Raw genomic sequence first — 164,719 nt, 5'->3', positions numbered from 1 at the left:
CGGGGTGGGGACTTTTACCTGGCCACCAGCGGGGACATCGACATGGCCATTGACACCGGTGAAGTGCGGACTACTCCATTACACTCGGATTCTCTGCCAGCAAGCAAGCTGATCGACCCCACACAATCCTAAGCAATCGGACTCGCCGGTGTGATTCGCCGTGCCGCCGTGCGTGCAAACCATTCAATGCGGCAGGATACTGCACATGACAATCCAGAAAGCAGCACACTAATGAGCTTCCGCGCTTGGGTCACCAACGAACTCGCCGCTTCGGCCTTATTGCACCCAAGAGTGCGTGCGAGCCTGTTGAGAGCCACTGGAGCGAAGATCGGCCGCGCACGAATCATGCACGGCGTGAACATAGCCGGCGACGTCAGTGGACTTCGCATCGGTGACGGCACTTTCTTAAACACCGGCTGCTCGCTGCATCCCAGCGGGGGCATATCCATTGGGCAGAACGTCTCGTTTGGACCGCGCGTCGTGATCATGACTGGAACCCATGACATAGGGACTCCAGAAAAAAGGGCCGCAGAACCTACGCGGTTTCGGCCAGTCACAATCCACGACGGCGCATGGCTGGGTGCCGGCGTAATAGTCAATCCAGGCATCTCTATCGGCAAAGGGTGCATCATTGCGCCAGGTGCCGTAGTAACGAAAGACTGCGAACCGAATGGCTTATACACAGGGGTTCCAGCCGTCCGCAAGCGCGACCTGGGCGCATAACGCGACTATCAAAATATTCAGTCAACCGTCGGACATGAAACTGTGGGCACACCAATACTTTGTGCCCCGCCCCAGGCAGCAAATCGGCATCGCAACACTGCCGGCCATACCCACATCACCAGATAAATACTATGAATACCTGCCCCTCAAGGCGGTGGGCGCGGGGAGCCTAACATGCACCGTCGGCGACGGTCTTGCTAAGTGTCGCACTGCAGCGACTAAATGGCAGGGATGAGTATCCTACTGGTGATTAAGAAATCTAGAAGAGCTGGCCGGATAGCGTTTCGAACGATCATATCTACGAGAAACAGTCCTCAGCCATTTGCATGGGAAAAAATGCGCCAGGTGCTCATGAGATTGAATCACCCAGCACCTTCAAACTCGGATCAGTAGATATCAGACAAATAATTAGTATGAGTATATTGGACAATACCTTCCAGGTCCTGTTAAGAACTGAAGGGAACAAAATTCGCTCTCGATAGTGAGGCAATTTCCTCACGGATCGAATGAGGAACGTTCGGAAAATCGTTCGCGCTAAGGGCCTGGAACACAGTCGCAATCTGCCCCGAACAACCTGCACTGGGTTCAATGCATAGCTCCGGACAACTCAGCATGTCATACAGACCGGAAACTTTGCCCTGTGATGACATCGTCACTGGATACACTCCTGCGTTTATCGCCAACACAGCCAAATGCATCCGACCGGTCAGCACGAAGGTAGAACCCATAAGTATTGAAAATATCTCAGACGGAGAGAGCAATTCCTCAATAACCTTGCATTCCAAACCCCCCGTAGAGACCGCTAGATCCGCCAGGCAGAGCAAATCATCATTTCCAGCACGCCTCACATGTGGAACAAAAATTATCGACCATACTTTCGGATCCATCTGGGATATAAAGTTTTGATATTCGGTTCGTTGATCGTATTTTCCAGCCAGAAGGGCGCTGGCATTCACGACAGCAACCTTCTTGCCTTTTGCGCGCTCCATAGCCACCCACTCAGAATACGGAGATTCTTGCACTCGCTGCATGCGACTAAAGACGATATCAGCACCGTTCGAGACGGGCGACACATCGCTTTCCAAAAGCCTTCGGCGTGAGAATGAGTCGCGTGCGATCAGCCTTACCGACTCGGCTGCGATTCGAGCACAATAGGTGGCACTGGCTGTCCCGTGCGAATTCCAACTAAACCCGAGGACGCTGGCTTTAGAACCTAACTTCGCCGCCGAAATAACACAGGAAAACCGAGAGACGGATGCCAATGGATTATAGGCACCGTCCATTATATCCGCACCAATAAGCCATGTACTTTCACTACGCTTAGCATAATTGAAAAACCTGAAGAGGTCGGTAAATCTCTTAAGCGAACGCCCGTAAATCAGGTGCCGAAATTCGGCAACGCGGACTCGACCGAGGTGGGCTGACGGTATCACGAAGTCACATGAGTTCCGAACGACGAGGAGCACAGAGCCCACGGAATTATCCAACGCCGATTCAACCAGCGCCTGGTCGCCAATATTGCCTGCACCCGGAGGCGCTACCAACAAAAGCTCATATTGTCGCGCCTTGGTACTCGCGAATAAGACGTAAACCCGGACGCAGAGTCCATCTATCAAAAGAAGCACCAGCGCGAAAGCCCTGGAGTTAAATGCAGTCCGTACAAGATTCACTAGGACAGATCGCACGCCTTTGCCTCTCATAACTCACCTTTCGAAATTTTGCTCAAATTTACTCTGACCAGAATTGCCGATGCGGCTACCCTGAGGGAGTTCCCCGCACTTAGGCCAATCTGAGAACCAGCTGCGCCGGCCAACCAACTGCCAAGACCAACCGACATAAGGGTGATAGGCGCTATAACTGCCTTAGCCACGACTGACTGTCCAACTCTTCCGATAGCACGCAACACCAAACCTGAACCCACGCTCATTCCCATCAAGCATATTGCTGCAGCAGCCAGTGGAGCAAGCGATGCTCCAGATTCAGCAGACTCACCCATCAAGAATTCCAACACTGGAGTGGGAGCAATCTCGATTGCGGCAACTGAAACCAACCCAAAGATTCCGACTCCCAAGGCATAAATCCAGGGTAGCTTTCTTAGCGCTCGAAGATTTCCAGCCTTTCTTAGCCGTGCGGACTCGGGACCAAGAGCAAAACTGGCTCCTAAAGTGAAAACCATCAGCGGAGTGAGCAGTATTTGCGCAGCCCTTAGCTCACCAGCTGCACCATACCCGGCCATCAAAACGAGTATCAGAACCGACACCTGGTTAATTCCACTGCTTACGGCGAAGTCCGTGCAATACACAACCCCGATTTTACGAGATGACTTAAGCCAAGCCAGCCCTGACGTGACTGATGGAGAAACTTTAAGGACAGCGAGACCTATAGCGCAACTACAAAGCGCCCCAATTCCCCAAAACGCAATAAGCCTGTTCAATTCACCCGATCCAAGGGCTACCATCAACGGTATCTGGACACTAATCCAAGCTACTTCTATTCCAAAAGCTGCCCTGCTGCGCCCTAAATCGTTGAGCGCGAACCTAACGGTATCCTGCAGAAGGGCTACTGGCGTCATCGCAGCAAAAATTAGCATTGTCTTGACGTCCACCATGAGTGCCAGTCCAAGCGGAATAAATAGTGCCGACAGAACTATTGCTAAAAGTGCTGATGCGTTTAGAGCTGAACTCTGGCGCGGTCCGGATGGAAGCTTCGACACAGTGGCTTCCCTGAAGATCAGCGGTTCCGCAGTGAACCCCCGCTGGATGCCGATTCCGATATTGAATATCGCAAGAAGTAATGAAAAAACACCCAACAGCGATGTATCTATTGACCGGGCTACGATTATCGAAAAGGCCAAATTCGACCCACTCGACGCGACCTGAGATCCTGCGGACCACCCTATTCGCCGGAACGCGCTCAAGCTGACCACAGCGTACTCAACCACCGGGCAATGTGCACGCTGTTGGCCTGTACGCCCCCGTTTGACGGCCATACTTGAGGGGATCTCATTAGTTGGTTACTTCGGCTTCGATGAGAACTCGGCGAACTGGCAACTTCGGCGATTTCGTAACCACGGCATGAGGACTCGGGTAGCCGATTGCCACAAGCATGATTACAACCTCACTATCGTGGATTCGGGCAGCACTGCGTAATTTCCCATCTTGAGAACTCACGGTACTCCAATTTAAACAACACGACGCGATCCCAATTTCCTCAAGTGCATATATCAATGTCATCGCAAAGAGCCCACCGTCGATGTAGGCCTGGTTTCGCTCTCCTGCCGTTAGGAATGCATTCAAGTCACACGTAACGATGAGGATGCGCGAAGCGGTTTGCCCAAATCCAGAATTTCCGTTTTGCAGCGAGAGAATTCGATTCGCGGCGGCTCCTCTCGGCACGGAGCGCACCCGAGCTGCTTGACGGTTACAGACGCTGGGCGACGTTTGTGCAACTGCCACTGCTCGCGTCAGGTCTACATCGTCAATCATGCGTTCAGAGAAATTTCGTACGCTGCTTCTTTCCATTGCAAGTTGCGCAAACGATCTCTGATGATGCGCTGAAGCCGAATCGAATTGCATACCGACAGCCTCGGTCCCTCCGGTTAGGGCGAGAACGGATCCGTTGGCGCTTCGTAGGTCGGTCATCTTGGCAGTTAAGGCTGCCCACCACAGGGGCGACTCGGAGAGTGACGCGAAGTACTCTCGGTACGACTCCAGCGCACCCAATGCCGCTGACATGACGGAGGTATCGCGATCCGGCCGATTGACGTAGATTTCGCAGTTCTGCACCAGGCGCTCAATTGTCAACTGCCCGAACCACGGCCTGGGATGTGGGAGTGTCAATCCCTTCTCCACCCGGTGGTAGTCCATGACAATGTTCGCTTCAAGCGAACCAGTCGAAGCGTGCGCCAACGTTCCCGATGCCCGTGCATAGCGAGCAGCATCGTGAATGTATGAATCAGCCAGCAACCCGATGCTACGTAGCCGAACAATGGAATCCATGTTCTTTGCTCGCAGTCGGATCTTCTTCTTGATGCCAGTGATTGTTTTCAAAGCGGACTCCGATTTCGCCGTAGATTTTTGCGCCAACGCACTTCGGCTTGAGGGTTCTGCGTCGTCGTCGTTATCGCCCGCAAAGAATCTATCGATTGCCTCTGCTCTGCGATCCGTCGGACAAGCACATCTTTTGCCTCCCCAGAGTAGTATTCACTATTCTTGGCCACACTTTGAACGCCTTTCGCGATTGACTGCGGGTCATTCGGGTCAACATACGCAGCAGCGGTGGACAGAAATTGCGAAAGCACGGAGAAATTGCTAGTAACTTGTGGCTTTCCCGCCATTAGCGCTTCGTATCCAGCCCGCTGCATCGTAAAATCCCGCTTAGTCAGTGCGCAGATCAACTGCGCGTCAAGTACAAGGTCTTCGTAAACTTGATTAGTGACGTAGCCGGTAAATCTCACATTCGGTGTCGCTACACGTCTGATGTTTTCTGGCACCCTGCCTGTGAGGACGAAACGAATTTGAGGACAAAGCCCAGCCGCCGCGACAATCTCATTGACTGGTTCATCGTTGGCGTAACTCAATGGACACAGCACATATCCCTCGTTGCTTGTGGGCCCAATTTTACTCCTGTCCGAAAGAATGTCGTGAAGAACGAATGTACGCACACCACTGTTCAGTGTGATCTTTGCTAACTCAGCGTTGGTGACAACGACGGCCTCGTTCCTGAGGGTCCACAGACCTATTTTGGAGAACCATCTCCATTTCGGGTCAAGAAAATACCCGGTGTGGAGATCCGCAACAACGCGAGTATTGCGGCGCTTGAAGGCCATCACCGTCAAAAGCGCAGGTGCCGGTGGCAGCATCAGAAAGACGCTTGCCGAACTGCCAGAGCGGAGGCATCGGCGAGTTTGAAATATGGAACGGACGTACCGCTCAATAAGGGTTTTGCCGTCCGGCTTGATAAATTCTGTTTTCAGACCCAATTCTTCAGCCAATTCGGCACTTCGCCCGTGGTATCTAACCCAGCTTAGAAACATCGTCTACCCTAGTGATTGATACGGCGGTCGCTGAAATTATTGATTCCGGATTTATCTCCCCGATCTCTAGCGAAAGCCCAATTCCGGAATCGCTGACCAATTTGGCTATCTGTTCTTGGTGATCGTCTACATGTTCATTCCGGCCACTTCGCCGTGGAACCACTATCGGATACTTTCCCAAGTCAAGTATTTTGAGTATTGAGCCGACTCCACTATGTGTTATCACGGCATCTGCGTCAACAATATGTCTGGTGAAGTCTTCATCCGAAAGGACCTTGTGCGTCTGACCCGGTAGGTCAGTCCTTGTCGTGCATCCCAGTTGCCATACTGTTGTTGGTCCGCATAGTCCTGTGTCCAGTATCGCGTCGATCATTGCGTCGAATCTGTACGGCTTGATTGTTCCGAGCGTGACAAAGAGTCGCGGTTGTCTGGTCACAGCTGTGGTTGGCTGACCACGATAGGAATCCATCACCGTTCCCGCGTATGACCAACGGTGATTAGCCCATCGCCTGTGCTGGGTTTGCAGAGCCGTGAACCTTAGTGCTGCCAGTACACGGCCACTGATCGACGGCCCCTCGGTCCTAGAAACGCTCTCTATGTACCGTGTCGCTATGCCGCTTGCACGCGCGGCGGGAAGCGCCGCGAGCGCCAAGCCAGATCCTGTACTGATCGCCTCCGCGTAAGGGACACCATCTGCGGCAAGTGCCTTTCTAATCGCCAAGAAGGATTTGACGATATTCCGGTAGTCCCTTGGCGAGATGTAGGGCACATACAGGACTTTTCGGCCCGCCAGCAGAGATCGGCTCTGCTCGGTATCGAAGGTGATCCAGAGTGAATCCTCTGATGCTCCAAGGCTGGGGGCCAACTTGACGAGCTGCGCGAGGTGCCCGCCCGTCGAGGCCGCCAACACTAATGCCCTTCTTTTCTGGACTAAGTTCGGCACTCAAATCCTCCAAATTCGTCGAAATCGCAAAGCTCTGCAGGCCACCTCTGGTCCGCTTCGGTCCTAGTAAGCACCATTGCTACCAACCACCGCCTTTATGGTCTTGGCAATGATCAGCAGGTCACCCACCATCGACCAGTTCTCGACGTACGAAAGGTCCAGCCGCACAGTCTCTTCCCACGACAGATCGGATCGTCCGCTGACCTGCCACAAGCCCGTCACTCCCGGCTTGACCAGCAGTCGCCGACGAACCTCACCGTTGTAGGTCTCGACCTCACGGCGCAGCGGCGGCCTCGGCCCCACCACGCTCATCTCACGCTTGAGAACGTTCACGAACTGCGGCAGCTCGTCGAGGCTGAAACGCCTCATCACCTTGCCGACGGGTGTCACTCGCGGGTCGTCGCGCATCTTGAACAGGACCCCGCCGGCACCCTCGTTCTGATCGAGAAGATGCGCAACCTGCTTGTCCGCATCGACAGTCATGCTGCGGAACTTGATCATCGAGAACGGGTTTCCGTCGATGCCCATCCGCTCGGCCTTGTAGAACACCGGGCCACGGCTGGTGGTCTTCACTGCGATAGCTACTGCCAACAGGATCGGGGAGATCAGCATCAGCACCACAGCCGCGAAGGTCAGGTCGAACGCCGTCTTGCTGAATCGCTTCGCACCGTTGTACTGCGGTTTCTCGACGTGGATCAGTGGAAAGCCAGCTACGGGCCGCATCACCAGTCGGGGGCCGGCAACGTCGACGACACCCGGCGCGACCACCAGGTCCACGTGCTTCTTCTCCAGATCCCAGATCATCTTCCGGATGCCCTTGTGGCCGAGGTGCTCGGTGGCCGTCACAGCAACGGTGTCTGCGCCGCACTCCTCGATCGCGTCGAGTACGTCGTGCTCATCGCCCAGTACGGGGATGTCGGTGCCTTCCACATGAACGAGCCCGTCCCGCGGAGCCTCGTAACCAGGCATGCAGATTCCGACCACCGCGTAACCCGAGGACGGAGACTTCTCGAACGATTGCGCCATCGATACCGCCGATGCGCGACTGCCCACGATCAAAACGGAGGTCTTGTACTCGCCCTTGCTGCGCAGTCGAGTGGCAACTTTGCGCCACACCCATCGATTCAGCAGCAGTGCGACAAGTCCGGCCGGCAATGCGATCGCCAGATACAGCCGCGCAAAGTCGATCCGGAACAGCAGCGACACGATCGCGATGACACCGAACAGGCGGAACGTTGCCGAGACGATGCGTCGGTACTCCTCGGCACCGTTGCCGATGACACGAGGGGATCTGGTGCGAAAAATGGCAAGAAATGCAATCCAGAGACCGGCCAGGGCGACGGAGACGCCCGTGTACGTCATTGTCGACAGCAAGCCAGTGGTCTCGACATCCCCGAACCGAACGATCTGGGCCAGAGCAACCGACAGAGCCACGGCCAGTACGTCGGTCACCCGCAGGCGCGCGATGTACTGCTGCTCCCACACATGACGTGAGGTGAGCTTGCGCGTCGGCATGGCACCCGATCGACGCGGAGATCGCCAAAGAGAGCGTTGTGCAGCCCCGACAGATGCCACGTGCTCCCCCTCCTCTGCACTCGAGTGCTCACCATCGGTCAGCACATGAATCCGATCCAGACCAATCCGAATGTCGACTGGTATCGAATTTAAATAGTCCCACGGAGGTAGAGCTACCACCACACGAGCGGCGCAGATCACAAATCAATAACAGCGTTAAATGTGTTTACCACACCGAAGCTGACGGCGCGACACCAGACGTCAGGCAGGGGGCATAAGCCGCCAGATAGCTGAAAAATGTTACGTAGCAACTGAATTGGGCTCGCTTTGTGACATTTAACAAGACTCTCAGTTGTTATCCGGCAAATGTGTGTACGAGGCACGACGCACGGCTCGAATGCCAGACCGGTACACGTGATAAGTAACTTAAATCATGCCGAGCGCCGAGTACAAATCAGAAACCGGTATCAACAACCATTATCGCCCGTAAGAAGCGGACAATAGGTAACAATTCATTCCAATGAATGACTCCGCCGATCAAATCGCGGCAATAGCGATCAGGGACGTCCCAGCCCGCGATAGTTCCACCCGGCCGCCCGCCACTGCTCGGGGTTCAGGCAGTTGCGCCCGTCGATCAGCGTCTTGTTGCGTACCGCACCCTCCAGATCCTTCGGAGCGAGGGCCTTGAATTCTTTCCACTCCGTCAGCACCAACACCACGTCAGCACCCTCGCAGGCTTCGAGCGCTGAACTGCTGTAGGTCAGGGTGGGGAACAGTGCGCGGGAGTTCTCCATCGCCTTGGGGTCGTACACGTTGACCGCTGCACCCTGGAGCTGGATCTGGCCGGCGACGTTCAGGGCCGGTGAATCACGGACGTCGTCCGAATCGGGCTTGAAAGCCGCGCCCAGCACGGCAACTCGAGCACCGAGCAAAGACCCGCAGGCCTCACGTGCCAGCTCGACCATCCGAGTGCGGCGGCGCATGTTGATGTTGTCGACCTCGCGCAGGAACGTCAGAGCCTGGTCAGCGCCCAGTTCACCGGCCCGCGCCATGAAGGCTCGGATGTCCTTGGGCAGGCAGCCTCCGCCGAAGCCGATGCCGGCATTGAGGAATTTGCGGCCGATGCGCTCGTCGTGGCCGATGGCGTCGGCGAGCACCGTGACGTCGGCTCCCGCAGCTTCACACACCTCTGCAATGGCGTTGATGAACGAGATCTTGGTAGCCAAGAATGCGTTGGCTGATGCCTTGACCAACTCGGCCGTGGCCAGATCGGTGACCAGAAACGGGATCTTCTCGTCGAGCAGCTGCGCGTACACCTCGCGGGCGAGATCCTCCGCGCGCCCCGGTCGGGCACGATCGACGCCCAGCACCAGACGGTCGGGGTGCAGAGTGTCCTTGACGGCGAAGCCTTCGCGCAGGAACTCCGGATTCCACGCGACCTCGACGCCGTCGCCGGCCGGCGCGAGTTCACGAGCCATCTTGCCGAGCCGCTCCGCCGTTCCGACGGGAACGGTCGACTTACCGAAGATCACAGCCGGCTCGGTGAGCAACGGCGCGAGAGTTTCGATGACCGAGTCGACGAACTTCATGTCGGCGGCGAACTCACCCTTTTTCTGGGGAGTACCGACACCGAGGAAGTGCACCTCCGCAAAGTCCGCAGCTTCCTGGTACGACGCGGTGAAGCGCAGGCGTCCGGCTGCGATGTTGCGCTGCAGCACCTCCTCCAGACCGGGCTCCCAGAACGGGACCTCACCGGCTTCGAGCTTCGCGAGCTTCGCCGGGTCCACGTCCACGCCGAGGACCTCGTGTCCGAGCTCGGCCATGCACGCGGCATGAGTGGCACCGAGATAGCCGGTACCGAACACTGTGATCTTCATACTTTCGATTCCCCCGTGGTTTGCCGTTGGACTACCTGTATCGACCGATGGTTGCGACAGCAAGATCGTAGCCACATGGTCGTCCGGGGGCAGGGCGGGAGCGAGCGGGGCTGCCTCAGCGAGGAACCGGAAATTGGGGGGTCTCGGGTACTTCGACGGCTTCGACACACGCGTGAATAAAGTGTGCGAACGTCCCGTGTTCGGCATGGATCATTCCAGTCACGCATCCCTCCGTGCTGTCAACACTCCATCGACCGAACACGTCGCTCGGCTTCGGCCCCGGCATCGACTTCTTGCATCCCCATCCAGGACAGGAGATTCGATTTGAAGCGGTCCTTGTCGAAGTCACGCGCCCGGAGGATCGAGCTCGCGCGGGTCGCCTGCACAGCCCGGTGCAAGGCCGCATCGATATCGGACGCATCATCGATATCGCAGGTGGCACCCGTGACGCCGTCGACAACACTCTCGGCGGCACCCCCGACCCGGTTGGCCAGCACCTTGCCGCCCGCTGCCATGGCCTCGACCGGCATGATTCCGAAGTCCTCGACTCCTAGGAATGCGAACACGAGCGCGCGCCGATAGAGCGCGAACAACATCTCGTCCGATACCCGGCCCAGGAAAACCGCTCGAACGCCGAGCGAGTCGGCCAGCTGACGGAGCCGGGACTCGTCCGGCCCAGCTCCGGCGACCACGACCGAAAGACCGTTGCGCGCGGCCGCCTCGATTGCCGCGTCCTGACGCTTGTAGGCCACCAAGCGCCCAGCGGTGAGAATGAAGTCCGCGGGAAGTTGCGCGAGAGTGAGGCTCTCGTCATGTGTGACGTGCGACGCCCAGTTCGGGACGGCTTGAATGCGTTCCACGTCGACGGGGGGATATATGACATGTGCGTCCTGACCCCAGGTGGTCCGCATCCGATCGGCAATGAAATTACTGTTCGCAGCCCACGACGCCGGTGCCTGTGCACGCGCTTTGTCCATCCGGCGGAACAGCGGTGCCGCAGCCTTCACATGCGCTTTTTGTCCACGTGGATCGAGAGTGGCCGCCCACAGGTAACGGGCAGGGGTGTGAACGTAGACGAACCTACGACGATCGGTACGACCACGACTACCCGCGTGATGAGCAAACAGGTGCGAGCTGATCAACATCCAGTCGTATTGCGAGGTGTCCGTCATTCGCCACACCAGAGGCAGAGCAGCCATGGCCAGTTGCTTGTTCCGACGCAGAGGAGTGCGCGCAATCACACTCTCGTGCACCGGATTGTTCGGATATCGGCCGGGCGAATCATCCCACGAACAGATTATGGGCAGACCGGGAAACAACTCGGCGAATGCGTCGAGAACCTTCTCCGCACCTCCGGACTCCTCGATCCATTCGTGAACGAGAACACCGTCGCCGACAGTCGAACCGGCTGCGAGATGCACATGACTACTGTCCATCGGAAAACCTCTCTGGCTGCATCGCCCCGACGCAAACAGATCACCCTCGAGTTCCACTTCGATGTGGAACGACTTACGGCATCCACGCCGCGCTTGACAGACAGACTGCTGCCCGTCAGAAGTATGCGTCACCGGTCGCTTCGATGACGGTTTTGACGATATTCTTCGAGCCGAATATGTTAGACGTCACAATCAGAAGACCCGACCCGAAAGTACGGTAAGCAGAGAACATGCGAAAACAGGCCGTACTTCTGACGATGCTGTCCTGCGCTCTGCTGACGACGTCGTGCGCCGAGGAATCCGCCTCCACCGAACGAGCGGCGGACTTCGTACGCTATCCCGCCACCAGTGAGGCCACGGACGTCGCGCCGGTTACCCCCGTGGAAGACACCGAGCTGAACGCAATTCTGGCCTGCCAGGAACAGATTCTGGGTAAGCTCGTAGCCCCCCAGACGGCAACGTGGGGAGAACAGCGCGCTCAACGCGAAGGAGTGGACCCGGAGATCACAAACAGCGTCCGCACCGGCGGTTACACGGGTGAGTACGACTGGGTGGTGATCGGCACCGTCGACTCCACCAACCTGGCCAACACACGCGAGAAGACCGAATACGTCTGCGTGACAACGATGTCACCGGAAGGCGCTATGAACGGCACAGTCCTCCGAGATCAGGTTCTCGGCCCGGTCTGACGCGTCGACCTCTCCTACGGGCGGACGTCGTCCAACGCGGCACTCACCGCCGGGGCCAGCGTCACCGCTGCAGTTTCCGAGATGTGGCGGTCATCGCGGTAGAGCAATTCGTTTCCGGCGAGCGGGAAGCACGTATCGACCGAACACAGCAGATCTGCCGCATCGATGAAGGTACTGCCCGATGCGGTACTCACCGATTCCATGGCCGAATCGAGTTCGGGATCCACGGCGTCCCGCCGATCGAGTGTGCAGCTGGCCGTATCGTCCAGATGTGCGGACAGGCACACCGCCGGTGCCCGGGTCCACGTCGGAGTGTCTCCGATAGTGACCACCTTCGTGGTTCCAGCCAGCGCTGAGACCACTCTGCCGAAGCCCGCAACATAGTCGGCCTCGAACTCACCGGAGCCCGCGTACAGGTCACGGTAGCCCGCCGCATAGCCACTGACGACCACCATCGCCGGATTCAAATTGTCGATCTCTGCCAGAGCATTACGACGGAACTGGTCACACTCCGGGAACGGCCGGTTCAATTGATACGCATCGATGGGCACGTCGGCCGGGGTGCAACCGGACTTGGTCATCGCCACCAGCCGCATGTCGCGTTCTACAGCGTAGGCCTCGAGTGCCGGAAACCATTGGGAGGCACGGGAATCGCCGAACATCACCAGAACCGAGTCGGAATCGACGTTCCCGTACACGCAGCCTTTGCTGGTCACGTCCAGATACGCCGCCTCGCAACCATCGTCGTACACCGCGGGAATGTCGTCGAGCGACTCCTCCAACGTCGGCGTCACGTTGCGCGGAACACTCGACGGAAACAGGGTCCCGCTCGCGACGTCGGCAGCGGTCGGCACCGCCGCGTCACCCCCTCCGTACAACTGCGGCACGCGAGAGACACCCAACCCGGCCACCACGGTCACCACCACGAGGGCCAGTGCCAGAACAGCATTGAGCGACTTCCTCTTCACCAGAATCGGCAGCGCACGCATTGGCTCTTCGACCAACGTGTAGCCGAGCCAACCCAACAGGACCGACAACACGCCCAGCGTCAGTCCTTCCGGCAAGGTCAGCGGACGATCCCAGACGATCGCCGGAATGATCATCAGCGGCCAATGCCACAGATACGTCGAGTACGAGATTCGTCCGAGCCACCGCATCGGCCCGCGGTCGAGAAGGAACGCCGCACCCCGCGCCTCGCCGTCACCGACGATCACCGCGGCGGTCGCGATCACCGGAACCAGTGCCAGCCAACCGGGGAATGCCATCGAGTTGTTCATCGTCAATCCGCCGACGATGAACAACGCGAAACCCGCCCAGCTGACGACGATCTTGCTCTGCGTCGAGATACGAGAGACCCACGGCCACGCCAGAGCCAGCAGCCCGCCCACGCCCAGTTCCCATGCGCGGGTGGGCAATGCGAAGAAGGCCCAGCCCCGGGAGATGCCCGTGAGCCACACACACAGGACAAACGACACCGCCACCAGAAGCGACAGCACGATCGCCACGTTGCGCCGCCTGTTGCGCGCCCACTTGACGCTGAGCAGGAAGATCACCGGCCACACCAGATAGAACTGCTCTTCGATGGCCAGAGACCAATAGTGTTGAAAGACAGACGGAGTGGTATCGCTGAGATAGTCGGTACCGATCCACGCGAGCCACATGTTGGTCACGTTGAACGCACTCGCGAGACCATCCTTGGCAACCTGCGTCAACAGCAGCGGAGGCAGCAGCACCTTCGATGCAATGAACGTCGCCACGATGACCACCGATGCGGCCGGTAGCAATCGACGAACCCGTCGGGCATAGAACGTCCGAAGCGAGACCGTGCCGGTTTTGTTCGCCTCGGCCATCAGCAAACCTGTGATCAGGAAGCCCGAGATGACGAAGAAGATGTCGACCCCGATGAACGATCCGGGCAGCAGACCCACACCTGCGTGGTACGTCACCACCAGAATCAGTGCGAAAGCGCGGAGCCCTTCGATGTCACGCCGAAAAGGTGCCTTGGCCTTCGCCGCCGGATGCGGTGCAGCGGCGGAGACGACATGCTCGGTCAACGTCGAGTCTCCGCGTCAATCAGTGCTTGGACGCGCGAGAGTCGGCAGAACCGGACCTCGAATCGTCCACAACGGTATCGGCCTCGAACTTGACCATCGGCTCCGAAGCGCCGCCGTAGCGGTCGGTCTTGCTTCTCTTGCTTCGCGTCTTGGTTTCGGTTGGGGCACTGGGCACGTCGGTCGCTCGAACCACGGCCTCGACCTTGCCGAAATCTGCGATCACGCCGGCCGGGTCCGGAATGCTGTTCGTCAGCGACTCCAGATCTGCCACCGAGACCCTGTTCAATCCGACCACCACGACGGTGACGTCACCGTGCGCGGAGATCACAGCCGCATCGGTGACGGCCAGAGCAGCCGGGGAATCGATGACGACGTAATCGAATCGCGAGCGCAGATCGGCGATCACCGCTGCCATGTCGACCGATCCGAGCAACTCGCTCGGGTTGAGAGGGGCCGGGCCACCGACCAATACCGTCAAGCCCTCGTCGGTGACCGACACGGCATCTTCCAGCGCGATCGCTCCTTGAAGGACCTGTGTGAGTCCTCTGTTGCCATCGATACCGAGCAGAGCGGCAGCGTCAGGATTTCGAAGATCTCCTTCGACGTAGACCGTCCTGGACCCGCTGATCGCGATAGCCCTCGCGAGGTTCAACGCCACGGTGGTGCGCCCCTCGGCTGGAGTGGCGCTGGTGACGGTGACCACCAGGGCAGCATTCGTGGACGACAGATACCCCACGCGAGTGCGCAACTTGCGGAACGCCTCTGCCGTGGCCGACGACCGGGAATCGAAGTCGACCAGCCCCGTCGAGCCGAGCTTGCGGTCACGCGGTATCTCGCCGAGCAATGGCGCACCGACAGCACCGGCCGCATCCTTGGGCGAGGACACCTTGTTGTCCAGACGGAACCACAGCATCGCGATCGCGACGCCGACCACCAGCCCGGCACCACCACCGAGCGCCAGGTAGCGAATCAGATTCGGTGCGATCGGGGTCCCGGGCAGGGCGGCAAACTCCGTCTGAGTAACTTTCACGACGGACGGCGGTGCCCCGGGAGGCGACTGCAGCTCGCCGATGTAGGCGATCGCATTCTCGGCGACGGCGTCGGCCAAGTCGCGTGCGCCCTCACTGGTGTCGCTGGTGGCTGCGATGGTCACGGCCACGCCGCCGGTGGGAAGTGTGACGCCCACCTGCCCGGCCAGCTCGCCCGGCGCAACCTCGAGGCCGAGCTGCAGCGCGGTACGACTGAGCACCTGCTGGCCGACGATCAGTGCGGTGAACGACGACGCCTGCTGCTGCGCCAACGCGTTGCCCTGGTAGGCCGAGACGACGTTGCCCTGATCGCCTGTAGAAACGAACAACTGCGACGTCGCAGCGTAGGTGGGAGTTTCGATCATGAACCCCGCATAGCCGCCGGCCAGCCCGATGGCCAGTGCAGCGACAACGGCGTACCATCTTTTGACCATTGCCCGCAGATAATCCATGATGTCCACCGCAGTAGTATATGAACGAATTTCGTTTCGTGAACTCCCGAACGACATCCATTCAGACGAGATCTAAATCTCATCTCATCAATTTGTGGCGCGGTCCCCCTCACTTTCCCTCACTTATTGCCGTGTTAACGAACTGGAGATTTCCACGCCATGAAACTGCGGAAAACTGCGCCCCTCCTCGCGCTACTGATGACGGCGGTACTCGGCGGCGCGTGCTCGTCCGGGGCAGTGGAGAGGGAATACGGATCGGTCGACGCCCCTGATCCGATCCCCCGCGGCGACATCGTGGACTTCGCCCCATGGACAACCGACTACCTGCCGCTCGCCGACAACACGACGTCTCTCCTACGGATCCGCTACGAATCGTCATCAGGCCTCGACGCCGACAGCCACACTGTCTCGGCCGTTGTCGCTGTCCCCGTCGGCGCGCCCCCGCTCGGCGGGTGGCCGGTCGCGGCAGTGGCGCACGGGACCACCGGCATCACACAGGACTGCGCACCATCGTCCAACCCAGGACTGTCCGGTCTGGCCGCCACGGTAGCCGCATTCGTCGACCGCGGTTACGTCGTGATCGCTACGGACTACCAGGGACTCGGTGAACCCGACACCCATCCCTACCTCGAACCGAAAACCGCCGCGTACAACGTCATCGACTCCGTCCGCGCCGCTCGAAATCTCGTGCCCGGAGCATCGGGACGGTGGATCGCCTACGGGGGCTCACAAGGAGGCCAGGCCGTGTGGGCAGCCAACGAGGAGTCGGTCACCTACGGTGCCGGACTCGACCTCACGGCCGTCGTTGCACTGTCGCCGGCCGCGGATCTCACCGCTCTGGGATCTGCCGCCGAGAACGGAACCCTCACCACCGAGCAACTCTCGGTGTACCCCCTCATCGTCGCCGGCATGACCACCGCGTATCCGGACGTCGAAGCACAGAGCTTCATACACGGCACACCGCTCGATTCCCTGCCGACGTTGCAAAGCTGCACGGGCGCGAACCAGAGAGACAAGGACCGCGTGCTCAACGAGTCGAAACCGACCGACTTCGAACCCGCCGACCAGTCCGCGACCGACAGGTTGAATTCCTGGCTCGAGGCGATCCGATTGCCGAAAGCGATCGCGCCCGCTCCCATGCTGGTCATCTACGGCGGCAACGACGGCCTCGTACTTCCCGGATGGGTCGAGGGCGCGACCGAGCGGGCCTGCAGTCAGGGCGCGTCGATCGACCTGTTGCAGCAACCGATGGCCGGCCACGCCGTCAATCCGGTGCCTGCCCTGGACTGGCTCGCCGCGCGGGTGGACAACCGGCCGCGCGGCGAGCAGTGCCCGGGCATTCTTCAGTGATCTGGCGATACGCCGTCGTCACCCCACGGCCATTCCGGCCGCGGCCCGAATGTCGTTGAACGCCTGCTTGGGTGTGAAGTCGCGCTTGAGCAGACCGAAGTTCGACTCGGCGTCACCGGCATTGGTTCCGGTATTACGGAACGTGTGGATGAACACCCCGGCGACATACGGGAGCTTGCCCGCTTCGCGCAGCGCCGCAAGCACTATCTCGGACTGCTTGGCTTCGGTGGCGCCGTTCGTCTGAGTCGGGACGCCGAACTCGGTGATCCAGATCTTCTTTCCGCCGTCACCCTTGGAGTTCATCAGGGCGTACAGCTGGCTGATCTGAGCCCAGTACACCCCGGCCGGCGGCGTGACTCCCGCTGGGTACGGGTGCAGTGCAAGGCCGTCGAAGAACGGCTTGCCGCCGTTGCTGTAGAGGGCCCGCGCAAACGCGAGCGGAGACGACCCGAAAGCCCAATCGGCGGAATTCGCCAACCCGGCAGCAATCACCGTCGATTGTGGTTGCACGGCTTTGATCGCAGTGTAGGCGGCCTTCAGAGTCGGTAAGTAGCTCTTCCCGGTCGGTGAGGGATTGTGGAAGTACGCCAAGTTCGGCTCGTTCCAGATCTCCCAAGTGGAGATCCGATTGCCGTACCTGGTTGCAGCAGCAGCAGCAAAATTGCCGAACTCGTCCGGATTCCGCGGCGATCCGAGCGTGTACGCGTTCGCCTGCGGGTTCGTCGCCCAGGCCGGCGCGTAGGTCGGCAGTCCCAGAATCGCCAACCCACGGGCAGCCGCGGCATTGACCAGCCTGTCGATCGGAGCCCAATTTCTCTGTCCCTGAACCGGTTCTACCTTTTGCCAACTGATCTCGAGCCGGATCCACGATCCGCCAACGGATCGGATACCGTCCATCTCGCGACCCAGATCCGCGTCGGACATGGTGTACACCGTCGAACCGTTCGAGAAGCCGAACGGCTTGAGACCGGGCGCTTGATTCTGCGCTTGCGCACTGGGAATCATGCCGATGGATAGAAGGCCTGAAATGGCCAGAATGCCCGCTATGCGTGCTGACGATCGTAAACCTCGCTGAAACTTGAAACGTTCGATGCGCATGGCGATCAGATACTCACTGTTCGGTGACCTACGGTCTTTTCCCCCCGAACACGCCGATGGGCCCCGGTCCGAAGACAGGGGCCCAACTGATTTAGTTCTAACATAGTGACGGAGTTCCGGTGCACCCAATGCGCAACTCCGCGCCGCAGCGTTGGACGCAGACGAAATAGATCGACGAGGAGTCAGCAATTGAATTCGAGTTCCCCCAGAGCCAAGCGACGGCTGTTGACGACGGTCCTCGCGGTGGCCCTGTCGGTAACGGCATGTTCGAGTGGAAGCGCTCCTGAGGTAAATCTGGATGGCGCGGTGCCCACGCCGCCGGCAGGCGACGATCGCGGTGCGATCGTGTCCTCGGACGTCTTCGAGACCGACTACAAGCCACTGGCGGGTGCAGCGCTTCGCTTGGTCCGCTACAAATCCACCTCAGGTGTCGACGGGACCGAAAAAACTGTCTCCGCCGTTGTGGTCGTACCCAGTTCCGCGCCACCGCAGGGCGGTTGGCCGGTAGTGGTGTACGGACACGGAACCACAGGAATCAAACCGCAGTGCGGTCCGTCGAACGACCCGACCCTGATGGGCGGTGTCGCCGCAGCTGCCGTTCTGGCAAGCAAGGGGTACATCACTGTCCTGCCCGACTACCAGGGCCTCGGCACGGTGCAGGACGGCGACATTCATCCCTATCTCGAACCGATGACCGCCGGTTACAACATGATCGACGCCGCCCGCGCCGCCCGTTACCTGGTACCGAACACCTCCACCCGGTGGGCCGCATACGGTGCCTCGCAGGGCGGCCAAGCAGCCTGGGCAGCAAATGAATTGAGCTCGACCTACGGTGCCGGACTCGACCTCGTCGGTGCCGTTGCACTCTCACCGATCACCGATGCCACCGGACTCGTCGACGCCGCAGTTGCCGGCACCCTGACAGGCGCTCAGAAGCTCGTCATGCCGATGCTGCTCGAGACGCTGGCGGAATCGGACCCGACCATCGAACTCGGCAACTACATCCACGGTGAGGCACTGGCCAAGAAGGATCTGCTCACCACGTGCCTGAATGTGAACCCCGAGGCCATAGACGCCGTCGGCCGACAGATCTACGCACTGGACTTCGCGCCGTCGACCCCTGAGTCCGATGCAGCCCTGCGGGCCGTGTTGACGCAACGGGCATTGCCCAAGACCCCGACGCAAGCACCGATGCTGGTGATCTACGGCGACAAGGACGACACAGTCCTCCCGGAGTGGACAACTACGTCGATCGCCGAGGCCTGCGCGCAAGGCGATGTCATCGAGTCGATCCTCCAGCCCGGGAAAGGGCATGCCGTGGACCCGACGCCTTCCGTCGACTTCCTCGACGAGAGATTCGCGGGAGCCGCTCCCACCAACTCGTGCTGACCTTTTTTGCGGAGCTGTGAGGGGGGAGCTCGAAGGCCACCCGCGTCCTCGGCCAACGATGAACGATCCACGTGGCCGCGAATCCGGCGACTGAGCCGGCAAGAACATAGATCGGGAACGTGACCCAGGCGCTGCGCAGGTCCACTGCGTTCACCACCAGCACAGCAACGATGATCGCGGGGTAGTGGATGCAGTAGAAGATCAACGAGTTCGATCCGACGTACACGAACATTCGGGCAACCGGGCCGTCACCGACCGTGAAACCGGATGCCGTCGCCATACAGATCGCGCACAAGACCAGTACCGCATAGGCGGGGTGGAACCGGATCTCGATCCCGAGAAAGCTGGCCACGGACGTGCCGATCGTGATCAGGACAAGGAGCGGCAACGCATACCTGTTCCGCCCTATCGCCCGCCAGATACCCGGATTGAGCGCAGCCCAGTATCCGATGATGAAGAACGGCCACAGGTAGAACGGTCGGACGTTGAACCCCGTCGTCGCCAACCCCAACGCCACTACACAGCTCAGTGCCAGGGCCCAGAAGGGAGCCTTCTTCAGCATGAAGGCAACCGCGTAGAACACCAGCAGACACCACAGGTACCACGTGTACAGCTCCGGTTGCACCGCGATCCGCACCAGTGGTCCGGGTGCCAGTTGACCGACCATCCCGACTGTGATGAGCGACCACACGACATACGGCCATGCGATCCGACGGAGCTTGCCACTTGCGAACCGGCGCAGCGGTTTCTGCAGTGACTTGCCGAGCAGCATGCCCGACAGAAAGATGAGCAGCGGCATCCGGAACGGCGAGAGGATGTTGTTGAACTGCCACAGGATCTGCGGTGCGGGCTGATCGAACCAGGTGAGTGCCTCGACGGCATGGTGAACGATCACCGCGAAGATCGCCGCACCGCGCAGCACGTCCATCCAGAGCGCTCGAGTCGGCTTCGAGGCTCGTGGCTCGATCTCGGCGGTCATGGTGCCACCGGGGCACGCGACTGCGAGGGATTGCGGGCACTTTCAGGTAAGTCGGGTCCGGTGGACAGCGCAACGAGGAACCCCGCCAGACACACCATGGCCGTCATCCACGAGGTGCCCTCCCAGAACTGAATGGTGTCCAGCAGGTTCGGATGTGCTCGCCACACCTCGACGATATTGAGCGCCGACAGCGGCACGACGAAAATTCCGCAGTAGACCAGAAGGCTCCCCGGGAATCCGAAGGAGGTGGCCACGTAGGCCACGACCACGGACGCGACGACGAAGATTCCGACGAATACCGCCATGTCGAAGTTGCCGCCGACCATTCGGTTCAACTTGAAGTACACGTGCATCGGGCCGTCGTAGGTGAAGCTCCGCGAATCCCAGATCATGTACCCGAACCACCAGATCAGACTGATCGAAGCGCTGATGGCCGCCAGCAGCATCGAGCTTCCCCGGGACCCGCGCCGGAAGAAGATCGGCAGGCCGAGAGTGAGGAACGGAAATCTGAACTGAGACACCACGATGGTGGCAGGAACCAGGATCCACACCGCAAACTTGCTGTCCGACAACGTGAGTGCGATCAGAGCAGCCAACGCGAAGCCGAACGTCAGGAAGTCGTTGCCATTGGCCAGAGACAACCAGAACCCAGGCGTCAACGCCAGCAGAACCATGAATCGGTTGAGCGTCGGCATTCCCACGATGCGGCCGATCACCAGCAGGCACACGCCGATGAGCAACGACATCGTCAGCGGGTACCCGATCAACGCCACGGGGGCATGGGCCACCAACCAGCCCGGGCCGCAACTCATCGCATTTCCTGTCGACATCTGGGACGAGTCGTACGGCCACTGCCCGGCGAACATCCGGTCCACACCCACCGCTAGGCACTCGCCCTGGTCGCTACCGCGCCCCTCCCCGCGCAGAGATGCCAGGCGTGGCTGAACCACCGCGACCATGACCAGCACTGCAAAAATCGTCAGCGGCCCCAACCATCGGCTGAATCGAAGAAAATAACGATGGAAGAACGGCAGCAAACACGCCGCGATCAGCACCACCAACAGGATCGGACCCGGCAGCGGCAACAGCGAACCGATCAAGTCGGCCTTCGCGAAGACGGCAATCCCTGTGACCACTCCGCATCCGACATAGACGCCTGTCGTCACGCGAGGCGAAAGCTCGCGTGTTTTCACTTGTCCACCGCGACATCGGCAGCCAACGGCACCGATCCCTCCGCCTGCTTTCGTTTTCGATTACGCAGATTCATGAACGGCTTCTCCAACAGCTGATAGGACAGTGTGCCGACGATCAGAGTGGCAGCAAGCCCCACCGGCCAGTTCTGCAGTACGCCCCATGGCGTCAGCAGAAACATCTGCTGCCACAGGTACATGCTGTAACTGGCGATTCCCAGCCACTTGATCAGCGTGAAGTTGAACAGTCGGCCGAAGAGGGTGTCGTGGTGGAAGACAGTCAGAGCGATGATGGCGACGATTGCGATGTTCTGGATGGAGAAGCCGGCAACCAGCATGAACTTCTTGCCGAGGAGCAACTCACCGAACAGCGAGACGACCAGACCGAGAACCGCTACCGCTCCGATCGGCCAGGGCTTGGTGAGCAATTTCTGCACCCGATCGGTGTGCCAGACGAGGGCGAGCAGGCAGCCCATCGCCAACGTATCGAACCGAACGTGGAACTGATAGATCATCGTGTCGCGCAAGCCCGGCAACACAAAGTAGCTCACGACGCGGACCACCGGTGCGGCGAGGATCGCCACGGCGAGGGCCCTTGGCAAGTTCTTGTACCCGATGGCCAGGATCACCAGCGGCCACACCAGGTAGAACTGCTCTTCCAGCGAGAGCGTCCACGTGTGCCCCAGCACGGCGTCGGCGCCCTGATCCAGGTAGTTGGTGACGAAGAGCAGCGCGGACGCCAAGTTCACCGGTGCCACGTCGACGTAGCCCAGTGCGCCCAGCACGGCGGTGGTGGCAACCAAGCCCCACAGCGCCGGCCACAGGCGAACGGCCCGTCGAATATAGAAGTTCTTCAACGAGATCGACCCCGAGCGCTGCTTCTCTCGCACGAGAACAAGTGTGATCAGGAAGCCCGACAGCTGAAGGAAGGTCGACACAGCGACCATGCCGATGTGGTGAACGGAGATGTATGCAGCGGTCTCGGCCGTGATGCGGAAGAGCACGATGTGCACCACCAGAACGGTGAGCAGCGCGTACCCGCGAATGCCGTCGAGCGAGGGAATCCTCTTGTCGCGACCCGTGCCGACTGTCGGCGGTTGTACCTTCGTGACCACAGCGATTCCGCCCCGCTCTAGATCCAGTATCGACGATAAGGTTTCAGATTCTTCTGGCCACCCGGATCGCGATGTTTGATGAGCTTCGCCGGATTGCCTGCGTAGATGCCGTTTTCCTCCAGCACACCGAATGCGACCGCCTTGGCACCGAGGACCACACCGTCCTTCAAGACCGCACCCGACATGACAGTCGCCCCCGTGCACAACCACACCCGATCACCGATCGTGGTGGGCCGGTACCGCGTGCCGTGGTCGGGGTCGTTGGGATCATGATCTCCGCTGTGGATGGTGACGAACGGTGCCATGTCCACGAACGAACCGATCTTGATCTTGCCTCGGCCGTCCAAGTGCGAGTGATACCCGATGTTGGTGTTGTCGCCGATCTCGATTCCACCGAGATCCGAGACGAACGTCCACCGCCCGATGACGACATCGCGGCCGACGACCCAGCGCATCAACGTTCGGGCAGAAAAATTCCGCAACCGTTGAATCGGGATCCTCAGCACGAAATTTGCGAAAGCCACGCGAGTCTCGACGGCAAACCGCCGCAATTCTCCCACCATTCCGTTCTCGCTCATTCGACGAGGGTACGAAAGATTTGTTACCGCGGCGATTCGACCGCCGTGAGATTCTTCATAGTTTGCTCCGTATCGGGCTTTGCGCGCCTGGCCAGCCACGCTGTTCGCATCACCGATCCGAATGCCAACGCACCGATCAGACCGTTCGCCGTCGCGAACGGATTCAGACTCAGACTGAACACCACGAAGAACACAGCCACCGAGGACGCGCCGGTCGCCGACGGATCCAACCGAATCGACAATGCGTCGATCATGACCTTGACGAACAGTGCGACCACCGCGATCGCGACGAACGGGCCTGCCTTGAACAACACGTCGACGAACATGTTGTCCAGATTCACCGTGCCGCCGCCGGCGATACCGCCTTTGCCGAGCGGATAGAGCATGGCCTCGGGCGCGAGTTGAAGCAGCTTGAGCCGCGTCTGCGCAGAACCGTCGGTGCTGGCGTCGAACTCGGTCAGTCGATTGGCGTTGAGGATCGACGAATCGTCACCGAACTTGCCCACCACCGTCACCACGAGGTACCCCGCCGCCACTGCGATTCCCACCGGGACGACGCGGCTGATTCCACCGCGCCCGGAGATGGCCATCCACGCGAGAGCTGCAGCCAGACCGAGCAACGCAGACCGTACCCCCGTCAGCACCAGCGCGAAGGCCATCGCACCCATCCCCGACAGCAGGAATACCTGCGTGGCAAGGTTTTTCGTCGCCCGGATTCTCGCGATCGCGGCCAACAGCGCCGCCGAGAGCACAGCCGAGAACGACGCAGGAGACTCTGCCGTTCCGAACACCCGAAGCTCCTGGACGAACGGCTGCCCGATGCTGTTGAGTTTGGACGAGAGCATCCACAATCGGTCCCACTCGAACAGCAGGAAGAACTGCGCGATGCCGTACGCCGCCACGATGGTTCCGATGATCGGCAGGAGCTTTTCGACGGTGTCCCACACATCGGGCAACCGGCCGCCGCGGACCTGAACCACGATCAACAGCATCGAACACTGCACGATGAGCGTGAACAGTGACGGCACCGCGAACAACTTGTGTGCAATGTTCGCCAACACGAAGACGCCCACCGTCACATAGACGAGCCGCTGCCAGATGTCGCGGGGGCCGTCGTACTTCTTGTCCGCATACAGCAGGGCCACCACCGCGAGCAGAACCGGGAGCAAGACCAGCGGATCTGCGTCGATGCGCCCGTCGTCGGCGAGGATCCGGCGCACGAAAGCGCCGAAACAGGTGATCAGGGCGGCTACCACCAACGACGTCTTGGGACGCCACGCGATCGCCGCCATCAGCACGAAAAGGAAAACGATGTACATCTGGTAATTCAGCGACGATCCCATCACCGCGAAGACGAAGACGAAGAACGCCGCTCCGCTCAACTTCAGGAAGAGAACGACGGCGGCTCGATGCCGGTCCCATCGGCGCGCAAGCGCATACATGGTCACGTGTCAGGTCCCCTCTACGACGACGGATGGTTCGCGATACATCCGCCGGGTCACGATCTCGAGCCCCACACAACGCACAGCGGCGCAGACCAACGCCACGGACGCCGCCTCGATGCCGGTCAGTCCGTCACGCCCCAGAAGCACCAAGCCGGCGAGTGCGACGATGGCCGTGATCCACGACGGCCGCACCAGCTTCTCGGGCTTGCCGATACCGGCGAAGTACGAGATGTCGACGACGTAGCGATCGTTCAGAATGCCCGCCAGGACGAGCAACGCCATGATGGGACGCAATCCCTCGAACTCCGGCCCGAACACCAACCCGACGAACGGCGCGCCGATGGCAATGACCACGATGCCCGACGCCGTGCTCAGCAGCACGCTCCTGCGCCTCGTCTTCTTGTGCAGCAGAGCCAGATCCGACGCCTGGTCCGCATTGCGCGAATCGGGGTACATCATCACACCCACAGCGCGCGAGAGTGGATTGGCCACCAGCACTGCGGTGGTCGCGACCGCATAACGGCCCAGCTCGGCCGGAGTGGACATCACCACCATCAAGACCTGATCCATCCGAGCCGTCACTGCATCGGATGCCGCCGACGCCCACCGTGGGAGTGCGTACGAGAAAACCACACGTGATTGGCCCCACGCGACGCTCTTGCTCAGCCTGGGGATCAGCAAACCGATCGCGACCAGAATGTAGACGACCATCGAGCCCAGATACACCGCAATCGCGCTCTCGACCGACAACGTCCCGGTGAGGGCAAGCACCACAACGCCGATGCTCGGCAGCACGAGCGGCGTCGCACGCAGCAGATTCCACAGATGCATCCGCGACTCTGCGTACGCGATTTCCTGCGAGCAGTAAGCCACGCCGACGAACGGCAGCAACACGGCAACCACTCTGAGCCCGGTGGTGACGTACGCCGGATAATTGTCGGCGAACCACGGGGCGACGAACCACAGGACAATGCCTGCGACCGCGCCGAGGACGGCAGAAAGAACGGCCGCAACCGACACCGTCGACGAACGGTTCTTCGAGGACATGTACCCGGCCGCGTTCGGCACGCCGAGGTACACCAACCACGCCAGCACCGTCAGAGTCACCATGACCGCGGTGACGGCACCGCGCCCGTCGGCACCGAGATGCCGAGCGATCAGCACGCCACTGACGAGCCCCATCAATGTGGTGCCCGCCTCGGTGCCCGCGACTCCGAGTAGCTTCTTGTACTTGCCGCCGATTGCCATAGTTGCCTCGTATCGTGTGCGAACGAGCGCGCCGCCGCAACTCGGACCGACCGAAGCGTGCCGCCGCGACGAAAATTCGGACCGTCGACGGCATACTGCCGGTGTGGCCAACACCCTGTACCTGACCCACTCGGCTATACCCGCAGGCGCCGAGCTCCACCTGATGAAACTGCTCGAGCATGCCGACAACCACGCCGAGGTCTCCTTCGCAGTCGATGGGCCGGTGGTGGATCAGTTTCGGCAGCGAGGAATCGATGTCGACGTGTTCGGCGGACCCTCGAATGCCCTGTCCATCAAACGTGCCGACACCGGTTCGACTGCACGCCTACGCGCGCTTGTCGGCCTGGTGCGGTACGGATGGGAATTGGGCGCTCAGGTTCGGCAGCGCGACTGCACGCTGATCGTGGCGTGGACGATCAAGTCGCTGCTGTACGGAACCATTGCATCGAAGCGGGCGCGGGTGCCACTCGTGTGGTGCGTCAACGATCGCCTTTCACCCGAATACTTCGGGCGCGCAGCATCTTTCGTTCTATCCAGGCTCGCGACCATTCTCCCGCGCGCCTTCATCGTCAACAGCCGCGCGACGCTCGACACCGTCGACACGCATGGGAAGCCCGTCCTGATCGCGCCACCCGGCCTCACCGTGAGCGGAGAACAACGAGTCCGATCTGCGGTGACAATCGTCACGATGGTCGGACGGATCGCGCCATGGAAGGGACAACTCGAATTCGTGCGGGCATTCGACGCGGCATTCGCAGGCACGGACGTCCGCGCCGTTGTCGTCGGTGGGCCACTGTTCGGCGAGGACGAGTACTTCGACGACGTCCGGGCAGCAGCAGCGGCAAGCCCGTCGGCGCAACGAATCAGCTTCACCGGGCACGTCGAGAACGTCGGCGAACTACTCCTCGAATCCGACGTCCTCGTTCACGCCTCGATCATTCCCGAACCCTTCGGTGCCGTCGTCCTCGAAGGACTGGCCGCAGGCAATGCCGTGGTGGCGACTCGACCGGGCGGCCCCGCCGAGGTGATCACCGACGGACAGGACGGCTTGCTCACACCATGCGGCGACGTCGCAGCCCTGACCGACGCGCTCGAGCGTCTACGAGACAACCCCGCGCTGGTGGAGCGGCTGTCTTCCGCTGCCACCACACGCGCGCGTGATTACGACATGGAAGCGATCTCGAGGTCGATGCAGACCTGGCTCGACACCGTTCTCGACAAAACGGCACGGGGAGTGACCTCGGCGGTGTGAGGTGCTGGGGCCCAGAGGCTCACAGGATCGCTCGCCACTGCTCGGCGGTGCGCCGCCAGGACACGTTCTGTTCGGCCCATCGATATGCGTTCTCGCCCTGCATCTTTCGAGCATCCTCGTCGACTGCAAGCGATTCGACGAGATCCGGAAAGCGACTACGTTCGTGAGCGAGGAGCAACGCGCTTCCGTACCACTCGACATCGGTGTCGACACCCGCCGTGGACACAACGGCCCGACCTGCCGCCAACGAGTTGGCAATCGTCGACCGACGGCCGGACGCACCGTCGGTGAACGGCAGCAAGATGATGTCCGCCTCGAACAATTCTTGCGTGACCACATCCTCGGCGCAGTACCCCAGCACGTTCGCCCGAGGGTCGGGCGCGGCAGCGGTTCCCACCACCCGCAGCTCGTACGCGACGCCGATCGAGTCCAGTCGATCGAGAGCGTCCACGATGAGCGAGAAGTCCCGTGAAGGATGCGAGGACCCGAAATGCAAGAGTCGTAGTACGCCACCGACCTCGGGCGAACCTCGTTTGATACCGCGCAGCGTCGGAGAAATCGGAATGACGTCGATTCGGTTGCGCACCCAGGGAATTCGGGTGCCGAGCGACTGCGCGCGCGGCCAGATCGTCACGACCGATCGATGAGCGAACGAGGCCGACAAGGCAACGATCAACCCTTGGATCGGCAGCAGGAACCGAGTCCTGAGCCGCGCCTGATTCGACGCCATCTCGTGGAACAACACAACCAGATTGTCGGTGTGCCACCGAGCCACCAGCGCCAGCATCGGAAACCACACCGGTACGCCCTGCTTCTGATACATGTGCGGGACGTAGTGGAGCACGACGGCGTCGGGTCGCACCGACCGAAGGACGCGCCAGACACGCGACGGCGTCCACCGCTCGATCTCGACGATCGCCGTGCTGCCGGACGGCTCTCGCCCCGGCCACGGCTGGGTCAGAACGGTGACGTCCCAGTCCTCGGTGTCGCCCATGACCTCGTCTATCCAGAGGGTGCAGTAGTCGGCCACGCCTCCAGGTTCGGGCGGAAACTCCTTGGACACGACGAGCAATCTGCGACGCATCTAGTCGGCGTCGAGCGTGCGCAGGGGCTTGGCGGGGATGCCGCCGTACAGAGTGTTGGGTTCACAGTCCTTGGTCACGATCGCACCGGCCGCGATCATGCACCCTGCACCGATGGTCACGCCGGGAAGAATCACCACGTTGGCACCGACCCAGGTTCCCGCTCCGATCGTGATCGGAGCCGCCTCGACGATTCCCCACCGATCGTGTGCCGGGCCCATGGTGTGACTCGCGGTCACCAGACATACGCCGTAGGCCAGTCCGACATTGGCTTCCATGGTGATCGGCGCATGCGCATCCAACGTCACGTTCGCGTTGATTCCGCATCCGCGGGCGATGCGCAGGTTGGATATCTCGCCCTCGATGTGCAGGTGCGGGTACACCGCTACGTGTTTGATCCCAGCACCGCCGATCCGCATCAGCAGAGCTCTCGCCCGAAGGCTCCACACCGGATGGGCGGCAACTCCATTGATCCAGAAACGCTGTAAGGCTCGCATAACATCCGGACGTTACCGTGGAAGCGACCCGCTCTCCATCCGAGTGATCTGCGTCTCCTTCAGTGGACTCGATGTGCATTCGGCGGCGATACGCCTTGTAATAGGAGCGCACACATACTCCCTGGCAGGAAGAGAACTACCGGTGAGCCTTCGTGTACACATGACCGGATCCGAGTGGTTCGGGTCGTTGGCCGGTGGCCTCAACCGTTATTTCGAATCTCTGTACCACGCATTGAGTGCACTCGACCCGAACACCGAGTGCTGCGTGACCGCGGCCGCATTCGGTGACGCACTGCCCGGGGCGCAGAGCTGGGGCGCACTCGGTCGCCCGCTGCCCCTCCGCCTCGCCGCCTCGAGTACCCCGATCGACGTCCGACCCGGAGGCATCGTCGACCGCCATTTTGCGCTGTACGGCTACCTGGCCCCGGTCAGAGGAAAAGCTGTGTCGGTGACGCACTTCCACGGACCGTGGGCCGCGGAAAGCGCCGCCTCAGGATCTCGGGCCGGCGCGAAGTTTGCCGTCGAGAAGTTCCTCTACCACCGGTCCGACGCCTACATAGTTCTCTCCCAGAGCTTCAAAACCCTTCTGGTAGAGGACTATTCCGTCGCCCCCGAGGACGTCCGAGTGATTCCCCCCGGTGCGGAACTGGACCGCTTCCACTCCACCGCCATTCCGGACGAGCCGCCGCTGGTGGTGTCCGCCCGCCGGCTCGAGAAGCGAATGGGACTCGACGTCCTCATCGCCGGGTGGCCCGCGGTGATCGCTGCGCACCCCGACGCACGCCTGTCCATCGTCGGGACCGGCAGCTACGAGGGCGAGCTTCGGCGGATGGCCGCCGAATCCTCGGCCGGTGCCAGCATCACGTTCGAGGGACGGGTCAGTGACGAACGCCTGGCGCAGCTGTACGCCCTCGCCACCGTCACCGTCGTCCCCAGCCTGTCGCTCGAGGGGTTCGGACTGATCGCCCTGGAATCACTGGCCTCGGGCCGAGCACCGATCGTCACGAACTGCGGAGGTCTGCCGGACTCCGTAACCGGCCTCGACCCCTCGCTCGTCGTCCCGACCGGCGACACCGCTATGTTGGCAGAGCGTATTTCCGACGCTTTGTCCGGTTCTCACCCCACTCCCGAGCAATGTAGGGCCCACGCGGAAACTTTCGACTGGCGAACGATTGCACATCGCCATGTAGATCTGTATTCGTCGCTACTCGAAAGGCACTCATGAAGCGTGCGCTGGTATTGATTCTGTTGATCGCCGCCATGATGACGGTCCATGCGCCGGCAAATGCGGCCAACGGTGACCTACAACTCGGGTTTGCCAGCGGATCCGAGCTCGGCCGGTTGTCCCCGGACGATCTCGATCGGCAGCTGAACGCGGCGGCAGATGCCGGTGCCACCTGGGTACGCGTCGAGATGGACTGGGGCGATATCGAACCCGAACCGGGGAACTTCACCTGGGATTCCACCGATCGAGTAGTCGCCAGCGCTCGCACACACGGCCTCCAGGTACTGGGCTTGTTGACCTACACTCCGGTCTGGGCCCAGCGCGGCTTCGTGCTTCCCGGTTCACAGCAGGCCGCGCCCGCCGATCCGAACCAGTTCGGCAATTTCGCTGCAGCTGCCGCATCCCGGTACACGGATTCGATCCAGACCTGGGAAATCTGGAACGAACCGAACATCGCAGTCTTCTACGGACCATCCACCGATGTGCGGTCTTACCTGCAAGTCCTGCAGGCCGGTTACGCTCGCATTCACGAAATTCAGCCGGACGCAACTGTTCTCAGCGGCGGACTGTCCAACGCTCAGGACGTACTCCCCCTCGGACTGTCTCCGGTGACGTTCCTGCAAGAGCTGTATGCACTCGGCGGCGGCGCATTCCTCGACGGGGTCGGAATGCATCCGTACACCACACCCGGATACGCGCCTGACAACGCCAACTGGACTCAGATGGCCGCGATGTACACCACGATGCAGAACAACGGTGACGGCGGCAAGCAGATCTGGATCACCGAATACGGCGCTCCGACCGGAAACACCGGTTCCGAGCAGCGCCAGACCGACATCCTCACCAGCGCTCTCGCGTCTGCGAACACGGTTCCCTTCATCGCCAGGCCGATGTTCATCCACTCGATACGAGACGGTGGGACCGACCCGGCCAGTCCAGAAGCCAACTTCGGCGTCCTGAAGAAAGACTTCACACCGAAGCAGGTCTACTACACGCTGCAGGACATGTTCAGCTGAGGCTGACACTCCAGCTAGTTCGTGCGGTAGGTCCCGTCCTCGCCCAAGCGGGCCTCGGGTGAGACGAGCATCCGAGATTCGAGCTCGTGAGCGTCGTGGTCGCCGAGTCGGCGGTCCGCAGGTCGCTGATACATCGCAGGCCCGCCGTACAGGGCCGCCAGCCTGGTTCGATCGCCCGTAACCCTCCGGTCCGCGCATCTGTCCAGGTAGCTCTCCCGCTCGTCCTCGGGAACGGCGGCCAGGAAAGCTGCGGCGTTGACGACCGCGATCATCCCCGAGACGTGCCCGAACCCAAGGCTGGTGAGCAATCCCGCGCGCAGGGGGAACGACTGCGTCAATTCGAGAGCCGCCCGAGGCCAGACGAGCCGCTCGTGCACAGCCATCTCACCGTCGACACAGTCCAGGCTCCTGTTGGCCGGCACCGTTCCGGCAGCCAGAACCTGACACAGGCCGATCAACTGCAACGCCGCAGCGCCGCCCTTGCTGTGACCGACGAGCGACTTCTGCGAGACGACGAACAACGGCGCACCGGGGCTACGGCCGATCTCGGTACCGAGGCGTTCGTGTAACTCAGCCTCGTTGGGATCATTTGCGCGAGTGGAGGTGTCATGCTTGGAGACCACCGCGACATCATCTGGTGGCACACCCAGATCACGCAGCGCGACGGCAAGTTCCGACTCCACACCGCCGAGGCCGGCACCGAGCGCACCGAGACCGGGAGCCGGGATCGACGTGTGGATACCGTCACCGAACGTCCCTGCCCACGCGACGACACCGAGCACCGGCAGGCCCATCTTCAGCGCCAGATCACCACGAGCGAGCAGGATGGTGCCGCCGCCCTGACCCTCGACGAAACCGGCTCGACGCCGATCGTTGGGTCGGGAGAAGTGACGAGGATCGATACCCCGCGCCTCGAGCGCAGCCGAATCCGCCGTCGCCGACATGTTCGCGAAGCCGTTGATGCTCTGCGGTCCAGCGTCGTCGAACCCGCCGGTGACGACGAGCGTCGCCTTGCCGAGTCGAATCTTGTCGACGCCCTCCTCCACCGATACCGCGGCGGTCGCGCAGGCTGCCGATGGGTTGACCATGGCCCCATAGCCCCCGACATACGACTGAACCGTGTGTGCTGCAATCACATTCGGAAGCGTCTCTTGCAAGATGTCGTTCGCGGCATTGTCACCGAGCAACGTGTCCACGTACACCGACGCCATCGATTGCTGCGCACCCTGACCCGTGCCCTGTGTATTTGCCACATACCGTGGGTGCACCCAGCGCAACAGCTCCGCCGGAGTGAAGCCGCTGCTGACGAACGCATCGACCGTGGCCACCAGATTCCACACCGCCACCGGATCGAGCGAGGCGACCATATCGGCGGGCACACCCCACCGAGTTGCGTCGAAACCCTCGGGCAGATGCGCACCGACGGTACGGGTCAGCGTCATCTTGCGGGGCACCCGAATCTCGGTCCCGGCCAACCTGGTGACGCGCCAGTCAGCTCCTCCTGCAATGGGTTCGACGAGCGTGCGCGCTGCATCGGCCGACTGGAACGAACGAGCCTCGGCCTCGCTGGAGACCACGAACGACAGATCGTTCTCGAGATAGACCGACGTCAACAACGGAACCTGATGATCGGTCATCGACATGTAGTCACCGAACTCCCGGATACCGCAGCGCGCGACGACGGCGTCGTGGTACCGCTCGGCAATCTCTGCTTCGGGAACCAGATCCGAGGACTCGGTGTCGTACCAGCCGGGCGCAGGATCGCGACGCCACTCGATAAGCCCGGTGTTCCAGGCCAGCTCGACGACACCTGCCGCTGACAGTCGCGCGTCGACCTCCATCTCGAAGCGGGTGCGTGAGGAGCCGTACGTCCCCACCTCACCCGCACCGACGATGACGATCAGATCAGCTGGATTCTGCTGCAGCTCCGGCCAGTCCAGATGTGCCGCTTGGGCCCGATGTGGGGGCGTGGGGAGGGAGTCCACTGTCCGCTCTGTCGGTGCCGCAGCGGGCGTCGCCGTAACCACCGTGCGTGCGAGCTCCGCGAAGTCGAGACCTGCATCGCCCAAGCCGCCGCTGAGATCGACTCGAACCGGGGACTTCGCGGCCTCGGCTCGCACGTCCGGGGTGCACTGCGCGAGAATCTGCTCGGCCATCTCGCCGGTGGTCCACGTCTGGACACCGGCGGCATTGGCCGCTGCTGCCAGGCGATCGTTGTGGCCCATCAGCCCGGTCCCCATCACCCAGCCGATCAACGCATGCACCAGTGTGACTCGGTACGCCCAGTCCTGCTCTGCATTCCATCGCGCGGTGAGTGCGTCGAGCGCAGCCTTCGCTTCCCCGTAGGCACCGTCGCCGCCGAACAATCCGCGATTCGGCGAACCCGGAAGCACCACATGCAGACGTGAGGCGGTGTCGATATCGGCACCGATGGTGGACATGGTCGCCACCAGCCGCTCGACGGACCACAACAGCACCCGCATCTCGAGCTCGGCGCGGCCACCCACATCGGTGAGACTGCCCCCTACCCGAGGTGCAGCGAAGGGCAACAACAGCGTCGGCACCAACGGCCGCTTCACGACCCGCGTCTTCCCACCTGCGGTCTCACGCTGCACCGAACCGATCCAGTCGGCCAGGGCGTCGACATCGGAGTAGCACGCGAGATTCGCGGGAACTACCCACAGTGCCGACTCGATCGAACCGTATGTGCGATAGAGGGTCTCGAAGAATCCGAGGCGCTCCTGACCCAGTGAGGACGTGGTTGCGATCACCGTCGCACCGCCCGACAGCAAGTCGGCGACGATCGCCGCGGCGATGGAACCCGGGCTGGCCCCGGTGACCACCGCGACCTCTGAGCCCCAGACCGAACTCGGTGCCGACAGAGCGGAATCCACGATCTCGACATAACGGGCGGCCAGATCGTCCCGATCTTCGTCCGCGGCTCGCGTACTCCACCATCGTGCCTGCTGCGCAACGGCCTTTCCTGCACCGAGAAATCGCTCCGGTACCGGTTCGATGTCGCCCATCCAGATGCGCACCAAGTCCTCACGCGCGCATGCCCAACGATCGTCGAGCAATACTGCGCGCCGCGCATCGAAAACCGGAGCCATCAATCGCGGCCAGTCGGCACCGAGTTCGGCCGAGACAAGATCGAGCAGAGTTGTATCGGGCACCGATACCGCCTGTGCGGCGGTGGTGACGGGATTCAGCCTGGCCAGCATCGTCCGCGCGGTGTACGCCAAGATGCCGTCGGGTCCGGTGATCTGCTCGGCCAGCTTCAGCAATTCGCCCGAGTCGACGACGCTGTCGGAAGCCGTGCCGACCGACGGAAGCGCCACCGAAACGTTCTGAGCTGCAGCTACTCTGGAGACACAGGCATCGATGGCCGAGTCGACCGCGGCCGCGTCGGCCAGAGTTCCGCCGAAATCGGAGAATGCGCCTCCGCGCACGCTCGATCCGTCGCGAGTGGCCATCGCCACCTCGGCGCGCACATGGGCCACCCAGCCTGGCCCGAGTTGCCAGACGTTCGCCACGCGCTCACCGATCGCGACCGCTCGACGCCCGGAGGGGCCGAACACCTTACGGAGTTGATCCTCGATGGCGTCGCTCAGAACCGGGCCGAACGGCTTGTACCCGCTGGCCTGGCGCTCGAGCGTCGGAAGGAGCTCGGACACCGCAGTGTCGGCGACCCCATCCAACGGCCCGGTTCCCAACTCGCTACCGAGATCGAGCAGCAGTTGATTACGCCGGGAGGACACCCCGTCACAGAGAGACTCGACCGAGTCGGTCGGAACGATCTGGGACCGATCGATCTTGGTCCACAGGCTGATCAGAACTCGCGCGGCCGCCGACGCGGTGAACGTCAGATCGGCCGGCCGAGAACCACCCGCCGGTGCCGTGGGGATGTGTGCAGTGGGTGCCGGTGCTGTAAGGGCTGGTGCTGTGGCGGCTGCTGGCGCCGCCTGATTCACGGCATCGTCGGTGCGCGGGGTGTCGGTGTTCGGGGCGTCGGTGTCGAGGCCGAACACTGCGGCACGGTCACGCTCGACGTTGAGTATCTCGACCGGGTAGCCGATTCGATCCGCGCGGCGCGTGGATTCGGTCAGACCGGAGAGCGTGGCCGCGGCAAGGTTGGCGACAGTGGGCGCAGAGCCCAGGCCCACTTCCACGAAGCGCTCGACTCCCATGCCTCCTGCAGCGGTGTTGCGCAGCAACAACTCCTGCGTTTCGATCCAACGAACCGGGCTCGCGAACTGCCAAGCGAGCAACTCGATCAGTACTTCCGACGCCATCCTCGCGGGAGCAGCGGACCACGCATCGAAGTTCTCGAGCATCTCCGCGGCAGACTCCGAGGGCACGGTCTGGGCAATGGATTCGAGAAAATACCTATCGAGTTCCATCGGCCGGGCCACGAGGTTCGGAATGTAGCGTCCGAGAAGCAGACTCGGATCGATCTCACGGGGTACCAACTTCGCGAGTATCCGCCTGAACGTCGATACGCCCGATCGAAGTACCGACGAATGAAATGGAATATCGATTCCCGGAATCTGTACGAACGCTCGCTCACCGCGGGCATTGGCGTACCGCTGGAGAGCATCGAGCCCCGCGGTACTTCCGGCGACGGCATACTGCGCATCGCGAAGGTTGTAATTGACTACCTCGACAAACGCACCGCTCTCACGAGAGAGCCTGTCCACCAACGGTTTCACGTCGGCATGGCTGATGCCCATTCGATTCGGCCGGATCACCGCCATTCGATACTCGCTTCGGCCGTCCTCCCCGCGCGGAGTCAGGTTCGACATGATCGACCCGCGTCGAAACACCAGTTCCACAACCGTGTCGAGATCGAGAACGCCCAGGGCAGCGAGCGCGTTGTACTCACCGACGGAGTGCCCAGCGAACATCCCGTCGGCTGCCACAGCCTGCGATGCGCGAAGCTCGGCGAACTGCGCGAAGCTCATCACCGCCATCGCCACCTGGGTGAACTGAGTCAGGTACAGCACGCCGTCCGGGTGCGCAAACACCTGTGTCCCCAAACGGATTTCGGTCGGATTGTCTCGCACCACAGCCAGAATGGAGAAGTCGAGAGTGCGCCGGGTGATCTCGTCGGCTCTGCTCCATACCTCACGTGCCTGCTCCGAACGAGCCATCGCGTCCAGACCCATGCCCGGACGCTGAATCCCCTGACCCGGAAACGCGAACGCCGTCACCGGCGCAAGCCCGAGCGCGGAGGCTGTCATGACCAACTGCCCGTCGACGCGGCAGGAGATCTCGAGCACCTCCGCGCCCGCGCAGATACCGACACGATCGACAGAAACTGCCACCTGGACACCGGGGCGGATCGGTGCCAGGAAGCGCGCAGTCCACTCCCGTAGAACACGATTCGGTGGCCCGTCCCCGGTTGCCGAAGCTGCCTGCACCACCTGTTGCGCGGCCGCGGACATCCACATTCCGTGCACGATGGGACCGCCGAGACCTGCCAGCGCGGCTGCGTTGTCGGAGGTGTGAATGGGGTTGTGATCGCCGGACATCGACGCGAACGCCTCGAGGCGAAGCGGAGCCACTATCAGTGCATCGCGGCGACGCTTTCGCGCCGTGGGAACCACCGTCCTACCGGCACCGGCGACGACGGGATCTGTCGCACTGCCCGCACCCAATCGTCCGCGCATGACGAATCGTTCCGTCAATACCGCCAACGGTGCCGGATCCAGATCACGAGCACCCGTGGAGTCCACCTGAACCTCGATCTGCACAACGCGCCCGATGTCGGTCTCGTCGACCCGCCGCACCTCGGCTCGAATCAGCAACGCACTCATGACCGTCGGCAGTTCGGAAACACGTTCGATGTGATGATCGAGATGCACGAGATCGAGGAACCCCTCGATCGCCGATGCACGGTCGGCTGTGCGAGCCTCACCGAGAACCGCATAGACCGCAGGCCAACATGCTCCGACGATCACATCCGGAACCGTCGAACCGTTCTGGTACAGCTCCGCAGGCAGGCCGTCCGCCGTGACCGCGGCATGGTCCTGCACCATCGCCGGAACCCAGGCGACAGTCGATCTGGCCACCCCGTCGCGCACCGCAGGCAAGCTCACACCGGCCGCGATATCGAGCAACGAGAGCATTGCGTCCGTGGCGGCGATGGGGTCGACCTGCGGTACTGCACCGTCGGCTGTCGACGGTGCCACCGTGATACCGATTTCCACGTCGCGTCCGGTCGAGACCGGAACCGACAGGGTGACAACCGAATCCATCTCACCGACGAGCATGGAACCCGATCGCGTGTGCACGGCTGTCCGGGGCGACTCCATCACCCATTCGCGAGCGGGCCCGAGCCGCAGGATGGGGTTGTCGATCAGTCGACCCGCCCACATGACGTCTGGAGCGTCCAGAACCACGCCGATGTTTCCTGCCGTGCCGCCGCGCCTGCTGGTCGTGCCGGTCGGTACGCCGCCCTCGTCGAGCAATGCCCGTACTGCAGCGCTCTCGAATCGATCCAACAGCTCGCCCACCGGTTCGTTCATCCGGTCGATCCCGCCGACTGCCACCGGCCCCGGAATCACACACACCTGATCAGCCGAATACCGCGGATCGTGTGCCTGCCACAGCGAGTCGCTGCGCCACCAACGACGCACCTCGGCATCGACGACAGGTACGAATCCCACCGGCTTGCCCGGCGTGCGGCACAGGCCGAGGAAGTAGGGCGCATCGCCCGGATGCAACAGCGTCGAACGGGCCGCCGGATGTAGCTCGAGGACGTCGTCGAGCAACTGCAGTGGATCAGCGGCAGCATCGACCGTGATCGTTGCGATCGGCCCCGAGTCGACAGTATCGAGCCTGGCCTCCGTGCGCTCAATCATGCTCACGAACCGCGATTCCCACGCCGCGTCGATCCAGCTGTCGTCGTACGACAGTTCCAGGTACCGCCTCAGCCATTGCTCGTAGGTCATGACCGAGACGTCGCCGAAGTAGGGTTTGGCCGTCGCGTTCAACGCGGCGACGACCTCCCCGTGCCGAGCGGCCACGGCATCGGCATCGCCTGCCACTTGGTCGAGCAGCCTGCCGCACCGGGAGGCCGCGTTGTCGATTTCGTGAATGTCCGCACCGAGCTGGCTTCTTCCCGAGGCCATTCCAGCAGACGCGGTACCCGCTCCGATCCACCGATCGGTACCCCCGGTAGCGACGAGCAGTCGTTTGACGTCCTCGGTCGTCGTAGCCTCGAGCGTCGCCATAGCCGCTGTTCCGACCAGAATGCCGTCGGTCGGCATAGCGGGGTATCCGAGCGCGCGTGACCATGATCCGGTGAGGTACTCGGCCGCACGCTCAGGGGTCCCGATGCCTCCACCGACGCACACCACGAGGTTGGCGCGAGTACGTAGGCGCGCATAGGTCGCGATCAGCAGATCATCCAGGTCTTCCCAGGAATGGTGCCCTCCTGCTCTGCCGCCCTCGATGTGCGCGATCACGTGATGGTCGGGGACCCGCTCCGCAATCGCGATCACGGCGTCGATCTGAGCAACCGTGCCCGGCTTGAACGCCACGAAGCTGATTCCCGCAGTATGTAATTCCTCGATCAGGGCCACCGCGTCATCGCGTTCCAGAATGCCCGCCGTCACGACGATCCCGTCGATCGGCGCACCGGCAGCACGGGCCCGCGGAACCAAGCGCTTGCCGCTCACGTGCAGCTTCCACAGACGCGCGTCGAGGAACATCGCGTTGAACTGCGCCGTTCTGCCGGGCTCGAGCAAGTCGGCCAGCGAATCCAAACGCTCGGTCAGTAACTGCTCGGTCACCTGCCCGCCGCCGGCCAACTCTGCCCAATGTCCGGCATTGGCTGCGGCGGCCACGATTGCGGGGTCCACCGTCGTCGGCGTCATGCCGGCCAACAGCATCGGCGATCTGCCGGTGAGTCGGGTGAACGAGGTCTCCGCGACCAGTTGTCCACTGGGTAGACGGCGAACCCGAGGCGAGAAACTGGACCAGGGAGCAGGCCGCACGGGTGCAGCGCCCGCGGTCAGCAACTCTCGCTGCCCCTCGCGGGAGGACACCGCGATCATGCCGATGCCACTGCCGGCTACGAGCGGATAGCTCAGCCTGGTGATCGCATGACCGGGACCGATGTCGAGGATCCACTCGGCACCCGACTGGACGACCTCGGCCACGTGATCGGGCCAATTCACCGGGTCGACGCCGGTCAGCCTCGTCAGCTCCGCGACGCGATCGGAATCGAGACCACACTGGCGAGCCCATCCCCGCGCAATGTCGACGGCTCCGTCGAGAGCCGGATGATGGAACGCCGCCTGGATCTCGAGCGGATCGAATCTGGGCGCGAACAGCGAGCCTCCATGCTGCCGTAGCGCACGCTGCGCTGCTTCATGCTCAGCAATAGCGTTGCAGCGCTGCTGAACTCGCTCCAACTGCTCATATGGTCCCGAAATGACCGCGCGCCTGCGATTGTTGACGATGGACAACACCGCCGGCAATTCACCATCGAGGCGGGAGTGCGCGACCTCGTCGACGACTGCACGCAGACGTTCGATATCGACGTTGGACACGGCCACCATCGGTGCGCGCCACGGCCACGCCCCAGCACCCCTGCGAATGCCCGACGATGCTGACCGGCGGGTGCGCGTCCACATCGATTCCCTGAAGCCTGAGGGCACGAAGAACTGCGATCTGGGTCAAAAGGATACCGGGCCCCGAGAACACCGGGGCCACGAGCTGGTCGATACTCGGCACTCCTGCCGCATCATCGGAGGCCCGTGCATCGACCCAGTCCATCGGCTCGAACGGGCGGGGCCGCAACCCTGCCAGACGCGCCGCCACCGGCTCGAGGATCCGCGCTGCGTCAGCGGACACCGCGCGCAGCTCCGCGCTCAGACCGAAGTCCGACGTGATGTTGTCGAGAACGTCGAGCCAGCGTGAACCCTGACCCGCGAACACCATCGCGTAGGGCGTACCGGACGTGATCGCCTTCGCCACACTGAGCTCGGCCCGCGTCGCGAGCGTAGACCGCTCGTGCACAGCTGAACCTGACTGTCCTACACCCACATCGTCAATGGTCACGCGGACTGTTCCTCTCGAACAACGGGATCCCGACCCGGTCGATCGATTCGTTCGGAGTCAGCAGCGCCGGCGACCCAGAGCATCGGTACGGAACGTCGCCGAACCGATGTAATTCAAGTTTGCATCAGCAAATTCGAGATGTCGCGACAACCGCACACCGGCAACCGGTGCGCTTCGGTCCGTGGTGTCGACGTCGCGTGCCGACGGACAACGGCAAGCACCGGATTGGACCTGCCAGCTCAGGCCGAAAGTGTTGCTGCCGAACGCATTCCGAGATCAGAAGCGAAACGGACCGAACGCCGGTCGATGTCGCCGGAGGAGCACGATACGGGTCGTGATGTGTTGGAGGTCACAGTGACGGCGCACACCGGTTTCGGTTGCGCACGTTGACTTGTCGACTCGCACACGGCCACAGAACAGCGCCGGCAACCCGAAGGGGGTTGCCGGCGCCGCCACTGCGGTGAGTCAGTACGCCCCGTCGCTGCCTGCCACCGCCCGGACAGTCTTCGCGATAATCAGGATGTCGCCAACCATGGACCAGTTCTCGACGTACGAAAGATCCAGTCGCACAGTCTCTTCCCAGGACAAGTCGGACCGTCCACTGACCTGCCACAGGCCGGTGATGCCGGGCTTGACCAGCAGGCGACGACGAACCTCACCGTCGTAGGTTTCCACTTCGCGGCGCAGCGGAGGCCGAGGGCCAACGACGCTCATCTCACGCTTGAGCACGTTGATGAACTGAGGCAACTCGTCGATGCTGAACTTGCGCATGACTTTTCCGACTTTGGTAACCCGCGGGTCGTCGCGAATCTTGAACAGAACCCCGCCCGCGCTCTCGTTCTGCGTCAACAGGTTCGACACCTGCGCATCGGCGTCGACGACCATACTCCGGAACTTGATCATCGAGAACGGCTTGGCGTCGATGCCCATCCGCTCCGACAGGTAGAAGACCGGTCCCCGGCTGGTGAGCTTGATCGCGGCTGCCACCACCAAGAGAATCGGCGAGATGAGCAGCAGGACTGTGGCAGCGAAAACCATGTCGAAGGCGGTTTTGCTGAACCTGGTTGCACCGTTGTACTGCGGCTTCTCGACGTGGATGAGCGGGAAGCCTGCGACCGGACGCATCACCAGTCGAGGCCCGGCGACGTCGACCACGCCGGGAGCGACCACGAGGTCCACTTTCTTCTTCTCCAGATCCCAGATCATCTTGCGAATACCAGCGGTGCCGAGGTGCTCGGTCGCCGTCACCGCGACGGTATCTGCACCGGAAACCTCGATCGCGTCGACCACGCTGTGTTCATCGCCCAGCACAGGTATCTCGAAACCGTCGATGGTGACGGCTGCCTCGTCGGCAGCGGAGTAGCCCGGCAGGCACATTCCGACAACTGCGTACCCGGACGACGGTGACCGCTCGAACTGCTTGGCCATGGACACCGCAGCCGCCCGGCTCCCGACGATCAGAACCGACGTCGTGTACTCGCCCTTGCTGCGCTTGCTCGAGACGTTCTTTCGCCAAAGCCAGCGGCTCAGGAGCAAGCCGACGAGACCCACCGGCAGCGCGATCGCCAAGTACAGGCGCGCGATGTCCACTCGGAACAGCAGAGACAGAATTGCGATGACACCGAACAAGCGGAACGTGGCCGAGACGATCCGGCGGTACTCCTCCTCGCCGGTGCCGATCACGCGCGGCGAACGCGTCCGGAAAATCGCCAGAAAACCGACCCACAGCGCGATCAACGCGACCGAGAGCCCCGAGTATCCGAAGAAGGACACCATCCCGGAGGATTCGAGCTCCCCGAACCGGACTATCTGAGCAATTGCGACTGCAGCCAGCACGACGAGTACGTCGGTGACCCGCAGGCGGTCGATGTATTGAAGCTCCCACACCCGACGAGATGTGAGTCGGCGGATTCGCCAGCGCTGCCTCGTACCGACCGATTCGGTCTCGAGACGCGGGTCGACGTCCGGCCTGGTGTACCCAGGTGCTGTCACGATCCAATTCCTCCTGGCATCCCGACACTCCGGGTCCGCGGCCAACGGTTCTCGACGAACCGACTCCCCCCACATCCGCGTCGACGTGAAGCTTCTGTATCTCCTGTTGAACGAGTATCGCGAAGTATCGACGTGGAGCTCAACCGAACCACGACTTGGTGCGCAACTTCACAGACACTGGTCAACACTTCATAGTTCGACTCCGGCAGACAAGTCGTTACACCCAGTCCACTGATTGAATGACGAGACCTGCCGCGGTGCAGTGTATTTAACCCCCGCGAAACAATTCGCGTTCTCATTGTTCACCAAATATCCGAATTCGAGTGACCGACCGAACCCGCTGCGGCCGGGGCGTCGAGGTGTACAGCCCAAGCCACGATCAACAGCCACGCCGAACCCGAGACCACGACCGAAGCCCCGGTGCCCTCCGCGACCCAGCGGGCATGCCGACCCGGGCCGTCGAATTTCTGCTCCGAACACGCGCCGAGTGAAGCGAACGAACCAACACGATCCAGGCCCGCACAGGATCACTGATACCCACCTCGCTGCAGTACGCAGGAGTCGATGACGACCGACAAGGTCGATTCCGGCAAGAATCGGGTGCAGCTGACCGCGGTGAGCGCGGTCAGCTGCACCGGATTCCGACCTTCTGCTGCGATGAACGTGGGCGAATGCTCCGCAAGTGGCTCGCGCTGATCGTTGTGGTGATCCTCGGCGCTGCACCGTGGAACATCACCACCCCCGATCGGCCGGTCGCCGCTGAGAAGGCGCCTTCTCCAAAGCCATCGAGCCAGCGCACCTCAGTGTTCACGATCGCGGTCCGCACGCGACTTCCCGCGCTATCGGCCCAGTTCTGAACACTGCGGTGCGGCCGGGAAGACCGACCTACCAGCGCATGGGAAAGTAGGAATTCACTCTGACGAAACGGACCCATGCCCACCCTTCATCACGCCGCGCTCACAGGCGTCGAGCCCCACACCCTCTATCGCATCGTGGCCCTGCGGGTCGCGGTATTCGTGCACGAGCAGAAGATCGTCGACGAGGTCGAACTCGATGGCGCAGACCTACTTCCGACGACGGAGTTGTTCTGGATGCAGGACGACAACGGTGAAGTGTCGGCCACCCTCCGAGTCCTCGTCGACGACACCGTCCACATCGGCCGCGTCGCGACCGCGGCAGCCGCGCGAGGCCACGGCTACGCCGGCGAACTCGTCGAGGCCGCACTGAAGGCCTACCCCGGGGTTGTCGAGATCTCCGCGCAAGCCCACCTCGAAAACTGGTACGGGCGCTTCGGATTCGTTCGGGTCGGAGAGCAATACCTGGACGCTGGAATTCCGCACGTCAGGATGCTGACCCGCGCTGGTTGAGACTGCGCAGTGATGGCGATTCACCCCGTCACGTCGATGTCGCCCTCGAAGCACGTACGGGCGTTCTCGAGGAGTTCGCGATTGCCCGCGAGGGTCCGGTGACTGGAGAGGGTTGGTTGCGACGATCGATCGAAATTACGCCCGTTTCGCCTGCGCAAGACTCGACGCAGTCGACATGAACGTCGTGAACACCGACGCGAACAGTTCGGGCTCGTCGAGATGCGGAAAATGACCGGCACCGGGAAACACTTCGACGGTGGCACCGTCGGGTAGTTGATCACGAACCTCGTGCGCATGGACGGCCGGGATGATCACGTCGTGATCGCCCCACACCAGCATTGCCGGGACGCCGGTGAACGTCTGGAGCAACCGCGTGGCGCTGACTGTCTGCCCGCGGTAGTCGATCACCGATCTCGCGGTCGCCAGGAAGGCGCGGCGGGTGGGAGCGTCGGCGACGGATGCGAAGTTGGCCCACGCCCGGCGATCTCCGGCGCCCAGGCGCACGATGCGCAGTGCAGAGAGCAGGCCGAGCACACCGCCGAGGATTCCTCGGACCGGTGCGGATGCCGCCACAGGAATGGCGATGCCACTGCCCGGTACCGATGCAACCCGCAGAATCGGGTTCACTTCCTGTCCGAGACCGCCACTGGCAACCAGGCAGATGCGGTCGACCAGATGAGGGAACAGGTACAGCATCTGCATCGCCACCCCTCCGCCGTAGGAGTGGCCGACGACGGTCGCCGAGTCGACATCGAGAGAGGTGAGCAGATCTCGAACAGTTGCTGCGTGGGCGCTCAGCGAGTAATCGCCCGGCACCTTGTCGGACTCGCCGTGGCCCGGTAGATCAACTGCAATGACGCGAAAGTGCTGCGACAACTCGGCGATCTGGGGATCCCAATCATGCAGGTTGCCCATCAATCCATGGATGAGCACAACGGCCGGACCGTGCCCGTGATCGACGTAGCGGATGGTGTGACTGACCAGATCGCGAGTGCGAGGAGCGATGGTCGGGTCGAGCAGGCTGCTGCCCATGACCGGACATCCTTTCCTCGGGTATCGCCCGTTGCGGGCCCGGCTTCGAATGCCCTGGTCTACCCCTCCGCAAACTCTCGAACACAGTGATGCGAGTCGACGGCACCGACTCCTGCGATCGCCGTCACGGTGGCAGGCTCAGCCCTGCCGGGCGTCACTTGGCGGCAGCCCACGCGAGCGTTGCCGCCGAACCGATCACCCCGAAGAGCGACCCCAATACGTAGCCCCCGAAATTTGCGGCAGGGAGGGCGACCAGCGCCAGAATCATCGCTGCTACGCCGGCTGGGACCCTCGCCTCCGCGCGCACCAACACCGAAAATGCGCACACCAACATCATCGATCCGAGCATCAGCGTCGACACCCCTGCAATAGTGCTGATCGAAATCAGCAGATCGCCCACCTCCACGGTTGCCAACGCCGGCAGCAGGAGCATGGCACCGGATGCCGTCAGGAACACCCCACCCCAGAACGGTCGCGTCGCCCTCCACTGCCGAAAACGCGCCCGCCGATCGTGCTCGGCGCGTTGGGTCAACACGATCGGTCACCGGATTCCACGGAGACCGCAAGATTCTCGAGTGACGCACCGGTCGCGGTCAGCGTGATGATCTCCACTCGAGTCTGTCCTGCCGAAGATTGTCCGACTGTGACCGCAGAGGTCGCCGTGCCCGTGACCTCCCCGAGCGCACTCGCGTCGAGTCCCAACCGAACGTCCGCCACCGATACCGACCCGCCGACCGAGGACGCGTCGAGCACGATTCCGTCGGCGGTCGCTGTGTTCGCTCCGGGAACACGAGCGAACAGCGTGACGTCACCGAGAAACGGGATTCCGAGCGCCGATGTGGACAGGCAGACATCCGACAATTCCACCTGGTCCAATTTGACTGCAATACTTGGCATCTCCCCCGCGGCCGTACTGACGGCACGCGGATAGACGGTGATCCCGGTGGCCCCGACCGCGGACACCGTTCCGATGAACGGTTGCCCGGACAATGCAAGGTTGACGGGTAACTGCCCTGTCGCGATTCCCCCGCCGATGATTGCCAGTCCGACCGCACCCAAGGCCGCAACGACAAGAAACCGAGATGTGCGAACTGCCCCCTCCCGCCCGTTAATGGGAGCACCGGTCACAACGCGGAAGAGTCATCGTCGGCCTCGTCAGGGATAGGTGTCGATTGCGCCTCGAGCGGATGTCGAACAGTACCGCAGCTGCCACCGATCGGGGCCGCCCACCAGCCGGAAGATCTCGGACCATTGCCGCCACCTTCACGATTGCTTGCCCCGAGAAACGAAACCGCGACGGCGGAACGAGCGGAGCCTGTCCCTCGTGGTGCGCCGACGCAATGGCGGGCCGGCGGCACCCGCGCCATCGCGCAGCCCCTTGATGACCTCGCGGACGACGTCCGGTCCGTCCAAGCGCGGGCTCCACCGAAGATCCCGTCGAGCGCGATCGGTATTCAACATCGGTGTGGCGAAGGCAAGATCCACCCATCCTCGATGGATGGCCGAGAGGTGGGCGTCGAAGGCGACCCGAGCAGCTCCGGACAGCACCCGGTGCGAGACGGGCACGATGCGCGCACCGAAGGCATCGGCCACGTCCTGTGCTCTGACCGGTGTGGGAGCAGCGAGGTTGTACGCACCGGTCGCACGACGGTCGAGAGTCTCGACGATCGCATCGGCGACATCGTCGGTATGGGCCGCCGGAACGGTGAACGATCTGTCGATGGGTAGTAGCGGAAGATGGTCGACGACCCCGGAGGGAACGACGTCGGGTAGGCCGAATCTCAAAATGGCGCTGCCGAATTGGTATTGCCCGATCAATCCCGGCCGAATTCGGGTCACCGCGAGATCGGGGTAGGCCCGCTCGATGTGGTCGAGTACGGACTCTGCAGCCGACTTGTCCATGCTGTACGTCGACGACAGCACACCCGTAGTCGGCCAGGACTCGTCGACTTCGACGCCGTAGGAGCCGGGGGCGTAAGCCCCACCGGAGGACATGTGCACCAGATGTGGGACTCCGGATTCTGCGCAGGCCGTGGCTACTGTGTGCACTGCGTCGACGTTGACCGCACGGAGATACTCACGGTTGCGCATCGGCTGAAATGCTATGGCCAGGTTGACAACTGCATCGGCACCGCGAAGTGCCGACCGCAAGGCGTCGTTCGCCCGGTCGGCCGTGACATCGAGCGAGACCCACTCCATTCGTTCCGCCGCGTAATGGGGTTGTCGACGCGCAATTGCGACGATGGAGTCCGCCGGCCGGCGGCGCTGCATCGTCCGCACCAGTGCCGAACCGACATTGCCGGTGGCACCGATGACGACTACCCGCATGATCCCTCGGTGGTCGAACAGTTGCCTGGGCCCACAGGGGTTCGCCTTTCGCAGTACGGGCATCGCGGCGAGAAGCCCCGCGACGGGGAACGATGATTACTCGGGATGCCCTGAACCGGTGGATCGAAACACTACGTTTTCGCAGCCGAACCGGGGGTATGGCAGGTCGATGGCCGACACTGCGTCAACACCCGCTCCCACCGAAGCCGACCCCGACGATCCGCGCAAAGCGGACTCACCTGCGGATCTGACGAAGCCGTCGTGGATCTACGTAGCGAAGAAAACTGCGCGCGAATTCTCCCGCGACCAGTGCACAGACCTCGCCGCGGCGTTGACGTATTATGCGGTGCTGTCGCTGTTCCCGGCCATCTTGGCCATCGTGTCGTTGCTGGGTGTCTTCGGCCAGGGACAAGCGACGGTCGACGGTGTGCTGCAAGTGGTCGGCGATCTCGGTCCGCAGTCTGCGGTGGACACCTTGCGCGCACCCATCGAGCAACTCGTACAAGCTCCGACCGCCGGCTTCGCGCTGGTCATCGGCATCGCCGGCGCGCTGTGGTCCGCGTCCGGCTACGTCGGCGCATTCGGACGCGCGATGAACCGCATGTACGAGGTGGACGAGGGGCGTCCCGTCTGGAAACTGCGTCCGCTCATGCTGTTGGTGACACTGATTGCATTGGTGCTCATCGCACTCGCCGCGGTCATGTTGGCGATCAGCGGACCCATTGCCTCGGCCGTCGGAGACGCCGTCGGACTCGGCGACACGGCGCTGACGATCTGGAACATCGCCCGCTGGCCACTGGTGCTGATCGTGGTGACCCTCGCTGTCGCGATCCTGTACTACGCCACTCCCAATGTGCAGCAGCCCAAGTTCAAATGGATCAGTTCCGGTGCCGCCGTCGGCATCATCGTGTGGATTCTCGCCACCGTCGCATTCGGCTTCTACGTCGCGAACTTCTCCAGCTACAACAAGACCTACGGTTCACTGGCCGGAGCCATCGTGTTCCTGCTCTGGCTCTGGATCACGAACTTGGCCTTGCTCTTCGGTGCCGAACTGGACTCCGAGCTCGAACGCGGCCGGCAACTTCAGGCGGGCATCGTCGCCGAGAGACGACTGCAACTGCCGCCGCGCGACACACGAGTATCGGACAAGAACGACGAGAAGGACGCGAAAGCCGTCGAGCAGGGTCGGCAATTACGCGAGGAACACAATCCCGAGTCGTGAATTCGTTTCCATCCAGATCGATCGAAAGCAGTTGCTGAACGGTCTCGCAGTTGGCCCCGGCAATCTCCCCGGTGTGGCACTTCTCGCTGGCTACTGATCTCGGCGATCGATCAACGGTTGCTCCACTCCGCGGAACCGATCCGGGAATCCCCGCGGCCGGGCGGTCGAGTGGAGCATGATGTGCCTGCGCGGAGCGCAAGCGTGAGGCTATGACCGCCTCCGGGGGTTTCCTTCCCTGCTGCTCGAGGTATACGGCGCAGAGGCGCGCGGCACGGCCGAACCGTCGTCGTTGAGCGTCGAGAAGGAGCCCTGCGATGTTTCGGTCCACCGCTCGTCGTCAAAGCGATTCTGCGCGTAAATATCTCGACTTCTCTGCCCTGACACCCGCCCTCGACGCGGCCGCTCAGCTCACCGCAGCCGCGCTGGACTTTCCCATTTCGATGATCAACATCGTCGACAAGGACACGCAGTACACATTGGCCCAACACGGGTTTGCGCCCAGCGCAGGGGCCGTGGTGCCCCGCGCCCACACCATCTGCGCACACACCGTCGACGCAAACAGGATCGTCGGCGTGGACGACGTAAACACCCCCGGCGCATCCACGCTGCCCGACGACAGTTCGGTACGGGAGATGATGCTCGACGCCGGCCTCTCGGCGTACGCCGGAATACCGATCGTGGGCAGAGAAGGAATGGTCATCGGCACACTCTGTGTATTCGACACCGAACCCCACCCGGTGACCGAGACCCACGAACGCCTACTCACACTGCTGGCCGGGACGGTCCAGGAACAGCTCTCCACCCACCGTGACCGCGGCCACTCACCCTTGGATTCTGCCGGTTCAGCCGAATTCGCGGCAGCCATCTCGGCCGGGGAAATCAGCCCCTGGTACCAGCCCATCATCGACCTCGACAGTGGGCGCGTCGCCGCCGTCGAGGCGTTGGCGCGGTGGAATCACCCCTCCCGAGGACTCCTGACCCCCGACGCATTCATCGAACGCATCGAGGCCAGCGAACTGATCATCGATCTCGATCTCGCGATCCTCACCGCAGGCCTTCGCGACCTGGTGACCTGGTTACCCATCGACAATTCCCTCCGAGTCCACATCAATTTGTCCGGAGTGCACTTTGCACATCCTGACTGCGTCGACCGGTTGATCACCACCGTGCGCGACTCAGGATGCAACCCGAAGTCGGTGGTCCTGGAAATCACCGAATCGGCTTCCTTCGCGTCCAGCCCGGTCAATACGCGGTTCGTTGCGGACCTGCGTGACGCCGGCTTCGGCGTCGTCCTCGACGATCTCGGTGCCGCATGGTCCGGGTTGGAACGGCTCTTGGAGTTTCCACTCTCGGGATTCAAAGTGGACAAAGCCGTGACGGAGCGACTCGGCACACGTGCAGGGGACGCTATGATGCGAACGTTGCACTCTCTCGCACAAGACCTCGAACTCGAATTCACCGTCGAGGGCGTCGAAACCGCTGAACAGGCAGGCGCGGTCGCGGCACTGGGTTCGGTTCACGGACAGGGTTATTGGTGGTCAAGGCCCGTGCCGGCGGCAGATATCGTGACACTACTGTCCAAGAGCGTGACACCCGTCCGTGATCGGACCGAGAACGCGTTCACAGCCGGCGAAGCCTAGCCACGTCGGCATCGAGTCGAACATGCTGTTCAGGCGACCAGATCCACCACTGCGCGGATGTCTTCTGGCGGCTATGCGCAAACTGATGCACGCAGTTGCCGGTCCGGGTACGAAGGCAAAGTGCAGCTACCTACCAAATTGCACGTCGGCAAGCACACCGGCAACAACGAATCCTCCGGCGATGGCGCAGCCCGCCACGCGCGTCCGCCGCGGCAGATACGCGGTCAGAGCGAAGGCGCCGGTGTCCCAGACATCGACTCCCACCCCGGCACGCAGCAAGGGGCGCACCAACTTCGGGGCGTACCTGGTGGCTGCATACAGCCCGCCGCCGATGTAGATTTCTCGGATTCCGAAGGTGCGGGCGGCAGCACGCGTGGTCGCCACGGCGGCGTCGGGCCCGGCCAGGAGTTCGTTGGCGCGAGTGGGCGCGATCATATGGGCGAGTCCGATTGCCGCACGGCCCAACCCGACGATGTCGGGAAGGCGTCGTACAAGTGTGGTGCTGATAGCCATGATTACTTTCCTCAGGTAGTGGAGACAGTGTTCTCGCGAGCCAAACGCCGGAGCAGACCGACCGGCTTCTTGATGCCGAATGCGACGATGGTGGTGCGGCCGTCCTGGTGAGTCCACTGCAGAAGGGCAGAACCGTCGTCGACGGATCCTTCCAGAACGGTCGGATCTCCCTGCAGGGGAAGAGGACCGACGACTTTGATGGACAATCCCAGGATCTCGGTCCAGAAGTAATCGTCGGTGGGTGCGCAGGTCGGTTCGACGCCGAGCGCAGAGGCCGCAGCAATTTTGCCCTGCGCGACGGCGTTCGACCAGAACGGTGCTCGACGGGACGCCGTGCGCGAGTAGGCGACATCCCCGGCGGCAAAGATGCCGGGAACTTCGGTAGCGCAGCGGTGGTCGATCCCGACCCCCATCCGGTCCGCGATACCGGTACCGTCCAGCCAACCCGTCTGCGGCTCATCACCGGCGCAGGTGACAACGAGGTCAGCGGTCAGCGTTCGATCTGCGAACTCGATACCCGTGACGGGATCACCCACCAACGCGACGGGGGCATCCGCCCGAACGAACTCGACCGAGGCAGCCTCGGCTCGCACGACTATCGCGTCGGACAGGAAGGAACCCAGGAGCCGCTGCAACGGTGGATCCACGTCGACGACGGTCACCGCGATCCCGCGTGCAGCGCAGGCACTGGCGACCTCCATGCCGAGGAACCCTGCACCCACCACGATTGCGGTAGAGGCATCGTCCAGTGCCGGACGCAGGGCGCGGACGTCCGCGAAGGTCCGCAGCACGCTCTCGCCCGCCTGATCCGGATCGGCGATGCGCCGGGCGGACGCTCCCGTGGCCACGATCAGAGCGTCGTAGGCAACGTCGATTCCGGCAGTCGTGGTGACCATCCGTCGTGTGGCGTCCAACGACACCGCAGGATCGAGAATCGCCGTGATGTCGAGATCGGACAGGTCCCACGTTTGGGCCTCTGCTGCCTCATCTTTGAGCACATGCTTCGACAACGGCGGTCTCGCGTAGCAGCCGTCGTCCTCGGCACCGATCAAGACGATCGGACCGTGATGCCCGCGGGCGCGGAGCTCACGGGCAGCGGTGCACCCGGCGATGGAGTCCCCGACGATGACGATGCGACTGTCGGTGCTCACGTGCTCTCTCGGAGGGCCGCCACCGGACACGCGCCGATCGCCGAACGTGCCGCGGAGGCAAGGTCGTCGGGTACGTCGCCGCCATCGAAGGCGTAGTGAAGCTCGCCCTCGTCGTCCAGGCCGAAGACCTTCGGAGCTTGATCGGCACAGATTCCATGCCCTTCGCACCGATCCCAGTCGACGTCGATTCTCATTGCGGTGTCCCTTCTGCTGCCACCAATTTCAGCGGCAGGCGTTCGTATCGGTGAATGACGTTGTTGACAGCCCTTTTCGGTTTTCCCGAGGGGACGAATCGTTCGACCCGGCGCGCCAGCACGCGAAGCATGGTCTGCGCTTCGAGTCGCGCCAATCCTTGACCGGCGCAGCCGTGCGTACCCGAACCGAAACCGAGTTGGCGGGCCGCATCGCGGGTGATGTCGAACGCGTCGGGGTTGTCCCATTCCCGCTCGTCCCGGTTCGCCGACGCGTAGATCACCAGCACGCGGGCCCCTGCGGGAATCGAAGATCCGCCGATATCGGCGTCGCGCACGGCCCGTCGAGAGAATGCTCGGATGGGTGACTCGTACCGGACGACCTCGTTGACCGCGTTGGGAATCAGGTCCGGGTTCTGCCGTATCGCCTGCCATTGCTCGGGATGTCGGGCGAACAGGTCCAGTGCGCCGGAGATAGCTCCGATGGTGGTGTCGAGCGATGGGCCGAGGTAGTCGATCATCAGTGCCGGGCACGCCGATTTCTCGAGTCGATTCTCGTCGGCGGCGATCAGCACGTCCTCGCCCATGCTTCCGGGCAACACCGACCGCTCGCGCACCACCCGTTTCGAGAAACTCAACATCTCGGCGGCAGCCCTCACCGCGGTGGCCGAATGCCGATTGACGGGGCCCAGCGAGTCGAAAGTTGCTCCGGCCCAGCGTAAAATGTCTTCGCGGCCATCCTCGGGCCAGCCGACGAGATCAGGGACGATCGACATGGGGAGGGCCGTCGCGATGTCGTCGACTCCGTCGACGAACTGCTTGCTCAACGCGGCGTCGACGATGCTTTCGGCCTTCTCCGAGATCGCCGTGGTCATCTTCCGGACTGCCTTCGGAGTCAGACGGTGCACCAGAATTGCCCGCTTCGATGCGTGCTCGTCGCCATCGCTGTTGAGGGTGGTGCCCCGGCCGAGCCGGTTGGCAATGGGATTGAGCGCGACGCCGTCCCCGGATACGAAGGTCTCGTCGTCGAGCAGCACTGTCTTGCACTCGGCATACCGCGGGATGGCGAACACCTGCTGACCGGGGAGCCACACCACCGGGCCCAGTTCTCGCAACCTCGCATAGTGCGGGTACGGATCGACAATGGCACCGGTGGAGTAGATGTTCGTTCGGTACTGGGGAATCGAATCAACATGGGTCATGTGCACGTCCTCGATGCAGAGCAGTTAATGACGATATCGTCACCCATGAGAGCGTCACCAGTCAAGATTTTTGACGAAATCGTCATATTTGACCGGCGATAGGCTGGCAGTACAACCTGTCGAGTAGGAGCAGCCCGTGACCGAAGGCAACCGTGTCGAGCGCCGGAAGGCTCGTACCAGAGCCGCCCTCGTTCGGGCCGCGCAAGGATTCCTGGCGAGCGGCAACACCAACGCACCCGTTCTCGAGATCACGCAGGCCGCCGACGTCAGCAACGGATCGTTCTACAACTACTTCGAGACCAAAGAAGAGCTGTGGCAGGCAGCCATCGACGCGGCCCTCGAATCCGCAGGCGACTACCTCGACTCGCTCACCGTGGGATTGGACGACCCGGTCGAGAAATTCACTCAGTCCTTCCGGTTGTCCGGACGACTCTTCCGCCTCGAGCCGCAACTGAGTCGCGTCCTGCTCAACTCGGAGGCCGCCGCATTCTCAGCAGCCGGCGGCCTGGCACCGCGTTCACGCCGCGATATCGAATCGGCCGCCGAACAAGGGCGATTCGATGTGGACGACGCAGATGTCGCACTCGCGATCGTGGCCGGTTCACTGCTGTCCATGGGACGGCTGCTACTCGCCCAACCCGAGCGCGACGAAGCAGTGACAGTGGACGGCACGACGCAGCGCGTGCTGCGAGCGCTCGGCATCTCCGCTGACGAGGCCGAAACTCTGTGCGGCCGCGAGCTTCCGACGTCGTACAGCGGCGGAGTTCACGCAGCGATCGACCCCACAGCCCAGCCGTTCACCTAGCCGACCGAAGTCAGTCGTCGGCAGCCCTCAGCGCGACGCTCAGCGCCTTTTGCGCCGATATGTCCGCTTCGATCGCACCGCGCATCTCCGCATCGTCGAGGTCGACGAGCAACGGCGTATCGGCGTCGGACTGTCCGCGCACACCGGCGAGTTCCTGCTCGCGATCTTTCGCTCGCCGGTAGACGGCAAGAGCCTCGTCCTGCTTCTCTCGCGCGGTGGCCATGCCGTCAGGCCCTGTGATGTCTCGCGGGGGCGTGCGCAGGCACTTCGACGGGCACCGAAGCGTCTACGGGCTCGACCTTCCGATCATTCCCGCGTGCACTCATCTTCATGAAGTTCTGTAGTTCGTCGTGGATAGGTGTGTCGGTCATGAGACTCGACCTTCTGACCTGGGATGCAACAGGTCGGTTCGGTTTCGCTGAACCATTGTGTGTGATGAATGAGCGGCGTGACCCCGACCCTACGGCCCGTCGTTCACGCGGGTCGAATCAACGATGCTTGCGTGTGTCCTCCACGGCCGAATTGACGACCCGCGCCGCCACGACCGCCACCCGGGTGTTCTCCCGTTGCGATTGTTGGGCCAACGCGGCGAACGCGGCATCGGGTGAAATGCCTCGCACCGCAATCAGAATCCCCTTCGCCTGCTCGATGGTGGCGCGCGTGCTCATCGCGAGACGCAGCCCGGCAGTCTCCTGCTTCGCGTCCTCCGTATGCCGCGAATTCCATACCGCGGCCTCGACCGCCGTGACGAACATTTCACCAGAACTTCGTCGATGTCGCTGAAGCCATCTCCGTCGAAGCTGTAGATGTTCAACGATCCGGCATGTTCGGAGTCGACTGCCAGTGGCGCAGACAAACAGCTTTCGACCCCGAGATCGGATACTGCGGCTGCGAACGTCGGCCATCGGGCCGCGACCTCGTCGACCCGGACACAGACGATGCGCTTGGTTCTGGCGGCCTCGAGACACGGGCCTTCGTCGGCGTTGTACTGATCGGTGTCGATATCGACGACACGTGCGTCCGAACACGCTGCGGTCGCAGGATTTTCCGAATCGTGATGCAGCAGAGTGACTCCCGCCATGTCTGCTCCGGGAACCGCAGCAACCACCTGCTCACACAGCCCTTGGAGGAGCACCTCGAATCGCCTGTGTTCGAGCAGAATTCCACGAAAGATGTCGAGTGCGTCGAACGTGTCCTGCGCAAAATAGCCTTCTGCAGAAGGAGGACGAGTCGGTGCCGACAGAGCCGCCAGGATCTCCTCGTCGAAATCAGCTCCCGCCCTGGCTTCGTTCGGCGTCGAGTTCTCGAATTTACGGTCGGTCATTGGATCGAGTCCCAGATGGTGCAGTCATTACACCTGTTGACGTGCGCGAGGCCTGTCGACGGTGATGACCTTCACCGGATGCCCTCACCGTACGCCCGATGTCAAACCGACGGGTAAGGCGACGCCGGACAGTCACGACATCGGCTATCGACGAGCGGGGGCCTCGGGGTCTACTGTCGCTCACGTCGACAAGTTCGATCGCGAAGAAGCGGCAGTCGATAGCCGGCCCTCTGTACGCAGCGCGAGGTAGCGGCGACTCGAACCTCGGCACCTTCCTGTCGAGGACACAAGCTGGTCGACCGTGGCACGCGCGGTGGCGGCATTCGACGTACAGGATCGAGTCCGAGTGCTCACCTACAGCTTCAACCTCGATTATCGGGGTGTATGCCCCATCTGTGCACACATCACGTTGGGAGAGAACGTCATCGACTCGCCGGCCGTTGGGCCGTCCAGCAGCCGCATCTATGCCTCCTGTGAAGCGTGCGGATGGGAAGGACCGGGCTGATCAGCTCACCCGATCTGTCAGTACGACCAGGTTTCGTAGCAGCAGGTACCCCTGAATTGTGCAATCTGCTCCATTTCTGCCGCATCACTTGCGCAGCTGGGCAAGCGGCTGGTGCACTGTCCCCATCGCAGCTCAGTTGTACCCTTCCGGCGATTCGCAACCCGAACGCCCGCGTCGTCCGCTCTTCTCACGTGCCCTTCGTCCCCGGCCGGCATCAGGACGTTCTTCGTCGTCGATTCAGGAGCCATCTGTCATGACCAGCATCAGCCCCGCCGACCGCCGTTCGTCCACAGATGACGGCGAAGAGCTGCACGACATCGCGCAGCGCGTACTGTGGCTGTCGACGTCGATGATCCACCACGCCAACCGGATTCGGCCCAACCCCACCGGACTCAAGGTCGGCGGACACCAGGCATCGTGCGCATCGATGGTATCGATCATGACGTCACTGTGGTTCGAGCAACTGCAATCGGGAGACCGCGTGTCGGTCAAACCCCACGCCTCCCCGGTGCTGCACGCGATCAACTACCTCCTCGGCGAACTGGACGAGAAGTATCTGACGACCCTCCGTGCCTACGGCGGTCTGCAGTCCTACCCGTCGCGCTCGAAGGACCCAGACACCGTCGACTATTCGACCGGCTCGGTGGGAATCGGTGCCACCGCACCGATCTGGGGTGCGATGTCGCGACGCTTCGTCGAGGATCGATTCGGCTCGGACGACTCCGCACGGACCGGATTCAGCGGACGCCAATACTCACTGGTCGGTGACGCCGAGCTCGACGAAGGTGCCGTATGGGAAGCGATCATCGACCCGGGGATCGCAGAACTCGGCGAGATCGTCTGGATCGTCGACCTCAACCGCCAGTCCCTCGATCGCGTCGTGCCGAACATCGCCGCGCGCCGTCTCGAGAAGATGTTCGACGCCGCCGGGTGGCAGGTCATCACCGTCGAATTCGGCCGACTGCTCGAAGACCTCTTCGCCAAGCCGGGCGGCGGCGCTCTGCGCACCCGAATCCTCGACATGCCGAACCCCGAGTACCAGCGTCTGCTGCGCTGCACGGCCGACCAAGTGCGCACCAGGCTCCCCGGATCGGGACCTGATGCTACGACGATCGCAGACCTGATCGCCGACCTCGACGACACCGTGTTGACCGAGTCGATTCGCAACCTGGGCGGACACGACCTGGATGCGTTGCGCGAGGCCTACTCTCGCATCGACGACACCCGACCGACCGTGATCGTCGCGTACACGGTCAAGGGCTTCGGACTGCCCACTCAGGGACATCCGCAGAATCACTCCTCGCTGCTCACAGTCGACGAGTACGCCGAGCTCGCTCGCAGCCTCGACCTGGATCCCGCTGCGCCCTGGGGCCGCTTCGACGACGACTGCGCACCGGGCCGACTGTGCATCCACACCGCGAAACGGTTACGTCGCAACCCGATTCCGGCGTCGACTCCCCCCGCCGTTCCCACCGATATCGGCCGAACTCCGAAGGGCACCGCCACCACTCAGGCCGCTCTCGGCCGCACGCTGATAGACCTCACTCGCGAGGCCCCGGAAGCGGCGAAAAGGGTTGTCACAGTGAGCCCCGACGTCAGCTCCACCACCAACCTCGGCGGCTGGGTCAACAAGGTCGGTGTGTGGTCCTCATCCGATCGGCACGACTGGTTCGGTGACGACGCCGAAACCATCATGCACTGGCGCGAGGGACCGAGCGGTCAGCACATGGAACTCGGCATCGCCGAGACCAACCTCGTGGGGCTGATGGGCGAACTCGGTGCCACGTGGAGCCGGTGGGGACAGCCACTGTTCCCGATCGGCGTCATGTACGACCCGTTCGTCGAACGCGCCCTCGAACCGTGGTCGTACGGCATCTACGCCGGCGGCCAATCGATCCTCGTCGGCACTCCGTCCGGCGTCACGCTGGCCGCGGAAGGCGGTGCGCACCAATCGATCAAGACACCGTCGATCGGTCTCGAACAGCCCGGCTGCATCAGCTACGAACCCGCATTCGCCATCGACGTCGAATGGACCCTGCTCGCCGGCATCGCGCGTCTCGGCCGGCCCGACGGAACCTCGGCCTACCTGCGGTTGTCGACGCGACCCGTCGACCAGTCGAAGGCCGACGTCCCCACCGACCCGGCGGCCCGGGAACGCAGGCGTCGCCAGGTCGTTGCCGGCGGATATCCACTGGTGCGTCGGGCCGGTGCGACGGTGACCATCGCGGCGATGGGGGCCGTGATGACCGAGGCACTCGAGGCGGCCGAGCGATTGATCAAGGTCGGTGTGATCGCAGACGTTCTGTGCATCACCAGCCCTGGCGAGCTCTACCGAGCCCTGCAAGCAAGACAGGGACGCGGTGTCGGTGAGTCGTGGATTCTCGATCAACTCCTTCCCGCCGATCGGGCGACACCGATGGTGACCGTGCTCGACGGCCACCCGCACACTCTGGCCTTCCTCGCGACCGTCAACCGAGTGGCCTCGACGTCGTTGGGAGTGAGCAACTTCGGGCAGGTCGGATCGCTCGACGAGGTGTACAAGCACCACAAGATCGATACCGACTCCATCGTCGGTGCGGCGCTCGATGTCACCGATCACTGACGCAGCTCCGACGGGTCTGCCCAGGGTCGCGGGAACTATCGCACCGACACTGCCTCACGGGTGCGAAACCTGATGGCTACCGTGGCAATTGCGACCACAACCGCAGCGAGAACGGCTGTCCAGCCGACGGTCGTATCGGTCACCTCACCGGAGAAACGGCCCTGGGCCAACCATCCCAGCCCCCAGACGATCGCCAGCATCGGTGCGACCGCGCCCCCGGAGTACTGGGCCAGAAACACCCCGACACCGGCTGCGACCACGAGCACGATGACCGCCCACACCGTTGCACCACTGGTGAATCCGAGACTCACCAGCCACGCGGAGATGTTCGCGATCGTCGCCACACACACCCAGCCGAGGTAGATACCCATCGTGCCGTCGGTGATCACCGCGTCGGCGATACCCTCCGGTCGATGCCGCTGCAACAGCACGAACACGCGGACGAGCACCGCCATCAACGCGATTATGACGATCACGCTCAGCCACACCTGCCCGATCTGAATCGCGAAAATCCACGCCGGATTGATCAACATCGACGCAGCGATCGGTGCGCGCAGCGCGGCGTGGCGTGCGGTGCGGCCGGGGAGGAACTGCCAGACGGCGTAGGCGATGAGCCCGGTGTAGATCACCGACCAGATCGAGAACGCAGGGCCGGCGGGTGCCACCAGCGTCGACGTGGCGCTCAGCGCCCCACCTGCCGCCTCGGCAATAGGCGTCCCGATCCACGCACCCGACCCGAGAAAAGACACCACGACTGCCACGACAGCACTGACCGCAACCACGATCTTCATAGCAGCACTCATCCCCCGTATTCGACGGTCGCAAACGCCCCTGCGGAAGTGTCTCTACCGACCTCGCTGGAGCCCGGCCACGTCACTCGCACACGTCGTCTCGCTCGTCGGGCCATCGCTTCCGCTGGTGAACAGCGCGCACGCTCCGGGCCGGCAGACCGGGTGAGCTGACGCGAAGGTCCCACCTCGTGTGCGACGAGGAATGCACCAGAGTCACTCACGAACTGGTCGACGACGTCCAGCGGACGCACTCGGGCAGTTGAGCCTGCCGGTTCCCGCCACGGTCTGGTAGACACGCGGGAGTGAAAGCCATCAGTCGACCGAGCCGAGCTCGACGCGTCGGAGCCGCACTCGCGGCGTCCACTTGCGCGGTGTCCGCGCTCGTCGGGTGCAGCTCCACACCCGAGCCCGCCACCACGACCACGCCCGCCGAGACGACGACTGCACCGGTCCCTCGGTACGACCTCACGGGAGTGCCCGGCACAGTTCTCGATTCCGAGGACTTCGGCGATCGATCGAAAACGCTCTCCGACACCGGAGCCACGCTGTACCGATTCGTCTACGAATCCACGTCGGGTGTCGACGACTCCCCGACGGCGGTGTCAGGAGTCGCAGCCGTTCCGGCAGGCACACCGCCCGAGAGTGGTTGGCCCATCGTCGTCTACGGGCACGGCACCACCGGAGTTCGGGCCGACTGTGGACCCACCCTGTATCCCGATCTGCTCGGCTATCAATCCGCTGTGCAGGACTTCACCGCGCTCGGGTACGTCACCGTGCTTCCCGACTACCAGGGCCTCGGCACGGGCGGCGGCACCCACCCGTATCTGGAACCGCGCACCTCGGGACACAACATGATCGACGCGGCCCGCGCAGCCCAGAGCGCACTGCCCGATACGTCCACCCGCTGGGCCGCTGTCGGGTTGTCACAGGGCGGCCAAGCAGCATGGGCTGCAAACGAACTCACCGCGAGCTATGGGCAGGGCTTGGACCTGGTGGCATCGGTGTCGCTGTCGCCACCGACGGATCTGAAGCCCCTGGTGCAGGCCGGAATGGACGGAACCCTCACCACACCGCAGAAAGAACTCATGCCCTCGGTGCTCTACGGTGCACAACAGGTCGACCCCGCCATCGACCCGAGGAACTACAGTGGCAGCGTCGCCGAAGAGAACAACGAGCTCCTGCTCACCTGCTCGGGCGGAGACGTCGCAGCCAAGCAGCGAGCCGTCGAGGCGATGGCACCGGACGAGTTCGTCTCCGAATCAACGCAATCCGAGAAGCAGCTGCTCGACGTGATCGATCGCTACACACTCCCCCAGGTGCGAACCGAGGTGCCGATATTCGTGGCCTACGGCGCGAAGGACGATGTCGTGCTGCCGCAGTGGACTGCTGACGGTATCGAAAGGGCCTGCGCTCTGGGCGATTCGATCGTCGCGCAGGAACAGCCCGAGCAGGGCCACGATGTCAGCGACGAGGCAGCCATGCAGTTCCTGGCTGCCGTGTTCGCAGGCCAACCGGTGCCCAGCACATGCTGACGAGAGGATCTGCGATGGAGAGAATCACCGAGTACACCCACGACGGTTTTGTGTTCGACGTCCTCGACCAGGGCCCGCTCGACGGCCCGATCATGTTGTTAATGCACGGATTTCCCGAGCGGGCATCGTCATGGTCCGCGGTGATGGCAATACTCAACGAGCACGGATTCCGCACTGTTGCACCGGATCAGCGTGGCTACTCGCCGCGGGCCCGGCCGAAGCGGCGTCGGGACTATCGCGTCGGAGCGTTGGTCAGCGATGTCGTCGCCCTGCTCGAGGTGATCGGAAGACCGGTTCATCTGGTGGGACACGATTGGGGAGCGAACGTCGCCTGGGTCACCGCAGGCCGACACCCTCAGCTCGTTGCATCGCTGACGGCGTTCTCGGTTCCGCACCCCGGTGCTTTCATGACCGGCTTGCTCACCTCGAAGCAGATACTGCACTCCTGGTACTTCGCGTTCTTCCAATTGCCGGTACTGCCCGAGAAGTGGATGATGCGGCCGGGCGAGAGGGCCGAGAAGTGGTACGAGCGCAGCGGAATGACCTACGACGACCTCGAGCGGACGAAGACGGAGATCGTCGACTACGGCGCACTGCCCTTCGCTGTCACCTGGTACCGCGGACTGCCGTTCTCGAGCCCGGGCATCGGCCGTCTGCGTATCACCGTGCCGACGTCGATGGTCTGGAGTGACGGAGACACGTTCATCGGGCGATCCATCGTCGAGGGTGCGCAGCGCTACGTCGATGCTGCGTACACCTTGACGGTATTACCTGGTGTGTCGCACTGGATTCCGACCCAAGCGTCGGATGCGGCCGCTGCAGCGATCCTGACCAACGCCGAACTCGCAGTTACGCATGGCTTCGGGTCCGATTCGTCTGCATAACTGCGAGTTCGCCGGCGCTGGATCAGCTTGCCTGGGTCTCGATGGTTCGTTGCGTGCTGTCGTGGGCAATCTCGATCTTGCGCGGCCCGAGGCGTGGACTCGGTGCACATCCACGCCCAACTACGCCGGCCGGCCATCGAGTGCAGTTGAGCGCCACCCGGGGCACTCAACCACACCACTGCCGCAGGCACTTACAGGCGTTCGACGATGGTGGCGTTCGAGAGTCCTCCCGCTTCACACATCACCTGCAGGCCGAAGCGCTGCTCCCGTTCGGCAAGGGCGTGAACCATTGTCGTCATGATGCGCGCACCGCTGCCGCCGAGGGGGTGACCGATCGCGATCGCTCCGCCGTTGACGTTCACCTTGTTCAGGTCGGCACCGGTCTCCTTGGCCCATGCAAGCACCACCGAGGAGAAGGCCTCGTTGACCTCGAACAGGTCGATGTCGTTCATCGTCAGCCCGGCCTTCGCGAGCACCTTCTGCGTGGCAGGGATGACGGCGGTGAGCATCATGAGCGGATCGTCGCCGACCACGGCGAAGCTGTGCAACCTGGCCATCGGAGTGAGGCCGAGCTTCTTCGCCCTCTCGCTGGTGGTGATCATGACCGCGGCGCTACCGTCGTTGATCTGACTTGCGTTGCCCGCGGTGATGTTCCAGCCGATTTCGGGGAACCGCTGCGCCATGACGTCGCTGTAATTGGCCGGACGCAGTCCGGCCAACGCATCGAGTGTGGATCCGGTGCGGATTCCCTCGTCGCGATCGAGCCCACGGATGCCGCTGATCTCCCTCTTGAAGCGTCCCTCTCCGGTTGCCGCCGAGGCCTTCGCGTGGCTGGACAATGCGAACTCGTCCATCTCGGTGCGGCTGATGCCCCAACGCGTAGCGATCAGTTCGGCGCTGACGCCCTGCGGCACAAGACCCTCGGGATACCTCTCGGCGAATGCAACACCCGTAGGATCCTCGGTACCGATCAGGTTGGAGCCCATCGGGATTCGACTCATTGACTCGGACCCGGCCGCAATCGCCAGATCGTATGCACCGGAGATCACGCCCTGCGCCGCGAAGTGAATCGCCTGCTGACTGCTTCCGCACTGACGGTCCACCGTGGTCGCAGGCACGGATTCGGGATATCCCGCCGCCAATGCAGCGCGTCGGGTCATGTTCGACGCCTGATCACCCACTGCGGTGACGACACCACCGATGACGTCGTCGATTTGGTTTGGATCTATTCCACTGCGCTGCAACACTTCCCGCAGGCTATGGGCCATCAGGTCCACTGGATGCTCGGGATGCAAAGTGCCGTTCGCTTTGCCCCGTCCGACCGGGGTTCTGACTGCCTCGACGATGACTGCGTCTCTCATGACAACTCCTTGTCCGATCGATCCGTTCCTGTCGGATCGCTGACATCACCGTACGAGCTAGCTATAGTTTTGTAAAGTCAGTAGTATGGTGGCATGCCCCTCAACATGGACGGTCCCCTGTCCGATCTCGGCAACTGGAAAGCCGGCGACCGCTGCTCCATCGCACGTGCGCTGTCGGTGGTCGGCACCCGATCGACCATGCTCATCCTGCGCGAGGCGTTCTACGGCACGACGCGGTTCGACGATTTCAGCAGACGCGTGGGCATCACCGATGCCAGCAGCGCAGCCCGTCTGAAAGAACTCGTCGACGCGGGCATCTTCGCCAAACAGCCCTACCGCCCCGACAAAGGACGAACGCGCTACGAGTACGTCCTGACGAAAATGGGGGAAGACCTGCTGCCCGTCGTACTCGCATTGATGCAATGGGGCGACGAATACCTGCAGGACGACGACGGACCATTGGATGTCGTCGATGCGCAGGGACGCCCAGTCCACGTCCGCATCACCGACGACAAGAGTTCGGAGGTGCCGATGAACGAGCTGCGAGTGCGCATCGCATAGCTACCGCTATCCGAATCGGAGAAGCGCACGCGCAGCAGGCACCACGCGTAGCCTGCTGCTCGTGGGCGATGAGCGAAGTGCTGCACCGAAGACCGATCCGCGAGACGAGTGGCGTTGGCTGCCGGACAGCGTGGAGCCAACGGACGCGTCGCTCTGGGACCGCACCCTTAAATACGATCCGAACACGGGGATAGTCGATCGTGATAGGTGCCATGTTCATCGGCGTCCAACACGTACTCGACCGACGCCGACCGTGAGTACGTTCAGAGCTTGACCGACGTCGCTCGTTTCGGCTACGTCGCGTTTCCCAGAAAAGCCACACCTATGCCGATGAACAGCACTCCGACTGCCCTGTTCCAGAGCTTCGAGGTCGCCGAACGATCGGCCATGCGATCGACGGCTGCGGTTACCACCGCCCATACTGCCAGTCCTATTGCCACGTCGATGATTCCGAGGATCCCGATCTGCAGAGGCAGCGAACCGTCGGGGTCGACGAACTGCGGCAGGATAGCGACGAAGAACAGAATCGCTTTGGGGTTCAGGAGATTCGTCGTCAGACCCATTCGAAACCAGCGCATATCCGTAGCCGCCGATGACGAAGCCACCGAATCTCGCAACGCGACGATTCCCAACCAGATCAGGTAGAGGCCACCCGCAACTCGAACAGCACTGAGCGCCATCGGTAGTCGAGAGATCAGCAGCGATACTCCGATGACAGCCGAGACCATATGCACGCACAGTCCGGCCTGCGCACCGAGGCCAGCCCGCCAGCCCGCACTGCGACTGTTCGCCGCCGCCCGGGCCACCACCGCGAAGTCGGGCCCGGGTATCGCGTACGCCAGCAGCACCACGCCGAAGAACGGCAACCATCGAATGTCCGTCATCATCTCGACGATATCTGATGCTTTTCGATCCGTATACCGTTAGAGTCAGGATATGGGTTGGAACTGGCTCGGCGACCACTTCGCACTCGACGTGGCCAACACCGTGCAGTTGCAGCGCGGCACCTACGCCGAGTTGATCGGTTCGGTCACCGACCTCCAGAATTGGGCCGAACTGCAGGGGGCTCGCGTACCCGAGGTCATCCCCGCCGATGCCGACGTGGACACATTTCGGCTGACGCGCGATCACATACTGTCGCTGCTGCGGGCGGTGGCGTCGAGCATGGGCGTTCCGGAAGAAAGCGTCGAACACATCGACGACATTGCGCGGCGACACCCGGTGACCCGCCGAATCGATCTCGGAGACGGCGGTGGCGTCGGACATGTTGTGGGAACGACAGATCCGATCGAATCACTCCGTGCGCGTGCTGCGTCGGCCCTCATCGACCTATTGAACGGGCCGGATCGTGATCGCCTGATGTTGTGCGAAGCCCCGCGATGCGGTCAACTGTTTCTGCAGGATCGACCCAATCAGCAATGGTGTTGCGGCGCATGCGGCAATCGGGCGCGCGCGGCACGACACCACGCCGTCAAGAAGGGCAGATCATGAACATTTCGGTACATCAAGTGGTCCTCGACTGCACCGACGCCCGTGAGTCCGCCGAGTTCTACCGACAATTACTGGGATTCGAGTACGTCCCCGGCTACGCCGAACCGATCGATCCGGATTGGCTCGCGATCACCGCACCCGACGGTTCGTGGCGACTCGCGTTTCAGCAGATCGACGCACTACCGGCCGTAACGTGGCCGGAGGGCGAACACCCACAGATGTTGCACCTGGACTTCCGGGTCGACACAGTCGAGCAACTCGACGCAGAGCACTTGCGCGCAATCGAATTGGGTGCGCAACTAATGCGGGATCTGCGGGACGATCCGGAAGAGCCGATCCGAATCTATGCCGACCCGGCCGGCCATCCATTCTGCATCTTTGTGGGGGTGTGACCCCGACGCACATCCACACCGACTACCCCAGCCGAGCATCGAGTGGTGTGGTTGAGCGCCGCCTGGGGCACTCAACCACACCACTGCCGCAGGCACTCAGCCCAATTGCACTGTTGCCGTGGCGCGGTGACCGAAGATTCTCTTGCCTTCGAATGTCGCGCCCAGTGAGATCACTGCAGTACGTGTCGCCTCGTCCTTGGACTTGATCTTGCCGGTGAAGACGATTTCGGCGGCCTTGTGGGTGTCCACCGGAATCGGGGTGGTGAAGCGGACGGTGTAGTCCTTCACAGCGCCCGGGTCGCCGAGCCACTCGGTGATGTAGCCGCCGCCGACGCCCATGGTGAGCATCCCGTGGGCCAGCACGTTCTCGAGATCGATCAGCTTGGCAAACTGCTCGCTCCAGTGAATCGGGTTCGCGTCACCGGCAACTCCTGCGTAGTTGACCAGATCACCGCGGGTCAGGCGCACCGTGCGCGACGGCAGTTCGTCTCCGACGTTCACGCCGTCGAACGTCTGCGTAGGCCGACCCCGGTACTCCTCGATGATCAGAGGCTCGTGTTCCTGCGGAGTGGACAGTGTGTCGCTCTCGCCGGAATCGGTACCACCGACGTCCGTCGTCGCGCCGAACATCACCAAGTTCTTCGCAGACTCGGCGATGGCCGGATCGATCTCGCCGGACCGACCGACGAGGAGCGTGGTGTACGTGGTCTGCACCAGTTCGTTCTTCTGATTGGACACGACGTTCTTGGTGACCATCATGTCGCGACCCATGACCGTCTTGAACGAGTCGAGCGAGACATCGCAGGTCAATTGGTCGCCGGCAAGGATGGGCTTCTGGAACACCAGCACCTGATCGGTCTGCAGGATCTGGCTCAGGTCGTAGCCCTCTGCGATGGACTGGAGAAGCTTCCTCTGCGCGAGGGTGCCGACCAGCGACATGAACGTCAGGGGTGCGACGAGGGCACTGTGACCCAGCGCGGCCGCGGCGTCGCCGTCCCGGTGGGCGGGGTGGAAATCCTGGACGGCGCGGGCGTATTCACGGACCTTCTCGCGGCCCACCTCGTAGTAGTCATCGGTGCGGTAGTGATAACCGACCATGCTCCGAGCATGTTCTGCCGGATCGAATGCTTCCCCGACGGTTGCTGCCGTACCGGACTCCGCTACCTGCTCTGCCACTGTTGTCCCACCGTCTCGTACCCCACTGTTCACCATTACCCGAGCAACCTACCCAACAACGGCGTTCGTTGGCCAGGCCGGTGGGTTCAATCCGAGCGGTGTCGTGGTGAGTCGTGGTAGCCGACCGTCCCCACCATCGAGGCATGTTGCGGCGGCGCGACGTTGGCGGTCGCGGCACCACGCGGGTGATGCCGACGCGATGCGACCGCGTCGACTGCCATCAGAGCCGCACCGTGCGCGGTGAGGGACTCAGGATTGGCCGGCGCGACGACCGGCAGCATCAGATCACGACGAAACAGGCGCCTGAGCGTCGGGATGTTGGCGCTGCCGCCGACCATCACCAGGGCGTTGACGGCACAGGGCGCGTCGACGATGACGCTGGCCACCCAGTCCTCCAAAGAACGGATGCTGCGCTCGAGGACATCGTCGAAGGTATTGCGCCACAACCTGACCGGACCACCGATGAAAGGTCCGGCAACTTCCGCCACCCGCAGCCTGGAAAGCTGCTCGCGTGCCGTGCGGACCGAGACCGCCAATTCTGCTCGGGCATGATCGGACGCCAATTCGTCCGCTCCGTACGTCGAGAGCAAGTAGCGGGCGACTTGCTCGTCGCAGCTGTTGCCTCCGAACAACGTGGTGCGCACCGAAGAGAAGACCGTACCGGTGGCCGGGTCCGCGACGGACACTGTGGTGCCGGATGCCCCGACGTCACACACCGCGACGGTACGAGCACCCTCGAGATGGCCTGTGCCCCGCAGGTACCGCAGCTGAGCACCGAGTTCGGAAGCGACAAGCAAGCGATCGGCCTCGTACGTGGAGTAGGCGGACGTCCGCGCGCGAGCACCGGGATCGTCGGGCACGGCCAACACGATGTCGGTTCTGTCGACCATCTGGTCGCGCGACATGGAGTCGAGCAAGTCGATGGCGACCTGAAGGTGGTCGTCAGGATCGAACGAGTGAACGATGTGCGCCGACCGCACCGACTCGTCGATCGCATCGACTGCGACCCCTCGGGCAGTTGCGGAACCCACCGAAACACCAAGGACAGTTCTCATGATTCCCCGACTCGACTGGCTACTCCGACCTGCCGATAGTAGCCGCCGAACCGCCGTCTGGACAGCAATATCGTGATTTGAATGAACTTGTGGTTTGTTTTAGGAGATATAACAAGCTTCAAGATGAATGGCGTCCGTTCTCAGGCCACGTGATCGAAAGGATCTCGACGATCCGCCAGCAGTGGACCCCATTCCTCCTGCGCCGACGTCATCGCCGCACCGGCGACACCGTTGGCCGAGTCCATCCCTCGCGCGGCTGCGACGATGGAACGGGCGGACTGCACGAGCGAGACATCGAAACGGAAGCTGTGCGCCGCCAATTCGGAGAACGCCTCCTCCGGACTACAGCCACGGAGCGCGATGAGAACACCCACGGCCCTGTCGATGGTCGTGCGGGTCACCGGTTCTGCTGCGGGATGGTCGGTCATCGGATACTCACTGTCTACTGGTCGATCACTAGATGGTAGCGACGCGTGAGCAGAAGTTCAGGTGCCGGAGTCGAATTCACATGCCTGTCACGCGAAGGACTTGTCCAAGTATCAAAGCCGCTCGCTCACAATGGAATCAACGAATCGAAGGCTATTCGACCGGATCCCCCGGCGGTGCTGCATCGGTGGTGGGCTCGGTGGTCTCCGGAGCCTCGGTGGTCGGCTCGGACGGGTCCGTGGACGGCACCTCGGGTTCGGGTTCGGGCTCGGGCTCGGGCTCGGGCTCGGGCTCGACGGTCGGCGTGTCCTCTCCACCCGAATCACCACCGCCGGAACCACCGCCACCCGAGTTGCCGCCGCCCGCAGCGGCGTCCGAGTCGCCGTCCGAGTCGCCACTGCCAGCGTTGCCGTCTCCGGGGGTGTCCACACCGGAGTTGCCGCCACCCGACGACACCTCGACGTACGGAGTGAGAACCGGCCCCTCTGCGAGCGCTTCACTCCAGGCACTGACCGGCGCCGGCCCGTACACGGGAGTCTCGAACAACCCGACCTCGACGGGCGGAACAGCCGACGGGCCAGGAGGTGGGGCCGCCGAATCGGCGATCACAGCCACCGACGACGCGGCTTCACTGTCTCCGCTCGACGGCATCTCGGCGACATCGGCGGTGTCGACCACAGGATTCTCTGTCGGATCGGCCGCCGCCAGTGCCCACACCGTGGCTCCGCTCAGTGCGGCGAGAACCGCGACACCCAACCCGATCATCGTCAGTCGCGCGCTGCGTGGAGTACCGGCAACATCGCTGCCGGAACCACTCCGGCCCTCGTCACCCGTCACGGTAGGCAAGTCCACCGGCTCGCCCGTCCACGCGGTGAGAGCGGCTGCGGTGCCGATCAGTGCCGCTGCGATGTCCAGCGAGAAGTCGGCATCCAACCGCGGATCGCCGACGTCCAACACCTCGACGTCGCCGACATGATGGTTGAGCAGGGCGGCGCGCACGATATCGCACTGGAGCAGGGTGTTGCACACCACCGCAGATCCGGAGATCAGCAGGTCGTTCTGGGCGGCCTGCACCCGCATGATTCCGAGCAGCGTCGTGACCGCGTCACCGATACCGCCGGGAACTGCGGAGATCGAGACGGTGCGAGCGGCGACGGGGCCGAGTTCGGGTAGATCGGCCTCGACCAGCGCAGCAGCTATCTTGTCGTCACCGACGTGCACCCCGAGCGCAATGGCCATGATCGTCGACTCCCCCGAATTCGATTCCGACTCAGAGTACCCTTTGAGCCTAGAAACGAGGGAATAAGCCGGTTTCGGGGGTCAGAACTCCAACCTGCTCGCCTCGTCCCGGGCCATCTCGGCGGCCCGGCGCTCACGCTCGAAGAGCAGGCCGAAGGTGAATCCGTTCTCCCCCGCCGTCGTCCCTGCCCGCGCACCGAGAGTCCGCAGAATTTCGGCCGCGATCACCGCGTCCTGATGCTCTCCGAGCACCTCTTGCAACGTCTTGAAGCGCTTGATGTTCGCTTTCGACGCCTTTTTGTCCACCACCGGCGCAACCAACTCGGCCGCGTACCGCGCGCGTTTCGACGCCTTCCGTGCGCGATGCAACGCCTCGTCGTCGGTGCCGCGCACGGCGATCTTCGTGCGATCGATCGCCTTCTTCCCTGCCTTGCGCGCAAGCTTGACCAACACGCGGTCGGTGGCCTCGCCGTCGATCGGTAGCCCACGCGACCACTCCGACAGCGTCGTGAGCAGCGCCCGGTAGCGCTCCCCGTCGAGTTCGGTCATCGCCGCCTCGCGGTACCGAATCTGCTCGGCCAACAGATCGTTCTCGATTCGCGACGCCACCGGACCGAGCACCAATTCTCGCGGCAGTTCGCGCAACGCCGCCGCGAACCGAGCACGCTGCACCTGACGATCTCGAACTTCGCCGAGAATGCTTGCATACCAGGATAGTTCGGCCTCGAGTTGTGCGGCGGGCTCGTCCTCGAACAGGCTTCCGAACACACGAAGGGTACTGCGGTATCGCCGAATCGCCACCCGCGTGGAATGGATCGGATCCAGCCCCCGTCGCAGGTAGACATCGCCTGCGACGATCGCCTGTGCCTGATCATCGAGATAGTCCGCCAACAGCGCCGCCCCGGGTTCGGCAGGCACCTGGCGCACCACCGACAGCGCCCGATCCAACTTCGAAGGATGCGCCGACGGCCGAGCACCGGCAGCACGTAGCACCTTGCCCGCCTTCTTCAGAAACGACTCCGAGCCTGCGGGTCCGAGTTCCACCTCGACCTCCCGCCACCGCGGACCGGTAGCGCCGCCGATCAAGACCACCGACACCTCGTCGTCGGCGATCTCCGCAACCACCGCCCCGTCGGCGTCGGACACGGTGTGGATCGTTCGACGCGTCGTCAAAGTCGCGACCGCGGACAACTCGGCACCCATCACCGCACCGCGCAGCACGTCCTTCAACTCGTCCGGCACAGCATCATGGCCGCCATTGCCGAGGGGGAGCCGAATCTCCGTCCGCGCCTTCTCCGCCGGGACTTTCGCATGCCAGCCGTTGTCGGAATCACCGGTCCGACGCCGCACCGTGATTCCCCGTCGCAACAGGTCGTGGCCGGCAGTATCGAAGTACTCACTGCTCAGGTCGGTTTCGCTCGACACCAGTGCGCCGCCGGTGGGCACCAATGCAGCGAGAGTGGGCAACTGGAACTCTGCGTCGACGTCGAACTTGTCTTCGCGTTCGGTCTGAATCGACTCCATACCGCTCATCCTGCCTCGAGTACCGGGGCCTGCGGAGTCGGAAAGCACACACCCGTCAGCGTCGCGGAAAGTCGAAGTCCGGGAACGGAAGATTCAACGTCCGAGCCGACCGCGTAGTGGTCGTCGGACGCGTCGTCGTGGCGGGGCGCGGTGTGGTCGGACGAATCGTGGAGACAGGTGCGACCGTCGTCGGCACCGCGGTCGATCGATCGCGGGTGGGCCTGTCGGCTGCCGTCGTCTCCTCGACGTCGGGTGGGGAACTGGTCGTGACCGCGGTGCGCCGAGTGGCGGTGGCGCTCTCCGCGTCCGTCGTGGTCGGTACTTCGGACGAGGACGACGTTGCCGGCGCGTCGATCGGAGGGGAGGTCTGCGCCGTTGTGGTCGCGAGCGGCAACGACGACCCGATGCGGTCGGCCGGCGCCCCGCCTGCGGCAGGCACCACGGACTGCGGCCGAGTGGTCTGCGAGGAGTCCTGCGACGTGTCCACCGACGGCGCTGGATCGTCGCCGCTGGTCCGTGCCGCCGCAGTGACCACAGTGCCTGCTGCACACACCGCGACGAGTGCCGCGAGCGCGCCACCGACGTGCCGGGACTTGTTGGCCCTGGTCATCCGCTTGGAGGAGGTGTCGCTGTGCCGCGGGCGCTTCGAGACCACCGAGGCAACCGCGGCCACCTCGAGGTCTGCGGAATCCCGATCCACGGCAGCGAACCGATCGGTGGCCACCTCGGGCGGAGCCGGTGCGGGCCGCAGACCCAACGTTCGAGCGATCCCAGCCGCGCCGTGCGCCGCCAGCAGTTCCGGCTGCTCGGGCACGTAGACCGGCATCGGCACGGCGTCGAACAGGACCTGCCGAATTATCTGCATGTTGGCACCACCGCCGACGGCGACGATGGCGTCGACGTGAACGCCCTGCGCGCCGACCGCGTCCAGCACGTCGACGGCCATCGAGACGGCTCGGTGCACGGCGCCGACGATGAGCTCGTCGAGATTGCCACGCCACAGCGATGCACGTCCGCCGACGAACGGTCCGATGATCGAGACGTTGCGAAGCAGAGCCAATTCGTGTTTCCCGTCGCGGACATCGTGCACGAGCCGCCTACGAGCCTCGACCGTCAGCGCCTCGACCGCACCGAACGTCGCGATGAGGTGATCGCACAGCACCCGATCGCAGTCGTCACCACCGAGTGCGTCCGTTCGACGCGACGCGAGGACATCACCGCTGTCGATGTCCACGACGGAGACCGAGGTACCGGATGCGCCGACGTCGAACAGAGCGACGCAGCGCTCGCCTGCCAGCACCCGAGTCTCACGCAGCGCACCCAGCTGGGCACCGAGTTCGGACACGAGCACAACGCCGTCGGAAAAGTCCTGCTCATAAGCCGTCTTGGGGTCGCTTTCGCGCAGTGCGAGCACCGGATGAAAGTCCGCGGACGCGTACTCGGTCGCCAGATTGTGTACCGACGTGATGACGGCATCCCACGGATCGGGAGCGAGGCCGTTGGGTGCGGGCCGGGATGCGACGGGCTCGTGCACTTCCAGGACAGCACCGGGGCGAGCGTTGTCGCCGATCACACTGCGGAGACCACTCGACCCCAACGAAGCGCCGAGTACGAACACATCGGGAACCGCGGACACTGGAAACCTCGCTCTGGTAGGCCCCAACCCACGTCAGGCCACCAGAGTACCGCTACAACCGGACATTCATCAGGTTTTACGGCAAGAAAACAAACTGCCAGATCGCTTACTCGACGCTGGACCGAACGAAGTTCAGGTAGGCCTTCGACGGCGTCGGCCCGCGCTGGCCCTGGTACTTCGAGCCGACCGCAGCACTGCCGTACGGATTCTCGGACGGCGACGACAGCCGGAAGAGACACAGCTGACCGATCTTCATGCCCGGCCACAACGTGATCGGGAGGTTTGCGACGTTGGACAACTCCAGCGTGATGTGGCCACTGAAGCCCGGATCGATGAAGCCTGCGGTCGAGTGCGTGAGCAGACCCAGCCGCCCGAGCGAGCTCTTCCCCTCGAGCCGACCGGCCAGGTAGTCGGGCAGCGTCGTCAACTCCAGCGTGGAACCGAGAACGAACTCGCCCGGATGGAGAACGAACGGCTCACCGGCCGCAGGTTCGACCAGCGTCGTCAGCTCGTCCTGCTGCAGAGACGGGTCGATGTGGGTGTAACGGGTGTTGTTGAACACCCGGAAAAGCTTGTCGAGCCGCACATCGACACTCGACGGCTGAACCATCGACGGGTCGAACGGTTCGATCGCCAGGTTTCCCAGGTTCACTTCGGCACGGATGTCACGGTCGGAGAGCAGCACCTCTGCAGGCTACTGGTCCTGGGCGATCCCCCGCGACACACCCGAGCCTCGATCGCAACACATAGCTCCGCAAAGGAAAAGCCGGACAATTGAGCGGTACAACCTTTCACATTCGGGCAACTCCTATCAGGAAGAGTGAAATGACAATTCCGTTCGACGTCCCCTCGTACTGGGATCACCGATCCCAATGCCTCGTTCTGGCCACCACTCCCGCTGATAATCCGGCCTTGTGGGAACAATTCCTGGACGGCGCAGAGGAAAGCTACATGCGACACGGCGTGACCAGCGCACTCGAAATGTCGGCCATTCGCGACGGCGGCAGCACGGCACTGTTCTTCGCCGCACTCGACCGAACCGGACAGATAGTCGGCGGCGTGCGAGTGCAAGGACCGTATTCCTCGGTCGATCAATCGCACGCACTGATCGAATTCGCCGAATACCCCGACGGGCTACGCCACGTGCACACCATGCTCGACGAACGCATCGGCCACGGAGTCGTCGAACTCAAATCCGCGTGGGTCGCTCAGCACGCACCCCACGGCCGCGCCGTCACCGCAATGATCGCCGAATCACCCGCCTACAGCACGGCACTTCTCGGTGCGCGCTACGCCCTTGCCACCGCGGCCTCCCACGTCCGTACCGCATGGCTCGACACCGGCGCCGTCATCGCCACCCAGATCGCGCCGATCCCCTATCCTGACGATCGCTATCGAACCGAGGTGTTCTGGTGGGACAGAACAACACTCGCATTCAACGCCGACCTGGCCACCTGGCGCCGGATGCGGCACAACACGGTCACCCTGCTCGCACACCGCCGCGCAGCCGTCGAACTCCCGGAAGCAGTCGCATCATGAACGATCGAACCACGCCCGGCCACCACTGGAAGCCTGTGATATTCGACGAGACGGACGCCACACAGCGCGACGCGCTCGACGAACTCAGAGCCGACCCCACCCTCACTTTCCTGGACGAGCGAAAGACGCAGAGAAAAGGCCTGCACTCACTGCTTCCCAGCCCTGAGCAGAGCCTTCTCGACGAAAACGACAGGTGGGTTTTCTTTCCGTGGCGAAAGACGGTTGTCGCGGTACTCGGACCCCGCTCGTTTCGACACCTGCGGCTGGACAGGAACAGAAACAAGATAACCCTCGAGGAACAGAATTCCTTGGGAGATCTCACGATAGGAATCATCGGCCTCAGCGTCGGGCACGCCATTGCCCACACTCTCGCACTCGAAGGAATCTGCGGGACGCTTCGACTCGCAGATTTCGACGAGATCGAACTGTCCAACCTCAACAGAATTCCCGCGTCCATCCTCGATCTCGGGGTCAACAAAGCGGTCGTCGCGGCCCGACGCATTGCCGAAATCGACCCGTATCTGCGCGTCGAGATCGCCGAGGACGGAATCACCGAGAACACCATCGACGAGTTCTTCGACGGACTCGATCTGCTCGTCGAGGAATGCGACTCCCTCGATGTCAAGGTCCGCGCCCGCGAGGCAGCCCGCTCGCGAGGGATCCCGGTACTGATGGAGACCTCCGACCGAGGACTGCTCGACGTCGAGCGCTTCGACCTCGAACCCGACCGTCCGGTGTTCCACGGCGTGCTCGGCGAGATCGACTCGACGAGCCTGCGGGGGCTGGGCACGCGCGACAAGATTCCCATCGTGCTCGATCAGCTCGACGCCTCACTGCTCTCGGCCCGGATGGCCGCCTCGATGGTGGAAGTGAGCGAAACGATCGAGACCTGGCCACAATTGGGCGGCGACGTTCAACTCGGCGGCGCAACCATCGCAGCAGCCGTTCGACGCTTCGGCACCGGAGCGCACCTGCCCTCCGGACGAATCCGCGTCGATCTCGAGACCCATCTCGACGCGCTCGCGGCCCCGCACCCGACGCCGAGGGCGCAGCAGTCTTCGGTCGACACCGCCGTCGACGCTCACCACGCATCCGTCGATCCCGACGCGCTCGTTCTCGACGCTGCGCGCCGAGCACCGTCCGGTGGAAACAGTCAGCCGTGGACGTTCACCCGTGAAGGACGCACCGTGCGGATCGGGGTGGATCGTTCCCGCACGTCGACCCTCGACGTCGCCTTCCGGGGCAGCTGCGTGGCAGTGGGTGCGGCCGCCTTCAACGCGCGCGTGGTGGCCACCGCGCAGGGCAGGCTCGACCGCACCGAGGTCACCGACCGCGGAGTCGAGATCACCCTGAGTGCGGTCGACCCACAACCCGTCACGGATCGACGCCTGCTCGACGGCGTTCTCGAACGGTGCACCAACCGGGAAATGGGCACCGGCGCACCCCTGGACGCCGGCATCGCCGCCGACATCGCCGCCGCGGCAGAGGCAGAGGGTGGCCGGGCAGTGTTGCTGACCGCACCCGAGTCCATCGCAGCGGCCGCGGATATCCTCGCCGCCGCCGATCGGATCCGGTACCTCACACCGCACCTGCATCGAGACATGTTCTCCGAGTTGCGCTGGCCGGGAGATCTCGATCCCGACCGGGGAATCGAGGTGTCGACTCTGGGGATCGACGACGCGGACCTGTCCAAGCTCGAGATCGTCAAACGGCCGGACGTCATGGAGCTCGTGCAGGCGTGGGACGCCGGTGCAGCGCTGGGGACCGACATGCGCGACCGTGTGCTGTCGAGTTCGGCACTCGCAGTGGTCGTCGTACCCGGATCGACCGCAGCAGATTACATCATCGGGGGATGTGCAACGGAGAACGTTTGGGTAACTGCGCATTTGCGCGGCTTGGCAGTGCAGCCGGTTTCCCCCGCGTTCCTCTACGCGCGCACCGCGGAGGAATATCGACAACTGGCACCCCACCACGCAGAAACGCTGCAGCAGTTGAGTTTCGAGTTTCGCGCACTGCTTGAAATCGAAAACACAGAGTCCGTCGCGCTGGTGTTGCGGCTCGGTAGCGCCCCGAAAAACCCGATACATAGTCGCAGACTTCCTGTTTCAGCGTCTGTATCGGGGTAGAGTTCCGGCGAAGACCAGGGGGAACAGTCCTGCACTGCGTCTACGAGAGGCGGGAGTAGGGCCCTGGAGCACAATCGGACGCTCGAGGTCCTCGTCACCGGCGTCGCAACCGAACTCATGGGAGTCGATGCGGCGACGGTGCGCGAGGCCTACGACTCCGTGCTGCGGCAACTCGTGGACTACCTCGGCATCGACTTCAGCTTCCTCCGGCACAACGATTTCGAGGCCAGGGCCACCAGACTCAGCGCAGAATGGCCACCGCGACTGAGCGTGCCCGATCCCGACCCACTGGCAGTGGTCTACTTCGACGAAGCAGACTCGGTGTTCCGCCTGGCCGAAACACTGACCGAACCGGCAGTGTTTCGGCCGGACCCGGAGCAGGAGGACTACCGCCGCCGCGTAGAGGACGCGTCGGGATTCTCCGCGACCTCGATGGCCGTCGTGCCGCTGCTGCACTCGGAACGCACCACCGGCATCCTCGGCTTCATCAAGATCGGCGACCGAACGTGGTCCGAGGCAGAACTCAACGCGCTCAAAGCAATTGCGGCACTGCTCTCCCAACTGCAGGCGCGAGTGAGCGCCGAGGAGCAGCTCCGGTTCTCGGCGCTGCACGACCACCTGACCAAACTGCCGAACCGCACAGCGCTCACACAACACCTCCGCGAACGACTCGACCCGGCCATGCCCGGTCCGGTCGCCGTGATGCACATCGACCTCGATCGACTCAAAGCACTGAACGACTTTCTGGGACACCTCGCCGGAGACCACTACCTCCAGACCATCGCCGACCGACTGCAGAGCTTCGTCGGCAAGTCGGCCGGTCTCGTGGCACGCCTGGGCGGAGACGAATTCCTGGTGGTACTGGCCGGGCCGTGCTCGGCCCGCGTCGCAGCACACCACGCCGAGATGATCGCCGACGCCATGTACGCCCCCGTCACCCTCGGAGTCGAACGCATCAGCAGAAGCGCGAGCATCGGAATCGCCTTCGGCCAGCCGGGCAAGCACACCGCGGAGTCGCTTCTGCGGCAGGCAGATCAAGCCGCCCTGGTAGCCAAACGCGGAGGCGGGCACGACATCGCCTTGTTCACCGAGGAGATGCACGCCGAAGCCGAACTCCGCAACGACGTCGAGATCCATCTGCGCGACGCCATCGCAGGTGACTCCCTCACCCTGCACTTCCAGCCCGAGGTGGACCTCGTCACCGGACGCATCACCGCAGTCGAAGCACTGGTCCGATGGCAACACCCCACCCGAGGCCTACTCCCCCCGTCCGCGTTCATCCCGGTGGCCGAGGAGACGAACCTCGCCGGAGAACTCGGCCGCTGGGTGCTCGACCACGCCTGCCGCACCCTCGCCGACTGGCAACGCGAGATCCCCCAGCTCGACATCGCCATGCGCGTCAACATATCTCCCGTCCAACTGGTCACCAACGGATTCGTCGGTGCCGTCGCCAGAGCACTGACGGAGTTCTCGATAGCCGGGCCCGACCTCTGCCTCGAGATCACCGAAGTGGCAGTGGTACAGGACCTTTCCCGCACCCGCGTGACACTGCGCGAACTCCGCGAACTCGGCGTGCAAGTGGCCATAGACGACTTCGGCACCGGATACAGCTCGCTGTCCCACCTCAAGGAACTCCCCGTCGACGCACTCAAGATCGACCGCGCCTTCGTCACCGACCTCGGAGCCACGAACACCGGCGACCTCGCCATCGTCCAATCCATCATCGGACTCGCCGACGCATTCGGACTCGACATCATCGCCGAAGGCGTGGAAACCCAGACCGCCAGAAACACCCTGATCGAACTGGGCTGCACCCGCGCACAGGGATACCTGTTCTCCAAGCCGGTACCAGCACACGACGCCCTCACCCTGCTGCACGGCGTGCGAATCGACATCTGAACGCCCTGGTAACCTTCGAACCGCACCACACGCCGGTGTAGTTCATTGGTAGAACGCGACCTTCCCAAGGTTGAGAGGCGGGTTCGATTCCCGTCACCGGCTCCACGCTGGCTCCCCTCGAGTCATTCCTGCAGGCTCCACTCCTGCCCCTTCCGAGTCGCTTTAGCCTCGCCCACACCGCTGATTTCGCTAACCCTCCCGAGTCACTGCGGTCACTCCTGAAACAAACCGACCACCGCAGACCATTGGTCGATACCCTTGCTACCGACCAGTAACATAGGCTAATTCATTCATTGTATTCGCAAGAATTCCTGCATTTCAAAAGAAACTTCTGTCGCCTAGTTTGCCGTGCTAGAAATCAAATGTCGACATTTGTTCACCGACATATGACCCTGACAGGAATCCCCCTCATGCGATCACTATTCACAATTGTCGCGGTCGCCCTGACGACGATGGCCGTAGCCGTCTCGTCGGCGACCGCAGCCCCGTCACTGGCCGCGCCCCCGAGAACCCAGGGCGGAGCAGGAACCGTGCTGTGGGAAGACCAATTCAACGGGTACGGCGGACCCGACCCTTCCAAATGGGGGTTTCAGACCGGCCGCTGGGGCGCGAGTTCCGGTGAGCAGCAGTACTATACGGACTCCTGGAACAACGCCAACCAGTTCAACGGCTCACTGAACATCACCGCGCGTCGAGAGACGCCACCGGACCGCAAGCGGGCACCGTACAACTTCACCAGCGCCCGCGTGGTCAGCATGGGCAAGCAATCGGTGACGCCACCGGTCCGCATCGAAGCATCGATCAAGATGCCGAGCGCCCAGGGTCTGCTGCCCGCATTCTGGACCCTCGGTCTACAACCCGGTGGCGAATATTCATGGCCCAGCCAAGGGGAAGTGGACATCGTCGAAATTCCCGGACTGTACGGACCGTCATTCAATTTGCACGGCCCGTCGAAGTGGAACTCCAATCAAGATGTGAAGACCGGCGGCAGTATGAATCCGGTCGGCAACGGATTCCACACGTACCGCATCGACTGGCTACCGAACAGCATCACCTGGTTCGTCGACGGAGTCGCTCGATACTCCTTCACTCAGGCCCAGTACGAGGCGAAGGGCGGCAACTGGAAGGCGTTCTCGGGCGCGTGGCCGCACTACATCCTGTTCAACGTCGCCGTGGGCAACAACTGGACCGGCAAGACGCTGAACAGCACGCCGTACCCGCAGACGATGAGTGTCGACTGGCTGCGTGTGAGTCGCCTCTGACCTGCAGAGCAATCCTTCTCTTCGCACGGGGCCCAGCCACCACGGCTGGGTCCCGTGCGGCGTACGCGCTGGGCACGGTTTCGATCGAAGAACAATTCTTGTGACTTTTCTCAGTCCGCACGCCCACTCATAGGGACATTCCACAGTTACAGGAATACGGTCTATTCATGCGCGGGCCACGGCGAAGTCTGATCACCCTCGTAATCGTCGCTGCCGCTGCGCTGCTGGCACCCTCCGCGCACGCGGGGCCGCTGATGCCCATCGCCGCTGCCCCCGAGCAACCCGATCACGCCGATGCCATCCGCTACGCCGCATCCAATCGCGACGCCGCACCTCCCGGGGCCAACGACATTGGCTGCAAGCCCACTGCGGCGCACCCGAATCCCGTCGTCCTGGTACACGGCACCGACGCCACTGCGTACTCCGACTGGGCCGGCTTCGCACCCATCCTGAAAGCAGCCGGATTCTGCGTCTTCGCCATCAACTACGGCACCTCGCCGGACGGCAAATCCAACGGGTACGGTGTCATCGAAGACAGTGCAGCGCAACTGAAGTCGATGACACTGTCGATACTCCAGGCAACCGGTGCCGAAGCCGTCGACGTGGTCGGCTACTCGCAGGGTGCCGCGGTCGCTCGATACTTCGTCAATAGGCTCGGCGGTTCCTATGTGGTCGACAGATGGGTGGGGATCGCATCACCGACCTACGGCGGCACCATGTACGGAGTTGCGCCCGTCGTACAGGCAGTGCCAGGTGCAACCGGGGTCGTAGCAGGCGAATTCGGCCCAGGGCTCGCCCAACTGATGGCCGGATCCGATTTTCTCGAACGCCTCAATGCAGGCGGCGACACCGTGCCTGGAGTGGAGTACACCTCCATCGCGACGAGGGTCGACGAGGTGATCCAGCCGTACACCAATGCGCTGCTGCGGGATCCGGGAGCGCACAACATCGTGGTACAGGACGTGTGCCCCGATACCGAGGTAGCGCACTTCACGTTCACCTACGACCCCACCGCGCTGCGGCTGGCGCTCAACGCACTCGACCCGGCGAACGCGCGTCCCCCGACCTGCGTACCGGTGCCGCTGGGAGCCGGAATTCTCGACGTCGTCCTCGCCAGCCACTGACCCTCACGTCAGCAGCTGATACGCCCTGAGCCCGACGTAGAGTTCCGCGGCTTGAATCGGATCACGGAAGTCGCGTCCGGTGAGCTCGGCGATGCGACGCAGCCGATACAACACCGTATTGCGGTGGTAGTGCAGCGATTCGGCGGCGTCGCGGGTGGAACCGCCGCACGAGAACCAGGCGTCGAGAGTGTCCAGCAGGCTCTGCCGTTCGGCTCGCGGCAGCGCCAGCAGATCACCGAGTATCTGACGCGAGGCGATGCGGCCCGACGAGGGATCGCGAACCAGCAGCAGCGGTACCGGCACGGAGTCGTAGCGCACCGGCGCGGACGGTGAGGCCGCGTTCGGGGTGCACGACCTCGCCAACCGGGCCTGACCGACGGCATCACCGATACCCGACGGAGACCGGAAGACCGAACTCACCCCCACCCGTCCCGGACACAGCTCGCTCAGCGTGATCAACGCGCAATCGATCTCCGATTCCGTTGCGGCACAGATCAGCCCGACGCTCCCGTCCACCTCGGCGTCCCACACCGATTCGGCACCCGCGGTACGGAGGCGGGAGATCAACCCGTCGATTCCCATCGCTGCGGTCAACGGCTCCTGCGAGACCACCGCGAAGTAGCCATGGTCGGGAATGCGAAACGTGCGCAACGCGTCCGCTGCCGCAGTCGGATTCGCGCCGTGATCGGCGAAGAGCACACGGATGAGGCGTCCACGGGCTTCGGCGCTCTCCCGCGCGCGCATGTCGGCACTCTCTCGATAGGCCTCCGCTGCCTCGTCGGAGTACACGTCGACCAGAGCCCAGACCTGGGCGGCCATGTCCAGCAGCGCATGACTCGCCCGGCCGTCCGAACGTTCCATCAACTCGTCCCAGACCAACCTGCCGCCCAACCGAAAAGCGTGAAGCAGGGCAGCCAGCGGTACCCCCTGCTCCGCCTTGAGTCGGCCCGCGTCCCGAGCCGACTCGAGTCGCATGGGAGCACGACCGGACAGCTTGCCCAGCATCGACGCCAGGTTGCTCCGCGACGCCTCGTAGAGCTGCTCGGTGGTGAGCAGCGTCGATTCCAGGTAGGCGTGCTCGGCCCCCAGGATCCGTCGCACGAGTTCCGTGGCCAGATCGTCGACGCCGTCGAGCATCGTCGCGGCCAGATCGGTCGGTGACGGATGCACGTCGAATTCGGTGGCGGTCATGACAGAACTCTAACCTCACCCGTGTAAGCCACGCCACAGCCAAATTGTGCCGCTGCACAAACCGCTGCATCCGATTGAGAGCCGTGGCCCATAGCGTCCCACGTCCGAGTGCGACCACAATCACAGTGGAAGCGTGTACCCGAACGACGAGTGGAGCCGAGAAGTTGACCAGCGACGTCACCCCACACCTGAAGCCCGTACCGACGCCGGGACCCACCGAGGCAGTCGACTCCGCACTCGCCGATCTGTCCGAGGGAGAGAAGAACTGGGGACGCCTCACCCTGGCCGAGCGCCGTGCCCTGCTCGAGCGCGTGCACGCACTGACCACAGCTCACGCGCAGGAGTGGGTGACGGCGGCAGCGTCGATCAAGAAGCTCGACGCCTCGTCCACCCTCGTCGGAGAGGAATGGTTGTCGGGTCCGTACTCGTTCCTGAACGGACTCGGCACCGTGGCGCACACACTCGCGGCGCTCGAAGCCGGTAGCAGCCCGCTGGCCGGTGCCACGTTCGGAACGGCACCAGGTGGGCGCACGACGGTCTCGGTGCTGCCTCTCAACATCTTCGAGCGCCTCCTGCTCAACGGGTTCACCGCCGAGGTATGGCTGAAGCCAGGAATCGACCGTGCAACCGCACAGCGGACCGCAGGCCTCGCCCAGCTCGATCCCACCCGCACCGCGGGGATCGGAGTGGTACTGGGCGCAGGCAACATCACCTCGATCGCGCCGCTGGACGCGCTGTACGAACTGATCGCGTTCAACCGAGTCGTCGCACTCAAGCTCAACCCCATCATGGATCCACTGTTGCCGGTGTTCGAGAAGGTTCTCGCGCCGCTCGTCGACATCGGCGCACTGCGCCTGCTCACCGGTGGAGCCGACGTGGGCACCTACCTGGTGCAGCACGATCGTGTCGACCACGTCCACATGACCGGCAGCGCCATCACGCACGACGCGATCGTCTTCGGTCCTGGCCCGGACGGAGCTGCCCGCAAGGCGGCCAACGACCCGATCCTCACCAAGGAGATCTCCAGCGAACTCGGTGGCGTCTCGCCCACCATCGTTCTGCCCGGTGAGTGGAGCCGCGCCGACATCGAATTCCAGGCCGAACACATCGCCACCCAACGCCTGCACAACAGTGGATACAACTGCGTCGCTTCGCAGGTCGTCGTACTGTCCTCGGAATGGAAGCAGCGCGACGAGTTCGTCGCCGCCCTGCGCACCGCCCTGGACCGCGCGCCTGCACGAGCGCCGTACTACCCCGGCAGCGACAAGCGAGTGTCCGACGCCACCGCCACCTACCCGTCCGCCGAGCGCCTCGGCGAGCGCGGTGGCCGCGTACTCATCACCGACCTGAACCCCGGTGAATACGCACCGCTGCTGCAGACCGAGTACTTCGCACCGGTCATGGGCATCATCGAATTGCCCTACAGCGGAGCAGCATTCGCCGCCAAGGCGGTTCAGGCCGCGAACGAGGAATTCACCGGCACCCTCGGCATCAACATCATCGGCACCCCCGGCACCATCAAGGGACTCGGGGAGAAGTTCGACACCATGCTCGCCGACCTGCGCTACGGCACCATCGCCGTCAACGCCTGGACGGCCATCGGATTCCTCACCGCAGCAGCCACCTGGGGCGCATTCCCCGGCCACACCGTCGACGACGTCCAGAGTGGAATCGGCATCGTGCACAACGCCTTACTGATCGACGGAGCCGAGCGAACAGTGGTGCGCGGGCCCTTCCGCCCGATGCCGCGCTCGCTGATCAACGGCGAACTCTCCATCTCCCCGAAGCCACCGTGGTTCGTCACCAACAAGACCGCAGCATCGACCGGCAAGCTGCTCACCGCATTCGCGGGAGCACCGTCCTGGTCCAAGCTGCCGGCAATCTTCGCCTCCGCCCTGCGCGGGTAGAACCCACCGTCGACGACCGAAGGACAATCATGAGCTCTCAGCGCACGACGGCCGACTACATCGTGGTGGGCGCAGGTTCGGCAGGCGCGGTGGTGGCCAATCGCCTCAGCGCAGACCCACGCAACGAGGTGATCCTCCTCGAGGCCGGCCCCGAGGACAAGAACAAGTTCGCCCACATCCCCGCGGCGTTCTCCAAACTCTTTCGCAGCGAGGTCGATTGGGACTACCTGACCGAACCGCAACCCGAGCTGCGTGATCGCAGCATCTACTGGCCGCGCGGCAAGATGCTCGGCGGTTCGTCGTCGATGAACGCGATGATGTGGGTGCGCGGATTCGCCGCCGACTACGACGAGTGGGCAGCGGTGTCCGACGACTCGTGGTCTTTCCGAAACCTCGTCGGATACTTTCGCAAGATCGAGAACATCGAGGGCACAACAGCAGTCGACGCCGGCACCGATGGCCCCCTCATCGTCTCCCACCAGCGCAGCCCCCGCGACCTGACGTCGTCGTTCCTCGACGGCGTCGAAGAAGCAGGCTATCCGCTGGAAACCGCGAACCTGCCCGAGCCCAAGGGCTTCACCCGCACGATGGTCAACCAGAAGCGTGGAGCACGGTGGAGCACCGCCGACGCATACCTGCGACCGGCGAAGAAGCGTAAGAACCTGACCATCCTCACCGAGGCACAGGCCACCCGTGTGCTCTTCGAGGGCAGCGCCGCGGTGGGAGTCGAATACGCCTCCGGCGGGCAGACACACACCGTGCGCGCACGTAAGGAGGTGATCCTCTCCGGCGGAGCCATCAACACCCCGCAACTGCTGATGCTCTCGGGCATCGGCGACCAGGAACAGCTGAAGTCGCACGGCATCGCCGTCCAACACCACGCGCCCGGCGTCGGGCAGAACCTCCTCGACCACCTGGCCGCCCTCATCGGCTGGAAAACCGAAAGCGACTCCCTCTTCCACGCCGAGAAGATCCCCGAGTTGGTCAACTACCTCGCGCGCCGACGCGGCATGCTCACCTCCAACGTCGCCGAGGCGTACGGCTTCATCAAGAGCCGCGAGGACCTGGCCCTGCCCGACCTCGAACTCATCTTCGGACCGGCACCGTTCTTCGACGAGGGACTCGTCGGCCAGGACTCGCACGCCGCCGTCATCGGCGCGGTACTCGTCAAACCCGAGAGCCGCGGCGAGATCACCCTCCGCTCGGCCGACCCGTCGGCCAAGCCCGTCGTCGAACCCCGCTACCTCAGCGACCCCGGCGGACTGGACCGCAAGGCGATGATCGAAGGCCTGCGCGCCTGCGTCGCCATCTCCGAAACCCCGTCGTTGAAGGGACTGCTCGGCGACGTCGTACGCCCCAGGGTGGCGTCGAACATCTCCCCGGCGGACCTGCTCACCGAGGCCCTCGAACAGAATGCGCACACGCTGTACCACCCCGTGGGCACTGCACGTATGGGCAACGACCCCGCCAGTGTCGTCGATCCCGAGCTGAGAGTGCGGGGCGTCGATCGCCTTCGCGTCGCCGACGCGTCGATCATGCCCAGCATCATCCGCGGACACACTCACGCGCCGTCGGTGGTGATCGGCGAACGAGCTGCGGACCTGATCCTTCGTTGATCCCGAGTGAACCTTCGGAAAAATTCCGGTTTGATAGTCCGGTTTGTTGGGTAACAGGTGGACACGATCCCTTGCAAGGGATCGAGATGGAACCCATCCGCTCGGCAAGCAGCGCCGAATGACCCACAACGCTCGAGAGACGAGCACGGAAGGTTGACCGACATGTTCACTGTTCGTAAAGCTTTGGCCGCCACCGCAATCGGTGCACTCACCATCGTCCCGCTTGCCGCATGCTCCAGCGACGAGGCGTCCGACACCGTCGACAACGCCACCTCCTCGGCAGCGTCGGCCATGGAAACCACCGAGAGCGAGCCCGAGCCCGCAGCCGAGGTCCCCGACCTCAGCAACGGTGTCGACACCGCAGTTGCACTCGATCCCGGCTTCACCGGTGCGCTGACCACCCTGGGCCTCACGCCCGGCGTCGTCGGAACCGCCACTCTCGCAGACGGATCCATCCGCTTCCCGATCACCGGCGGAGACGTCAAGTACTGGGAGCCCGGCACCGTCGACCCCTACGTCCAGGGCGAGATCATGCACGACGGCAGCGGCCTGTCGCTGACCGCCGGCGAGACCGTCGTCGAGCTCATCAACTTCGACATCGATCCCGGCACTTCGCTTCTCACCGGTGACGTCATGGTCAACGGCGAGGAAGCTGCCGCAGACGCAGTTCTGTTCGATCTCGACGGCCGCACCCTGCAGCCGCTCGCTACCGGACCGGACAACACCGCAATCCTGCAGGGCACCCAGGTGAAGATCTCGGAGACCGCTGCCGGACTGCTCAACAGCACCTTCAACACCGATGCTGTGACCCCGGGACTGCTCGTGGGCGTTGCGACCATCACGGTCAGCACTGCCTAATCATCTCCTGAACGCCCGTGCGCGAGTTGTCGCCGTGAAAACGGCGGCGCTCGCGCACGGGTGTTTGCATCGCACGGTCAGGAATCACGAATGAGAGCCTTCACGAAGATCTACGGTGGACACCCGCTGCACGCGGTCGGTCTGCTGCTCTCGTTCGCACTGGTCGGGTACGTCGTGACACTCATGGGGCCGCAGGCTCTGTGGAACAGCGACGTGTGGTGGAAATCCGTTCTGGTGTGGTTCTTCGGATCGGTACTGCTGCACGACGCCGTACTGTTCCCGCTCTACTCACTGGCCGATCGGCTGCTCACCGGCATTCCGCGTCACCGCCTGGCCGTGTCACCGGTGAACTTCGTTCGAGTTCCCGCACTCGGAGCCGCCCTGACCTTCCTGATGTTCTTTCCCGGCATTCTCTCTCAGGGCGCGCAATCGTACCGAGCCGCAACCGGTTTGACCCAGGAACCCTTTCTCGGACGTTGGCTCGCACTGACCGCCGTGTTGTTCACCGTGAGCGCAGCCGCCTACTTCACCCGATGGACCCTCGTACGGAGCCGAGCATGAGCGTCACCGCCGATACACTCTTCAACCGCGCAGCAGCCGGACTACCCTGCTGGATAGGCGATTCCGACGGCAGCAGGCAGCAGCTTCCCACCGAGCGTTGGATGGGTGGCAGCGCCTCGTCGGCCGAGGATCGCCGCGCGGATCACGCCATGCTCAGCCGCTGTACCGGCCCCACGATCGATCTCGGCTGCGGTCCGGGTCGACTCACCGAAGCACTTGCTCGACGCGGCGTTTCGGCACTCGGTGTCGACACCTCCCGAGCTGCAGTCGATCTGACCATCGGACGCGGCGGCAACGCCGTTCTCCGCGACCTCTTCGAGCCACTGCCCGACACAGGCAACTGGTCGTGTGTCCTCCTCGCGGACGGAAACATCGGCATCGGCGGAGACCCGGTGCGTCTGCTTCGCCGGGCCGCCGACCTGCTCGCCCCCCACGGGGCCGTCATCGTCGAAGTGGATGCGCCCAGCGACACGGGAATTCGCCATCGCACCGTTCGATGGGAAACCGACACCATGGTCGGCGACTGGTTCGCCTGGTCCAGTGTCAGCGCCGACGCCACCGCAGATCTCGCCGGTGCCGCAGGCCTGCGAGTGGTGGACGTGGCACCGATCCACGGGCGTTGGTTCGCTCAGATGACGCTGGCCCCGTTCACCAATTCGTGAACAGTAGATGATTGATCGCCAACGCGCCGATCACCTGCAGCGCCAACCAGAAACGATGCGTCCGGATCGGCAACACAGCAGGTGCGATCAGCATCCACATCGCGAAGGGCAACCAGATTCTCTCGGTCTCGGCTTTGCTCAACTGGCTCAGATCCGCCATGACCACTGCCGCGATGCCCGAGATCACCAACAGGTTGATCGGCTCCAGCCGGGTGAGTATCCGTGGGAACGCCGCGGGCACAGCCACACCCAACGCACAGAACAGCGCCGCGAAGTTCGCCCAGCCCCAGTACTCGAACGGCCGGTCCTTCGCGATGCCCTGGTAGTAGCGCTCCTGCACCAGCAAGTAGCCGTCGTACCACCAGAATCCGTACGCGGTGAAGATCCCGGCAACGATCAGCGCACCGATCAGCGCGCCGAGGAACGGCAGAATCCTTCGCCCGGCGATCAGCACCGCGACCGCAGGCAGGCCCATCAACACCAACCCGTAGTTGAGGTAGACGCCGAAACCGAGCAGCACTCCCGCACCGATCGACGCGGGCCACAGGTAGCGCTTCGTCGAGATCGCCAGCAGCGCAATTCCCCACGCGGCGACACCGGCGTAGAACGCATCGGCAGAGACGGCGATCCAGATCGCGGCCGGGGCGATGGCCACGAACGGTGCTGCCCGCCGTGCGATGCTCTCGTCGCCGAGGACCCGAAGCGTGAGTACCAGCGCCACAGCGGCACTCGTGCCGACCAGCACACAGAGTGTCGCCGCCCAGGCTCCACCGCCGAGGCCGAGACGGTCGAGCCACACGAAGGTGAGCAGTGCGCCGGGGGGATGACCCGACACATGCGTCGTCCACGAATCGGCCTGGTAGTCCAGAATGCGTTCGGAGAATCCGCGGAGCGTGGCGGGAATGTCGGTGATGCCGGGCACTTCGTGCAGGTACTCGTCCGTCGATGCCAGCCGGTTCACGAAGCCGCGCTTCCAACCGTCCACCATCGCCAGCGACATCGTCCATGCCGCCGACGCGCCCCACACCACGAACAACAGTCGCGTCCACGACAGTCGGCGTGCGACCGTCGGCCCCCACAGCACGGTGGCGACGGCGATCAGAACGGCGACAGGAGTTCCCCATCCCACGTGAATCTCGCGGAAGCCGAACAGCGGTGCCGCATCGGCGAAGTCACGTACCTGCTGCGGAGTTCTGTTGATGATCGGGGTGACGAGTTCGTTTCCCAGGTACGGAACGACGAATGCGACCACGACGAGCACGACGGCCAACGTGCCTGCGACGGCTTCTCTCCAGTAACGGATAGTCTTTTCTCCCTGCGGACTTGAAGGCGAACGGGACTTCGGACCAGCATATCGACCGACGGTGATGGAGGATGAGCAGATGGACAACGACGCGACGGGGCGGGCCGAGATAGCCGTCATCGGCGGCAGCGGCTTCTATTCGTTCTTCGGGGCCGACGCCGAGGAGGTAGTGCTCGACACCCCCTACGGCGCTCCGAGCGCCCCGATCACGTTGGGCGAGGTGGAAGGTCGCCGAGTGGCGTTTCTGCCCCGACACGGCCGAAATCACGAGTACTCACCGCACACGTTGCCGTACCGCGCCAACATGTGGGCGCTGCGGATGCTCGGGGTGAGCCGAGTGTTCGCCCCGTGCGCGGTCGGATCCCTGGTGGCCGAGTACGGCCCGGGCACCGTCGTGATTCCCGATCAACTGGTCGACCGAACTTCCGGGCGAGCACAGACCTACTTCGACGAGGGCGGGATTCACGTCGAATTCGCAGACCCGTACTGCCCGACGCTCCGCAAGTCCGCGGTCCAGGACTCGGCGATCGACGGCGGTGTCATGGTCGTCGTCGAGGGTCCTCGGTTCTCCACTCGTGCCGAGAGCCAGTGGTTCGCCCGCCAGGGTTGGACGCTGGTGAACATGACCGGCCACCCCGAGGCAGTTCTGGCTCGCGAACTCGAACTCTGCTATGCACCGATCGCATTGGTGACCGACCTCGACGCCGGCATCGAGTCCGGTCAGGGCGTCAAGGCGGTGGACGTGTTCGCCGAGTTCCAGAAGAACATCGAGCCACTCAAGGCACTGGTGCGCTCGGCCATCTCCGACGCTCCCACCGGCGACTGCCCGACCTGTCGGGTGCACACCGGCCTCACGCTGCCGATCGAGCTGCCATGACCCGGGTACTGCTCACCGGCGCAGCCGGATTCATCGGCGGTCACATTCGCGATGCCGCAGCCGCCTCCGGCCACGAGATCGTTGCCGTCGACGCCATGCTGGAATCGGCTCACGGCCCAGGAGCGCGAGCCGACGGAATCATCGATCTCGATGTGCGCGACAAGGACTCGCTCGTCGACGCATTGCGCGGGGTGGATGTCGTGTGTCACCAGGCCGCCGTCGTCGGAGCCGGCGTCGATGCCGCGGATGCCCCCGCCTACGCCAGCCACAACGACTACGGGACGGCAGTTCTGCTCGCCGCGATGTACGAGGCCGGCTGTTCGCGCCTGGTTCTCGCCTCGTCGATGGTCGTGTACGGCGAAGGGCGGTATCTCAATTCATCGGGCGAGACCGTAGTTCCGCCGCCCCGCACCCGCGCCGATCTCGATGCCGGCCTGTTCGACAATCGCGATCCGAGGTCCGGTGAGCCCCTCGATTGGCTTCTGGTGGAGGAGGATTCGTTACTCGAACCGAGGAGCATCTACGCCGCGAGCAAACTGGCACAGGAGAACTACGCCTCCGCGTGGGCGGTATCGACGGGCGGCTCGGTGATCGCACTGCGGTACCACAACGTCTACGGACCGAACATGCCCCGCAACACCCCGTATTCCGGTGTGGCAGCGATGTTCCGCTCGTCGCTGGAACTCGGCCAGGCCCCGACCGTGTACGAGGACGGCAAGCAGGCCCGCGATTTCGTGCACGTTCACGACGTCGCAGCGGCCAACATCGCGTCGATCGACGCAGAGACCGAGGGCTTCACCGCCCTCAACGTCTGCTCGGGACAACCGATCACCATCGGTGAGGTCGCCACGATCCTCGCCGAAGCACGCGGCGGGCCTACACCCGAGATCACCGGACGCTACCGAGCCGGCGATGTACGGCACATCGTCGCCAGTTCCCGACTGGCCGAACAGACCCTGGGATTCCGCGCGAAGATCATGCCGAGGGACGGTCTCACCGCATTCGCCGACGCACCGTTGCGCGACGCCGAGGGCACGGGACCACCCCGTGTCTGAACAGAAATCGGTGACCGTCGTCATCCCCTGCATGAACGAGGCCGAATCGCTTCCCGCAGTACTCGATTCGGTACCGGCGGGCTACTCCACGATCGTGGTGGACAACAACTCCACCGACGCGACCGCCGCCGTCGCCGCAGCCCACGGAGCCACGGTGATCTCCGAAACCGTGCCCGGCTACGGCGCAGCAGTCCACGCGGGCGTCGTCGCAGCCGACACCGACATCGTCTGTGTCCTCGACGGAGACGGCTCGATGGATCCGCGTGACCTGCCGACCCTCGTGACGGCCCTCGATCACGCGGACCTCGCCGTCGGTCGCCGTCGACCGGCGAAGGGAAGCTCACCCCTGCACGCCAGGATCGGCAATGCCGTTCTCTCACTTCGACTTCGCACCAAGTACAAGCTGCCCGTGCACGACCTCGGAGCTATTCGCGCGGTACGCCGTCAGGCACTGCTCGACCTCGGCGTCACCGACCGCCGCTCGGGCTATCCACTGCAGCTGCTGGTACTGGCGGCCGAAGCCGGCTGGACCGTCGTCGAACACGACGTGGTCTACCGACCACGGACAGCCGGAACGTCGAAGGTCTCGGGATCGGTGAAAGGAACGATCGTCGCCGTGCGGGATTTCTGGAAGGTGCTCTCGTGACCGTCACCGCTCTCGTCGTCGCCAAAGCCCCCGTACCCGGGCTGGCCAAGACACGCCTCGCCACCACGATCGGCGACGCCGCCGCAGCCGAACTGGCGGCGGCCTCGCTGCTCGACACCCTCGACGCCGTCTCGGCCGCCGACGTCGATCGCCATGTCGTGGCCCTCACCGGCAATCTCGCCGACGCGGCTCGCGCCGACGAACTGACCCGCGCGCTGGCGTCGTTCACGGTCGTAGCGCAGCGCGGCGACGGACTGGGCGAACGACTGGCCAATGCCCACGCCGACGCGGCCACCACCGGTTCCGTACTGCAGATCGGCATGGACACCCCTCAGGTCACGGCGCACTTGCTGTCCGACGCGGCCGCGCAACTCGGCAGCAGTGACGTACTCGGATTCGCCGAGGACGGCGGCTGGTGGGCGCTCGGCCTGCGCAACCCCGAACTCGCTCGGTTCTTGCTCGACGTGCCCATGTCCGCCCCGTCGACGGGCTCCGACACACTCGATGCCTTGACCGCGGCCGGGGCGTCGATCACGATGCTCCCGGAATTGCGCGATGTCGATTTCGAGTCCGATCTCGAAGCGGTGGCGCAATTGTGCGCACCGAACAGTCGGTTCCATATTGCCGTCGGAAAAGTTGGTAATTGAAAGGGGCCTCGGTCCGTTCCGTCAGGTCTGTTTCGACCGAAATGCCGCATCGAGGCCGCAACCTCCACATCCGTTGTGGAACAGCACCTTCGATCTGCCCGAATTGCCGGACCGCACGCGACCAATATCGAATCGCAACAAAGCTGAACCACCGTTTCACGGCTATTTCACAGACACAGGTGCTAGAAAGTGTGACATGACCGGGTTGTTGATAGGCGTAGCCGTCTGGATGGTGTTCGCGACAGTCGTCGCCACCGTCCTCGGCCGCGTCGCGCGCCGGGGTGACTCCGAGGAATTGGGGTCGACGATCGAGTGGGACGTCGAGGCTCTCGAGCACGAACTTCACCACGAGAACTGACGGCGTTCAGTCGACCCGCTCGACGATCTCGGTGAGAATACGAGCCGCTGCGGCCAGAGTCTCCCGCTGCTGCGGCGTCAATTCGTCCAATTGTTCCGCCAGCGCGATTTCCCGAGCGGCAACCTCCTGCCGCGCAGTCGCCGTTCCCGCATCGGTCAGCAGAAGAACCACCTGCCTGCCGTCCGTCGGATGCGGCTCCCGGCTCATCAAACCCAACTCGACCAAGGCGTGCGACGACCTGGACACCGACGGCGGCTTGATCCGCTCGCGCGCCGCCAACTCCCCCGTCGTCATCGGACCCTCACGAAGCAACGTCGTCAGAATCGACAGCTGAGCGACGGGCAATCTGTCGCTGGAATGGCGCAGTCGGAGTCTCCGATTCAATCGCATTGCACTGACGGACAAATCCCTCGCCAGCCGGGAATCGGGCAGATCACTCACGCTGTCCAGATTACGACACCGAGGTGCATTCGCCCGATTTCCAGAAACAGCGGATCACTCGATTTATTCCGCCTCGAACAAACCGCTGATATGGTTCTCGTCGGTTGCCGGGGAGTGAAATCGAAGTGGGGGAGATCGTCGTGCGTCGCGTGGGTTCCAGAGTCTTGACCGTTGCCACCATGGCCGTAGCCACGTCGCTACTGGTCACCGGGCCCAACGCCCTCGCCAATCCCAATGCGGTCAATCCCATTGCCGGACTCAACGGCACGTTCGGGCTGCCGCAGCTTCAGGGTCGCGCACAAGCCGTCGCTCAGGTGACCGGTATCTCGAGTCCCAACAACACGCAGAACGTCAACATGATCGGCACCGATCTCGGCATCATGTGGGACAACGGCCGCGGCGAGGTGCTGACGGCATTCGGTGATACCGCCGGCCTCGGCGTACCCAACCTGCTGCAGGGCAGCCTGTGGTCGTGGCGCAGCAACGCCATCGTGCGGAGCAACGACCGGAACCTCGCCGACGGCATGAACTTCGACAGCGTCGTTTTGGACCCGATCGGCCAGACCAAAGAGGTCGTCCCCAGCCCCAAGATCCCGTTCGTCGAGATCAGCCGAATCCCGACGGCAGGCGTGGCCGTCGGCGACAGCCAGTACCTCAACCTGATGTCCGTGAAGAACTGGGGACCGCCGGGAACCTGGGAGACCAACTTCTCCGGCCTGGCCGTGTCGAACGACAACGGGGAGAACTGGGCAGCACTACCGGACACCCAGCGGCCCAGCGTCGGCGGCGACCGCAACTTCCAGCAGAGCGCCTACCTGAAGGACGGCGGCTACGTCTACCAGTACGGCACCCCGCCCGGTCGCTTCAACCTCGGCCACGTCGCTCGCGTCAAGGAACAGGACATCGCCCGGCTCGGCGAATACGAGTACTGGACCGGCCAGGACTGGAAGAAGGGCGACCCGGCCGCGGCCGCCCCCATCGTCGGCGGCGTCGGCGAACTGTCCGTCGCGTACAACGCAACCCTCGGTCAGTACCTGATGATGACGACCGACAACGCCAACTCGATCGTCCTGCGACGCTCACCGTCACCCGTCGGGCCGTGGAGCCCACCGGAGGTTCTGGTCGACACCCGCGAGGTCAGCTCCATCTACGCGCCGTACATCCATCCCTACTCGACCGGCCGCGACCTGTATTTCCTGGCGACGGTCTACCAGAACTACAACGTGCTGCTGCTGCGCGCGACGCTGTAGGAACCGCCACTAGGCTTCCGAAGGTGGACGCCGCAGACTGGGATCGCAAGTACGAAGGCCGAGAACTCGTCTACGGCGAGGCACCGAACGCGACGCTCGTCGAAGTCGCGACGACGCTCGAGCGAGGTCGCGCACTGGATCTCGCGTCCGGCCAGGGTCGCAACGCGATCTGGTTGGCAACCCGCGGCTGGACCGTCGACGCCGTCGATTTCTCCTCGGTGGCGCTGACGAGGGCGAACGACGTGTCGTCTTCGGCACCGCGATCGGTGCGCGAGCGACTGACCTGGGTCCACGCCGATGTGACGCAGTTGTCAACCGAACCGAACTATGACCTGGTTCTCATGTTCTATCTCCACTTACCCCCGAACGAACGGCAGAAGGCCGTTTCGGTCGCCGTTTCCGCGCTGAAACCTGATGGAATCCTCATGATTCTCGGACACCATTCCGCGAACATCGACTCCGGCGTCGGTGGTCCACAGGAAGCCGAGATCCTCTACACGCCAGAGGATTTGGCGTCGGACATCGGTACTCGGCTGACCATCCTCACTGCCGAAAACCGCTATCGCGACGTGACCGGCGGCACAGCGATCGACGCATTGCTACTGGCGAGTAGGCCTCCCCTTGGCAGCGAACCGGATCGGGGGTAATATCCGTTAAGTTACCGACGAGTAGCTAACTTGGGCGGTACTCACGAGACCGCACCACCGACTGGAGAGCGAACGAGCAATGGGCCATTACAAGAGCAACCTCCGGGATCTCGAGTTCAACCTCTTCGAGCTTTTCGGACTCGACGAGACACTCGAAGGCGACAACTTCGGCGACATGGACGGTGAAGTAGCCCGCGACATGCTGCGCGAGGTCGTACGCCTCGCCGAGGGACCGCTGGCCGAGTCCTTCGCGGACGCCGACCGCAACCCGCCCGTCTTCGATCCCGAAACCCACAGCCTGAAGCTGCCCGACTCCTTCAAGAAGTCGTTCAAGGCGCTCTACGACGGCGAGTGGTGGCGCGTCGGCCTCGACGAAGAAGTCGGTGGCATGGCAGCACCCCGCAACCTGCTCTGGGGCATCAACGAGATGCTCCTCGGATCGCAGCCGGCCGCGTTCATGTACTCCGCAGGCCCCGGATTCGCAAACATCTTGTACCACAACGGAACCGACGAGCAGAAGGAATGGGCCAAGGTAGCCGTCGAGCGCGGCTGGGGTGCCACGATGGTCCTGACCGAGCCCGACGCCGGATCCGACGTCGGCGCAGGTCGCACCAAGGCGATCAAGCAGGACGACGGCTCGTGGCACATCGAAGGCGTCAAGCGCTTCATCACCTCGGCAGTGTCCGACGACCTCTTCGAGAACATCTTCCACCTCGTACTCGCCCGCCCCGAAGGTGCCGGACCCGGAACCAAGGGACTGAGCCTGTTCTTCGTGCCGTCCATCCTCTTCGACTTCGAGAAGGGCGAACTGGGCGAGCGCAACGGAGCCTTCGTCACCGGCGTCGAGCACAAGATGGGCCTAAAGGCCTCCGCCACCTGTGAACTCACCTTCGGTGGCAACGGCATTCCCGCCAAGGGCTGGCTCGTCGGCGAGGTCCACAAGGGCATCGCGCAGATGTTCGACGTCATCGAGCACGCTCGAATGATGGTCGGCACCAAGGCAATCGGCACCCTCTCCACCGGCTACCTCAACGCACTCGAGTACGCCAAGGAGCGCGTCCAGGGCGCAGACCTGACGCAGATGACCGACAAGACCGCTCCCCGCGTCACCATCACCCACCACCCCGACGTGCGTCGCAGCCTGATGATGCAGAAGGCGTACTCGGAAGGCCTGCGTGCGGTGTACCTCTACACCGCCGCACACCAGGATCCGGTCACCGCCAAGCAGGTCTCGGACGCAGACGCCGACATCGCATACCGCGTCAACGACCTCCTGCTGCCCATCGTCAAGGGTGTCGGCTCCGAAATCGCCTACCAGGTACTCGCAGAATCCCTGCAGACCCTCGGCGGCTCCGGGTTCCTGCAGGACTACCCCCTTGAGCAGTACATCCGCGACGCCAAGATCGACTCGCTGTACGAAGGAACCACCGCCATCCAGGCGCAGGACTTCTTCTTCCGCAAGATCGCCCGCGATCGCGGTGTGGCGCTGGCTCACGTTGCCGGACAGATCAAGTCGTTCATCGACAGCGAAGCAGGAAACGGTCGCCTCAAGGCCGAGCGCGCACTGCTCGCCACCGCACTCGAAGACGTGCAGGCCATCGTCACCTCGATGACCCAGCACCTCATGGGCGCACAGGACCAGCCCACCGAGCTGTACAAGGTCGGTCTGGCATCGGTGCGCTTCCTCATGGGCTTCGGCGACCTGCTCATCGGCTGGCTGCTGCTGCGTCAGTCCGAGATCGCCATCGCCGCACTCGACAACGGCGCAGAGGGCAAGGACAAGGCGTTCTACGAGGGCAAGATCGCAGTGGCCTCGTTCTTCGCCAAGAACATCCTGCCGCAGCTCACGGCGACCCGCGCCATCCTCACCAACATCGACAACGACATCATGGAACTGGACGAAGCAGCATTCTGATTCCCTGAACTCTTCGGCGGCCGCACTCGTTCTCGAGTGCGGCCGTTGTCATATGTACGCCGGGGCGGTGGTGTCGCGGCGGGGCCCGGGTTTGCCGCAAAAGCGCGCGCATTTGATTGGGAGGCGGGGGTGCGAGCCCCAGCCGCCGCAAAAGCGCGCGCGTTTGTCAGATGAGCGGGGTTGCAAACCCCCAGCCGCCGCAAAAGCGCGCGCGTTTGTCAGATGCGCGCGAATTCTGCCGAATACTCAGGCAATTTCGAGTGCATTCGGCGAATGCGCGCGCATTTGCGGGCCGCACGAGGTACTCCGCACCGTCCCTCGTGGTGGAGGCAGGGCAGCAGCCCGCTCCACAGCTCGGGCCACGCGCGCCACCAGCTCCGCCGGATTCGCCAAATCTGCCCACGTCCAGCGCACGACGGGATAGCCGAGATCGCGCACCGCGTCCTCCCGCACCTTCTCCCTGAACACCACGTCGCCGGGGTGCTCATCCTGCCGTAGGTACTTGGTGTACTTGGCTTTACCATCGAACTCGCACACCACGACGCCATTGACCAGCCAATCGATCCGCGCCACCGTCCGCCCGTCCGGATCCAGGATCTCCACCTGCGATTCCACGTCGAATCCGTTCTCACGCAGAATGACTCGACTCTGAGACTCGCCGGGGTTTTCGCTCCGCCCGTCCATGAGAGAAATGGCTCGTCGCGCCTGCGCCACACCTTTCCATCCCCGAGCACGCTGCAACTCCGACTCAAGCTCCTTCGGATCGCAGCGCTTCAGAGCTGAGTCACCTGCGATCACCGCCGACAGAAGCGGCTCGGTACGGGCAAGGTCGACAACCGTCCGCGCCAATGAGGTCACGGGAATTCCGTCGACGGTGGTGCTGGGTACCCACGGCGCACAGTGCACGATCACCGCTGCACTCGTTCGACCTCCGCCGCGGCGGCGTCGGGTGACGTGAACTTTGTAATATCCGCCCGTGGGCAAGGGTAATTCGTGCAGTAGCGCCGCCGAACGGTGACTCACCGTGCTGCCGTCCGCAATCATCGGAAATACGGCGTCGATCAACAGCCGATGCCGCTCCTGCTCCGAAAGGCCGGCCAGCCTCGACGTCGGAACGTAGACGCCATTCACCAAACGCTCCCAGCCCCCGCGTTCATACATTGCTCGCAGCTCGTGATCGGCATTGCCATCGGCAAGAGCCTCCGAGCGTCGCACCATTCGGTCATCCCTCATCCTCCGAGTCTCGACCATGCGCGCACCGATCCGAGGACGAAAGTACCTGCCTGTGTACAACTTCGGACCTGTGGATGAATACAGGTACGGGGGTACCAGTTCGCTGTGCCGTCGGAGCCGCAAACGCGCGCGCAGTCGTCAGGTGCGCGCAGAATTGCCCCCGATCAGGCCACCAATTCGCGCGCATTCAGCAAACGCGCGCGCTTTTGCGAAAACTGGGGAACCGAAGCAGGCGAACGGGAACAGGGAACACAGGAACACGGGAAACAGGGAACAGGCCGACGGCGCATCGTCACGCGGGCCGACCCGACGAAGCGTCGAAGGCCGAAACCAACGCCGGACCTCACAAATGCGTGCGCACTCGTCAGGTGCGCGCAGAATTGCCCACGATCAGACCACCAATTCGCGCGCATTCGACAAACGCGCGCGCTTTTGCGAAGACGGGGGAGGCGGGGGACCTAGGGAACCGACGAAGACTGGGGAGGCGAAGACTGGGGAGGCGGGAGGACCTAGGGAGCCGAAGGACCTGGGGAGCCGGGGGGGGGACCTGGGGAGTCGAGTCGCTACTGCTGCAGTTTGCGGAATTTGCTGCCGTGGAACACGATTGGGTTCACTTCACTCTGGACGTCCAGGGAATGTATGCGCAGCAACACTATTGCGTGGTCGCCCGCGGGGATTTGCTGCTCGATGGTGGTGTCGAGCCATGCGGTGGCCCCCACGATGAAGGCTGCTCCCCCGTCGGTGACGGTGAGGTCGAGGCCGGCGAAGCGGTCACCGGTCTTGGCTGCCAGGGTACGGACGGCGTCGTTGTGTGCCTCGCCGAGAACGCTGACGCCGATGCTGGGTGCCAACTCGAGTTTCGGCCATGTCGTCGACGTGTTCTGGATGCACACCGCGACGAGGGGCGGGTCGATGGACACCGAGACGAAGCTGCTGGCCGCCAAGCCCACCAGGACGCCGTCGATCTTCGCGGCGATCGCGACGACTCCGCTCGGGAACTGCGCGTACGCCTCACGAAGCGTCTGCTGATCGAGGACGGTACGTGTGAGCGTCATGGACGAAGCTCCCTTTCGATCTTGTGATGCAACCCCGCGTGGGCCCGTTCTGTCTAGCGAACACCTACTGCAAGCAAACACCCGATCGGGCAGCAACGCCACAGTCCGAATCGACGTGATTCGAATGGCCCTCTCGCGGTTGCAGCATCACTCGTCTTCGTCCGGTTCCGGAGCCGGGTCCGCCGCGGGTGCCGGGCGATCGGGCTGAACGCATCGAACGATGGGGATCGGGTCGTATTTCACCGTTCTGGTGTTCCGCGAAATTTCCCTGCCCGACGCGGCATCACTGATCACCCTGGTGTCGCTGGCGGTGAATCCTTGGCCTCCGCCGGACGCGACGCAGCCTGCGCCTGCGGGCAGTGTCACCGTGTCGGGTGAGGTGAAGTTGGTTCGCGAACCGGTGATCGATTCGACGTCGACCGTCTTGGTTCCCCACAGTCGGACGGTGACGCTGGACGAATCGGCGAACGATTGGATGACCACACCGGTGTCGTTCGGGTTGGTGAACTGCAGGTCGATGGCACCTTCGAAGACCGTCGCTTCGCGCGCCTCGGGGTATCGGCTGATGTAGTAGCTGTGCTCGGTGTGGTCGGTGTCTTCCATACCGGCGAAGTAGGACGCGTTGTAGAGCGTCGTCGCGAACTGGCTGATGCCGCCGCCGACGGCGCGATCGGGTCGACCGTTGTCGATGATTCCCGACTCCACGAAGCCCTGCGCGGTACCTCGCGGACCGGTGTACTGGTTGAGAGAGAACGTTTCCTTCGGCTTCACGAGCGCACCGTTCACGATCTGCGCCGTCAGCCCGATATTGACGCCCGACGCGTACTCGAACCCACCGGTTGTGTACTCGGCAATCACTTCTCGCACACCGAGATTCTGCGCGGCTTCGGTGGTGAGAGCGGGCGGGGCGGGCTCGTAGATCGCCTCGGTGGTGCGGGGTCCGTCAGCGGACAGCAGGGCAGGCAACTGCTCCAGTGTCTTGCGCCACTCGACCAGCTCGCCCATCTCTCCGGGGACGACGGTCGGCGCACCGCCGGAGAACGTGAACGACGCGTCCCTCGGCGGTACCTCTGTGCGCACGAGTTGCGGCGCGAGAATGCCTGTGGCGACGTCGGTGTCGTAGATCGGGGTCAGTCCGCCCTGACCGTCGGGGTCGAAGCGGAGAACCTCGCCCACCCGATCCGTCGGCAGCGTCGCGTCGACGTTCTCGCGACCGGCGACAATCACCGGTGCCTCCACCGCAGGTGCGGCGATGTTCTCCAGAGCCTGGTCGACGGCTTCCTGGGTCACCGTGACGGGAGTGGACTCGTACACCGCTTCCGTTGCGCCCGAGGCCCATTCGGTCTGCAGGTTGCGACGCGTCCCGTCGGCGTCGAGTATCCGGCCGGCCAGCGGCGCGACGGCAATCGGTGTGCTGCCGTCGAACACGACGTCGCCTTCGACGGGATCGCGATCGGTTTCGACCCGCAGGCCATCGATGGCAGCAGTGAGCGCTTGCTCGTCCGTGGTCGACACGACGCCGATCTCGCGGCTGCCGAAGAACGACGTCAGTCGAGTGATCGGATTGATCGGCTGTGATCCGGCGCGGTCGAGCGTCGCGTTCCAGTCCACACCGAGACCGGCAGCGGCAGGCAGTACCTCGACCTGTCGGTCGCCGACGTCGACCGATACGGGCTGCTCGGCGCGCGCACCGAGCTCAGAGCGCAGGAGTTCTTCGGCGTCGGAGTGGCTCTTGCCGCCGACCTCGATCCCGGCGACGGTGACACCGCGGGGTACTCGGTCGCTGGAGGTGATCCAATCCGCCGCGTACAGCAGCGTGAGAACCGCAACCACCGCGCCGGTCCCGATCGCGATCTTCCGCCACGGCGGCACGAACCCGGACCCGTCGGCGGCCTGCGGCGCTCCGTCCTCCGGCGGAATCACCGGTGGTTGGACCGGCGACTCGGCCTGGGGAGACACAACGGTCTGCGCAGGAACAACGGTCTCAGTAGGAACATCGGCCGCTGCGGGAACAACGGGTTGCGCGATCGTCGGCGATTCGTCGGCCGCGGGCGGCTGTGAAGGGGCCGGGACCGCATCGGGCTTCGCGTCCCCAGCAGCAGCAGCGTCGGTTTCGGTGGTCTCGACATCGTCGACGGCCGGGTCTGCGACAGCGGATTCCGCGTCGTCAGACTCCGGCTCAGCGGCCTCGGATGCCTGCTCGGACTCCGTTTCCGGGATCTGCTCGGCGTCGGATACATGCTCGGTACCGGCCGCCTTGTCGCCGATCGCACCGAAGACCTCGGTGGGAGCGTCGTACGGCGGTACGTCGGGTTTCGGTTCGGCACCGTTGGGTGCGTCACCCGACCTACTGTTGCCCTCGCTCACGTTCGACCCTTCCAGGACCACCGTTGGTTGTTTGTTCCGCCCTTCTGCACGGCGTACCCCCGGCACGAGCTTACGCAAACCGAACGGTGACGCTCACTCGGAGACCATCGGCGCAGGAACGACAAAGGCTCCGCGCTGCTGCCGGGTCGGGGGTCAGGCAGCAGCACGGAGCCAACTGGAATATATGCAGGCTGTGCCACCTCGTTACACCGACTGCGAAATTGTCTCGTCAATTCATTCGGTTGAATGATCCACGGGTCGTCGAACTGTCCCCCTGCCCGACGGCTCGGGCCCAATGTCCCGTCCTGACCAGCGCGAGGGTGAGCAAGAGCCGATCTCGCGGATCCGTCAGATCGTGCCCGGTCAACTCCTCGATCCGGTGAACCCGGTAGATCACGGTGTTTCGGTGGCAGTAGAGCGCCTTGGCGGCGTTGGTGGGCGATCCGTCCGACGCGAGCATGTGCGCCAGGGTGTCCAGCAGCGTTCCTCGATGCGGCTCCGGGTGCGTCCACAACTTCCCGAGAGCGTGGCGAACCAGCAACTCCGACGACTGGTCGTCGGCCGCCATGATCACGCGGGGCAGTCGGTCCGTAGCCAAGGCAACGCCGCTGTCTTCGGTGATGGTCTCGGCCGTCAATGCTGCGAGGCGATACGCCGCCGCGAACGACGACAGTCCCTCCGGAGAATGAGCGACCCCCACCGGCCCGACGGCTCGAGCAGCGAGGGCGTCGACGACGGAGTTCCACGATCCGGTTCCGAGTGCGACGAGCGCGAACTGGTGGCCGTCCCTGGTGTTCCAATGCGAGACCGCACCGATCTGATCCAACGCGTCCTCGGGCGCCGGGAGCGGCGGCGACCCTTGATCGTCCAGCGGTCCGACCACACACGCGATCTGTTGCGATGCCGAAAGGCCAAGAGTGGCACGAGCTTCCACGACGAATGCCGGATCACCACCTCGCCCCGATCGTAGGCCGTCGAGTATCACCAGAACGTTGGCGATGTCCCGCTGCTGCATTCGAGCGCTTTCCTGGCGGTATGCCTCGACGAGAGTCTCGTACTGACTGTCCAGCGCACGCCACAACTGTTGACCGGCCACCAGAAGCAGATGCTCGTCGATTCTGGTTCGACGCTGCTCGCGCTCGAGCATCAACTCCTCCCACAGCGTCCGACTCCCGAGCGTGTACGCCTTGAGTACCAACTCCATCGGAATGCCCTGGCGTGCACGCTCCCTGCCGGTACGACGCCACACCTCACGGGTGTTGTCGTTCGCGGTACGTAGCCCCGACAACGTGCGGAGGCCCTGATTGATGTGCTCGCGGGTACTGCGCCTGATCTCGCCGGCGATGTCCGGAGTCGAACTGGCGAGGTAGGCGGGTTCCTGCTCTATCAGCGCCAGCGTGATGGAGTCTGCGATCGCGTCGGCCCGTGGAGTCAACGCGGCCCACGCACTCCGAATTTTCTCCTGGTCGGAGTCCGTCACCGCTCCGCGGGCAGCCGAACGCGCCGATGCGCGTCGACCATCGGGAGCACCCACCTGGACAGTTTTGCGCACTGAGCCCACATGACAGGTCGATTTGACCGTTACTGGTGCCCAGGGACCCAAACATTCTGTGCGCAGCGCCCATATCGCCCGTTGTGCGAAACGCACCATAGTGAACGCAACAGATTGTGAGGTGGATCACTTGAACTCTCTTCAAACGAAGGACCCGGTCCTCACCATGGCGGACATCGAGGTGTCCTTCGGCGGCATAGTCGCGCTGTCCGGAGTCAGTCTCGAGGTGCGACCCGGCGAAGTTCTCGGCGTCATCGGGCCCAACGGTGCGGGCAAGACGACTCTGTTCAACGTCGCGTGCGGACTCGTTCGTCCCCGATCGGGAACACTCGGACGACTCGGCGAACCGTTGATCCGGCTACGACCGCACGACCTTCCCCGGCTCGGCATGAGCCGAACTCTCCAGGGACTGGGACTGTTCGATCGGATGACCGTGCTGGACAACGTCATGGTCGGTGCCGACCGGACAGCGCACACCGGGATCCTCGCCGGACTCCTCGGCCTACCGTCGAGTGCCACCGACGACGCCGCGGTCCGTTCCACCGCGATGGCCACTCTCGAACGCCTGCGCATCGACGGCTATGCGCACCGGTTGCCACCGAGCCTGCCGTACGCGGTGCGCAAACGCGTTGCGCTCGCACGCGCCCTGGTGAGCGCCCCGACATTGCTCCTGCTGGACGAACCCGCCTCGGGTCTGTCCAGTGACGAAATGAGCGAGCTTGGCGACGAGATCCGATCGCTCGCAACAACACCGACCGATTCCGAACCGGAAAGACCCGCGACATCGGTGATGCTCGTCGAACACCATATGGATCTCGTGATGAGTGTGTGCGACCGAATCTACGTGCTGGATTTCGGCAAGGTCATCGCACAGGGAACGCCCGATCAGATCCGCGAGGACCCTGCCGTACTGGCGGCATATCTCGGAAACGAAGTGGCACATGAAGACTGACGCGGCACACCTGAAAATCACGGATCTGACCGTTCGCTACGGCCCGGTCACCGCCCTCGACTCGGTGTCGATGACCGTCGCGGCCGGAGCTGTCACCGCCGTACTCGGCGCGAACGGAGCAGGGAAGACGACTCTGCTGCGGACCATCTCGGGATTGCTGAAACCGGTGTCGGGGAGGATCGAACTCGCCGGGGCCGACATCGTCGGCGTGGCACCGGATCGCATGTCCCGCAAAGGTCTTGCGCACGTTCCCGAGGGACGTGGCGTCATAGCCGAGTTGACCGTCGACGAGAATCTTCGACTCGGCGCGATGGGACGCAACCGAAGTCACGACGCCGTCACCCTCGACCGCATCTACGACATGTTTCCGCCCTTGACCGGTCGTCGAACGTCCTCCGCACACACCCTGTCCGGTGGAGAGCGGCAGATGCTCGTGATCGGCCGAGCACTGATGGCGACACCGTCGGTGCTTCTGCTCGACGAGCCCTCTCTCGGACTCGCACCGAAAGTCGCCGCACAGATATTCGAGACGTTGCGCGGGCTCGTCGACTCCGAGTCGATGACCGTCGTTCTCGTCGAACAGAACGCTCGCAGCGCGCTGTCGATCGCCGAACACGCCGTCGTCCTGGATCTGGGCAAGGTCGCGGTGGAAGGTCCCGCCGACACCTTGGCCGGGGACGACGCCCTCCGACACGCCTACCTCGGGTTCTAGAGCCGAAAGGACGCCTGCCACAGTGCAACAACTGCTCACCATCCTCATCAACGGCGTGACGACAGGCATGATCTACGCCGCGTTCGCGCTCGCCCTCGTCCTCATCTGGCGATCGACCCGCATCGTCAACTTCGCCCAGGCCCCGATGGCCATGATCACCACGTACGTCGCACTGGTCGTCATCGACGCCGGCTACTCGTACTGGATCGGATTCGCAGTCGCGCTGCTGTGCGGCCTGCTCCTGGGAGCCTTGACGGAGCGACTCGTCATCCGATTCGTCGACAGCTCGTCGCACATCAACCCGGTCATTCTCACGCTCGGGTTGTTCATCATCATCCACGCCGTGGCCGCCATCATCTTCGGCAACCAATTCCGTTCCTTCCCCGCACCGTTCGGCCTCACCGGGCAGCGGATCGGCGACATGAACGTGGCGTTGACCGGCTACGACATCTTCAAGATCATCGCCGTCCTCGTGGTCCTGGGACTGCTGATCCTGCTGTTCCGGTTCACCGATCTGGGACTGAAGATGCGCGCGAGCGCCTTCGAGCAGGAGGTCGCGAAACTCCTCGGAGTCCGCGTGAGCCGAATGCTCACTCTCGGATGGGCTCTGGCCGCAGTGGTCGGTTCACTGGCGGGTCTGCTCATCGCAGGTGGCTCGCTGGTACATCCGGGCTACATGGACTCGATCGTCGTATTCGGTTTCGTCGCAGCAGTTCTCGGCGGACTGGACAGCCCGGCGGGCGCAGTGGTCGGCGGACTCTTGATGGGCATCGGGCTCAGTTTCGTCAGCGGCTATCTCGGTCAGGATCTGGTCTCCAGCGCGGCATTGGTGATCCTGATCGTCGTGCTTCTGCTGCGACCGAGCGGGCTCTTCGCCGGCTCCGCGGCCAGGAGGGTATGACATGAACGCAACTCTCACTCGCCTCACCGCAACACCGGTTCGACGCCACTTCCTGGGCGCTGTCATCGGACTCGTCGTCATCGTGCTTGCCCTCGAATCTCTGAGCACATTCCGTCAGAGCCAACTCACCTCCGTCGCCTACCTGGCGATCGCTGCAGGCGGACTGACGGTGCTGACCGGGTTGAGCGGCCAGCTGTCGCTTGGGCACGGCGCGTTCATGGCGGTCGGTGCGTACACCGCAGCATTGATGCTGCGCGCCAACGATTCGGGATGGTCGGTACCCCTCGTCCTGCTTGCCGCCACCGTGATCTCGGCAGTAGTGGGCATCGTGGTCGGAGTGGCCGCCGCCCGACTGCACGGGCCGTACCTGGCCGGTGCGACGCTGGCGCTCGCCGTCGCCGTACCGGGCCTGGCCCTGTACTTCTCGGACTACCTCGGCGGCGAACAAGGGCTCGTCGTCCCGGCACCGAAAGTGCCGGAGCTGATCGACGACATGATGTTCTTCGTCACCGGAAACGAGCTCAGCGGAACGAAATTCGTCGCGTACGTCAGCTGGATACTGCTCGTGCTGGTGTTCTTCCTGTTGGCCAACATCTCGTCGAGCCGCATCGGTCGTCGCTGGCGGGCCGTCCGGGACGATGAGGTCGCCGCCGAACTGGCCGGTATCGACCTGGGCCGCGCACGCATCCTCGCGTTCGTGGTCAGTGCGGCCTGTGCCGGCGCGGGCGGTGCAGTGCTGGCGATGTCGGCCCGAATCGCGGCGCCGAGCGGCTTCACCCTCACCCTCTCGCTGACCCTGCTCTCCGCCGTCGTCATCGGTGGACTGGGAACCCTCTCCGGCGCATTGATCGGGGCCGTTCTGCTGACCTACATCCCGCCGGTGGTGACCAACCTCGGACTCGATCTGGGGCTGAGCAGTCTGCAATCGGCCGAACTCGCCCCACTGGTGACCGGAATCTTCACCGTCCTCGTCATCCTGTTCGCCCCACTGGGTTTGGTGGGCACGTATCGCAAGTTACGTACAACCAGAAAAGGAATGAAATGAAAAAGTTCGGATCGGTGGCGTTCAGAACGACCGCGCTCGTCGCCGTCGTCTCGTTGGCCGCGGCATGCGGTGCAGGTGGCCGGGACGAGGCGACGGAGTCCTCGGAAGGGTCGACGGTCGGCATCACCGACACGTCGGTGAAGATCGGTGCCCACTTTCCGTTGACCGGGGTCGCGGCTCCCGGCTACAGCGAAATCCCCACGGGCGCACAGGCCTACTTCGATTACGTCAATGCCGCAGGCGGCATCAACGGCAGGCAGATCGAGTACGTGGTTCGAGACGACTCGTACGATCCGACCACCACCACCCAGGTCGTCAACGAACTCGTACTGCAGGACGAGGTGTTCGCCGTCGTCGGCGGACTCGGCACCGCGACCCACAGCGCTGTCATCGACTTCCTCAACGAGGAGGGTGTGCCGGACCTGTTCGTCTCCTCCGGCGCGATCATGTGGGGCAACGATCCAGAGAAGTACCCCAACACCTTCGGCTGGCAGCCCGACTATCAGGTCGAGGGCAAGATCATCGGCGACTGGGTGACCAAGAACCGGCCCGACGCCAAGGTCGGACTGTTCCTCCAGGACGACGACCTCGGCCGAGACAGTGAGGAAGCGGTTCGCCAGTATCTCGACGACCAGATCGTCGAGGTGGTGCGCTACACCTCGGGCAACACCGATGTCGCACCTCAGATCGCGGCCCTGCAAGGTGCCGGAGCCGATCTGATCCTCGGCTTCAACGTGCCCTCGTACACCGCGCTGAGCCAGCTGACCGCCATGCGGCTCAACTACGACCCCGAGTGGTTCTACAGCTCGATCGGTTCCGACGTCGACCTCGTCGGCTCACTGCTCGGCCGCTTCTCGCAGGGTGCGGTCACCGACGGCGCTCAGTCGCTCGAAGGGATGATCTCGCTGGAGTACATCCCGGGCGTCGACTCTCCGGAGAATCCCTGGACCCAACTGTGGCAGAAGGTCTGGGCGGAGAACGGGACCGGCGACCCGCTGACCAACTACCGCATCTACGGTCTGAGCCAGGCCTATGCCTTCGTGCAGGCGCTCGAGGCGGCAGGCGAGAATCCCACCCGCGAGGGCATCGTCGCAGCCATCCAGGACGGCGGAATGGACTTCGAGGGACCGCAGCTGGCTCCGTTCCGGTACTCGGAAGACAGTCACCTCGGTATCTCCGGCGCCAGTGTCTTCCAGATCCGCGGCGGAGTGCCCGAGTACCTGACTCCGGTACTGCAGACGGACATCGGCGATTCGGCTGTGGAGGAATACACCGGCGAAGAATCGACCCCGCCGGAAAGCGGCATACCCGGCTGATCACACGAGAAAGGGGCACGCGTATGCGTGCCCCTTTGTCATGTCGTGGTCGGCAGATCCGAAAACCCCTCGATTACCGGATCCGCCGACCCTGTGTCCCCCGATTCGTGAGCAGCCGAAGCTGCAGTGATCAGCGCTCGATGATCGCCGTGACGCCCTGGCCACCGGCCGCGCAGATCGAGATCAGGCCACGGCCCGAGCCCTTCTCGGCCAACATCTTCGCCAGCGAGGCCACGATGCGTCCGCCGGTCGCGGCGAACGGGTGACCCGCGGCGAGCGAGGAGCCGTTGACGTTGAGCTTGCTGCGGTCGATGGAACCGAGCGCGCTGTCGAGGCCGAGCCGCTCCTTGCAGTACTCGTCGCTCTCGAATGCCTGCAGTGTTGCAAGCACGACCGAAGCGAACGCCTCGTGGATCTCGTAGTAGTCGAAATCCTGCAGCGTCAGGCCGTTGCGCGCGAGCAGGCGCGGAATCGCGTAGGTCGGAGCCATCAGCAGGCCGTCCTTGAACGATCCGTTGCCGTGGACGTAATCGACTGCAGCGGTTTCGGAATCGACCAGATGCGCGAGCACCGGCAGGTTGCGCTCGGCGGCCCACTCGTCACTCGACAGCAGAGCAGCCGACGCACCGTCGGTCAACGGCGTGGAGTTTCCGGCCGTCATGGTGGCGTCGCCCAGCTTGGTTCCGAAGACCGGCTTGAGCGTCGCGAGCTTCTCCACGGTCGATCCCGGACGCAGGTTGTCGTCTCGGGTCAGGCCGAGGAACGGCGTCACCAGATCGTCGAAGAAGCCGCGGTCGTAGGCGGCAGCCATGTTCTTGTGGCTCGCTGCGGCCAGTTGGTCCTGGTCCTCGCGGCGGACGCCGAATTCCTTGGCGGTGATGGCGGCGTGGTCACCCATCGACAGGCCGGTGCGCGGCTCGCCGTTGCGCGGGATCTCGATGCCGAGCATGCCGGGACGGACGTTGCCGAGAAGCTTGATGCGGTCGGTGGTGCTCTTGGCCCGGTTCAGGGAGAGCAGGAACTCGCGCAGTTCGTCGTTGACGCCGATCGGAGCGTCGGAGGTGGTGTCGACACCGCCGCCGATACCGGCATCGATACGACCCGACGCGATCGCGTCGCCGACGGCGATGATCGACTGAAGGCCGGTGCCGCAGGCCTGCTGGATGTCGAAGGCCGGGGTGTACGGGCTCAGCGCGCTACCGAGGACGACCTCGCGAGTGAGGTTGAAATCGCGTGAATGCTTGAGCACCGCACCGGCGGCGACGAGACCGAGGCGCTCGCCCTGCAGACCGAATCGCGAGACCAGCCCGTCGATCGTCGCGGTGAGCATGTCCTGGTTGGACGCCAGCGCGTACTTCTTGTCCGAGCGCGCGAAAGGAATGCGGTTGCCACCGACGATTGCGACCGGTCGTAGCTGCTTGCTTGTCACTGACGTCTCCAAACATCGTCGAAAAAGGCCCTGGTGGAGTTTCATCTTACTGGCGAGTAAGTTGGTTGTCGACACCCGGTCGTGCGCCTCGCTCCTCGAGCGAGCAGCGCTGAATGAAAGGTACGACAGTGGCAGCCTCCAAGGGAGCCCCAGATCTCTACTCAACGTTCCTCGCGTCCGCGCCGGGAGCCTTCATCGCCAAGCAGGCAGGCCTGCCGCAGCCCGAGAAGCTGCGCCGCTACAAGGCAGGCGAGCCGCCGCTGGCCGGACCGGTCCTGATCGGTGGCAGTGGCCGCCTCGTCGAGCCGCTGCGTGAGCTGCTGTCGGACTACCCGCAGTCGCAGCCGCACGACGACAAGCACGGCGGACTGGTGTTCGACGCCACCGGCATCGGCAACGTCGCCGAGCTCGAGCAGCTCTTCAAGTTCTTCCAGCCGGTCATCCGCAACCTGGCACCGTCCGCTCGCGTCGTCGTCATCGGTACGACGCCGGAGGAGACCTCGAGCGTCGACGAGCACATCGCTCAGCGCGCCCTCGAAGGCTTCACTCGCAGCGTCGGCAAAGAGGTCAAGCGCGGCGCCACGGCGCAGCTCGTCTACGTCTCCCCCAAGGCGTCGACCGGCCTGTCCGGACTCGAATCCACCCTCCGCTTCCTGCTCTCGGCCAAGTCCGCTTTCGTCGACGGCCAGGTCATCACCGTCGGAGACGCCGACTCGCAGGCACCGGCTTCGTGGGACAAGCCCCTCGCAGGCAAGGTAGCCGTCGTCACCGGAGCGGCCCGCGGCATCGGTGCCACCATCGCCGAGGTCCTCGCCCGCGACGGAGCCACCGTCATAGCAGCCGACATTCCCGCTGCCGGAGAAGCACTGTCGCAGACGGCCAACAAGGTCGGCGGCACTTCGCTCGCACTCGACGTCACCTCCCCCGACGCCGGAGAGGTCCTCTCGAAGCACCTGCTCGAGCGCCACGGCGGAGCCGACATCATCGTGCACAACGCAGGCATCACTCGCGACAAGACCCTCGCCAACATGGACGACGCCCGCTGGAACTCGGTCATCGGCGTCAATCTTGCTGCCCCGCAGCGCATCACCGACGAGCTGGTCGCATCCGGCGCACTCAAGGAGGGCGGCCGCGTCGTCGACGTCTCCTCCATCGCCGGCATCGCGGGCAACCGCGGCCAGACCAACTACGGCACCTCCAAGGCAGGCGTCATCGGCCTGGTGCATGCATCCGCACCGGTGCTGGCGAAGAAGAACATCACCATCAACGCTGTCGCCCCCGGATTCATCGAGACCGCGATGACCGCGGCAATCCCGTTCGCCACTCGTGAGGCCGGACGCCGCATGAGCTCGCTGCTGCAGGGCGGCGAGACCGTGGACGTCGCAGAATTGGTCTCCTACTTCGCTTCTCCCGCATCGAACGCCGTCACCGGCCAGGTCGTGCGCGTGTGCGGCCAGAGCCTGCTCGGCGCATGAGCACCGTCACGCTCACCGCGCAGCCGAAGACCTCCGACATCTACACTTCGGCTGCGCTCGGCGCGCTGCCGTTCCTCGGATCCCGGTCGTCGTCGGTGCCGAACACGGTGTACGAACTCAAGGGCCTGCGGGTGGACCCCGACAACCTCGCCGGGTACTGCCGGGCGACGGGGCTGCGATTCGGCGATCAACTCCCGGTGACCTACCCCTTCACCCTCGTCTTCCCGACGGTGATGAAGTTGATGGTGTCCAAGGGCTTTCCCTTCGCCGCCATCGGTTCGGTACACGCCGAGAACGTCATCGAGCAGTTCCGTGGCATCTCCGCTTCCGAACCGCTGGACATCCGAGTACACGCGGAGAACCTGCGCGAGCACCGCAAGGGTCTGTTGGTCGACCTGATCAGTGAGGTCAAAGTGGGACGGGAACTGGTCTGGAAGCAGACCTCCAGCTTCCTGAGCCTGCAGAAGACCTCACTGTCCGGTGGACCTCGTGAAGCACCGCCCGCCGACGAGGTTCCGCCGCCCCCGACCCGCACCCTGCGCGTCGATCAGCGGATCATCAGCCGGTACGCGGCCATCTCCGGAGACCGCAACCCGATTCACGTATCCTCGCTCGGCGCAAAGGCATTCGGGTTCCCGAAGACCATCGCGCACGGAATGTGGAGTGCGGCAGCAGTGCTGCAGACCGTCGAGGGCCGAATCCCGGAAGCCGTGAACTACAGCATCCGCTTCGGTAAGCCGATCATCCTGCCCGCGACGATCAACGCCTACGCCGATGCCGTCGGTACCGGCTGGGACCTGTCGCTGAAGAACCCGAAGAAGGGCTACCCGCATCTGACGGGAACCCTGCGCTGACTACTCGAACTCGAAGTTATGGACGGATTTCCCCGGATTTTCGTCCATAACTTCGAGTTCGGCGGGGGCAGGAGTGGATCCTGCGGAACGACCCGGGCAGGTCTAGGTTGCGGCGGTCTTCTTTCCCGCCAGGCCGCGCCAGGCCAGATTCTCCAGTAGGTCCGCTGCGGCGTCGACCTCGATTTCGCCGCCCGCCACTCGGTCGGCCACGGCCTCGCCTGCCCCGACCAACGCAACGGCCATCAGCCCGAAATTCTGCGACTGCTCGGGATCCCTCGTGCTCATGGCGAGCAAACCGGCCGTCAGCTCGATCAGCCGATCCCGACTGCTCTGCACCTGAGAGGCGAACGCCTGCTGGCCGATCGCCTGACGGTAGAGCACCATCCACGATTTCCGGTTCTCGCCGACGAATCCCAGGAAGCCGATCAGCGCTTTGCGCAACTGCTCGCGCGGCGTCAGCGTCGGGTCCGCAGCAGGAGTCAGGGCCTCGACGAATTTGACGCCCTCACGGTGAATGCACGCCGCGAACAACTCGTCCTTCGACCCGTAGTACAGATAGAGCATCGGCTTGGAGATGGCCGCCTTCTTGGCGATCGAATCCATCGACGTCTCGTGAAAACCGTTGTCGGAGAACACATCCACCGCCGCGTCGAGCATCTGCTGCTCGCGGACGGCGCGGGGCAATCTCTTGGTGCCGCCAGCCATGGACCCTCCAATACGTACGAAGTACTAGACGTTACTCCACAGTAAGGTCCAGTACCGCACAATCAGGCCCCGCACGCCCCCTTGAACCGGGCAACCGTCGCCGCAGCCTCGTCCACCTGAGCCGCGTCGAGGCGTCCCATCGCCACCGCGTCTTCGAGATTGTCCAACACCGCGGGCACCTGATCGGTGGTGAGCCACAGCGCCACATCGGCTCCCGCAACCAACGCCGCCTCGACCGCGTCGACGATCCCGAGCCTCGCCGTGATCGCCGCCATGCCGCTGAGGTCGTCGGTGAAGATCGGGCCGTCGAACGGTGCGGCACCGTATCCGACGCCATCGCGCAACAACGCCATCGTCGCCGGGCTGATGCTCGCCGGCACACCCGGCTCGGTCAGTCCCGGCACATCGAGATGCCCGACCATGACGCCGACGCCGGTGTTGTTCAACGCCGCGAACGGCAACAGATCCTTGGCCTTCAACTCGTCGAGCGACGGCGTCGTCACCGCACCGGTGTGCGAGTCGCCCGATCCCGAACCGTGCCCGGGAAAATGCTTGATGACGGGCTTGACGCCCGCGTCTTCCAGACCTCGCGCGTACGCACCCGCGTACTCGATGACGACCTGCGGATCGTCGGAGAACGACCGGTCGCCGATGACGGAATCATCGGGCTGAGCGCTCACGTCGACCACCGGAGCGAAGTCGACGGTGACACCGAGATCCTTCAACCCCTGGCCGCGCGTCAACGCCGCCTGATAGGCCTCGTCCACCGTCATCGTCTGAGCCAACACTCGCGCCGACGGCGCCTCTCCCAACAGATCCGCCACTCGCGAGACCCGTCCACCCTCCTCGTCGATCGTGATCATCGGAGCCACCGCGGAGGCGTCGAGCACCTGCGGTACCTCCCGATTTCCGAGCATCGACTCGTCGGTCCAACTCCCGACGAACAGGCCACCGACCTGCTCGGTGGACATGATCTGCACCGCATCGGCAGTTCCGGTGACTCCGACGGTGAGCAACTGCGCCAGTCGCTGACGCTCGGTGAGGCCGTCGACGAACGTCACGCACTCGTCGACGGGTGGGAGCGGTTGCGGGACCGTCGTCTCGGCCGCGGTCGTCGTCGAGGCAGGCGGTGCCGTCTGCGTCGACGCGACCTGCGTGGACTCACTCGAACACGAGACCAACAAGCCGACACCGACCGTCATCACCGCAGCGGACCGAACCGAAAACCGAAGTCGCATGGAATACGACGGTAGCCGAGACGAGGGGTGTTCCTTGCGCGCCCCGGGTCCGGATCAATGTGGCTTTGTTGCACTCCGACCGACTGAAACCCACATCGATCCGGGGAGGGGTGGGGGTAATCTGGACGAACGCGACATGAGGAGGACCTCGAACCATGACCGCAGACCTCATTCTCATTGCCTACGACGGCTCCGACAATGCCAAACGCGCCATCGACTATGCCGGACGCTTTCTCACCACCTCACGCGCGATCGTCGTCACCGCGTGGGAGCCGATGGTGCGTCAGGCCGCGCGAATGTCCGGCCTCTCCGGCGTCATGCAGCCCGAATGGGTGCCCGACGACGAGGCCGAGGACGTTGCGCTCACCGACGCGAAGGTGACCAACAGTGAAGGCGTCGCGCTGGCCGAGGCCGCGGGCCTGAAGGTGGAGGGCCAGTGCACCGAATGCACCACCGCCATCTGGAGCGCGATCGTGGAGAAGGCCGACGAGATGAACGTCGACATCATCGTCACCGGCACGAGGGGCACCACCGGTCTTCGTGCGCTGCTCCAGAGTTCGGTGGCCGAGCACGTTCTGCGACACAGCCATCGACCCGTCCTTATCGTTCCCCCCGGCAAGTAACGCGTCCACCGGCCTGTTCTGCAGGTACGAGTGATACCGTGATGCCCGCGCGAGGGTCCGCCTCGCCCGCTTCCTTCCTGAGCCGACTGACTGGAGAACCGAGATGAAGTTTGCTGTCCCGGGTGTCATTGCCGCCGTCGTCGGAGCCGTACTGGGTGCGGGCGTCGTCTTCGGAGTCACCGCAGCTGCAGCCGACAACTCTCGTCCGGATATCGATCGCTCCGGAAACGCCGACTCGTCCTTGCTGAACCAGGTTGAGTACGGCAGCCGCTGACGCTGGTCGCTTTCGTGAATCGATGATCTCGGCCGAGCCGCTCGGCCGTAAATGGCTTTTCGGCGTCTCGATTCTGGCGTTCCTCCTCACTTTTCTTCAGGTCCCCGGCTTCACCGTCGCCGACACCAAGTTCGACCTGGCTCAGAACCCTCTCGGATTTCTCGAACGCGCCTCCCATCAGTGGAACAGCGCGGCTCCGCTCGGCCAGGTGCAGAACCAGGCCTACGGCTATTTCTTTCCGCACGGTGCGTTCTTCGCCGGCGGCGACCTGCTGTCGATCCCGCCGTGGATCACTCAGCGCATCTGGTGGGCGCTGCTGCTCATCGCCGGCTTCTGGGGAATCGTCCGACTCGCCGAAGCCCTCGGTATCGGCAGCCGCAGTTCCCGTCTGATCGCGGCGACTGCCTTCGTTCTCTCTCCGCGAGTGATCACCACCCTCGCGTCGATCTCCTCGGAGACCATGCCGATGATGCTGGCACCGTGGGTGCTGATCCCGATGGTGCGGTATCTCGGCTCCGACTCCGGGAAGTACACGGTGAGGCGCGCGGCCGCGCAGTCGGCGCTCGCGGTTGCGTTGATGGGCGCGGTCAATGCCGTCGCCACCGCCGCCGCCGTTCTGGTGGCCGTGATCTGGATGTTGTCGCATCGGCCGAACAAGCGTTGGGTCGTCTTCGGCGCGTGGTGGTCGGGCTTTCTCGTACTCGCGACGCTGTGGTGGATCGTCCCACTGCTGTTGCTGGGCAAGGTCTCTCCACCGTTTCTCGATTACATCGAATCCTCCGGCACCACCACACAGTGGACGTCACTGACGGAAGTGCTGCGCGGCACCGGCAGTTGGACGCCGTTCGTCTCTCCCGAACGAGTGGCCGGTGCGGTTCTGGTGACTCAGCCGGCGGCCGTCATCGCGACGGGTCTGATCGCGGCTGCTGGAATCGCGGGCCTGGCGATGCGCTCGATGCCCGCCCGCGGCCGATTGACGATCATGTTGTTCGTCGGTCTGGTCGGCCTCGGTGCCGGGTTCGTCGGCGAGCTGGACGGTCCGTTCGCGGGTGCCGTCCGGGTGTTCCTCGATTCGGCGGGCGCACCGCTGCGCAACATCCACAAGCTCGAGCCGGTCATTCGAATTCCGTTGGTGCTGGGCCTGGCTCACCTGTTGGCCCGAGTTCCGCTGCCGGGTTCCGCGCCGCGGACGCAGTGGCGATCGGCCGTCGCGCATCCCGAGAAAAATCCGATGATGGCAGTGACCGCGTTGATCCTCGTGGCCCTGACGCTGTCCACGTCGTTGGCATGGACGGGCAAGCTCGCGCCCCGAGGAGCGTACGAGGCCGTTCCGCAGTACTGGCACGACGCCGCCGACTGGCTCACCGAGAATGCGTCGGGATCGAGCCCGGACGGTTCCGACGCGCAGCGGGCTTTGATAGTGCCCGGCGCACCGTTCGCACTGCAGACCTGGGGATTGACCCGAGACGAACCACTGCAGGCTCTGGCCACCACGCCCTGGGCCGTCCGCGACGCGGTACCGCTCACCCCGCCCGGTGCCATCCGCGCACTGGACTCCGTGCAGCGACTGTTCGCCGACGGTCGGCCGTCGGCCGGGTTGGCCGATACCCTTCTGGGCCAGGGCATCAGCTACGTCGTCGTGCGCAACGACCTCGATCCCGAGGACTCCCGATCCACCCGTCCCGCATCGGTGCACCAGGTGCTCGACGGTTCGCCGGGACTCGAGAAGGTGGCCGAGTTCGGTGAGGACGTGGCTCCGGGGCAGGTCGACGGCGTCGTACTCGACGGTGATCTTCGACCGCCGTATCCGGCTGTGGAGATCTACGCGGTAGGTGATTCGGCAGGCATTCCCGCGTCCGGTCCCTACACCGTCGATCTCGATCGCGTCCCGGTGGTCCAGGGTGGCCCTGAGTCCATCCTGCGCTCGAACGAACTGCGGAACAACGGCATTCGTAATCCTGTGCCATCGGGCCCCACTCTGCTGGCCTCGGATGCAGCGGCGGCGGGGATCGACGTGAACTCGGTGACGGTGACCGACACCCCGATGAATCGCGAGACGGACTTCGGTCAGGTCGACAATCACAGTTCTGCCCTGCGGGCCGCCGACGAGCCGCGCCGTTCGCTCAACGAGGTCTCCGATTACCCGGTGTACGGGGCCGAGACCGTGAACGCCGAGTGGGAGGGCGCGACCCTGACGGCGTCGAGCTCGGCGTCGGACGCAACGCAGATCGGCGGCAGCGCCCCGGGCAGCGGTGTCGCCGCGGCGGTGGACGGCGATCTGGCCACCAGCTGGATCAGCAACGGTATCGAACGTGCTGTGGGGCAATGGCTTCAACTGGACTTCGATACTCCGGTGCGCGGCGGGCTGCTGCGCATGCGTACCAGCCCTGGGACGATCGGCGACCCGGTGAAGTGGGTGGAGATCACCACCCCGAACGGCTCGACGGCCGCGCGCGTCGACGAACCGGGTGAGCCGATGACGGTGTCGCTGCCGGGCGGAGAGACCCCGTGGCTGCGCATCACCGCGAAGTCGACGGTCGACGGGACCCGGGGCAGCCAGTTCGGCATCAGCGAGGTGTCGGTGGACGACTACTCCGACCGGGACAACCCGACGCAGGTACCGATCGTGCACCGCGCGGTGCTGCCCGCGACTCCTGCCGGGGCGAGCGTCGACGCCTGGGAACTGGGCCAGGAATTCCCCGGCCGTTCCGGGTGCCTCGACACCGAGGATCGAATCCGTTGCAGCAGTGGACTGTCCAAGTCGCCCGAGGAACTGGGCCGCTTCTCGCGCACGATCGACGTACCGATGGGCACTGCGGTCATTCCGGACCTGACGGTGCGCACGCGTCAGTCCCCCGAACTCGAAGCGCTGCTGGCGCAGCCGGGGCGGCCGTTGGCCAGCGGCGCGTCGGACGTCGCCGATCTGCACGGTTCGGCGTTCGCCGCGACCGACGGTGATCCGCGCACGTCCTGGACCGCGCCGGAGAAGTCGATCACCGATCGAGCCGGCACCCACCCCACCCTGACCATCGAATTGCCTGCTCCCACAGTGGTGGACGGGCTCGAACTCACGCCCAGCCTCGGCGAACTTCCAGCACACCCCACCCGGGTCGCCGTCAACCTCGGCAACGGCCCGATGGTGCGCGACGTCGACACCGACGGCTCGACGATCCTCGAGCTGGCACCCTTCGTGACGGACAGGATCGTGCTGTCGATCGTCGACTGGGACGGGGTACTGGACCGAAATTCGTTGGGCTTCATCCAGTCTCAGCCTCCCGGCTTCGCCGACGTGACACCGCTGTCCGGTGGCGAACCGATCGGCACACCGTACGACGGCGATCGCCCGATCACCGTCGACTGCTTCGACGGCCCCATCGTCTCCATCGCCGGGCAGACGGTGCGCACGTCGGTGACGGCCACCGCGGACCAGTTCCGTTCCGGCGAGCCGCTGAAGGCGTCGGTGTGCGACTCCGACACCCCGCTGAACGAGAATTTCGTCAACCCGGTATCGCTGCCCGAGGGACGCCAGGACGTGGTGGTGCAGCCGGGAGCATCGTTCTTCGTCGACGGTATTCGGTTGCGCACCATGCCTATTCCAGCCGATTGGCCGACGAGCTCGGCACTGCGGGCCGCCCGGACCACCGCCTGGAGCGCCGATCACCGCGAGGTGACGCTCACCTCCGCGACGGAGGACCGTCTGCTGGTCATCCCGGAGAGCAACAACAGTGGTTGGCGCGCAACAGCTCCCGGGGGCCTCGAGCTGTCCCCGGTAGTGGTCGACGGGTGGCAGCAGGCCTGGATCGTTCCGGCGGGGGCATCGGGCACGATCTCGTTGGATTTCACCACCGACCGCTGGTACCGGCTCGGCATCTTCGGTGGGCTTCTCCTGCTGATCCCGTTGCTGTTCGCAGCGCTGCGTCGGCCGAGAGGTGCGCCTGATGTCGGTCCGTCGCCGCGGCCGTGGCAGAGCGTTCCGGTCGCAGTCGTGGCGCTGCTGGGAGCAACGATCGTGTTGGCCGGAATCGCCGGTGTGGTGGCCGTGGCCGTCATTGGCATCGGTGCGATGCTCCTGGACCGCCGGCACGGTCGCACGGCATCCTCACGTGTATTGGCATGCACTGCAGGCGGACTCACGCTGCTGGCACCGGCGCTGCTCTCGCTCGTACCATGGCGATCTCCCGACGGCTACGTCGGCGGTTCCTACTGGGTGCAGCTGGCGTCCCTGATCGGAATCGTCGCGTTGGCGATCACGGCGATACGGAAGCCCTGACCGCCTTCTTGCGGGGGCCGAAGCGTCGTCGAGCAGGATCTTCCACCAGCGCGTAGCTCGCCGCTGCCACCGGAATCGACAGTGCGAGAGTCACCGGCAACACGAACCACATCCCACCGGAGAACGGGATGATGCCGAACACCGGGAACACGACGGCGAGCACAGCCAGATGCCAGATGAACAGTCCGTACGACCAGCGGCCCAGCGTCAGCATCACCGGATGCTCGAGGAAGCGATGCCGGCTACCGTCCTCGGCGAGAATCAGCGGGGCGAGCATCGCGAAGGCCAGTATCGCGCCGAGCAGGATCTTGATCTCGAACTGCCAGGCCGCCGGACGCACCAAGCCCTGCGGACCCGCCAGAGGAGTTGCCGACAAGGCGAACGCGGCAACCGCGATGGACGCCATGACACGTCGGCGACGAGCCAACCGATGCACCCAGGTCGTCGGCCCCACCGAGATCTCGGCGAGCAGCATCCCCGCCGCGAACCACGGGAAATAGCCGGGGAGCCAGTTGTCATGGTGAATGCCGTCGGGGGTCGACACCGGAACGAACGCCCACGACAGTGTCAGCACCGCAGCGCCCAGAATGACCGGGATACGGCGGGCGGCGGCCGCACCGCGCATACGCACCATCAACCAGGCGAACACCGGCAGCAGAAGATAGAAAGCGATCTCGACCGACAGCGACCACATCTGCGTCAAGCCCTGGGTCAGGGTCAGCGGCACGAACACCTGAGTGAACGACAGGTTCGCCAGCCACACGCGGTAGTCACCGCCGGCATCGGGAAGAAACAGCAGGATCAGCACCACGCCGACCCAGTAACCGGGCAGAATCCTTGCGAACCGCGAACGGAAATAGCGGCCGAGCGGCTGGGCACTCCGATGACCGCGGGCTGCCGCCGCGTGCGGGCGCCACAGCAGGAATCCCGACAGCGAGAAGAAGATCGCCACAGTCAGGTCGAATCTGCCCCACACATGACCCAAGATCGGCGAGGTCGCGCCACCGGTCTGAAAGGCCACGTGGGTGACAACGATGCCGATACACGCGACGGCACGCATTCCCTCGAGTGACGGTACGAACCCACGAAGCGGGACAACGCTTGCCGAACGGGTCTGTGTGCTCATGGTGGCCTCAAGTGTGCCGTGTCGAACCGGCGCAGACGAGACCGGTGCCACTGTCGACTGTTACTGTCACCTGCGACGTGTCGTAATAAATCGGGCATCGGGTCGGGGTGAACGTGTTTCCCGCTCGCGGTGTCTTCCATGAAGCGGTCAACTAAGGAGATTCAGCATGGCGGAGCGCTCAGGGCCGAGCCGGATACTTGCCCTCGTACTCATCGGCTTGGGCGCGTTTCTGGTGGTCGCCGCCATCCTCATTCCCACGTACACCATTTCGGCACTCGAGAAGACGCCGCTGGATCTCGAGGTCACCACCGTCTCCACCGGTGAGGGCAGCGTGCTCGATGCGACCTCCCTCGCCGCCGGCCGCGCAGTCGTCGACCAGAACGTTCCCCTCGTCTCGCAGCGATTCGTCACCGTCGAGGATCCCTCCGACGCCGACATCATGACGCTGCAAGCGGGCCAGACGCTGCGTCGCAGCGACAAGCAGGCCGACACCGGACTGCTGACCGCAAGCGTCGACCGCGTCACCATCGACCGCAAGACGTCCATGCCCGTCGAGAACCCGATCGGCACCATCCAGGTGGCCGGCAACGCGCCCGCCGAAGAGGTGGCCCACACCGGTCTCCAGTACAAGTTCCCGTTCAACTCGGAGCAGAAGAGCTACCCGTACTTCGACGTCAACGCGCGTGCGACCAAGGACATCGACTTCGTCGAGGCAACCGAGATCAACGGCACGCCGGTCTACCAGTACCAGCAGACCGTCGGCCCGGTCGACCTGTCGACCGTGGTGAACCTGCCGACCAACAAGGTCACCCTGCCCGCCGACACCTGGGGTGTCGAGGGTGGAGCCGCGCCGGTGACGATGACCCGCTGGTACGAGAACACCCGCACCCTGTGGGTCGAGCCCGAGACCGGCGTCGTCGTCAAGGGCGAAGAGCAGATTCACCAGTACTACGGACGTGAAGCGGGCAACGCCGAGGTCGACGTCCTCAACGCACCGATCACGTTCGACGAGAACACCGTCGAATACCAGATCCAGCAGGCCAAGGACGGGCAGGATCAACTCTCGCTCTTCGGCCGCACCGTCCCGATCATCGCCGGAATTCTCGGTGTCATCTCGCTGATCGCCGGAGTGTTCCTGCTCCTGCGCGGCGGCGGAAACGGCGGACACCGTCAGCCGGCCCGAACGGACAACACTCCGCGACCGACCCCCGGCGGCGGAACTGCACCCGCACCCGCGAGCAACCGCGACTGGACAACCGATCGCACCGAGGAAATCCCGAGGACGAACCTCAACAAGGAGTAAGTGCGCTACGCGCAGGAGTGGAGCCTGCGGAACGACCCAGATGACAGTGGCGTGGTTGAGTGCCTGTGGGGGCACGCAACCACGCCACTGGTCTATCTGGAGACGGGACCCAAACCAGAGATGCTCCCCGAATCGGTGCGGTCATGTTGGCCGGGTCTCGTGGTCGGCGGTCCGTTGTCCGGTGGTGCGCCTGACCTCGTTGTGGCCGATAGTCTTTCGTGCTGAAGCAGGATCTGTGCACAGGTTTTCAGGTCGACGGGCGATCTATGCGGTTTCCCCACAGTGCCAACCCACAGACCACCACCATTGTCACCGCGGCAGTCACTGCGGCGACGACGACGAACTGCGCGAGTGTCGACGCCACGAACAGCAACAGCAACACCTCGACGGCGAGGGCGAACCAGGCAACGAGAGCGAGGTGAGTGCGCTCGCCTGCGATGGCCCACAGCAACGCGCTCTGCAGCACGGCCAGGCACGCACCCTGCAGCACGAACAGCCAGACATATTCCTGCACACCGGAATACGTATCGCCCACCACCAACGGCAACAGCGGAGACGCCAGCGCACCGCCGATCACCAGAACGGTACCGAGCCCCGCGACCACGGCCAGCGCCGATCGCACCGCGGACGCAGAATGCAGCGGGTTCGCCATCCGCGGATACAACACCACGCCGACGGCCTGCGGCAGCCAGAACGCCGCCTTGGATGCAACGGCCCCGACGGCGTACAGCCCGGCTTCGTTGGAGCTGAGCAGCGTGCGCGCCAGCACCAGATCCAACGCGGACATCGCGATCAACACCAACTGCACCTGCGACGCCTGCAGCACGGCCAGAACGGTGACCTTGGTTTCCGAGACCGAGTTCACCGGCACCCCGGCCGTCCATCGCGCACCGAGCGCCACCACACCGATACCCGCGGCCGTGGCCAACAGAACCGAACCAGGACCACCGCCGAGCAACAACACCAGCACCGCCGGTGCCACCTTGCCGAATCCTGCTGCGGCCAGCACGATGCTGAGGGCTCCGAATCGCCCACGCCCCTGCAGCAACCCCTGCTCGGCGGCCAGCAGCACCAACACCGGCGCAGCGATGACCGCCGACATGGTAGCCGTCATCGAGACGTCCATGGCCGCGGACAGTGCGGGTGCCAGTGCCAGAGCGAGCACCCCCACCACCGCCGCACACCGATACCCCACCGTTCGCAATTCGCGAGAACTGCGCCCGCGCACCACTTCACGCGCAACGACGGACTGCAACGCCAACGCCGGAACCGCGAGAACCAATTGCGCAGCAAGCAGACTCGCGAATTCTCCGTAGCCCTCGACGCCGAGCATCCGGCTCGCGAGCACCTGCAGCAGGTACGCCGCAACGTTCGCGAACATCGAACCGGCCGTCACCATCCCCATCCCGGCGACCGACGCACCCGCCGTGTGGTCTGCCTCGGACGAGGCGCGGAAAGACATGAGCCCACGGTATAGGGTGCCGATCATGGCGTGGTCGAGGTCGAGGTGGACACCGCCGCTCTACAGCCTGCTGCTCGCCGTGGTGATTGTCGGCCCGCTGCTCGGCCCCGGCTACCTCCTGCTGCGCGACGCCGTCAGCACTCCCCGTTCCTACTTCACCGACTCCGCCTGGGGAATCGCCGACGCGGCCGCGAGGGCAGTGCCGCAAGACGCCGCTATCGCCGCACTGTCGACGGTGTTCGACGGCGGACTCGTGGTCAAGACCATTCTGCTGCTCGCCCTGTGGCTGACCGGGTGGGGTGCGGCGGTCATGGCCCGAAGGGTACTGCCGACAGCCCCACTACCCGCGCTGCTCGTCGCATCGACGGTGGCCGTGTGGAACCCGTACGTCGCCGAGCGACTGCTGCAGGGCCACTGGAGCCTGCTCGTCGGCTATGCCGCTCTGCCGTGGACGGTGGTCGCTGCACTCGCGGTCAGACAGGGCCGTTCCTGGTGGGCACTCGCGGTCTGTCTCGCCGCTGCCGGACTCACCCCCACCGGCGCGTTGCTCGCCGCAACCATTGCCCTGGTGGTCCTCGCCCTCCCCGGGGGTGCCCGACGCGGCCTGCGCGTGGTCGGCGCCCTCGGACTGGCGGCGGTGGCGTCGGTGCCGTGGCTGGTGGCGACGGCGGTGTCGGGCAGTGGCGTCGAGCAGGCGGATCCGGCGGGTTGGGCGGCGTTCGCGGCGCGGGCCGAGCCGGGCCTGGGTACCCTCGGCAGCCTCGCCGGTCTGGGCGGAATCTGGAACTCCGATGCGGTACCCGCCTCTCGCACAGGGGCTTTCGCGTTCGTGGGCACGGCGCTGCTGCTGACCGTGGTCGCGTTCGGGGTGCGCCCGCTGATCCGGCGTCGAAGAAATCCGGTGATCTTGGGGCTCGGTGTCGTTGCCCTGCTTGCCATCGCAGCCCCTGCGCTGGCAGCGACGGGACCGGGGCTGGCAGTCGCCCGGGCGCTGGGCGAGACGGTGCCCGGTGCCGGTCTGCTCAGGGACTCGCAGAAGTGGGTCGCGCTGGCGATGCCGATCTATGCGTTGGCCGCCGCGGCCGCGTTTTCTCCCCGGCGTCGACCGAATCGGGTGCAGCCAGCCGCGCTGAGCGCGGTCCAACGCACCCGATTCGGCAGCGCCGTGGCAATAGCGGCCCTGCTGATCGCACTACCCGACCTGGGCTGGGGCGTCGGGAACTCGATGCGGCCCGTGGTGTACCCGGAGTCCTGGCAGGCGGTCGCAGCCGAATTGCAGGGCGGCGACGGCGATGTCGCGGTGCTACCGGCCGGGATGTTCCGCCTCTTTCCCTACAGCGGCAGTGCTCCCGTTCTCGATCCCGCGCCGCGCATGCTGCCATTGGACGTGTTGCAGACCGGCGAGCTCATCGTCGCGGGCGGCACGGTACGCGGTGAGGGGGTGCGCGCGACGGAGGTCCAGAATGCGCTGCTCGCAGGCGAACCCGTGGACGTCGTCGCAGAACTGGGTGTCGGCTGGGTACTGGTGGAGAACACCACCCCCGGCGAACTCGGCAGATCCGAGCAAACATTGAATCGACTGGACATCGCGTACTCCGACGACCAGCTCACGCTCTACCGAGTACCCGATCCCGTGCTCGCAGAAAGCAGGCCAGCGGCAGCCGTCGTCGTTGCCCACCTCGCATGGGCACTGCTACTTCTCGGCGGACTAGCGATAGGACTGCTGAGCCGAGTCCGAGTGCTGCGCACCCACCAGACCTGACGACGACGTGCCACGCGTCGTGGCGGCGAGCACCGAGTACACACCGTCGGCGCACTGCTCCCAGGAGAACTCCCCCGCGCGCACTCGCGCCTTCTCGCCCAGGCGAGTTCGGGCTTCGGCGTCCTGCAGCAGCTCCGAGACGGCAGCGGTCAGACCGGAGACGTCTCGGTCCTCTTCACCATCCGAAAGCCCGCCCACCAGAACACCGGTGACGCCGTCGATGATGGAATCGGTGAGGCCCTTGGAACTTCGATAGCCGACGGTCGGCACGCCGTGCTGCGCTGCCTCGACGACCGCGAGGCCCCAGCCTTCTTTACGCGAAGGCATCACGTGCACCCATGAGCGACCGAGCAGCGCGTGCTTGCGGTCCTCGTCCACGTGCCCGTGGAAGGTGACGTACTGCTCGATGCCCAGTTCGCTCACGTAATCGCGGAGGTTCTGCTCCCACCAACCGCCGCCGATGACGTCGAGGTGGATATCGGGGATCCGTCCGCGCAGCGCAGCAACGGCGTCGAGCGCGTCCTCGATCTGCTTGTGCGGAACCAACCGGGACAGCACGGTCAGCGACGGGTGCGCGGTGCGGGTGCTCTCGTCACCCTCGGGCACAGACCGGGGAATCTCGTCGGCTCCGTTGCGCACCACCGCGATGCGCTCGCGGTCGACGCCAAGTGCGACCAACTCGTCCGCGGACGGCAACGACACCGTCAGGTACTGATTGCGACGGTGTACCCGCGGAGACACCGTCGATTCGAGCCACCAGCCGAGCTTGGCCATCATCGGGCCCGCGACCGGCCACTGCTCGCGATGGCAGTGGTGCACCAGCAACGTCACCGGAACGCCGAACGCAGCACGGGAGAAGAAGGGAATGCCGTTCTGGGTGTCGATCACCGCGTCGGGTGCGATGCCCTTGAGCGGGCCGAAACCGAGCCTTCCGGCCGCGATGGCGGCCAGTGCGCGGGGATACACCGACAGGCGTCCACCACCGCGACTGATGCGAATGCCGTCGACGATCTCCTCGGCGGGTGCTCCGGGATACGACGCCGTCCTCAGCGTGACGCGGACGCCGCGTCGAGCCAGACCTGCGCCCACCTGCTCGAGGTATCGCTCGCTGCCGCCGCCCTGCGGGTGCCCGGTATCGCGCCAGCACAGCAACAGAACCTCGCGCACAGCCCGCTTCACCCAATTTCCGCATGTTCGTTTCACGACCGCCGTCGATTACCGTTGCCACACTAACCGCTAGGGTTCGTCTTCGTGACTTCCGCCGTGACACGTTTGTTCGCCTCTCGCGCGACACTGCGTCGCTCGGTGAGTCTGCTGAAGGACTTCGGACATGAGCAGAGCGCTCCCGACATCTTCTACGGCGCACTGGCCCGCGATTCCGTGGAGCTGATCGGCGATCTGTATCGGGGCCTGACCGGCACCGACATGTCCGCCGCGACCGTGTTGGACGTGGGCGGCGGACCTGGATACTTCGCCGAGGTCTTCGGTGCGAGTTGCGCGCGCTACCTGCCCGTCGAGCCCGACGCGTCCGAGATGCATGCGGCGGGACTGCAGATACCCGGTTCGGTGCGAGGCTCCGGGATGGCACTGCCGTTCCGCGACAACAGTGTCGACATCTGCTTCTCCTCGAACGTCGCCGAGCACGTCCGCGAACCGTGGACCATGGCCGAGGAGATGCTGCGGGTCACCAGGCCCGGCGGGTTGACCGTCCTCTCGTACACCATCTGGTTCGGTCCTTTCGGCGGCCACGAGACCCGGCCCTGGCATTACCTCGGCGGCGAGTACGCGGCCCGCCGCTACGCCCGTACCACCGGTCACGAACCGAAGAATCGATTCGGCGAATCCCTGTTCGACATCAGCGCCGCAGACGGATTGCGTTGGGCACGAAGCACTCCCAACGCCACTCTGCTGGCTGCATTCCCGCGCTACCATCCCCGCTGGGCATGGTGGATGATGCGCGTTCCAGTACTACGAGAATTCCTCGGCAGCAACCTCGTCCTCGTTCTGAAACCCAACCCATAACCTGGAACGATGACGGCACTCGCACTCGACATCGGCGGCACCAAGATGACGGCGGCACTCGTCGGCGACGACGGGCGGCCGGAGAATCCGGTCACGGTGCCGACTCCCGAGTCCGATGTCTGGGACGCCTGTGCCGCGCTGCTTCGGAACACGGCCGAACCCGCCTCTGTCACCCGGATCGGCGTCGCCTGCTCCGGTCCGGTGGATCTCGAAACCGGGTCGGTTGCACCGATCAACGTCGACGAATGGAAGAACGGCTTCGGTCTGCGCGATCACCTCGCCGAGGTCTTCCCCGAGGCCGACATCCGCCTTGCAATGGACGGCAGCGCAGCGGCACTCGGTGAGCACCGCTTCGGTTCCGCCGTCGGAGTTCCGGACGTGCTGAGTCTGGTGGTGTCGACCGGCATCGGCGGCGGGTTGGTGCTGGGCGGGCAGATCGTCGCCGGTGCCAGCGGCAACGCCGGGCACATCGGCCACATCGTCGTTCCCGGTTCTACGACGCCCTGCGCGTGCGGCGGAATCGGATGCGTGGAAACCGTGTCGAGTGGACCATCGGCGGTGCGGTGGGCGCGCGAGCTGGGGTGGACCGGCAGCACCGGAACCGAACTGGCCGCCGATGCGGCCGCCGGGGAGCCGGTCGCCATCACCTCGTTGCAGCGCGCCGGAGTGGCACTGGGTCAGGCGATCGCGTCGGCCGTCGCCCTGGTGGACGTACGCATGGTGGTGATCGGTGGTGGCTTCGCCCAGGCAGGCCCGCCGCTGTGGAATCCGATTCAGGAGTCGATCGCGCTACATGCGCGTCTGAAATTCCTCGATGGCCTGCAGGTGGTCCCGGCCGCGCTGGGTGGACTCGGAACGCTGGCCGGGGCAGCCGCGCTCACCGTCTGACCGGGGCGTACCCACACAGCCAGAACGGGGCCCACCCCTCGGTGAGCCCCGTTCTGTGTCGTGAATACTACGCGCCCAGGCGCTGCTTGAGGGCGTCGAATTCGTCCTGAATTCCGGTGGGCAGCTTCTCGCCCACGAAGTCGAACCACTCCTGGATCAGCGGGATTTCGGCCTTCCACTCGTCGGAGTTCACCGCGAGTGCCTCGGCCACGTCCTCGACGGTGGTGTCGAGTCCGTCGATGTCGAGTGCCTCGGCGGTGGGGACCACGCCGATCGGCGTCTCGACGCCTGCGGCCTTGTGCTCGATGCGCTCGACGATCCACTTGAGCACGCGCGAGTTCTCACCGAATCCGGGCCACAGGAAGCGCTTGTCGTCGCCGCGGCGGAACCAGTTGACGTAGAACACCTTCGGCAGCTTCGACTCGTCGGCGTTCTTGCCCAGGTCGATCCAGTGCTGGAAGTAGTCGCCCACGTTGTAGCCGAGGAACGGCAACATCGCCATCGGGTCGCGTCGGACGGTTCCGACGGTGCCCTCGGCGGCAGCGGTCTGCTCGGAGCCGACGGTGGCTCCCATGAACACGCCGTGCTGCCAGTCGCGAGCCTCGGTCACCAGCGGAACGGTGGTCTTGCGACGTCCACCGAACAGGATCGCCGAGATCGGCACGCCCTGCGGGTCGTCCCACTCGGGAGCCATCGACGGGCACTGGGCCATCGGCACGCAGTAGCGCGAGTTCGGGTGCGCGGCATCGGTTCCGGACTCGGGGGTCCAGTCGTTGCCCTTCCAGTCGATCAGGTGATCGGGCTTGCCTTCGAGGCCCTCCCACCACACGTCGCCGTCGTCGGTCATGCCGACGTTGGTGAACACAGAGTTGCCCTGGTCGATGGTCTTCATCGCGTTGGGGTTCGAGTCCCAGTTGGTGCCGGGTGCGACGCCGAAGAAGCCGAACTCGGGGTTGACGGCGTAGAGACGGCCGTCCTCGCCGAAGCGCATCCATGCGATGTCGTCACCGATGGTCTCGGCGCGCCAGCCCGGGATGGTCGGCTGAATCATTGCGAGGTTGGTCTTGCCGCACGCGGACGGGAACGCCGCGGCGATGTAGTACGCCTTGTCCTCCGGGGAGATCAGCTTGAGGATCAGCATGTGCTCGGCGAGCCAGCCCTCGTCGCGGGCCATCGCCGACGCGATACGCAGTGAGTAGCACTTCTTGCCGAGCAGCGCGTTGCCGCCGTAACCGGATCCGTAGCTCCAGATCTCGCGGTCCTCGGGGAACTGAGTGATGTACTTGGTGTCGTTGCACGGCCACGGCACATCGGCCTGGCCCTCGGCGAGCGGAGCGCCGAGCGAGTGCAGTGCCTTGACGAAGAATCCGTCGTCGCCGATCTTGTCGAGCGCAGCTTTGCCCATGCGGGTCATCACGCGCATGGACACGACGACGTACTCCGAATCGGTGAGCTCGACGCCCAGCTTCGGGTCGGCTGCGCCGAGTGGGCCCATGCAGAACGGGACGACGTACATGGTGCGTCCGCGCATGCAGCCGCGGTAGAGCTCTGTCATGAGCGACCGCATCTCGGCCGGGTCCATCCAGTTGTTGGTGGGACCGGCGTCGATCTCTTCCTTGGAACAGATGTAGGTACGTGACTCGACGCGAGCGACGTCCGACGGATCGGAGTTGCCGAGGAACGAGTTGGGCTTCTTCTCGTCGTTGAGACGAGTGAAGGTGCCTGCCTCGACCAGCTTGCCGGTCAGGCGCTCCCATTCGGCGTCGGATCCGTCAGCGAACACCACGGAGTCCGGTTCGGTCAGTTCGGCTACCTGAGCAACCCAGGCAAGCAGTTCTTTGTGTCGAGTCGGCACATTGTCGGTGCCGCTCAAACCGGGAATGGTCGCTGAGGTCATCTAACTCTCCTGGGGTTAGCCGGAACCGGGAAGAATCCGCACGATCGCTGTGGGCGACTACGCGCGAATGAATCTCGGTTTTCCCCTCTCGGCGGGGCGCTGCTCGGCCGTTCGAGCTGCAGTACACCATGTTACCGCGTACAGCAAGCCGAGGACCGAGCGCCGGATGTCCTGTTCATCAGGTTAACGCCGAGCGACGTGAATCCAGAAACAGGGTGTTGTCCGATTGGTCACAAGACCGATTCAGATAGGGAAAGTTCCGTGCAAGAAGGCCTCTACCAGCAACGATGCCAGGCCCGTGCACACGAGCTACAGCTCGCCCGATTCGGTCATTTCACCCCGGCCGATACCGTTCGCTTCTCGAAAAATCTCCCACGTTCGGTATTGCCCGTCACGTCCGAAGGCGGTGAACTTGTCTGTCACACCGTCTCTGTCGACGTCCGTCGCCACCGTCATCCCGGCGTCGGTATGCCGCACGGTGGTCTCGTAGTGGCCGTCGCCGTCGAGATCGAACAGGTCCGTCGAGACCGTGGGCGCGCCCGGATCGTCGACATCGTGGGGCTCGACCTCCTCGGTGAGGAAATCCCCTGCTGCGAAGCCATCCACCGCGATCATCGACGCCCCTCACTACGAACCGACACTGCACCTACTGACTCCGACGCACCGGCTCGTCGAACGGTTCCACGTGCTCGGGAGAGAAAGGGACGGATCCGCGGAATCTCTCGAGCCCCCGCTCCAGCGCAGACAGATCGCGATCGCAGGCAGACAGCAGCGCCGATCGATTATCGGCGAGCCGGCGCAACTCGGCGTCCACCTCGGCGAGTGCGACATCGATGCGGGCCACTGCGTCCCGGTCCGCACTCGCGACAGCGGCCGCGAGCATCGACTCGGCGTCGAGAATCCGCGAGAGCAATCGCTGCTCCACCGACGATTTCACCCGAGCCACGGTTTCCTGCGTCCAGCCGCGCAGGTGGGCGCGGTCGGCCACCAACGACCTCGAGCGCGTGATCCACCAGGCGAGCGCACCACCGAGGACGAGAGTGATCACGGTGTTGGCAACCGCCCAGGCCGGCACCAGCGCCATCGGCGACACCACCAGCCGCCCGAGTCCCACCCCCGCCGACGCGCCGACCACGATCATGACCGCATCCTCGACGCCCCGACGCTTGGACGGCTCCCCGATGTCGAGCGGGTCGTCCGCGAGACTCGACTCCGCCTGCGACGGCGCGAGCCCGAGCTCGGTCTCCACCGCCCGCAGTCGGGCCGTGAGCGCCGCGTCGGCTCGGTTCCGGGCACCGCGCGCGGACTCGGCGACGTGCGCCGGAAGGTGTGTGAGCTCTGCACGTCCGGCTCCGCCGATCGTGCGCTTGGCCTCGGCAGTCAGAGCTCGAAATTCTTCGGCGGCGGCGTGGACGGACTCCACGCGTACTCGTTGAATTCGATTGTGCAGCAGCGCCCGCCGATCACCTCCGAGCTTGTCCCGTTCGCCGACGAGCCCGGCTCGCCGCGCACGGAGTTCGGCCGTATCACTGCCGCCGGTCACCGCGCGCGCTCTCGCCACGATCGACGCTCTGGCTCCGGATGCGCAGTCCTGCACTGCCGCAGCATATTTACGCTCGGTTCCGAGAGCCGCGGTCTGCAGCAGTACAACGCCGAGCCGGTCCGCCACTGCTCCGAGACCCGACTCCGCGGACATCGCAGCGTCATTGCTCTCCCGGCCGATCCGTGCCAACCGAACCGAGATCGGATGGAACGTGCACTCCACCGCCCGCGGGACGCACTCGGCAACGACATCGGTGTCGGCAGAAACCACCTCACGCCACTGCCGATGCACGTCGATCTTGTTCACCACGAACACGACCGGTGTGGATTCGAGGGCTGCTCGCCACTGCTCGACCTCGACCCGACCCACCGGAGCCGACGCGTCGACGACGATCATCACGACGGCCGCGTCGGCCACCGAGTCCGTGAATTCGATGGCGGAACCGACGAGCCGGGACAGCTCACGGCGCAGTTCGGACTTGCCCGACCCTGCAGTACCGGTGAGGTGAACCCCGGCAGGTCGACTGACCCTCGCACGTTCGATCTCGTCCAGGGCACCGGAATTCCATCGTCGCAGAACGCTTTTCATGTCCTCCGACAGCGGGATCATCGGCGCAGCATTCGTACGTGGCCTCGGCACAGTGCGAGCGCGGCGCGACGTACGTCGGGGTCGACGGCTGCGGCCGCCCGCCTCTTCCACAGCACCGCCTGCTCCGACGCGACCTGCTCCGAACCGGTCTCGATCGGCACTCCCAGAAATAGAGCTGCACAACGCATTTCGGCAGCCACCGCCTCGTCCGAGGCCAAGTACGACTCGACGGCGGCACGAACACGCCGATCGCCGGCGGAGATCTGTTGCATGCTGCGATGCAACTCGGCGTCCCGAGCCGCTGCGGCCGACGACACGGCCGTCGAGACCGCGCCGATCAGGGCGTCGGCACCGGTGGCGTCGGCCAGCATGCGCACCGCATCGCCGTCGGACACGGCGGGTCGCTGCCGCAGTACGTCGACCAGCAGGGCGAGACCACGCAGTTCGATGCATTCGATCAGAGCTTCTCTGCGACGCGTCGACACCTCGATGTCGACGGCGCGAAACCGATCGACGGTCATCAGATCGGCCGGGCGCAGATCGGCTGCCGCAACGGCTCGCACGTCGGCCATGTCCAGAGGCGCGCCGGCTCCCCGCAATCCCGCCGCGGTCGCTCCCATCACCGGCAACACCGTCCGCCCCAGCTGCTGCGAGGCCGCTGCTGCGTCTGCTGCGGGATCGTCGAGTGTGTCCGCCTTCGTCAGCACGACGACGGTCCCGTCCAGAACACCCCTTGGCCTCGAACTCAGCAATGCGGTGTCGACCGGCGACACCGCTCCCGCGATCACGTGGACGAGCACTTCGCCGTCGCTGCTGTCCGTTCTGCCCTCGCGCCATCGGACATCGAGGCCGTCGGCGTCGAGCGGCACCGACTCGAGAACTGCGAGAACAGCGGATTTCCCGACGCCGGCGCGGCCGGTCACCCGTGCGGTCAGCGGCCGCAGGCGATCCTGGACGGCGTTTTCGACGGCCTCGCGTGCGTCGGTCGACGCGACCCGGTCACGCAACAGGCCCAGACCGGCCTCGGCGACATCCATGATCGATTCCCCCCAGAACGATCCCGCCGCCACTTCCCGGACGCGACGCACAGCCCCCTGCTGCGGCACCGATTCTGGCACATGCGGGCGCTCGCGAGCCGATCGAAACGAATTGCATCGTTGTAATTAGTCGGGTGCGTCCTACCGCTGATCAGCGGTGGGACGGCAAGTCTCAACTTCAACTCGAGACCCACCTGTCACACGCCCCGTCGATGCGCGACAATGGACCGGTGAACGAGCCCCAGGACACCTCTGTCGACACCGAGGAGAACGCCGTGCAGACCCAGGAACGGGGCTCACGGCTCTACCCACGCGTGACGAGTTTCCGCTCTCGGCGCGGAGCGCTGACCGAGGCGCAGCAGACCACCTGGGACAGCCTGTGGCCGCGCATCGGTCGCGACGTCGCCGACGAGCAGATCGACATCGACGCCTGGTTCGGGCGCAGCGGCCCGGCGATCCTCGAGATCGGCTCGGGTACCGGTACGGCCACCACGGCGATGGCCTCGGCCGAGCCGCACGTCAACCTCATGGCCGTCGAGGTCTACCGCCCCGGCCTGGCGCAGACACTGCAGCAGATCGAACGAGAAGGCATCGAGAACGTTCGATTGCTGCGCGGTGACGCGATGGACGTGCTCGACAACATGCTGTCCTCGGAGTCGCTCACCGGCGTCCGCGTCTTCTTCCCCGACCCGTGGCCCAAGGTTCGGCACCACAAGCGTCGGCTGCTGCAAGGGCCGACTTTCGCGATGATCGCGGATCGGTTGAAGCCCGGTGGCGTTCTGCACGTGGCAACCGATCATGCCGAATACGCTGAGTGGATTGCCGAGGCCGGGAACGCCGAGCCCGGTCTGACCGTTCTCGATTGGGAATCGCCCATGACACACGAGCGACCGGTGACCAAGTTCGAGGGCAAGGCACAGCTGGTCGGTAGCTCGGTGACGGAATTGATCTGGGGAAAGAAGACAGCATGAGCGTCAGTACGGACATGCCCGACACCGTGGTCGACCCCTCAGAACTCGGCGCCATCGGTGAAACGCGCCACAGCAAACGCGTCCTGCTGGTCTGGGATGCCCCGAACCTGGACATGGGACTGGGCGCAATTCTGGGTGGCCGACCCACCGCCGCCTACCGTCCGCGCTTCGATGCCCTGGGCCGATGGCTGCTCAGCCGCACCGCCGAACTCTCCACCTCGGGCACCGCGACGCTCGAACCCGAGGCCACGGTGTTCACCAACATCGCCCCCGGCAGCGCAGATGTGGTCCGACCCTGGGTCGAAGCATTGCGTAACGTGGGTTTCGCGGTGTTCGCCAAGCCCAAGGTCGACGAAGACAGTGACGTCGACGCAGACATGCTCGACCACATCGACTTCCGCAACCGTGACGGCGGCCTTGCCGGTGTCATGGTCGCGTCCGCCGACGGTCAAGCGTTCAAGGGGCCACTGGAGGCCATCGCAGCAACCGGAGTGCCCGTACAGGTACTGGGATTCCGGGAGCACGCAAGCTGGGCTGTCACGTCGGACATCCTGGAATTCCTCGACCTCGAGGACATCCCGGGCGTCTTCCGTGAGCCACTGCCTCGGGTGAGTCTCGATTCGCTCCCCGACGAGGGCGCGTGGCTGCAGCCCTTCCGACCGCTGTCCGCCCTGCTCGTCGGGCGCCAAGGAGTTTCTTAAGTGTTCGCCAGATGGGGAGACATCGTCTACCGGCTGCGGTACACCGTTATCGGTGTCATGGTGGCCGGACTGCTGGGCTTCGCCGCCTACGGTCTCGATCTCAACAGCCATCTCAGTCAGAGCGGTTGGGACGATCCGACGTCGGAGTCGGCTCAGGCTGCCCGTCTGGCAGACACCACGTTCGGTCGCGACAAGCAGGGCGACGTCATCGTCCTCTACACCGCTCCCGAGGGCTCGACCATCGACGACCCCGCGTTCCAGTCGGCGATCACCGATAACTTGAACTCTCTGGTTGCCGACCATCCGGACCAGATAGAGAAGATCAACGGCACGTACTTTTCCGGGACGGGCGCGCCCAACCTCGCCGCGCTCGGCACCACCGACAAACAGCACGCCATCGCCAGCATCGCCATCGCCGGTGCCAACGACACCGAACTGACCAACAACTTCCAGGCCGTCAAGGACGTCTTCTACATCGACGGCGTGAACGTGCAGGTGACAGGCCTGCAGGCCGTCGCGGGGGCATTGCAGTCGACGATGGCCGGCGACATCCAGCGCATGGAGATCCTCGCCATCCCTGCCGTGGCGGTGCTGCTGTTCTTCATCTTCGGCGGCGTCGTCGCGGCCGCTCTTCCGCTGATCATCGGTGGCCTGACGGTCGTCGGAGCCAACGGCATCGTGAAGGTGTTCACCAACTTCACCGAGGTCAACTCGTTCGTAGCGCCCGTGGTCTCGCTCGTCGGCCTCGGCTTGGCGATCGACTACGGATTGTTCATCGTCTCGAGATTCCGAGAAGAACTCGGCGACGGATACTCGACGCCACAGGCCGTGCGCCGGACCGTCATGACGGCCGGTCGCACCGTGGTGTTCTCCGCGACGATGATCATCGCGTCCCTCGGTGGTCTGTTGCTGTTCCCGCAGGGCTTCCTCAAATCGGTCGCCTACGGCTCCATCGCCACCGTCGCGCTCGCCGCCCTGACGGCCATCACGATCCTGCCCGCGATGCTCGCTATCCTCGGCCCTCGCGTCGACGCGCTCGGTCTGAAGTTCATGCGCAAGACCAAGTCGAGCGAGGAGATCGAGAACGGCATGTGGGGCCGGCTCACCCGCTGGGTGATGCGCAACCCCGTCAAGGTCACCGTCCCCATCGTGCTCGGCCTGGTGCTGCTGACGCTGCCCGTGGGCAACATCAAGTTCGGCGGTATCAACGAGACCTATCTGCCTCCGGACAACGTCACCCGCGAGGCGCAGGCCGAGTTCGATTCGCTCTTCCCCGGCCAGCGCACCGAGCCCATCAAGCTGGTGATCAGCAATGCACAGGGGCCCAACCTCGCAACGATCACCAACCAGGCCAACAATGCGCCGGGATTGATCGAGCAGTTCACGCCCAACGGGGCCAGCAAGGACGGCATCATCGTCTTCAAGGCCGGACTGGTCGATCGCAACGACTCCAAGCCCGCCATCGACTTCCTGCGCAGTATCGACGTGCCCGAGGGAGCGTCGGTTCTCGTCGGCGGAACCCCTGCCATCGAGCAGGACTCCATCAGTGCACTCATCGACAAGCTGCCGTTGATGGCCGTGCTCGTGGTGTTCATCGTGACGTTGTTGATGTTCCTGACGTTCGGATCGTTGGTGTTGCCGATCAAGGCGGTGCTCATGACCGTCCTCGGGCTCGGTGCCACCATGGGCATATTGACGTGGATATTCATCGACGGCAACGGGGCGGGGCTGATGAATTTCACCCCTGGTCCGATCATGGCTCCGGTGCTGGTGCTGATCATCTCGATTGTGTTCGGCTTGTCCACGGACTACGAGGTGTTCCTGCTCTCTCGCATGGTCGAAGCACGCGAAAAGGGTGCCAGCACAAGCGAAGCCATCCGCATCGGAACCTCGCATACCGGACGCATCATCACCGCCGCAGCCCTGATCCTCATCGTCGTCACCGGAGCGTTCGCATTCTCCGACCTGGTGATGATGAAGTACATCGCCTACGGCATGATCGCCGCCCTCATCATCGACGCCACCCTCATTCGCATGTTCCTCGTGCCGGCCACGATGAAACTGCTCGGCGACGACTGCTGGTGGGCCCCGCAGTGGATGAAGCGAATCCAGCAGAAACTCGGACTCGGCGAGACCATCCTCGAGGACGAGCTTCTCCCCATGGGAGACGTGCCCGAGCTCGCGCTCGCAGGCGGTGCACCGTCGAGTTCCGTCCCGCCGCCGATGCGCCCGGCACCGCGCCGCAACGAGCCGCTCACCGAACCCATTCCGGTGGTCGCACCGCACGGTGGGGGTCCCATTCGGGCGACCCACGCCGCGAAGGAAGAATCCCGACGCAGTGTGACGGGACGTCCGGCAACCCCACCGGAACCGACCCGTGCCGCTCCCAGCACACCTCCGGCACCGGCTGCGCGCCCGACTCCTCCCCAGGCCCAGACTCCTCCCCGGGCCCAGGCTGCTCCGCAGGACCGACCGGCTGCTCGGCCCGCCCCGAGCCGGCCGGTGGCACCGCGCCCGAACGTCGAGCCGCCGAGCCGAACCCGTGCTGCTCGCGCACCTCGCGCGGAGGAACCGGATTCGCGTTCCATCGAGAGCTGGCTCGCCGACCTGCGAGCACCCAGCGCATCACCGCCCCCGAGCACACCGCGCAACGGCTCGACCGCGAACGGCTCGAACCACAACGGTACGAACCACAACGGTTCGACTGCGAACGGCTCGAACCACAGCGGTGACGACGAGAACAGCTCGCCACAGAACGGTGCCGAGCGCAACGGCCACAGCGGCGTCGAGTCCGAACGCAACGGCACCGAGCCGAACGGCACCGAACGCAACGGCAGCAACGGGTCCGCGTCGAGCGAGACCCCGTCCGAGAAGCCGTCGGGCCGTCGGGCCGCACCGACCACCGAGGGCGGCGACAGCGGTCGTCATCGCGGCGGGGAGAACGGACACGTGCTCAGCGTCAGCGAACTGCTCGCGCGCGAGCGCAACCGTTCACGCTGACCCCGATGTGATTGGGGCGAAACAACTCCCGAGGACTCCTGACCCTTCCCTCCCCCCGCCCCCACACCCCCGCCCCCCACACCGCGTCAATGAACCACTGCACCGTCGAGACGTATGCAACGGTCCATTCACGCGGTGCGGCCGGCCCAGGTCGGGCGCGTGAATGAACCACTGCACCGTCGAGACGTATGCAGTGGTCCATTGACGCAGCAGGGGGATCAGCGGGAAACTGCCGCACTTTCTCGGTCCGCGAACACCTTGGCGTATCGGGTACCGGCGATCAGGAGCAGTAGTCCCACGGCGATGAAGGCGATGACTCGGAACAGTCCGTCCAGAGCGACGAGGTCGAACAGAAACAGTTTCGCGATGGCTGCGGCGGTCAGGGACAGTCCGGCCAGCAGGGCCAGATGAGCGTGGGTGACGCTGCGCAGCCCGAAGGCCAGTAGCGCGAAGGCTGCGATCATCCACTCGATGGTTGCCGCGGTGTGGCCTGCGGTGAATCCTGTGGATTCGCCGCCGATTCCGATGCCGAGGGTCACCGTTGCCGCCGTCAGGCCGTACAGCGCAAGCACGCCGGAGACGATGCCGAGGGTCTGCAGTCCGTCGTCGACCAGTTTCAGTTCGGCCAGTACGTAGACGAAGGCGAGTGCCGTTGCAGCGAGAAGGATTCCACCGACAGCGATACCGACACTGCCGACGGCTAGATCGGAGTCGAGCAGCGCCTGCGGCGGGCTGACCGAGACGAACATCAACGTACCGATCACGCCGAATCCGCTGCCGATCGAGTACGCGAGAGTCGAGCGGGTGCTGTGAGCCACCGCGATCAGAGCCGAGGCAACTGCGAACATCACGACCGGGCGAATCTCGAGGGTCGTCGACTCGACTGCGGCCTGCAGCGTCGCCAGGGCTCCGACCACCGCGACGGTGATGCGAGCATGCCCCGGCAACCAGTTCACCAGAATCACGATCGCCACAGCCGCAGCAGCAAGAACCAACTGGAGGGCGACGGTGGCCGCACGATCGAAAACGTCTGCGGAGACCAGCACCGGCAGAGACGTGAGAGCGATCATCACGGTGGCCACCACATCGGAGACGTTGCGGCGCAACAACTCCAATGACGTGCCGATGCCGAGGACGGCCACCGCCACGACGACCAGGAACAGCCGGAGGTCACCGGTGGATCCGGACAGATCGGCACTCGCGATGGCAGCCAGTACCGCGCCGACGAGCGGTACGGTCCGAACGACCTGCAGGAGTTGCCAATTCCGACCGATCTGCGCCGGGAAGCTCGAGACGTAGGTGGCGACGAGGAACGCGATCAAGGTCAGGGTCAGGCCGTCGGTCAGCACCGGTCCACACACTGCGACTCCGGCGAGAATCAGCACCGCCATCGGCTGCGATTTCCACTGCACTGCGAGTGCCGTTCCGGCTGCGGCAATTCCGAACGCGGTGATCAGACCGAGCACTGGATCGAGCCAGCCGTACAGGACGGATGTCGCGAGTACATCGAGGTACAGGCCCGCGATGCCGGTGGCGGCGAGGGCGATCCCGCCGATCCGTCCGCCCGAGCGACCGAACACACGGACGCCCGCACCGATCAGCGCGAGTGAGAACACTGCGCCCGCCGCGACCCGCAGCGGAGGGCCGAACCACCCGGCCTGGGCGGCGAGAACGAGCAGCATCACGACACCGACGAGAGTGACGCCTGCGCCGGCGACTGCCAGCAGACGGCTGATGACACCGTCGCGCTGCCACCACGGTTCCCGCGGTGGAGCCGGGGGCCTGGGTGCGACGACCGGTCCCCTCGGCGGCGTGGGGTAGGGCTGGGCGGGCTGGGGCCGAAGCATCTGCTGTCCCATCGGCTGACGGACAGCTTGGCCGAACGGCTGACCGTAGGGCTGCGGGGGCAACGGTGGCGACGCCACCGGCTGCGGCGCAGCAGGGGCTGGAGCAGGGGCCTGACGAGGAGCGGCACTCGCGGCACCGAGCTGCGACTGCAGTGTCTGCAGATCGACGGCCACCTGACGCATGTGGTCGCCCAGGGAATCGAAGCGGCTGGACAGTCGCGCGACGAGTTGCGGATCAAGCCCGGAGTTCTGGGAAGAAGTCATGGGTTAGATCCTGCGACCGTCGCGGCCGAAAAGCGTGAGTAGTGCTACTCGGATTCCTCGAGTAGAAGCGCCTCGCTAGCCGAACATGCGGCGGAACGAGCTACCGAACGGATGCTTGGCGGTCACCGAGCCCAGGCGGACCTTGCCCGAGACCACGAGGTGCAGTGGCCCGTACGGCGGGCCGGTGCGGACCTTGTTGGTGGCGCTGCCCGCCACCGTGTCGACACCGTTGAGATCGACGGTCGCCTCGGTCGGCACGATCAGGGTCACGGTGCTGCAGTAGTCGTCGACGTGTATCTCGACCACCTGGGTGGACATGACCGCCTGGGTGAAGTCGAGTGTCACCGTGGACATGCGGGTGGCGAGGCGCAGGTTCGCCGGCACGTTCCAGGGTCCCTTGCGGGTGATGGTGGACATGGTGCCGCGCAGTGTGTCCGACGCGCCGCCGCCGTGCCCCCAATGCTCCTGAACGACGCGGCGCGGGGTCGGTTGCGGGGTGGGCGCGGCGAAGGATCTCGGTGCCGGGCGATGTTCCTCGACGATCTGCATCCCGGGCAGGTCGGCGAGGACCGAGTTCAGTTCACCGCGGGTCTTCGACGCCAATGCGGTGTCCATTCGCTCGGTGAACTCACCGAGCGAGAGCATGCCCTGGCCCACGGCGCGCTGCAACAGCTCTCCGACGTGCTCGCGTTCGGCATCGGACACTCGCAGATCCCTTGCCTCCATGTGATCAGGGTAGCGAAGATCTCACGCTGCGCGACCGCCCAGGACGGAGAGCATTCCGGACACCGACGCGGGCCATCCGAACTGTTCGGCGCGCAACCTGGCGGCGATGCGGCGGCCGTCGACCGGCAATTCGAGTACTCGTTCTATCTCGGCGGCGAATCCGTCTGCGGTGTTCTCGGAGGATCCACCGCAGTGCGGGGTGACGATCTGCGCCAGCGCCGAGGTCTCGGAGACTACGACGGGCGTACCTGCGGCGAGCGATTCCAACGCGGCGAGCCCGAATGTCTCGTGCGGTCCAGGCGCGAGAGCGATGTCCGCGGAAGCCAGCAGGGCTGCGACGGCTGCTCTGCCGTCGACGAACCCGAGGAATTCGACGGGTAGACCGCGGGCGCGTCGTTCGAGGCCGGCTCGGCGGGGGCCGTCGCCGGCGATGACGAGCCGCGCCCGGATTCCCGAATCACAGAGTGCAGCAAGCGAATCGATGCTTCTCTCGACATGCTTCTCCACCGAGAGTCGGCCGCAGTGCACGAGCAGCCGGTCGGCGCTACCCAGCCAGGCGGATCGTTCGCCGGCAATACGGCGACGCGGATGGAACAGGTCGAGATCCACACCGAGCGGTACCCGATGCACGTTGCGAACGCCGATGCGCTCGAACTCCTGTTGCGCGAACTCGGTGGTGCACACGACGGCGTCGTACTGTTCGGCGGTACGCCGGTTGGCCACGTCGGCCAACGGACGGGCGCAGCGCATCGGCATCGTCTGGGCCAGCAGTCGGTCCAGGCGTTCGTGAGAGATCATCACGCTGCGTACGTCTCGACGCGCTGCCCACCCGCCCATGCCGCGCAGCGTCAGGCGGTCCGATACCTCGATCACGTCGGGCCGTAGTCCGGCTGCCACCGAGGACACCCGGCGCGGGTCGGCCACTCGATACCCACCGGTGAGCGGGATCTGCGGTGCAGGCACTTCGATGCGCACCACTCCCGACGGCAGAAGCGTCTCGCTCCGTCGATCTCCCGGCACGATCAGAACCACCTCGTGGCCGCTCGCGACGTACCCCGATCCGAGCTGGTCGACGGCCGTCCGCAATCCCCCGGACCTCGGTCCGTAGAAGTTGGCGAGTTGGACGATGCGCACTCGACCAGTCTTCCCAGCGACAAGTCCGCCCGACGGCGCGGCGATGGATGGTGACCGAACCTTCGCGGAATTTCTGTGTGGGGATCGCTACCAACGGGTAGGTGGAACAGATGCGAGTGACACTGCAATCCACCGGTAACGCCCCCGCCGCCGAGGTCTGGGAGCGCTACATGGAACCGACGGCCTGGAAGACCTGGGCACCGCAGATCATCGGCGTCGAGTACCGCGGCGAGCGTCTGGACGCCGACACCACCGGACGAGTTCTGGGGCCGTTGGGCGTGCCGATCGACTTCCGGGTGCATTCGGTCGACGAGCAGTCGTGGACGTGGGCGTGGTCGGCGTGGTTCCAGAACCAGGCCATCGGGGTCGACCTGACGCACGGCGTGGTCTCACGCCCCAGCGGCACCAGGGCGTGGCTGACGATCGACGGCCCACTGCCGCTGGTTCTGCCGTACGTGCCGGTCGCCAAGTTCGCGCTCGGCAGGTTGTGCGCCCAGTAGCTACTCGGACCGTGTGACGGTCTTCTCGTCCGACTTGTCGGCGACGTCGGTCGGCTCGGGCGTCGGTAGCGAGGAATCCTCACCCGATCCGTCCAGATGGCCGTCGAACTCGTCGATCGCCTCGTCACGCTCGTCGCCGGTCTGATCGAGATCGGCGTCGACACCCTTCGAGTGCTTCGCCGGGTCGACGGTGGTGTCCACTGATTTTTCGTTGTCGGTCATGGGATGCAGAGTGCCCCTGAGCTACCGACGCAAACCCTCACAGCCCTTTTTCGATGACGTATCGGGTCAGTTCGACGCGGTTGGCCAGTTGCAATTTTCGCAGGGTCGCCTGGACGTGATTTTCGACGGTGCGATGGCTCAACGTCAGTCGGGTCGCAATCTGCTTGGCACTCAGACCCTTTGCGACCTGGCGTAGCACTTCGGTTTCGCGGTCGGTCAGCGTCGGACGGGTGTCGGATTCCGGTTGCGGCGACGACGACATCCGCCGGAACTCTCCGAGCACCAGCCCCGCGAGGCCGGGAGTGAACACCGCCTGCCCGGCCGACGTGGCGCGGACCGCGTCGAACAGCTCCTCGGCCGATGCACTCTTGACCAGGTAACCCGTCGCTCCGGCCTTGATGGCGTCGAGCACGTCGTTGCGTTCCGCGGACGCCGAGAGCACCAGAATTCTCGTCTGTGGCGACGCCTCCAGGACGGCGACGGTGGCGTCGGATCCGTTGCCGTCGGGCAGATGCATGTCCATCAGCACGACGTCGGGAGTGGTGGCTCGGGCGCGGCGGCCGGCAGCGGCGACACCGTCTGCCGTCGCGACAACCCTGAATCCCGCGGCCTCGAGATCTCGGGCGACGCCGTCGCGCCACATCGGGTGATCGTCGACGACCATCACCGCGATGTCGGCATTCGTGTCCTCGGTCATCGAAGTCCCTTCGTTCGAGGAATGCGGATCTCCCATTCGGTTCCTTCGCCCTCCTCGGTGTCGAGTATCGCAGTACCACCGAGAGATTCGACGCGGCCGAGTATCGATTTCGAGACGCCCATCCGGCCCTCGGCTTCGGCGGCGGCGAGCCGTCCGGCCGGGATTCCGCGGCCGTCGTCGCGGATGCTGACGATCAATTCCCCGTCGACGTCCTCGAGCAGCACGTAGGCCTTGGCATCGGCTCCGGCGTGCAGCTCGACGTTGGACAGTGCGGTCGCCACGACAGCGGCGAGCTCGTCGGCGACGTCGGAGTCGACGAGCACCGGATCGGCCGGAGTCGAGACAGCCACGGAGGTACCCGCCTGGGTTCGCAGCAGCGCCCTGACGTCGACGATCGAATCGGTGTGATCGCCACGCGGGGCCGCCTGTTCGGAGATCAGCACGCGCAGAGCGACCTCCTGCTCGCCGGCGAGCTCGGCGAGTTCGGCTGCCGGCCCCCCTATTTCGAGCCCACGCCGTCGCACCAGGGCCAGCACCTGCAACACCCCATCGTGCACCTGCCGCGCCAGCCGTTCCCGCTCTTCGGTGATCGCAGCCGACCGTGCTGCCCGACGCAGTTCTTCGTGGGCGCGCCGGGCGGTGTTCGACGCCATCCCCAGCGCCAGTCCGGCCGAGAGCAGCACCGGGGCGGTGGCGTCGGACCAGAGGTCGGAGCCGAAGCGGTCGCGGACGAGTGCGCTGACCACCGACATCGCCACTCCCGACGCGATTCCGCCCTTGGGGCCCAACAGGATTGCGGCGGAGATGACCGCATTGGTCGCCCACAGAGTGGTCGGCAATGTTTGCCGGGTGCTGTACCAGTCGTAGTCGGCCACCAGCCGTGTCGACGTCATCAAGGCGACGACGATCACCTGATCGGCGAGCACCACCTGCCAGCGCGGAAGCGATGCGCGCGCGAGCATCAGAGCCGACGCCCCCGACCACACGGCCATCGACGCCACCAACATCCAGCTCAACCGCGGATTGGTGTAGTTGTCGACGGTGGCCACCTGGTAGCCGACGGCGTAGACAAGGGTGACCAGTCGAAAGACCTGGGAGGCACGCCACAGCGGGGTGTCGGGATCGGACGAGGTGAGCGTGGTCCTGGCCCGATCAGCCGTCTGCATCGGTCCTCTCGTTCGGAGTCTTCAACTCTCCCTTGGGGAGTCGCTCCGGCTCGTCGCTTCCGGGAGGAGTGTGCGGGTCGCTCGGCTCGGCGGAGTACAGCGGGTCGGGCACCTCGAGTTCCTCGTAGACCTCGTCCGGGTCGGCGGCCAGCAGCGACCGCACGGCGGTGTTGAGGACGGCGACGATCGGCACGGCCAGCAGGCCTCCGACGATGCCCGCGAGAAGAATGCCGACGGTGATGGACAGGACCACCGCCAACGGGTGCAGTCGCACGGCGCGGCCGAGCAGGAGTGGTTGCAGCACATGGCCTTCGAGCTGCATGACGGCCACCACGATGCCGAGGGTGATGACCGCGGTGATCAGGCCCTTGGTGACGAGTGCGATGAACACCGCGACGAATCCGGTCAGCACCGCACCGATGATCGGGATGAACGCGCCGATGAACACCAATGAGGCCAACGGAAGAGCCAGTGGCACACCGAGAATGGCCAGCCCGGCACCGATGCCGATGGCATCGGCGGCTGCGACGGCAACCGTCGCCCGGACGTATCCCACCAGCGACCCGAAGCCCTGGATGCCCGCGGTGCGGATTCTTCTGCGTGCCGCGGTCGGGGCCAGCCGGGTGACGAACTGCCAGATCTGATCTCCGCCGTACAGGAAGAAGATGAGGACGAAGAGCGTGAGCAACGCGCCGGTGAGTATCTCGCCGATCACCGCAGCAGTGGTCAGCGCTCCGCTGGTGACGGCCTCCTGATTGTCCTGAACGACCTTCACGAGGCTGTCCGTGGCCTGCCTGATCTGGTCCTCGCTGATGTGCAGCGGGCCGTTGCTGAGCCATTCCTCGATGCCGTTGATGGACTGGGTGAACTGATCACCCACCTGCGGTAGGCCCTCGATGAACTGCTCGACGATGAAGGTCATGATGCCGGCGACGACACCGAGACTGGCGATGATGACGACGATCACCGCGACGGCGCGTGGCACTCCGCGTCGATGCATCCAATCGACGACGGGAACGAGCATCGCCGACGCCAGGAGCGCAAGACCGAGCGGAATGACGACGGTGCTGAGCTTGGCCACTACCAGGCAGAACGTGATGAATCCGGCAAACAGGACAAGCAGTCGCCACGTCCATTCCGCGCCGACCCGCACCAGCGGATGCACCGAATCCGCAGCCGAACTGGGGCCCGGGGACGCCCCCGTACCTTGCGCCCGCAACTCGTCGGTGCTCACCCGCTAAATTTAACCCGTGCTGGCATCTTTCCGAGCGGTCTCGCTCACCCTGAAGAGTCGCTGGCCGCTCTATATGCTCTCGATGCTCATCGCCAACGTCTTCGGTGCGGTGCTCGTGTTCGCCTTCGTGCGATACGGCCTGCCCATCCCCGAGTCGCAATCGATCGTCGCCGACCGCGTCCGCAACGTGTACATCTTCGGGGCGTACCTGCTGGTGGCCCTGGTCGTCAGCCTGATCTACGCGTACTTCCTCCTGCGTTCGGTGATCCGGTGGCAGCTCCGCGGTGGCCCACCCACCCGCAAGGAGCAGATGACGACGCTGCACGCGCCGTTGCGTCAGGCGATCGTGCACCTCATTCTGTGGATCATCGGCGGCATCATCTTCGTGCTGTTGACCATTGCGGAGATGCCGTCGTTGTCCATCGCCGTCATCGTCACCGTCGGTATGGCGGCCACCGTGACGTTCGGATTCACCTACATGCTCGGCGAGCGCATCCTGCGACCGGTCGCGGCACTGGCGTTGAGCGAGGGCAGATTCGACCGCACGATGACCCCCGGCGTCGGTACCCGCATGGCGATGACCTGGGGCCTGGGCACCTTGATGCCCGTCATCGGGATCATTCTGCTGTGCGCCACGCAGCTGACCACCGATCTGGTGTTCTCCCCCAACGCGCTCGCCGTGGCGATCATCCTGCTCAGCGTGCTGGCCATCGTGCAGGCATTCGTACTCTCGATGCTCACCGCGAGCCAGATCTCCGACCCGATCAGTCAGCTGCACAGCGCCATCGAGCGAGTTCAGCGCGGCGAGACCGATGTCGAGGTCGACGTGTTCGACGGTTCCGAGATCGGACGCCTACAGGTGGGCTTCAACCGAATGATGGAGGAATCGGCCGAACGACGCGTCCTGCGGGAGTTGTTCGGCCAGCACGTCGGTGAGGACGTGGCGCGTCGGGCATTGCAGTTCGGAACCGAGCTCGGCGGCGAGACACGATTCGTCGCAGTGCTGTTCGTCGACATGGTCGGCTCCACCGCCACCGCGTCCGAGCGCCCACCGAGCGAGGTCGTGGTGTTGCTCAACGAGTTCTTCCGGGTGGTCGTCGACGTCGTCGGGCGTCATCACGGGTTCGTCAACAAATTCATGGGCGACGCGGCCCTCGCGATCTTCGGTGCCCCACTTGATCGTCCCGACGCGCCGACCGCCGCGCTGGCCGCCGCGCGTGAACTACGGTTCGCGTTGGACGAGATCACCGGGCTCGACATCGGCATCGGCGTATCGGCGGGACTGGCCGTCGCCGGCAACATCGGTGCATCGGAGCGCTTCGAGTACACGGTCATCGGAGACCCGGTCAACGAGGCGTCCAGGCTCACCGAGCTGGCAAAACTGCGTCCGGGACGCGTCCTGGCGTCGACGTCGGCCCTGTACTTCGCCGACGACGAGGAACAGGAACAGTGGGAGCTGGGAGACCAGGTACAACTACGTGGTCGACGACGTGCCACTCATCTGGCCTGGCCGGTGGAGTATCCCGACTCCTCTTCCAGCGACGGTTAGTCTGACAGGGTGCCCGACCCCAGCTCCACCAGCGGACCCGCAGTACGGCGTCCGCGCAACCGACTCCGGTGGGTCAAGTGGATCGCCGGAATCGCCCTGGTGGCCCTGCTGGTGGGCGAGGCGATCTACCTCTGGCCGCGGCTGCACGAATCCTGGACCGCCGTCCGCGAAATCCACTGGGGTTGGCTGGCGGCCTGCGTCTTCGCCCAGGCCGTGTCGCTGAGTGCATTCGGCCGAGTGCAGAAGCAACTGCTCGACGCAGGCGGTGTGAAGGTACGCCAACGCAAGTCCGTGTCCGTCATCTACGGCAGCACCGCAATGGCGCTCACCCTCCCCGCAGGCCAGGTGTTCTCCACCGCGTTCACCTACCGCGAGACCCGCCGCTGGGGTGCGAGCCCGGTTGTCGCGTCCTGGCAACTGGCCATCTCGGGCGTGATCGCCGCTGCCGGTCTTGCCGTCCTCGGCGTGGCAGGCGGACTGATGGTCGGAAGTTCGTTCAACACGTTCACCCTGGTTCTGCCGATCGCCGGTGTCATCGCGATCATCGTCGCCGTCCGCTACATCTCGAACCATCCGCAGTCGATCAAGAACATCGCACGCTGGGGACTGCGTCGATACAACGCGTTCCGCAACCACGAGCTCGACGCCGGTGCCGAGGGCATCGACAAGATCATCGGTCAGATCCAGTCCGTCCAGCTCGGCAAACGCGACGGCGCGCTCACTCTGTCGTGGTCCGCCGTGCATCGACTCGCCGACGTCGCCTGCCTGGCGTTCGCGTGCTTCGCCGTCGGCGCAGATCCCCGGTTGTCGGGATTGCTGATCGCGTTCGCGGCGGGCAAGGCCGTCGGATCGGTTCCTCTCGCACCCGGTGGCCTGGTGGTGGTCGACGCGACCCTCATCGCGTTCCTCACCAGCGCGGCCTCGATCAGCGCATCGCAGGCCGTGGCCTCGGCGTTGGTGTACCGCGGCGTGAGCTTCATCCTCGTCGCCATCGTCGGGTGGATCGTATTCCTCGTGCTGTTCCGGGGGCATCAGCACGCCGATCTGGAATTCGACATCGCGCTCGAGCAGCAGGAGACCGCCGAGCTGCGGCGCACCGAGGGCATCCGCGACACCAAGGGCGATCCGGAACCCGCGTAGCTACCCCGCGCGGTATGGCGTCCGTCACTTCCTGTTCATCCGGAATATATACGGACCCCGGTCCGCTTGTGTACTATGAGTTTGAACCTTCAACCCATCTAGGAGTCCTCATGACCACCGCCATCGCACTTCCCGAGCTCACCGCAGGCACCTGGGCCATCGACCCGGCCCACTCCACCGTCGGATTCACCGTCCGCCACCTGGTGGTCAGCAAGGTCCGCGGCCGTTTCCAGGCCTTCACCGGCACGATCACCGTCGACGCCGACGGCACCCCGTCCGTCGACGCCGAGATCGACGTCGCGTCCATCACCACCGACAACGCGCAGCGCGACGGCCACCTCAAGACCTCCGACTTCTTCGAGGTCGAGAAGTTCCCCACCGCGACGTTCAAGTCCACCTCGGTCAAGGCCGACGGCGGAGACTTCATCGTCACCGGCGACTTCACCCTCCACGGCGTCACCAACTCCATCGACCTGAAGCTCGAGTTCAACGGCGTCAACGCCGGCATGGGCAACGGACCGGTCGCAGGCTTCGAGGCCAGCACCGTCATCAACCGCAAGGACTTCGGCATCAGCATCGACATGCCCCTCGAAGGCGGCGGCGCTGTCGTCGGCGACAAGATCACGCTGAACCTCGAAATCGAAGCGGGCCTGCAGGCGTAATCTCGCCCCGCATCACCCCCTCCCCCCGCCGGATCAATGCGGCTTTGCTGCAGTCCAACTGACTGAAACCCACATTGATCCGCCCTGGGTGGACCTGCGAAAGGCCCGCATCGCATTCGTCGGTGCGGGTCTTTCGCCGTCGGTGTCTACAGTGGTGCGCGTGAAGTTTCGTTCTCCTGTAGTTGCCGGCGTCCTCGATCTGGCCATGGTCTTGCTGTTCGCCGCGATCGGTCGGCGCAGTCACGCCGAGGCCACCGCACTGTCCGGCCTGTTCCACACCGCCTGGCCGTTCGTCGTCGGTGCCGCCATCGGCTGGGTCGTCGCGTTTGCGCTGTACCGCAACAAGTTCGACGCTTTTCTCATCGTTCCGACGGGCATCGTCGTGTGGGTGATGACGGTTGTCGTGGGCATGGTGCTGCGTGCACTGACCGGGCAGGGAACAGCCGGGTCGTTCATCGTCGTGGCAACGCTGGCCACGGCAGTTCTGCTACTGGGTTGGCGTGCACTGGCGAAATTCGTGCCGAGCGTTCGTTGACTCCGAGTTCGTCGGGAACAGCCTCGACGCGATAGGATGATCCACGGTGCGCCGGGAAGTCTGGTCGGCAACAACTCTGTGCTGCGTACCCACTGCCTGATATTCGGTCGGTTCGCAGCTCGACGAAGCTACCGAAAGGCGTTCTCTCCGTGACAGATTCATCAACCCCGAAAACGCGATTGCCGCTGTTCTCCCGGGGCTCCTGGTCCGAGGCAGATCGCGTCGCACAGATCCTCCGCAAGGAGACCGTCGGTGGCGCACTGCTCCTCGTCGCCACCCTCATCGCCTTGGTCTGGGCCAACTCACCGTGGTCCGCTGCCTACGACTCGTTGATGAGCACCCGCGTCGGTCCGTCGGCGCTGCATCTCGATCTGACGCTCTCGACATGGGCCGCCGACGGACTGTTGGCCATCTTCTTCTTCGTCGTCGGACTCGAACTGAAGCGAGAATTCGTCGCGGGCGATCTCCGCGATCCCGCACGTGCCGCACTACCGGTGGCCGCGGCGATCGGCGGAATGGCAGTTCCGGCAGTCATTTTCGTGCTGATCAACCTCGGCACCGGAGACGGCGCCCTGCTCGGTTGGGCAATCCCCACCGCGACCGACATCGCGTTCGCCGTTGCCGTGCTCGCCGTGATCAGCACCCACCTGCCGACCGCACTGCGTACCTTCCTACTGACGTTGGCTGTGGTCGACGACCTCCTGGCCGTCAGTGTCATCGCCATCTTCTACACCGACGACATCAACTTCATCGCGCTCGGCCTGACACTGATTCCGCTCGCCCTGTTCGCGGTGGCCGTACAGATGCGCGTCCGCTCGTGGTGGATTCTCATCCCGCTGGCGGTCGTGACCTGGGTACTCATGCACGAGTCCGGCGTTCACGCCACCGTCGCGGGCGTGCTGCTCGGCTTCGCTGTCCCGGTGATGCGCAGCAAGGCCAACGGTGGCCCCGAAGCAGGCCCCGGCCTCGCCGAGCACTTCGAGCACAAGATCCGGCCGATCTCGGCGGGCATCGCGGTTCCCCTGTTCGCATTCTGTGCGGCCGGTGTGACCGTAGGCGGATTCTCCGGACTGGCCAGCGCGCTGACCGATCCGATCGCCATCGGCATCATCGCCGGCCTCGTCATCGGTAAGGCCATCGGCATCTTCGGCACCACCTACCTCGTATCCCGTTTCACCCGGGCGACGTTGGACGCCGGACTGAAATGGCTCGACGTCCTGGGCGTCTCGATGCTCGCGGGTATCGGATTCACCGTCTCGCTGCTGATCGGCGACCTTGCCTTCGGCGAAGGAACCGAGCGCGACGACCACGTCAAGGTCGGCGTCCTCACCGGCTCGATCATCGCGGCATCGTTGGCCGCCATCATCCTGCGCAGCCGCAACAAGGCCTACCGCGACATCCACACCGAAGAGACCCGCGACGACGACCACGACGGCATCCCGGACGTGTATCAAAAGTAGCGAGCGCTGGAATCCGGACTGCTGCGGTGACACGATGAGTCCGTGAGCGAGACCGTACGCGAACTGTTGACCCGGCATATCGACGCTGGACTGATGCCGGGGGCAACAGCGCTCCTGGGTGGCCCCGATGCGGAACCCGTCGCGGTCGGGTCATCGGCGGTCGGCGGTCCACCGATGGCGGTCGACGCACTGGTCCGGATTCAGTCGATGACCAAGATCGTCACCGGTGTGGCCGCCCTGCGGCTCGTGGAGGCGGGCCGGCTGACGCTCGACGACGACGTCGTGCCCTGGCTTCACGAACTCGCCGGTCGCCCCGTGCTCACCCGCCCCGACGCTGCACTCGACGACACCGTTCCGCAGGACCGGCCGATCACGTTGCGGCACTTGCTCACCAACACCAGTGGGTACGGAATTCAGACGGGAGACACCCCGCTGGCCCGGGCGATGAGAGCCAACGACACGGAAGCCGGCCCCGCGCCGTCTCCGCTCGGCGCGGACGAGTGGTTGGCCCGCATGGCGGATCTTCCGCTGGCTTTTCAGCCCGGTTCCGGGTGGCGCTACCACCACGGCTTCGCGATCCTCGGCATCCTCGTCTCTCGTATCGTCGGCCGGTCTCTGCAGGATCACCTCCGCGACGACCTGTTCGGGCCACTCGACATGCCCGACACCGGACTGTGGGTACCCACCGACCGATGCCATCGCCTGACGGCGGCCTACCGGTACGAGGACGGGTCGTTGATCGAGACCGAACCCGCCGCGGGCGGACCCTATGCGGGACCGCCCCCAGTCGACGTGAGTCACGGTGAGCTGGTGTCGACCGTGACCGATTTTCATCGCTTTCTCCGTGCTGTCCCGACGTCCGTGTCGACCGAGCACCTGGAGCTGATGACACACGACCAGGTGCCCGCGTCGATCAAGACCGACGAGAGTTTCTACCCGGGCTTCTGGCCGGGTACGGGGTGGGGATTCGGCGTCTCGGTCGTCACCGAAGGAGAGCACCTCGGCCGTTACGGATGGTCCGGCGGGCAGGGCACCGACTTCTTCGTCGACCCGGACGGGACGGTCGGCATCCTGCTGACGCAGACCGAATTGTGCGAGGCCACCTTCGCGCTGCTGTCGGAGTTCCAGGAACTGCGCTGACAGGATCGACGCCGAGTCGGGTGCAGCACCTACAGTTGTCGCCGTGATCGACAATCGGTTCCTGGCATGACGAATCCGCCATCGCTCAGCCGTCGACTCGGGCTGTTCGACGCCATCGCCATCGGTGTCGGTTCGATGGTCGGAGCCGGGGTGTTCGCCGCGTTCGCCCCCGCATCGGCCGTCGCGGGCACGGGTCTGCTGATCGGTCTCGGCATCGCCGCGGTCGTCGCGTTCTGCAACGCAACATCGTCGGCGCAGCTCGCCGCGCAGTATCCGACATCGGGCGGAACGTACATCTACGGCCGAGTGCGGCTCGGCGAGTGGCCCGGCTTCCTGGCGGGGTGGAGCTTCGTCATAGGCAAGACCGCCAGTTCCGCAGCCATGGCGCTGGTGTTCGCGGCCTACGTCGCACCTGCCGGGTACACGAAAGTCGTTGCTGTTCTGGCCATCGTTGCGTTGACGGCAGTGAACTACTTCGGGATCACCCGTACGGCCGTGCTGACGAAGATTCTGGTCGCCGCCGTGCTCACCGTGCTCGTCGTGGGTGTCGTCCTGGGACTGACGGGCTCGATCGAGCCGAACGTCGCCGGGCTCGGCTCGTTCACCGACAGTGGATGGTACGGAATTCTGCAGTCGGCCGGTCTGTTGTTCTTCGCCTTCGCCGGCTACGCGCGCATCGCCACCCTGGGTGAAGAGGTCGTCCGGCCCGAGCGCACCATTCCGCGCGCCATCGTCTCCGCCCTGGGTATCGCACTACTGGTCTATGCGGTGATTGCACTTACCCTGTTGTCGGTACTGGGCCCCGACTCACTCGCGTCGTCGTCGGCTCCTCTGGTCGATCTGGTTGTGGCATCGGGACATTCGTGGGCGTCACCGCTGATGCGCATCGGCGCAGCGCTGGCCGCGCTGGGTGCCCTCCTCGCGCTGATCGCAGGCATCGGCCGCACGTCGCTGGCAATGGCCCGCCACGACGACCTGCCGTCGTACTTGACCGCGGTGCATCCGCGCTATTCGGTTCCGCATCGTGCCGAAATCACTCTGGCAGTGATCGTCTGCGTCCTCGTTCTCGTCGTCGATCTGCGGAACGCCATCAGCTTCTCGTCGTTCGGGGTGTTGCTGTACTACCTGGTCGCGAACCTGAGCGCTTATACCCAGGACCCCGAGAACCGGCGGTACCCGAAGGTTCTGCAGATCGTCGGCAGTATCGGATGCGTCGTCCTGATTGCCACGCTGCCCGCCACCTCCATCGCCGTCGGAACCGTCGTGGTCGTGCTCGGTGTCGCCTACCGGCTGATCCGCGTTCGGCGACTGTTCACTTGACGGCTGGTTCGATGAACGTCAATATAGACGCATGTCGAACCAAGACCGGTCGTCCGTCGACGGCGAGTGCTGCTCGCCGCTGATCCACGAACCCCTGACCGAGGATTGGGCCGGAGATCTGGCCCGGATGTTCAAGGCACTGGGAGATCCAGTCCGCCTGCGTCTGCTCAGCCTCGTTGCCAGCCATGCAGGCGGCGAAGCGTGTGTCTGCGATATCTCCCCCACATTCGACTTGTCGCAGCCCACCATCTCCCATCACCTCAAGGTGTTGCGCGAGGCGGGGCTGCTCGACTGCGAACGACGCGGCACCTGGGTCTACTACTCGGTCGTTCCCGCTGCGCTGCAGCAACTGTCGGCAGTGCTGAACGCTGCAGAGTCAACGGAGGTCATGGTATGAGTACGACGACCGATACTGCCGTAGTCGGCAAGCTCTCCACCCTCGACCGGTTCCTGCCCGTATGGATCGGTGTGGCCATGGTCGTCGGCCTGATCCTCGGACGCATGATCCCCGGGCTGAACGACGCATTGTCGTCCATCTCCATCGACGGCGTGTCGCTCCCGATCGCCATCGGCCTGCTGATCATGATGTACCCGGTGCTGGCCAAGGTGCGCTACGACCGCCTCGACACCGTCACCGGAGACAAGCGCCTGCTGATCGGGTCGCTGGTCCTCAACTGGATCCTCGGCCCGGCCCTGATGTTCGCTCTCGCATGGCTTTTCCTGCCGGATCTGCCCGAGTACCGCACCGGGCTCATCATCGTCGGACTCGCGCGCTGCATCGCGATGGTCATCATCTGGAACGACCTCGCCTGCGGCGACCGAGAGGCCGCCGCGGTTCTGGTGGCGATCAACTCGGTGTTCCAGGTCTTCATGTTCGCGATCCTCGGATGGTTCTACCTCTCCGTCCTTCCCGGCTGGCTCGGGTTGGAACAGACGACCATCGAAGCCTCGCCCTGGCAGATCGCGAAATCGGTGCTCATCTTCCTCGGAATCCCGCTGATTGCGGGATTCGCCTCGCGCTTCTTCGGTGAACGCGCCAAGGGCCGCGAGTGGTACGAGGAGAAGTTCATCCCCAGGATCGCCCCGTGGGCGCTCTACGGCCTGCTGTTCACCATCGTCATTCTCTTTGCGCTGCAGGGTGATCAGATCACGTCGCAGCCGTTCGACGTGGTGCGTATCGCGCTGCCTCTGCTGGTGTACTTCGCGGTGATGTGGGGCGGCGGCTACGCCCTCGGTGCCGCGATGGGTCTGGGCTACGAGCGCACCACCACCCTCGCGTTCACCGCTGCAGGCAACAATTTCGAGCTCGCCATCGCCGTCGCGATCGCGACCTACGGCGCGACATCCGGGCAGGCACTCGCCGGAGTCGTCGGGCCACTCATCGAGGTGCCGGTACTGGTCGGCCTCGTCTACGTCTCGCTCGCACTGCGTAAACGCTTCGCCCCCAGTACGTCCGCGACCACAGTGACAAAGGAGTCCTGATGTCCGACACACCCAGTGTTCTGTTCGTCTGCGTCCACAACGCCGGTCGATCTCAGATGGCCGCCGGTTTTCTGTCCCACCTCGCCGGCGACACAGTCGAAGTGCGTTCTGCCGGTAGCGCACCCGCAGAGACCATCAATTCCGCGGCGGTCGAGGCCATGGCCGAGGTCGGCATCGACATCTCGTCGCAGTCTCCGAAGATCCTGACACCCGAGGCCGTCGAGACATCCGACGTCGTCATCACCATGGGCTGCGGCGACGCCTGCCCGGTGTTCCCCGGAGTGAGTTACCGCGATTGGGCACTGGCCGATCCGGCGGGCAAAGGCGTCGAGGCGGTGCGGCCGATTCGCGACGAGATCAGAGGCCGAATCGAGGACCTGATCGCCGAACTGGTTCCAGCGAAGCAGGGTTCGGCGTCATGACGACACCCAGCGTGTTGTTCGTCTGCGTCAAGAACGGCGGCAAGTCTCAGATGGCCGCCGGTCTGATGCGCAAGGCGGCGGGCGATTCGGTGGAGGTGCACTCGGCCGGAACGAAACCGGGTGGCGCCGTCAACGCGCTGTCGGCCGAGTCTCTTCGCGAAGTCGGCGTCGACCTGTCGGGCGAAGCACCCAAGCCGATCGATCCCGATCTGCTCGCCCGCATGGACTACGTCGTCACCCTCGGCAGCGAGGCACACGTGGAACCAGTGGACGGTCCGACGTTCGAGAACTGGAACACCGACGAGCCGTCCGAGCGCGGTATCGACGGCATCGAACGCATGCGTCTTGTCCGTGACGATATTGCCGCTCGCGTCGAGGAACTCGCATCTCGCATGCGCGGTACCGACGCTTGACTCGAATGAAGTACGACGTGGTGGTGATCGGCGGCGGTCAGGCAGGACTGGCCGCCGGCTACTACCTGCGACGAGCCGGGCTCGACTTCGTCGTTCTCGACGACCAGACGCATGCCGGAGGGTCCTGGCAGGACTACTGGCCGTCGCTGCACCTGTTCTCACCGGCGGAGTACTCGAGACTTCCCGGCTGGCCGATGCCTCCGTGGCACAACGGTTTCCCACCCGCGTCTCATGTGGTCGACTACTTGCGAGCATACGAGAAGAAATACGAACTGCCGGTGCACCGGCCCGTCCGGGTGACGGCCGTGCATCGGGTCCCGGGCGGCTACCGAGTCGACACAGATGGTGAGTCGTACACCGCCACAGCAGTCGTCAACGCGACGGGAACATGGTCTCGGCCCTTCTGGCCGAGCTACCCGGGCATGCGTGAATTCGGTGGGGCCCAACTGCATGCCGCCGACTACCGCACACCGGACCGATTCGCAGGCAAGAGAGTAGGAATCGTCGGCGGCGGAAACTCGGCTGCTCAAATACTTGCCGAGATCTCCACCGTCGCCGATACCTACTGGTACACCAGCCGTGAGCCGAAATTCCTGCCCGACGACGTCGACGGCCGCGTGCTGTTCGATGTCGCCAGCGACCGCGCCCGAGCGCTGGCAGCGGGTGACACCGATACCGGCGGGGTCGCAGGCTTGGGCGACATCGTCATGGTCCCGCCGGTGCAGGAGGCCAGGGATCGCGGAGTCCTGCAGGCCCGGCCGATGTTCACGGCGATCACAACCTTCGGCGTGACGGACGGACACACGACCGAGAAACTGGATGCGATCGTCTGGTGCACCGGCTTTCGGCCCGCACTGCGGCATCTGCAACCGCTGCACCTGCACACCGACGGACCTCGGATCACGTTGGAAGACAATCACATTGACGGTGAGCCGACCCTGATGTTCCTGGGGTACGGCGACTGGACCGGACCGGCATCGGCAACGCTCATCGGCGTCGGCCGTACCGCACGCGCAGCAGTGAACACTCTCGCTCGACGAGGAAAGGTAGATCAGTCATGAACGAATACCCCGTAGTAGTGATCGGCGCAGGCCCCATCGGTCTCGCCGCCGCAGCACATCTCACCGAAACCGGCTCTGCCGTGGTCGTTCTCGAACGCGGGCCGTCCGCAGGCGCGGCAGTGTCCGAATGGAACCACGTGCGATTGTTCTCCCCGTGGTCCGAGGTCGTGGATCCTGCTGCCGCACGGTTGCTCGAGCCGACCGGCTGGACTGCACCGGACGGCGACACCTACGCCACCGGTCGCGAATGGGTGGAGCGGTACCTCGCACCCCTCGCCGCTGTCCTCGGAGACGCTGTTCGAGTCGATTCCGAAGTGGTCGGCGTAGCCCGCCGCGGCCGCGACCGCGTCGTCGACGCCGGCCGCGACACCGAGCCGCTGTCGGTGCACATCCGGCATTCCGACGGCAGCGAGGAACGTGTTCTCGCCCGCGCGGTCGTCGACGCGTCGGGCACCTGGGGATCGCCCAATCCACTGGGTAGCGAAGGGCTTGCGGCCATCGGCGAGAAGTTCTCCGCCGACAGAATCGACTACCGGGTCCCCGATCTGACCGATCCGGCGATTCGCGCCCAGTTCGCGGGCAAGCACACGGTCATCGCAGGCAGCGGCCACTCCGCCCTGACCGCCATCATCACCTTCGCCGAACTCGCTGCAGAAGAACCGGGAACGACGCTCACCTGGGCCGTGCGCCGAGGCGTCACCGCAGACGTGTTCGGCGGCGGCGAAGCCGACGAACTCGCCGCCCGCGGCGCGCTGGGGCAACGCGCCAAGAAAGCCGTCGACGACGGCTTCCTCACCGTGCAATCCGGATTCCGCACCGAAACCGTTGCGGTCGAGGGTGATCGGATGACCCTCGTCGGCGATACCGGCGCTCGCATCGGAAATGTCGATCGCGTGGTCGCGCTCACCGGCTTCCGGCCGGATCTGTCGTGGCTGTCCGAGGTTCGCCTCGATCTCGATCCCACCCTGCAGGCACCCAAGTTCGTCGCCGAATTGGTGGACCCCAACATGCATTCGTGCGGATCGGTGTCACCGCACGGAGTCGAAGAACTCACCCAACCCGAGCCCGGCTTCTACCTGGTGGGTATGAAGAGCTACGGCCGCGCGCCGACGTTCCTCGCAATGACCGGATACGAGCAGGTTCGCAGCATCGCAGCCGAACTCGCCGGCGACCACGAGGGCGCACGAAAGGTCGAGCTGACGCTGCCCGACACCGGTGTCTGCGGCGGCGCGGGCCTGTTCGACGAGCCCGACGCCCCGTCGACCGGCGGTTGCTGCGGTGCCCCTGCTGCGCCGGAGTTGATCACTCTCGGCGCACCGTCGCGTGACTGACTCTGCGGCAGTGGATTCGGCGTTGCCCCTGGAAATTTCGCACCCGGGGCGACGCCGAATCCTGTCGGTTCTGTGCGTCACGGAGATCACCAGTTGGGGAATTCTGTACTACGCCTTCCCCGTTCTGTCGCCTGCGATCTCCGCGGATACCGGATGGTCGACGACGTCGATCGTGGCCGCGTTCTCGATCAGCCAGTTCGTTGCAGCATTGGTCGGAGTTCCCGTCGGTCGCATCCTGGACCGCCGCGGACCGCGCTGGGTGATGAGCGCAGGGTCGATTCTCGCGATACCCGCGCTGGTTCTCATCGCGACGTCCCCGACACTTCCGCTGTTCTTTCTCGGATGGTTCGTGGCCGGTATCGCCATGGGGGCGGTGCTGTATCCCCCTGCCTTCGCGGCACTGACACGGTGGTGGGGCACCGACCGCGTCCGAGCCCTGATGATCCTCACTCTGGCCGCGGGACTGGCCAGTACGGTCTTCGCTCCGCTGACCGCGATCCTGTCGAGCCACTCCGATTGGCGTCGAACGTATCTCGTACTCGCAGTCGTCCTACTGGTCGTCACCGTTCCCGCGCACTCGATCGGGTTGCGCGGACAGTGGCCGTCGACGGGTGAGTCCGCGCACGCGCGAGCAGTACCTACTGCTGCACAGACCGTCCGTAGTCGTCCGTTCGTCATGCTCACCGCAGCCATGAGCGTCACCGGCTTCGTCGCGTTCGCCGGAATCTTCAATCTGGTTCCGCTGCTGATCGAACACGGTGCCGATACCGCCCTCGCGGCAACGGCTCTCGGTCTCGGCGGAGCCGGGCAGGTGCTCGGCCGCATCGGTTACCTTCCGTTGCAACGCTTCGCCGGTACCCGAACCAGGACCGTAGGGATCATCGCCGCAACTGCCCTGTCGACCATCCTGCTCGGCGTCGCCAGCTCGGTCGTGGCGCTGATTGCCGTCGCGATCGGTGCCGGACTCGCGCGCGGACTGTTCACACTCGTCCAGGCCACCGCCATCACCGATCGCTGGGGTCCGAGCCAGTACGGGCATCTGAGCGGCATCATGTCTGCGCCGATCGTCATCGCGATGGCCTCGGCCCCCTGGGCCGGTGCCGTGCTCGCCGAATGGACCGGAAGCTACTCGGGTGCGTACGTGATTCTCGGCTTGCTGGCGCTGACCGCCGTCGGGCTGGCTGCGCTGAGCATGCCGACCACCGTCCGTCAGCCGAAGGCCTGATACCCCAGCCACCCGGCGAGACCGAGCCCCAGAATCCCGACGCCGACGCGCAGGATGATCGGCGAGATCACCTTGACCGTCGGTGGCCCGCAGGCACCGCCGACGAAACATCCGATGGCCAGCGCAAGCGCCGCCCACCAGTGCACCTGACCGAAGAACGAAAAGATGATCGCCGCAATCAGATTGGCGATGCCCAGGAAGAAGCTCTTCAGAACGCTTGCGCGCCAGAAGGTATCCGAAGTGCAGATCAACGCCAACGCCAGGAAGATGACGCCTGCCCCGGCCCCGAAGTAGCCGCCGTAGATCGCCACGGCGAACAGGGCCAGCGGATAGAGCGTCGGAAACTCTCTGCCGCCGGACAGCTTTCGAATACTCGGCTGCAGCAGGAGCGCAATGGCTGCCATCGCCACCAGGAACGGTACGACCACCTCGAACGAACCGTCCGGCGTATTGAGCAACAGAACTGCACCGGTGGTACCGCCGAGAGCCGAGTAGATCGCGTACCGAACCAGCTGCTTTCCGTCCTTGGCGAGCTCGGCCGAGGAACTCGCCGTCGCCCCGACACCGGCCGCGACCAATGCGACCGTGTTCGTCACGTTCGCAGACACCGCAGGCAGACCCACCGCAAGCAACGCAGGGTAGGAGACCAGCGATGCGAGCCCGGTGACGAACCCGATGAGCCCGGCGAAGAACCCGGCCACCACCAGGAGTCCGAAATCGAGCACAGTCACCGAATAAAACTACCGTGCCTAACGATCGACCCACATCCCTGGTCATTTCGCAGGCTCCACTCCTGCCCTACTCGACGGGGTTCGCCATCTCCTGCAGCAACCGGCTCGTCATGCGCACTGCCTGATCCCCGCCGTCCGCGTCCTCGATGTAGACCGCAAACGCGACATCACCACTGGTGGCGAGCACGAAGCGATCGTCGCCACTTTCCCCGGCGAATCCCTGCACCCCGTCGAACGTGTCGAGACCGCTACTGCGTGACGAGTCGGCAAGGATGTCGCGCAACCGATTTGCCGCATCCGACCCGAGTGCCTGGGACTCACGATTGGCGACCGCGGTCTGGCCGGCGACGATCGTCGGAGTCGGAGCGCTGCCCCGTGAGATCGCGGCCGCCATCTGTGCGAGACCGAACGGAGTCACCGTCGCCTCGTCACCGGAGGCGGTCGACACGGCCCTGATGCCGTCGATCGCGCTGCGACTGTCGGCGGGAGTTCCGGTGTAGGCGTCGAGGCCGGGCATCGAGTAGCTGATACCGAGACCCAGTGCCGCAGCTGCATCCTCGGCGCTGTCGTCACCGCGATCGGACTGTGCCGCCGCGACCAACTCCGACGCGGTGCCGGCCGGGTAGGAGCCCCCGAACACCACGTCGCCCTGCTCGTTCGCGTAACTGTTCTGTGCCGCAGCGAGAATCGCACCGGTCGAGGTGGACAGAGCGACGATCGACGCCGACGACCCCGCCATGACCACCGCATTCTCGGCGGCGAGTTGAACACGCGGATCGAGCGTTGCGTGCAGGTCAGGACCACCAGGACCCTGGAAACCGACACGGCGCTCACCGACTCCGTCGACGGTGTAGGTGTCGACGGCCCAGCCTGCGGTGGCGTCGCGTCCTTCCTGCCATGCGCTTCGCAACGAGTCGAGCACGGGTGAGGTGATCCGACGGTCGTCGACGATCAGCTTGGGTTGCGGAGAAACCACCACACCCGGCACGGCGCGCAGGTCGTCTTCGAGGACGGCGAAATCGTCGTCACGCAGGGTCACTGCGGTGATCGGTGCACCGCCGGACGAGTTCAACTCGGCCAGCATCGATTCGGAGGTGATGAGCGGTGCGACGACATCGATGACGTCTGCGAGTTGCGCGGTGGACGCCGCCGGATCGCTCGTCTGCGCAGGGTCGAGGGAGATGGCGTTGATGGTTCGCTCGCTCATCAGCACGTTGCTCGCGGCGTCGAAGATCAGCGGCGGGGCAGCGTCGGTCCGGGTGTATCGAACCGATCCGCCCGAGGTGAGGTCCGGAACGAGAGTGGCCGGGTCCCACGCGATGCGCCAACCGACGCTGAGCTTCTTGGTCGAGCCCTGAGCGCTGTACTTCCAGTCCTTGCCCTCACCGAAATTCCACGCCGACGCGAGAGTGAAGTAGCCACTCTCTTCGGAGAGGTCCATGTACTGGGTCAGGTCGAAATCCCCGGTGGACGTGCCGTCGGCCGACAAGCCGTCGAACATCTGGTTCAGCGCGGCCGTCGCGGCGTTCGGATAAGTCGTCATCGCGGCAGCGGCAGCGACGTCTCGGTTGTCCAGGGCGTCGACGAATTTGGAGACCAGCACCTCGGCCTCGCTCGGTGGGCGATCGACCATCCAGAACGCTGCCGAGACCGTCAACGTCGCCGATGCCGCAACGGCGACGAAGTAGCGACCGCGGACCTTGCGCGGGCCACGACGGGCACGACTCATAGAACTCATGAGTCACAATATTCACTGTAGTCACACGAGTAACAAGCACGGGATTCATACGAGCCGGTCACGATTGGGATACGCCGTGGTCGGTTCCGGACCTGGACTAGCGCAGAAAACGACCCGCAGCCTCGATGGCCGGGGTCGAACTGCCTGCGTCGTTCACGAACACCGCGAACGCGAGATCACCGGAGATACCGACGAACCAGCCGTGCGCTCCCTCGTTGTTCGCACCGAATTCGGCGGTGCCGGTCTTGCCGAGCAACCCGGGGATGTCGTTCAGCGCCGTGGCCGTGCCGCCGGTGATCGTCTCGCGCATCATGGCTTTGATCTGCTCGGTGACCTGGGGGTTCACCGCTGCCGGCTGCATGTTTCCCACTCCCGGCCCACTGGGGACCACCGTCGGTGGGAGCAATCCGTTGTTCGCGATCGACGACGCGACCAGCGCCATTCCGAACGGCGACGCGGTCACCTGCCCCTGGCCGATGGCGGATTCGACCCGCTGCGCCGGGGTGTCGGCGGACGGCACCGAACCGGTGACGGTCGTCAGACCGGGGGTGACGTAGTCGACGCCGAGGCCGTACTGCGCTGCCGCGTCGGTCAGCCCGTTCGGTGGGAGTGCCACGCCCAGGCGGCCCATCGTCGTGTTGCAGGACCTGGCGAAAGCGGTGTGCAGCGGCACGTTGCCGAGATCGAAGTTGTCGTCGTTCGGGATCTGCCGACCCTCGATGTTCTCGGTCGCCGGGCACGGCAGCACGGTATCGGGGGTGACTGCACCGGACTGCAGTGCAGCCGAGGTGGTCACCGTCTTGAAGGTCGACCCCGGCGGGTACAGACCGGTGAGGGCGATCGGACCCTCGGCGTCCGCGGCGGCGTTCTGCGCCACGGCGAGAACCGCACCCGTCGACGGCCGAAGCGCCACGATGGCCGCCTGCTGCGGCAGCGACGAGAGAGCATTCTCGGCTTTGAGCTGCAGTGCCGAATCCAGGGTGGTCGCGATGTCGTCTCCCGTTGCGGCGTCGCGGCCGGCAAGCGGGGTGATGGAGCCGTCCGCGGCAACGGCCTGCACAGCCCATCCACGATTGGCGGCCTGCTCCTGCTCCCACAGCGTCGTCAGGTCGTTGAGGACCGGCGAAACGAGATTCCGGTCGGTGGCGAGCAGCCGCGTCTGCGGAGCCAGGGTGACCCCGGGGACGGCCGCGAGCTGAGCACCGATGGGGTCGATATCGGACTGACGAAGGGTGACGATCGTCGCTGAGTTACCTTGCGCGCCGGCAACAGTCGCTGCCACCGATTCGGCCGTGACACCCGGAACAACGGAGCCGACGAGATTCGCGACCGCTGCCGGATCGGCCGTCGCATCGGCGTTGACGAGGTTCACCACCTGCTGCGACATCAACTCGACGCCGTTGCCGTCGAAGATGCGCGGTGCGACGAGCGCATCGGTGGGAGTGAAACGCACCGACGAGTCGGCGGTCAGGCCCGGAACCAACATCGCCGGATCCCAGGTGATCTTCCAGCCCTGCTCGGTCTCGGCCGCTGTCGCAGAGGTGGTGTAGTTCCACTCCTTCGGTTCGCCGTCGGGTTCGGCGGTGCCGTCGGTGGTCGTCGAGAAGCGCCAGCCGGCATTCAACGTGAACGTGCCCGCATCCTCGTTGGCGTCGACGGCCTCGAAATCGGGAGTGGCCGTCACTGTTCCGCCGGCCGACAACCCGTCGTACAGCTCGGTGAGCGCTGCCGTCGCGCCTGCCGGGTCGGTGGTCAACGCGGCGGCCTGATCGATGTTCGAGCTGTTCACCGCCTCCGCGAACTGCTCGGCGACAGTCTGCGGCTGATCCGGCCCACTCTGCCCGCAGGCGGCGAGAACCAGTGCCAGGACGGACACGATCGCGGCCAGAGTCGTCGGTCTTCTCGAAGTGCGCACGAGGTCGATCATGCCCCAGCGCATCCGCGAAACACCGATGGCACGATCTCGAAATGAGGTGTAATTATGTAATCAGTCTTACAACACCCACCGAGGAGTCCCCATGAAACCCAACGGACGCTCGTTCGGTCGCCCCGGCGGCTGGCAGCACGCAGACATTCCGGATGCCACCGATGCAGCCGATTGGTTCGGTGGCCGACTCCCGGACACCTGGTTCGACGGTGCCGCCTCGGTCGAGGTCGACCGAGAGGAAATCGTCGTCGTCGGAACATTGCCCGTGGAGCAGGACAGTTCATCCGCAGCCACCGAGGGCCGCATCGCGCGATTCCGTGAAACCACCCGGGGCGACCGCATGCAGATCGCTGACGAGGCGGAGAAGCGATACGGCCGCAAGGTCGCGTGGGGTGTTCGGACCGGATCCGAGGTGGTCCTGTTCACCCACCTCGCCGTCCCGGTCATGACACGCCTGCGTCAGCCCGAGCGTCGCGTCCTGGACACTCTCGTCGACGCCGGCGTCGCCCGCTCCCGGGCCGACGCTCTGGCCTGGGCCGTGAAACTCGTCGGCGAGCACACCCAGGAGTGGCTCGACGAACTGCGGGGCGCCATGACGACGGTCGACGAACTACGCAAGAGGGGCCCGTCGGTCTAATTCGCTTGCGTGCCCTTCGGGTTCGGGGCTAAGGTGGTCTTCGCCTTGTCGCCCACAGATTCGGAGAGGCCATTGCTCTTCCAAAGGTTCTAGACGCCTGCAGATCCATCGCACGCACACCTTTGGAGCATCCATGCCTCATTCATCCTCCCTCTCTGTCTCGAATCTGACGTTTGCCTGGCCCGACGGGGACTCCGTGTTCGACGCCATGTCGGCCGTCTTCCCAAGCGGCACAACAGGTCTGATCGGTTCCAACGGTGCCGGCAAGTCGACCCTGCTGAGATTGTTCGTCGGGGAGTTGACGCCGCAGCGCGGTTCGATCTCGATTCCCGGCGTGTTGGGCCATCTACGCCAGGACGTCACACTTGACCCCGATCTATCCGTGGATCGGGTGCTGGCCATCGAGTCGGTGCGAAAAGCATTGCATCGCATAGAATCCGGCTCCTCCACCGAGGACGACTTCGCAATCGTCGGATCGGCGTGGGACGTCGAGGAACGCGCTCTGGCACTGCTGAACAAACTCGGCCTCGGCAGCATCGTCGGCTCTGTGGGCGACCTGGATCGCCGCGTCGGCACCCTGTCGGGCGGCGAGACGACGCTGCTGGCACTCACCGCACAATTGCTCGCCCAACCCGACGTACTGCTACTGGACGAGCCGACCAACAATCTCGATCAGGTTGCGCGAGAACGGTTGTACACGGCAGTCGACGGCTACCCGGGTGTGCTGATCGTGTGCACTCACGACCTCGAGTTGCTCGAACGCGTGGAGACCATCGCCGAGGTGCGAGCAGAGCGCAGCGGAGTGTCGCGGCTGCGCATGTTCGGCGGCAACTACCAGCACTACCGCTCGGTCGTCGACGCGGAACAGCAGGCGGCACGGGCAACGATCCGCGATGCGAAGAACGATGTCCGCAAGCAGGAACGCGAATTGATCGACACCCGAATCAAACTCGACCGACGCCTGCGCTTCGGCAAGAAGATGGAAGAACAGAAGCGCGTGCCGCCGATCCTCGCGGGCCGACGCAAGCGGGCGGCCCAGGAATCGGCAGGCAAACTCCACGGAACCCACAGCGACCGCGTCGACGACGCCCGATCGTCCCTGTCGGCCGCCGAGGATCTCCTGCGCGACGACCGCGAAATACGCGTCGACCTCCCGGCGACGAAAGTCCACGCGGGACAGGTGGTTCTTGCGCACGAGGACCTGCGCATCGTGGGCCCTGAGCGCATCGCACTGATCGGACCGAACGGCAGCGGCAAGACCACGCTGCTGCGGGCCCTGGACGCCACCGGGGCAGAGGTGCCGTGGAAGTATCTGCCGCAGCGACTCGACGTCTTCGACGAATCCCGCACCGTCGCCGAGAACATTGCCGACGTCGCTCCGCACGCCACGGCCGAACAGATCCGCGGCCAACTCGCCCGCTTCCTGTTCCGCGGATCCGACGCCGACGCCGTCGTCGCCACCCTCTCCGGTGGCGAACGACTGCGGGCCGCACTGGCCCGAATACTGCTGGCCGAGCCTGCTCCGAAACTACTGATCCTCGACGAGCCAACCAACAACCTCGACATCACCAGTCGACAGCACCTCATCGACGCGCTCGACACATTCGAAGGTGCACTGATCATCGCCAGCCACGATCGACCGTTCCTCGACGCCATCGGACCCACCCACACCGTCGACCTCACCCCGACCGGGACTGTCTGAATAACGGTTGATCCGGTCCTTGGTTCGACACGCCGAGCTCAG

140 protein-coding genes and 1 tRNA gene are annotated in these 164,719 nt (G+C 64.3%); 71 read left to right on the top strand and 70 right to left on the bottom strand.

Annotated features, from left to right (window positions below):
- Window positions 1–186: 186 nt before the first annotated feature.
- Window positions 187–723, top strand: a complete 537-nt coding sequence (locus QM590_RS25845; RefSeq protein WP_332112691.1) for an acyltransferase — start codon at window positions 187–189, stop codon at window positions 721–723.
- Between the two features lie 446 nt (window positions 724–1,169).
- Here QM590_RS25845 and QM590_RS08665 read toward each other — a convergent pair whose 3' ends face one another.
- The 8 genes from QM590_RS08665 to QM590_RS08630 form a co-directional block, all read right to left on the bottom strand.
- Window positions 1,170–2,423: a polysaccharide pyruvyl transferase family protein gene (locus tag QM590_RS08665; RefSeq protein WP_269594575.1), complete on the bottom strand. Its 1,254-nt coding sequence runs from the start codon at window positions 2,421–2,423 to the stop codon at window positions 1,170–1,172.
- Window positions 2,420–3,664: an MATE family efflux transporter gene (locus tag QM590_RS08660; protein ID WP_269594574.1), complete on the bottom strand. Its 1,245-nt coding sequence runs from the start codon at window positions 3,662–3,664 to the stop codon at window positions 2,420–2,422. The genes QM590_RS08665 and QM590_RS08660 overlap by 4 nt, the downstream gene beginning before the upstream one ends.
- Window positions 3,665–3,728: 64 nt before the next feature.
- Entirely contained in the window at window positions 3,729–4,772 is a 1,044-nt protein-coding gene (locus tag QM590_RS08655) for a nitroreductase family protein (RefSeq protein ID WP_269594573.1), read from the bottom strand.
- Entirely contained in the window at window positions 4,769–5,716 is a 948-nt protein-coding gene (locus QM590_RS08650; protein WP_269594572.1) for a glycosyltransferase, read from the bottom strand. Before QM590_RS08650 ends, QM590_RS08655 begins: the two co-directional genes overlap by 4 nt.
- A 22-nt stretch (window positions 5,717–5,738) precedes the next feature.
- Window positions 5,739–6,701, bottom strand: a complete 963-nt coding sequence (locus QM590_RS08645) for a glycosyltransferase (RefSeq protein ID WP_269594571.1) — start codon at window positions 6,699–6,701, stop codon at window positions 5,739–5,741.
- Between the two features lie 63 nt (window positions 6,702–6,764).
- Entirely contained in the window at window positions 6,765–8,216 is a 1,452-nt protein-coding gene (locus tag QM590_RS08640) for a sugar transferase (protein WP_269594570.1), read from the bottom strand.
- Between the two features lie 557 nt (window positions 8,217–8,773).
- The gene (locus QM590_RS08635; RefSeq protein WP_269594569.1) at window positions 8,774–10,093 is read right to left on the bottom strand and encodes a UDP-glucose dehydrogenase family protein; all 1,320 of its coding nucleotides are present in this window, start codon (window positions 10,091–10,093) and stop codon (window positions 8,774–8,776) included.
- Between the two features lie 239 nt (window positions 10,094–10,332).
- Window positions 10,333–11,529, bottom strand: a complete 1,197-nt coding sequence (locus tag QM590_RS08630) for a glycosyltransferase (protein WP_269594568.1) — start codon at window positions 11,527–11,529, stop codon at window positions 10,333–10,335.
- 230 nt (window positions 11,530–11,759) lie between these two features.
- On the opposite strand from QM590_RS08630, the gene QM590_RS08625 reads away from it, so the two are divergent.
- A complete protein-coding gene (locus tag QM590_RS08625) occupies window positions 11,760–12,218 on the top strand; it encodes a hypothetical protein (RefSeq protein WP_269594567.1) in 459 nt (152 codons plus the stop codon).
- A gap of 14 nt (window positions 12,219–12,232) precedes the next feature.
- Here the strand turns inward: QM590_RS08625 and QM590_RS08620 are convergent, their stop codons facing one another.
- Entirely contained in the window at window positions 12,233–14,272 is a 2,040-nt protein-coding gene (locus QM590_RS08620) for an acyltransferase family protein (RefSeq protein WP_269594566.1), read from the bottom strand.
- A gap of 19 nt (window positions 14,273–14,291) precedes the next feature.
- Window positions 14,292–15,752 carry a tyrosine-protein kinase domain-containing protein gene (locus tag QM590_RS08615; protein ID WP_269594582.1) on the bottom strand — a complete coding sequence of 487 codons (1,461 nt, stop codon included), beginning with the start codon at window positions 15,750–15,752 and terminating at the stop codon, window positions 14,292–14,294.
- Between the two features lie 159 nt (window positions 15,753–15,911).
- Between QM590_RS08615 and QM590_RS08610 the strand changes: the two genes are divergently transcribed.
- Entirely contained in the window at window positions 15,912–17,102 is a 1,191-nt protein-coding gene (locus QM590_RS08610; protein WP_269594565.1) for a lipase family protein, read from the top strand.
- Window positions 17,103–17,120: 18 nt separating this feature from the next.
- Here the strand turns inward: QM590_RS08610 and QM590_RS08605 are convergent, their stop codons facing one another.
- Window positions 17,121–18,107 (bottom strand): cellulase family glycosylhydrolase, encoded by a 987-nt coding sequence (locus QM590_RS08605; RefSeq protein WP_269594564.1) that lies wholly within the window; start codon window positions 18,105–18,107, stop codon window positions 17,121–17,123.
- Between the two features lie 399 nt (window positions 18,108–18,506).
- On the opposite strand from QM590_RS08605, the gene QM590_RS08600 reads away from it, so the two are divergent.
- The gene (locus QM590_RS08600) at window positions 18,507–19,589 is read left to right on the top strand and encodes a lipase family protein (RefSeq protein WP_269594563.1); all 1,083 of its coding nucleotides are present in this window, start codon (window positions 18,507–18,509) and stop codon (window positions 19,587–19,589) included.
- Here QM590_RS08600 and QM590_RS08595 read toward each other — a convergent pair.
- From QM590_RS08595 to QM590_RS08570, 6 genes are read right to left on the bottom strand one after another with little or no spacing between them, the layout of a single operon-like run.
- On the bottom strand, window positions 19,480–20,568 hold the full coding sequence (locus QM590_RS08595; RefSeq protein WP_269594562.1) for an acyltransferase family protein: 1,089 nt from the start codon (window positions 20,566–20,568) through the stop codon (window positions 19,480–19,482). The two genes, QM590_RS08600 and QM590_RS08595, sit on opposite strands and share 110 nt — an antisense overlap.
- Window positions 20,565–21,761: a hypothetical protein gene (locus tag QM590_RS08590; protein WP_269594561.1), complete on the bottom strand. Its 1,197-nt coding sequence runs from the start codon at window positions 21,759–21,761 to the stop codon at window positions 20,565–20,567. The genes QM590_RS08595 and QM590_RS08590 overlap by 4 nt, the downstream gene beginning before the upstream one ends.
- A complete protein-coding gene (locus tag QM590_RS08585) occupies window positions 21,758–22,873 on the bottom strand; it encodes an acyltransferase family protein (protein WP_269594560.1) in 1,116 nt (371 codons plus the stop codon). Before QM590_RS08585 ends, QM590_RS08590 begins: the two co-directional genes overlap by 4 nt.
- 17 nt (window positions 22,874–22,890) lie before the next feature.
- Window positions 22,891–23,451, bottom strand: a complete 561-nt coding sequence (locus tag QM590_RS08580) for an acyltransferase (RefSeq protein ID WP_269594559.1) — start codon at window positions 23,449–23,451, stop codon at window positions 22,891–22,893.
- A 23-nt stretch (window positions 23,452–23,474) separates the two neighbouring features.
- A complete protein-coding gene (locus tag QM590_RS08575; protein ID WP_269594558.1) occupies window positions 23,475–24,899 on the bottom strand; it encodes a hypothetical protein in 1,425 nt (474 codons plus the stop codon).
- 3 nt (window positions 24,900–24,902) lie between these two features.
- Window positions 24,903–26,144 (bottom strand): oligosaccharide flippase family protein, encoded by a 1,242-nt coding sequence (locus QM590_RS08570; protein WP_269594557.1) that lies wholly within the window; start codon window positions 26,142–26,144, stop codon window positions 24,903–24,905.
- A 103-nt stretch (window positions 26,145–26,247) separates the two neighbouring features.
- On the opposite strand from QM590_RS08570, the gene QM590_RS08565 reads away from it, so the two are divergent.
- Window positions 26,248–27,396, top strand: coding sequence for a glycosyltransferase family 4 protein (locus tag QM590_RS08565; RefSeq protein ID WP_269594556.1), 1,149 nt, complete (start codon window positions 26,248–26,250; stop codon window positions 27,394–27,396).
- Between the two features lie 19 nt (window positions 27,397–27,415).
- Here QM590_RS08565 and QM590_RS08560 read toward each other — a convergent pair whose 3' ends face one another.
- Both QM590_RS08560 and QM590_RS08555 read right to left on the bottom strand, forming a co-directional pair.
- The gene (locus tag QM590_RS08560; protein WP_269594555.1) at window positions 27,416–28,480 is read right to left on the bottom strand and encodes a glycosyltransferase family 4 protein; all 1,065 of its coding nucleotides are present in this window, start codon (window positions 28,478–28,480) and stop codon (window positions 27,416–27,418) included.
- Window positions 28,481–28,975: an acyltransferase gene (locus QM590_RS08555; protein ID WP_269594554.1), complete on the bottom strand. Its 495-nt coding sequence runs from the start codon at window positions 28,973–28,975 to the stop codon at window positions 28,481–28,483.
- Window positions 28,976–29,135: 160 nt separating this feature from the next.
- Here QM590_RS08555 and QM590_RS08550 point away from each other — a divergent pair, with 160 nt between their 5' ends.
- A complete protein-coding gene (locus QM590_RS08550) occupies window positions 29,136–30,200 on the top strand; it encodes a glycosyltransferase family 4 protein (protein ID WP_269594553.1) in 1,065 nt (354 codons plus the stop codon).
- Window positions 30,197–31,216 carry an endo-1,4-beta-xylanase gene (locus QM590_RS08545; RefSeq protein ID WP_269594552.1) on the top strand — a complete coding sequence of 340 codons (1,020 nt, stop codon included), beginning with the start codon at window positions 30,197–30,199 and terminating at the stop codon, window positions 31,214–31,216. The genes QM590_RS08550 and QM590_RS08545 overlap by 4 nt, the downstream gene beginning before the upstream one ends.
- Before the next feature lie 14 nt (window positions 31,217–31,230).
- Here QM590_RS08545 and QM590_RS08540 read toward each other — a convergent pair whose 3' ends face one another.
- From QM590_RS08540 to QM590_RS08530, 3 genes are all read right to left on the bottom strand, one after another.
- Window positions 31,231–39,774, bottom strand: coding sequence for a type I polyketide synthase (locus tag QM590_RS08540; RefSeq protein ID WP_269594551.1), 8,544 nt, complete (start codon window positions 39,772–39,774; stop codon window positions 31,231–31,233).
- A complete protein-coding gene (locus tag QM590_RS08535) occupies window positions 39,704–40,243 on the bottom strand; it encodes an ACP S-malonyltransferase (RefSeq protein ID WP_269594550.1) in 540 nt (179 codons plus the stop codon). The genes QM590_RS08540 and QM590_RS08535 overlap by 71 nt, the downstream gene beginning before the upstream one ends.
- 507 nt (window positions 40,244–40,750) lie before the next feature.
- Complete coding sequence (locus tag QM590_RS08530) at window positions 40,751–42,196, bottom strand: sugar transferase (RefSeq protein WP_269594581.1); 1,446 nt, start codon at window positions 42,194–42,196, stop codon at window positions 40,751–40,753.
- 752 nt (window positions 42,197–42,948) lie between these two features.
- On the opposite strand from QM590_RS08530, the gene QM590_RS08525 reads away from it, so the two are divergent.
- Entirely contained in the window at window positions 42,949–43,134 is a 186-nt protein-coding gene (locus QM590_RS08525; protein WP_269594549.1) for a hypothetical protein, read from the top strand.
- Window positions 43,135–43,209: 75 nt separating this feature from the next.
- On the top strand, window positions 43,210–43,644 hold the full coding sequence (locus QM590_RS08520; RefSeq protein WP_269594548.1) for a GNAT family N-acetyltransferase: 435 nt from the start codon (window positions 43,210–43,212) through the stop codon (window positions 43,642–43,644).
- 135 nt (window positions 43,645–43,779) lie between these two features.
- On the opposite strand, the gene QM590_RS08515 is transcribed toward QM590_RS08520, so the two are convergent.
- From QM590_RS08515 to QM590_RS08500, 4 genes are all read right to left on the bottom strand, one after another.
- The gene (locus QM590_RS08515; RefSeq protein ID WP_269594547.1) at window positions 43,780–44,676 is read right to left on the bottom strand and encodes an alpha/beta fold hydrolase; all 897 of its coding nucleotides are present in this window, start codon (window positions 44,674–44,676) and stop codon (window positions 43,780–43,782) included.
- A 154-nt stretch (window positions 44,677–44,830) separates the two neighbouring features.
- On the bottom strand, window positions 44,831–45,211 hold the full coding sequence (locus QM590_RS08510) for a DUF6114 domain-containing protein (protein WP_269594546.1): 381 nt from the start codon (window positions 45,209–45,211) through the stop codon (window positions 44,831–44,833).
- Entirely contained in the window at window positions 45,205–45,735 is a 531-nt protein-coding gene (locus QM590_RS08505) for a DUF6230 family protein (protein WP_269594545.1), read from the bottom strand. Before QM590_RS08505 ends, QM590_RS08510 begins: the two co-directional genes overlap by 7 nt.
- Before the next feature lie 204 nt (window positions 45,736–45,939).
- The gene (locus tag QM590_RS08500) at window positions 45,940–47,004 is read right to left on the bottom strand and encodes an NAD-dependent epimerase/dehydratase family protein (RefSeq protein ID WP_269594544.1); all 1,065 of its coding nucleotides are present in this window, start codon (window positions 47,002–47,004) and stop codon (window positions 45,940–45,942) included.
- A 169-nt stretch (window positions 47,005–47,173) separates the two neighbouring features.
- Here QM590_RS08500 and QM590_RS08495 point away from each other — a divergent pair, with 169 nt between their 5' ends.
- Together QM590_RS08495 and QM590_RS08490 are read left to right on the top strand one after the other, a co-directional pair.
- Window positions 47,174–48,226: a YihY/virulence factor BrkB family protein gene (locus tag QM590_RS08495; RefSeq protein WP_269594543.1), complete on the top strand. Its 1,053-nt coding sequence runs from the start codon at window positions 47,174–47,176 to the stop codon at window positions 48,224–48,226.
- 314 nt (window positions 48,227–48,540) lie between these two features.
- Window positions 48,541–49,866 (top strand): sensor domain-containing phosphodiesterase, encoded by a 1,326-nt coding sequence (locus QM590_RS08490; protein WP_269594542.1) that lies wholly within the window; start codon window positions 48,541–48,543, stop codon window positions 49,864–49,866.
- 126 nt (window positions 49,867–49,992) lie between these two features.
- Here the strand turns inward: QM590_RS08490 and QM590_RS08485 are convergent, their stop codons facing one another.
- From QM590_RS08485 to QM590_RS08470, 4 genes are read right to left on the bottom strand one after another with little or no spacing between them, the layout of a single operon-like run.
- Entirely contained in the window at window positions 49,993–50,379 is a 387-nt protein-coding gene (locus QM590_RS08485; protein WP_269594541.1) for a hypothetical protein, read from the bottom strand.
- 11 nt (window positions 50,380–50,390) lie between these two features.
- Window positions 50,391–51,530 carry an NAD(P)/FAD-dependent oxidoreductase gene (locus QM590_RS08480; RefSeq protein ID WP_269594540.1) on the bottom strand — a complete coding sequence of 380 codons (1,140 nt, stop codon included), beginning with the start codon at window positions 51,528–51,530 and terminating at the stop codon, window positions 50,391–50,393.
- Entirely contained in the window at window positions 51,527–51,724 is a 198-nt protein-coding gene (locus QM590_RS08475; protein WP_269594539.1) for a ferredoxin, read from the bottom strand. Before QM590_RS08475 ends, QM590_RS08480 begins: the two co-directional genes overlap by 4 nt.
- Entirely contained in the window at window positions 51,721–52,923 is a 1,203-nt protein-coding gene (locus tag QM590_RS08470; protein WP_269594538.1) for a cytochrome P450, read from the bottom strand. Before QM590_RS08470 ends, QM590_RS08475 begins: the two co-directional genes overlap by 4 nt.
- A gap of 136 nt (window positions 52,924–53,059) precedes the next feature.
- On the opposite strand from QM590_RS08470, the gene QM590_RS08465 reads away from it, so the two are divergent.
- Window positions 53,060–53,728 carry a TetR/AcrR family transcriptional regulator gene (locus tag QM590_RS08465; protein ID WP_269594537.1) on the top strand — a complete coding sequence of 223 codons (669 nt, stop codon included), beginning with the start codon at window positions 53,060–53,062 and terminating at the stop codon, window positions 53,726–53,728.
- Window positions 53,729–53,738: 10 nt separating this feature from the next.
- Here QM590_RS08465 and QM590_RS08460 read toward each other — a convergent pair whose 3' ends face one another.
- The 3 genes from QM590_RS08460 to QM590_RS08450 form a co-directional block, all read right to left on the bottom strand.
- The gene (locus QM590_RS08460; RefSeq protein ID WP_269594536.1) at window positions 53,739–53,951 is read right to left on the bottom strand and encodes a hypothetical protein; all 213 of its coding nucleotides are present in this window, start codon (window positions 53,949–53,951) and stop codon (window positions 53,739–53,741) included.
- Window positions 53,952–54,216: 265 nt separating this feature from the next.
- The gene (locus tag QM590_RS08455; protein WP_269594535.1) at window positions 54,217–54,396 is read right to left on the bottom strand and encodes an ANTAR domain-containing protein; all 180 of its coding nucleotides are present in this window, start codon (window positions 54,394–54,396) and stop codon (window positions 54,217–54,219) included.
- On the bottom strand, window positions 54,393–55,052 hold the full coding sequence (locus QM590_RS08450) for a GAF domain-containing protein (protein ID WP_269594534.1): 660 nt from the start codon (window positions 55,050–55,052) through the stop codon (window positions 54,393–54,395). The genes QM590_RS08455 and QM590_RS08450 overlap by 4 nt, the downstream gene beginning before the upstream one ends.
- Window positions 55,053–55,810: 758 nt before the next feature.
- Here QM590_RS08450 and QM590_RS08445 point away from each other — a divergent pair.
- On the top strand, window positions 55,811–58,159 hold the full coding sequence (locus QM590_RS08445) for a thiamine pyrophosphate-binding protein (RefSeq protein ID WP_269594533.1): 2,349 nt from the start codon (window positions 55,811–55,813) through the stop codon (window positions 58,157–58,159).
- Window positions 58,160–58,194: 35 nt separating this feature from the next.
- Here the strand turns inward: QM590_RS08445 and QM590_RS08440 are convergent, their stop codons facing one another.
- Window positions 58,195–58,962, bottom strand: coding sequence for a TspO/MBR family protein (locus tag QM590_RS08440; RefSeq protein ID WP_269594532.1), 768 nt, complete (start codon window positions 58,960–58,962; stop codon window positions 58,195–58,197).
- Between the two features lie 290 nt (window positions 58,963–59,252).
- Here QM590_RS08440 and QM590_RS08435 point away from each other — a divergent pair, with 290 nt between their 5' ends.
- Both QM590_RS08435 and QM590_RS08430 read left to right on the top strand, forming a co-directional pair.
- Window positions 59,253–60,482 (top strand): lipase family protein, encoded by a 1,230-nt coding sequence (locus QM590_RS08435; RefSeq protein ID WP_269594531.1) that lies wholly within the window; start codon window positions 59,253–59,255, stop codon window positions 60,480–60,482.
- A gap of 14 nt (window positions 60,483–60,496) precedes the next feature.
- Window positions 60,497–61,366, top strand: coding sequence for an alpha/beta fold hydrolase (locus QM590_RS08430; protein ID WP_269594530.1), 870 nt, complete (start codon window positions 60,497–60,499; stop codon window positions 61,364–61,366).
- Window positions 61,367–61,557: 191 nt separating this feature from the next.
- Here the strand turns inward: QM590_RS08430 and QM590_RS08425 are convergent, their stop codons facing one another.
- Window positions 61,558–62,727 carry a thiolase family protein gene (locus tag QM590_RS08425; protein WP_269594529.1) on the bottom strand — a complete coding sequence of 390 codons (1,170 nt, stop codon included), beginning with the start codon at window positions 62,725–62,727 and terminating at the stop codon, window positions 61,558–61,560.
- A 93-nt stretch (window positions 62,728–62,820) separates the two neighbouring features.
- On the opposite strand from QM590_RS08425, the gene QM590_RS08420 reads away from it, so the two are divergent.
- On the top strand, window positions 62,821–63,288 hold the full coding sequence (locus QM590_RS08420) for a winged helix-turn-helix transcriptional regulator (RefSeq protein WP_269594528.1): 468 nt from the start codon (window positions 62,821–62,823) through the stop codon (window positions 63,286–63,288).
- Window positions 63,289–63,581: 293 nt separating this feature from the next.
- Here QM590_RS08420 and QM590_RS08415 read toward each other — a convergent pair whose 3' ends face one another.
- Window positions 63,582–64,172: a LysE family translocator gene (locus QM590_RS08415; protein WP_269594527.1), complete on the bottom strand. Its 591-nt coding sequence runs from the start codon at window positions 64,170–64,172 to the stop codon at window positions 63,582–63,584.
- 52 nt (window positions 64,173–64,224) lie between these two features.
- Here QM590_RS08415 and QM590_RS08410 point away from each other — a divergent pair, with 52 nt between their 5' ends.
- Entirely contained in the window at window positions 64,225–64,779 is a 555-nt protein-coding gene (locus QM590_RS08410) for a CGNR zinc finger domain-containing protein (RefSeq protein WP_269594526.1), read from the top strand.
- Complete coding sequence (locus QM590_RS08405; protein WP_269594525.1) at window positions 64,776–65,171, top strand: VOC family protein; 396 nt, start codon at window positions 64,776–64,778, stop codon at window positions 65,169–65,171. The genes QM590_RS08410 and QM590_RS08405 overlap by 4 nt, the downstream gene beginning before the upstream one ends.
- Window positions 65,172–65,267: 96 nt before the next feature.
- On the opposite strand, the gene QM590_RS08400 is transcribed toward QM590_RS08405, so the two are convergent.
- The 7 genes from QM590_RS08400 to dcd all read right to left on the bottom strand — a co-directional run bounded on the left by QM590_RS08400 (window position 65,268) and on the right by dcd (window position 72,912).
- On the bottom strand, window positions 65,268–66,383 hold the full coding sequence (locus tag QM590_RS08400; RefSeq protein WP_269594524.1) for a fused (3R)-hydroxyacyl-ACP dehydratase subunits HadA/HadB: 1,116 nt from the start codon (window positions 66,381–66,383) through the stop codon (window positions 65,268–65,270).
- Between the two features lie 50 nt (window positions 66,384–66,433).
- Window positions 66,434–67,402 carry an Hsp70 family protein gene (locus tag QM590_RS08395; RefSeq protein WP_283279013.1) on the bottom strand — a complete coding sequence of 323 codons (969 nt, stop codon included), beginning with the start codon at window positions 67,400–67,402 and terminating at the stop codon, window positions 66,434–66,436.
- Window positions 67,403–67,542: 140 nt separating this feature from the next.
- The gene (locus QM590_RS08390; protein WP_269594522.1) at window positions 67,543–67,830 is read right to left on the bottom strand and encodes an ANTAR domain-containing protein; all 288 of its coding nucleotides are present in this window, start codon (window positions 67,828–67,830) and stop codon (window positions 67,543–67,545) included.
- 151 nt (window positions 67,831–67,981) lie between these two features.
- Window positions 67,982–69,067, bottom strand: a complete 1,086-nt coding sequence (locus tag QM590_RS08385; RefSeq protein WP_269594521.1) for a hypothetical protein — start codon at window positions 69,065–69,067, stop codon at window positions 67,982–67,984.
- 81 nt (window positions 69,068–69,148) lie between these two features.
- Entirely contained in the window at window positions 69,149–70,591 is a 1,443-nt protein-coding gene (locus QM590_RS08380; RefSeq protein ID WP_269594520.1) for a CYTH and CHAD domain-containing protein, read from the bottom strand.
- A gap of 55 nt (window positions 70,592–70,646) precedes the next feature.
- Complete coding sequence (locus QM590_RS08375) at window positions 70,647–72,227, bottom strand: Hsp70 family protein (protein WP_269594519.1); 1,581 nt, start codon at window positions 72,225–72,227, stop codon at window positions 70,647–70,649.
- 106 nt (window positions 72,228–72,333) lie between these two features.
- Window positions 72,334–72,912, bottom strand: a complete 579-nt coding sequence (gene dcd / locus QM590_RS08370) for a dCTP deaminase (RefSeq protein WP_269594517.1) — start codon at window positions 72,910–72,912, stop codon at window positions 72,334–72,336.
- A 140-nt stretch (window positions 72,913–73,052) separates the two neighbouring features.
- On the opposite strand from dcd, the gene QM590_RS08365 reads away from it, so the two are divergent.
- The 6 genes from QM590_RS08365 (at window position 73,053) to QM590_RS08340 (ending at window position 80,177) form a co-directional block, all read left to right on the top strand.
- Complete coding sequence (locus tag QM590_RS08365) at window positions 73,053–73,766, top strand: hypothetical protein (protein ID WP_269594516.1); 714 nt, start codon at window positions 73,053–73,055, stop codon at window positions 73,764–73,766.
- Complete coding sequence (locus tag QM590_RS08360; protein WP_269594515.1) at window positions 73,763–75,892, top strand: Rv1355c family protein; 2,130 nt, start codon at window positions 73,763–73,765, stop codon at window positions 75,890–75,892. Before QM590_RS08365 ends, QM590_RS08360 begins: the two co-directional genes overlap by 4 nt.
- 117 nt (window positions 75,893–76,009) lie before the next feature.
- On the top strand, window positions 76,010–77,791 hold the full coding sequence (locus QM590_RS08355) for a putative bifunctional diguanylate cyclase/phosphodiesterase (RefSeq protein WP_269594514.1): 1,782 nt from the start codon (window positions 76,010–76,012) through the stop codon (window positions 77,789–77,791).
- 31 nt (window positions 77,792–77,822) lie between these two features.
- Window positions 77,823–77,896, top strand: a tRNA-Gly gene (locus QM590_RS08350).
- A gap of 305 nt (window positions 77,897–78,201) precedes the next feature.
- The gene (locus tag QM590_RS08345; RefSeq protein WP_082898707.1) at window positions 78,202–79,053 is read left to right on the top strand and encodes a glycoside hydrolase family 16 protein; all 852 of its coding nucleotides are present in this window, start codon (window positions 78,202–78,204) and stop codon (window positions 79,051–79,053) included.
- Window positions 79,054–79,220: 167 nt separating this feature from the next.
- Entirely contained in the window at window positions 79,221–80,177 is a 957-nt protein-coding gene (locus QM590_RS08340) for an esterase/lipase family protein (RefSeq protein WP_269594513.1), read from the top strand.
- 3 nt (window positions 80,178–80,180) lie between these two features.
- Here the strand turns inward: QM590_RS08340 and QM590_RS08335 are convergent, their stop codons facing one another.
- The gene (locus tag QM590_RS08335; RefSeq protein WP_094640608.1) at window positions 80,181–81,368 is read right to left on the bottom strand and encodes a PucR family transcriptional regulator; all 1,188 of its coding nucleotides are present in this window, start codon (window positions 81,366–81,368) and stop codon (window positions 80,181–80,183) included.
- A gap of 188 nt (window positions 81,369–81,556) precedes the next feature.
- Between QM590_RS08335 and QM590_RS08330 the strand changes: the two genes are divergently transcribed.
- From QM590_RS08330 to QM590_RS08310, 5 genes are all read left to right on the top strand, one after another.
- Window positions 81,557–83,275 (top strand): aldehyde dehydrogenase family protein, encoded by a 1,719-nt coding sequence (locus QM590_RS08330; RefSeq protein WP_411741315.1) that lies wholly within the window; start codon window positions 81,557–81,559, stop codon window positions 83,273–83,275.
- 29 nt (window positions 83,276–83,304) lie between these two features.
- Window positions 83,305–84,891, top strand: a complete 1,587-nt coding sequence (locus tag QM590_RS08325; protein ID WP_269594511.1) for a GMC family oxidoreductase — start codon at window positions 83,305–83,307, stop codon at window positions 84,889–84,891.
- 162 nt (window positions 84,892–85,053) lie between these two features.
- Entirely contained in the window at window positions 85,054–85,749 is a 696-nt protein-coding gene (locus QM590_RS08320) for a hypothetical protein (protein ID WP_149406994.1), read from the top strand.
- Window positions 85,750–85,839: 90 nt separating this feature from the next.
- On the top strand, window positions 85,840–86,310 hold the full coding sequence (locus QM590_RS08315; RefSeq protein ID WP_269594510.1) for a hypothetical protein: 471 nt from the start codon (window positions 85,840–85,842) through the stop codon (window positions 86,308–86,310).
- Window positions 86,307–86,972 carry a methyltransferase domain-containing protein gene (locus QM590_RS08310; RefSeq protein ID WP_269594509.1) on the top strand — a complete coding sequence of 222 codons (666 nt, stop codon included), beginning with the start codon at window positions 86,307–86,309 and terminating at the stop codon, window positions 86,970–86,972. Before QM590_RS08315 ends, QM590_RS08310 begins: the two co-directional genes overlap by 4 nt.
- On the opposite strand, the gene QM590_RS08305 is transcribed toward QM590_RS08310, so the two are convergent.
- Window positions 86,959–88,242 (bottom strand): glycosyltransferase family protein, encoded by a 1,284-nt coding sequence (locus QM590_RS08305; RefSeq protein WP_269594508.1) that lies wholly within the window; start codon window positions 88,240–88,242, stop codon window positions 86,959–86,961. The genes QM590_RS08310 and QM590_RS08305 overlap by 14 nt on opposite strands.
- Before the next feature lie 112 nt (window positions 88,243–88,354).
- Between QM590_RS08305 and QM590_RS08300 the strand changes: the two genes are divergently transcribed.
- The 5 genes from QM590_RS08300 to QM590_RS08280 all read left to right on the top strand — a co-directional run bounded on the left by QM590_RS08300 (window position 88,355) and on the right by QM590_RS08280 (window position 91,858).
- Window positions 88,355–89,152 carry an S-methyl-5'-thioadenosine phosphorylase gene (locus QM590_RS08300; RefSeq protein ID WP_269594507.1) on the top strand — a complete coding sequence of 266 codons (798 nt, stop codon included), beginning with the start codon at window positions 88,355–88,357 and terminating at the stop codon, window positions 89,150–89,152.
- The gene (locus QM590_RS08295) at window positions 89,149–90,207 is read left to right on the top strand and encodes an NAD-dependent epimerase/dehydratase family protein (protein WP_269594506.1); all 1,059 of its coding nucleotides are present in this window, start codon (window positions 89,149–89,151) and stop codon (window positions 90,205–90,207) included. Before QM590_RS08300 ends, QM590_RS08295 begins: the two co-directional genes overlap by 4 nt.
- Window positions 90,200–90,853, top strand: a complete 654-nt coding sequence (locus QM590_RS08290; protein ID WP_082898705.1) for a glycosyltransferase — start codon at window positions 90,200–90,202, stop codon at window positions 90,851–90,853. Before QM590_RS08295 ends, QM590_RS08290 begins: the two co-directional genes overlap by 8 nt.
- Window positions 90,850–91,500, top strand: a complete 651-nt coding sequence (locus QM590_RS08285; protein ID WP_269594505.1) for a TIGR04282 family arsenosugar biosynthesis glycosyltransferase — start codon at window positions 90,850–90,852, stop codon at window positions 91,498–91,500. Before QM590_RS08290 ends, QM590_RS08285 begins: the two co-directional genes overlap by 4 nt.
- Before the next feature lie 196 nt (window positions 91,501–91,696).
- Window positions 91,697–91,858, top strand: a complete 162-nt coding sequence (locus tag QM590_RS08280; protein WP_176460173.1) for a hypothetical protein — start codon at window positions 91,697–91,699, stop codon at window positions 91,856–91,858.
- 6 nt (window positions 91,859–91,864) lie between these two features.
- Here QM590_RS08280 and QM590_RS08275 read toward each other — a convergent pair whose 3' ends face one another.
- Window positions 91,865–92,299, bottom strand: coding sequence for a MarR family winged helix-turn-helix transcriptional regulator (locus tag QM590_RS08275; protein ID WP_269594504.1), 435 nt, complete (start codon window positions 92,297–92,299; stop codon window positions 91,865–91,867).
- Between the two features lie 179 nt (window positions 92,300–92,478).
- Between QM590_RS08275 and QM590_RS08270 the strand changes: the two genes are divergently transcribed.
- The 3 genes from QM590_RS08270 (at window position 92,479) to QM590_RS08260 (ending at window position 96,111) form a co-directional block, all read left to right on the top strand.
- On the top strand, window positions 92,479–93,549 hold the full coding sequence (locus QM590_RS08270; protein ID WP_149406988.1) for a glycoside hydrolase family 183 protein: 1,071 nt from the start codon (window positions 92,479–92,481) through the stop codon (window positions 93,547–93,549).
- 23 nt (window positions 93,550–93,572) lie between these two features.
- Window positions 93,573–94,196 (top strand): class I SAM-dependent methyltransferase, encoded by a 624-nt coding sequence (locus QM590_RS08265; RefSeq protein WP_269594503.1) that lies wholly within the window; start codon window positions 93,573–93,575, stop codon window positions 94,194–94,196.
- Between the two features lie 79 nt (window positions 94,197–94,275).
- A complete protein-coding gene (locus tag QM590_RS08260; protein WP_149406986.1) occupies window positions 94,276–96,111 on the top strand; it encodes an acyl-CoA dehydrogenase in 1,836 nt (611 codons plus the stop codon).
- A 246-nt stretch (window positions 96,112–96,357) separates the two neighbouring features.
- Here QM590_RS08260 and QM590_RS08255 read toward each other — a convergent pair whose 3' ends face one another.
- The 4 genes from QM590_RS08255 to QM590_RS08240 form a co-directional block, all read right to left on the bottom strand.
- Window positions 96,358–96,969, bottom strand: a complete 612-nt coding sequence (locus QM590_RS08255; protein WP_269594502.1) for a hypothetical protein — start codon at window positions 96,967–96,969, stop codon at window positions 96,358–96,360.
- Window positions 96,970–97,907: 938 nt separating this feature from the next.
- The gene (locus QM590_RS08250) at window positions 97,908–98,399 is read right to left on the bottom strand and encodes a flavin reductase family protein (protein ID WP_269594500.1); all 492 of its coding nucleotides are present in this window, start codon (window positions 98,397–98,399) and stop codon (window positions 97,908–97,910) included.
- Between the two features lie 147 nt (window positions 98,400–98,546).
- Window positions 98,547–100,766 carry a VanW family protein gene (locus QM590_RS08245; RefSeq protein WP_269594499.1) on the bottom strand — a complete coding sequence of 740 codons (2,220 nt, stop codon included), beginning with the start codon at window positions 100,764–100,766 and terminating at the stop codon, window positions 98,547–98,549.
- A 229-nt stretch (window positions 100,767–100,995) separates the two neighbouring features.
- Complete coding sequence (locus QM590_RS08240) at window positions 100,996–102,300, bottom strand: PucR family transcriptional regulator (protein ID WP_269594498.1); 1,305 nt, start codon at window positions 102,298–102,300, stop codon at window positions 100,996–100,998.
- A 148-nt stretch (window positions 102,301–102,448) separates the two neighbouring features.
- Between QM590_RS08240 and QM590_RS08235 the strand changes: the two genes are divergently transcribed.
- Genes QM590_RS08235 through QM590_RS08215 form a run of 5 tightly spaced genes read left to right on the top strand, consistent with a single transcriptional unit; the run spans window position 102,449 to window position 107,244 of the window.
- The gene (locus tag QM590_RS08235; RefSeq protein ID WP_269594497.1) at window positions 102,449–103,270 is read left to right on the top strand and encodes an ABC transporter ATP-binding protein; all 822 of its coding nucleotides are present in this window, start codon (window positions 102,449–102,451) and stop codon (window positions 103,268–103,270) included.
- The gene (locus QM590_RS08230; protein ID WP_068049166.1) at window positions 103,260–103,982 is read left to right on the top strand and encodes an ABC transporter ATP-binding protein; all 723 of its coding nucleotides are present in this window, start codon (window positions 103,260–103,262) and stop codon (window positions 103,980–103,982) included. The genes QM590_RS08235 and QM590_RS08230 overlap by 11 nt, the downstream gene beginning before the upstream one ends.
- 22 nt (window positions 103,983–104,004) lie before the next feature.
- On the top strand, window positions 104,005–104,883 hold the full coding sequence (locus QM590_RS08225) for a branched-chain amino acid ABC transporter permease (protein WP_094639203.1): 879 nt from the start codon (window positions 104,005–104,007) through the stop codon (window positions 104,881–104,883).
- Window position 104,884: 1 nt separating this feature from the next.
- Window positions 104,885–105,928, top strand: coding sequence for a branched-chain amino acid ABC transporter permease (locus QM590_RS08220; RefSeq protein ID WP_269594496.1), 1,044 nt, complete (start codon window positions 104,885–104,887; stop codon window positions 105,926–105,928).
- On the top strand, window positions 105,925–107,244 hold the full coding sequence (locus QM590_RS08215; protein ID WP_094639204.1) for an ABC transporter substrate-binding protein: 1,320 nt from the start codon (window positions 105,925–105,927) through the stop codon (window positions 107,242–107,244). Before QM590_RS08220 ends, QM590_RS08215 begins: the two co-directional genes overlap by 4 nt.
- Before the next feature lie 130 nt (window positions 107,245–107,374).
- Here the strand turns inward: QM590_RS08215 and QM590_RS08210 are convergent, their stop codons facing one another.
- Window positions 107,375–108,718 carry an acetyl-CoA C-acetyltransferase gene (locus tag QM590_RS08210; RefSeq protein WP_269594495.1) on the bottom strand — a complete coding sequence of 448 codons (1,344 nt, stop codon included), beginning with the start codon at window positions 108,716–108,718 and terminating at the stop codon, window positions 107,375–107,377.
- Window positions 108,719–108,801: 83 nt separating this feature from the next.
- Here QM590_RS08210 and QM590_RS08205 point away from each other — a divergent pair, with 83 nt between their 5' ends.
- Window positions 108,802–110,148, top strand: a complete 1,347-nt coding sequence (locus QM590_RS08205) for a 3-oxoacyl-ACP reductase (protein ID WP_269594494.1) — start codon at window positions 108,802–108,804, stop codon at window positions 110,146–110,148.
- Window positions 110,145–111,002: a MaoC/PaaZ C-terminal domain-containing protein gene (locus QM590_RS08200; RefSeq protein WP_269594493.1), complete on the top strand. Its 858-nt coding sequence runs from the start codon at window positions 110,145–110,147 to the stop codon at window positions 111,000–111,002. The genes QM590_RS08205 and QM590_RS08200 overlap by 4 nt, the downstream gene beginning before the upstream one ends.
- Window positions 111,003–111,104: 102 nt before the next feature.
- Here QM590_RS08200 and QM590_RS08195 read toward each other — a convergent pair whose 3' ends face one another.
- A complete protein-coding gene (locus QM590_RS08195) occupies window positions 111,105–111,707 on the bottom strand; it encodes a TetR/AcrR family transcriptional regulator (RefSeq protein ID WP_032377568.1) in 603 nt (200 codons plus the stop codon).
- 62 nt (window positions 111,708–111,769) lie between these two features.
- Window positions 111,770–112,945, bottom strand: a complete 1,176-nt coding sequence (locus tag QM590_RS08190) for a glycoside hydrolase family 3 N-terminal domain-containing protein (RefSeq protein WP_269594492.1) — start codon at window positions 112,943–112,945, stop codon at window positions 111,770–111,772.
- Between the two features lie 155 nt (window positions 112,946–113,100).
- Between QM590_RS08190 and QM590_RS08185 the strand changes: the two genes are divergently transcribed.
- The 3 genes from QM590_RS08185 (at window position 113,101) to QM590_RS08175 (ending at window position 118,112) form a co-directional block, all read left to right on the top strand.
- Entirely contained in the window at window positions 113,101–113,568 is a 468-nt protein-coding gene (locus tag QM590_RS08185) for a universal stress protein (RefSeq protein WP_027495380.1), read from the top strand.
- 103 nt (window positions 113,569–113,671) lie between these two features.
- A complete protein-coding gene (locus QM590_RS08180) occupies window positions 113,672–113,842 on the top strand; it encodes a DUF2613 domain-containing protein (protein ID WP_082073827.1) in 171 nt (56 codons plus the stop codon).
- A gap of 22 nt (window positions 113,843–113,864) precedes the next feature.
- The gene (locus QM590_RS08175; protein WP_269594491.1) at window positions 113,865–118,112 is read left to right on the top strand and encodes an alpha-(1->3)-arabinofuranosyltransferase; all 4,248 of its coding nucleotides are present in this window, start codon (window positions 113,865–113,867) and stop codon (window positions 118,110–118,112) included.
- Here QM590_RS08175 and QM590_RS08170 read toward each other — a convergent pair.
- Window positions 118,090–119,238: an acyltransferase family protein gene (locus QM590_RS08170; RefSeq protein ID WP_269594490.1), complete on the bottom strand. Its 1,149-nt coding sequence runs from the start codon at window positions 119,236–119,238 to the stop codon at window positions 118,090–118,092. The genes QM590_RS08175 and QM590_RS08170 overlap by 23 nt on opposite strands.
- Window positions 119,239–119,404: 166 nt before the next feature.
- On the opposite strand from QM590_RS08170, the gene pgfA reads away from it, so the two are divergent.
- Entirely contained in the window at window positions 119,405–120,541 is a 1,137-nt protein-coding gene (gene pgfA, locus QM590_RS08165) for a cell envelope lipid trafficking protein PgfA (protein ID WP_149406979.1), read from the top strand.
- Between the two features lie 247 nt (window positions 120,542–120,788).
- Here pgfA and QM590_RS08160 read toward each other — a convergent pair whose 3' ends face one another.
- Window positions 120,789–122,003, bottom strand: coding sequence for an MATE family efflux transporter (locus tag QM590_RS08160; RefSeq protein WP_269594489.1), 1,215 nt, complete (start codon window positions 122,001–122,003; stop codon window positions 120,789–120,791).
- A gap of 25 nt (window positions 122,004–122,028) precedes the next feature.
- Between QM590_RS08160 and QM590_RS08155 the strand changes: the two genes are divergently transcribed.
- Entirely contained in the window at window positions 122,029–123,765 is a 1,737-nt protein-coding gene (locus QM590_RS08155; RefSeq protein WP_411741312.1) for an MmpA family trehalose lipid delivery protein, read from the top strand.
- Here QM590_RS08155 and QM590_RS08150 read toward each other — a convergent pair.
- Window positions 123,712–124,932: a glycosyltransferase family 4 protein gene (locus QM590_RS08150; protein ID WP_269594580.1), complete on the bottom strand. Its 1,221-nt coding sequence runs from the start codon at window positions 124,930–124,932 to the stop codon at window positions 123,712–123,714. The genes QM590_RS08155 and QM590_RS08150 overlap by 54 nt on opposite strands.
- 84 nt (window positions 124,933–125,016) lie before the next feature.
- Between QM590_RS08150 and QM590_RS08145 the strand changes: the two genes are divergently transcribed.
- A complete protein-coding gene (locus QM590_RS08145) occupies window positions 125,017–125,787 on the top strand; it encodes a class I SAM-dependent methyltransferase (protein WP_269594487.1) in 771 nt (256 codons plus the stop codon).
- Between the two features lie 9 nt (window positions 125,788–125,796).
- Complete coding sequence (locus QM590_RS08140) at window positions 125,797–126,675, top strand: ROK family protein (RefSeq protein WP_269594486.1); 879 nt, start codon at window positions 125,797–125,799, stop codon at window positions 126,673–126,675.
- Between the two features lie 67 nt (window positions 126,676–126,742).
- On the opposite strand, the gene QM590_RS08135 is transcribed toward QM590_RS08140, so the two are convergent.
- The 4 genes from QM590_RS08135 to QM590_RS08120 form a co-directional block, all read right to left on the bottom strand.
- Window positions 126,743–128,572 carry a phosphoenolpyruvate carboxykinase (GTP) gene (locus tag QM590_RS08135; protein WP_269594485.1) on the bottom strand — a complete coding sequence of 610 codons (1,830 nt, stop codon included), beginning with the start codon at window positions 128,570–128,572 and terminating at the stop codon, window positions 126,743–126,745.
- Window positions 128,573–128,881: 309 nt separating this feature from the next.
- Complete coding sequence (locus QM590_RS08130) at window positions 128,882–129,187, bottom strand: DUF6802 family protein (protein WP_269594484.1); 306 nt, start codon at window positions 129,185–129,187, stop codon at window positions 128,882–128,884.
- A gap of 31 nt (window positions 129,188–129,218) precedes the next feature.
- A complete protein-coding gene (locus QM590_RS08125) occupies window positions 129,219–130,724 on the bottom strand; it encodes a P-loop NTPase family protein (protein WP_269594483.1) in 1,506 nt (501 codons plus the stop codon).
- A complete protein-coding gene (locus tag QM590_RS08120) occupies window positions 130,721–131,740 on the bottom strand; it encodes a hypothetical protein (protein ID WP_269594482.1) in 1,020 nt (339 codons plus the stop codon). Before QM590_RS08120 ends, QM590_RS08125 begins: the two co-directional genes overlap by 4 nt.
- Before the next feature lie 212 nt (window positions 131,741–131,952).
- On the opposite strand from QM590_RS08120, the gene trmB reads away from it, so the two are divergent.
- The 3 genes from trmB to QM590_RS08105 are packed head-to-tail and all read left to right on the top strand — an operon-like array spanning window position 131,953 to window position 136,412.
- The gene (gene trmB, locus QM590_RS08115; RefSeq protein ID WP_269594579.1) at window positions 131,953–132,711 is read left to right on the top strand and encodes a tRNA (guanosine(46)-N7)-methyltransferase TrmB; all 759 of its coding nucleotides are present in this window, start codon (window positions 131,953–131,955) and stop codon (window positions 132,709–132,711) included.
- A complete protein-coding gene (locus QM590_RS08110) occupies window positions 132,708–133,412 on the top strand; it encodes an NYN domain-containing protein (protein WP_094671015.1) in 705 nt (234 codons plus the stop codon). The genes trmB and QM590_RS08110 overlap by 4 nt, the downstream gene beginning before the upstream one ends.
- On the top strand, window positions 133,413–136,412 hold the full coding sequence (locus QM590_RS08105) for an MMPL family transporter (RefSeq protein ID WP_269594481.1): 3,000 nt from the start codon (window positions 133,413–133,415) through the stop codon (window positions 136,410–136,412).
- A gap of 218 nt (window positions 136,413–136,630) precedes the next feature.
- Here QM590_RS08105 and QM590_RS08100 read toward each other — a convergent pair whose 3' ends face one another.
- From QM590_RS08100 to QM590_RS08090, 3 genes are all read right to left on the bottom strand, one after another.
- The gene (locus QM590_RS08100; RefSeq protein ID WP_269594480.1) at window positions 136,631–138,523 is read right to left on the bottom strand and encodes a DUF2339 domain-containing protein; all 1,893 of its coding nucleotides are present in this window, start codon (window positions 138,521–138,523) and stop codon (window positions 136,631–136,633) included.
- 75 nt (window positions 138,524–138,598) lie between these two features.
- The gene (locus QM590_RS08095; protein ID WP_269594479.1) at window positions 138,599–139,249 is read right to left on the bottom strand and encodes a DUF1707 SHOCT-like domain-containing protein; all 651 of its coding nucleotides are present in this window, start codon (window positions 139,247–139,249) and stop codon (window positions 138,599–138,601) included.
- A 21-nt stretch (window positions 139,250–139,270) separates the two neighbouring features.
- Complete coding sequence (locus QM590_RS08090; RefSeq protein ID WP_269594478.1) at window positions 139,271–140,383, bottom strand: glycosyltransferase; 1,113 nt, start codon at window positions 140,381–140,383, stop codon at window positions 139,271–139,273.
- Between the two features lie 110 nt (window positions 140,384–140,493).
- Between QM590_RS08090 and QM590_RS08085 the strand changes: the two genes are divergently transcribed.
- Window positions 140,494–140,883: an SRPBCC family protein gene (locus QM590_RS08085; RefSeq protein ID WP_269594477.1), complete on the top strand. Its 390-nt coding sequence runs from the start codon at window positions 140,494–140,496 to the stop codon at window positions 140,881–140,883.
- Here QM590_RS08085 and QM590_RS08080 read toward each other — a convergent pair whose 3' ends face one another.
- From QM590_RS08080 to QM590_RS08065, 4 genes are read right to left on the bottom strand one after another with little or no spacing between them, the layout of a single operon-like run.
- The gene (locus QM590_RS08080; RefSeq protein WP_068049063.1) at window positions 140,884–141,105 is read right to left on the bottom strand and encodes an autophagy-related protein 2; all 222 of its coding nucleotides are present in this window, start codon (window positions 141,103–141,105) and stop codon (window positions 140,884–140,886) included.
- 37 nt (window positions 141,106–141,142) lie between these two features.
- Window positions 141,143–141,769, bottom strand: coding sequence for a response regulator (locus QM590_RS08075; RefSeq protein WP_269594578.1), 627 nt, complete (start codon window positions 141,767–141,769; stop codon window positions 141,143–141,145).
- A gap of 29 nt (window positions 141,770–141,798) precedes the next feature.
- Window positions 141,799–142,968: a MacS family sensor histidine kinase gene (gene macS, locus QM590_RS08070; protein ID WP_269594476.1), complete on the bottom strand. Its 1,170-nt coding sequence runs from the start codon at window positions 142,966–142,968 to the stop codon at window positions 141,799–141,801.
- The gene (locus QM590_RS08065; RefSeq protein ID WP_269594577.1) at window positions 142,955–144,133 is read right to left on the bottom strand and encodes an AI-2E family transporter; all 1,179 of its coding nucleotides are present in this window, start codon (window positions 144,131–144,133) and stop codon (window positions 142,955–142,957) included. Before QM590_RS08065 ends, macS begins: the two co-directional genes overlap by 14 nt.
- Window positions 144,134–144,275: 142 nt before the next feature.
- Here QM590_RS08065 and QM590_RS08060 point away from each other — a divergent pair, with 142 nt between their 5' ends.
- From QM590_RS08060 to QM590_RS07995, 14 genes are all read left to right on the top strand, one after another.
- Window positions 144,276–145,751, top strand: coding sequence for an adenylate/guanylate cyclase domain-containing protein (locus QM590_RS08060; protein ID WP_068049088.1), 1,476 nt, complete (start codon window positions 144,276–144,278; stop codon window positions 145,749–145,751).
- 9 nt (window positions 145,752–145,760) lie between these two features.
- Entirely contained in the window at window positions 145,761–146,891 is a 1,131-nt protein-coding gene (locus QM590_RS08055; protein WP_269594475.1) for a lysylphosphatidylglycerol synthase transmembrane domain-containing protein, read from the top strand.
- Window positions 146,892–147,001: 110 nt separating this feature from the next.
- Window positions 147,002–147,553, top strand: coding sequence for a YceI family protein (locus QM590_RS08050; RefSeq protein ID WP_269594474.1), 552 nt, complete (start codon window positions 147,002–147,004; stop codon window positions 147,551–147,553).
- 154 nt (window positions 147,554–147,707) lie between these two features.
- The gene (locus tag QM590_RS08045) at window positions 147,708–148,088 is read left to right on the top strand and encodes a DUF3054 domain-containing protein (protein WP_373455117.1); all 381 of its coding nucleotides are present in this window, start codon (window positions 147,708–147,710) and stop codon (window positions 148,086–148,088) included.
- 149 nt (window positions 148,089–148,237) lie between these two features.
- The gene (gene nhaA / locus QM590_RS08040; RefSeq protein WP_269594473.1) at window positions 148,238–149,548 is read left to right on the top strand and encodes a Na+/H+ antiporter NhaA; all 1,311 of its coding nucleotides are present in this window, start codon (window positions 148,238–148,240) and stop codon (window positions 149,546–149,548) included.
- A 42-nt stretch (window positions 149,549–149,590) separates the two neighbouring features.
- On the top strand, window positions 149,591–150,688 hold the full coding sequence (locus QM590_RS08035; RefSeq protein WP_269594472.1) for a serine hydrolase domain-containing protein: 1,098 nt from the start codon (window positions 149,591–149,593) through the stop codon (window positions 150,686–150,688).
- Between the two features lie 66 nt (window positions 150,689–150,754).
- Complete coding sequence (locus QM590_RS08030; RefSeq protein WP_269594471.1) at window positions 150,755–152,008, top strand: APC family permease; 1,254 nt, start codon at window positions 150,755–150,757, stop codon at window positions 152,006–152,008.
- A gap of 31 nt (window positions 152,009–152,039) precedes the next feature.
- Window positions 152,040–152,405, top strand: a complete 366-nt coding sequence (locus QM590_RS08025) for an ArsR/SmtB family transcription factor (RefSeq protein ID WP_269594470.1) — start codon at window positions 152,040–152,042, stop codon at window positions 152,403–152,405.
- Window positions 152,402–153,490, top strand: a complete 1,089-nt coding sequence (gene arsB / locus QM590_RS08020) for an ACR3 family arsenite efflux transporter (protein ID WP_269594469.1) — start codon at window positions 152,402–152,404, stop codon at window positions 153,488–153,490. Before QM590_RS08025 ends, arsB begins: the two co-directional genes overlap by 4 nt.
- A complete protein-coding gene (locus QM590_RS08015; RefSeq protein ID WP_149406960.1) occupies window positions 153,490–153,912 on the top strand; it encodes an arsenate reductase ArsC in 423 nt (140 codons plus the stop codon). Before arsB ends, QM590_RS08015 begins: the two co-directional genes overlap by 1 nt.
- A complete protein-coding gene (locus QM590_RS08010) occupies window positions 153,909–154,325 on the top strand; it encodes an arsenate-mycothiol transferase ArsC (RefSeq protein ID WP_269594468.1) in 417 nt (138 codons plus the stop codon). The genes QM590_RS08015 and QM590_RS08010 overlap by 4 nt, the downstream gene beginning before the upstream one ends.
- A gap of 5 nt (window positions 154,326–154,330) precedes the next feature.
- Window positions 154,331–155,386, top strand: coding sequence for an ArsO family NAD(P)H-dependent flavin-containing monooxygenase (locus QM590_RS08005; RefSeq protein ID WP_269594467.1), 1,056 nt, complete (start codon window positions 154,331–154,333; stop codon window positions 155,384–155,386).
- Window positions 155,383–156,717 carry an FAD-dependent oxidoreductase gene (locus tag QM590_RS08000; RefSeq protein ID WP_269594466.1) on the top strand — a complete coding sequence of 445 codons (1,335 nt, stop codon included), beginning with the start codon at window positions 155,383–155,385 and terminating at the stop codon, window positions 156,715–156,717. Before QM590_RS08005 ends, QM590_RS08000 begins: the two co-directional genes overlap by 4 nt.
- The gene (locus QM590_RS07995; RefSeq protein WP_269594465.1) at window positions 156,710–157,942 is read left to right on the top strand and encodes an MFS transporter; all 1,233 of its coding nucleotides are present in this window, start codon (window positions 156,710–156,712) and stop codon (window positions 157,940–157,942) included. The genes QM590_RS08000 and QM590_RS07995 overlap by 8 nt, the downstream gene beginning before the upstream one ends.
- Here QM590_RS07995 and QM590_RS07990 read toward each other — a convergent pair.
- From QM590_RS07990 to QM590_RS07980, 3 genes are all read right to left on the bottom strand, one after another.
- Complete coding sequence (locus QM590_RS07990) at window positions 157,927–158,673, bottom strand: sulfite exporter TauE/SafE family protein (RefSeq protein WP_068049019.1); 747 nt, start codon at window positions 158,671–158,673, stop codon at window positions 157,927–157,929. The genes QM590_RS07995 and QM590_RS07990 overlap by 16 nt on opposite strands.
- 67 nt (window positions 158,674–158,740) lie before the next feature.
- Entirely contained in the window at window positions 158,741–160,402 is a 1,662-nt protein-coding gene (locus QM590_RS07985; RefSeq protein WP_269594576.1) for an NTF2-like N-terminal transpeptidase domain-containing protein, read from the bottom strand.
- A 106-nt stretch (window positions 160,403–160,508) separates the two neighbouring features.
- Complete coding sequence (locus QM590_RS07980; protein ID WP_269594464.1) at window positions 160,509–162,338, bottom strand: penicillin-binding transpeptidase domain-containing protein; 1,830 nt, start codon at window positions 162,336–162,338, stop codon at window positions 160,509–160,511.
- Window positions 162,339–162,429: 91 nt separating this feature from the next.
- Between QM590_RS07980 and abmR the strand changes: the two genes are divergently transcribed.
- Together abmR and QM590_RS07970 are read left to right on the top strand one after the other, a co-directional pair.
- Complete coding sequence (gene abmR / locus QM590_RS07975) at window positions 162,430–162,975, top strand: ATP-binding transcription factor AbmR (RefSeq protein ID WP_269594463.1); 546 nt, start codon at window positions 162,430–162,432, stop codon at window positions 162,973–162,975.
- A gap of 133 nt (window positions 162,976–163,108) precedes the next feature.
- A complete protein-coding gene (locus tag QM590_RS07970) occupies window positions 163,109–164,677 on the top strand; it encodes an ABC-F family ATP-binding cassette domain-containing protein (protein ID WP_269594462.1) in 1,569 nt (522 codons plus the stop codon).
- The last annotated feature ends 42 nt before the right edge of the window (window positions 164,678–164,719 follow it).

It is taken from the genome of Rhodococcus sp. IEGM 1372 (assembly GCF_030056835.1).
Taxonomy (GTDB): Bacteria; Actinomycetota; Actinomycetes; order Mycobacteriales; family Mycobacteriaceae; genus Rhodococcoides.
Note: the sequence above shows the minus strand (reverse complement) of the source record. Positions and strands in the feature narration are given on the sequence as shown.

Bases quoted from the DNA above. Each gene is read 5' to 3' on its own strand.
- QM590_RS08315 (WP_269594510.1), top strand. From the start codon at position 85,840: ATGAGAGCCTTCACGAAGATCTACGGTGGACACCCGCTGCACGCGGTC.
- QM590_RS08200 (WP_269594493.1), top strand. From the start codon at position 110,145: ATGAGCACCGTCACGCTCACCGCGCAGCCGAAGACCTCCGACATCTAC.
- QM590_RS08005 (WP_269594467.1), top strand. From the start codon at position 154,331: ATGAAGTACGACGTGGTGGTGATCGGCGGCGGTCAGGCAGGACTGGCC.
- abmR (WP_269594463.1), top strand. From the start codon at position 162,430: ATGAAACCCAACGGACGCTCGTTCGGTCGCCCCGGCGGCTGGCAGCAC.
- QM590_RS08395 (WP_283279013.1), bottom strand. From the start codon at position 67,402: ATGAGAACTGTCCTTGGTGTTTCGGTGGGTTCCGCAACTGCCCGAGGG.
- QM590_RS08550 (WP_269594553.1), top strand. From the start codon at position 29,136: ATGACCGGATCCGAGTGGTTCGGGTCGTTGGCCGGTGGCCTCAACCGT.
- QM590_RS08310 (WP_269594509.1), top strand. From the start codon at position 86,307: ATGAGCGTCACCGCCGATACACTCTTCAACCGCGCAGCAGCCGGACTA.
- QM590_RS08155 (WP_411741312.1), top strand. From the start codon at position 122,029: ATGGCGTGGTCGAGGTCGAGGTGGACACCGCCGCTCTACAGCCTGCTG.
- QM590_RS08130 (WP_269594484.1), bottom strand. From the start codon at position 129,187: ATGATCGCGGTGGATGGCTTCGCAGCAGGGGATTTCCTCACCGAGGAG.
- QM590_RS08075 (WP_269594578.1), bottom strand. From the start codon at position 141,769: ATGGTCGTCGACGATCACCCGATGTGGCGCGACGGCGTCGCCCGAGAT.
- QM590_RS08520 (WP_269594548.1), top strand. From the start codon at position 43,210: ATGCCCACCCTTCATCACGCCGCGCTCACAGGCGTCGAGCCCCACACC.
- QM590_RS08400 (WP_269594524.1), bottom strand. From the start codon at position 66,383: ATGGTGAACAGTGGGGTACGAGACGGTGGGACAACAGTGGCAGAGCAG.
- QM590_RS07980 (WP_269594464.1), bottom strand. From the start codon at position 162,338: ATGATCGACCTCGTGCGCACTTCGAGAAGACCGACGACTCTGGCCGCG.
- QM590_RS08455 (WP_269594535.1), bottom strand. From the start codon at position 54,396: ATGAGCACGCGCGCCACCATCGAGCAGGCGAAGGGGATTCTGATTGCG.
- QM590_RS08485 (WP_269594541.1), bottom strand. From the start codon at position 50,379: ATGGCTATCAGCACCACACTTGTACGACGCCTTCCCGACATCGTCGGG.
- QM590_RS08425 (WP_269594529.1), bottom strand. From the start codon at position 62,727: ATGAGAGACGCAGTCATCGTCGAGGCAGTCAGAACCCCGGTCGGACGG.
- QM590_RS08570 (WP_269594557.1), bottom strand. From the start codon at position 26,144: ATGGCAATCGGCGGCAAGTACAAGAAGCTACTCGGAGTCGCGGGCACC.
- QM590_RS08160 (WP_269594489.1), bottom strand. From the start codon at position 122,003: ATGTCTTTCCGCGCCTCGTCCGAGGCAGACCACACGGCGGGTGCGTCG.
- QM590_RS08030 (WP_269594471.1), top strand. From the start codon at position 150,755: ATGACGAATCCGCCATCGCTCAGCCGTCGACTCGGGCTGTTCGACGCC.
- QM590_RS08250 (WP_269594500.1), bottom strand. From the start codon at position 98,399: ATGACGCTCACACGTACCGTCCTCGATCAGCAGACGCTTCGTGAGGCG.
- QM590_RS08140 (WP_269594486.1), top strand. From the start codon at position 125,797: ATGACGGCACTCGCACTCGACATCGGCGGCACCAAGATGACGGCGGCA.
- QM590_RS08380 (WP_269594520.1), bottom strand. From the start codon at position 70,591: ATGGAGTCGATTCAGACCGAACGCGAAGACAAGTTCGACGTCGACGCA.
- QM590_RS08470 (WP_269594538.1), bottom strand. From the start codon at position 52,923: ATGACCCATGTTGATTCGATTCCCCAGTACCGAACGAACATCTACTCC.
- QM590_RS08580 (WP_269594559.1), bottom strand. From the start codon at position 23,451: ATGAGCGAGAACGGAATGGTGGGAGAATTGCGGCGGTTTGCCGTCGAG.
- QM590_RS08460 (WP_269594536.1), bottom strand. From the start codon at position 53,951: ATGGCCACCGCGCGAGAGAAGCAGGACGAGGCTCTTGCCGTCTACCGG.
- QM590_RS08220 (WP_269594496.1), top strand. From the start codon at position 104,885: ATGAACGCAACTCTCACTCGCCTCACCGCAACACCGGTTCGACGCCAC.
- QM590_RS08230 (WP_068049166.1), top strand. From the start codon at position 103,260: ATGAAGACTGACGCGGCACACCTGAAAATCACGGATCTGACCGTTCGC.
- QM590_RS08180 (WP_082073827.1), top strand. From the start codon at position 113,672: ATGAAGTTTGCTGTCCCGGGTGTCATTGCCGCCGTCGTCGGAGCCGTA.
- QM590_RS08635 (WP_269594569.1), bottom strand. From the start codon at position 10,093: ATGAAGATCACAGTGTTCGGTACCGGCTATCTCGGTGCCACTCATGCC.
- QM590_RS08615 (WP_269594582.1), bottom strand. From the start codon at position 15,752: ATGGATTATCTGCGGGCAATGGTCAAAAGATGGTACGCCGTTGTCGCT.
- trmB (WP_269594579.1), top strand. From the start codon at position 131,953: ATGCGCGACAATGGACCGGTGAACGAGCCCCAGGACACCTCTGTCGAC.
- QM590_RS08060 (WP_068049088.1), top strand. From the start codon at position 144,276: ATGCTCTCGATGCTCATCGCCAACGTCTTCGGTGCGGTGCTCGTGTTC.
- QM590_RS08555 (WP_269594554.1), bottom strand. From the start codon at position 28,975: ATGCGAGCCTTACAGCGTTTCTGGATCAATGGAGTTGCCGCCCATCCG.
- QM590_RS08175 (WP_269594491.1), top strand. From the start codon at position 113,865: ATGATCTCGGCCGAGCCGCTCGGCCGTAAATGGCTTTTCGGCGTCTCG.
- QM590_RS08440 (WP_269594532.1), bottom strand. From the start codon at position 58,962: ATGAGTGCTGCTATGAAGATCGTGGTTGCGGTCAGTGCTGTCGTGGCA.
- QM590_RS08385 (WP_269594521.1), bottom strand. From the start codon at position 69,067: ATGGCCATTGCGCTCGGGGTGCACGTCGGTGACGACAAGATAGCTGCT.
- QM590_RS08015 (WP_149406960.1), top strand. From the start codon at position 153,490: ATGTCCGACACACCCAGTGTTCTGTTCGTCTGCGTCCACAACGCCGGT.
- QM590_RS08365 (WP_269594516.1), top strand. From the start codon at position 73,053: ATGACAATTCCGTTCGACGTCCCCTCGTACTGGGATCACCGATCCCAA.
- QM590_RS08320 (WP_149406994.1), top strand. From the start codon at position 85,054: ATGTTCACTGTTCGTAAAGCTTTGGCCGCCACCGCAATCGGTGCACTC.
- QM590_RS08120 (WP_269594482.1), bottom strand. From the start codon at position 131,740: ATGGATGTCGCCGAGGCCGGTCTGGGCCTGTTGCGTGACCGGGTCGCG.
- QM590_RS08300 (WP_269594507.1), top strand. From the start codon at position 88,355: ATGGACAACGACGCGACGGGGCGGGCCGAGATAGCCGTCATCGGCGGC.
- QM590_RS08360 (WP_269594515.1), top strand. From the start codon at position 73,763: ATGAACGATCGAACCACGCCCGGCCACCACTGGAAGCCTGTGATATTC.
- QM590_RS08000 (WP_269594466.1), top strand. From the start codon at position 155,383: ATGAACGAATACCCCGTAGTAGTGATCGGCGCAGGCCCCATCGGTCTC.
- QM590_RS08260 (WP_149406986.1), top strand. From the start codon at position 94,276: ATGGGCCATTACAAGAGCAACCTCCGGGATCTCGAGTTCAACCTCTTC.
- QM590_RS08665 (WP_269594575.1), bottom strand. From the start codon at position 2,423: ATGAGAGGCAAAGGCGTGCGATCTGTCCTAGTGAATCTTGTACGGACT.
- QM590_RS08185 (WP_027495380.1), top strand. From the start codon at position 113,101: ATGACCGCAGACCTCATTCTCATTGCCTACGACGGCTCCGACAATGCC.
- QM590_RS08345 (WP_082898707.1), top strand. From the start codon at position 78,202: ATGCGATCACTATTCACAATTGTCGCGGTCGCCCTGACGACGATGGCC.
- QM590_RS08210 (WP_269594495.1), bottom strand. From the start codon at position 108,718: ATGAAACTCCACCAGGGCCTTTTTCGACGATGTTTGGAGACGTCAGTG.
- arsB (WP_269594469.1), top strand. From the start codon at position 152,402: ATGAGTACGACGACCGATACTGCCGTAGTCGGCAAGCTCTCCACCCTC.
- QM590_RS08190 (WP_269594492.1), bottom strand. From the start codon at position 112,945: ATGCGACTTCGGTTTTCGGTTCGGTCCGCTGCGGTGATGACGGTCGGT.
- QM590_RS08215 (WP_094639204.1), top strand. From the start codon at position 105,925: ATGAAAAAGTTCGGATCGGTGGCGTTCAGAACGACCGCGCTCGTCGCC.
- QM590_RS08610 (WP_269594565.1), top strand. From the start codon at position 15,912: ATGAAACTGCGGAAAACTGCGCCCCTCCTCGCGCTACTGATGACGGCG.
- QM590_RS08355 (WP_269594514.1), top strand. From the start codon at position 76,010: ATGGGAGTCGATGCGGCGACGGTGCGCGAGGCCTACGACTCCGTGCTG.
- QM590_RS08110 (WP_094671015.1), top strand. From the start codon at position 132,708: ATGAGCGTCAGTACGGACATGCCCGACACCGTGGTCGACCCCTCAGAA.
- QM590_RS08100 (WP_269594480.1), bottom strand. From the start codon at position 138,523: ATGACTTCTTCCCAGAACTCCGGGCTTGATCCGCAACTCGTCGCGCGA.
- QM590_RS07970 (WP_269594462.1), top strand. From the start codon at position 163,109: ATGCCTCATTCATCCTCCCTCTCTGTCTCGAATCTGACGTTTGCCTGG.
- QM590_RS08450 (WP_269594534.1), bottom strand. From the start codon at position 55,052: ATGACCGACCGTAAATTCGAGAACTCGACGCCGAACGAAGCCAGGGCG.
- QM590_RS08085 (WP_269594477.1), top strand. From the start codon at position 140,494: ATGCGAGTGACACTGCAATCCACCGGTAACGCCCCCGCCGCCGAGGTC.
- QM590_RS08525 (WP_269594549.1), top strand. From the start codon at position 42,949: ATGCTCCGCAAGTGGCTCGCGCTGATCGTTGTGGTGATCCTCGGCGCT.
- QM590_RS08560 (WP_269594555.1), bottom strand. From the start codon at position 28,480: ATGCGTCGCAGATTGCTCGTCGTGTCCAAGGAGTTTCCGCCCGAACCT.
- QM590_RS07985 (WP_269594576.1), bottom strand. From the start codon at position 160,402: ATGAGTCGTGCCCGTCGTGGCCCGCGCAAGGTCCGCGGTCGCTACTTC.
- QM590_RS08410 (WP_269594526.1), top strand. From the start codon at position 64,225: ATGGGTTGGAACTGGCTCGGCGACCACTTCGCACTCGACGTGGCCAAC.
- QM590_RS08415 (WP_269594527.1), bottom strand. From the start codon at position 64,172: ATGACGGACATTCGATGGTTGCCGTTCTTCGGCGTGGTGCTGCTGGCG.
- QM590_RS08640 (WP_269594570.1), bottom strand. From the start codon at position 8,216: ATGCCGACGCGCAAGCTCACCTCACGTCATGTGTGGGAGCAGCAGTAC.
- QM590_RS08340 (WP_269594513.1), top strand. From the start codon at position 79,221: ATGCGCGGGCCACGGCGAAGTCTGATCACCCTCGTAATCGTCGCTGCC.
- QM590_RS08420 (WP_269594528.1), top strand. From the start codon at position 62,821: ATGCCCCTCAACATGGACGGTCCCCTGTCCGATCTCGGCAACTGGAAA.
- QM590_RS08295 (WP_269594506.1), top strand. From the start codon at position 89,149: ATGACCCGGGTACTGCTCACCGGCGCAGCCGGATTCATCGGCGGTCAC.
- QM590_RS08025 (WP_269594470.1), top strand. From the start codon at position 152,040: ATGTCGAACCAAGACCGGTCGTCCGTCGACGGCGAGTGCTGCTCGCCG.
- QM590_RS08195 (WP_032377568.1), bottom strand. From the start codon at position 111,707: ATGGCTGGCGGCACCAAGAGATTGCCCCGCGCCGTCCGCGAGCAGCAG.
- QM590_RS08495 (WP_269594543.1), top strand. From the start codon at position 47,174: ATGGCCGACACTGCGTCAACACCCGCTCCCACCGAAGCCGACCCCGAC.
- QM590_RS08430 (WP_269594530.1), top strand. From the start codon at position 60,497: ATGGAGAGAATCACCGAGTACACCCACGACGGTTTTGTGTTCGACGTC.
- QM590_RS08625 (WP_269594567.1), top strand. From the start codon at position 11,760: ATGCGAAAACAGGCCGTACTTCTGACGATGCTGTCCTGCGCTCTGCTG.
- QM590_RS08335 (WP_094640608.1), bottom strand. From the start codon at position 81,368: ATGACCGCCACCGAATTCGACGTGCATCCGTCACCGACCGATCTGGCC.
- QM590_RS08125 (WP_269594483.1), bottom strand. From the start codon at position 130,724: ATGATCCCGCTGTCGGAGGACATGAAAAGCGTTCTGCGACGATGGAAT.
- QM590_RS08445 (WP_269594533.1), top strand. From the start codon at position 55,811: ATGACCAGCATCAGCCCCGCCGACCGCCGTTCGTCCACAGATGACGGC.
- QM590_RS08545 (WP_269594552.1), top strand. From the start codon at position 30,197: ATGAAGCGTGCGCTGGTATTGATTCTGTTGATCGCCGCCATGATGACG.
- QM590_RS08605 (WP_269594564.1), bottom strand. From the start codon at position 18,107: ATGATTCCCAGTGCGCAAGCGCAGAATCAAGCGCCCGGTCTCAAGCCG.
- QM590_RS08080 (WP_068049063.1), bottom strand. From the start codon at position 141,105: ATGACCGACAACGAAAAATCAGTGGACACCACCGTCGACCCGGCGAAG.
- QM590_RS08270 (WP_149406988.1), top strand. From the start codon at position 92,479: ATGGCCGTAGCCACGTCGCTACTGGTCACCGGGCCCAACGCCCTCGCC.
- QM590_RS08595 (WP_269594562.1), bottom strand. From the start codon at position 20,568: ATGACCGCCGAGATCGAGCCACGAGCCTCGAAGCCGACTCGAGCGCTC.
- QM590_RS08390 (WP_269594522.1), bottom strand. From the start codon at position 67,830: ATGACCGACCATCCCGCAGCAGAACCGGTGACCCGCACGACCATCGAC.
- QM590_RS08010 (WP_269594468.1), top strand. From the start codon at position 153,909: ATGACGACACCCAGCGTGTTGTTCGTCTGCGTCAAGAACGGCGGCAAG.
- QM590_RS08095 (WP_269594479.1), bottom strand. From the start codon at position 139,249: ATGGAGGCAAGGGATCTGCGAGTGTCCGATGCCGAACGCGAGCACGTC.
- QM590_RS25845 (WP_332112691.1), top strand. From the start codon at position 187: ATGCGGCAGGATACTGCACATGACAATCCAGAAAGCAGCACACTAATG.
- QM590_RS08050 (WP_269594474.1), top strand. From the start codon at position 147,002: ATGACCACCGCCATCGCACTTCCCGAGCTCACCGCAGGCACCTGGGCC.
- QM590_RS08630 (WP_269594568.1), bottom strand. From the start codon at position 11,529: ATGGACAGTAGTCATGTGCATCTCGCAGCCGGTTCGACTGTCGGCGAC.
- QM590_RS08135 (WP_269594485.1), bottom strand. From the start codon at position 128,572: ATGACCTCAGCGACCATTCCCGGTTTGAGCGGCACCGACAATGTGCCG.
- QM590_RS08170 (WP_269594490.1), bottom strand. From the start codon at position 119,238: ATGAGCACACAGACCCGTTCGGCAAGCGTTGTCCCGCTTCGTGGGTTC.
- macS (WP_269594476.1), bottom strand. From the start codon at position 142,968: ATGCAGACGGCTGATCGGGCCAGGACCACGCTCACCTCGTCCGATCCC.
- QM590_RS08500 (WP_269594544.1), bottom strand. From the start codon at position 47,004: ATGCGGGTAGTCGTCATCGGTGCCACCGGCAATGTCGGTTCGGCACTG.
- QM590_RS08490 (WP_269594542.1), top strand. From the start codon at position 48,541: ATGTTTCGGTCCACCGCTCGTCGTCAAAGCGATTCTGCGCGTAAATAT.
- QM590_RS08475 (WP_269594539.1), bottom strand. From the start codon at position 51,724: ATGAGAATCGACGTCGACTGGGATCGGTGCGAAGGGCATGGAATCTGT.
- QM590_RS08515 (WP_269594547.1), bottom strand. From the start codon at position 44,676: ATGGGCAGCAGCCTGCTCGACCCGACCATCGCTCCTCGCACTCGCGAT.
- pgfA (WP_149406979.1), top strand. From the start codon at position 119,405: ATGGCGGAGCGCTCAGGGCCGAGCCGGATACTTGCCCTCGTACTCATC.
- QM590_RS08325 (WP_269594511.1), top strand. From the start codon at position 83,305: ATGAGCTCTCAGCGCACGACGGCCGACTACATCGTGGTGGGCGCAGGT.
- QM590_RS08280 (WP_176460173.1), top strand. From the start codon at position 91,697: ATGACCGGGTTGTTGATAGGCGTAGCCGTCTGGATGGTGTTCGCGACA.
- QM590_RS08405 (WP_269594525.1), top strand. From the start codon at position 64,776: ATGAACATTTCGGTACATCAAGTGGTCCTCGACTGCACCGACGCCCGT.